A 230,686-nucleotide genomic window follows, 5' to 3' on the forward strand; every position below is an offset into this window, starting at 1 on the left:
TTGATGTGTTATTTTTATTTAATGAAGGACTAATAGGAGAGGAGGATTGAATTCATAATTTTCACTGAGTGTGATTACTATATTACGGAAAAGACTCAATAATCAGGTTAGACTGGCCAATAGCTGCTATTTTCGAATTATAAAAATAATCTTTTTATAAATAAAGGAGAATATTCAAATGAAGCAAGATATATCATGTTGACAGGGTTACTAGTATTAGGAACTAATATTCTTAATCCTTTAAGTTCTCATGCAGCAGAGAATACTATACAAGAAGTGACAGAAACTATTGCTAATAGCCAAAATATAGAAGTTCCACCAACAGAAGTTAATGATTTAATAAAAAATTTTACTGAACAAACCTCGCACACTGTTGAACAAAAAATGCGTGCAGGTAAAACAGTAAGTTTTAATCGTGGAAGTGCACTGATGTGGTCAAAGGATATCATCAGTTTTAACTATAGTGGTGGAAGAGTGACTAGTAGCAGTGGACGTCAGGAAGTTGGGTGGGTCTTTCCAAATATTGTTAGAAAAAAAGGAATAAGCAGGTATAGTACGACTAATTCCACACATAAATGGCGTGGTCAAAAGACAATTGGAGCTGGCACGGTTACGCCATGGGGAGATATCAAAATTTATAATTATGATTATACAGATCATTATGGAGTGCATAGTAATGGTGGTAGCAGTTGGTATTAAAACAAGGAGAAAATAGAATGTTGAAGCTGAGTGATTTTTCAAAGAGTTTTGGAAGGAAAGTACTTTTTGAAAAGGTTTCGTTCACTTTTTATCAAAATGTAACTTACTATATTTATGGGGAAAATGGTATTGGCAAAACGACCTTGTTCCATTGTATATTGGGACAAGAAAAATTTGCTGGAATGATCGATAAAGAAGCATCTAGTATATTTTGTGTTTTTGATGATACGCCATTTTTTTTAAATTTGACTGGACTGGATAATCTGGTTTTCTTTACAAAAAATAAAAATATACGATTTCAGATAGAAAAATTAGAGTCTTCGTACTTATCGAAAGGATTGCTGTATAAATCACGTGTAAGAACCTATTCTTTAGGCGAACGAAAGATGTTGGCTTTACTACTTGTGAGATTGCTCCATCCTAAAATTCTCTTGTTAGATGAAGTTCTAAATGGATTGGATAAAATGAATCGATTGCTTCTTTTCAAGACGTTAAAATATTTAAAGAAACAAGGAACGTTGATAATAATGAGTGGGCATGAATCACTGTATTTAAAGCTTTGTGATGAGCATTTATGGGTGAAAAATAAAACGATCGAAGTTGTACCGGAACACAAAGTGCGTACATTATTTGCTGTCGTAGAAGAAGGTGGCGTTGTTGCTGAGTGAACTGCATTATCAATGGAAGTCAAAAAATTATTTGATTTTTTTAGTGATTTCGATTTTTTGTGACTGCAATGATGTATCTATCCCAAAGAAATCTGGTGAATAGCCATTTAGGCAGTTTTTATCAAGCAGTGGAGGATGCTGTAGCAAATGGTGAAAACATTACTCAACTGTTAGAAGGAGATTTTCGTTTAGAACGTTCTAAAAATATAGAAATAATCGATAATCCTACAAAATACTATTTTATGGCATATCAAGCAAGTTTAGTAGCGATGTTACCTAAAAACGGAATCAACCAATTATTGTCTTCTTCGTTTTTTATTATTTTTCCCTTTATAAGTGGTATTTACGGAGTTGTTATCGCAAATGCAGAAATAAAATATGGAACGAACAAAGTGCATCGAACAATCTGTTCGCAGTGGCAGATCAACCAGTCGAAACTAATCGCTAGTATGGTAACTCTGACTAGCGTATTACTTATTTCAATTATGGTTTTCGTCATGTTACAGCTATTGACGCCTTGGTTATTCCCAGTGGAAGTAATTTCCTTGATAGAGTTAGACAGCATAAATCAACTCTCTTTTATGCATCATTCACTCTATCAGATCCTTTTTGTTTTAGGAAATAGCCTGTTCTATCTTTTGATTATGTTCTATCTTACTCTAGTTACAAAAAATATGTTAGTGAGCCTATTTGTACTAAGTACATATACCCTGTTTTTACCGATATTAGGGAGATTTGACTTGAAAAATATCATTCTGACAATTTATCCGAAAGTGTTCGACACGAATGCGACTACTTTTCATATAAATGAGAGTATTGATCTACCGTTGAACATCTGGGTAGTGCTGTTCCCGATTATTCTGCTGCTCGTATACGGCATCATCATGGAAAAAATTTTACGTTTCAAAGGTACAGGTTAATAGTTTCTTCCAAGTGACTATCGTCGAAGAGAAGCACTTGATTGAGCTTATTTTCTTGTGTATGGAGAATTTTAGAAGAAGTGGTGCCACAGACTATATTTCAAGGATGGATTGGAAACATGTTTGCTTCTATGTATGAAAAATCAACGAGTGTGTATCAACAGTAAGAGACATCCTACTTCGCGTTTTAAAAACGAATAAACGGCTGAAACAGACGTAGCTCCTTTGGTTTATCTTTCGGAGTTACTTTTGTTTCAGCCGTTTTTTGGATAAGCGTTACTCTTTTTCTAGTTGATTGATCTTTTCTTCTTCAGGTGTCACGATGATCGTTTTTTGATTCTCATAAATGACGAATCCTGGTTTTGCTCCATTTGGTTTACGGATATGTTTGACTTGAACAAGGTCAACAGGTACCTGAGCCGAGTGACGATATTTTGAGAAGTATGCGGCTAATTCTGCTGCTTGTGTGATTGTTTCATCTGTGGGTCGATCACTTTTGATAATAACGTGTGAACCTGGGATATTTTTTGCATGGAGCCAATAATCCGTCTTTTTCGCGGTTTTCATCGTTAACTGATCATTTTGTAAATTGTTTTTTCCAACTAGGATCAATGTGCCATCTGAGGAACGGTATTGATCAGGTTGCGAAGGTTTTTTTCTTTTTTGTTTTTTCTGTGTCTTCTTTTTTAGATAACCTTCAGCTGTTAATTCTTCTTTGATTACTTCGATATCCATTGGCCCAGCAATCTCTAATTGAGAGAGGACAGATTCTAAGTAATCGATCTCGCTTTTGGCTTCTTCGATTTGCTGGCCGATCAATTTGACTGCATTTTTCAGTTTTTGATAGCGATGGAAGTACTTTTGTGCGTTCTGATTAGGCGAGAGTGCAGGATCAAGTTTGATTTTGATTGGTTGGTCTTCTTCATAATAGTTAGGCAGCGTTACTTCTGTTGCGCCTCTTGGAACCTGTGTCATGAAGGTAGTCAACAACTCACCGTTTCTACGATAACTTTCCGCATTCTCAGAATCTTTCAGCGTTTGTTCTCGTTTTTTTAGTTTATTTTTGTTTCGTTTCAATTCATTCTCGATTTTTCGGATCAGTTCGCCACCTTGTTGCTTTGCACGATCTTTTTCAGCTTTTTCATGATAAAAAGCATCAAGCAATGTACTGAGGGAGTCGTATGTTTCTTCAGAAGTGGCTGACTTTGCAAAATAGTCGTAGGCGATGGGTGTGAAATAATCTTTATTTTTTACTACATAATAATGAGGAGCTAGTTCCTTTTCTACAGTGGAAAAAAACGTTTGCCAGACGAGCATTTTTTCATTTGGTCGTTTTGCTAAACGTGCGACTAGTTCCTGTGCGGTATCAAAACCAAGTCCTTGAAATTGTTGCTGGAGCGCTTTTGGTGAAAGCTCGTTTTGTGAGAGACGATGAAAGATTTTTTCGTTGTCTGCACTAAACGGATCAAGTTGTTCTTGCTCGGGAGGTGAAACGTACTCAACTCCAGGAATCAATGAACGGTAGGTATTTTGAGAGCTTCCTATGTGTTTGATCGCATCTAAGATTTTACCTGTTTCTTTATTGACCAAAACGATCGTACTGTGACGGCCCATCAATTCAACAATCAACACAATATTTTGCAGGTCTCCGAGTTCATCTCGTTTAGAAAAATGGAAATGGATCACTCGATCATTATCGATTTGTTCGATCGCCTCTAAAATTGCACCATCTAAATATTTTCGAAGCATCATGACAAAATTAGGCGGATTGTCGGGATTTTGATAGTCGATTTGTGTGATTTGCACGCGTGCATAACTAGGATGAGCGGACAATAACAAGCGATGATTTTTACCGCGTGAGCGGATAACTAAAATGATTTCATTTTCATAAGGCTGGTGGATCTTGGAGATTCGACCAGACAGTAGAGTTTCACGCAATTCATTGACCATTGCATGGGTAAATACTCCATCGAAGGACATGGTTCATTCCTCATTTCTTTTCATAAGTAGTTCTATTATAACGAAAAAAAGGCAGAAAGACCAATTTGCAAAGTGTAGGCATAAAAAACGAGATTCTCTAAACAAAATGGAGGAAGAGTAAAAAAAGTAAAGGTTTCTTTTCATATCTTGGCAGTTTTTAGCTATAATAAAAGAAAAGATGAAAAGAAGGTGACAGTGGCTTGGCAATGATTGAAGAATTGGGCAAAAGAATCAAGGCAAGTTATACTCATTTTGCTGCAGATTTTGCAGAGAATCCAACAACATATTTTACCCGAGTACTGTTGGTATTGTTTTTTTCTGGGATGCTTACCATCATGATGTTTGTTTTTCCAGAAAAAATCAGAGAGGAACAAATCGATAGTTTAGTCTATGCAGATATTACATCTACCAAACTGCAACCTTTAGTTTTAAGTGACGCTTCCAAGACGATTGCTGAAAATAAAGCAATTTCTGTGATGTTCTGTGTACCAAAGGGTAAGCAATATGAAATGTTATTGGCAATTTTTAATGATCCAAAAGAAATGGAAGAATTGAATCGGCCGATCTATTTTTATCCGCTTATTTACGATATAAAGGAAACAGAACAAAAATATAAGATCAATCAGGAGAAACCCACGGTGATCTTTTTTAAAGACGGCAAAGAAGCAAATCGATTGACGATAGAAAAAAAGGACAATCAAGCAAAGTTAGCACAAGAAATGATTCCAGAATTGAACCGACTTCCGTTAGCAAATATCAAAAAACTAGAGGATGAAATGGCAAAATCAGAGTCCGCCTCGACAAAAATAACTGAGGATCAAACAAATACAACCACTCGCTCAACTGATGATAATTGAGAAGATCAAAAATAAAATTGTAAAAAGTAGTTGACGTATAGGATAAATTCGATTAGACTGATATCAATTATTAAGGAAAGGGTGATCCACAATGAACTTATCAAACCAATTTTTAGCAGTAACGAATCAAGCTTGGCGTAACTGGCGTAGATAAGTTGTATTGATGGCGAACTTTTACCGTAGATACAACTTTTTAGAGTACAAATCTAAAATTTGTATCTATGCTAGACAAGAAATTTGACTACCGCATAGATAACGTCTATGCGGTTTTTTGTATGTAAAAAGACAATTGCCGTCTAGGTAATTGTCTTTTTTTCGTAAGTTCGTATGTAAACTAATCTTGAATAATTAGTCATTAAGGAGTTCATGGGGGGAAAGAAAATGAAAAATAAGCGATTGATAACAGTAGTAGCACTTATAATGATTTATTTAGCCGGAACATTCATTTATGAAAAAATAAATGATTCTTCCACAGAATCAGCAGAAAAAACAACAAAAACAACAGTAGTTGGGGTATTACAATATGTGAGCCACCCAGCATTAGACGAGATTTATCGAGGAATCAAAGATGGATTGAAGCAGTCGGGCCTTGAAGAAGGAAAAAATCTTGAAATCAAGTTCCAAAACGGTCAAGCAGATCAAAGCAAACTAGCAACGATGAGTCAACAACTGGTTCAAGCGGACCCTGATGTATTAGTTGGAATCGCGACACCAGCAGCGCAATCCTTAGCGAATGTGACGACAAAGATTCCGTTAGTATTAGGTGCTGTGACCGATCCCGTGGGTGCAGGGTTAGTGAAATCCCTTGATAAACCAGGTGGAAATATCACAGGTGTATCGGATCAACCCCCTGTAGAAGCACAAATCAAATTGGCATCAGAAATTTTACCTAATGCGAAAAAGATCGGGATTCTTTACGCCTCTTCTGAAGATAACTCAAAATATCAAGTGAGCCAAGCAGAAGCAGCGGCTAAAAAAGAAGGATTGACTTCTGTAAAATATGCTGTTCCATCAACAAATGAAATTGCTCAGACAGTCCAAGTCATGAGTCAACAAGTCGACTTCATCTATGTTCCTTTGGACAATACGATTGCGAACGCTATGCAGACAGTAGTGAAGGAAGCCAACAAATCAAAAATACCAGTTATTCCATCTGTTGATACGATGGTTGAACAAGGTGGATTAGCAACGATCGGCATCAACCAATATGATTTAGGCGTACAAAGTGGAAAAATGGCAGCAACGTTAGCAACAGGTAAAGAAAAACCAGCATTAACACCTGTTTACGTTTTTGATAAAGGAGATACGATCATCAACGAAAAACAAGCGGAACTCTTAGGGATAACGATCCCAGATAAATTAAAGAAAAATGCGAAAATCGTTTCGAGTGACACAACAGAAACGTCAACAAAGGAGGATGAAAAATGATCGTATCAGCAATTTCACAAGGGATGTTATGGGCAATTTTAGGTCTGGGGATTTTCATGACGTATCGAATTCTTGATTTCCCTGATATGACGACAGAAGGTTCATTTCCACTAGGCGGAGCAGTTTGTGTAACAGCAATCACTTATGGAGTCACACCGATTTTAGCAACGATTCTAGGCGTACTTGCAGGTATGGTTGCCGGATTGGTCACAGGTCTTCTCTATACAAAAGGAAAGATTCCAGTAATCCTTGCAGGGATTCTAGTGATGTCAGGTTTGAATTCAGTCATTCTCTTTGTGATGAAAACACCTAATTTATCATTGTTGAATCATCCGATTTTACAAGATACATTTAAAGGACTACACTTGCCGGACTATTTTGATACTGTTCTACTGGGTTTGATCGCTTTAGGCATTTTGATCAGTGTTTTACTCTTCTTCTTCAATACAGATTTAGGTCAAGGTTATATTGCAACTGGGGATAATGAAACAATGGCACGTTCACTGGGAATCAAGACTGATCGTATGAAGATCTTAGGATTGACACTATCAAATGGTGTGATTGCATTATCAGGTGCATTGATTGCCCAAAATGATGGCTACGCGGATGTCAATAAAGGAATTGGCGTGATCGTGATTGGCTTAGCTTCTATCATTATTGGCGAAGTGATTTTCCAAGAATTGACATTAGCAGAGCGTCTGATTGCTATTGTGGTCGGCAGCATCATCTATCAGCTGTTGATCTTGATCGTTATCAAACTTGGATTTGACACGACATACTTAAAACTGTTCTCAGCAATCATCTTAGCAATTTGTTTGATGATTCCACAAATGAAGAAAGCTTTGAATCTTAAAACTGGATTCGAAAAGGAGGTCTAGTTATGACAGCAATCATCACGATCAAAAATGGAAAAAAAGTAGTTAGTAATGGGATGCATGAAGAAAAAATATTACTAGAAGATATCAATTTGACAATCAATGAAGGAGACTTCATCACGGTACTTGGTGGAAACGGTGCAGGAAAAAGTACACTTTTCAATACCATTGCAGGCACGTTGGAACTCAGCCAAGGGACGATTTCTTTTAAAGATCAGCTGATTACCAAATACCCAGAAGAAAAACGAGCTGCTTTTCTCTCACGTGTTTTTCAAGATCCAAAGATGGGGACTGCCCCTCGAATGACCGTTGCTGAAAATTTATTGCTTGCTCAAAATAGAGGAAAAAAGCGAAAATTCCGTTTGCGCAATTTAAAGAACCAAAAAGAACAATTCTTCAAATTATGTCAAGAGGTAGGAAATGGATTGGAACAACATCTAGATACCCCGGCTGGAGAGCTTTCAGGTGGACAACGTCAAGCATTGAGCCTTTTGATGGCAACTATTGAAGCTCCTGAATTGTTGTTATTAGATGAACATACCGCTGCACTAGATCCTAAAACAGCGAAACAGCTGATGACACTAACAAATGAACGGATCACGGGACAAAAGTTAACTTGCTTGATGATCACTCATCGTATGGAAGATGCGTTGAATTACGGGAATCGCTTGATCGTATTACAAAAAGGACGTATCGTTAAAGATTTGACGAAAGAGGAAAAAGCACAACTTTCCATGAGCGACTTATTACAATTCTTTGAAGAAGTATTAGACTAATTACTTTTATTTAGTTGATAGGCAGTACGTCAAGTCATCTGGACTTTGACTTTCTTAGGGTACAGATGTGTGCTACCTTATATAATTTTACCTGAAATGATTCACTGCCATCCATGTCATCGTACTCCTCATACGAACGATGACATCTGATGGCAGTTTGTATAAAAGGAGGAACGTCATGATTTCTGGAAAAACAAAATTGGCCGGATTTTTTGCTTCACCTGCTTCACATAGTTTATCGCCAATGATGCACAATACATCTTTTGAAGCCTGTGGTGTTGATGCCATCTATTTGGCTTTTGATGTCGATCAAGAAAGTCTTGAACAGGCGGTAGCAAGTATCCGCACATTTTCTATGCTAGGTGTCAATGTTTCGATGCCAAACAAAACGGCAGTGATTGATTATTTAGATGAATTAAGTCCTGAAGCCAAATTGATTGGAGCAGTGAATACTATCGTGAATCGCGAAGGCCGCTTGATTGGTTATAATACAGATGGGATGGGCTTCGTACGTTCTGTAAAAGCAACTGGCCATTCAATCGAAGATCGTAAAATTACTGTTCTTGGAGCCGGTGGTGCTGCAAAAGCAATCATTGTCCAAATGGCTTTAGAAGGCGCGCGGGAAATCGTTGTTTATAAACGAAAAAATGCGACTTTTCTACCTTTGAAGAGTTATTTCGATCAGGTCGCAACTCAAACAGGGTGTCTGATCCATGTGTGGGATTATGCGGATGAAGATCAGCTTGCTAAAGATCTCGCGTCATCGGATGTATTAGTGAATGCGACGGATATCGGGATGGGGACAAAAAAAGACAGTTTACCAATTGCGAATGTCGGATTGTTATATTCTGATCTAACAGTATTTGATTTGATCTATTCTCCTAAAGAAACAAGACTGCTTCAAGAAGCAAAGAAGATTGGTGCTAAAGGATACAATGGTTTAGGGATGCTGATCCATCAAGGGGCAATTGCGTTTGAACTCTGGACACAAAAAGAAATGCCAGTACAGTTAGTGAGAGAAAAGATCGAGGGAAGATAAATGATCATTATAATGAAGAAATCTGCAACCAATAGTGAAGTCCGTAAAGTCATTGAACGAGTCGAAAAAGAAGGACTAACTGTCCAAGTGAACCAGTTAGAGGAACAACAAGTCCTTGGATTGGTTGGAGATGCACGGTTGATCCAAGATGTAGCTTTTCTACGTTATGAAGGAGTAGAAAGTGTAGAACGGATCACGAATACGTATAAGTTAACTTCTCGTATCTTTCATCCTCAAGATACAGTCGTAGATGTCAATGGTGTGAAAATCGGGGCTGGGAATTTTGTAACGATGGCAGGCCCTTGTTCCATTGAAGGTTTAGAGCAGATACGGGAAACGGCGAAAATGGCCCAAAAAGATGGTGCGCAGATCTTACGAGGTGGTGCATTTAAACCGAGAACTTCTCCTTATGCTTTTCAAGGTCTAGGAGAAGAAGGACTCCGCTACATTCGCCAAGCAGCAGATGAATGTGGGATGCAGGTGATCACAGAAGTCATGGATGAAGGACATATCGACATGGTGGCGCACTACAGTGATATTTTGCAGATCGGTGCACGTAATATGCAGAATTTTCGCTTATTAGAAGCAGTCGGGAAAACGGGCAAGCCGATTGGATTGAAACGTGGTATCTCTGGAACCATTGATGAATGGTTGAATGTCGCTGAATACATTGCTGTTCAAGGAAATCAAAAAATCATTTTTATCGAACGGGGCATTCGGACATATGAAACAGCTACAAGGAATACTTTCGATCTTAGCGCAGTCCCAGTCATCAAAAAATTAAGTCATTTTCCAATCATCGTAGATCCTAGTCATGGGACAGGCGTGTGGGACCTCGTTTCCTCAATGGCTAGAGCTGGAGTTGCAAGTGGAGCAGACGGCATGATCGTTGAGATCCATCCTGACCCGCTTCATGCTTGGTCAGACGGCCCGCAATCATTGAATGAAAAACATTATCTACGGATGATGAAGGAAGTCAAGATCATGACAGACGCCATGAAAAAAATCAAAGAAGAGAATACTTAGAACTGATTTCGTTATTTTTTATTAAATTGTTGTCATTTTCAGTGTTTTTGATTCCTTGATATCGTATTCTTTAATTATATATGAAACAAGGAGGAACGAACATGAGTCGGATGGATCGCTATAAGAACATCCATAAAAAAGCAAAACCTCTTAAAGACGATTCAAGCAGTATCTTTAGAAGAGAACGAAAAAAAGAAAAATATGTTGAACAAGATGATGCTACACGTATCTATCAAAATCATCAGGAATCTTCCAACAGGTTTGATGAGAAAGAGGCGGCACATCAGCGGCAATCAACACCCTACACCTATCAAAAAGCAACTGAACAAGAGGAGTCTACTTTTAAGAAAAAAGGCTTCTTCCACCGTAACAAAGGGATAAAACCACCGAAACAACGAAAAAAACATTCCTGGAAAAGAATTGTACTAGGAATCATTTTCTTTCTTCTTATTTACTCGATTGGTTCGTTCTTTGTTGGCAAGTTTGTTGCAGAACATGATAAAAGTCTTGAAAGTGCAACGACGGAAACTTTTAATGGTGTCCAATCTTCGAGTGGGGCCCATAATATCTTGATTCTAGGTAGCGATACGCGAGGAGAAGATGCTGGACGGGCAGATACGATCATGGTCTTACAATTAGATGGACCTGCCCATAAACCTAAACTGATTTCCTTTATGAGAGATAGTTTTGTGACGATCCCCGGCGTCGGGCAAAACAAGATCAATTTTGCTTATGCTTATGGTGGCGCAGACCTTGTAAGACAGACACTCAAAGAAAACTTTGGGCTCGACTGTCAGTATTACGCAAAAGTGGATTTCAAATCTTTTGAGAAAGTAATCGATGCACTGTTTATGACCGGTGTTAAAATCGATGCGGAAAAAGATCTAAATCTTGATGGAGTGGATATCAAAAAAGGAGTCCAAAAAATGGATGGACACGTCCTTCTTCAGTATGCTCGTTTCAGAATGGATGAAGAAGGGGACTTTGGTCGAGTAAGAAGACAACAGCAAGTAATGAACGCTATTTTTAGTCAGTTGAAAAATCCATTGAATCTTATTCGTGCGCCTTATGCGGCTGGTAAAGTAATCGGTTATACGTCAACAGATGTTACTGCGCTGTTCATTGCCAAAAATCTTTTCTCGATTGCTCGTGGAGCAGGAGGGATCGATCGATTAAGTGTTCCTGTAGACGGTTCTTGGAATTACGGAAATAGCGAGTATGCAGGAAGTATTTTAGTTATTGATAATGAGGCAAATAAATCGGCAATCAGTGAATTTTTAAGTAAATAAAGTAAAATCGTTTATACGAATTGAGCGGACGAGATGAAAGTGATGGTTACTTTTATCTCGTCCGCTTGTTTTAATGATAGCTAAGAAATCAAATCATCTCAAAGATAGTAAATGTAACTCAAAACAGAGGTTCAGCAAGCTGATTTTTGAGGACTGGCAATACTCAGTTAATTTCAGACTATTCGGGTTTATTTTTAGAGAATCGGAAAGATCAGGCTACCTTTTTTCACAAGAAAACGATTTTCTTATTGTCAGATGCGAATGTTTATTCCATAATAAAGAAGTCTGAAAAAAGGCAGAGATAACGGAGGGAGAAGCAATGAAAACAGTCATTCTAGCTGAAAAGCCTTCTCAAGCAAAAGCATATGCTGAAACGTTCAAGAAAAGGAAACGTCATCCAGGGTATTACGAAATCGCTGATCCTTTGTTCACTGGTGAAGTTACGATCACTTACGGATTCGGTCATCTAGTCGATATGTTGCCTCCTGGTGCTTACGAAGAGCGTTGGGCGAAATGGTCTTTGACGAACTTACCGATTTTCCCCGAGGAATTTCGATATGAAGTACCTGCGGATAAACGTGAGCAATTCTCAATCGTAAAAAGAGAGCTTCAATCTGCAGATACGATCATCATTGCAACTGATGGGGATCGTGAAGGAGAAGCAATTGCTTGGTCGATCATCATACAGGCAAAAGCATTCACGAAAGAAAAGAAATACCTTCGTTTATGGATCAATTCGCTGGAAAAAGAAGCGATTTATGAAGGATTCAAGCAACTTAGACCGGGGGAGCATTATTTCTCTAAATATAAAGAAGCAAAAGCAAGACAAAATGCGGATTGGCTGATTGGTATGAATGGCAGTCCTTTATATAGCTTGTTACTGCAACAAAAAGGGATCGATGGCAGTTTTTCTTTAGGGCGTGTCCAAACTCCAACGCTTTATATGATCTATCAACTGCAAGAAGCGATCAGAAACTTCAAAAAAGAACCTTATTTTGAAAGTGAAGCGAAAATCGTTTCTAAAAATGGACGATTCATTGGGAAGATGGACCCGAAGAAAAGCTTCAAGACATCAGAAGAGTTAGTGAAAGAAATCGAACGGTTAGGGGCACATCTAGGGAAACAGCCTGGAAAAATCTTAGACGTATCAAAAAAAGAGAAACAGCTCAGCAGTCCACGTTTATTTTCTCTATCAAGTTTGCAGTCGAAAATGAATCAGTTGATGAAAGCAAGCGCAAAAGCGACTCTCGATGCTGTCCAAGGATTATATGAAAGCAAATTTTTAAGTTATCCTAGAACAGATTCTTTTTACATCACGGAAAATGAACACCAGTATTTAGTAAGAAACCTTGTCAAGTATAAAACATTTTTAGGTATCGAAAATGTTCCAACGCCCGATACTTATGCGAAGAAAAGGTATGTTGATGCGAAGAAAGTGCAAGAACACCATGCAATCATTCCAACAAAGACGATTCCTTCAAAGGAACGTTTTGCTAAATTATCTCGTTTACAACAAGCAATCTATCTTCAAGTCGTACGAACTACGATCGCCATGTTTGCTGAAAATTACATCTATGAAGAAACAGTTATTCAGACAGGTGTAGAAAATTTACGATTGAAAAGTACTGGTAGAATTCCAGTCAAAAAAGGATGGCAGGCTATTTTAGAAACAAAAAATAAAAAGAAAGACCTCCAACAATTGCCAGTAGTTGAAAAAGATGAAGTCGTTGAAGTTGATTTGGCGAGTATCGAAAAAGAAACACAACCGCCTAAACCTTACAACGAAGGTACGCTGATCACTGCCATGAAAACAGCGGGCAAAACACTGGATGATGAAGAGGCACAAGAAATATTGAAAGAAGTAGAGGGGATCGGTACAGAAGCAACGCGAGCCAATATCATCGAAAACTTAAAGCAGCGTCACTATATTGAAGTCAACAAGAATGAAATCACGGTGACTGCTAAAGGGATTACTTTATGTAAGGCTGTAACAGACGAGCCGCTATTGACCAGTGCAGAGATGACAGCCCGTTGGGAAGGATATCTCAGAAAAATCGGTAATCGTGAGGGAACGCCAGAAGTGTTCCTCGAAAACATCAAAAAATTCATTCTCCATTTGTTGGAATCTGTTCCAAAGCAAATCGAAAAGGTCGACTTGTCAAAAGAAATCGCTGGCACAAGACAAATCAAAGCAATGGAGAAGAAAAATGATCAGTTGGGAAAATGTCCTAAGTGCAAACAAGGGATCATCATGTTGTATCCTAAAGTGGCAACTTGTACAAATCCAGCTTGTGAATTTAAACTGTGGCCAACGATCGCGAAAAAGAAATTAACAAAAACAAATTTGCGAGAACTATTGGCTAAAGGGAAAACCAGCAAAGTTATCAAAGGCTTCACAGGTAAAAAAGGCAAATTTGATGCCGTGTTAGTGTTGAAAGATGATCTCACGATCGGTTTTTCATTTCCCTGGATGGACAAAACAGCAGACACAAAAAAAGAGTCATAAAGTGATTCACATTCAGATAGTACGTAAAAGCCGCACTACCAATACATGAGCAAATAAAATCATTAGGGAAATAAGGAGTTTTACCATTTGAAAAAAGTTCATTCATTTTTAAACTATTTTATGGGAGCGATCATGATCGTTGCTATCTATCAAGCATTACTTAAGTACCCAGAGTATGGGACAAAATTATTGTCGATCAAACAAGACCCGACAGCTTATTCCCCAACATTGATTTTATCTACTTTGACAGCAATAGCAAAGGGCGCTACTTATTTTTTACACAAGACAAGTAGTATGTTGAAACGTAAAAAACAGCGCAAACAATTGATCATGGTGGTTATCGCGATGGTCATCATCTATTTTTTACCTGTTCTAACACAACTATTTCATCAATACATTTAAGTATTGATCAGTTCTGACCGGAAGAACCTACAAATCTCATTAAGGTTCTTTCGGTCATTTTTTTCTAGTTAAACGAGTATAGCCAAATGTGCATTTTATTTCCTACTTTTTTCATGAACAAGTGGTGAAAACTCAAACTGAAAAAAAACTGTACTAAAAAATTGTTCGATTATTCAACAATTTATGAACTTTTGAAAAGAGAAAATCACTAAGAAATTATTTCAACAAGCGAATGTGAAAAGGTTGGCCAACATGTACTTTATACAGTAACTGATTGTGCAGAATGGGTGATAAAATAAAGTTATTGTTTTAAGTGGTACATTGTTTGAGGGTATTTTTTTGTGATAAATTTATAATAGTGATTCATGCAAGTCCTTCATACTTGTATGCTCGGAAATAGTTTTATTTTTTGCGTATGTTTAAGTATATGGAATATTGAAATCTAAGTACATGGAAAGAATCATGTTTTGTACATGTTACTTCTTCTTTTGAGTGATGGGTTCCACAAAAAAAGATTAATCACCAATTTAGCTTTAATGTTTGAAAAAATAGCTACTTTTTACATATAAGTCAGAAAAAGCATTCTTTGTTCGAATAGAGAACTGAAATGCTACGAACAAGCTCGTAGCATAACTTTAAAAAGCAATCTTTTGCCTAAGCGTAGTTTTGATTCAATGATAGGTTTTTTAAAAATAATAACCACTCGATTCATTTAACGATATGGAGTAGGGTGATTACTTTTCAAGTTACAAAAAATATTGGCGTTTCCAAATCATTTTATTAAAATACCTACTTAAATGGATAGTCACTAAAACGTATGTTAATATTTTTATGGGGGGCTTTTGTATCTCGGAAATCCAGTACGGACGCGTCAGTTCTACTTCATCTTATCTTGTTTGGTGTAAATACAAAAAAAGAACAAATTAGAAAATATAGATAAAACCAGAAAAAAATAAACTCGTATGCTCAAATATAAAGCCAATAAATTTAGAATATATCCGAATAAAGAACAAGAAATAGTAGTTGCTAAAACGATTGGTCATTCAAGATTCATCTATAATCAACGCAATGGGAAGGAGAGATCCTATAGTTAGAATATACTCTACTATGATAATAAACTAAGTTGGAGGTGGACATGATCAGAAGGACTAAACAAAAAAGAATCAATGTTCGAAGACTTCTAGGTATATTGGGTTCGTATCTCGTTGCTTTTTTACTTCCATTCTTATCTGTTTCGTGGATCTGGTATATTACAGCAACGGAAAGTACAGAACAACAAGTGCGCTTGATGGCAAAAAATCAGATGATGCAGATCAATTACTCGCTTGAGAGCAACTTTTTGAAGTTGGCACATCTCACGGAGCGGATCACTGACAATCGCCAACTCGCTTTAAGTTCGTTGGATCATCCGTATTATATCAAAGAAGGCAAATCAATATTACATACATACAAAATAACTAGTGAGTTAGTTGAAGAAGTCTATCTCTATTATCGGAATGACCGCCCCGAGATGCTTTACTCCTCATCAGGAAATTACTCGCTGGAACTGTTTCTTAGAAAAACAGTTAAGAACGATCATCAGCTGGGAAAGAGACTACAAGAACAATTGGCTACGACTGATGCCAAGTTTATCACTATTGCTTCTGATGAGGACTTGCCATCTTCTTCCTATCTGTATGTTGTTCCAATACAAAACAAGGAAGGTACCGTACATAGTATCGCAATCTACGAAATCAAAAAGAATACTCTTACTAAAGTACTCGATGCTTATAGTCCTGCTAGTGGGAATCTGAGTTGTATCGTCGATGAAAGCTATCAATTAGTGACAAAGACGAAAAGTGAGGAGCTGAATACTTTTCTCAGTACGCTTTATTCCGTAGAGAAACTAATGACAAAAGAAAATGTGAAGATCAAGCAAAAACGATATCTTATCCAAAGTTTGAAGAATCCTTATTTGAATCTCTCGCTCCTTTCTCTTGTAGATCCAACATCGGCATTGCTTACGATCGAACGAGTTCAGACCAAAATGATTGTCTTGATCTTAGTGATTTTGTTTATGGGGTTAATGATCGTCGTTTTATTTAGCATGCGTAACTTGCGTCCTATTCAAAAAATCGAGTACTTAGCACAGCAATTTCAAGAAGACCCCACACTTACGGTTTCTTCACTTAAAGAAGTCTCTGATACATTAGCAAAATTTCTCATTGCACACCAAAAATTGACTATTCAGAATCAACTACAGATCCCATATGCAAGGGAGCAAGTTTTTCAGCGCTTGCTTAACAGTCAATTAGTGATCGATTCCGAATTGGAGCAGTTACTGACAGCTGTCCATATCAACTTTTCGACGGAGTATTATTTTATTGCAACGATTGATCTTAAACAGTTGGATCAATCGAAAGAACGAATAAATAATCATTGGGCTGAAGCGATCACAAAGAACTATTGTGCTTATGGAGTCGAGAATATAGAAAATCAGACTTTTGTTTTTGCGATTGGGTGTGGATCTCTTGACGAGCAGGTTGAACTCGTCCAAATGATTACCGAAAGATGCTCACAACCTATTCGGATCGGGGTTGGTTCTATCGTTCATAGTCTAGGTCAGTTAAATCGTTCCTATATTGAATCGCGAGCAGCGCTACGTTATCCGAATGTGAAAGGAGCAATCTGTTACTATTCAGAACTAACTACTAAAGAGGACGCTTTGAGTATCGAGTATCCTATTGATCTACGTTTAAAATTAGTGAACTATCTTGAAAATGGAGAGTTTGATCACGTTTTAGAAACAATTAGAGAACTGATATCTTATGGAGAACTGAACTTGAAATCAGAAAATCTGCAAAAGTTATATGGATACTATCTACTTAATACGATCCTCCAAATAGGAAACGAACTCATCGGTAAAGGGATTTTCCATCCCTTGGAAGAATTGCCTGAGTTTTCTAGTTTGATCGAACTTGAAAACTTTTTAAACGAACTAGCAGAACGAATTTGTAAAAAAATGTGCGAGATACCAAAAAAGCAACCGGAATGTTTGGAAGAACAAATATTGGCCTATCTACAGCAGAATTTCCAATCGGCACAGCTTAGTTTAGAATCAACAGCTACAGATTTTTCTGTTTCAGTTTCCTTTGTCAGTCGTTCGATCCGCAAAGAAAGCGGACTGACTTTTTCAAAATATATCCAAATGTTGCGCTTTAGAAAAATAAAACAAGAATTGGCAGAAACTGAGTTACCCATCAAGGTGATCATCCAACAGAATGGGTATTATGATATCTCTAATTTTACAAGAAAATTCCGGCAGATCGTCGGGATGACACCAGGTAAATATCGAGAAATGAACCGTGAATAAGCGGTATTTGCTCTATTTGAACATGAAAACAAAAAGCAGCTTTCTATGGATTGACGTCCTTGAGTAGGACAGTCTAACCCTGGAAAACTGTTTTTTAGTCGATCTGTTCGATATTGGTAATGATGGCATCAGTGATTTTCCATTCACCTGCTTCAATCATAAACGTGTAATGGATTTGAGCGATATGGTTTTGATAATGAGTTTTCCCTTGATTACTCGTTCGCTGGAATGCTTCAACAAACAGAGAATCTGGCCGTTGCTCAAGTACCTTGAAAGCTATCAGCTCGTGTTCTAGATCATAAGAATCAATACTTGATAGTTCTTTTTTTGTGTCTGCCTGCGCTTTGTCAGACAAAGTAGCCAGATAAGCTTCAAGATTTTTTTCAGTGGCTGCGGCTAAATTCTTTTTTACTAAGTCTAGACAATTTTGGACACTTTTTTTATCCGTTATTTTCCCTGAAAGTATAGCAGTTGCCTGTCTATCTGATACTGTCTGATTCTTACTTATCCAAATGAAAAACAAAGACAAAGAAATAATTAAAAAAATAAAACTCCGAATCATTTTATACATTTTTGCTCCTCGCTAGGCTCTCTCCTCGTTGCATGGTCTGAAATGCAAAAAAGCTGATTGGAAATAACAATAATGGAATGGCTAAAAAACATAGTAATGGATACCAGAAGAATAGTGCTGATGTGAGAATGCCACTGACAACCATCGCTAATGTCTGGAAAGGATTTAAGAACATCAAGAGAAATACACGTATGAAGTATTGGCTAAATGTTAGCTGGTATCGTAGAAAGACAGGCAGAAGATAGAATCCTGCCAGAATGAACAGGCATACAAAGAGCAATAAACTCAGATGAACGAATGAATGGCGCAGAAAGTGTGTAGCTATTCGTAGATCGAACCAAAGAAAAAGCAGGATACCGCTGTAGAAGAAGCCTAACCGATTGATTGCCTTGAACTGACGTTTAGTCGTTTTTTTATACCAAGATACCAATTCTTGAGGCACTTCTTTGTTTGTAAAAAGGAATAGAAAAACCTGAAAGATGATAGCAGTCGCTGGAAAGAAGCCAAAAATGATCCCACCTTTCAAGAGAGTCAGTAGCCAGAAAAACTGTAGTTTAAGCAAAAGTATCAGGAATGTTCCCAAACGATAAGATAGGTCATAAAAGGTGTTAGATGTAGGCATAAGATCCTCCTTGCTGCGTTTATTTACTAAAAAGATACTATGAAAAAATTGTGAATACCACAGTATTCCTGATATTACACATTGGCTTTTTTTACATATTGTTTTTTCTGTCTTTGCCCAGTAGCTTTAAAACAAAGGAGAGGTGTGCAATGGAAAAAATCCGAGGCGATATTGAACAATCGAAAAATAGAGATGAACAAGAAGAGATTTATCCAGAAACAAAAATGCTGGAACGACGTCTCAGTTGGTTCCAAGATTTGAAATTCGGTGTCATTTTTCACTATGGACTATATGCGCAAGCAGGTATCGTGGAGTCTTGGCAATTGTCTGAAAAAGATGAATGGGCACGAGCTGGTAGAGCTTATCGAGAGAATATAGCAGATTTACGAATGGATTATTGGCAGCTTATAAGGGAATTCAATCCCCAAAAATTGAACATCGAAAAGTGGGCGGAACTTTGTCAAAAAGCCGGTTTTAGGTATTGTTTATTCACAGCGAAGCATCATGATGGCTTCAATTTATACAATACACTGGAAACAGAGTACAAAATTGGAGGTAAATTAAGTCCTTTTAAAAGAGATGTGCTTAAAGAAGTTTTCACTGCTTTTCGATCTGCGGGGTTAGCGACAGGTGCCTATTATTCTAAAGCTGATTGGTACTCGCCTTTTTATTGGTTAGATGATTCAACTATCAAAGGTCGGCATGTCAGTTATGATACACAAAAGCACCCTGAACTATGGGAAAGATATGTTTCTTTTGTTCATCATCAAATAAAGGAGATCACTACTCACTATGGACCAATCGATTTTCTGTGGTTGGATGCTGGTTGGTGTGGACAAGGCAAAGAGGATCTACAGATGGACAGTTTAGCAGAGATTGCCCGTGAGTCGCAACCAGAATTGATCATTGTGGATCGGATGATGGGGGGACGTCACGAAAATTATGTGACGCCAGAAAGAAAAATACCTGCGCATGATGAGATTCCTTCAAAACCTTGGGAAAGTAATATACCTATAGGAAACGACTGGGGATATGTGCCGAATGACGTGTTCAAGACAAGTCAGGAATTGATTGAGATGCTGATTGATGTTGTCAGTAAAGGCGGAAATTTGATTTTAGGTGTAGGGCCTACTCCAGAAGGAACGATCACCAAAGAAGAAACATTCATCTTAGAAGAAATCGGTGAATGGTTGCAAAGGTATGGTGAAGGGATCTATCATACGCGACCTCTAGGAAAAAACCAGAGTGACAGTACTGAGGGATGGTATTTTACCTCGCATAAAGAAAAAGATATATATTACGCATTTCGTAGCATTCTAGAAATACCGCAATCTGTTATCAAGTTAAGTGAAATCAAAGCGAGTATAGACACAGTCGTTGTAGATTTAGCAACAAAAAAGCAACTTTCATTCTATGAAATAGATGGCGAATATCATCTACTTAGTAATGAAATCACACGTCCCGCAAACGGAGCAATCGGACTTCGAATAGTAAAGAACAAATAAAATGAAAGCGCCAACTATTTGTAAAAAGGAGGTTAACCAATGGGTTATCCAAATATTCAGGTACCATTGACAGGCAAAAAAACAAAGTTCCAGCAACTCAAACTGAAACTGAAAAAGAATCAACAACTTTATTTATTTGTTTTGCCCGCTTTTCTGGTGATCCTGATTTTCTCTTACGGACCGATGTATGGGATCATCATTGCTTTTAAAGATTATATGCCTTCTCTTGGTATATTAGGTAGTCCTTGGGTGGGATTGAAGCACTTTCAGCGTTTTTTTGAATCCTACTATTTTTGGGATCTAATCAAAAATACTTTAGGAATCAGTGTGTACTCCCTCATCGTTGGGTTTCCGCTTCCGATCATCTTAGCTTTAGCATTGAATGAAATCAAAGATGGTCCGTTTAAAAAAATCACGCAAACAGTGACTTATGCGCCCAACTTTATTGCGGTAGTGGTCATGGTAGGAATGATCATTGCTTTCTTATCTCCTTCAACTGGGGTGATCAACCATTTGTTGGAGTTCGCTGGTCTGCAACGAATCAACTTTATGACTGATCCTAAGTGGTTCAAAACGATTTATGTTTTATTAGGTGTATGGCAAGGCACTGGATGGGGCTCAGTTATTTATTTAGCCGCTTTATCTGGTGTCGATACCCAATTACACGAAGCTGCCACGATCGATGGTGCTTCAAGGTTGCAAAGAGTTTGGTACATCAATTTGCCAACGATCATGCCAACGATGGTCATTTTATTGATCATGAGTTTTGGTAGTTTGATGTCGGTAGGATTCGAAAAAGTCATTCTAATGCAAAATCCTTTGAACATGGAATCGTCGAATGTTATTGCAACATTCGTGTATCAGCAGGGATTATTGGATGCTCAATATAGTTTTGCATCTGCAGTCGGACTTTTTAATTCAGTGATCAATTCCATTTTACTGATTTCAGTAAATAGCATTGCCAAACGTTTGAGTAATTCCAGTCTGCTATAAAAAAGGAGGTGAAAAGATGAAAACAACTACTCTTATCAAAGATACCAAAGCAGATAAATTATTCCTGGGTGTCCTATACACTTTTTTAGCAATTGCGTTATTGATCGTGCTTTATCCCTTGATTTATATCGTTAGTGCCTCGATTTCAAATCCGCACCTTGTAAATTCGGGGGAGATGTGGCTATTTCCAAAGGGAATAACTCTAGAAGGCTATCGTACGTTGTTGGGAAATAGTAATATTTGGCGAGGGTATTTAAATACGATTTATTACACTTCGCTAGGTACGATGATCAACCTTCTCGTCACATTGCCCTGTGCCTATGCTTTGGCAAGGGAAGATTTCTATGGAAGAAAAGCATTTACCAATTTTATGCTCGTAACGATGTTTCTTTCTGGAGGGCTGATTCCTTCTTATCTGCTGATTCGTAGTTTAGGGATGTTGAATACAGTCTGGGCTCTCGTGATTCCGGGATGCGTATCAGTCTATAACGTCGTTGTCACAAGAACTTTTTTTCAGACAACGATTCCTAGAGAGATGGAAGAAGCCGCTATCGTGGATGGTTGTTCTAATTTTCGTTTGTTCCTAAAAATCGTTTTACCATTATCGACACCGATCATCGCTGTAATGGCTTTGTTTTATGGTGTTGGTCATTGGAACAGCTTTTTCAGTGCATTGATCTATCTTTCAGACAAATCAATGTATCCTTTGCAATTGGTATTACGTGAAATCTTGATTTTACAAGATATGTCTTCAAATACAGTGAGCAATATAAGTGCGGACACAGCGAACATGCTGTATAGCAAACAGCAATTAGCTGCAGTGATCAAATATGGTGTCATGATTGTTTCAACGTTACCAGTCATCATCGTCTATCCTTTCTTGCAAAAATATTTTGTCAAAGGGATGATGGTAGGTTCAATAAAAGGATAACTAAGAAGGAGGATAAAACTATGAAAAAGAAAGTTATACGGATCATTTGTCTTATTTTATGTGTTACAGCAATCAGTGCCTGTGGAAAATCCGACAAAAAGGATACGGCAAAAACAACAAAAGCTGAATTGAATACAGATGGCCAGTTTCCGATCATTAAAAAGGGTCAAAAATTAACATTGAATCTGATGGCACCCAATGCTGGTTTGGCAGAATGGGAAGATATGCCAACACTTAAAGATTATCAGAAAAAAACAGGGATCTCGTTGAAATATACGACACCGCCCCTAGCTGATTTCAGTACACGATTGAATCTAGCTTTTGCTTCTGGTGATTTGCCAGATATCGTTTATGGGGCTGGCTCGGGTTCTTTGACTTCTGCTATGGAAATCGATTACGGTTCACAGGGAATTTTACTTCCTTTAGAAAAATACATAACTCCAGAACTAATGCCTAATTTTTACGCATTGACGCAAGAAGACCCGTCTTTATTGAAATCGATCACGACACCAGACGGACACGTTTATTCTCTACCGATGGTCACTAGAAATGCAACATCGATTTGGTGGCAAGGACCAATGTGGTATAACGGCACTTGGTTAGATAAGCTGAATGTGACGGAGCTGCCAAAGACAATAGATGAATTCTATGAACTTCTCCTTCGTTTTAAAAATGAAGATCCTAATGGGAATGGGAAAGCAGATGAGATTCCGCTAACTGATGTGGATATGAATGGAACAAGAGTCTGGTTGCTTGCGGCTTTTGGTTTAAGGACAAGAGGGATCCAAGTCGATAATGATCAAGTTATTTATACCCCCATCACTGAAAACTATAAAGGCTATTTGACATTCATGAATAAACTTTATAATGAAGGGTTACTTGACAAAGAAGTCTATGGACAATCGGATGAACAGAAAAAAGCGAAGGGACAGAATGATCAACTCGGGATATTTTCCGACTACTTTAGTTTCTTCACCACGGGCCGAACGGAAATAGAAGCATTGAATGACCCAATGTTCCAGCCTTTGACGTCTGAGTGGTCAACTAATGCAGTGATTCCAGGAAGTCCTCGTCTTTCTCGAGGGACTTTCGCATTGACGAAAGTGAATCCTTCACCAGAAGCTTCTGTGCGCTGGGTAGATTATTTTTATTCAGAAGAAGGATCGAAATATTTAGAACAAGGTCCAGAAGGTTCTTTATGGGAATATCAGAAAAATGCTACCGGTGAGAAGGTCCGCGTGTACACAAAAGGGATCGATCTGAAAAATACGGAAGATGAACGGGGGAAAATCACACCAGCATACGGATTGACTACACCGAACATCGTCACCGACACTGACACTGGAGAATATAAACTTTTAACAGCACCAGATGAAGAAAAAGACACTCGTTTTGATGACTGGGTAGCAAAGGAAACACAATAGAAAATGAACGATATTGCAAAAGTTCCTTTTCCTCTTCTTTATCTAACGGTGAAAGAAAATGACCAAGTTTCGGCAACGGCAACCGATTTATCGACTTATATCGAACAAATGGAAGCAAAATTTATTACGGGAGTCGAACTGCTTAGTAAATGGGACGATTTTAAGAAAACGGTAGAGTCGATGGGCATCGAAAAATATCTTGAAGTCTATCAAACAGCTTATAACCGATGGAAAGAAAACTAGCGATATGAGGCACAAGACCTGCGACTATTTTCTACACGAGGATGGTCCAGGTTTTTGATGCAAATGAAACATGAAATACGTAGGAGGAATGTGAAAATAGATGGAACTATTTGAATTTGAACGCGCCCAAAGAATTTTAGGAGAATTAAAAAAATATCGCGTACAAGAAGAACAGCGTATCGATCCAATCTATAAGAAAAATAATGAATCGTGGGAACTCTATCAACAAGGTACTTTTTTTGGAGAAAAGAACAGGTATTACACATTAAAAGGTAGCTTTTCAGTGCCTGGCGAATGGAAAGAGGCGACGGTAGCGTTAAGAATAGAGACAGTACTAGGGGAATGGGATAATACGACTAACCCACAGATGAATGTTTCAATCGATGGAACGCTTATCCAAAGTATCGATGTCAATCATAAAGAAATCATCTTGGATCACTTCTTTTTTGATCGTTCCTTGGATCTATCGATCGAACTGTGGGCTGGACGGACAGAAAAAAAGTTTCCTTTGTACGTCTCATTGATTAAAATCGATCCAGAAGTGGAGCAAACAATTTACGATCTTTTCACGTTCCTTGACTGTTGGCGGGGAATCCGACAATTCGGCGGTAAAACAGAGATGTACCAGAAATTTGTAACAAAAGCAGTCAATTCCTTGGATTTTAGACAACCTTATTCTACTCTTTTTTACAGCAGTCTAAAGAGCGCTCGCAGAATTTTCGAAGAACTCTATCACTCTGCGGGAGCAATTGAAGAAAGGGTAACGGCAGTCGGACATACACATATCGATCTAGCTTGGCTATGGACGGTACAGCAAGCAATCGAAAAGGGACAACGAAGTTTTCAAACTGTCCTCAAATTGATGGAGGAATTTCCTGAGTATACTTTCCTTCAAAGCCAACCGCAAATGTATCAGTTCATTAAGGAACAGGCACCAGAGTTGTATGATGAGATCAAGCGTAAAGTGGTTGAAGGAAAGTGGGAAGTAGAAGGGGCGATGTGGGTAGAAGCAGACTGTAACTTGACCTCAGGGGAATCGCTTGTTCGCCAACTCCTTTATGGAAAACGATTCATCAAAAAAGAATTTGGCATCGATAGTCAGATCTTGTGGCTACCCGACGTTTTTGGCTATTCTGCAGCTTTGCCACAATTGTTATTAAAAACGAACACGCCCTATTTTATGACAACGAAACTATCTTGGAATCAATTCAATCAACTACCCTATGATTCGTTTTACTGGCAGGGAATCGATGGCAGTAGAGTGCTGACACATTTTATCACAACTATCAGTGAAGGCTACAGTCCTACTCCCTATTACACGACATATAATGGCCTTTTAGACCCTTATACGATCAAGGGTAGCTTTGATCGGTATCAGCAAAAAAGTACGCACAATGAAATTCTTGTGGCGTATGGATATGGTGACGGTGGCGGTGGTCCCACAAGACAGATGCTGGAAGTCCAAAGACGTTTGCACCGTCCCCTACCTGAGATGCCAACGATCACTGGGAATCGAGCAAGCGAGTTTTATCAGAGATTGGAACATTCGTTTTTACCATGATACTGGCCGTATTGATTTTGAAACCACTGTAGACTGGCATCTACACCATTTGCTATTGAAAGTGCAAATGCCGATTGCTGTCAATACCTTAGAAGCAACTTTCGATATCCAATTCGGGAATGTCAAGCGAGCAGTTCATCAAAATATTTCGTGGGATCTCGCACGTTTTGAAAGCTGTGGGCAAAAATGGGTCGATTTATCAGAAGAAGGGTTTGGAGTCAGCATTTTAACTGATTCGAAATATGGATTCAATACATCATATCAAAAAGTAGGGATTTCTTTGATCAAAGCAGCAACTGATCCATATCCAGACGCAGATCAGGGAATCCATAAGTTCACCTATTCCTTGTATGCACATCAAGGGACTTGGAAGGAAGCAGATACGATGGAGCAAGCCCTAGATTTGAATGTTCCTGCGTTGGTCTTACCGATTCTTTTAGATTGCGAAGATACAGCGTATTTCTCTGTTGACGAAAAAAATATTTTACTCGATACAGTGAAAAAAGCAGAAGAGGAAGAAGCGGTCATTGTTCGATTATATGAATATCATAATCGTCAAACAGTCGGTTCCTTGTCAGCAAAACGGCATATTGAACGTGCTTTTCTATGTAATTTATTGGAAGAAGAGGAAGAGGAGTTACCGGTGATTGGAAACTGTGTAAGTATCAACTTCAAACCATATGAGATCCACACAATCAAATTGTATATGGAGTAATGAGATGATCGAAAACCTTCTTAAAGAGATGACTATAAGGGAAAAAGTAGGACAACTGAATCAACGTCTCTACGGCTGGCAAGTTTACGAAAAAGTAAATGGAAGAATCGAATTGACTGATTACTTCAAAAAAGAAGTAGCGTATTTTGGGTCGATCGGGTGGATCTATGGTGTTTTTCGGGCAGACCCTTGGACGAACAGAGATTTGAATACAGGCCTTACGCAAGAAGAAGCATTTAAAGTCAGCCGAATGATCCAAACCTATTTGAATGAACATACAAGACTTAAAATCCCAGCTTTTTTGACTGAAGAATGCCCCCATGGACATCAAGGACTAGATGCTACGACAGTACCTGTTAATTTTTGCAGTGGAGCCAGTTGGAATCCTGGACTTTATCAAAAAGTCCAGGAATGTGTTGCAAAAGAAATTCGTACAACAGGGGCGCATGTCGGCTTGATTTCTGCCCTTGATATTGCTCGTGATCCAAGATGGGGGAGAACGGAAGAGTGCTTTAGCGAAGACCCTTTTCTAACCAGTTGCTTTACAGAAGCGGCTGTTAGAGGACTGCAAAAAGAAGATGGGCATCTTTTAGTCTTGGCAGTGTTAAAGCATTTTGCCGCCCAAGGAGCCAGTATGGGTGGACATAATGCGGGACCAGTAGTCATTGGTGAACGAGAATTACGTGAAATCCATCTTCCGGCAGCGCTGAGAAGTATTCGAGCAGGCACTTCAGCGATCATGGCTGCTTATAATGATATAGATGGAGTACCTTGCCATATCAATCCCTTTTTATTGCGGAAATTTTTAAGAGAAGAAGGCGGATTTGAAGGTATCATCATGGCGGATGGGTGTGCGTTAGATCGTATTGCTGAACACTTTGGTGACCCAATACGCGCAGCAGCAGAAGCATTAAAAAGTGGGATGGACATCAGTTTATGGGATCAGGTCTTCCCAAAATTGGAACATGCTATCGAAATGGGGAGGGCTTCTGTTGAAGAGTTAGACGATGCCGTCCTTCGTGTATTGAAATTGAAGGAGAGGATGGGGCTGTTCAGGCAACAGTTGCCTAAGATAGCGGAAGTAGATATCAAACAAACGAAACGGTTAACAATCCAATTAGCGGAAGAATCGGTTGTCTTGTTAAAAAATCAAGGTATATTACCATTGAGTCAAACAGAATCACGCAAAATTGCAGTAATCGGTCCGCATAACGAAAGTATTTACCATCAATTAGGTGATTATACGCCATTCAAGATGAGAGAGCGATGTTCGACTTTGTGGGATGGATTACAGCAGTTCCAGAAGGATAATATCGTATTTACACAGGCTAAAGGGTGTGGAATGACTTCTGGTCGTAGGGAGTTATTAGAAGAAGCAAAAGAGATAGCGGAAGAAGCGGAGGTAGTCATTGTGACATTCGGTGGCTCAAGCATACGTGAGTTTGAGACTACTTTTGATACGAATGGTGCAGCCTTGAGTGGTTCGAACGAAATGACTAGTGGGGAAAATATCGATCTGTCTGACTTAAGTGTACCTGATTGCCAATCAGAATTGGTCAAGGAACTAGCAAAGCTTGGAAAGCCTTTGATTGGTGTGGTCATTATTGGAAGACCAGTCATTGTTTCGTCGCTAGCAGATTATTTTGATTCTTTACTCTATGTGGTATATCCTGGGCAATATGGTGGCGAAGCTTTAGCGAATATAATTTTTGGCAAACGAAATCCTAGTGGGAAATTAGCAGTATCAATACCAGATGCGGAAGGACAATTACCGGTTTTTTATAATTTTAGAGATACCGCTTTCAACGAGAACTATCTTCATTTATCAGGAAAACCAGTGTATCGGTTTGGCTATGGTTTAAGTTACAGCAACTTCGCCCTCAAATATTCTGAAGTTTTTCTAGAAGGAAAACAAATCATTGTGTCTGGCATCATCGCTAATGACTCAGCGATTGCTGGCAAAGAAGTTATTCAAGTTTATTTGAAAAAATACACTAATAAATGGCTCCTAGGACAAAAATATTAGTAGGATTCGATAAATCAACGATTTATCCAACCGAAAATCAGCAATTCCACATCAACCTATCAATTTCAGAACTTGAGTTTTTAGGTTTGATTGCTGATGATCTATTAACGGTACCGTTTATTGTGCAAATCGAGTGCGCCAAACAAATCGTTCGATTCCGATATGATCCAATAAACACGATCTTTAACAAAATCTGTGACTAAGACAATTTCTCATGGCAAGTTACAAGTCGAAACTGATAAACTTTCTTTGAAATGGAAATCTTTATCAGTTTTTTTAGTTGCGACAGTTGCTAACAGCAAAGTGATTCGGTCAATCAAAAAAGGAATCGTTTTTGTTCAAAAGGGGAACAGAGTGTATATTAAGTGAAAATGCATTCATTGAGTATATACATTGACATTATGTATGTACATCGTTAAAGTATATACATGGAGAAAGTATATACATGGAGAAAGTATATATTGGAAAAGAGGGATATACATTGAAAATGACTCGTAAGTATAAAATTAGAAAATCGGGCAATAGCGATATTACGACTATTCCGCCAGAAGTTAAAAAGTATATAGGTGTAGAAACTGGGGAATCAATCATTTATATCTATCAAACAGATGGTACAGTAAAGATAGCAAAAGCTGAAGAAGAGCTCGATATCGATAGCATCGTTGACTCTGTTATGGATCAATATAATCAAGCTTTGAAAGACTTAGTTGATTTATGATTTACCTCACTGTAGAACACGTCGTTAGGATAAATGCAAAAGTTATTCTTCGTCATTCTAAAGGTGAGATGATTGGTGTAAAAGATTCCAGTGCGTTAGACATGGCAATCAATCAACCGTCTCAGTCAGTTTTTGGCGAAGATTTATACCCAAGTATTTATGACAAAGCTTCCATATTAGCAATAAACCTCGCAAAGAAACATCCCTTTTATAACGGTAATAAGCGAACGGCACTGCTAGCAATGGTCACATTCCTTGAAATAAACGGCTATACGACTGCTTTTTCTCAGAATGAAGCAGTTCAATTTATCTTAGCTATCACAACTAGCAAAAAAGAATTTGATATTCTAAAAAAAGATGTTGCAATCTATTTGAAAGAAACAAATAAAATCCAGAAAAAGTAAACCTATCTATAAAGAAAAATCAACGTTCTGGTTTTAACCATTTATGCCTACAAGTATTAAATGGTTATTTTTTTCGTTTTTTGCTAATTACGTTCATTAAAAGATGTTAGAGATAGGTAAAACAGTGGGGAGAATAGCCTAATATATAATTTTTATATTTTTGTTTACATAATATATATTATACAAAGTAGATTCAAAGTGAAATCAAACCTCTATCAAACCGATTTAAACCAAATATGCTCATTTTTGCCTGATGCAAAATTATAAAAAAATTTTGCACTGTTTCTACTCGTAAATTTTTATTTGCTAGAAAAATTTTCTGATTTGTTCGTTACATATTCCAAGATTTTATTTTTCAAATATTTGAAATTATATCGTATTCTGTGAAAAATTTTTTAGAATAAATTATTATTAATGATTTGCGCAGCAACAATTTTATAATTATTGTTCATTTGTTCGTGTTTTAAGCTGTATTTTGTGTGTGCAATCATCCGCATCCGAATTAGTTATGTATTGGATCTTAGTCATCTAAACAGCTTTTTCGGCCTTAGTCATACTTGAAACTTATTCAATTAATAGTATGCCATCTACACAAAATTCTGGTTTAAAATAAGTTGAACGACCTCTCCCAAAAACATGAAGATTTAGCATGACCTTGTCTCCTTTGTTTAAATGGGAAATATCAATCTTATTTGTCACATGATAAGAAAACAAACCTTTTTTATCTTCTGGAAGCTTAAAAATCAATGTTTGAGTATACCATTTGTGACCAAAACGATTTACCTCATAAATATTGACTTTGTGAACGATTACATATTCAATGCTTGTATACATAGAGTTGCTCCTTCCTTTAAAGTGATTAAAAAGATTGAGATAAAAGTAAAAACCACTTTTACCTCAATCTTTGTTTATCCTAATTACATGTTTGCGAATTTCTGTTCAATATTCTTTAGCCATTTTTGTCTTTTTTCTACCTTGCTCATTTTGACCATGTTTAAACTGATCCAGTTCACGTTTTTCATACCTGATTTCTTGAATGTCCCTTTTATAAGTGCTTTTTTCAAGGCATTCCCATAAGTTAATTTGTACATGATCTTAGGTGTATTCATCGTTGTAATAACAGTTGTGGCCTTTAATTTGGGTAAAAGACTTACCATACTTATCCCATTCTCTTTGTAGTCATAAGTCAATCCTGGATAAATGACTTTATCGATAAACCCTTTTGTTAATGCTGGCATCATTTCCCACCAAATCGGGAAAATAAAGACCAGATGATCTGCTTCTTTGATTTTTTCCGCATAGCTTATAGCAATTGGGTCAACTGCTTGGTGCTTTACAAACCCTAATAGATCAGCGGAAGTCATCACAGGGTTAAAGTTCTCTTTATCTAGATCAATGACTTCATATTCCCCTTGAGCTCTTGTAATTCCTTTTACTACTGATTCCAGAATGGCGTGATTGTAACTTCCTTCATATGGATGGTTATAGATAATCAATGTGTTCATATTCGTTTCGATCTCCCTTTTTCTTTTGTGACTAAAGAATACAGGGAGATCATATAACTGTAATTAACAAAAGATAATTCTACGATTTTATTCTCTTTTTTATTCTGCTTAAAGAAACCGGCGTGATCCCTAAAAATGAAGCAATATAGTGATCTGGTACACGTCGTACTAGTTCTGGTCTTTTTTCGAGCAATGAAATATATCTTTTTTCTGGGGATTCTTTGATTCTTGATAAGAAATATTCGGTATAAGCGATAAAACGTTCCGATAACTGATTCATCATCAGATGTATTAAATCAGGTGATTCTGCTAATAAATGCTCCAGTTTTCTTTTTTCTAAGACTAATAAATCAGTATTTTCAATTGTTTCAATGGTAAATATACTTGGTCTCCCAAGATGAAAACTTTCATAAGAAGCGACGATTTGCCCTTCAAAGAAAAACTGAAACGTGATATCTTTTCCGTCATCGTTATTCCAAAGACGAAGAGCTCCTTTTTTAATAAAATAGATTTTATCTGCTACTGCTCCTTCGTAAAGAAGTGTAGTATTTTCAGATACTGATTTTTTATACCAGTAGCTATTTTCCGTTTCATTTGTTAGTTTTAACAAATCAGAGTAACTATCCATAGACACTGTTCCTCACCTATTCTCTTTTAGTTTAGAAGGAGAAATTCCTTAATAACGTATTTCCTTCAATTATAACTACTTTAGGAGAATAGTAAAACGTTCCAAAAATATTCGCCTATAAAGGTCACTACGGGTATCCTGAACTTATTTTTTGAGCATTGCCATTCTCTTTGATGTTGGTCCCTTCAATTTCGCGTATAGAAAAGCAATTTAAACTAAAATCGATAAACAAATGCATGATAAAAGATCAAAGAAATATAGACGGCTAATATGATCAATAATACTAAAGCAATGACTAAAGGTGTGATGGCTGCTGTTGTCTTCTTTTCCCAACTGAATGTTCCTTTTTTTCGCTTCCAAAAAATGGCTAGTACAATCATAATGAAAGTGGCGAACTATAATAAAAAAGCGATGCCTCTTATTTTTATGACTGTTTCGTTAATTACACTAACTCCCATAGATCCCCCTCTTAACTACTTGGTTTGATTGATTGATCCGATGTTTTTTTCTGTTTTTGCATTCCTTTTTTACTAAACTTCTGTATCTATGACGTTTTTTAAAAGCAAATAATTCATTAAAAGTATCAATTATTCATAGATTAAAAGGATGATCATTCGCAAAACATAACCTAATGTAGCAATCGTTATAAGGATAAATATGATTTTTGTACTGATAGAATGATCGTTCAAATCACTGCGCATCGTTTTTATCCAACCAAAATCCACGTTGTTCGTTCCTCTCTTCATTTTTCGGTAGCAACGGTCAATATGTAGACATATATTTATTTTATAGTCTGGAAAACGGATTGATGAAATGATAATTTCAAATGCTGGAATAATTTGTTCTATAAAAAAGCCGGGATATATTATCTATCCCGACTTTTAAAATCATATTATTTGCAATCATTTTTTTATAATACAGTATTCAAAACATTCCGTAATTCACTAACAGATTTATGGAACTGTGCTCTTTCATCTTTTGTGATAGATAACTCGATTACTTCACGTACTCCATTCTCATCGACGATTGAAGGAACACCTGTAAAGATATCTTCTTCCCCATATTGACCAGTCAAATAAGCTGAAACTGGCAATACAGCTTGTTCATTGTTCAAAACAGCTTTAACGATACGTGCTGTACTCATTCCGATCCCATAGTAAGTCGCTTTCTTACGATCAATGATTTCATATGCAGCATTCTTTACTTTATCTGCAATGATTGTTAAATCGGCTTCTTCGAGACGGTGATCTTTTTCAACAAATTCCATGATTGGTTTTCCACCGACTGTTGTGTGTGACCATGCAGCTACCTCTGAATCTCCATGTTCACCTAAGATATACCCATGGACACTTCGTGGATCGATTTTTAATTTCAATGCGATTTCTTTTCTGAAACGAGTAGTATCTAGCGTAGTTCCAGTACCAATAACACGTGAAGTTGGTAATCCTGATTCTTTCCAAGCAATATAGGTCAAAATATCCACTGGGTTTGATGCTACAACTAACACCCCATCAAACCCTGATCCCATGATTTGTTTGACAATGTCACGCATGATGACTGAATTTGTTTTAACAAGATCTAAACGAGTTTGTCCTGGTTTTTGGTTTACTCCTGCGGTGATAACGACTAGATCTGCATCTGAACATTCGCTGTAATCTCCTGACCAAACAGCGACATTTTCTTCTCCCCAAGCCATACCATCTAAAAGGTCCAATGCTTCCCCTTCTGCTTTTTCTTGGTTCACGTCGATTAGAACGAGTTCATTAGAAATTCCTTGGTTGATCATTGCATAAGCAATACTTGTCCCAACAAAACCAGTACCAACAATGACTACTTTTCTACTTGTTTTTTTCATGATATATAACACGCTCCCTTTCATCTCTTATGTTATTTTCATGAAAATTATAATGCTAAATATGTCATTTATCAATATAATAAAAGTTATACTTACTATAATTTTTATTTATAGAAAAATCTGAATTAGATTGTCTGAGTGCGTTCCCAACTTCTTCTTTTCCCAGTATGTATCGCTTGTTCTTTACCGATAGTAGCATGTAGGTCTTCCATCGACGCTATTCTTTGAAACATTTCTTGCCTATTCTTTTTTGCATGAGTAATTCTAGCATGTAGAGAAGAATTTGTGGTTATAGTAAGATAGCTTGTATCGGCGGACATCCATCTAAGAGTTTCTTTACTGGAGTTACTTATTGAACTATTGAAACTCCTCATTTCTTTTTGTTCTTTTAGTTTTTGATAAGTCTTCGTATGAAAGAATTTGTGGATCGGGTATACGAACTTTTTCACTGTTCTCTCCTCCTGTTGAATCGGTTATTTTATTAGGGCTTTTGTTTATTTTTTGCATTTTCGAGTAGTGTTTGTTCTTGTTGTCTATAAGCTTCTGCTAGTTGCTTTTTAAATTTTCGTTGATGTTTTCGGTGACGTTGCTCTTTTAAATACTTCATAAAGGCTCGAAGGATCACAATAAATAAGTACGTAGCAAAAAAGACTGAAAAACCATACCGCAGAATATAGAGGAAAAAGTAAGCATAGGATTCTGCTAGATGATTCATGGGTGGTAATCCATCTTGATAAAATAAAAATGCCAGAAGTAGATCCATTTATTTTCTCCTATAGGTAATAAAAAAGAGGCTGTATCGCTGTACTACCTCCCCTAGTTTAGTTACGCTTATCTGTATTTTTTGTATTGCCCTTGTTTTGTCGTCATTTTTCCTGATGATTTTTTATTTGCTGGTCCACTTGCTGTCATTTTTTTACTAAGTAATAGAGTGACAATAATGATTACTGTGAGTCCGCCTAAAATAAACACTAAATGATCGGATAAATAGTCAGAGAATCGTTTGAATAGGTCAGTCTGTGCTACGACACCTGATTTGGTTGTTTGTTGCCAAAAGGTTTCCATATAATGCCTCCTAGTTTGAGTTGAAAAATAATAATTTGGTTTCATATCTTAAAGCATAATATAAAAAGAAACCAATCGACTAACATTTTTTTCTAAGTCAGGAAAAAGTGTTTTTTTATTTCAGTCATCATTTTGAGGTCAAAAAACAATAGGATTTGTTAGTTCTAAGCAACATGGCAACGAATTGTATCCCTGACAGTAAAAAAGCCACAGACCCATTTTTTGCTTCTGGGTCTGCGACTTCTATTGCTTTGATTTAAACACTCTTAAAGAAAGTATCACACAATTAGTCTTTATGTTCTTTTTTTGAAGTCAATTCTTCAAATTTTTCTTTGACTTCATCTGTCAGTTTCTCTACTTCTTTTTCGAAACGATTAGGTTTTGTTGGTTCATCTTCTTCTACAGCATTTGATCCAGATAATGCTACCTCTTTTTCTTCGCCGGAGTTTGTTCCAGATAATGCTTCTTGTTTTTCTTCTGTTTCACCAGAATTTGTTCCAGCCAATGCTACTTCATCATCTGATTTAGGCGCCATTGAACCTCTCAGGCGTTTTCCCTTTTCCCCATTGTAATTTGTCATAGTTCTACCTCCTAGTCTTTATTTTCTTTATAGTACATAAGAATAAAATAACTGTCAAAATATGTGAATAGAAAAGGGTTTCTTTTCTTGCTTTTTTTTAAATCAGCAATCAGGATGGTTCTTTTTTTCTATAAAAAACAATCCGAAAAATCTGCGTAGCATTTGTAACATCTCAACTGATTTCATTATTTTTGTGACCGGCAGAGAAAAGCTGTGTATATATCTCTATGTCTGCCTACAGACATTTTCATAGGATGTATAAGCAATTTTCATAACTATTTTTCTTAACTGTGGAGGTCAGGTAACCTACTCCAGCAAAAAGTTAATAAGGGGTGTCTTATATGTTCAAAGCTTTTCGGAACTACCTGCATGACAAATGATTTTCAAATATACAATGAGTGTGGGACAAATCTAAAAATTAGTTTTGCTACAGACTCTCGAATAAACGGCGTCTAAAAGTCAGGTTTTTCGGAATTTCCAAAAAAAGAATAAACGGTGGGAGCAGAAGCAACTCCTTCTGTCCCAGCCTCTTTTCAATTTTTCAAACCTAAACGACTTTTGTCTCGACCTCATTTTCTGTGTTTGATTGTGAGTATTAGAAATGTTCCCTTTTATTCGCTGATTACGAAACAAAATGTGGCATCAGTGAGTGCTTTTTTCATTCTCCTGGATTTCTTTGATTCCTTCTTCCAAGATGTTCATTTGAAGTAAGGTTTCTTCGTCTTTTATGATTTTTTCTGCACCATTGATTAATGTTTCATAGATGCCTTCGTATACACGGCTGTAGTCACCAATCTCTGAAATGACTTTTTCTTCATGATAGGTTCCTTCGCCATCTATATAAGTCAAAGTGCCATAGTGTTGAGGTAAATCGATACCAAAGTCTTGATTGTCAGGCATATAGAACATTTTTAAATGTTTTTCCTGACGATCCTTCGTTTGTTTGACGAACATGCCTTTTTTTCCATAGACGACAAAACTAGGGCGCTCCTTGATTCGGAAATAACTGGATTTGACTGAAATTTTCATCGTACCATAATAAAAATCAAGGTCGAAATAATCATTCATACGTCCTTTACCCAATAATTGACGAACATCATAGTGGATCGTATCTGGTTCACCGAAATAGGAAATGACTTGATCTACTGTATGACACGCATGGCCATAAAGATAACTATTTGCTGTTGAAAATTCAGTAGTATTTTCTGGGATTTCTGGTCTGAAATAATCATAATGCATTTCGATTTCTAAGATGTCACCAAGTTTTCCGCTTTCGATCACTTTTTGAACCGTGAGAAAATCGGAATCGAAGCGGCGATTTTGATAGCACTGGATGAATAGCCCTTTCTCCTTCGCTAACGCAAACAATTCTTTTGCTTCTTTTGACGTCTCTGCAAATGGTTTTTCAACTAATACGTTTTTGCCTTTTTCAAGAGCCATTTTTCCGTACTCATAGTGGAATTGACTAGGCGTAGTAATAACGACCAATTGAATCTCGGGATCATCCCAAAGGTCAGATAGCTGATTTGTATATTCAATATCGTCAAATGTTTCCCAAACTGGTTTTGATGGGGAAAAGATTTTTTTGATCTTGATCTTATCGGTTAGTTTACGTGAAAATGGCAGATGGTAACGATTGGTACTTTTTCCATTACCTAAATATGCGATTGTTAACATAATTATCCCTCCTTAGTAGATACTGTCAGTATACAAGGAAATCGCAAGCGTTGGTTGTTTTCAGGACAAACAGGTAAAAATGTTCAGCGACTCAGGGAAATCTCTTCGTACTGTGACAAATATGTTTAGTCGTACATTTTTGATTTAGATAGTCAAACACATGGATTTTCAGTATGATAGAGTTGGAAGGTGATTGAAATGTTAATTGAAGATAAATTGATCCGTCAAGATACATTTACGACAACGGAGAAACGGATTGCTGATTATTTGCAAGCAAATTTTGAAGCTGCCGTCTATATGACTATCGAGGAACTAGCTAAAGCGACCTATACTTCTCATTCAGCCATCATTCGGCTATGTAAAAAATTAGGATTTACCGGTTTTAAAGAATTTCGCTTGGAATTAGGGCGTGAGGTCCATCAATTACTAGCGCAATTTGATCAAACGATCGATGCGAATTTTCCTTTCTCTGATCAAGATGACGGAGCAACGATTGCGAAAAAAATGGCTGAATTATCTATTCAGGCTGTGAAGAAAGCACAGCTACAAATTGAAGATCAGCCATTAGATACAATTGCGGAAAAATTGACACAGGCGAAGCGGATTTTTGTCTTTGCCAAAGGAGATTCCCAGATCACTGCAAGGAAATTCCAAAATAAATTGGTCAAACTAAATAAGTTTTTGATCTTGGCTGAAGAATATAGTGATTCGTCTTGGAATGCTGCGAATCTAACTAAAGAAGATTGTGCTGTTTTTATTAGTTATAGCGGAAGAATCCACCACTATGAGAAAATCATGTCCCACTTGAAACATGTAGGGACACCCACCCTTCTTCTGACAGGAAACGAGCATTCTGAAATGGCAAAAAAAGCGAGCATGTGTCTCGTGATCTCTCAAGGGGAGCTGGATTTTGTAAAAGTCGCTACTTTTTCTTCCCAGATTGCTTTTGATTATGTTTTAAATACGCTATATTCGATCATGTATGCTCAAAATTATACGGCGAATGTTTTAAACTTGAAAGAAAAGCAACAATTGATCCAACATGGGTTATTGAAGGAGTACCGTCAATAAAAAACTAGCTCCCGCTTGTCTTAGAAGTGATAAAAACCACTTGCCAATCAGTAGGAGCTAGTTTTCGCTTTATTTTTGTTGCTCGTTTCTTTGGATCAACTGCGCAATCAGCGAACCTAAAAAATGATAGCCAAGTTGTGATGGATGTAATCCGTCTGATTGTAAATAGATCGTTGGATCAGTGAAAGAACGTTCATACTGATAGAAGTCGATAAACTCGCTAGCGGTTTGCTCCGCTACTTTTTTAGCTAGTTTAGTGTATTCCACTAAGATGACTGGATCTGTCTGAGTTTTAATCTTTTCATCTACATAACTTGGTCCTACTAAGATGATCCGACCGTCTTTAAATTGATCTATGATGTCCAACAGATTTTCTTGAAATACTTTTTTGTTTTTACGATCGTTGATTGCATCATTGATGCCGATGTTCAAAACGACATAATCAGCGGTTAATTCTTGGTCAATCTGTGTCAATCGTTCCAAAGCACTAGTCGTAGAATCACCTCTTTTTCCTAGATTGGTTATAGTAAAATCTGGTAACTCTAACGCACGCAGCGTGTTCAAAAGCTGCTGATCTAAGGCGTGTATGACTTCTCCTTCAAAAAGTCCTGCAGCGATGCTATCACCAAATATAATGATTTTTTTCATTTGTGTCATCCCTTTTCTTTTATACACTTCAATCTTAGCACCCTACATAAAAAAGGAAAACTCTAAAGTGTAAAGTATAAAAAGATTTTATCCTTCGATCAAATTATCTGATCGATAGCTGTTAAGCATGATAGCAGACTCGGAATGTTTCACAATAGAGGATTTCTTTTTCCGTAAAGGTCAGCCCATAGGTATGAAACACCTCTTGAAAATAGTTCAGATGGGCGTAGCGCCATTGCGCAAGACTACGATCGTCTTCACCCTCAAGGTAAGCAAAATCAGCTGGAACATCACAAAAAGCGATTTCGTCTACAGTTATTGTTTGGATGACTGCCTTGGGTTGGCTCTTGCCATCCAGGATGATACTGTATTCTTTTTCCTTGGGAAGTGGTTCATCGTCGTAGTCAAATAACTTTTTGGCAGAACAGGTTCCAGTCTTTTTTCCCTCCAACACTAAGGTGAGTAAACTATCTGCCATCGACGGATTGCTCCCGAAAGCCCATACCTCATATGTGCTGTCTTTAGCTTCAGGATGCATCGTTACAAATTTTTCCCATATTTCGAGTACTTCCATGTTAGTCTCCCATCTATTCCATGGTTTTATTCATAGAATCATTTGATGTAATAGATATAAGGTGCTTTTTTGGTTCTTTGAATGACTACTTTATTATTTTGTCGTTTCAATCGGAACTGTTTGTCTTTAGGATGTCTAATGGATGCGCGGATTTTCCCACCGTTATCAAAAAGAATAGCATATTTCCCACCTGATAGCATTTCATTCACTTGCCCTTCTTCATTTGGTGTCACGTTGATTTTTGAAGGCTTCTTTTTGTTCAAGCTTTGTATCGTAACTGACTGGATTGTTTCGTTTTGCAGTTGGAAAGACAACGGATATTTAGTGTGATGAATCACTTGGTTCCCCCAGACACGATAACCGAGATAAGTGATTAGTCCAAAAATAAGTAAAAGTGTTCCAATCAGTAGTAATAAAAAGAGCTGTTGCTGGTTTTGTACTTTTTTGGTTGCTTTTTCTGCTTGCTCTGGAGAATAAGGGATCCGGTGTCCGCGAACCAATAGTCGATGGCCATTGATCATATAAGGCGTACAAGTCAAGAGTGTAACAAGATCCTTGTCCGGTTCGATCCTCAAATCGTCTGTATCTGTTGGTTCGATGGTCTTGATCTGATCGACTTGATATGCGTGGGTACTTTTATTGATTTCGATCAAGAAGGTATCTCCAAGTACTAATTTCGGTAAGTCAGTGAATAATTTTGCTTGGGGTAATCCTCTATGACTTGAAAGAACTGCGTGGGTGCTTTTCCCTCCTGTTGGATAGGAGGTACCTTCAAGCAATGATGCACCTTTTTCCAGAAGCACTGCACTAGTCTGATCAAAAATAGGTAATCGGACATTGATTTTAGGGATCGTCAAGATTCCCAATGTATGTTTTTGCAAATAGGTATCATCTGCTTTTTCTGGGTGTTCTTTTGTCTTTTCAAAAGGATCAGCTCCCGGGTTATTGCCTTCTTTTGCTAATTGTCGGTTTTTTTCTTCCATTTTCTTTTGGATTTGTGTCATCTTTTCTTTGTTTTCTGAGGCTGCTTGTTTCTGATAATGACTGATTACTTGTTGATCCAAATAATTATTCAACGCATCACTGACAAAAGGATAGGCTAATGCAAGAATACCTCCGAGTAATACTAGAAGCATGAGACAATCCCAGAATCTTCTTTTTTTCTTATTCATACTTCTCTCCTTTCGTTTATAAAAATCTGTAGCATGAAAAATCTCTTTTCTTTTATCAAAAAAATCCGAATAAATAACGGTAATAGAAGTATTCATTTCGTAAATAAGCCAGAAATCTCAAAAATTTGAAAAAACAAATTTCTTGATTTCTGGCTTATTTAGTGGAGTCTAGGACAAATCTAAAAATCAGTTTTGCCACCAGTTGAAGGAAGTATTCCCTTGTGTTTATTAGGCACTTTTTCTGGTGAAACCAGTTCTCCAGTTGTCTGGTAAGATGAGTCGTTTACATCAAATGAGATGCGGTTCGTTAATGGTACGTAATTTTCAGGTGCTTTTATTTCTTCAAGATAATACGTTCCGTATTTCAAACCAGTAACATCGATCAAACCATCTTTTTTCGTAGTGAAAATTGTTGCTTGATCTCTTGCCGTTGTCCAGCTGACTGCTTTTGTTTGAGGGTCAATCACTAAATAGTTTGCAGTATCTGAATCTTGATCTCTTACAACGAATTCTGCATCAGCTAAAGGTTCATCAGCAGAAACATCTCCATCGATTTTAACAAACCGTTTTCCGCCAGTTACGACATCCACTTCTGGTGGTGTTTTATCTTCAGTGTGTCCATTGTCGACATTTGCTTCATTGGTAAATCCTTTTGTTGGATCAGCTTGTTCATTCAAATGCATGAAATAAGTGAATTTCAATGTAGCTCCTGGTGTCAAAGATAGAATATAAGCTTGGTCCACCGCGACGGTAAAGCCGTTTCCTTGTTCTGTTACAGTATAGTGTGATTGATCGATGATCGTGCTGCCATCATATAAGACGTATCCAGTCTTACCAGTTGGTGTGTTGCTAAAGGTCAAAGCAGCATCATGGGTATCGACTAAATTGAATTTTGTATATTTATTTGCTGTTCCTTCTTTATCGGCAATCCCTTGTGGAATATTGACAGAGATTTCATATTGGATATCTTCTCCGATAGCAACATCCTTTCCATCTAGTTGAGGCGTTGTTTTTTCGACGTGTGACGTATCATTTTTTATGGTTTTTTCAACAGGTGTTTGACTTTCTTCGATAATCTCAAATGGCGTTTTTGTTTGATTGTCGATCAACGCTGCGTTATCTGGTGCTTTGACTTCTTCCAAAATGTAAGAACCTACCTCTAGGCTATCTACTGTCAATTTCCCTTTATCTGTTGCCACTTCAGTGAAGTCTGTACTACCGATATCATAGGCGTTTCCAGTCACAAAATGTTTTGCGGCATTCTTATCTGTAGTCCAAGTGTAAAGGCCGTCTTTTACGCCTTCGATATATTTCACTACGGCCCCTTCTGTTTTAGAAATGATGAATTCTGCGCCGTTCAATGCTTCATTTTCAGCTGTACCGATTTTTTTGACAACTAACGTACCGTCACTAGTTACTGTATTTTTAGGATAGACATGCACTGTGTTCAATTCTTCTGTCCCATATTTATAAGAACCGTCTGATTGTTTAATCATTTCATAAACTGGGAAAGCAATCACCATGTTTGTTGCTCGGATGATCCCAGCTTTTGGCTGTTCTTTGATGACGTATACGGCATCTTTTCCGTTTTGTGTTTTTGGTAAAGACAAAGTAAGATTTCCTGTTGCATCAGTTACACCTGTCGCAATTGGATTACCAGGCGTCAATGACTGCACCGCTTGTTTCGCGTCATCTACTGATTCTCCGTTGTTGCGGTGATCGTAAAACTCTGTTGTGACATCATAAACTGAAAATGTCACATCACCCAATCCTTGATAATGATCAAACTCGCTCATTTCTTTCCCTGTGTTTTGGATCAGCGGATCTGGTAGATCGGTCATTTTTTTCTTATGGATGATGACTTGTGCTGAGGTGTCAACAGCATAAACATCTGCTCCGCTAAACCAACTTGCTAGGATCGGAACGATCAACAATAATGCACTTATTACAATTCTCTTTTTCATTTTTTCACTCCTATTTTTCTTTTGATCTGCATGCTTACAACGAATAAAATCATACCAAGCCCTACGACAAACCACAGTGTTCTTCGTTGTTCATTTGTTTTAGGCAAGAATCCTGTTCCCTTTTCTTTTTTATTTATAACTTTTAAAGGGGCTGTTTCTTTTCCAGACTGCTGGTAGCTGTATTTGGTTACCTCGAAAGGAATCGGTGATTTATTTAAGATATACCCAACTGGTGATTGGACCTCTTCTAACTGATAGTTTCCATAAGCAAATCCAACGATCGAAAATTCCCCGTCTGTATCAGAAGTGACCGTAGTAGCTTCCTCACGTTTCGTTGTCCATGTGGTATGTTTACTATTGCGAGACAGATAGTTTCCCTCACTGTTTTTTACGATAAAAGTGGCACCAGCTAAACCTGTTTGATTTTCATTGGCTACTTTGATGAAATGCTTACCGCCTGTGTAGACAACAGCTTTGTCAATGTATGAGGAAGAACCAATGTCTAATTTTCCTTCATTATTGATTGATTCATCTGGAATTGCTTTATCATTCAAACACATCTGGTACGTGAGTTTGAGTGCTTTTCCAACATATTTCTGTAAGAATGTAAGATCAAAATCGACCGTGAATCCATTTGATTCTGTGTGTAAGCGATAGCCTTCTGTCATTTTCTGGCCGTTGATAGAGAGTGCGATTGTTTCAGGTAGAAGTGTCAATGCCGCATCTCCTTGGTCACTGATTTTGAATCTGTTGTAATCGAGAAGATTCACTGGTATAGTCGTATTCAATGAATAATTGATCTTGTCACCTATCGCAAAATCACGTTTTCCTTCTTCAATCTTTTTTTCAAAAGGTGGTGCTGGATAGGTATTTTCTTCATTTTTAGGGTATAAATGAATGGTTGCTAATTCTTGGTTGTCTGCATCATTGATTGGCAGAGCAACAACAAGGTTGGCTGCTTTTTCTTTGACTATTTCTGGTGCTTTCACTTCTTCAAAGAGATAGACACTGTCACGCCCTTGGTTGTCTTTGATTGGTAGTTGGAAATTAGCAATACCATCTTCATTTTCCGCTGTCTGGGTCACTTGTTCTGCTATTCGGTTACCTGCACTAGCACCTTGGATAGCAATTTTTTGTTGCGCGTCTCCCACGCTCATTCCATCTCTTCTCAGTTGATAGAACGTATCAGTCACGTCATAAGCGGCGAAGGTCACATCATTCAATCCTCGATAGTTCTGTAAAAAAGTTTGCTCCTGTCCGGTGTTTAGTTGAGTCTCTGGTAATTTTCCATTTTCAAAAAGTAATTTATGCAGAGTGAATTGAACAGTGCGTGTTTTACTCTGTGCCTGGTTCTCCTTTGGGAAACTAAAGAGACAGAATGGAATCAAACAAAGTACGAACCATTTTAGTTTTTTCATTTCATCACGCCCTTTCCGTGATTTCTCATGAAGAGATAAACACCTGAAATAATAAGAGCAACAAGCCCCACTAGATAGATGCCAAAGCGGCCGGAGCCTCCTGTCTCAGGTAATGGCACTTTCGCTTTGTTCGTGACATCCAAGCTGATTTGATTATTGTCATCACCATCAACCAAGACATCCTCCACTGCGGTACCATCGATCGTGACTGTACCATTTTCCTTGATCACCACTGTCACACTCTGTTTCAGTCCTTGATAGCCTTCTGGTGTGTATGTTTCTGTCAAGGTATACGTACCTGGCTGTAGATTTTCAAATAAGAAGGTGTCTGTTTTCTGCCCCTCTTTTGGCAATTCGCTATCCACACCATTTCCTTGTAAACGGAATTTTGCTCCAGACAAGGCTTTTCCATTGTCTTCTTTTTTGTAAACGGTCAAGTCAAACGGTTTTAAGTGATTTTCATGTGTTAGTGTCCATTGTTCTTTTGTTTCGACATTGCTTCCGTCATAGTGGATCTCTCCATATTCATCGATCGTAAACACATAGTTACCAGGGATCGTATCATAACCATCTGGTCCTTTGGTTTCTACCATTCGATATTCTCCAGGATCACTAACGCTGAATAAGGCCAACCCGGCAGTATCTGTCTCTTTTGTGGCTATTGTCTGGTAGTTTCCTGTGCTTGTTTTTTTCTGTAAATCAAAAGTTGTCTTTGCTAGATTGACTTGTTTTCCTTCTTGGGTCGTATACTTGCGAATGCCTATCGGGATCTTTTTGAACTGGTTCGTGACCGTCAATGTGATCGTATCGTCTTTGATCGACGTGTCTTTATCATCAATGGTTACTTTCCCTTCATCCGATACCTTGATCATCCAAGTCTGTTTTTGTGACAACTCATGCCCCTTAGGGGCTTTTACTTCGGTCAAAGTATAGGTTTCCCCTTTGTCTAACCGTGCATTGTCTGGTAAAGAATAAGTGCCATCATGGTTATCTTTCAGTGTTACATCAAGTGTCCCACCCTTTAATTGGAAAACAGCCCCTTCTAGAGGTTGTTCACCTGAAGAAGATTGTTTGATTATTTTCAAGTTCAATGGTGTAAACTGTTTGATGTTTTTCCAAGTCGTATTGTTCAGCATATCTGAGGTATAACCAGGTACATCAAGTTCTGTGATAGCTTGGTAAGTAAAATCTTTCCCTTGATTGTTATATTTTGGTAAGAAGATGTTTTCTTGATAGCCAGCCCCACTTGTTTCAGAAAGTTGGGTGACATCACTTCGTGTCCATGTATCTCCCGTGTCACTAGCTGGTTTATTCAATTGGACAAAGGCTGTTTGCCAACTGTTTGGATCAACCGTTTGGGTTCGTTTCACTTCATACGTTACATGATCTGGTCGACTACTTTTATCATGGTCGAATTCTTCCCATTGTTTCGTAAAGTTTAGTTTGACGCCAGGTGCTTTCGCTGAAGGAATACCAAATTCTGCTATCTCACTTGAATCAGATAATGGTTGGAACGTTGTGGTGCCATTGATCTGATACCAATAATCCGGCTTGAAGTTTTTACTTTCTGTTTGGATACGCACTTGGTAATGGATTTGGATCTCTTGGTCTTTACCTAAATAGATTTGATTGCTTTTGATCGTCGTGCCATCCATTTGGATCGATGGCGTCACTGTCAGTTGTTTACTTCCTACACTTTTTACGCTTAACGTATTGGGTTGATACACAAATGGTTGAGCAATTGGATCTGTCACTGCACCATTAACGACTGTGCCGGATATTTGGACCGCTTTTTTAGCTAAATAATCAGAAATATCTGATGCATGATCTGCGGATTCATAATAAAGTGTGCCATTTTGGTCACTTGAGACCATTTGTCTCATTTTGGCTTCTACTTGTGCTTTGGAAAGGTTCGCTTGAGTGTCGCTTTGCAACTGGATACCTAAGCCATGGATCTCAATGCCGCGTTGTTTCAGTGCCATTGCTTCACCGATCGTGGCGATGAATGTACTATTGATCGTTTTTCGATTGCCGTTTTGGTCATCGACGTTATAGGTGGGAGAAATTCTAGAGGTGCTCCCAGAACCTTCCTCATTATTTGAAAATTCTGTCCCATAATAGCTACCGTCTGATTCTGTAAATACTTTTTGATTTTTATATGAAAAAGTTGGTACACCATCGGTCAGCAAAACAATGACCTTTTTATGACCGTTCGGAGTAGACAGCATGGTCCCGGCATCTCGCAATGCTTTTTGTGTAAATGTTCCTCCACTAGTACTGGAAGGTGTCACAGATTTCACTTGGTCTTTTACTGAATCAAATGGCCCCATTGGAACAGAACCATTATTGTAGCCATCGCTTGAATAGCCGATATAGCCCATACTGATTTTATCTGTGATGCCGCTATTGCTTAATGTGTCTACGAAACGATTGACGCCATCACGGACTTCACCGATCCGATTGTTGTTATTCATACTGCCTGACCAGTCAACGACTAAGGCGATATCTAAAGGTGATGTTTCTTTTTGGACATTCCCTCGGACGTTCAAGTAAACATCAAAGAGCCCTGGAGTAGTTGTTTCTTCTGCAAATTTACGAACAGCATAATCTGCTTCGTTACCTGTTCCACCATATTCAATGTATGAATTGGTTTTATTTATCGGGTCGCCATCCCATGTTTTCACACCATCCCATTGGTCACTGGCATTTCTGTTTCCTTGATGATTCAAAACATCAGTGTTGCCCGCTGGCTGCCAACTAGCTGTTGGATAAGTGCCTTGATCGTCTGTTGTATAATCTGCGTGGATAGTTTGATTTGCTCTTAGGGGTGTGCCATTTGCGGCCAGAGTTGGCAAACTGAAAGGTTTGACGGCTGGAGAGTGATTCGTTTCCTGTGAATCTGTTGCGGTCGTTTCTGTTGTGGCAGATTCTTTAGAAGAACTAGGTGCGGAATTGGCATCACTAGTTGTTGTCTGCGTTGCCTGTTCTCCTTGTGTTAACGGTGTAATTGGTATTTTTTGGCTATCTACCAAGAGTTCATTTTCTTTATTTGTATATGATTTTTTGTCGATTTTTAAGGATAAATGAATAGACTGACGAATATGCGGCTCTATTTGCAACGTGATTCCTTGACTATCTACATGATACGAATAGCCCTCTTCTTTCGTAGGATCTGTGAGAGATAAATAGTTCGTTGCTAGACCAATTGTTTTTTCTTGTTTTTCCGCCGTCTCATTATTTACATTTATTTCCAAATTTAAATAATGGCTGTTTTCATTTTCAGCTGTGATTTTAGCTGATGCTATATTAAAGACAGTTGATACTTCAGCCATCGCAGCAACAGGAATAAAATAAGAGAAAACTAGTGAAAATAGCACACAAATTATCCCTAACCTCTTTTTTAAAGTAATCATTTTTCCCCTCCTAATTTAATTTTTCATCTATTCCAATGTAAAAACGATGAGATTAAGATAAATAATTGCTCTTATTTTTTATTTATTATAATCTGATAGTTATTATACGAATGGTTCAAAAGATAATCACACCAATTTTCAGACTGGGTAGTTTCATTTGTGGAATTGCTTCCTCTATTCGATGGGAGTTTGATTATATAAAAGGGTTGAGGAAGAAAACTTATGATCAGGTTGTTGGAAGAAAACTATAGAAAAATGGAGCAAATCATCCGAGTGTTGTCCATTTCTGACCAGTGGATGACAAAAAAAGAACTTGCAAAAGAAATTGGAAGCTCTGAGTCAACATTTATTCGATATATCGAAGAGATCAAAATTCGTTGGGGAACGAAAGTGACGATCGAAACATCAAGGAAATTAGGCTATCGAATCGAACATTTTAATGCAGCAATTTACCTAGATGTTTTGATGGATATGGCACAAAGCTCTACGAACAGCCAGTTGCTACATGAGATCATCATGAATCCTGGCCAAACGATCGAATACTATTGCGAGACCCTCTCAATCAGTCGCTCTTCGTTTACGCGCAAGCTAAAACGCTGTAATGAGATCTTAGAGTCTTATTTATTGAAAATCATTGTTGATCAAGGTTTTCAATTAACCAGTCAAAAAAGCGAGATCCAATTGAGAATATTTGTTACCTTTTTCTTTTTGAATTTTTATGGACGTCATGAACTTCCCTATACGATCGATAAAGCGGTGGTCAAAGACATCATGGAAAGAAACCACTGCCAAATAAGCTTATGTGGTCAAGGGAGTACGTATGAGCAATCTTTTTATATTATGTATTTCATGGTGTATCTAATGCGGGAAACACAAGGATTTTACTTGGATGATGTGCCATCTAAGGATTTACGAAACATGCATGAATTGAAGAATAAGGACTATCTACTTTTAAAAAAAGAATTAACTAATCTGAATTATGATGGTTATGAAAAAGTTATAGATTATTTTACTCGTTCTATTTTTCAACAGTTCTCTTTTTCAGAGCAAAAAGATATCAGAGATAAAATACAGAGAAATTTACAAATTTGTGTATTTTCAAAAATGGCCGAGTGGGATTCAGACAATCTGGATTTCATCGTTCACTTATTGACTAACATTTATTTTTGTTCTCGTCTGTTTCCTTTTGACACGACACATCTGACGTATCGTGCCACTTTTTTTGCGGAACAAATACGAGTTAGACACATGCCACTTTATGCACGCTTACGGGCGGAATTACAGTTTTTTTCTACCTTGTTGGATACCGATTTCTTGAATTATTTATCGAGTTATGTTTTTTGGATGTTAGTCATTAATCCAGATGCGAATCAGTCATTAGTCACGAAGCGGATATTGGTTGTTAGTGACTTAGGCATCCAACATAGTCGTTATGTTGAGTCTTACGTTAGCGATGTCTTGGCTGTACATCGCGTGCGCTCGATCACAGATGCGATCACAGATGAACAATTAACGTCATTTGATCTGACAAACTATGATCTAGTCGTGTCGAACCAGCCCATTACCAATACAGAAGTACTAAGTTTATTGATTGATGATAGTATTTCATTCAGTGATGAAGATGATTTGATCAATCTATTTGGTTTATGACATTCTTTCATATTTTTCAATCTTCAGATTATTTACTAACGCAGAACATTAGTAGCAATAAACAAATTATTTTTCACAAAAAGGCGGAAGATTTTGAGAACAATGCAAACTGTTTTCAGAATCTTCCGTCTTACTTTTATTAGATTAAGTTATTTCATTCCTGCTTCTAACCACTTTCTTTTGAAACGGAATTCTTGGATCAGTTGGTCTTTGCTCCACCGATTGGCGATAAAATCAGTTAGCGTATCCATTGTTAGGTCCATCGTGAAGTAAAGAAAACTCAAGGCCTCATCTTTGGAGTCAATTGCAAAGTGATTGGCTGCCAATAAGCTGTACCATTCCTTCAACATGGATGAATCATCTGGGATATCCCTTCTTCGGTGGTTATTTAAATCGGTGCTTTCGGTCAATAATTTGATTGTTCGCCAGTAATTGCTCCCAGGCTTCAATGTTGCACACCACCCAAGATAATTTTCGATCCCAAGAAAAAAATCTTGGCTATCTTTCTCGATATACTGTAGAATATCTCGGTGGATCTGTGCAGAAAAATAGGAGATAGTAAAACGATAGGCATCTTCTAGATCTTCGAAATACTTATAGAATGCCCCTCTAGACATTCCTATCCCTGAAACGATAGCAGATACTTTGACTTGACTGATATGCTGTTCTGAAAAGTTCTTTAGTAAGACGTTGATAATCGCTTGTTGCTTTTCTTCAGCCAAGTTTAGAAAGGTTTCTTTAGGCATCAGCTAACTCCTTTCATTATTTTATGTCTGCCATGTCTTCTTCCACCAAGTAGCCATCTTTCATGCGATACACACGGTCGCTCCATTTGATCATTCGCGCATCATGTGTGACCATAACAGTGGCCTTTTGTTTTTCATGCGCTTCTTTCACCAATAATTTCACCACTTCATATGCATGGTCAGTATCAAGGCTTGCAGTTGGTTCATCTGCTAAGATCAGGCTAGGATCATTGAACAGTGCCCTAGCAATTGCTACACGTTGTCTTTCTCCACCAGATAAGTCTTTTGGATAGCTGTCTTTCAATTCATAGATATCTAGCGATTTCAGCAACTCATCGATCGTTGTTTCTGCTTTCTTATGATGGCTGACCTTATCTACTAGATAAAACTGTTCTTTGACTTTTAAAAAGGGAATCAGATTGGAACTTTGAAGGATGAACCCAATTTCTTTAAAACGGAGATCCGCCCGTTTCTTCTCTGATAGATTCAAAAACGATTGTCCGTTAATCGTGATCTCTCCTGATGTTGGATTCTGCAATCCACCCGAAATCGTCAAGAAGGTACTTTTCCCTGATCCAGAAGGTCCGATGATGCTGACAAATTCTCCTTGCTTCACTGTAAAGTTGATGTCTTTCAAAGCGGTTACTTCCGTGTGTCCTTTACCAAATTTTTTGACAATATTTTTCATCGTTAAAATATCTTTCATTTTCTTATCCTCCTATTGCCGTGATTGGATCAACTTTTGCAATGGTCCGAACGGAAAATACGCCGCCGAGCATAGCAACTACGATCAAAACGCCACTATATAGTAGCCATTGATTCCAGAAGATCGCAAATGGCATCGCACTTGGCAAGATCAAACTAGTAAGATAAGCAAATGCTACTGCTAAGACCACACCGACGACCCCTACAATAAATGATTGAGCGATCAATGATTTTGCAATAAAAGCATTGCGGATACCTTGTGCCTTCATCACACCAAAAATTGCTGTCTTTTGTAAAGTGATCACGTACATAAAGATCCCTACAACTGCCGCAACGACTAAAAATAGGAAATAAACCATTGCGTTAAGTGTCATATTCTGTGCAGAGTACCCAGGTAAACTGTCAATAAATTCTGGGATCGCTAATTTTTGGAGCGTTTTAGACGTAGCATCCTGATTGAGCGTGACCTTTTCTTTTGTCACGATGGCATTAATTGGTGCCTGACTTTCAGAAGCAAATGGCTGATCACCAAATTTCAGGTGGGTCCAAGTGGCTAAATTTGTATAAATTACTGGAGAAACAGTATAGTACATTTCTGGGAAGATCCCAACGATCGTTAATTCCTGATCATAACTGCCAATCTTCAACTTATCTCCAACCTTATACGTATCTCCCGCCAGATTTTGAGAAATAATGATTTCATTTTCTTTGGTAAACATCTGGCCTTTTGTTATTTTGGGAAGTAAAAATGCATCATTTGTCGTTCCGAAAACAGCGACATTTTCTTTGTTTTTCCCTTTCACTGCCCCACTATATAAGCCAATCGGTGCTTTTTCTTTTGCATCGACGTGTTCAAGATCTCCTCTGGTCAATTGTGAAGCGGCAAATACTTGATTGGCATCTTCTGATAAGACGATTTCTTCGGCTCCCCAATCATCGATGGCTTTTTTGAATTCTTCGGCAAGTCCACTCGCCAGTCCTGACAGCATGAAAACGACGTACGCGATCAAAAACATAATGCCGATGATCAGACCATAGCGTAATTTCGCATACCGCATTTCTTTCATTGCTAAAAACATCTTTCTTCCTCCTCTAACCAATTTCTTCCAAGTGACAAATTGTCACTACAGATGAAAGTATATCCCTCGAGTGACATTTTGTCACTTGATATATTCTGAAAAAGGTAAATTTTTTATTTTTTCTCTTTTTTTGAAACCTTTCTTCCACATTTTTTGATTTCCTCCTCTTAGTCAAATAGAGTAAGATCAGAACGAATAGAAGGTATTTTCTCGAATGTTTATAAAAATAACGGGCTTTAAGTTTTTTTTATGGTATCCATGATAAACTTGAGAAGACCAACTATAATGAGGTGAACGAATGATAAAATTATTAATAGTGGAAGATGATCGTGTATTATCTGACAACATCAAAGAAATTCTTTCAAGCATTGGCGATATCACACAAGTATATGATGGTAGTGAGGGACTTTATGAATTAGAAAGTGGCGTTTATGATCTAGCTATTCTTGATTTGATGATGCCTGAAATGGATGGTTATGAAGTATTAGCACTTGCCAGAAAGGCAAAAATACAGACCCCAGTTTTGATTTTGACTGCTAAAGATGGCTTAGACGATAAAATCCAAGGCTTTGAACGCGGCGCAGACGATTATTTGACTAAACCTTTTTACCGTGAAGAGTTGCTCATGCGGACCAAAGCTCTACTAAAACGGTCGTTAGGACTCTTCGACGAAAATACGTTCGAATACAAAGGAATGATTTGTGATCTACACAAGAAAACTGTCACTTTTGCTGAAACGGTTTTGCCAATCCAAGGAAAAGAATTTGAACTACTTGTTTACTTTTTACAAAACCAGCGGATCATTCTTACCAAAGAACAGATCTTTGACCGAATCTGGGGATTTGATTCGGATACGACGATCACTGTCGTCGAGGTTTATATGAGTAATTTACGTAAACATCTGCGTCAGACAGGACTCGACAAAGAAATCAGAACATTACGGAATGTCGGTTATATCATGCAAGGAGAGTGATTTGATGAACGGGAGTATCTCTCGAAAACAGCGTAGGCGCTTTTTTTTAGCCAACGTCACAGCTTTTGCCCTGATTTTCTTTTTAATAGGTTTGATCACGCTCCAAGTCTTGAACCAATCCGCCTATAGAGAAACGGATCTTTCACTGGAAAAAATAGAGCCCGACTCTCGAATGGTCCAGCTTGAAATTGCCCGTTATCAACAAGGCAATCCTTTTTTGAATGTCTCCCCTCCTGGACAGGAAAATTCGTCGCAGCAATTAGGACCTATAGGGGATCGTTTCAACACACAGATCGTTCTCTGGTCTGCTTCTGGTGACATCCTAAATAAAGATGCTATAGGGGGCCGATTCAACCAGCTGGAAGAATTGAAGCTTGACACGAAAAATCTCGGTACGATCCATTCCATCGAACTAAAATCAGAAGGTTCGGAAGCACCGTTATCTTTTCGTTCAGTGACCCAAAAAGCGAGTTCAGATCAAGGAGAAGTATCCTATATCCAAGTGCTCTCCAATACGAATCAGATCAAGAATTCACTCGCTAATTTTCGAACGATCATGATTGCTTGTATGGTGTTTTTTTGGCTGATCTCGATAGCTATCAGTTATTACTTATCAAATTTAAGCATGCGTCCTATCTTGGCATCGTGGCGCCGTCAAAAAGAATTCGTAGAAAATGCTTCCCATGAATTAAGAACACCTTTGACGATCATTCAAAATAGTTTAGAACATCTTTTTACGAAGCCGGATCACACGATCCTAGATGAATCGGAAAGTATTGCACAAGCACTTGCTGAAACACGGCGACTTACAGGACTAACCTCTGATCTATTGACGATTGCACGAAATGACTCAGATGAACGAACGATTGACAAAACGATGATCCAGTCTACAACATTTTTAACCGAACTAGTCAAACCATTTGCAGAAATGGCAAAAATCGATGAAAAAAGTTTCACCTGTGAGTTAGGTAAAAATGCGAACGTGCAAGTGGATGCTAAAAAGATCCATCAGGTACTAGTGATCCTTTTGGACAATGCGCTAAAATATACGCAAGCTGGCGATCAGATCATCCTTACTTCCAGTACGACACACAAAGACTGGACGATCCATGTAATCAATACTGGTCCTTCTATCAGCAATCAAGAGAAACAACGGATCTTTGAACGTTTCTACCGAGAAGATCACTCGCGGTCTAAAGGAACTGGTGGATACGGACTAGGCCTTGCTATTGCTAAACAGATCGTTGAACAACACCAAGGTGAACTGACAGTTGCAGATCATCAACCACGTGGAGTCGATTTTAAAGTTCAGCTTCCCATCAAATAACCCGATTTCTATTCGTACAGAGCCAACGAGGTCGAGACAAAAGTGTTTCTTACTTTTGTCCCATGCTCGTTTTTTTTTTTGAAACTTCCGAAAAACCTGACCTTTTATCTATTTTTTGGCGGAATTGAGATTTAAGCTAATAAGCTTACAAATGGCATAAGTCTTTTATAACTGGGGAAAAAAGTAAAAAAATAAGGTACAATATTACTAAAGAAACGGAGGTGTTTTCATGGATCAGAAAACAAGAAAAAATATTCAAGAAAAGCTAAAAAAACGTACGATGCAGCTGCCTCCTATCTTCCAGGAATTTTTAAAGGAAAATCAAAAGACGTTGTCATTGAGCAGCCGTTATGAATATGCAAAAGACTTCCATTTATTTTCAGATTACTTAAGAGATACCTATGCAGAAGATGTGACCGATCAGCTGATCATTCATTTAGAAAAAAGGGACTATTTGAATTTCTTACAGAAAGTCTATCGCCATACTCGTTCTTTCCAGACAACCGCTGAACAAGAAACGAATCAGCAATTCAAAAACGGTTATTATGGATTATCCAGAAAACAATATTCTTTGAATCATTTTCTTCGTTATCTTTACCAAACGGGTCGATTAAAAAAAGAGATCTCACTTTTGGGTGAAACCTTGCCTGAAACGACACCGGCCACACCACGATATGTGGATGCTTCATTACTTGAGAACTTTGATACGCTATTTATTCCTAAAAAGGGGTTTAAAACAACAAGAGAAGCGAGTTTTGAAGAAAAAAATCGTCCAAGGAATCTAGCAATTTTAGCTGTTCTCTTTTATTGTGGACTAAAAATCCACGAAATTGTCGAATTAAAAAGAAAAAATATCGAATTAAGTAAACAAATGATCTACATCGATCGAAAGGTAAATCGGCTAGACAAAGCAGTTATTCCAAATGAAGCCCTACCTTACCTCACCCATTATCTTGAACTTACTGAAAAAGATACAACAGCCGAATCATTTGTCTTTCGTTCCTCTCATGATCAGCAGATCTCTCCACGAACGATACGACAAATCTTAAGTAAAGTTACAATAACGAACAATCTATCGCCTGAGTTATGCAGAAAAACCTTTGGCTATTACGTTGATCTTTATTTGGATGATTTAGATACCGTCAATTATTTATATGGAAATCGTTACCTTAATCCTCATTCCTTTGAGGAAATCAGTAAAAAAATGCAGGAGTTTTCGTATAGAGAATTTACGAAAGAAACACGGAGGAACAATCATTCCCTAATGATATAGAGACATGTTCGATCAAAAATTCGTCAACTACTCATGGGAGTGACGAATTTTTGATCGTTATCCTTTCTGAACACTTATCCCGATATCAGTGATTTTTTCTAATTCTTCAATGGTCAAATAAGCTCCAGTTTTACAATTTCATCATCAATGACCACAATCGGTAAACTTTTCAGATTTTTTGTTTGCAACAAATAAAGAATTTTAGGATTACTCATAAAAGGCAAGATAGAGTCATTTAAAAAATATAGATACGTTTCTATCTGTTTACTTTTTGTCCGATTATAAAATTCCTTTAACATCGTATCCTCGTGTAATAATTGAAAAACAAAAAGATTTTCATCATTGTTTCTATTTAAAGTATAGTAAGAAATGATCATTTTTCTATTGTCTATCCTCCTGCCGTACAATAAACTGATACTACACAAAATATGTCATAGACTTGCATAGCTAATTTCACACTGTAATATTGTCTCTTTCCAGTTGAAGTACATTCCTCCACCTGTTAATTAGTCTTTGATACCTCACCTGATTATTCGATAGCTGCGCTAGCTTTAACCATATTTCTGGAAATCCCAATGCCAATAAGAGAAACTACCAAAATAAAAAATATACTAAAAATTTTTTCATCGCTTTTTCCTCCTTACTTTTTTTAAAGAAAGTGCCCTTTCAAATTCACTATATATCTTATTCTAAGAATGTATACTATTATCTAAAAAACAAACGTTATTTTTAGTTCAGTTTTTGATCCTTCTTAGGCGTGTATTTTGCTACATATATTTTAATCCTCCCTCTCTTAACACCCGCCTAAGATACTCTTGCAATCTTGTCAATTGCAATAAACATCTTGAACATTTTAAGTTTGCACGCTCTGAAAATTTATCAGAGTACATGTAAAGTATCAAACATCTGACAAAAAATTCACAAAGTTATCTATTTTTTGTTTGGTATTTATGCTAAGATTATAGCTGTATTTGGAAAGTAAGTGATTATTTTCACATAATGAATTTGCTTTTCATCTTGTATACTAAAGAAAAATGGAGTGTGACCTATGGAAACTGTTGCTTATTCACCACTAAATCTTTTTTTAAATTTTCAAGACGCAGCAAATCAAACACCAGATGCTGCAATCATCTTTGATCAGCCCTTTCCGCTTTTCCCGAACTTGGTTTTAAAAGCACTTACAACGACACTTGTGCTCGCGTATTGACTCGTGCATATCAATTGGCTTCTCTTGGTGTTAGCCTTGGGGATAAGATCATGATCTATAAAAGTTCTGCTTTCGACACTTATTTACTTGCTGTTGCTTCTGCTTATTTAGGCGCGATACCTGTAATGACTTCGTACCATTTACCAACGGCGACGATGGAAGTCTTTGTTGATCGTTTAGAAGATCCTTTTATCTTGTTCGATGAAGAAACAGCCGGACGTGTCGCGGGTATCACTAATGGAACAAAAGCAAAACAAATCTCTGTTACTCAATTACTGGAACAAACTGCTGAACCAGTAGAACAAAAACAATTATCTGATGACGAGATTTCTTACATGACCCATACTTCAGGAACCACGGGTATTCCTAAATTGATCTGCCATTCGGCTAATTCAATGGGCTGGCGGACAACATGGCAAAAAACAGTCTTCACTAAAATTGCAGAAAAGAAATTAGTGGCTTTTCACATCTCCCCTGTTCATTCTCGTTTCAATATCGGGATTTCTTCTTTGATGGCTATGGGCTTCCCAATGATGCCTTTGGCGAATCCTCAAGATGAACATGTGGTATCGATGTTACAAAAATATCCGCCGATTGCTTTAGAAACGCATCCAAACAATTTTGTTCAATGGAGTTTTACCGCAAAAGAACATCCTGAAGCATTTGCTGGTATAAGATACTACCATTCTACTTTTGATGCAATCAATAATCAAACGATGGAAACATTCCTGAATACTTCCGATACGAAGGATGCTCTATTTTTACAAGTCTATGGCCAAAGCGAATGTGGACCGATGATCCTTAAAGCGCACACACTTGAAAGCTTACAGATAAGTAACGCAAGAGATATGGGTGTGGGATTAGGAGAGTTGACAAAAGCGCGTATCACAGATGAAAATGGCGAAGTTGTCCCTGTAAATACGGACGGACATATCCAGTTTTTATCTAAAGGCCGAGCGTTGACCTATTATAAAGAAGACCAACGTTTCCAAGAAAATGTTTATGGTGCTTGGTGGGATAGCGGAGATTATGGCAGTATGGATGAAAATGGCCATTTGTACTTAAAAGATCGGCAAGTTGATTTGATCGATACGATCAATAGTAATCTAGCCATTGAAGATTTTTTACTTGATTCCCTAGACTTTCTAGCAGAAGTTGTGATCGTACGGGATAAAGAAAATGCACCACAACCTATCATCGCTTTAGCACCAAAACAAACAATGGATTGGGATCGTTGGTGGAATCAAGTACATGAGTTGCCACGTTTAAATAAACCAATCATCATGGACTATGACGAAATTCCTCGGACAGCGACAATGAAAGTCCAACGGTTGCAAATCGAAAAAGACTTGAAGGCACAATAAAAGAAACAAAGATCAAAAAAGAAGTTATGCTAGAAGTGATCCGCTTCTAGGTATAACTTCTTTTCTTGTTGGTACATATAGCTTGTAACTATTAAAAAACTCACATATGGGTTAAAAAACTCACATATGGGTAATATCCTCTTCTGGCTCTACTCTTTTTTTCCCTGAGTCTTGCTTTTCGATCGGCCCTCTATCCCTATGTTCTGCCTCCATTAGTATGGCTCTTAAGGGTCTTCTATCAGTAGTTGGGGATTTCCATTCTGAAAGGATATAATTTAAATTGTTATAGGTATGTAGATTTTCTTCATCTGAGCGCAAGGCTATCATTTGTTTTCCTTTGTTCGTTAACGGGCTGGTTGTGCCACAAAGTTCTTTCAGTTTCTTTTCCACTTGTATCTTTTTATTATTGTATTCTTCATCCCCCTTACCATAAGAAAAAATTTTTAACGCTGATTCGAGTTCCTTTTTTTCACGATAAAGCATGACTGTCTCGCCTTTATATTGCTTGATTTGCCACATTTTTTGTTCTAGTGAGTCTTTATTTTTTTCTAAGATATCATTCAAGAATGGCTTGAGACCCATACAAGGATGTTTTTTTACTTGACCAATCAAGTCGCTAAATCCTTGGAAATTCTCCTTGAATTTTGAATAGGCTGCTGGTGTCAATTCTTGTTTCAGTTCAGCTATTTGTGATTTTATTTGTTGCTCGTTCCTTTGAAGAAACTTGAGTGTAGAGTCTCGTAACTCTGCGTATCCTCTTCTTTCGTTTAGCAACAACCGAAGTAGATCATCCATATAGCGCATATCATTAAAATAAAGCTGGTGATGAGTATTAGGTCTCCTGAACCACTTCCATCTGGTGGAATCTTTATCGTAAGTTGGATGGTGCTTCATATTGTCATTAAAATAGTTGATGATGTGTTTCTGGATTTTTGATCGCACTTCTGGAACTGACAGTAGTTCCTTATCGATGTTCAAACAGTCATCATAAAGACTTTGATAGGTACGAGCCAACAGAGCAAAGTCTTTTTCGAGTGGAACAAGTTTAGGATTTTCATTATTGATACATGCAACCAATAGATTCTCTTGAAGTATTTCATCGGTTATTTTTGTGAATTTGTGGTTTTTTATATATCTAGAGTAAGTGTCTATTTCTGTTTTATAATGTTTGTCTTGGCAATGAACCCAAGTGTCATTTCTAGGTATCAATGTCACCGGTTTTGGTTCAATACCACTATTTCTAACCGAATGATCTTCTTTAGGTTTTTTGGCGGTTGAGTTCAATTTTGTTCGTCCGGTTTTAGTAAATGGGCGACTGGTCCCGCAGAGTGCTCTTAGCTCCTCTTCTTTTTTCTGTTTTTCTCCGATAATCTCCTTCACTTCGACAGATTTTTTTACGTATTTTTCTTTAAAAGGATAACCTGAGAATTTAGCTTCGATTGCTGTCAGCTCCAAATAGACCTTTCTGATTTTTTTCAACTCATCATCCATACGTTTTATTTTGTTTGAGATATTCTGTCTATCTATACCCGCTATATATGAATCAAGTTGAATGTCCGAATTTGCTTGAAGTTTTTCTACTAGTTCTGTCAGTTCTTCTGTTGATGATCGGGCTTTCAGCTCTCGATAGGCCTTTCGTGTAAGCTGTGGTTTTATTTCTTGCGTTTTTTCTTTGAAATTTTGATACTCTCTTTCCATAGCTTTTAGTGTAGTATACCGCAATAAGCTGTCATTAGAATATGGGATAGATGCCATAAAAAAATCCCTCCTTTTCGATTTGATTTGTTGAGGATTATGATCTCAGCGCTTTTTTCTGTTTTTCGAAATGATTCTTCTCTTTTTCATCCAGTTAATCGAGACTAGTCCGAGATTTCTACACTGCAATAGCATGTTTTAACTATTAGGCATATCATATATGGATAATAATTGCTTCTGGTTCTGTCCTTCTTCTGCCTATATCCTTAGTCTCAGAAACGTTTTTTCGCTTCTCTTTCGCTTGGTCCATCCTATCTTTGAGGAGCTTCATATTAGTAGCGGAGAAATTCGGCTCTGAAAGGACATGAGATGATTTGTTCTGTTCTTCTTTTGAGTGGAAGTACATCATTTGTTTTCCTTTGTCTGTAAACGGACTGGTTGTTCCACAGAGTGCTTTCAGTCTCATTTCTACTTGTGTCTTTTCAGTTTTTACCAGATTGTATTCATTAGAGCTTTTGCTATAAGGAAAAGTGTTTAGTTTTTTTTCAAGTTCCTTTTTTTCACGATAGAGCCTAATTGCCTCGTCCCTATAGTTGTTGATCTGTGCTATTTTTGGCACTAATGCGTCTTTGTTTTTTTCTAGGAGATCGTTCAAGAATGGTTTGAGATCTAAATAAGGATGTTTTTTTACTTGACCAATCAAGTCGCTAAATCCTTGGAAATTCTCCTTGAATTTTGAATAGGCTGCTGGTGTTAACTGCTGTTTAAGTTCATTTGTTTCTGTTTTTAGTTGCTGTTCATATTTTTTAAGAAAATGAAGTGTAGAGTCTCGTAATTCAGTATACCCAGTTCTTTCAGTTAGTAGAAATTGATGTAAGTCATTAATATAGCTTCTATCGTTAAATTTAAGTCGATAATCATAAGTATAAACTGTAGCACATTCCCATGTACCTAAATCTTCGTCACGCTGAATTTTGCGAGAATAACCAATAGGTACTCTAACCCACGCCCATCTCATTTCATATGGATCATCATAGGGCGAATATCGATCAATAGTTTCAGTAAAATAGTCGATGATATGTCTCTGGATCTTAGATTTCACCTCTGGAACTGACAGTAGCTTCTTATCGATAGTCAAACACTCATCATAAAGATTTTGATAGGAACGAGCCATTACCGAATATTCATCTTCAAATGGAATAAGTTTAGGATTCTCATTATTGATACACATGACTAATGGATTCCCTTGAAGTGCTTCATCTGTTATTTTTGTAAATTTACGTTCATTCACATAGTTAGTGTAAATGTTCGTTTCCTTATTATAGCGATGATTCTGCTTTTTCGCCCATAATCCTTTTTTAGGGACTAACACAAAATCCTTTTGCTCTGCCTCCCCTTTATCTAGTTCATTTGCTTGATATAAATTAGATGGAACGTTCAATTGTGCCTTTCCTTTTTTAGTAAAAGGGTGACTGGTTCCACAGAGTTCTCTGAGTTTTTCTTCTTTTGCTTGCTTCTCCCAGATGAGCTGCTTGATTTCGGTGGATTTTTTCCCATACTTTTCTTTAAAAGGATATTCTGAAAGTTGCTTCTCAATTTTTTTCTTTTCTATATACACTTTTTTTATTTCTGCCAGCTGTTTGTCTATATTCTCTAGTTTGCTTTGGTTATCCTCTGCATTTTTCTTTTTTAGGGTCTTCAAGTAATTTTTTAGGTACTTTTTATTTCTCTGTTGAGTCTCCCAGATGCTTCCTTCTCGTATAGCTGCCAGTTGAGCCTCCAAGATACTTTCGGTTTCACTATCTTCTTGCATAGCTTCCAATTGACTTTCTAAGACGCTTTCACCATATATTTCTTCTTGCATAGTTTCCAAGTTACTTTCGGGTCCGACATATATCTCTTTTGGTATAGCTGCCAGTTGAGTTTTCAATCTATCTCTTTCCGACCAAGTTTTAAGGTTTCGATAGACTTCTCGTGTAACCTGTGATTTTAACTCTTCCATTTTTTTTTTGGAAAATTCATAGTTTTTTGTACTAGCGATCATCGCATTGTAATATACTACGTTCTTCTCATGATTTTTATAAAATACCATAAATAAATCCCTCGCTTTTCTATTTATTTTGTTAAGAGTACAATTCTTTATACTGTATCAGCGAAAAGTGAGTGTGTTTATTCATTAAATTCTTTTTCTCACCCTTGGAATCAGCATATTTTGTTACATAAAGTATAGTTGATATTTGAAATAGAACTGAATCTTTTTTCTTCTATTTTTGAAAAAAATATTCTCCTCTTTCAATAGTTAATATTGAAGCAAAATCTTTACTTCGTATGGAAACCATGTATCTAAAATTGGCTGACTTAAATATCATCCAATTGGCTGTTTTTTTCTGCTTTCAATTTAGGTATACTGACCCTTGTGAAGTGGAGGGAAACGAATGAAAAAGATATTGACGATTGGCGGATCGGATCCCTTTGCGGGTGGCGGAATCCAATCTGATCTAAAAACGTTTGAGAACTATCATCAGTTCGGAATGAGCGCACTTACTTGCGTAGGGATGTTAAATAACGAAGGTGATTTTATTTTGCAAAATGTTTCGCCTGAATGGTTGGAGCAACAACTTGTTTCAATCGATCGGATGGTCAACCTGGATGGAATAAAAATCGGTCTCCTAAATTCTATGGCAGCAATCGATGTTGTGACAGAATTTGTAAAGAAACAGTCGTATATCCCCATCGTTCTTGATCCGGTTTTGGCTTTCAAGGAAACAGATGATCTAGCTCAAGATACGTATAGTAAACATTTAGTTGATCACTTATTCCCATTGGCGGATGTTGTTACGCCAAATCTAAAAGAGGCTGCCTTGCTTACCGGTAAAAACGATTCGTTCCAATTAGAGGAAATACGAAAAATGGCCAAAGAAATATATTCATTTGGCAGTCAATCGGTGATAGTCAAAGGAGGCGCTGGTGTATTTGGTGAAGATGCAGTTGATGTATTATATAGTGAAGCGGGATTCGAAAGTTTCCACTTGAAAAAAAGACCTTCAGTAACTGTTAACGGTGCTGGCTGTACCTTCTCTTCTGCTATAACAGCTAATCTTGCGAATGGTACCTCCCTTTCTGAGTCAGTCGCTAATAGTAAAAAATACGTGTACCAATGCATTATAAACGGTATCATGATGAAAGATGGCACAGGAAGTGTCTGGTCAGGTGGCGAAATGAAGGAGGATGATTGGATTGACTACTAAACACATAACGATTTATGCTTTGATGATTGCTTTAACTGTGGCACTTTCACTGACAGTATTGATTCCAGTACCAGCAACAAACGGATTTGTCACTCTTTGTGAAGCGGGAATCTATACGACTGCTTCCCTATTCGGTCCGCTTGGCGGTCTGACTGTGGGTGCAGCCAGTGGACTCTTGATCGACTTGATCTCAGGTTATCCTCAGTGGGCTATTTTTTCTTTTTTGATCCACGGTCTTCAAGGATTGATAAGTGGCTATTTCGCTAAAAAATCAACAACAAGCTGGCTCATTGGCTTAGTCTTGGGTACAGTCGTCATGGTCATTGGCTATTTGTTCGCTGGGTTGTTTTTGTATGGATGGCCTTCTGGCGTAGCTTCTATCCCAGGAAACATGATTCAAAACATTGTAGGAATTGGCTTAGCGATCCCATTGACTTCAGCGATCCAACGTCTGCAATTAAATAAAAAAATCAGCAAATAAAAAATGGTTGTATATAAAAAGGAATGGTAATTATGGAACTGACAGAAACTCAGTTAAAAAAACAATTAACAGAAATGGTCAACGATGTTCTGACCAAAGCACATTTAAAAGCCGGTGATCTTTTCGTATTAGGTTGCAGCACGAGTGAGGTTGTTGGTGGTCATATCGGTAAAAATTCAAGCGCTGAAGTTGGACAATGGATCATCCAGACATTTAAAGAAATACTTGATCCTTTAAATATTTCACTAGCCGTCCAAGGGTGCGAACATTTGAATCGAGCATTGGTTGTGGAACGAGCAGTGGCCGAAAACAAACAATTTGAGATCGTGTCTGTCAAACCAGCTCTCCATGCTGGTGGTGCATGCTCTGTCGCAGCATTTGAACAGTTTTCAGATCCTGTGGAAGTTGAACATGTTGTTGCTCAAGCTGGTATTGATATTGGCGATACGGCCATCGGGATGCATGTCAAACATGTTCAAGTACCTGTTCGCCCTAGAAACAATACGCTTGGTGCTGCTCATGTAACGGCCTTGCGCTCACGTCCAAAATTTATTGGCGGTCCTCGTGCCGTTTATGAATAAAAAGCTGAACCCCAGTAGGAGTTGATCTTCTACTGGAGTTTTGGATACATAGAATACAGAACTATAAGATATGATTCATTGTAGGTTGTTTAGTAGCATAGTTTTTTAAATACTTGTTTATTCTTTAAACCATTGATTTAATTGTCTGATTAATTCAGTATTTTTCTTTATTTAAAAGAGGAAAACTATTTTTTGATATCTGGCTCGATAGGAAGATTTTTGGCTGAACTTGCATTCGTAGTTCCGTTATTTCTTTCTAAATAGCCGATAGAGCAAACAATTTCCCATTGGTCTACCTTATCGCCAATAAGGGAATGATCCAATCATTTATCAGCAACTGGAGCATTACTGCCGACAACAAGGAGTGAAAACATTGCGTTTAGGAGTGCTGGTTGATAATCTGGCAGGTCGCAAGATGTGGGAGAAACAAGGCTTTGTAAAAATAGCTGACAAAACCATCAATGGCAAGCATCATCTTGTTTGTGAAAAGAAACTAGCCTAAAACAAAAACCAGAACTAGTAAGGAAACTCTTACTAATTCTGGTTTTTAGTTGGGTTATTTGGTGGATTTTGTATTTTTTTACAATTTCTTATATAAGCATGCTTCATAAGATTCTAATGTACCCGAACTCTTGAATAATCGATCTTGCTGATTTGTGTTGGTAAGCAACAATTGCCAAGCGTGTTGGCTCACTTCTTCAGTGAATGTATATTCTGCAGGATCGTTCGTTAAGTTGACGATCACTAAGTAGCGATCTTGTTGTAAGACTCTTTCGTAACTATATACCTGTGAATGCTCCGCAAGATGTTCGATGAAAGAACCATAGATCAAACCCATATGGGCACGACGGATTCGAATCATTTTCTTATAAAATTGCAAGATTGATGCGGGATCTTCTTCCTGATCTTCCACATTCAATACAGGATAATTTGGGTTGACCATTAGCCATGGCTGATTGGTCGAAAATCCGGAAAAGTCTTCTGCTGACCATTGCATTGGTGTTCTACCGTTGTCTCGGGTTGTGTCTGCAACGATGTCCAGCGCTTCTGCCTCTGATTTTCCTTCTTGAATCAATTGTCTGAATAGACGTTTGGAGTCGACTGCATCGATTTCCTCAATTGATGTAAAAGGTGCATTGGTCATGCCGATTTCTTGTCCTTGGTAAATAAAAGGCGTGCCTTGTAAAAAGAAATACATCATTGCAATTGCTTTGGCAGAAAGCGCCCAAAATTCTTCGCTCGTATCGCCAAAAACAGAAACCGAACGAGGAACATCGTGGTTTTCCATGTACAAGGCATTCCAGCCTTTGCCATCTAAAGAAGTCTGCCAAGCACTCAAGGCTTTTTTTAACTGCAACACATCAAGTTCGCCTTCTTTTTCATGTTTCCATATCGAGATATGGTCAAATTCAAAAATCATATCAAAATAGCCATCAGGTCCTACCCACTCTGGTCCTTCCTCTGCCGTCACCCCACTGGCTTCGCCAACAGTCAGGATGTCGTACTCGTCAAAGACATCTTTTAGTTCATTCAAATGTTCTTCGATTCCTGAGACATTTTGAAAAGGAGAGAAAGGATTTTCGGTTGCTTTCACGGAATATTTATCTTTTTTGACATGGGAAATCGCATCTAAACGAAAGCTATCGATACCTTTATCTAACCACCAGCGGATCATCGTGAATAATTCATTTTTCAACTGTATACTTTCCCAGTTCAAATCTGGTTGTTCTTTTGCGAAAATATGCAGATAGTATTGTTGGATTTCTGGTTCATATTCCCAAACGGATCCACCAAAAATCGATTGCCACTCATTCGGTTTTTCCTCAGGTATGCCATCGACCCAAATATAATAGTCATGATAGGGATTTTCTTTTGATTTTTTTGCTTCAATAAACCATTCATGCTGGTCGGAGCTGTGATTGATAACCAGATCCATGATAATCTTGATACCTGCTTGATGGGCTTCTTCTAACAATAGATCAAAGTCTTCCATGGTCCCAAATTTACCAAGAATCCCTTGGTAATCACTGATATCGTAACCGTTATCAATAAATGGTGAAGGATAAATAGGATTGATCCAAATAAAACCGATGCCAAGATCTTTTAAATAAGGAATTTTTTCACGGATCCCATTTAGATCTCCTATTCCATCCCCATTGCTATCCTTGAAACTCGCAGGATAAATTTGGTAGCCGACAGCTTCCTTCCACCATGTTTTTGCATATGTCATCTTGCAGACCTTCCTTCCTGTTTCTTTCTTTCATTATAAAGGAAGTTTCACCAATTGTGTGTCTGTTACCGTTAACATATAGAAGGAAGCCAGTTCAGCTAGAGTCAATGGTCCACGATTTATCAGCGTATTTTTAATTTACCTACCTTTTGATTATTCCTCTGTTTCCAATTTACCCACTACGAAGATGTACGAGCATGTACCGACTAACGCAATAGCAGCTATGAAAACAAGTGCGGAAGAAAAATTTCCATTTGCTACAAGGTAACCAATGACGATTGGAATAACAATGGAAGAAAGAGCGCCACATAGATTGAAGATACCGCCAGCAAGACCAAGCAAATTACTAGGAGCCAAAAGAGTAACAAACACCCAGGTGATTGTTGCAAGTCCATTTTCGAAAAAGGCAACGGACATAAAAGTGATGATCAGATATGGATTTGATGTGTAATTTGCTCCCATGATCAATAGAGTCAATAGTAACCCTGTGATGACAGGTATTTTGCGTGACATACTTTTAGAAAAACCACGCTTACTTAATTTATCGGATACATAGCCAGCTAATATAACTCCGACAAAGGCAGCTAGATAAGGAATACTTGATAAAAAGCCAATTTTGTTCAAGGAAATACCTTTTTCTTCTGTCAAATAGGATGGAAACCATGTTAAGAAGAACCAGAATGTTCCACTTATGGCAAATTGACCAATGTAAATACCAATCAGTTTTTTTGTAAATAATTTTTTCAAATTTTCTTTTGTTAAACTAGCTTTTGGAGCTGTATCGCTGACTTCTTCAAAAACTGCTCCACCAGCTTTGATATAAGCCAATTCTTGTTGACTCACCCATTTATTCTTTTTCGGATCAGAATACAAAACGTACCAAACAAATGCCCAAATGATCCCGATCACTCCTGTGACAATGAATAATCCTCGCCTACCGATGGAGTTATGGACATACTTCTATTCAGCAGTATTTCTTATCAAAAACCAAATCAGTCGATTCCCCCACTGCAGATCCATAATTCACGTATCATTGACTTGTTGCATTACCTCGATAATCATTATCAAGAGGATTTTTCGATCCAACAACTCAGTGAAAAATATTCTTTCAATGCGTCTTATCTTTCTCGTTTATTCAAAAAAGAAACAGGCTATTCACCAAAAGAATATTTGCTGAAGGTCCGCTTAAAAAATGTACAAAATCTCCTCATCTCAACCAATTTACCTATGGAAGAGATTGCAGAACTAACGGGTTTTAAACATGGATACTATCTGTCCAAATACTTTAAGAAGATTTTCAAATTGTCTCCAAGTACGTTTCGTAAAAAGCATTTATTGTAGCAGGTCTTTTTTTGATTCCGTTCAAATAGTTGCAGATAAAGGTTCAAATTAAAAAATATCGGCAAAAAAGCTCCAGAAATGAATGTGGGATAAATCTAAAAATCAGTTTTGCTACAGACTGTCGAATAAACGGCATCCAAAAGTAGATTTTTCGGGAATTTACAAAAAAAAGCGTGGGACAAAAGTAAGAAACACTTTTGTCTCATTCTTTAAAAACGAATAAACGGCGGGAACAGAAACACCTCCTTCTTAAATAAGCCGAAATTCACAAAAATTTGAAAAGCAATTTTCGTGAATTTCTTCTTGTTTCTCGGAGTTAAACACTTCTGTCCCAGCCTCTTTCCTACGTTTAGTCAAGTACTTTTTTCTATTGGTTTTTATCAAGAAAAAAGTATACGAAATAAGCCTAATAAATTAGAAATTTTTTTATTAGGTATGCTATTATTCTAGATAAGGATATATTCCTTATTGGTCGTTAGAGGCCGTGTATGAGTAAACATACGGACTTGAAGGTCGTACCATCGAATAGAGACAGTTCAAGAGCTTGTTGATGCAGGCGACGAGCGCAACCTTATGCTTTTTGGGCGAAGGTTGCGTTTTTAGTTTATAGTAATAGTCCACCAGATGATTGGACCCCGCCGCTTGTTGTCGAATCATGTTCATCATAATAAAATACAAATTTTTTCGGGCCTTCGGATTTCCATGTTTATTCATGTGTTCTTTGGCTGTATATTTCCCAGATTGATATCTTCTGGTATCAACACCGACGAAAGCGTTCAATTACTTATGAGAAGGAAAACGCCGAATATCCCCTAATTCACCAATAATGAGCCCTGCAGAAAGTTCACCAATTCCAGGGATACTTTGATAAAAATCAAATTCTATTTTTTGTTTCGCAATTTCAACTAGCTGTTTGGCGAGTTGTTCTTTTGTTACAAGCAATTGTTGGGCATAATACACGACTTTTTGAACAGAAATACTTTGTCCAGATTCTGCTGGATAAGAATTTTGCGCAAGTGAAAGTAAGTTTTGTACTTTAACCAAGGCTTTTTGATCGGAGATTTTTTTATCCGTATTTTTCTTTAGCACATTTTTTACCTTGGTTTGGCTTAAGTGTGCCAAGTAATCAGGGTGGGGGAAAGTTCGACAAGGTTTAAGGCGAGTTTTGATAACCTGTTTGTGAAAAGTGTTTCCAATTCTGGGAAAGTCAATTGTAAAGCGGTATGCAGGTTCATTCTCGTGCGTTTCATGTCCCTTTCAATTTGTTGATAAAAGCGTGCAAAATCGCGTGTTTGTTTATAGACTTCTATTTGAGATTGTGTTTGTTTCCGCAAAAATTGACCGTGTGTTTGTGCCAGTCGATGGGCATCTCGTTTATCCGTTTTGACTGAACGTAAGTCAATATTCAGTTGTCTTTTCGCTTCTAAAGGATTTAATAAACAATAGGCGAAATGATTCTTTTGGCAAAAAGTTTCAATGACTCTTGAATAAACCCCCGTTGCTTCAAAAACGATTTGTGGTCGTTCTGGAAAGAGCATAAATTTCTTGAAAAAGTGCATTGAAATATGTGTTATCGTGAAGAATTTCTTGTTCAAAAAGACAAGTATTTTCATGATAAATAACGACATAACTTTTTCTCATTGAAAGATTCTTCACTGCTTCATTTCGTTCCTAATCTCCTTTACACGGGCTCGAAGCCCCAACATACTTAAACCAGGTTTTAAAATGACAGTGAAGGAGACCGTTTTTTGTTTAGGACTCGTAGTCCAAGAGACTGTGGTCGGTCTTTCTTTCACAACCAACTATACGCTTAAAAGAGTATTAGAGGGTAATTTCATCCGTCGATGAATTTACCCTCTAATCTTAGTATGTTTTTTCTCCAATTTCTCAAGTCGAAACAATTTTTGTCTCGACCTCATTTTTCTCTCCGGTTTTTTAACCCTAACCGATCATTCTTACGGCATTTCATAAATAACGTGAGATCAATTGGATCAATTGTTTCGGAAACTCATTCAAGTCGGTGATATCAAGGAAACGATTTTCACCATAGATTTCTTTTATTTCTTCTTTGTCTTGTCCGATTGCTGCAGAAACAAAGACCACGCCCTGGCGCTCAAACTCTGATAAGACTTCTTGGATATCCTGTTTTGCTTTCTTCCCTGTATAATCAGGTAAAGCTTTAGGTTGTCCATCACTGATCACTAGCATCAATTTTGTCGTTGCAGCTTGCTGACTGAGCTTAGTTGCGGCAATCCTCAATGTGGCGCCATCACGGTTATTTTGTCGTGCTTTCATCGTTACTAACTTATCTGTTAACCAACTAAAGTCATCTGAGAATTCTTTGTAAGAAAATAAGGATGTTTTCTCTCTTGCAGATACGTCAGCGGTATCCCCATAGATCATCAACGGGATATTTACGCGCTGTGCAAATTCTGCGACTGCGATCGTTGCTTTTTTGGCGGCTTCGATCCGATCATCACGGATCATCGAGCCAGATTCATCGACCCTGATAGCAACTGCCAATGAAGGCTGTTCGTGTGGCGGATTTTTCTTATCGAAATTTCGAAGATCACCATATGCCACACGACTGGCATCGAAACGCTGCCCTTCATATTTACTCTTTTGATAGGTCGCTGATTCGTCGTTTTCAAGTAGATCGAGGATCTGTCTGCTTAAAGAGTCAACCACTGGCAACACTTGTTTCCTTAATTTACGTGCCTCTGGATTATTTGGCGTAAATGTTGGTCGATGAATGATCAGCCCTTCTTTTTCGTGAATGGTTCCTTTCATTGCTTGACGAGCTTCTTTGTTTAGTTCACGCTTGATTTCTTTGTCATGAGCTTCCATATCGGATGCAGACATCTTGTTGGAAATATCTTCTGCCTGATCTTGGTCGTCTTGACTTTTCCCTTCTACGTCCTCGCTGCGTTCTTCCTGCGAAACGGGCAAAGTTTTCTCTTGCAGTTTTGTGGGTTCTTTTTCTAGCGCTTTTTCAGTAGTTTCATTTTCTGTCTCAATTTTCTTTTCACTTTCAGAAAGGGAAAAAGTCTCTTCTGCTAATTGGTCAATATTCCTTTGGTCCACTTCTTCAGCTGTCAACACTCTTCCACGAGCAGATGTTTGAACGTCAGAAGGCTTTCCCCATTTTTGTAACTGAATAAGTGTGCGCAACTCTTCTAAAAGACCACTCTCTTGTAAACGTTGGGTCAAAATCTTTAATTCTTCTGGATCAGTAGTTAATTTATACAGTACTTTGGGATACAAGGATTCCAATACATCTTGCCCTTGTTTCCAAGTATTTGCCCAATAGAAATAGGAACGCATGCCGGCAACGCCCTTGATGGCATTTGCTTTAGCAGTTTCATCTAGAAGTCGGATGATCTCAGCCATTTTAGCTAACAGTTCTGGTTCTTGGATATTCGTTTTTCCTATTGCACGTTCAACCATTACTTCAAGAGTGGGCAGATCCATTTTTTCAGCATGCTGCATCCGGTCACGCAAAGATTCATTCAGCGGACGATTTCCTTGATAGTTGCGATTTGTGGTAATGATGATCACACAATCAGCATGGCGAGGTACGACTCCTGTTGGTAGATTCAATAGCCCGTTAGGCTCTAGAGCAGAATTCAAGGCCACTAGGACAGAGGCATCTCTGATCACTGTTGGTTCTTGGATCTCTAATAAATACCCTTTCTCGATCGCACGTACGATTTCAGAAGGGTAATATTTGTAGCGGACTGTTTCTGACTTTTGTTCATCGATCCGTTGCACAAAGTTAGCTAACTTTTGTTTTGCTAGTTCATCGTTCACTTGATAGTGATCCTTGATAACTTGTAAAACAGCATTTAGCGTATCTGTTTGGTTGATGGCATCAATCAAAGCTTGATCCTCTTCTTCGTCGGAATCAACGACTGGCAAAAGAGCGCCAAAAACATCCGATTTGTCCATATCTGCAAAACAAGTCACTTTTGTATAAGGAAGTTGCAAATCAGCAGACAGAGCTTTAGCCAATTGTGTTTTACCAGACCCAGCGTCACCTTCTAATAGAATATTACTGATTTTCATTTCTGGGTCTTTCCAGTTTTCTTTGATTTCAGCCGCAATCCTTAGTTCCACAGAACTTGTTCGATGACTTGCAGGCTTTTGCCAGATCATTTGTCGTTCGATTGTTGAAAATGAGCGATGATCTGTTAATGAAAAGTTATCCATATGGCTTTCCTCCTAATACCCTAAATCATCTAATAGACGTTTTAAGATACGGAAACGTTCCCCAATCAGTTCGCCATCTTTTTGTAAAGTATCGTAATATAAGATGATATCTTCATCGATCTTAGGATTTTTGGTATCGACTTCTACAGTCATCCGGTTTCCTTGAAGGCCAATGATATCGATCATCGGATTTTCCGGATCATAGAATTTTTCATAGTGATATGCATCTTGAAAATACAAGCTTCCTTGTGCTGCCAGTATTGCTAGATCCAAAATACGTGTGATTGGAAGTTCTTCTGATTGGCGTGACCATTTTTTACCAGTATGGCGCCATACTTTTCCAGATATATCGACTTTTCCTCGATCATTCCATTGAGCCAATCCCAGTGAGAGCCCTTTTGCATCTGTATGAAGCGCATTTTTTCCGTCTACTTTATCATAATCTTCTACAACGATTACAGGTTTATGTTTTAAGTTTGTTGGTATTTCCATTGGTTAAGCACTCCTTTATTTAGTAAATTACTAAATTAGTAATTTACTAGTTTACTAAAATTTGTCTTTGATTATACGACAGGAACAATAAAAAAGCAAAAATGAGTGTCTCGCTAGTTTATTCATCTGTATGATCGTAATCGTACAAAAAAAGAAAACCAATGAACGAATCATTGGTTTTCTTTTTCTTAGTTAATCAATAGCTAAGTATTTGAGTAGGCCATGCCTCTTTACAAAACACTTACGAGATTTCAAGAGAACAGTTCTCTCTATTGAAGGATACTTTCAAGCACTAGTCTTTTCTTGCTTCTCATTTCAAATGAATAGAAATAAAGAGGAATTATTGCGCTGAGATAGCAAGTCCGATTGCTTTTTCGCCTAAATGACTGCCGATTACTGGGCCAAAATGACCGATTTCAATCTCTGCATTCGGATATTGTTTTTGTAGTTTGGCTTTTTCTTCTTTTGCTATTTCTAAATTATTCGCGTGAATGACGTATAGTTTCACAGGTGGTGCAATTTCTTCATTTCTTTGACCGATGATTTTTTCTGCGCGAGCAAAAGCTTTTTTACTTGAACGGATTTTTTCAAATAAAACGATCTTTCCTTCAGAGAAGGTCAAAATTGGTTTGATTTTTAAAAGCCCAGCAATCAAAGCCGCTCCGTTAGTCAAACGACCACCGCGCACAAGGTTGTTTAAATCGTCCACGATCAGATACGCATAGGTATTATCTCTAATACGATCTACATGGGCAATGATTTCTTCTAAAGAATGTCCTTTACTACTCATATCTAGTGCTGCTTCGACCATATGGCCCATTGGCATACTTGTGATCTTTGAATCATACGGAACGATCGTAACACCTTCCACATCTTCTTTCAGCCCATGCAATGTATTCACAAAGCCAGAAATACCTGATGATAGATGAATGCTTAAAATCGTATCGTATCCCTTGTTTTTCAACTCTTCGTAAAGTGCCAAAACTTCCCCAACAGCTGGCTGTGAAGTCGTTGGAAAATCTTTGCTATTTTTTAAAAGTCCATAATATTCATCCGCTTCAATATCGATTCCTTCGTTGTAGATCTTACCATCTAAAATCACTGGGATTGGGATCACGAATAAATCTGGATGATTCTTGATTCGTTCCGGCAAATATGCCGTACTATCAGTAACTACTGCAAGTTTCATTTAATTAAGTTCCTCGTTTCAAAGAATTTTACCAGTCTTCTTAACTATATCATAAGAAGACTTATATTTGAACCTTTGTAAGAAAAAGTGAAGAATCTACTTTGGATCACACACCAATGCAGATCCAAGTAAGAAAATGGAATCTATCAAAACCATTTTTCATGTTTTTGAATGTTTCAGCTGATTTCTAAAAGTGATAACTTCTATTCATATCATTCATTCAAGTTTTGAGGGTGAGAAAAAAGCAACTTTTACTTTTCTCTCACCCTCTCTCTTCATATTCTTTCAGAAAAGCCGTCGAATCATTTGTTAAAAAGACCACATAATCAGTTTTCTTGGTGGCGATTTTTGAAGTTGCGTACGTGTTGCAACCCGTTTCTCCCGAATTGTGCGAATAAGAACGTGATGCCACCAACGATCCCGATGACCGCACAATAAACGACTGCATATGCTTTTGAGGTCATTGAAAGTTGTGTATTCAGCATTAGAAAGACCAATGAACATATCACTAGCATGAAGAAAGTTGAACGGAATGTTTTTAAGAAATACTGACTGATTCGCACAAATGGCGCAATTCGATATTCTTTACACATGTACTGGTACCCTCGAACAAAGACAATCCCAAAAGCAATTGTATTTGAAAAGCTCATACCGTATCCGCCTAATAAAGCTAACCCGATCACTTGGAACACCAATTTCAAAATGATGGCTTCCACTGTTAAGCGAATCGCCACCAAATGATGGTTCAAGGACTGCAACATTGTCGATAAAATCGTAAATAAAGAAAAGAATAACGACGCCAACAGAGCAAATTGGAAATAGCCCACGCTGTCTGGATCATACCCGAAAAACAACGTGTATAAAGGACCTGCCAATAAGGACATGCCTGCTAACGACGGCAATAAGATCAAAACGGCAATCGAAAAGCTGTCACCGACTGTTTTTTCGATTTGTAGTCGGTCTTTTTTCTTCAAAGTACTAAGGATCGGCAGACTACTGATTGCCACGGTACCCACCATAGAGATCAATATCAGCGTCAATTTATTCGGATTCACAGATGCTCGGCTAAATAAAAACTCTAACTGCTGATCTGCAATCGCTGGTCGAAAGAAATGGAGCAATGGTTTCATCGTTACTTGATCGATCATTTGAACGATCGTGATAACTGAACCAACGAAAATAAAAGGCAACGTTTCTCGAATGATCGATACAGAAGAAGAACGATTTTCTTTCTGGAAATACCGACTTGAAATCAAGAAATCTTTCAATCTAAAGTAGTCATTTTTACGTCCTACAAAATACATATGGATGATCGCTGCGAGTCCACCAAAAAATGATGCCACAGTACTGATCAATACGGCTTCAACGATCGAACCGTCTGTTAATACGCGCAAATAATACGTACCTGCTAAAATCACTAGCACACGTACAGCTTGCTCGATGATCAAAGAGCTACCATAAGGACGTAAGTTGTTCTTTCCTTGAAAATAACCCCTCATTGCACTAAGAATCGGGATTGCCACTAATGAAGGGCACAGACTGCGAATTGCTAGAATCCCATTATTCACATTGGCAATCGGACTGATTCCAGCAAGCAATGGTGCAAAGAGATACATCAATGCTGCCGAAACGATCCCAATCACGAACATGATGTTGATCGTACTGCGAAAAATCACGCCACATGCCTCTTGATCTCCTTCCTTCGTTGCAACTGCCACTTTCTTGGCAATAGCATTTGGAAAGCCAACTGTTCCTAACATCAAAAACAAGCCATATGGAAGATACCCGACATTGTACAGTGTTGTGGCTAACATGCCATCTTGGTTGTTCCCCATCATACTTAACCAAGGAATCAGATAAACGACTCCTAAGACCTTACATAACAAATTGGCAAACGTTAACCAGAATGTTCCTTGCATCAATTTTTTATTCATTAAATTTTCCTCGACTATCTATAGTTAAATCAATATCTCCCCTATTATAGCAAAAAAAAGTGAGAGGACAAATCACTGCTGAAATTTTATACGCAATGAAAATAAAAAAGCCGCTCTCTAAGTTTAGAGAAGGCGAACTTTTATAACATGGATAATAGAAATACAGAAGCTAATCCGGTTAATACCGACAAAGCCATCGAGCGTGATTTGTAGGCTACTCCTGCCACTAATACCATCGCTAGGACTTTGATATTCCATGCGATATCTAAATGCTCATGGGTAATGAACACATCTTTGAACGCTAGAGCCGCAAAAAGTGCTACCGGTACATATTTCATCCACTCGCTAAACCAAGATGGTACTTTACGGTGGGTAAAATAAAGCATCGGGAACAGCCTAGGAACATAGGCTACCACGAACAAACTTAATACTAAAAGCAACAGATACGTCTTAGTCACGATGATTGACCTCCTGATCTGGGAAATTGAAAAGCGGTTCGTTGACATGTTTGCCACGATTCTTTAGTCTCTTTAGCTTCTTTGCTTTTTCTTTCTTAAATGCTTTTTCCAAACCAAACCCAGCTAAAGAAGCAATCATCGTCGCAGCGATTAATCCAAACGTATTTTGGAAAAGTACCATGAAGATGACACCTAAAACACCTGAAAGTACGCCAGTCAAAATCAGTAGCGCATTTTTCATCTGCATCACGAACATAAAGATAAACATTGCTGTCAAAGCAAAGTGAACAAGATCTGCATCAACGCGAATGACTGCCCCAAAAAAGTTTCCAATCATGTTACTACTTGCCCAAGAAACCATTGAAAACCAATTTACATATAACGCTTTTTGCTTGTTCCATGTAGGATCAGTTGAATATTTCAAATAATTGACTGCGTAATTCTCATCATTTAAAGACTGTGAAAAAACAGCTAAAAAACGTTTTTTCTCTTTTTTCATAAATCCGGAAAGACTTGATCCTAACAATGTATAGCGTAATTCCAAGAAAAATACCATCAAAAGTGTGGTTGCAAAAGATGCTTGTGTTGTAAGCATCGAAGCAACTAAAAATTGCGCCCCGCCAGAAAAAACCAAAATAGACAGCAGTCCAGCTAAAATTGGATCAAAGCCAACTTTTTGTAATAGCACTCCACAAGCCAATCCAACCGGGATATAACTTAAACAAAGTGGCATTACTGCGTGCAAAGACTGAAGCCATGGCGCACTTTTCTTTTTATCCATCAAAAATGTCTCCTTCAATTACAACAAATAAACAGCGGATTCATTGTAACATAAAAAAACGAAAATGTAGCCGTTTTATATAAAAACAAAATTATTTTTTTCTCATTTTCTGACTAATTCCTGAAATATTGCATCAAAAAACTAGGGATTTCCACATAAATAATACTGTGAAAATCCCCAAGGGTTCTTATTGAATCCGTTGATAATTTGGATTATACTTATCCGTTTCGATGTAAATATACACTTTTTTATCTACTAGAGACTGGCGGATCGATCGTTCGATCTCATTGACGATCCTGTAAGCTTCACTTTCGCTTGATTCAAAAATATCGATCTTAGCGGCTACTAGTATTTCAGTTGGACCTAAGTGAACCGTTTTGACATCAATCAAATGGGATACTTCAGGTCGCTCAAAAGCTTTTTTGATTTTCAGCAAGTCACTAGCAGTGACACTTTCTCCAATGATCAAACTATAAAATTCTTTTGCTAAGAAAATGGCTGCTCCCATCAAAAGTAAACCGATCAACATGCCACTGATTGCATCAAATACTGCAATACCAGTAACCATCGTTAAGATCGTTCCAAGCAAAGCAAGGATTAAACCAATCACTGCACAGAAATCTTCCGTGAAAATAATCAAGATTTCACTATGACGGCTCTCTCGTAAAAATTTAAGTGTCGATAACTTTTCAGTGTTCAACTCATGGATTTCCTTCATCGCAATACGTAAAGAACTGCCCTCGATTGCCAAGCCGAAAAGTAAAATGATAATTACGATTAGTGGATTACCAACTTCATGGGAAGGATGTGTCAGTTTTTCAAAAGCTTCCATCACACCAAGCGCACCACCACCGAAGAAAAGCATCATTGCTACGATCGTACTAAAGAAGTATTTTGCTCGTCCTTCACCAAATTGATGCAGATCGCTTTGCCCGCGACTTGCCCGCTTTTCTTTAAATTTTCCATTGTTTTTCCTTCTTTCTTCTAACAGAGGCTGGGAAAGAAGTGTTTAACTCCGAGAAATAAGAAGAAATGAACGAAAATTGCTTTTCTAATTTTTGTGGATTTCGGCTTATTTAAGAAGGAGTTGCTTCTGCTCCCACCGTTTATTCGTTTTTAAAGAATGAGACAAAAGTGTTTCTTACTTTTGTCCCACGCTCATTTCCTTTTCTTGTTGGTACGACTACAAATGCTTAGATTTTTGCTAAATCAAATACGATCTGTTGATTTTCCTTTAGCACAATCTCCTTTGCGCCTTTCGTTGCACTTTTTCCATCAATCGTGAATGTCCAATATTTTTGTTTCTGCTTGTCTTGTTTGTGGCCGTCAATCGAGGTAATGAATCCCTGCTCTTCTTCAATAGCAAAATTTTCTTTTAAAATAGTCAAAAGGTTGTCACCCGTCTTAAAAGACACTGTTTTACTTGAAAGCTGTTTACCATCTTCCTTGATAATGATAGACGTTGTTTGCTGTTTTTGTTGTGTCTGTTCCGTCTTAGATTGCTGATTTTCCTCTTTGGATGAATCAACAGTTGTGCAGCCACTCAACAACAAAAGAATACAGCCGACAAGACTGAACCAATAGATTTTTTTCATTTTTTCCTCCCGCTTAATCGATCAAACCGTTCAATGACGGGTAAAGCAAGTAGAAAAAATACAAGATTTCCCGTCGCATGGAACAGATCAAAACTGAATCCTTGGACATAGTATACTAAAGGATTTGTTAACTGATAAAGTATACTATCAAAAATCGTCATGAACAAGCCAAAGAATATACCTGCCAAAAAAAAGCAACTACCCGTCAACCATTTTTTTTCTCGTTTGATATGTGCTTGTACAAACCGAAAAAGAGTTAAAATTAGACTAAAACTAATCCATTGTCCGATCATCCATGGGCCAATCCCAAAATAAAGATTACTTAAAAGGAGCGACAGTGTCATGACAAGCAATGCATCTCGTAGACCAAAGTACAGTACGACAAAAAGAAAAATCGCCGTCATCGGTTGGACATTGGGAATCAATTGAAAAATGATCCTGCCAACCACACATGCTGCAGATAGCAGACTCAACTGAGCTATTTTTTTGGTCGTCATTTTTTTGGCAGCTCCCCTTTCGCTTATTTATACGGAACAAAAAACATGTGACGGTCGATAATCTGACCGTCACATGTTTCTAACTCAAGCACCTAGTTCTTGCGAACCATCAGTGGTACTAAAAATTCATAATTGATAAAGAAATCAATGACAGATCGATGGTAATTGCCAGATGAGATCGTCAATCCCGTTTGATTCTGTTCGTTCTTCGTGATCGTCAATGATTGACCTTTGTCTAACAGAACTTTGAATTTTTCTTCGGTCAATTTTTCGAAATCATACTGTGGATTCTTCATTGCAACAATGAAGATATCATCCAATACTGATTCGCTAAATTCAAATTCACTCTGTAGATTTAAGTGAAGTGGTTTAGTGTTATCAAGCAATGTTTGATTCACAATGAAGCCTAGTTTTCTTGCGTGTGCTAAAAGCTGGTTCAGCTTGTGATTGAAAATCGTGATCTGTCCTGCAGAAAAGACCCGATCGACTGACCAGTAACGGATCAGTGATAACACCCGATCATCCTGAACGGTGACCTCCATCGTTTCTGGGATCACTTCTAATAAATTGATCGATTCTACTTGGTAGCGTTGATCGATTGTAGGTAAAACAAAAGAAAAGATCAAGTGATTTTGCTCATCTAAACTATAATTGATGGAGAAATGTCTGGTTTCCCAACGATCATAGGTAGTGGTCGACAACTCTAACCCAATGTCGTTCAGGGGTTTCAACAATTCATAAGTAAAGTACTCAATCAAGCTTGTCTTTCCAATTGGTGAAATTGGCTCATCTTTAAGTAAATAACGGTCAAAAGAATCTAGTAATCCTGAGAAATCTGCTTCAATCAGATATTTCCGTAAACGCAGATCTGCTAATTCTATCTCTGCTGTTTCGATCATACTCACAATATCCAGATGGTCTTTTTCTTTGCTATCGAGGTAAAGTTGATTTTCATCAACCGCGGGTTTACGTTCTTCTACTGGCTCATTCTCTTCAGTCACTTCGGTAATTGATTCTGTTTCTACCTCAGGAGCAGCTTCTGCTGTTTCTTCATTTTCTTGTTCAGCCAGTCCATCTAGCGATTCGATTGCTTCATTTTCTTGTTCTATTGGTCTTGTTTCATCCTTATGGCTCATTCCTCAGGCCCTCCCTCTTGAAACGTTGGTTCAGGATTTTCACTACCTAGATAAGTCATCAAAAAGTGGTGGATAGCTTGACTGAATCCTTCTTTTCCACCAAAGAAACGCTTGATTTGACGTTGCTCTTTTTCGACGATTGCCGCTCGAAGTTGGTCTGACTTTGCTTCTTTTAATAGTGTTTCTTTTTGTTGCTGGATTTTTTCAGGTTCTTCTATATAAGGTAGCCAGCCTAATTTTTCATTTGATAAAATTTGTTTTTGTTTCTCTAGCTCTTGAATTTCCTCTTCAATCTTTTTACGGTTCAAGAAGCCTTTATTATCATCTAAACTAGTGATTTTGCGATTGATTTCTTTTAGTTCTTCATCTAGTCTTTCGATCTCCGCCTTAGCCGTGATCACCTTGGCATCCAGTTCATTGACCTGTTTGCTAAAATCATTCGGTTGTTGTGTGGCGTAAAAGCCCCACTCCTCATCGATTTTTGGTAGGACAAAAATCTCTGGTAAACTTGCATCGATCCCAATCGTTGGTCTTTCATGATAATAGGAGCCAATCTTATAATAGCTCATGGTTGGGGAAATCGTTTCGACTAATTCCATAAAAGGAAATTCTTGAATAAAACGATCATGGATTTTTCGCATCAATAACTGATCGATTTCATGATTTTCATTTGAACTTTTTTTCAGTTCTTCCGTTAATTCACTATTGTATAACTGATAGATCTCTGGAATGTTTTCTTCCCTAACAGCTTTTTCAAAGGCTTGTAATGCTTCTAATAGCTGAGAAAGATTGGTGCTTGCTTTTTCTTTGATATCGTAAAAAGAAGCTCCTTCTTCATTCTGATCAATCGTTTCTTGTGGTTCTATTGGATTGGATTCCTTCATCCTACTTACCTCCTTACATTCTTAAAAAACTCTGTATAGATACTTTAATAGTACCATTTTATAGAAAAAATTGTTACAACGGGCATCTTCTCCTATGTAAAATTCATTTTGTTTTGCTGTACGTTCAGTTCTCTTGACTTGCTACAAGGTAAAAGTAAAACGAAAGAGCGGGAGTTGTCCCACTCTTTCGCACTAATGAAAGTTTTTATTTATTAGGCAGATCTCTGGTTGTGAAGTGGATACGCTGATTCTCATCACGAGTTAAAAGTGTTTCTTCATTCAAATAAGAAAATTTCAATTCTTCTAAATCAGTATTTTCTAGCATTTTTTCATAACCGGTAAAAATAGAACGAATATATTGTTTATACGCGTTTTTCTTTTTCTGTCTTTTTTTCATGTGACACCTTCCTTATCACTCACTATCATACCAATGAATGTTTTACTAGACAAGCAAGTTTTTGCTAATTTAGGCATACTTTTCGCAAGTTGCCCTTTAGTAGTTGACGAAATCGAAAAAAAATGAAAAAATGCTTTAGTACTTAAGGAGGGAAACTAGTGAAAAAAATCGGTTTTGATTCAGAGAAATATATTGAAGAACAGTCTGCATATATTTTAGAACGAGTAAATCACTATGATAAATTGTATTTAGAATTTGGCGGAAAACTGGTAGATGACAAACATGCCAAACGTGTATTGCCTGGCTTTGAGGAAGATGCAAAAATCAAGCTGTTACAAAAATTGAAAGATCAAGCAGAAATTTTGATCTGCGTATACGCAGGAGATATCGAACGCAACAAGATCCGTGGAGATTATGGTATCACTTACGATATGGATATCTTGCGATTGATCGATGAACTCCGTGGCTACGGCTTATCCATCAACAGCGTCGTTATCACTCGTTATAATGGTCAACCAGCAACAAAAGTATTTATCAATAAACTTGAAAGACGTAACATCAAAGTCTATAAACATGCTGAAATCGAGGATTATCCTGTAAATGTGGAAAAAATCGTTTCAGAAGACGGCTTTGGAAAAAATGACTATATTGAAACAACTAAACCAATCGTTGTCGTTACTGCTCCTGGTCCCGGTAGCGGAAAATTAGCAACTTGTTTGAATCAATTATATCATGAAAGTCAAAAAGGCCATGCCGCCGGGTACTCAAAATTTGAAACCTTCCCTGTATGGAATGTTCCATTGAAGCATCCATTGAATATCGCCTATGAAGCAGCAACAGTTGACTTGAAAGATGTCAACATGATCGACTCTTTCCATTTTGATGCGTATAACAAAATAGCCATCAACTACAATCGGGATATTGAAACTTTCCCTGTGATCAAACGAATCATTGAAAAAATCACAGGGAAAGAATCTGTTTACTTATCGCCAACAGATATGGGTGTGAACCGTGTTGGTTTCGGAATCGTAGATGATGCGGTAGTCCAAGAAGCATCGAAACAAGAAATCATCCGTCGTTACTTCCAAACAGAATGTGATTTCAAAAAGGGCTTGATCGATGAAGAAGCAGTGAATCGAATCAAATTGATCATGGAAGAAGTCGGCCTGCGTCCTGAAGATCGTAAAGTGGTGATGCCCGCACACGATTATGCCAAAACGATCCAAAGCCCTACGAAAGACCCTGTAGCCGTCATTGCGATCCAATTGCCGAATGAAGTAATCATTACCGGACGCACCAGCTCATTGATGGATGCTTCGGCTGCGGTCATCTTGAATGCAGTGAAACATTTGGCACATATCTCTGATGATATTCCTTTGCTTTCACCACTTGTTTTGGAAACAATCCAAGGAATGAAATCAACTGCACTTCATTCTTCTGTGGATACCCTAAGTTTGAATGAAGTATTGATTGCTCTATCCATCAGCGCTATAACAAATCCAATCGCACAAGTTGCCTATGAAAAACTTGCAGAACTAGATGGCGCTCAAGCCCATTCAACAGTGATGGTCAATAAAAATGATGAAAAAACATTAAAACAATTAGGAATCGATATCACTAGCGCACCACTGTTCCCTTCTGAAAATCTATACTATCAATAATTCGAGTCCAGGGACTGGAATCCATAAAAAACTCTTAAAAGTTTCGTGTCATGTTGCTCATAAAGCACATACTCGAAGCAACTTTTAAGAGTTTTTATTTTGTATAGGGCCTGATTTTCTCATATATACGTTTCACTCTAAAAAACAGATGAAAATTGAACAGAATAATTAGTAATTTAAGCGTAAAACAGGTAAAATTAAACGGAATTTTGATTAGGAGTGATTTTTTGAGTCATATTTTAGGAATTATCGGTTTGATTTTTATTTTTGGGATTGCCTTCTTGATTAGTACAGACAAAAGAGCAATCAAAATAAAACCATTGTTGGTGATGTTCGTCTTACAATTGGTATTCGGTTTCGTATTATTGAGAACCACGTTCGGTACGACGGTTGTTTCGTTACTGGCAAAACTATTTGAACAGCTATTAGCCTTTGCAGGCGAAGGAGTAAACTTCGTCTTTTCAGGGGTAGCAAATAAAGGGAGTGCACCATTCTTCTTAACTGTTTTGATGCCTATCGTGTTTATTTCTGCGATCATTGGAATCTTACGTTATATCAAGATCCTCCCCCTATTTATGAAAGGCGTTGGGTTAGGTCTAAGTAAAATCAATGGCATGGGTAAACTTGAATCATACAATGGTGTCGCCTCTGCCATCTTAGGACAATCTGAAGTCTTTATTTCCATCAAAAAAGAATTACCATTTTTATCTGAAAAGCGTTTGTTCACCATGAGTGTTTCTGCGATGTCCACTGTTTCTATGTCCATCGTTGGTTCATATATGGCACTGATCAACTCAAAGTATGTGATCACTGCTCTTGTGTTGAATTTATTCGGTGGATATATTCTGGCATCGATTGTCAATCCTTACCAGTTGGATGAAAAAGAAGATGAGCTGATTATTGAAGAAGACAAAGAACAAACCTTCTTCCAAATGTTGGGCGAATATATTCTGGATGGCTTCCACGTAGCAATCACCGTTGCGGCGATGCTGATCGGTTTTGTGGCATTGATTGCCATGATCAACGCGATTTTTAGTGGGATATTCGGGGTGACTTTCCAAGAAATCCTTGGGTACATCTTTGCCCCATTCGCATTCATCAGTGGCATACCTTGGAACGAAGCCGTTGATGCTGGAAGTCTGATGGCAACTAAATTAGTAACGAATGAATTCGTTGCGATGACTGAATTAGCAAAAGGCAACTTCCAGTTCACTGAACGGACTACAGCAATCATTTCTGTATTCCTAGTTTCCTTTGCCAACTTCTCTTCTATTGGGATCATTTCTGGGGCCATGAAAGGATTAAATGAAGAAAAAGGGAATCTAGTTGCTAAACATGGACTGAAAATTCTATTAACAGCAACTTTAGTCAGCTTTTTAAGTGCTATCGTCACAGGTCTATTAGTATAATAAACAACTATTCAATTGCATTTTCTGAAAATACGCACTGTCGATTTTTAGAAATGCAATTTTTGTTAAGGAGTATCAATCATTACAAGGATTATCTACAAGCGTGAGGAGCGTAGAAAGATGAATAAATGTTATGTTTTTATCGGTCCTTCAGGTTCAGGAAAAACTTCGATCGCCGAAAAACTTTTTCGTCAAGACCAAAAAATCATCACCTATACCACTCGACTACCACGGGCAGAGGAACAAGATCAAAAAGATTATTATTTTGTTTCTCCAGAAGAATTCAATCAGATGATCAATGATCGTGCATTTGTTGAATGGGATGAGTACGCTGGAAACAAATATGGATCTAGCAAAAAGGAAATCACACAAAAGCTGGCCCAGGATGATTGCTACACGATTTTGACAGCACCAGGTTTTTGGGCAGTTCATGCTGTTTTTGGTGAAAAGATCCAACCGGTCTTCGTCACGATCTCTCACACAAAATTGGAAGAGCGCTTGCGAAGTCGTGGCGACTCCGACACACAGATAAACAAACGACTTGCGTTATTCCAAAAAGATCTGGAAGAATTGACCGCGTTACAAAAACTGCCACAATTGATTCGCTTGACGAATGATGGGAACCTTTCAGATACAGTCACCCAATTTTATGCACAACTCAAATAGCATCAGTTTCATGAAGCAAAAAAGTTCCTGTCACAATTATCGAAAGCCTAAACAAAAAAGATGCCTTACTAGCAACTGTTTTTGTTTAGGCTATTTTCCTAGCAATTATTTTTTACTTTTCCTCAACGATGGAATAAAGTGCTTCTACCCTCTTGTCATTCCTAAAGCAAGAATCAGGACGATCCAATAATTGACTGATCAATTCTAAATGATGCAACAACGTCCATTTTTTTAGTACACCTAGCCCTGGAAACTTCTGTTGATGGTAAATCATCAATAACTCTAAGAGTCCTTCTGTAATTACTAGCTGATTATGATTCCTCATGACCCATCTTTCTAGTTTTTCCGCCGCTTCAAAAAATTTCAACGCTTGGTCTTTTGCAGATTCATTGGTATCAGAAACAAAGTGTTTCACTCGCAAATTTCCATAGGCATCGATATACGTCACATGCAAAGCTAAAGCTCGGCTGGGAAACCCTTTGTCAAAGTAGTGACTCCCTTCGATGGTAAAATCAGAGAAGCCAATATAGCCATCTTCTTGAAAAAAGAGATAACCATCGCTAAAGAAATCATCTATTTTTTCACCATAGGTTTCCACATGTTTTCTTGTTTTAAACGATTCTTTGATCACGATTTTATTTTCAGGCAGCCAAATACGAATACGGCTATTATCTGGAATCAGAAACTGTGCATGTGTGTTCGCTAGAGCTTTCCAAATTTGTGTCTCCCGTGGTTGGTGTTGTCCATCAAAGATAATCATATCAGGTGGATGATCGATGATATTTTCATAGTTTTCTGGTGTAATGATCGATGCATTACGTAATGAACTATCATCGAGAACCTCCCATGTATGCAGATGTTGGTCAAATAGTTTAAATTGTCCTACTTGCGGGTTATCGATGATCGTCAAAGGATGCTTTTTTTTCTGGAATAATTCAACGACTCCTTTTAATGTAGCCGAATCACGAACCGGTTCAATGATTGGTTCTATCTTCTTCGAAAGAAGCCCTCGATTCACACTTTCTTTGAGCGCCAGTAGATCGAATTGTTTCCCTCTTAAGTAGGGATAATACATGATTTATCACTCCAATGGTTCCGTCGGTAAACGCTTGACTTGTTTTTGTTGACGTAGATATTCATAGTCTTGTTGTAAGGCATAGACTTCTTCTTTCAAATCTTGGATCGCTTGATTTTCCGTTTCTTCAATAAAACGTTCATAATACCGTTCTTTAGCAAAAGGACTTTGACTATCAGAGCGCTTTTTCAATTCTTTATATAATTGATCCGTTGGAAAATACTTCACGCCGCGTTCCATTTGTTTCGCTTTTCTTACTTCTCGGAATAATGAAGCCATGAAACGATTCGTCAATGCCTCCTCTGCCACACCAAGCTCTCTTTTTCTTGCTTTTTTTGCAATAAAAAAAGTTCCTGAAGCGGGCATTTCTTCCTCTAACGCATAGGGACGATAGACTAACACCCCGATGTCTGTGGGGATTTCATCTTTGACGTCTTCGTAAAGCGTGCTTGGTAACACAAAATAATTATAGTGACCTACAAAAGATAATTTTGCCGTTGAACGGAAATCAGCCTTCGTTACTTTTAATTCATAACAACGCCATTCTCTACTACCATCGAATTTTGTCAGACAACTTAACGTATCTACGATTCCTTGATCTTCTGGCATGGTTACCTCTTCTACGACGATCCCACCTTGTTCGATACAATATTGATAAAGAGAAGATTCCATTTCGATTGTCAAAGGAGTTTTCAAGACCCCACCTCCGAACGTATTTTCGCTTTTTTTATTGTACCTTAAATCCAAGAAAAAATCTATCTGGATATAAATAGTAAAAAAGACGGGAACAAAATGCCTCAAGCGGTGACTTTTGTTCCCGTCTTTCAATCGATTTTACTTAGAGTTATAGTGCTAGTTCTTTTTTATCTGTTGCGTCTTTTCTTTCATTCTTGCATTATTACCGATAGCTAGGTGGTAAATGGAATTTTCCATGTTCCTCAAATAACTCACCTATCTGAAACAGCAAGTCTTCTCTTCCTCTAGCTGCCATGAATTGGATACCCAGTGGTAAAGAGTCTTTCGTCAGATGTGTTGGTAAACTAATTGCTGGCTGACCGGTCAAGTTTGCTAGTTGCGTATATGGTGTAAGTTGTAAGCTCTCTTCAAACATCTCTGAGATGACTTCTAAGCTTTCTTTTTCATTGTATTCCTGGATATTTGCAATTTTTTCTCGAATCGCATTACTTTGGAGATCTCTTGCTACTTCAGGAGCAGAAAAGGCAGTGGTTGGGGAAAGAAACAGATCTATTTCTTGGAATAATTCTTCCATTGTTATAGCTGCATGATCCCAAACATGCAATGAACGAATATAAGTAGACGCTGACACTTTATTTCCATACTGTAATAATGTCCAAGAAATCGGTTCAAGTTCTGTTTGTCGGACTTGTCGACCTAAACCATCCTCGATAGACTGGATCATCGCCGCGGTCTCTGCTCCATTCATTTGATAATACGATTGGATAAGCCGACGTCCATCTAATGGATAGTTGATCTCGATTACTTCATGTCCTTGTTGCTCTAAAAATAGCACTGCATTCGCTACAGCTTGCTTTGCTTCTTCACTGATAGCTGATCCAATCGGTGATGCAGGACAAACAGCAATTTTCAAGTGTTTTTTCTTTTCATGAGTTTGCCATTCTGCTGGCGCTACTTGATAAGGAGCACCAGTGTGTATTCCTCGTAGTCCCGTAAACAACGCTTTTGTATCTCTCATCGAAACGGTTAAGCCAAAATCAATTGCCGCACCTTGCCACCCTCGCCAAGCTTGTGGACCTACAGGCATCGTTCCTCTGGAAGGCTTTAATCCGATAAGTCCGCAAAAAGACGCTGGAATCCGAATCGATCCTCCTCCATCGCTGGCACCAGCCAATGGTAGGATACCAGAAGCGACAACTGCTGCTGCACCACCACTTGAGCCACCAGGTGAATAATCTGTATTCCAAGGATTTCTAGCTGGACCATAGATCTGAGCATCGGTGATATTTTTAAAGCCAAATTCTGGTGAATTTGTTTGTCCTAATGGCATAAGTCCGATAGATTCCACTTGATTGACAAAGTTGGAATTTTTCGATGCTCGTTGTGTTTGAAATAAACTGGAGCCAAAAGTTGCCAGCCAGCCTTTTTTCTCTTGACCAAGCATTTTCAGCGGGAATGGTACACCATGTAGCGGATGGTCTGATTTTTCATTGAATTGTTTCTTCTCATCCAGTATCTTCTCAGGCTCAAAAGTGACTAGAGCATTTAGTGCAGGATTTTTCTCATTGACTTTTTTTATGATATCTGCCATTAATTCCTCATGACTCAACTGTTTGCTTTTCAGTTGCCTTGCTAGTTCAATTCCATCTTTCAAGTGTATCACTCCTTTTTTATAATTTTCCCATAACCTTTCTAAATGTACAATGATTTCGTTTGCAACCAGTGCGTCTTCTTCCAATTTGCTACTTGACACCAATTTTTTTATAGCGAAAGCATTTGATTCTTCTTTAACATTCGGATATTTCGTTTGAAACGATAAGTTAAAAAAAGCGAACGTACATATAAATCAATCCCGATCGCTACCCATACACCTGCAATTCCTAGATTCAATACTTTTCCCAACAGTAGCACACCTAAGACTCGTGTGACCCACATCCCGAAGGCTGTGCTGTAGAGAGGCGTTTTGGTATCTCCCATTCCTTGTAACACACCAGCTAATATCAAACTGATAGCTAATCCCGGTTGATTGAATGCATCGATTCTAAGCGCAATAGTGATTTGCTTGATCGCCTCAGCGTCGGTTGTAAACCAAGGTGCAATATGGGGTGTGCCAAAAAACAATCCTATACCCAGTATACTTAATACAACGCCCCCGTATTTAACAGCATAAAAAGCCACACGTTTCGTTTCTTCAAACTCTTTTTTTCCAATACTGTTTCCTGCTAAAGTTGCGGCTGCGGTAGCTAGTCCATACGCTGGCATATAGACAAAACTTTCAATGCTTCCTGCAATCGAATGGGCGGAATAAGTTTAGCACCGATGGCTACGATCAAGCCAAAATACAATACTTGTCCTAAGCGCATAACCAAGCGCTCTAAAGCTGCAGGAAATGAGAGCTTCAGTAATTCCTGATAATTACTGCGTTGGAATAGTGACATGAAAGGAAAAGATAGAACGGACGATTGCACTTTTCGATACAATAAAATAGTTCCTAAGACTCTTGCAATCAGCGTGCCAATAGCTGTTCCCACTACACCAAAAGCCGGTATCGGTCCTAAACCGAAAATCAATATGTAGTCGAGGAGGATATTCAAAATATTAGTGATAAAACAGATTTTCATCGGGGATTTCGTATCACCGATTGCTCGTAACATACTTCCCAATAAAATCATCGTGGCAATAGCAATTGATCCACCACCTACAATACTGAAAAATTTTAACGCATAGTCAAAGGTCTGTTTTGTCGCACCCATTAAATCCAACAGCTGCGGTCCTACCAGAAAACTTACTAGACCTAAGATTAGACCTGAAACAATTGCTAATAATAATGACTGTTTAGCAATCAATGTTGCTTTTTCACTATCTCCCGTTCCGATATTTCTAGAAATCAAGGAGGATGTGCCGATCCCTAAAGCAATAAATACAGCAATATAAACATTTAATATTGCATTGGCTATACCTATCCCTGCTACAGCAAACAAATCGATCTGTGCAATCATCAAAGAATCGATGAACCCAACAGAGGTTTCTAATATATTTTCGATCGTGGCAGGAAGCGCCAACTTGATCAATTTTCTTTTAATAGTTGAGTCGGTATTTGATCCTGGCTCTCTTATATCCATCATCCATCGCTCAATTCATTTTATTATATTGGGTAATCACACGTTTTAAATGGTCCATCTCTTCCAATAAATCAGCGCCTTCACTTGCATGCGTCAACGAATGATCAGCTTGGGCTTCCAAAAGAATCTGGCTTATTTTTTGAATCGCTGATCGTACAGAATTCAATTGGATCAAAATATCAGCATAATCTTTATTCGAGTGGACCATTTTCTTGATACCCACTACTTGTCCTTCGATTTTATTCAAGCGTTTGATCAACTCTTCGTTATGGTGTTCGATCAAATGTGACATACAATAACCCCTCCAATATAGTTTTATGGGGGTACCCCCCATCCCCTATGAATATATGCTTTTACTTATTAATTGTCAAAGAAAGCTTTTTATTGGATCAGATCCTCTCGACAGCTGCTTTTATCGCCATAAGAGTATATAAAAAAAGAGACAAAAGCAAGGAACACTCTTGTCTGGTTCTGTAATATTGACTCAATAATTTATAGGAAAAATTATGATCAAGTCTGATAACTGACTAAATTGCACATATGAAACTAATTCAAAGATATTGATTTATATATATTGCTATACTTCTGACAATTTCTTAATGAAGTCTTTTCTATCCGTATAACCACATAAAGCTGAGCATACATCAAAGATAGAAAGAATGAATTCTACGTAAATTTTTTCGAAATCAATATCCTGTTCATTAATGTTTTTATAATCAATATTACCTTTTGGATAATTCAAATACCTTCTTGAAAGTGGACTTGACTCTAATTTTATAAATCCGTTTCCATGAGCTAAACAATTTCTTAAAAGATTGAAAAAACTCATTCTATTTAAATAGTGTTTTTTTATTTCATGAGAATCTCTCAATGTAGCTATTTCAATCAATTGATATAATTTTTTATTAACTAAATCTCTATTCTTATTTTCTAAAGATTTTAAAAGCAGATAACTTTCATCTTTATTAATAAAATGTTCAAAATCTTGTCTATTAATTTTTAGATCTTGTCTCTGCTTCATTTCTATAAAAGAATCAAGCTTTTCATTGTAAATCTGTTCAAATAAGATTGCTGTTTTATCTATTATTAAATCAAGCATACTTTCAAATGAAATAAAAGCAAATAAAAATGCCGTCTGAAAACTTTTTGCTTTAAAGAATTTAAATGATTGAACTAAATATTGACGCCAAATATTGCCTTCTAAATTAATACTGTAATACTCTATATTGTTAGTTATTGTTGCACTGTTTAAATCAAAACTATCAAACTCATTGTATAATCCACAAAATGTATATTTATTTTCAAAGATATCTTTGCTAAGAATTTCCATATTAGTAAGGGCCTCATCACACTCCGTTGAAGTTTCGATATCATAACAGCCGAAGTAATTACTAGGATCGTAATCTAAGACTAATTTAGAATCATTAATTTTGACTTCTCCATGACCAAAAATAAAATATCTTTCTGATCTTTGATGATCAACGTAAGTATTATCGAAATGGCAAGTGGAAGTTAGATAACCCCTAGTAGCGCCTACTAGTCCAGCGACAAAGTCCGTAAATGAAAAATTATCGACGTTACTATACTCATTAATAGCTAGATAATTGTTATCTTCATCAAAAAAATTAGCAATAAAATAATCTCGGCTTATATTTTTACCCAGATACTTTAGCATTAGATCATTTAAAGCTTTTTTATCTCTTTTTTTAGTAAACTGATCACAGCTACCTTCTATGTGCTCTTTTTCCATAAACTATTCTCCTTATTAATTTCCATTGTAATATTAATTCTATTTTTTAAGCTACTTACCCTGTACTAAACCAATTTAAAGCTTCTTGCAATATTTCTTGTCTGTTGCAGTCACTTTAATATAACTCTCCCATTTTTGTTGATTGACGTTTTCCAAATTTAAAAACTCTTTTTTGTCTCTGTAACAAAACTTCGGAATAAATGATATTTCTTAATTCTTGATCATTAAGTCTAATCCCTGAAATATTTACTGTTACCGACATATAGTTGTGTCTTCAGGTAAACCTTTCGGGACGCCCGTAATTCCATTATATCACTAGGAATTACATCCATGAAAGGTACTTCAATAGCTTCAAAGTTATCATAAATACAATATTCTTTGCCTTTATTTTTATGTTTACTGAACTATATGTTATCTTCCATTCTATATAACACATAATTATTTAATAGCATAAATCCGCATATTCAACATTCAATACCTGTATCTAGCCAAATTATACTCTCTTTTATTATCGGAAAAAGCCTCTTTATCTCTCACTGGTTAGCTGAGAAAGACAATGACTAAAAGCAAGTTGCTACCTACATGTTCGGAAAATCGCAACGAATGTAAAAGAAAACCACTCTACTGTGAATAGAGTGGTTTTTGTGTTTCATTGGTAAAAATTGATATCGCTTCGCACAATCATAGTATCAAAAAGAAACATGAAAAATCAACTATCATTTATCCATGCTTCCTACAAACATTTCAACATAGCAAAAATGTTTGCAAGCTGTTCAACAGTAAAAACTATAAATTATTTATTAATTTCTTTAATTTGTACTCCTTTTTAGCCCACTAAGTAATTCTTCCACTGGAACATCTAAATACGCACAAATGATATATAGCATTTGGATCAAGGGAGCGACAGGCTATTTTTGATCGATTTTATATAGCTTTCACTTTGTTCAATAGATAAACAAAATTTACAACAAAAAAATGCAAGTTTAAAAATCCATTTTCACTGTAAATGATTTTTAAAACTCGCATCACATCATTCGTTTCATTCATTCATCGTTTTCAGTTTTCCACGAAACTCAGCAATCGAATCGTAGCCTTTTTCTTTCATGATTGCAGCTAACTCTTTTGTGATACGGTCAAAAATCGCTGAGCCTTCTTTATGGAGTTCGGTGCCGATCTGCAGCATCGTGGCGCCACATAGGAGATGCTCATAGGCATCCTGCCCATTACGGATACCCCCTGTACCGATAATTTTGATTTCAGGGTTCAATCGTATATAAAACGCTCGAACATTGGCTAACGCAGTTGGTTTTACATACTCGCCGCCTAATCCACCAAAACCGTCTTTTGGTTTGATGACCACTGAATCACTTTTCGGATCGATATATAATCCATTCCCGATACTGTTGATCGAATTGACATAAGTCAACGGAAATTGATTCAAGATCGCTGCCATTTGATCAAAATGTGCGAAATCAAAATACGGAGGAAGTTTGATTCCTAATGGTTTCGTGAAGCGAGCAAAGACTTGTTTTAATAAATCGAATGTAGCGTCAAAATCATATGCCAACTGAGGTTTTCCTGGAACATTAGGACAAGAAAGATTTAACTCTGTGATTCCTTTGAACGCACTATTTTCAATCATCGTCAGCATCTCTAAGTTTTCAGCTGCGCTCATACCCGCAATCGAAAAGAATAAGGGCTGTTTCCCTTCATTTTCTTTCTCATAAGCTAATGCGTAGTCAAGATAATAAGAAAAGCCAAGATTTGGTAATCCCATGGAGTTGATACTACCTAGTGGAACGTCAAAATAACGTGGTTCTGGATTGCCGGCACGTTCTGTGAGTGTACAACTCTTAGTAATAAAAGCTCCTGCGGATGAACGGTCCAATTCAGCCAATTCGCTGACAGTCATACAGTGGACACCCGAAGCATTCATAAAAGGATTTGCAAAAGTGTGATTGAAAAAAGTCGTTTCTAGCGTCAAGTTATTCTCTCCTTTGATAAATCATTTTTTCCAGTGTATCATTCTCTCTAAAAAATGCAACTAAGAGTTGATAAAAATCAATCCTCTGTTTCTGTGGAAAGAACCTCACCTGTTTGACTATTTAATTTCACTTTCGTTGTTTGTTTCCCATTTTCGACTTTTACTTCCCAGTAAGTGGTGCCTAAATCTTTATCCAGATCCCAGTCAGTTGCTGTACCTCCACCAACTTTTTCGATTGCTTTTTGAGCAGCGTCCTCCGTTGACAACAAATTTGTTGTATCTAAGGCATCTTCTTCTTTCTTTTGGCTATCATCTGGATCGAGTTTTTCAGGCGTTTGAGCTTCCATATCTTCTGTATTGGCATCGATTTTTACTTCATATTCATTTTGGTCATCGGCACCCTCGATCTTGTAAAAATAGCTTCCCCAATCACTATCCAATTCTAAACTCGTCACTGCAGCATCTGGGTATTTATTTTGGAAAAGTTCAATTGCTTTTGTGACAGAAACTTTGATCACTTGATTTGTCTCATTTCCTGTACTACTTTGACTGCTTTCTTTACCAGAAGTTCCTGTACTTGTTGTATCGCTTGTCTTAGTTGTCATAGTAGTAGCTTTCGTTTGACTTACAGATGAGTTCTCAGACTTTGTCGGCTGGCAACCTGCAAGTAGAAATAAAGAAAATAATCCACAATAAATAACTTTTGTTTTCATTTTTTCATATTCCTTCTTTCATAAATAATCCGGTTTCTTTCATTATACATAAGAAAAAAAGTAAAAGTCATTTTTATACTATTTGTTCTTTTAAATAAAAAAAAGCAAAGAAATCAAAAATGCCTCTCAAAAGTTGGTTCTAACTTTTGAGAGGCATTCATTTCTCTTGCTACTTTCAACGATTATGCACGGTGCATTGGAATATCATTGTTACCTGGTTGAACTAATAGATATTGGATTACATCAATATTGCTTGATTCAAAGGAAGCTGCACAAGCTTGCAAATACATATCCCACATTCGGTAGAAAGAATCACCCATTTTTTCAGTGACTTTGTCTTGTACCGCGTGGAAGTTTTTCGTCCAATGTTCTAGTGTTAATTGATAGTCACGGCGTAAGCTTTCCAAATCGATCAATTGAAGATCGTTTTTAGTGATGTTATCGACTAATTCAGTGACACCCGGAACATAACCACCAGGGAAAATGTATTTATTGATCCAAGCATTTGTTGCGCCACCTTGTTGACGACTGATTCCATGGATCAACGCGGTTCCTTTAGGATTCAATAAGTTTTTCACTACTTTGAAATAACCTTCAAGATTATCAGAACCGACATGTTCGAACATCCCTACACTGGTAATATGATCAAATGTTTCGCCTTTAAGCTCGCGGTAGTCCATGAGTAGGACACGGCATTGATCTTCAAGATGTTCTTCTTTGATTTTTTTAGTGATATGGTTATATTGTTCTTCACTTAATGTGATACCCGTCGTTTTCAAGTTATACTCTTTCGCTGCAGTAAACATCAGTGTTCCCCAGCCGCAACCTATATCAAGTAATGTTTCATTTTCTTTAATGAACAATTTGTCTAGTATATGGTGTACTTTATTGATTTGTGCTTGTTCAAGCGTATCTTCTGGAGTTTCGAAGTATGCACAAGAGTAAGTCAATGTAGGGTCAAGCCACATTTCATAAAAATCATTTCCTAGATCATAATGAGAGTGGATATCTTCTTTGTTTTGTTGCTTGGTATGCTTCTCTTTTTTAGGAAGCCATTTTAGATAATCTTTTCCTCGTAAAAAACTATTTGCTTGTTGATAAGCATCATTGATCAATGCTTGGATACTTCCCTCAATCTCGATGCGATGATCCATATAAGCTTCACCTAATGCAAGAGATGCATTGTTGGTGATCTCTTTCATAGGGATTTCTTCGTGGATATTGATTTTGATTTGGGGAGGATTACCCGTATCTCCGTATTGTTTTTTCGTACCATCCCAATAAGTAACTTCAACTGGAAGTGAGAAAGAATGTGAAAATAATTGATTGTATAAAGTCTTCTCTAACATGATTTTCCTCCTTAAAAAAACTACCCTATAACGTTAATACTAAAAATTAAAAGAATCAACTAAGAAGGTCTCTTTTTTTCAGAAATTTTTCTCAAAACACGTTAAATTTTCATTTTTTTCGCATACATTCTCTCATAATTCAAGATAGTCGTCACTTGATCGGCTCATCTTTAAATCCAGTCTTAGCAAAAATCCATAAAAGCAGCAATACAGCAACCGTTGATTGGATTCCTAACATCAGTACAAAATCAAAATGGATCAACCCTACTACAGCAGAAATAATTGAACTAACCCCGATCACATTCAGCATCAGATTCGCACTCTCTTTAAATGTATGAATGGAAGAGAAACGGCTTTTTCGTGTCATCCACAAGAAGAATGCAGCGCCAAATAGGATCAGTGCAGTCATGATGAACAAAATGATCCCAAGACTCAAGCTATATGAAAGGATGATCGTCGGCCGATTGCTGGTATAAAATGCTTGTTCAAGAAAGAGTTGAAATTCTTGTGGCGTAGTCACACTAGCAGGGTCAAATGAAGAAAGATAATTCATTTGATACGTTCTGGTTGTATCCCCTTCTTTTTGTTGGATCGTCCAATTGTTTTTTTCAAAGTTGATGAATGCATTTTTTTCTGATTGTTGTGCTTTTGATAGATCAGTACCAATGAGTAGTTCATCTGATTCACTAATGATCATTGGCGCTGACTTTAATTCACCATTTACTACTTCTAATTGTGAAAAACGGTCGACTCCTGGCTGATCGATCAGCGAGCCAACTGTCAAAAATTGTGCCATAGAAATTGCTTTTACTTGATTGGCATAAAACAAGGTAACAGGCACAACCATCAATGATACTAAGAAAAGAAAGATCAAACTGAAGTTAAGCCATGAAAGCTGTTTTCTTCCTGCAAACAACTGCCTAGGTCCAATTAAAGCAGAAAAATAATTCAATGGGAATGTTTGCATATTAACACCTCTATCCTTTTGTTCCTCCAGAAGTTAATCCTGTGACAAAGTTTTTTTGTAAAAAGAAGAATAATAAACAAATCGGCAACGCGATCAAGATGGCTCCAGCGGCAAATAATGAGACCCGCTGATTCGTTACATCAGAGATGAATGTTTGTAATCCTACAGCGACTGTTTGGTTTTCTGGTGTACGAAGCAAGAATTTTGCTAACATGAAATCACCAAATGGTCCCATGAACGCCCACAAAGCTTGAACCGCAAGCATCGGTTTGACCAACGGCAAAACGATCTGCAAGAAAATACGGAAATGTCCTGCTCCATCTAATTTAGCAGATTCATCTAAATCGATTGGGACTGTATCGAAATACCCCTTCATCAACCAGGTATTCATTGGGATTCCTCCCCCGATATAGATCATCGTCAAGAACCAATAGTGATCTAATGCACCGAGTAGAAACGCCATCACATAGAAGGCGGTCAATGCAGCCATCGTCGGAACCATTTGGATCACCAAGAAGAACATCAAACTTGATTTTCGACCAACGAAACGATAGCGGCTATACGTATAACCAGCCAATGTCACCACTGTTACTTGGATAGCCATTGTCAAGATCGAAATGACCAATGTATTTTTATACCATGTGCCATATAACGTTTCGCTGAATAACCGAGTAAAATTATCAAGTGTCCAATCGCTTGATAGATCTAAACTGAATGCTGCAATATTTCCTGATTTGAATGCCGTACTAGCAGTGATCAGCAATGGATAAATAATGATGATAGATAGAAGAATAAGAAATAGATAGGTAAAAAAATGAGAAACTCTTCGTTGGAATTTTGCGCTTGAATTAAATTTTTTCATCGTTTAGTCCTCCATATTGAACGCATTTGTCTTTTTGAACACCAGCAAGGAGACACAGATAACGATCGCAGAAATGATCAACGTGATCGCAGAAGCCATGGAATACTGTGGAGACGTTCCTGTTGTCAATTTATAGATCCATGAGATCAGAATATCTGTAGAACCGGCACCGCCACCAACACTACCAGGACCACCATTATTAAATAGATAGATCATTGAGAAGTTATTGAAGTTTCCTGTATATTGAGTAATGAACGTTGGTGCAGCTACGAGAAAAATAGCCGGTAAAGTGATATTTGAAAAACGTTTCCAAGCATTTGCTCCATCGATTTTTGCTGCTTCATATAGATCCTCCGAAATCGACTGCAAGATCCCTGTAACCATCACATAGATATACGGGAATCCTAGCCAGCCTTGGACCATGATGATTGCTACTTTTGTCCAATTAGGATCTGTTTTCCATGAAATAGCACTAATATCGACAAATGGCAGATTATTCAAAAATGGAATGACCTGTGTATTGATTGCTCCGACACTGTCATTGAAAATATTCGAAAAACTCATGATAGTGATAAATGCTGGTACAGCCCATGGTAAAAGGAAAATGATCCCAAAGATCCGACGAAACTTGATGAACTTTTGATGTGCCACTACTGCTGTAAAAATCCCTAATGTGATTTGGAGCGTTGTTGCACAAAGTGTCCAGATCACTGTCCAAGAGAATACGGATAGGAATGTGTTTCGATAAGAGCTTAAGAAAAAAATACTAAAGAAATTTTTTGCTCCCACCCAGTCAATCAGACTAGCCGGAGGGATATGCTTGAAATCATAATTTGTGAATGCGGTGAACAATGTCACTAATACGGGAAAAATAATGGTAAAAATCATTAAGAGATATGCTGGAAGCGTAAGTAAATAAGGAAAACCCTCATCCCCTACATTATGTATGACTTCCTTCATCGTACGATTTACTTTTTTATTTTCCTTACGCAAAGTAGCGACTCTTTTTGCGTCTAGTAGATTCAATCCATAAAAAATGAAAAAGATGATCGTAATGATCAATTGGAGCGTTCCTTGAATCAAAATAAATAGAGAATGGTCTTCCATCGGTACGCTACCTAATGTGACCAATCCTATCAATGATTGAAACCCACCTAAAATCATTTGGATGATGAATGCTAGAAAAATAACGATAAAGACAATTCCTTTAAATCTTTGTCCATTGGCAAATTGCCCCATGCCGGGGATTAGTGATAGTAAGGTCACTTTTTTTACATTGACTTCATTTTTGTCTTGTTGCATCTTGATGCCCCCTTATACTGCTGATCTATACAAAAATTGCTGCTTAATGATCCAACTCGTCAAACGGCTATCCCTGTCTTTTGACAATAAATCAAAAACTCTCAAAATAAGAAAATCTATTTCGAGAGTTTTCTTTTTTCTCACTTCTATCAAAACGCTTCTTTTACAACTTCTACACTTTCTGATAAAAGCTTTGCTTGGAACATCTATTTTTAATGGAAAACTCTATTACTATCTAGTGCATGATTTTAATATTTTTGTTCAATCGCTTCTTTGATTGTCTTAACTGCATCAGTTGCAGATTCTTTTGGTGTCTTCGTTCCAGAAGCAGCATCGAACATCAAGTTTTCAGCGCCAGTCCAAACTTCTGCCATTTCAGGGATGTTTGGCATTGCTTGCGCATTTTCATACTGGTCAATAACCGCAGTAGTCAACTCGTCATTTTTTGATTTTGCTGTTTCACGTGCAGTTTGGTTTGCAGGGATCTCGTTGACCATTTCAAAGAATCTTTCTTGGTTCTTTGTGTTTGTCACATAATCCAACCATTTTTGAGAAAGTTCTTTGTTCTTAGAGTAATTACTTGCAACCCAACCTTTTCCGCCACCAAATGGTTGATATGCTTCACCGTTGTCCAATGTTGGGATTTTTGCTACGCCATAGTTCATTTTATTGTCTTTATACGTTTGTGCTTGCCAAGGTCCGTCAATGATTGCTGCTGATTTGTTATCCATGAATTGTTGGCTAACGAAGTCCCCAGCACTCTTGATGTCTTGCATTCCTTTAGGCCATATATTTTGGAACCAGTTTGTTGCATACGTGATCCCTTCAATCGAACCAGCATTATCCAAACCAATATCAGAAGGATCTGTTCCGTTATCACCGAACACGTAACCGCCGTAACCAGCTAATAAGCCATAAGAATAATAGAAGTCTGTCCATTTCGCTAAGAAGCCAGTATTTTTACCTGATTCAGATTCAAAAGCAAAACGATCATCTTTTGCTAATGCTTCTAAGTCCTTGAATGTTGTTGGTGCTGTTTCCACTAGATCTTTGTTGTAATAAAGTACCAGCGTTTCGATAACTGCAGGTTCTCCGTAAATTTTGCCATCGTAAGTGACCTGAGCTTTGTCTGTTTCGTCATAATCCGCTTCGTTCCCTAGTTTTACCTCTGCTAGGTGTCCTTGTTGACCTAACGCACCGATTCTGTCATAAGCCGCCATCATTACGTCTGGTCCTTTTCCTGCAGGTCCATCAAGCGAAAGTGCTTCCAATTGTTCGAACATGTCTTTTTCGACTAATTTGATTTTTACATCATTTTCTTTTTCAAAATCACCTTTGATTTCATTGATGTAATCTTTGTATCCAGAATCGACCGATACCGTTAAAGTCTTTTCGTCGCTTTCGCTGCTGCTTGTTGAAGAACTTCCGTTACCACAAGCTGCTAAACCACCTAGAATACCAAGTGACACTAAACCTAACCCCAATTTTTTCACATAGTTTTTCTTCACTTTCTTTTCCTCCGCTTCTTTGGATTCGTTGCTATATAAAAAGTATACTGTTATAAAACTACCTTTTGCAAACGCTTTCTGCGTGTTACCGGTAACAACTTATTCACACATAATCAAAAATCCAAATTGTTGGATCTCTGCTTTGCCATCATTCAGCAGTTTGCTGTTTTGACTGAACATGACTTCGCTTTGTTGCTCAATAAGGTATGCTTCTTGTCCCTGATTGAAGATGGCATGGATTTTTTGTCCATTTAATTCTCGAGAAAAATGGATGACATTTCGACTGTCATCGACCAACTCCCAACAGGTTGTTCCATTGATCAAAATCTCGGATAGTCGTTTACGCAAATAAATCAGTTCTTTAGTAAATCCATATAATTCCAAATCCTGTTGTTTTTCTTCCCAGACCATACATTTACGACAATCTGGGTCTTCACCGCCAGTCAAGCCGATTTCTGTGCCATAATAAATACACGGTGCCCCTTTTTGTAGAAACATGAATGTCAAAACTGACTTCATCAGCTCTTTATTCTCCTGACACAATGTCAAGATTCGAGCAGTATCGTGGGAATCTAATAGATTGAACGTTCCCTCATTGACCTGGTCTTGATATAGTATTTGCTGATGATTCATTCCACTTACCATTTGCTGCGCACTGATCTTTTGCTTCACAAAATAATCTTTTATAGAATCTGTATAGGCATAGTTCATCACTGCATGGAATTCATCCCCTTGTAACCAAGCTTGTGAAGAATGCCAGATCTCACCTAAAATATAAATATCCGGTTTGATTGCAGTTACCGTTTCATGGAATTTTTTCCAAAAATGATGATCGACTTCATTCGCTACATCTAGGCGCCAACCATCGATATCGAATTCTTTCACCCAGTAAGCCGCTATTTCCAGCAGATATGCCTGCACTTCTTTATTTGCTGTATTCAACTTCGGCATGAAAGGCGTAAACGCAAACGTGTCATAAGTTAAATTTGCCGCAGTTTCTGGGATTTCCGTCATTTGGTACGTATCTACAGGGAAAGAATGGATATGGAACCAATCTTTATATTCAGAGTGTTCCCCGTTTTTCACGACATCTTGCCATTGTGGCGAATCACTACCGATATGATTGAACACCGCATCAAGCATGATTTTCATTCCTTTTCGATGCGCTTTTTCAATCAATTCTTTCAACTGTTCTTCCGTACCGAATGCGGGATCAACTGCGAAATAGTCGATCGTATCATATTTATGATTCGACATTGCTTTGAAGATCGGACAAAAGTAAATCCCATTGATCCCTAGATCCGTCAGATAATCTAGATGATCGATCACCCCTTGAAGATCTCCGCCAAAGAAATCATCGCGGTCAGGCGCTTTACTGCCCCAAGGCAACGTACCTTCAGGATCATTACTAGTATCGCCATTTGCGAAACGTTCTGGGAAAATTTGATACCAAACTGTTTCTTTCGCCCATTGTGGAACTTTGAAGCGATCGATCTCATGGAAATAAGGAATGCGAAAATAATAATTTGCCTCTTCTAAAGTAACTGGCTCGTAAGGGAAAATACCTTGATCTCCATAAAAACATTCCATTCCATCGATTCCAACGATATGGAAGCCATACTGTAAGCGTCTCGTATCACTCGTTTGTTCGATCTCCCAATAGTCATGTACAAGTGTACTCAATCCTTTTTTCATCGGAACTTCCTGTAAATACCATTTCTTAGACATAATGGTATAGGGGTCACCACTGATAACATAAACTTTTTTGACATCGTCCTTACTAGTACGCAGACGAATTCGAAACGTATCTTTTTCGTACAAAAAAGCATATTCACTTTCTGGACGGTGATAAATTGCTGCCGTATTCATATATTTCCTCCTTTTTTAAGATTACGTTCTCACTATAAAAGACCAAAAAGAAAAAGACAACGCTTTCAAAAATGTTATCGGTAACAGAATTCATTTGAAGAAAAGAAAAAAACAGTTCCAAATAGTGAAAAACCACCTCTCACTTAATGGAACCGCTTCGTAAATTCCTATGAAATCAATCGTTCTTTTTTCGTGCAATACCGTTCGATCTTTTTTGGCGCCAAAGTTATCCCATTACCGATTCCATTCGGAACAACCAGTTTGCCATCTCTCAATACTGCAGGTTCTTCAACGATATCATCATGATAGTATCGCCTCGAAGCAGAGATGTCTCCTGGAAAAGTAAACTCCGGCTGGCTTGCAAATTGTAAATTAAGGGCTCTTCCAACACCCGATTCAAACATCCCGCCCAGCCAAACAAGCAAACCCTGTTCACGACAATAATCCACAATCATTTGAGCTTCAGTAATGCCGCCTACTCTCGGAATCTTTAAGTTGATGGCTCGGCAACTACCTAAAGCATGAGCTGTTTTGACATCCTCTAGCGTACGGATATTCTCATCTAAGCAAATCGGCGTTTTTAACCTTCTTTGCAGTTGTGCATGATCAACGAAGTCCCGTGTAGCAAAAGGCTGTTCGATCATGGACAACTCCAACTGATCCAGTTCATCGAAAAGTGCTAGATCATTTATCGTATACGCAGAATTAGCATCTGCCATCAACAGTAGATCTGGAAATTCTCTTCTTAAAAGTTGTAGTGGCCGAAGATCGTACCCTGGTTTTATCTTTAATTTCAAACGTGTATATCCTTGTTCGACATATGTTTTTGCTTTTTTCAAAAGCTGTGCATCAATATCTTCCATTCCCATACTCACACCTACTGAAAGTTGCATTTGTCTTCCAGCAAAAAGCTGTTGCAGACTAACACCCCTTCTTCTTGCGTAAAGATCCCAAACAGCCGTTTCGATAGCTGATTTTGCCATGAAATTACCTTGCACTCTTTGAAAAAGCGAATGGACTTCAGTGGGTGCAGAAAATACATGATCCTGTAATAAGAGAATCAACTCTTTTTTGATGATGGCACGGCTCATCTCGATCGTCTCTTCAATATAATTCGCTTGATCAAATGAAACTAGTTCCCCTACTCCTTGGTTCCCCAATTCGTCTTTTAGTATGAGTAAATCAAACTTCTTTTCAGTCAATACGCCATAACTCGTTTGAAATGGGGCTATCAAAGGTAAGTATAACTGAAAAAGTTCTGCTTTTTCAATTCTCATTTTTTCTCTCCTTTAACCAATCACTCATCACCGATTCAAACAAGCTAGGCTGTTCGATATGGATACAGTGACCACTCTCTTGAACAACAACAAATTCAAAACGGTCGTTCTTTGTAACTAATTTCCGCCCGATCTCTCTAAATTTCCAATCATATTCACCGGCAAGAAACAGTACCGGTACCTGTAAATATGGGAGGAAAGGCCAATAATTTTTCTGTTTACCCGTCCCCATATACCACAGACTCATGGCGAGTCCAAAACGCTTTTGCCCCAGTCTTTCTTTTTCTATCTTTTTTCTTACTGAAAGAGGTAAATGCTTTTGACTTTCGAATAACGGCAAAGCTGTCCAATGCTCAACAAAATGAGAAAGTGGCGCCGTCATAATGTTTTGAGCAAGGCGATTGTCTTTCTTTTGACGTTGCCTTTTTAGCGACGCCGTTTCGATCCCTGGTGTCCCACTTTCTAAAACCACCCCAAGAATCCCTTCAGGTTGCTCAATTGTCCATGCCAGAGCTGTTCTTGCCCCCATTGAATAGCCAAGTAAATAGAAAGAGTCTATATGCAATTTTTTAACTAGTTGAGCAAGGTCCACAACCAATGACGACAGTTGATACCGATATGGATGGACAAAGACATCCGTCTTTCCATGGCCAATCAGATCAATCCCTAAAAGATTGAATGAAGATATTGAAAAAGTAAAGGTAGCCATCGTACCAGTAAAACCATGTAAGCATATTAGCACCGGTTGATTAGGTTTCCATTGATTCAACTTGCTGTAGGCGTAGTTGAATCAATTCACTGTCATCTTTTCAGTACGCATCTTTCTCACCATATTCTCTCAGTATGTCTTTCCACAGCAAGACAGGATCTTCTTGTTTTCCTGCTACTTCAACTAACGCCCAACTCGCCTGCTTGCGGCTTTCTTCAATGCTTTTTGCAAATTCAGCCATTGATTTTGGTTGATAATAATAGCCATCATATAAATTTGCTACTTTTTGTAAGTCAAGATTCAGTGGTGTGGCAAAGAGTGGATCGAAATCTTTTTTTGTCAAACTGTTTTGTGGCAGGAAAGAAAAAATCCCTCCGCCATTATTGTTCAAAACGACCAATGTGACGGGTAACTTTAATTGTCTGATCATTTGAAGCCCATTCATGTCATGGAACAATGCCAAATCACCGATCAATAGAAATACGCGCTGCTTTTGAGTAGCTGCTATGCCGGCCGCTGTTGAAACGATCCCGTCAATCCCATTTACACCACGATTTCCATAGATCACGAAGGAACGTTCTGTTGGTGTTGCCAACCGGTCGATGAAGCGGATGGCGTTACTGTTAGAGAGAAACAAGCTTTCTCCTTTTTCGATCAGCTGAAATAATTTTCTGCTTGCTGAACTCTCGCTAAAAACAGCGGAAGCTAACTGTTCTTTGATTACTTCATGTGCGTTTGTTGCGTAAGATTGCCAAATCGCTGACCATTCGCTCGATTCAGGAAAAGAAACTTTCTTAGCAACTTGTTGCACCGCTTCTAAAAAGCTAGGTATGCTAACTGGCAAATAGTAATTTCCTAAGTGTAACCAGTCTTGTCGCTTTGCACGTTCATCAATGACCACATACGTTGCTTTTTCTTGTTTTTCAACAAAAAGCAAGCTGTTTTTTGATACAGGCAAATTACCAAATTGCCAAATGACTTCTGGTTGCTCTGTGATAGTCCGTGAAAAAATCAATTCAGCGTGGGGAAGATAGTTTTTGCTTAATTTCCCACACGCACTTAGATTCGTTAGGGGGTCCCCGATGATCGGCCAATCAACGATTTCTGCAAGTTCGATCAGTTGCTGCGCTTGTTCAATAGTTAATTCTCGACCGACGATGATCAGCCCCTTTTTGGTTAGCCAAGTTGGCAACTCAGACAGTTCAAAACACAAGGATTTTCCAAGCTGGATATCCGTTCTAACAAGATCAGTAGTATCCGTTTGCGTTAAGTCCGGCAATAGAGGTTCTCGAAGTGGTAGATTGATATGGATTGGTCCTGCTGGATATTCTTTAGCGATTACAACAAGTTCGCTTCCTTGCCAAAAGCTATAGCGTCGCATTACTGATCCCGCTTCTGGAAGAGCTAACGACAAAAATTTCTTCACATGACTCCCATAGAGGTTATGTTGTTCCATTGTTTGTGGCGCTCCAGCTCCTTGCACTTCAGGTGGACGATCTGCAGTCAATACGACTAGCGGAATCTGAGAAGCTTCTGCCTCACAGATTGCTGGATAATAATTTGCAGCAGCCGTTCCTGACGTACATAATAGTCCCACAACTGTTCTCTCCCCTTTTGCTAAACCCAAAGCAAAAAAACTTGCCGAACGTTCATCAACATTGATATACGTCTCGATTTCTGGATCACGATGAAGCAAAAGAGCAAGGGGTGTAGAACGAGATCCAGGGCTGATCACGATTTTATTTAGCCCCGATTGCTTCATACCATTAATAAAAGCCAGTAGGTACTTTGTCATTTCTTGTTTTGTCGTCATTCTTTCACTCCTCTTAGCATCGGTTGGAATTTCAACTGTGTTTCTTGGCGTTCTTCCTCTGGATCTGAATCACCAACAATCCCGCACCCTGCATATAATCGCCCAGCATTTTCGCTGAAAACGCCTGAGCGAATCCCTACAGCAAACTCACCAATATCTTCCATAACGTCACACCAACCGATAGGTGCGCCATATAATCCTCTTCCAGATGGTTCCTTCTTTGCAAGCCACTGTATTGCCACTTCCTTTGGTTCTCCACCTAACGCTGGGGAAGGATGGAGTGCTTGAATCACATCGAAAAGAGAGACTTTTGGTTTCCTAATCCCAGAGATTGTCAGATGAAGATGTTGGATATCACGGTTTTTTAAAATTTTTTTGTTAGAAACACTCAAGTTTCCTTCTGTATAATTTGCCAACTGCTTTGTCAATTTCTTCACAACAATGGCATGTTCGTTATTGTTTTTTAAGTTTTTTAAAAGTTTTTCTCCAAGTATTCGATCTTCCTCGTCATTTTTTCCACGAGTAATCGAGCCCGCGATGCTTGCCGTAAAAAAGTGAGTAGCTGAAGCACGGAGTAAATGTTCAGGAGTTGCTCCGACAAAACATCGTTTTTTTGTTTCTAAAGCAAATACGTAAGTGTTCGCTTGTTGCCTGATCAAATTGTCGATCAAACGCTCAACTGAAAAATGCTCCATCCTCAAGTCCATTTGTCTTGCAAGCACCACTTTTTCCATTGGATTTCTTGGGTCACGTATTTCTTCTACACTTTCTTTGGTGGACTGAAGAAATGTTGCTACATCTAATTCATTTTCTAACAAAACTTGTGTTTGCGGAAAAGATGGAGTGACCTTCTCAAGTAGATAATCCAATATCTGTACCCAATCCGTCACTTCATCAAAAAGTCTTTTTAAAGGCTTTCCCTTTTTTTTTACTGTTATGACAACGTTCAACTCTTTTTTTACTTGTTTGATCAATACACTAGGCAACACAAAATACCCCGTTGACAAGTCCGCCCAAAATGCTTCGGTTTTCCGATTATTTTTATTGAAAGGAAAGCCCCCGAAAAGCATTGGCTGTTCTTTTCTCTCACCCACGAAGTAAAAACTTTTAAAAAATTCTTTTTTGAGCTGCTTGATTCGTAGTACATCCCCTATGGTTGGCTCATCTAAAAGGTTTTTACCTAGCCCGACTAATCCAAATTGCCGATCTGGTGTTTGCCAAAAAAAGCGTGTTCCTTTATAGGCACTTGCCTTCGCAAAAATTGCTTCAAGTGGTTGGTAAGGAATCAAGTAACTATAGCTTAAATAACGTGTTCTCTTAGGAAGATCATCAAACATATCTTCAGTAAAGTCGGTAATCAATATATTTCACTCTTTCTTCGGTCAAAAAAATTCGTTTTATATTTTTTCCTGAAGCCGTCTTTGGTATTGTGTGAACAACAAATAATTCATCCCGATGTTTATACGACGCTAATGGTTGTAATAACTGGCGAAGTTCTGCCTCTTCTAGAGGATCAAGCAACTTTATATATGCTACGGGGCGTTGTCCCCAAGTATCATCTGTTTTCCCGACGACGACCGCTTCACTTATCTTCTCACTTCTCAATAACGCCTCTTCGATTTCCGCTGGGTAGATATTTTCTCCACCTGAAATGATTAGTTCATTCATCCGGCTAACAAGAAACAATTCGCCCTCTTCATCTAAATATCCCCAGTCCCCGGTACAAAACCATCCATCTGACGTCCAAACTTCGTGGCCATGTTCATCATCGAGATAATTGGAAATGATCGAGGGGCCACGTAGCAGAATCTCACCTGTAACATACGGTTCGATGGTCCCCTTTATTTTTACACGCACATTTGCCAATGGATAGCCTGATGATCCAGGTTTACATTCCTTATTTGTGGCAACAACCTGTGAACAAGTTTCTGTCATTCCATAAGACAGTACAATCGGCAAATGCTTTTCTTGACACGTACGTATCACTGCTGTGTCTACAGGCCCACCTCCTAATAAAACTGTACAGAGCTGTTTTGGATAGCCTCCTACAGAAATTAGAGGGAGTTGGTCTTTAAGCATCTTGGTAACCATTGAAATGTGGTTCACCTTCCCCTTTAAGATGATCTTATTGATTTTCTCAGCATCGAAATTAGGCAAAAGGTATACATTTATTCCCAAAACAAGTGAACGTAGGACAATCGATAACCCACTGATATGGTACAAAGGGACACAGCATAACCAAGAATCGCCAACTTTTACAGACAGCTTTTCTTTCGTAGCCAAACTACTCGCACGATGATTGGCAAAAGTCTGTGGCACTCCTTTTGGCTTTCCTGTTGTTCCTGAAGTATATATGATCGAAGCAATCGATTCATTCATATACCCACTATCAATCGTAGAATCAGTAGAAATAGTTGCTACCTCTTTGATCTTGGGTAATAAGATCATTTGGATTTCTCTCATAGCTTGCTTCACTGGTGCAATTAGCACATCCGTCTGTGCATGACTCAACTGGTAAAAGATCTCATTTTTAGTCAACCGTGTATTCAAAAATTGGATTTCGATCCCTAGCTCCCAGAGTCCTAAGATTGATAGGTACATCTCCTCGCAGTTTTCACTTAAAATTGCCACTCGTTGCACCTTTTCATCCATTTTTTGTAAATAGTACTGGGCGTATTTTTGGACATAGTGATTTAATTCACTAAACGTTAGACAGCGATTTTTAGAATAAAGAGCTGGTTGTTCTGGATGAAGCAAAGCTTGTTGTTGTAACCAGCTATTTGGTCTTTTACTATGGGAATTTGGGAAATTGTTCAAAATCTGGATCTCTTTTTTCTTTGAATGCATCTTGTCCTTCTTGCGCTTCATCCATTGTATAGTAAAGTAAAGTTGCATCACCTGCTAATTGTTGGATACCTGCTAGACCATCGGTGTCCGCATTCAATGAAGCTTTGATCATCCGCAAGGCTAACGGACTTTTCTTCAGCATTTCCTCTGCCCATTCGATTGTCACGTCTTCCACCTTATCCAAAGGAACAACGGTATTGATCCAATTCATAGCTAGCGCTTCTTGTGCCGAATATTGTTTCGTCATAAACCAGACTTCTTTTGCTTTTTTATGCCCGATGACCCGTGCTAAATAGCCCGAACCGTACCCACCATCAAAACTACCGACATTAGGTCCCGTTTGACCAAATTTTGCATTTTCAGCTGCAATTGTGATATCACACACGAGTTGCAGCACATTACCGCCACCAATCGACCACCCTTTGACCATGGCAATGATCGGTTTAGGGATTATGCGAATCAACCGTTGCAGGTCAAGAACATTTAATCTTGGAACTTGATCCTCACCAACATAGCCGCCATTTCCTCGAACTTTCTGGTCTCCACCAGAACAAAAGGCAAGATCTCCCGCACCCGTCAAAATAATTACACCGATATCTGAACGATCCCGACAAATAGTAAATGCCTCGATCATCTCAAAAACAGTTTTCGGGGTAAACGCATTATGGACCTCTGGCCGATTGATTGTTATTTTTGCTATTCTATGGTATTGCTCAAAAAGAATTTCTTCATATTCTTTGATTGTTTGCCAATTTCTCATGTTATTCCTCCTCTATTTGAACATACCCATTATACACAAAACTCAAAGAAAACATTTGTAATTTTATCATTACTTAAAAAATTTCTGTTATACTAAGCAAAAATACTTAAGGGATTGAATATGATGAATTTAATTGATTATTTAAAAATCGAGACAGTTGTACTCTCGAAAAAACGAGTGGAACTTCTACTCTCTCTCGCCAATATCCATCACCAACCATTCGGGTACTTACACGGGGGGATCAGTGGTGTTTTAATCGAGACAGCTTGCAGTATGGGTGCAAATCAGCACTTGGATTCCTCGCACGCCGCTGTAGGGATCGAGCTTCATGTGCAACACTTAGACAAAGCTAGGTATGGCACCTTGCGAGTCATTGCCACCCCAAATAAAATCGGTAGGAACATCCAGTTTTGGTCGGCAGAAGTATTGCTAGATGAACATATAATGATTGCCAACGGTACTTGTACGTTAGCAATCAAAGAGATCACGTCTTCTTGATAAAAGCTTATAAAAAATAGTTCTTTAGTAAAACAACACTTTCCTTTACCGAGAAAAAAGACATGTTCCCCACTTAGAACTAGACTTTTACCATTTCCCATTCGCAAAAAAGCTTATTACTAAAGGGATTTCACTCCGAGAAACAAACAAGGATTCACAGAAATTGCTTTTTAATTTTTGGTGAATCCTTACTTATTTTCCGTTGATTCTTCTTCTGTTCCCTCCGTTTATCTACATTTAAGACATGAAATAAAAGCGTTTCTTTCCTTTATTCCATTTACTTTTTTAAGAAACCTCTTCAACTTCTTCCCTTTTTTTATTCTTCCTTTAACATTTCTTAATAAGTCCCTATTAGCCTAAATCAAGACAATAGTAGTAAAAAAAGTTAGGTGCGTCCAACTTAAATTTTAATCCATTGTTAACTTTTAGTGATTATTAGGTTATACTAATAACATAACAATAAAATTAAAATAGAATGAGGAAGTAAATGGATGAATAATATAAAAAAAATCACTTGGACTTACATAAAAATAGTCTTTGCGTTAACTATCTTAGGGGTAAGTATCAATATGTTCTTAGGCCCCCATCATATTGCAGCAGGCGGAGTAAGCGGGCTTGGTATCCTCTTAGAATCTGCATTAGGATTTGACCGTGCAATGGTCATCTTGGTACTGAATATCATTATGTTAGGATTGGCTCTTCTTTTCTTAGGCAAACAACCTTTCTTCAAAGTTCTCTTTGGAAGTCTTGTCTTCCCGCTGATCATTGCCATCATTCCTGAAACAATGATTACTCCTGATCGTTTGCTCTCGGTCATCTTCGGTAGTGCCATCTTTGCACTCGGTGTAGCAATTTTATACAAAAATAACTCATCGAGCGGCGGTACAACGATTCCCCCACTGATCTTCAAAAAATATTTCCATTTAAATACTTCAATTGGCCTATTATTTACTGATGCTGTTGTCGTTTCGCTGAATTTATTCGTCTTTGGATTTGAATAATTCTTATATGCGATTCTCTCTATCGTCATCACATCAATCGTCATGTCTTATATCGAAACAGGAACGAATCGAAAAAAATCGATCATGGTCATGAGCGAAGATTCGCTAGAAGAAATCAGACGCCGTTTGAGTGCGGAGATTGGGCGGGGCTTGACTCTCTTGGAAGCTAAAGGCGGATATAATCGAAAGTCGAAAGAAGTGTTACTGATCGTTGTCACTGATCATGAATTTTCACGAATCAAACCATTGATTGAAGAAATCGATCCAACTGCATTCGTTATCGTCAATAGTGTAGCTGAGGTAATGGGTAGTGGTTTTACGTACCATCCAATCGAGTGACCCTAATCTATAAGAGCGTGGGACAAAAGTAAGAAACACTTTTGTCTCGTACTTTAAAAACGAATAAACAGTGGGAGCAGAAGCAACTACTTCTTAAATAAGACGAAATCCACAACAATTTGAAAAGCAGTTTTCGTTCATTTCTTGTTATTTCTCGGAGTTAAACACTTCTGTCCCAGCCTCTTTTTTAAGATTACGTGTTTATCCTTACTTTATCCCATAAATCTTTTTTCATTCTTTTTCTCCTGATCGTTTGCCGAACGATCCACACGAAATAGTATAGACCCAGATTAGTGAAGCAGACGTTACTGTGTTGGCAATCTGGGTCTTTCTTTAGCTATTCTTTTCTTTCTCCAAGCCATTATGTTTCCCTCAATGAACTTTTTAACGAGTACTGAAATCTTTTAGTTTGCTCTTTTTTATTTAGTTGTATACAATTAGATTTCACACAACTAAATTTAAAGGAGTGTTTCTTATGAAAAAAATGTATTCTACAAAAATGATCAATACAGGTGGACGTTCTGGAGAAGTGCATAGCCCTGACCATTCATTCGAATTAAATATTGCTGCCCCTGGACGTCGTGTCGAAAATGCGACAAATCCGGAACAATTGTTTGCTGCCGGTTTCAGTGCTTGTTTCAACAGTGCGTTGGAATTGATCAAAAACCAAAAAAACATTGCTGGAGCTTCTACTATCAGTGCACAAGTGTCATTATATGCTGAAAACGAAATGAGCTTTGTTTTAGGTGTCGAAATTGAAGGACATGTTGATGGTCTATCATTAGAAGAAACACAAGAATTATTGGAAGCAGCTCACAAGGTTTGTCCTTATTCAAAAGCAACAGCAGGAAATATCGAAGTAACATTGACAGCCGTTGAAGGCTAGACTTTTTTTAAAAAATCAGCTATGCTAGCAAAGGATTCTAATGAACGGGGTGAATAAAAATGGAAGAGTTATATTTAGAAAATCAGTTGTGCTTCCCTTTATATGCAGCCTCAAAAGAAATCACCAAATATTATACGCCACTATTGAAACCATTAGGACTAACCTATACACAATATTTAGTAATGCTTGTCTTGTGGGAAAAACATCAAGTGACGATGAAAGATTTGGGTAAAATCCTTTGTTTAGATTCTGGTACGTTGACACCAGTGATAAAAAAGCTAGCAGAAAAAGAATATCTTACACGAGCAAGAGACACTTTAGATGAACGGATCGTTCGCATCGGTTTAACGGATAATGGCAGGATTCTAGCAAAAAAAGCAGAAACGATTCCATCGGAGATTTTTGCTCATCTTCCTTTAGAACCTGATGAATTAGTCCTTTTGCAAAAACTAACAACTAAAATGGTGAATAATTTTCGTCATACTACTTGATTTGAAGTTACTGCTGACTTTTTGTATAAATTGTCAGCAGTTTTTCTTTCTTATTATTGGAATCCACACTATAATCAATTACATAAGCTATTATTTCATTACACTTGGAGGTTGTTGTGTTGTCTGTTTATCAGCGTTTCCTGGCGAATGAAAAAGTTCGTCGTTTAACTGTTTTATTATCGATCATCGTTGTTCTCTTTCTTGTAAAGAGCATGATCACCACTATTTTACTTACCTTTATTTTTACCTATCTGATGATCCATTTAGTTCAAGTCATCCAACGGTTTGTGAAAATTCCGACTGGTACATTGACGATCATCATTTATGCTTTAGTCGTTTATCTGATCTATCTTGCATTTACAAAGTATATCCCTGTGCTGATCCATCAGACATTTGACATGATCCAATCAGTGATCAATTTCTACGAACATCAGCCAAAAGATGCTGATCCTGTTCTCTTGTATATCCATAATTACATTGAACGAAACGATTTTTTTGAGCAACTACAAAATGGTGCATCGATCGCATTGGGCTATTTACAAGATATCGGTAAGTTAGCCGTTGCTTTTGCCATGTCATTCATCTTAAGTTTCTTTTTTATGATCGAGAAGAAAAAAACAGTTGTGTTCTCACGATTGTTTTTAAAGAGTGAATTTGCTTGGTTTTTCCAGGATATCTATTATTTTGCCTATAAATTCGTCAATACATTTGGCTTGGTTTTAGAAGTACAATTCATTATTGCCTTACTAAATACATTATTGACGACCGTTGCCTTAGCCGCTTTTGGTTTCAACCAATTATTAAGCTTAGCTATCATGGTTTTCTTTTTAAGTCTGATCCCAGTTGCAGGTGTGATCGTTTCATGTGTCCCTCTTTCGTTCATTGCTTATTCTCAGGGAGGGATCAAAGATGTCGTCTATATTCTTTTAACGATCTTAGTCGTCCACTTGATTGAGTCGTATGTCTTGAACCCAAAATTGATGTCAAGCAAAACAGAATTACCTATTTTCTACACCTTTATCGTTTTATTAGTTAGTGAACGATTCTTCGGCGTCTGGGGTTTGATCGTCGGAATTCCGATCTTCACTTTCTTCCTTGATGTCTTAAAGGTGAAGGAAATTCCTCAACACGTGACAAAGGAAAACAATCCCTGACCTAGCGCTTATTCGTCTTTAGAGTGAGGTCGAAACAAAAGTCGTTTAGGTTTGAGAAATTTGAGAAAAAACGAACAATACGTTTTTTGTATTGCTCGTTTTTTTTGGAATTTCCGAAAAACTTGACTTTTGGACGCTGTTTATTCGAGTGTCTGTAGCAAAACTGATGTTTAGATTTGTCCCACATTCACTCTTTTTTGAACATCTACTTAGTTATTAGTGGAAAAAAATGAAAAATTGTCCTATGATTAAATTACCATCATCAAAGGAGGCAATGTACAATGTGTACATCAATTACTTATTCAACGAAAGATCATTATTTTGGTCGTAATTTGGATTTGGAGATTTCTTATCATGAAGTGGTAACCATCACTCCTAGAAATTATCCATTTAAATTTCGGAGAGTGACGGAGATCCCCACCCATTATGCATTGATTGGTATGGCAACTGTTGTCAATGACTATCCTCTCTATTATGAAGCAACGAATGAAACTGGTTTAAGCATGGCGGGACTAAATTTCCCTGGGAATGCGCATTTCTTTGAAGAAATGTCCGAAAAAACCAACATTTCTCCATTTGAGTTTATCCCTTGGATCCTAAGTCAATGCCAAAATGTCTTCGAAGCAAGAGCATTATTAAAGGAAATCAACTTAGTCAACATCGATTTCAGTGAAGACTTGCCACTTTCGCCTTTACACTGGATGATAGCAGATCAAAAAGAGTCGATCGTGGTCGAGTCTACAGTTGATGGATTGAAAGTATACGATAATCCTATTGGTGTATTGACGAACAATCCTACTTTTGATTACCAACTCTTTAATTTAAACAACTATCGACACGTCTCTACTCATACCCCAGAAAACACTTTTTCTAAAGAACTAGAGTTGACCGTCTACAGTCGCGGCATGGGTAGCATTGGTTTACCAGGTGACTTATCTTCTAGCTCCCGATTTATCAAAGCTGCGTTTACCAAACTAAACTCAGTTTCAGGGGATTCAGAAGACGAAAGTGTTGGACAATTTTTCCATATCTTAAAATCGGTGGAACAACAAAAAGGGTTGTGTGATGTTGGAAACGGTCAATTTGAATACACCATCTATTCCTCTTGTTGCAATATGGATAAAGGAATATATTACTATACGACCTACACAAATAGTCAGATCACAGCTATCGATATGCATAAAGTAGAGCTAGACGACTCAAAATTGTTCACCTATCCGTTAATGGAACAAGAACAAATCAACTACCTTAATTAAACTCGAAAAAGAGACTGGGACAACACGTGTCTCAGTCTCTTTTCATAACATAATGAATCATTTACGATGACTCGTTCTCATTTTCTTTTTAACTTCAGAAGCGTGAATCCCAGTAGTACTAAACCAGCAGGCAATAAGAATAAATTGGATTTTTCTGCTGTTTTAGGCAATGTTGATGGGCGATTATCTGAAGAAAGCTTCTCTTCACTTCGGTAATTTTCATTATTTTTATAATCCATTGCTTCATTTTTATCGATTTGTATTCGTGGGATCTCTTGTATGTTCACACGCGAATTTCTGTCAAAAATTTGTGTTTCGGTGATGCTTTTTCCTGTATTTTTCCCATGACTATTTATTTTTGAACCATTAATATTTTCAGGAGTTTCTCTTTTTTCACTAGAAGGATTCCCATTTGTCCCAGATTGAGGCGGTGTTGTCACTTCTTGATCTGGTTTTTCCGGTTTCGTTGTCGGTTTATTGATGTCAACACTGCCATCTGTCTCTGGAATTTCAACTAGATCTTCGTCTACTACTGAATCAGCTGGCGCTTCTTCAATTGTTTGCCGTTGACTATAAGGTGTCAGATGTTGGTTATCAAAAGGAGTACCATCTGCTACTTTAACTGTAAATAGTGCGGGCTTTGTTAATGGTCGATTAAGTGTTACAGTAAAAGAAAACCTTGCTGCTCTTTGATTGATTACAAGTGAACTAGGATCGTACCCAATCGTTAGTGCTGGATCAACCCCTTCAAATAAAACACTTGATTGTAAGATAGGTGCTAAATCTCCTGAATAATCGACCGTTGCGTTTACCGTGATCGTTTCGCCAACGGCCACTTTCATAATACCTGAATTCGTTGGTAAAAAGATATCTTGTAATGTGATACGATTGACATTCGCCCAACCTGATTCTGTTGAACGTATGGTTATGGGATATTGTGGCGCAGCTTCATCAACTTGTGCTGCGTCAACTGGTACTGCTAGACTAGCTAAAACAACAGAAGTAAATAAAACGTTTAAATATTTCATGCTCTTTCTCTCCCATCTTTTTTTATTACTCACAAGGAATAAGATAATACAAATTATTAGGAGATTTTTACTGTCTTTTTGTTTAAAAACAAGAAATTTTCAGTAAAATTATTCAAGATCATACCAAATGGAGGAACGCGATGCAGACACAAGAAGCAATAAAAAAGTACTTATTAAAGAAAAAAAACGTGACCAAACTTGATATTTTCCTTTTTCTATCGGAACACCGCTTTTTTATTACCACACATTATCTAGCCGATTATTTTGATATGTCTGACTCTAATCTTTTATTGTACATCCAAGAACTTGAACAAGACTTCACTACACTTGAGTTCGAAGAGATCGCTATCGTAAAGCAGAAAAATTTTATCAAATTAGCTTGTGAAGAAGTCGATATCGCCAAGTGCTACTATGAACTACTAGGAAAATATTGCTTAGAATCCACCAATTACCAAATTTTAACTGCCTTACTAAGCGAGAATGGCAATACGATGACTAGTCTCAGTCAACAAACGAATTACAGTCCTTCCTATCTTTATTCCAAAATGAAGACAGTGAACCAATTTTTGGCATTATACGGTATCTCCTTCAAATTTTCGAATAGAGGAAGAAAAATCCTTTCTGGAACAGAAGTACAAATACAATATTGCTTTTTAGATGTTTATTGGAACATATTCGCCAATACTTCTTTTCCTTATTCCAATGAACCGGAACAAACAATCGCTTACACTCTCAATGCTTACTTCAAGAAAGATTTGTTGATCGCCTTGAATGGCGGCATGATCGACAAGCTGTACTTACTATTAAAAATATGTCAGGAAAATTTTCCAGCTACCACTTTGAAAAATGTTCAAAAAGAATTTACGGAACACGGCTACATCGAGTATTTAGTGGATCCTGTTTTCGATTTGCTTCATCCCAATTTGCCTATTGGTTATGAGCAACGTATTCTGATCAATGTTTTAGCACGGTTAGCCATATCTAAAATCGAGAGCGACGAACTGATCGAGTACCAATATGAACTATTATTGAAAGCCAAAGTTCCCCATATTATGTATTGTAAAAAAATGGTTGAGGCCTTCGCTACTCATTTCAGTTTGAACATACCAAAAGATCAGCAAGCCTTATATACGATGAATTTTGCTCGTAATAAAATCTTTAGTACTTTTTTGAATCACGATCAGCCAAATACACCTCTACCGGCTTTCGTGTTGTATCAAGGCAAGAAAAATTTTACTGTCTTGCAAAATGAGATCGAGCGATTCTACCTGCAATTCAGAGAAGAACACCACTATTATTTACCTAATATTCTCGAACGTGAAAATGTCCAATGGATTGTAGAAGATTTACTGCATCTTTATGATCGCTTTAAAGCACAATCCACTATCGTTATTGGGATCAATTACACAAAAGACTTTTACGTAGGTAAAGATCTATTGGTAAAAATCGAGCAAATTTTTTCTTCAGATTCGATCATCATCCAAAAATACTACATGGAAGAATGCGATATCATCGTGAGTGATTCCCCCCTTGACCATCTTTCAAAAGATATCAAGAAAATCTATTTGTTAGATGGGATCGTTTCTCCAAATGATTGGAAAAAGGTCGTAACGAAAATCGCTGAATATATCTTTGAATTAAAACAAGAAAATGACCATAGTATTTGTCCGTAAAGTGTTTAGTCAAGAGCCAATTTGCTTGATGACTGTATTTTTATCGCACCTTTTTTGGCAAAAAAATCTAATATAACAAAAAAACATTGACTTATTCTCTCTTTCTAAATTATATTTATTATAAATAAATAATTATTATTGGAGGTTTCCTTATGTCAATGATCGGAAAAAAAGTTGAAGAATTTACAGCACAAGCTTATCGTAATGGAGAATTTATTGAGGTATCAGAAAAGAACATGATTGGAAATTGGAGTATTCTTTGCTTCTACCCAGCTGATTTTACCTTTGTTTGCCCAACCGAACTTGAGGACCTACAAGAGCAATACCATGAATTAAAATCACTTGGCGTGGATGTTTTTTCTTGTTCAACGGATACCCACTTTACCCACAAAGCTTGGCATGAGACATCTGAAGCTATAGGTAAAATAAATTATACGATGATTGGTGATCCTTCTCATCACATCTCTCGAATTTTTGATGTACTAGATGAAGAACAAGGACTTGCCCAAAGAGGAACGTTCATCATTGACCCAGATGGAATCGTACAAGCAATGGAAATCAATGCAAACGGGATTGGACGTGATGCAAGTACACTGATTGATAAAATCAAAGCAGCTCAGTATGTCCGTACTCATCCTGGAGAAGTCTGTCCAGCTAAATGGAAAGAAAGTGGCGAAACATTGAAGCCAAGTTTTGATCTTGTAGGAAAGATATAGAGGGTCGCAAGATGTTAGATAAAGAAACGAAGCAGAATCTCGCCCACTATTTAGAGATGTTGGAATCTCCCGTTATTTTTTCGACAAGTACAGATGACTCTAATGATTCAAGAAAGTTACTTGATTTCTTAAATGAGATTGCCCAGATGACGGAAAAAGTGACAATCGAAGAGAAAAAGTTGTCTCGCACACCAAGTTTCGAGATCAACCCATTAAATGGAACTAGCGGGATCGCCTTTGCTGGGATTCCTTTAGGTCACGAGTTTTCATCTTTTCTGCTTGCCCTACTACAGGTCAGTGGTCGTCCTCCAAAAATCACGGATTCTTTAACGCAGCAAATCAAGCAAATTCAGCAGGACTTATATTTTGAAACCTATGTCAGCTTGACTTGTCATAATTGTCCAGATGTCGTACAGGCATTAAATATTCTGTCTGTTTTGAACCCGATGATCCATCATACGATGATCGAGGGCAGCATGTACCAGAATGAAATCACTGAAAAACAAGTGTTAGCAGTACCTACTATCTACTTAAATGGGCAAGAATTTGCAAGTGGACGTATGACACTTGAACAAATCATTGAACAGATTACAGGTCCTCAAACAGTTACGCCATCTAGTGAGCCAATGCCTTATGACGTTTTAGTTATAGGTGGTGGTCCAGCAGCGAGCAGTGCAGCCATCTACGCAGCACGAAAAGGTATTCGTACTGGTCTTGTAGCTGATTCTCTTGGTGGCCAAGTGATCGAAACGTTGGGTATCGAAAATATGATCGGGACGCCTTACACAGAGGGGCCGCAATTGATGAAACAAGTTGAAGAACATTTGCGTTCTTATCCGGTGGACATTATGACCAATCAGTTAGTGACCTCACTTCAAAAACAAAACGATTCTTTTGCTGTTTCCTTGAAAAGTGGTCAAAAATTAACAACAAAAACTGCTATTATAGCAACTGGCGCACGTTGGCGATCAATCAATGTACCTGGGGAAAAGAAATTTAAGAACAAAGGTATCGCCTATTGTCCTCACTGTGACGGGCCATTGTTCACTGGGAAGGATGTTGCGGTGATTGGTGGCGGAAATTCCGGGATTGAAGCTGCCATTGATCTGGCAGGACTAGCAAACCATGTTTACGTATTGGAGTTTCTTTCTGAACTAAAAGCAGACAAAATCTTGCAAGATAAATTAGCTACTCTTTCAAACGTGACCATTTTATTAAATGCAGAAACACAAGAAATCACAGGCACTACTCATGTCGACTCAATCACTTACAAAGACCGAGCTACTGGGAAAAAGCAAACATTGGATGTTGCTGGTGTCTTTATTTTGATTGGATTGGTTCCAAATACAGAATGGCTTTCAGCTCCTCTTGAGATGAATGAGCGTGGAGAAATCATTGTTGATCTGCATGGAGAAACATCGATCAAAGGATTATTTGCTGCTGGTGACTGTACAAATAGTTCCTATAAGCAAATCATTATTTCAATGGGCTCCGGTGCAACTGCGGCTCTCGGAGCATTTGATTATTTGATGAGGAATTAAGAGTAGCTAATAGAGCGTAAAAAAGTCATTCCTATTATGAGTAGGAATGGCTTTTTTTACCCAGATAGAACTATTTTCACTTTGCTCACTAAAAAATATCATTGCTAATAAAATTGATCGATTTTTAGAAATTTATTTGCAGTATGGAACAAATTTAAATGAAGTCGAGAAAATAATCCGAAATTCACAAAAATTTGAAAAGCAATTTTCGTTGATTTCGGATTATTTCTCGGAGTAAAACACTTTTGTCTCAGCCTCTTTTTTGAAATTTCCGAAAACCTGACTTTTGGACGCTGTTTATTCGAGAGTCTGTAGCAAAACTGATTTTTAGATTTATCCCACATTCGATTGCTCCCTTTTTGTTCCAATCGTTTATCCACTTCATTTTTAGTCGGTATTCTACCTATTCTGTCCACACTACACTTCTTTTGTTTTTGACCTTCTATTCTTTAAAAAGAAAAATCCTCTTTACTACCCTTTCTTCATGTAAATCAATATAATGAAGAAAAAGGAGAAAGGAGAACCTATGACAAATAAACTTTATACTATGCCTTTTTCTACTGTCTATCCTCTCTATATTGCGAAAGTCGAGAAAAAAGGACGTTCAACGAAGTCGATCAAGTGATCGAATGGCTGACTGGGTATGGACAAGATGCGTTGAGCCAACAAATACAAAATAAAGTCGATCTTCGTACTTTTTTTGCTGAAGCACCCCATTTGAATCCTAAACGTGATTTGATTACAGGACTCATTTGTGGTATCCGCGTAGAAGAGATCGACGAACCACCTATGCAGAATATCCGTTATTTAGATAAGTTGATCGATGAATTAGCTAAAGGAAAGAAAATGGAAAAAAATCCTTAGAAATTAAAGGCTCCCATAAGTTATCATTTGGTAAAAACAACTTTTCCAGTTAGAATAGAATCAAAGGAGGTTTGTGTTATGTTTGATATGGTGCGAAAGAATTTCCAACGCTACGCTTTTCTACGAGCAGCAATTTACATTATCGCTGGTCTGGCTATTGTGATCAATCCGACTGCGGTCTTTCATTTTATCGGCTATCTGATCACTGCATATTTTGCTTTACTAGGGTTGATAAATATTTTAGAAGCGCATAAAAATAAAAAACAAACAGGTGATTGGGGATTTGGCTTGATAAGTGGTATCGTCTTTTTGATCATCGCCTTGATCGTTCTAGTTTTTGCCTCTGCTATTGTATCGATCTTACCAATCATTCTTGGACTAGTGATCATTGCAAATGGACTATTTCAATTGTTCTTTGGCCTAAATACTAAGTCAAAAGGTTGGAGCTTATATAGTGTCTTGCTATTGATCGGCGGATTGATCTTATTATTCAATCCCTTCAAAAGTTTGATGTTCCTTTTCCAAATTTTTGGCGCTATTTTGATTTTTATGGGTATATCAGAAATCGTCAGTTTTTTCCGAGTACGTAAAATGTATTCGTAGGTTTCTCAAAGAAAGCAAAAAAACCTTTTGCACCTTTCGTGTTTAAAGGTTTTTTTGTTGAAATAGAGAATTTTTTTCTTGCTTTTTAAATAATATTTGTTATTAAACAGAAGTTTGATTATTCGATTGAAAGGATTGTTCTATTTTATGGAATTCATCGGTATTCTATGTCTTATTTTGATTTCAACGACTATTGGTTCACATGTATCAAGACGAATCGGTATCCCGGCAGTGATCGGACAGTTATTAGTCGGTGTGTTACTTGGAGAAGCTGGGTTAGGCTGGGTCCATCCTAGTGTATTAGTCCATGATTTTTCTGAAATCGGGGTCATCTTATTGATGTTCTTAGCTGGTCTAGAAAGTGACCTTTCTTTACTGAAAAAATACTTTAAGCCTGGGATGTTCGTCGCTATTTTAGGTATCTTATTCCCTGTCGTGTTTGGTTGGTTGACAGGAGAAGCGTTCCAAGTTTCCAATAATGAAGCGATTTTCTTCGGAATCATTTTAGCGGCAACTTCAGTGAGTATCTCCGTTGAAGTATTGAAAGAATTAAACGTTGTCAATACGAAAGAAGGCTCGACTATTTTAGGCGCCTCTGTCGTTGATGATATTTTAGTGGTCTTGGTGCTAAGTTTTAGTTTATCCTTTTTGACTGGGGAGTCTTCCAGTAATCTTCCCCTTCCGCTGTTATTGGCTGAACAAGTCATCTATTTCATCTTCATCTTCTTATTGGTGAAATGGATCGCACCTTTTTTGATGTCCTTCGCTGAAAAAATTTATGCGAATTCAGCCATCATCATCGTTTCATTGGTTATTTGCCTAGGAATGTCGTTTGTTGCAGATTTGATTGGCCTAAGTTCTGTCATCGGTGCCTTTTTTGCAGGTATCGCTGTCAGTCAAACGAAAGTCAAACACGAAGTTTATCATAACGTTGAAGCGTTAGGTTACGCTGTATTTATTCCTGTCTTCTTTGTCAGTGTTGGATTAGAAGTTGATTTTTCAAACTTTAGTGAACAACTTCTATTTATTCTTGTATTGACAATCATTGCTATCTTTACAAAACTTTTTGGAGGCTATTTAGGCGCAAAAGTAGCAGGTTTTTCAACAAACAGTTCATTGATGGTCGGCGCAGGAATGATTTCTCGTGGTGAGATGGCATTGATCATTTTACAGATTGGACAACAAAGTAAATTGATCGAGCCTCACTATTATTCTCCACTTGTCATCGTTGTTCTGCTAAGTACTTTGATTTCACCTTTAGTGCTCAAATATTTCACGAAAAAAGTGCATGAAGTATAGCAAAGCGCCTTGCAGTATATTATGATTAGGGAAATAGATATTCGTTAAACTAAAAGAAAAAAGAGGTTGCTCAATGGACAAGAGAATAAATCTGATCAGTGAGATGCTTGATTTAGCAAATGAAATCACTTGGTTAAACAAGCCGAAACTTGAAGAGGCCATCGAGGGATATCCGCTAAATGAAATCGAGTTGATCGAGAAGATAGCAAAACTTCCTGAACCCAATGTCACAAAATTAGCAGCTGCCAGCTACCTGACACGTGGCGCTATCAGCAAACAAACAAAGAAGCTTTTGGCAAAACAGTTAATTGAAAGTTACCAAAAACCAGAAAATAAAAAAGAACTGTATTTTCGTTTAACGGAAGAAGGTAAGCGGCTGAACGACCGACACCAGCAGCTTCATCAAGAATTTCTCAAAGAAAATGAAGCAGTATTTGAACAGATGTCTGCAGATGAATTCGATACCGTCTTCCGCTTTATCAGACGTTTCAGAGAACAGCTAAAAAAAACCGCAAAAAAAGAGGACTCAACCATTTAATGGTTGAGTCCTCTTTTTGTTGACAAAGAAACAAAAATCGTCTACACTAATTTTTGTTTCCTGATAAACAAAAAAACAAATAGAGGAGCATTCTTTTGACAACTATACAAACAAAACATTCATTGATCTTTGGTTTCACATCTGTCTTCATGGTGGGGCTTAGCTTAACGCTCATCACCCCTGTTGTCCCATCGTTAGTCGCATCTTATACCACTTCACTGCATCAACAAGCGGTGGCAGTTTCATTGCTGACTTCCGTCTATGCATTTGCTATGTTTCTAGCTAGTCCTATACTTGGTGCCTTGAGTGACCGCTTTGGGCGAAGAGTCGTTTTGATCAGTAGCTCGATTGGATCTTCCATTGGCTACTTGATCTTCGGGTTAGGTGGTGCGTTATGGGTGCTATTTTTAGGTAGACTCATTGAGGGACTGACTGGCGGTGAAATTTCCGCGATATTTGCATACTTCGCAGATATTACCTCTGAAGAAAATCGAACAAAATATTTTGGTTGGGTCAGCGCAGTTGCGGGTATCGGAACAGCAATGGGACCATTGATTGGCGGTGTTCTCAGCCATTTTGGTTCTGCTATCCCATTACTTGTGGCTTCTCTTCTTACATTCATCAATGCAATCTATGGTTATTTCTTGATGCCTGAAAGCTTGAACAAAACGAAACGGGCTGCTAAGATTTTTTTAGGACAACTCAATCCCTTCAAGCAGTTACAATCGATTTTTTCCATCACCTCGGTGAAATGGTTCATGATCTGCGGCTTTTTTATTTGGTTACCTAATGGCTCACTACAGGCTATTTTTGCTCAATTTTCGATTGATACTTTTTCTTTGAAACCTCTCGCAATTGGCTTTACATTTTCATTGATGGGCATTATGGACATCTTCTCTCAGACTTTTGTCATGCCCCTACTCTTGAAATATCTAAAAGATCAGCAGATCATCCAGTTAGGGATCAGTAACGAAATTATTGGGTATGGTTTGATTTTTTTATCCGTTTTCATTCCGAAAGTCTGGCTTTTCATCTTAGGAATGATCTTCTTCGGGTTTGGTGACTCCATTTTTGGACCTTCCTTCAATGGGCTGCTATCCAAAAGAGCAGATGCTCACGACCAAGGAAAGATCCAAGGCGGTGCTCAAAGCATCCAGGCGTTGGCTAGAGTAATCGGCCCCATTATCGGTGGACAACTTTATGCCAGTATCCATCATGGACTACCCGCGCTTATGGGTATCTTTTTACTAAGTTACTCTTTCTTCTTATTAAAGCAGAAAAGTCGTTCCAATTTGACTTCCTATCAACGATAAACAAAAAAGCTTCGATCATCCAAAGAATATCCCTTGGTTGACCAAAGACATTTCAATCATTACTTATTAGAACAAGCGGATCGTATAGCTACTAAGCGTACTTGAACCCAAAACCGATCAAGGGAACAGCCAGTCATCGGTGAGTCTCTCATTACAGCTATAGTTACGATCAATGACTTGGTTTTATTGATAGGTTTGATTCAAGTATTGCAACAGTTCAGGTGCCCGTTTCGTTGCAGAATCCCCTTCTTCTTTATTTTCTAGCATGCTGACCATCAAATAACCATTCGTATCTGGATTTACAGCAAACAAGAAGCTATTTTCCTGACCTTTTTCATCTTGTTTTTCTTTGATTTCTGCTGTACCAGTTTTTGCAGCGATCGGGATATTCAGTGAAGCTAATGAATGGGCCGTTCCATTTACATCTTGGACAACGTCCTTCAAATCTGGGATGATCGTTTGCACCGCAGATTGGCTAATGACATTTTTCTTATCTTTTGTTTCATGATCTAAAACCAATTTTGGATACACAAGCGTTCCATTATTGGCAAAGACAGAGTACATTGTTGCTTGCTGGATCGGATTGATCAACAGCTGCCCTTGTCCATAGCCAGTGTCTGCTAACAAAATGTCTGAATTGAAACTTTTCTCATTAGAGATTTGCGCGGGATTCATACTAAGCGGTAGATCTAGTTCTTCGCCAAATATAAATTTATTCAACCCATCACGGAAGGCCTTTTCGCCCATTTTCAGCGTTTCTTGTGCCATATAGATATTATCAGAATATACTAACGCATCTTTTAGATTTACCTGAGGGACATCACTCACCCGTGTTACTTGATACGAACCCCATGACGAATCTTTTTGCCATTTCAACCCACTGATTGCTAGAGATTCTTCTGGATTGATTGTCTGGTTATCTAAACCGATGGCTGCAGTGATCATCTTGAACGTCGATCCAGGAGCATAGCCTGTCGCAAAACGACTGATGAATGGTTGGTTCTGGTTTTCTGAATATGCTTTATAGTCTTCCTGAGAAATACCATTGGTCATTTTATTTGGATCATAGCTAGGCGAACTTGCTAATACCAATAAATCTCCTGTTTTTGGTGAAGTCGCAACAGTCGATCCTGGTTTTCCCCCTAAGCTATCATAGGCTATTTTTTGTGCATCTGCATCAAGAGTCAATTTGATATCTTGACCGTTTTTTACTTCATGATCGATCAACACTTTTTTCTCCGTACCATTTTCATCCGTAATACTTAATTTTCCGCCATTCGTTCCTCTCAGCTCTTTATCATATGCCATTTCTAAACCAGATCGGCCGATTTTTCCATTACTACTTAATTCTGCATTTTTCTTGATATCTTCGGCAGTGATTTCTCCAATATAGCCGACCAACTGGGCTGCTGCTTCGCCTAATGGATAATAACGACCGTCAACTTCTTGAATAGTCGCACCACTAGGTAGTTCTGGTGTTTCACCATCCATGATTTTTAGGGGAACAAAATAGTCGGGTTGTACCCAGCTTTGAGAAATTGCCTGATTGATTTCCTCTTCATTCAAATCAAACGTTTTAGCGATAGCTGTGACATTCGCTGTTTTTTCTTCGCCTTCTCCTAGTTTACCTGGTACGACCCCTAACTGTTTCAATTTGCCAGTTGTCGCCAAAGGTTTTCCATTACGATCCAAGATATTCCCTCGTTTTGCTGTTTCAGCGGTCAAGCTTACTTTATCGTTGCCTGACATTTGAGGAAAGATCAAGTTAGGTTGCCAGTTGATTTTGGTTTGATCATTTTTTTTTCGATAGAGTCCCTTCATAAGAAAGATCCTTTAGCTCTCCTAACGTAGTATTCATTTTTGCTTTATAACCAAATGTATACGTGTCACTATCTTTCTTATCGATTTTCAGATTTGAAACTTCGATTCCTTTGACGTCGACTGCACCATAGATATTTTGATACTTCTCCAAAACTTCTTTTTTTGAAAAGCTATTCTTGCCTTTATTATCTACTTGGATAAGTGCCACTGCTTTTTCATAGTCGCCCTTATTTAGCTCTGTTACAAATTGTTGGATCGTTTTTTCACTAGCTTTGACTGCCTTTTCTTCTTGTTGATGCTGGTAAAGAAAATAGCCGCCACAAGCCGCTGCAAGAACCAGAATAACCCCGCCACCAACAATCAGACCTGTTTTTTTCTTTCGATGAGTATCACTTCGTTTCATCTTTTCCCTCCACTCGTCAAATATATTCCGTTCCATTCTAACACAAGAAAAGAAGCTAGAACATAGCTTTGATTGCTTGTTCTAGCTTCTTTTACGAAAAACTTACTAATCTAAAAATTGCTTGAGAGCTTCTTGATTTTTGGTCAAATCTAATTCCAATACACTGCCAGAAGGCGTATTGTTATTGAAATCCCAACTTCCATCCACAGGGACAGATAACGTAGCTATTTTTTTGTCTTCATTCAAAAAATCAAGTCCGCAATCGATCAATACGCTTTCCGGTAAATTTGTTTTGATGCTTCCTAATAATTTACCTACCGCCTTTGGCAATTTGAGAATGGAAGTCACATCTTTAAGCTGTGAAGAGAGGGCCTTGATTACTTGTTGCTGCCGTCTGATACGACCAAAGTCGCCTTCTTCATCTTCTCTAAAGCGTGCATATTGCAGCAATGTATTGCCATCCATGGTTTGCTCCCCTTTTTTGATATAGACCTCATCTAAATCCAGATCTTTTTCTGCGTTGATCTTCACACCATCTGGAAATAGTTCGTTCACACAATCAATAAAATCTTGGAAAGTGATGCTTGCATAATAAGGAGCTTCAAATTTGAAGTTTTCCTTTAAAGTCTTGTTTAGCAGATCCACGCCTCCGTATGAATAGGCCGCATTAATCTTATTCATACCATAACCAGGAATATCTACGTATGAATCACGCATGATCGATACTAATTTTGCTTCTTTTGTTTTTTGGTTATACTGCGCCACCATCAAAGAGTCCGAACGTCCTTCTTCTTCTTTGGATCGAGCATCTGAACCTATCAACGCAACATTGATGATCGTAGGCACATCTTTCGATTCTACTTTTTGGACACCAGCTGATTGGTTCCCAGATGAGAATCCATGAACGAATTCAAAGGAAAAATAGCCGACTACGATGGCGATCGTTGCCAAAAAAACTAGAATTATTTTTTGAAATGTTTTCATTTCATATTCCTTTCTAATAAGAATCTCTTACTTGAAAAATCGATCGTTGTCCTTTATGATAATCCAAGCTGAGAAATTCTCAGTTCTTCTTTTTTAGTACTTTGGGTCGATCGAGCTGCAACTCGTCGACCTGTTTTTTTCTTTCCGTTTGTCTAGAAGTGATATTCAGACTTAAGCCAACTGCAAAGGACAAAATGAAATAACTCGTGCCACCATAGCTAACAAACGGCAATGGTACTCCCGTCATGGGGATCAAGCCTAAAACACTTCCGACATTGATGCTGGTTTGCGTGAGTAACCATGTACCGACTCCGATCAAAATCAAACTTGCTTGCTGATTTTGTGATTGGACACTCCTTTGAAAAATCCTAAAACACATCAGAAAAAGCAATAGTAATACAAGCAATGCCCCAATCAATCCGAATTCTTCTGTAATGATCGAAAAAATAAAATCTGTTTCAGATTCTGGCAAATAGCCTTTTTTTGTGATGCTATTTCCTAATCCGCGTCCAAATAGCCCACCATTATAAAGCGCGTAATAAGAATTACTCATTTGATATCCTGCTCCATGTTCATCGAGGAACGGATCATGGACCATCGTAATACGGCTATAGGCGTGTTCAAAAAAGGAGGGCAGCAGTCCATGTTTTTCGAATAATATTACCAGTCCTGCCATCAGGATCAGACCAACAACAGAAGAAAAGATAAGCACTACTCCTTTTTTTATTGGAATTGCTGCCGCCCAGATCATTGCTCCAGCAATTGTTAAGATCATGATCGCCCCTGCTATTTTAGGTTGAAATAAAACAAGCAACGCCATTGTACTAACGAGCAATAGCGGCCTATGGACCTTATCTGGCACCTTTTCGCCATCTCTAAAAAAACGGCTAAGGTATAAAATCAAAAAGATCATTCCTAGTTCAGAAGGCTGGAACTGAATCCCTCCGATAGATATCCATCGTTGCGCTCCATTGACTGTGACAGCGAATAGACCGACTTTCATCATGAGCAATAGTAAAATCGACACCATGATACCGTAGTTTATTTGTTTAGGTTTCAGCAGTATGCGCAACCTGACAGAAAATGTGAACGCGATCATGCACCAACTAAGCAGAATAAAGCAGAATTGACGAACAAACAGACTCTTGGGATCTTCCTGCGCTACGAGTAATCGATACGAACTTGCACTATAAATTTCTAAAAGACCGACAATTGACAAGGCCATATATGGGCCTAAAATCAACCAGTCGATCTTTCTATTTTTCCACATCGCATTTCTCCCTTCTTTGACACAAGTTAGGTGAACCACGAGCGGGTAAGCATCAGTTATTTAAGCACAAGAAAAGGTCAGAAACCTTTTCGAACAAGAATTCTGACCTAGCATCATCTCATCGTCCGAGTTTTAGCACTATACAACGTAAAGAAAAATCCTTAGCTATTTGAAAAAGCCTTAATCCGACAATTCCTGTTTGACCCATTGGCGTCTTTCGACGTTTCTGAGCAATAGCTTGTGTTTGTATAGGAGCCTCACCTAACAAGGTTATTACTATTTTTATTTTTTACAAATTAATAGTAATCGTCTGAACGTTTTTACGCAATAAATTCTGGGATAAAAAAACGAAATTAAACAATCTTTAAGATATTTATTCATCAGTTGAACTCTACATAAAAAATTCCTCTAAACACTATATATGTTTTAGTGCTTAGAGGAATCGCTTTTCACTTTTCGGAATAAAAAGAACTATTTTTACTTATTCAATAGATTGAATAGCCCGCCGATCGTTTGATCTTTTAGTGTGACTTCTTCTCCCTCAATCGTTGCTTTGATGACTTTGAAATGGTCTTGTAATGGTGGTACTTCTAGGTATTGACCTTGAAGAAACTCATTTACTGATCCATATTCTTTTTCCATTGGTTTTGCATCTTCTGCCACTTGATAATAAATGTTTAACATGTTAAAGACCCCTTATCTATGGGATAACGATTGTTACCCTTTTATAAATTAATTTATTTTAGCATAAACAAAGAAAAATAACAGCAGTATTTTATTTTTTACCCAACAGTTAGTCTGGTCGTGCCAACGTGATGATTTCACCAATCGTAGCATAATCACTTCCAGCAAGCCGGCTGATTGCATGAAGCGCTTCAGGATCGATCCGTCCTGTTTCTGGATCATAAACCAATTCATCCAAGTGGTATGCTTCAATCGATAGCAAAAATAGATCGGCGGTCGTTGCTGTTTCATTTTTGATCTCTACATGATCGTAAAGACTCGTTTCAAAGGTAACTTTCGCCTCATTCAAAATCGGGATCGGTGTATTCTCTGACTTTCTTGTCGTTAGATTCGTCAAGGCCAGTTCACTTTCGTCGTTTGGAAGACTCGCCGCTGTTTTGTTCACTTCAAGTAAAATTTCTGCATCAAGTACTTGGATCACCGCTTTTTTTCTTCCTACGATGTTTCTTGCAGTATCCTTCATTTCACCATCTTTTCTCTGGATTGCTAGGGATAACATCGGTGGATTTGAACTCACGATATTAAAATAGCTGAATGGTGCAATATTCAACACCTCTTTGTCAGAAATTGTCGATACGACGGCTACTGGTCTGGGAATCACCGAGCCGATCAATAATTTATAATTTTCTCTTTCAGATAATTCTGAAGGCATACGTGTAATCACTAAATCCCCCTACTTTCTTTCAATAATTGCTTGTACGTAGCAAGTCAACGTTGCTTTTAACTATCTATGAACGCTGTCTCTTTGTCAAGAAACTCTTCTTTTTAGCAAAAGCAGCCCATGTTTTTAGATGCTCAATACTTCCCAAATATAATAGTTGCCCTCATGTACATTTATCCATAAGATAGGTAAAAGGAGGTGCTTTTATGAAACATTTCTTCATACTATCACTCTTGGGCCTGAGTCCCTTATTTCTCAGTGCTTGTACTCTTGATCCCTAAAAAGAGAACTCCCCTATTTCACAAACAACAGTAGTGACTTCAAGTACTGTTCAAGTAGAATCTAGTCAAACAACAAAGGAGGAAACAGTCATGTCGATTGTTCCAGAAAGTTTATTACACGCTGTCACCGCCAATGATCTTCAACAAGTACAAGAATTATTGAAAAATCCAGACTACCCCATTGATGAACAAAATGAAGCTGGTGAAACTCCATTGATGATCGCTACTCATCTGAATCAGCTTGAGATTGCAAAGGCATTGATTGATCATGGAGCGGATATCAATCAACAAGATGGGATACAAGACAGTCCTTATCTCTATGCTAGCGCGCAAGGGAAAACAGAAATTTTAGACTATATGTTAAAAAATGGCGAACCAGATCAGCAGATCGTGAACCGCTTTGGTGGAAATGCACTGATACCCGCTGCAGAAAAAGGCCATTTAGAAAATGTCAAACTCCTCTTAGCAGATGAACGAGTAAACATCGATCATCAAAACAACTACGGGTACACAGCACTGATCGAAGCAGTCGCTTTGAGAGATGGTTCTGCTGTCTACCAGGAAATCGTTCAAGTATTACTAGATAACGGAGCAAACAAGGAGCTACGGGATAATTATGGAAAAACAGCTGAGGACTACGCTAGAGAATTAGGCTATGCACAACTATTGACCCAATTGACCACTACTTCCTAAAGAAAAAAGAGATTTTTAGATAAAAAGAACAGCTCATCAAAAGAAATGTGAGACAAATCCAAAAATCAGTTTTGCAATAGACTCTCGGATAAACGGCGTCCAAAAGTCAGGTTCTTCGGAAATAAGTTGAGATTCACAAAAATTTGAAAAGCAATTTTCGTGAATTTTTTCTTATTTCTCCTAGTTAAACACTTCTGTCCCAGCCTTTTTCTCCAATTTTTCAAACCTAAACGAGTTTTGTCTCGACCTCTATGGTGGTGTGCTCTTTCCATTATTTTAGGATGTTTTAGAAACAGACAGCTCGATTTTATCTGATACTCTACTATCTTTCTTTAAAATAAGTTTACATAATAATTATATAGTAAATATCATGTCTTTATCTACTTCTCTCTTCATAAATAAAAAATGAGATAAAAGTAATCACTCACTTTTACCTCATTTTTATTTTTAAACACTTAAGAAGAACAGCAGTCACCAAAAAGTAAAATTGGATAAAAACCAATTAGCCAATTTCTAGACTTCCTCTTAGTTCTTAAAGTACTTGACTTGTTTCTCTAAGGATACCACCACTCACAAACACTATTTAGAAAGTACTTTTTGTGTATCTTCAACGATTTGTGCAGGCGTTAAATGATAACGTTCGTAGAGTTCTTGCGTTGGAATGCTATCAGTAAATTCTTTTTTAGAACCAAAATTCAAGACATTGATAGAAGAATCACCATAATAACGGCTGATTTTTTCGCCAAACCCGCCTGCCAAGCTACCATCTTCTAAAGTCACAACTACTTGATGGTTTTCTTTCAACTGATCCAATGTTTCACGATCAAATTCTGTGATTGTTCCAGGATTGATCAATGTTGCATCGATCCCTGCTTTTTTGAATTCTTCCACTGCTGCTTTTCCAAGTTCAAGGAACCCGCCTAAAGCCAAAACAGCTACAGTTTCGCCTTCACTCAACACTTGGTACGCTGGTGTCGAGTAATCTTTGGCAATTGCTTCACCATGTTGTACGCCATGTGTTGGAATTCTGATTGCTACTGGTTGTTTTGTTTGTGTCAATGCCCAGTCAAGCATTGAAAGTAGATCTTCTTTAGTTGCAGGTGCAAGATATTTGATATTAGGAATACTTGAAAGATACGCAATGTCAAATGTTCCTTGGTGTGTACGATCGCTTGCAGAGATCGTTCCACCCCCAACCAAAATCACGGCTGGATTTTCATTGATTGCTAAATCATGTGATAATTGGTCATACGCACGTTGTAAGAATGTGCTTGATTGGAAAACTACTGGGCGAACCCCTTGTGAAGCTAAAGCTGACGCAAAAGTAATCGAATGTTGTTCCGCAATACCTACATCAAAATAATGATCTGGATGTTTTTTCTGTTACTCTTTCAAACCAAACATACCTGGAATTGCCGCATTGACAGCAACGATCGGTGTGTCACTATTCGTTGTTTTTTCATCCAAGTAGGCAATGATTGCTTGATTCAACGTTTCGCCAGTTGCTGGATGTTTTGCTTCACCAGTTGCTAGATCGAAAGGAACATGCCAATGGTATTTCATCTTATTTTCAATCGCAGGTCGATATCCGTGACCTTTTTCAGTATACACATGAAGAATGATTGGATGGTCGATATCTTTGATTTCTTTAAATACTTGGATAACTGTTTCAAGATCGTTTCCATTTGCTACATAACGATAGTCAAACCCCATCGCTTTGAACAAGTTATTGTCACTTTGACCATTGCTTTCACGCAATTCTGCCAAATTTTGATACAAGCTACCATGATTTTCATCAATCGACATTTCATTGTCGTTGACCAATACGATCAGATTTGAGTCCAATGCTCCGCCGTTATTCAATCCTTCGTATGCCAAACCACCACTCATTGAACCATCACCGATAAATGCCATCACATTTCCTGTTTCATGTTTCAAGTCGCGGGCTTTTGCTAAACCTACAGCCAAACTGATAGACGTTGATGTATGTCCTACCGTAAAATAGTCATGTTCACTTTCATGTTGATTAGAATAGCCTGTAACTTCATGATAATGTCCTTCTTCAAAACCGTTCTTACGGCCTGTCAGTAATTTGTGCCCGTAAGATTGATGGGACACATCCCAAACGATTTTATCCTTTGGTGAATCAAATACATAATGAAAGGCAATCGTTAATTCAGTTACTCCTAAGTTAGGACCCACATGTCCACCGACTGCGCTATCTTTCTGTAAAATCATTTGACGCATTTCATCAGCTAATAACGTCATTTCTTCAATTGTTAATTGTTTAACGTCTGCAGGACCATTTACTTTGTCCAATATACATTCAGTTGTAGTCATGAATTGTTCTCTCCCTTATCAGCTACTTATTCGCGCTGCTTTTTGCAAGAAAATAGAGTTTCTAGCACAGGAATCATTGTACTACTTGGAGTCAACTCTAAGTCAAGGGGATTTTCAAAAAAATAAAAAAAGAGAAGCGATTTTTCTAGCAAGTAAACATCTATATGTAACTTTCTAAAATTTTTATCAAACAGCTATTTCACTTTTCATTGTGAACACTTGCGGATATTATGAAAAGAAGGAGCCTATCTCTTCATTTTGGTTCTGAGCTTCTTCTATATAAAAGTATCCCATTCTCCATCTTTGCTACTATAAACATTTTCTGAAAACTTAAAGGTTCATGGATCTTCTATTGATATAGCTGCATCAATACAAAAAGAATATTCCCAATGTTATGACCAAACTCATCACTAAATAGAAAATTTTTGTCTTTCGCGACATTTGTAATTCCACGTCATCCCCAACTTTCTATAGTTTATTTATGTACAATTCGATTTTAGCATGTTGATTTTCTGTTGTTGCGAAGGTCTCCAGAACATACTGAAAAAGCATCGTGAACGACAAAAATCTTCGGCAATCGATAAGTATCAGATGCGTACATACTATTATTAGAAGTAAAAATACTGTTTGCAATGAAAACAAAAAAGTCCAAACAATGTCTGAACTCTTTCTATCCATAGAAAAAGGGACAGATGTGTTGCACTCCGAGAGATAAAGCCGAATCCTTGAAATTCATCAACGATGATTTTCATGAAAGTCTTTTTTATCCTCTTCACACATCTGTCCCTACTACATATTCTTACTTAATGGATCGACTTAAAAGTCCTCTTATAATTTACGAGCAAAGAAAGAGACGATCAATACAAGTATGATTGCTCCAATCAATGAAGGAACGATTGCCATTCCACCAATTACTGGACCCCATGAACCTAGTAAAGCTTGTCCGATTGCAGACCCAACTAAACCAGCGATCACGTTTGCAATGATGCCCATTGAAGACCCTTTATTTGTAATTGCACCTGCAATTGCTCCGATAATACCACCAACGATTAATGACCAAATAAATCCCATTTTAATTTCCTCCTATATGCTACTTTTTCCAGTTTTTTTCTTTTTATTATTGTACACGAGGTTCCGCGTTATCTTTTACTTTTTGTGTTCCTTTGCTTACAGCAGATTTTGCTTTATCTGTTTGTTTTGAAGCAAATTGTCCTGTTGTTTTTGCTGCATCTGTCACTTTATCTTGGACAGTTTCTTGATCTTTTTCATACTCTTCTTGTGTTTTGATATCTACGACGTTCACATTCACTTCGATCACATCTAAGTGAGTCATGTCGTTTACTTCGCGACTGATCAAGTCTTTGATTTGTTCGTAGATGTCTTCAATGTCTTTGCCATATTCAACAACAACGTCTAAATCAACAGCTACTTGTTTTTTGCCGACTTCTGCATTGATGCCAGCAGTAACGTTATCTGTATTGACTAATTTTTCAGCGATGTTTGAGAAGAAGCCGCCGTCAAGTGTCAATAATCCGTCAACATCTTTCAATGCGTAACCAATGATCTTTTGGATGACTTTATCTTCATAAGTCAATTCACCTTTAGAGATATGGCTATCTTCTGTGTGAGTACCGTTAGCAGTTACGTTCATGTTTTTCATCTCTTTGTTTTCCATCTTTTATTCCTCCTATGATTTAAAAAAATGATCTAAAATTTTTGTTTCTTTTAAATAAAAACCAATTCCTACGCCAATCGCAGTCATGATGATTATCAAAAGAGTTTTAAAAAAGCCTACTGTAAGCCATAAGATAGCTAGTAGTAACCCAAGTCCCCCGAAAATAATCGGGAGCTTGTATGTTGAAAATAATTCTTTCATTTTAAGTCCCTCCTATTCTACTCGAGAGTGCTTGTTGTCTCTAGTATTTTGCTCTTCATAACCACTATATGTCACAGCTACACCAATATTTTGCTCTGTGCCAAGTACATTTCTGACTTTTTGCTCGATTTCTCGCATCAATGCACTTGTTTTTCCAACTAATGAAGATGTACGTTTTAAATCGCCTTTCACATGAACGTTGATTTTGTTTTTCGTTGAACGTATTTTTACTTTCGGCGAACCAACAAACTCTTCTTCATGTAATTGTGACCGAACCAACCCTTCGATTGCTTTCTTGTCCAACGTCAGTGTACCGTCCTTTTGTTTTAGTACAAATGTGCCTTTTGATTTTGGATAGAATAGTACGACCAATAACAAAATAAACACAAGAATAGCAAAAACGACAGCTGCCCAAAATAGATATTGCTGCATATAGTAGTTTGTGATAACGAAGAAGCGAAATCTTTCCAACTGTTTTGGCATGATATACGGGGCATTGATCACAGCTACACCTAGAAGTACGGATAATAAAAACAAACTTGCGATAATACCGATTATCTTCCACCCTTTATTCATTTTCCACCTCCTACCCTTACTATACTGATGATATTTTTTCGTTATCTAAAAAAACCAACTGTCTAGAATATCGAAGCGCTACCACCCATTGCTGACTCAGATAGGCGTTTTCTCTACTTCTAGCTCGATAAACATAAATAACGAATAAACTCAAAAGTATTTTTTGCTTTTTTTCTATTGGGTATAGTTAAAGGATAGTATCCAACATTAAAAATTGCAAAGATAATGCTCAATTAATATTACAAAAAATAAAGAAATTATTAGAGTTTTCTGATTATTCATCGATTACAAGATTTTATGCAAAAATAAAAAATATGATGTTTTCAGCGTTGTTACCCTTTTCAAAAAAGTATAAAATGAATTATACTGAAATTAGCTCATCTAATTTTTTTGAATGTGATAACCTAAAAAAACAGATTCTTTTGAATCGATAAGTGAGGTGCTCTCATGGTAAAAAAAATCGTTTATGCCTGTATAACAACAATAATTTATTTAATTGTGTCAAATGTTGGTAATTTGTTTTTTGGTGTTTCAAAGGAATTCAGCTGGACGACTACGCTTTGGGAATCCTTTTTCTTCTTTATTTTTGTTCTTTTATTACAGAACTATCGAAAAAAGTAAGAAATTTTACAAGCTTTTTTCTCAACCAATCATAGGTACGTTTCTATTGTTGCTGAATGTTTCAAAGGGTACGATCTTTAAAGAATCATTTCATCAATCTGTAGGACTATAAAAGATTTAACTATTTATTTTGTGCATATCATGCTATAATAAAGAAAGTACGAAAAATATGTTATGCGACATTTTAATTTGTTTTGTTGAAATTTAATCCCACTGGCGTAACTTCAGGGTTACAAGGATGTATTAGTGGTTAGGGAATACATTGTTTAAATGAGAAATAGTTAATCTTTAGTAATGGTTTTACAGCTTTAAATAATAATATTGATTCGTTAGATCGCCTTTTCTCAAAAAGAAGAGGCTTTCGTTCACCTCTCTATTTATCGATAAACAATAAAAATATATCGTATAACGAAAAGGAATGATATATATGAACGTATTTTTCACAAAAATAATGGTGGTTCTCTTAAATATTGGCTTTATCCTTCTTGGATTGCTTTTAACCGTCCAAGTAGCTACAAGCGACCCCCACACCTTTGATTGGCAAACCCTTCTAATGGTGGGCATGCTTTACTTTATTCTTTTGAACTGTCTATTCATTGGCAGTAGATTATGCCGATTATTGACCCAAGCAGCGAATAATCAAGTCTTTTCCTCAGCTAGCTTAGCTATCTTCAAACAACTACGTGGTGCCTTCCTGCTGATTGTTCTAGCTGTTTGTGGCTTATTGCCTAAGTTTTATCTCTTAGCAGATTTGAGTGATTCACCTGGGATCATGCTTCTCGGTGGTTTTATCATTTTGTTTCCAATCGCTATTTATGTGTTATCGACTACCCTTTGTCAGCTACTGGAAGAAGCAATTTATTTAAAAAACGAGTCTGATTTAACTGTGTGAGGAGTGAGAAGATGGCAATAATTATCCATTTGGATGTGATGTTAGCAAAACGAAAAATGAGTGTAACTGACTTAAGTGACAAGGTCGGGATCACGATGGCCAATATCTCTATTTTAAAAAATGGCAAAGCAAAAGCAATCCGCTTTTCTACCCTAGACAAAATTTGCGAGGTCTTGCATTGTCAACCTGGATATATTATCGAATACGTAAAAGATGAGCCAATGGAAAAATAACTACAAAAAAGCTGTCAAACTGATTCCTTTGTATAGTCATCGAGTATAGGACAAATCTAAAAATCAGGTTGCTATAGACTCTCGAATAAACGGCGGGAGCAGAAGCAACTCCTTCGGAAATAAGCCGAAATTCACAAAAATTTGAACAGCAATTTTCGTGAATTTCGGCTTATTTCTCGGAGTTAAACGCTTCTGTCCCAGCCTCTCTCAAAGAAACGAACGTCCAAAAGTCAGGTTTTTCGGAAATTTCAAAAAAAAATCATCAGTCCTTATTGACAAACCAGCCACTAATTTTTTCCACGATGTAGCATTCTCCAAATGGAACATTCGCCTAATTTGGGGAATGCTACATCATAAAAAAGATCAGTAACAGCTTACTTTTCAAAGAGAAAATTCATTATCATTTTGTTGATGGAATCTGATTAAATTATGTATTTCTCTTGCCCTTGGCATAACTGAAATGCCAAAGACCGGTATATCAGAAGACGGACTGAGTGCCACTGATGATATGATACAGTCATATGTGTTTTTGAGTCTTACCTGATCGCTCAAACACCCAGGATCGTTCTTTATGAACCGATAACGATTCCCTAAATACAGCTTTAATTTACCTACTATGTAATCTGCATGATGGATACCATCCATAACTAGCAACGCCTTCACTTGTTTCCCAACTTCTCTTTCTTTTATCACCGCAGGCCAATGAAATACCAGCAAGGTCACGAGTTTTTCTAGCATCTCACTATCTACTTCATTGTCTTTTTTTTCTCTTATCAAATATTTTTCTAGCTCCACTTGGATGGATTTGATAAAGGGATGGAATTGCTGAAAAAATATCCGATACCTGTCATATAAGATATACGAGCATTCTTGCCTACCAGTGCTACCGTAAGCAACTCTTTCGATTACATCAGTACGATTGGTACATAAAATTTGATATTTTGTTTCAAGATAAGTGATAGCTAAATCGATGATCGTCCGAATATGGCTCATTTTTTCATGAATTATCTGTTGATCCACCCGCAATATTTTACGAAGAAAGGGATGTTGGATCATTTGTTCGATCTGCTCTTTATACCAGTTATCCCAAGTCTCTTTGTCCTTCCCAAATTCTTCCCTCTCTTGTTCTGCCACACTTTCGTATTGTGTGAGTGTACTTGCAATGTAAAAAAGCAATAAGTCGTTTTCTTTTTGATCTAGTTGCATGATTCTTTCCTGAAGCTGGTGGTACATACCAAGTTCTGTCAGGAACAATCGACTTTTTTGGCAAATGGTTGGCGAAAAAACTTCTTCTAAGCAAGTATACTTTTCTTGAAATAAACAAGCCATCAATTGAGTGATGGTTTCTTTTTTACCGATGATCTTGATTAGTCCGCGTATAGTCAGCTGGTGTTTTTTAAGTACCAGATTGATTTTCTTCACTATCCGTCGCAAGGTGCTTTCTGAAATGAACAATTCTTCGCATAATTCCAAATACGAGCCATAGTGATTCAATAAAATCGCCTCTAAGAAACGGAATTCGATCGATTCCTTCAATATCGTCCGATAGATATAATCTTCTGTGATATGTGGCGCAATCGTTACAGTGACACCGACATCCCGATCCATTTGGATATGGATCTCTTTTGCGTATGAAATGATATCATTTAGGTCGCTTCTTACTGTTTTTGCAGAACAGGCCAGCTTTTCTTCTATGTCCTGAAAGCGATAGTTTTCTTTTTCAAAAAGCAACTCTAATAAATGAAGCTGACGTTTTAATTTATTTGATAAAATATCGAACATGTTATTCACCGTATTCTTTCATCTTGAATAAATTTAAAAAGCACTCAATTAAAGAGTATTTCATCTAATTGAGTGCTTCTATTCTTTATTTTAGAGAAGTTTGTTCGGGATAGAAATTTATTTTTTCTAAATTCAATAAAAAATGGTCTTGCGTTACTCTACTTTTTATTTTCTGAATGGTCTTCTTTTTTTCGTTTCTTCCAAAACATCAGGAAGCTAGCCATTGCCACAAGAGCGAAACCAAAGATTGAAAAAGCCGCATTTCTGATTGCATTGGTTTTAGGAAGGTTGCTACTGTTGGCAGTTGCACCACCGGTTGCAACACCAGCTCCTCCTGCTGTTGTTCCATCAGCTGCGCCATCACCGCCGTTTCCTTGACCTGCTTGGCCTTCTTCCACAACTTCAAACGTGGCTTCTGTTTCTGCTGAAAATCCACCGTATGAGCGATCTGCTTTCACCGTTAATTTTACTGTTTGCGACCCAAGTTTTGAGGTATCGATTTCCATCTCTGGATCAAGCGTGACAGAATACGCATTTTTTGGAATATCTTTTCCATTCAATTTCACTTCTTTAAGCAATGATTTTAGATCCACTTGTTCTGTCCCTTTGACCAACTTCGCTTCTGCTGGTTCAACGATGAACTCGCCTGTTGGCTCAAAGCCGTATTCTGTTACTTCGTAATACGCATAGTTCGTTCCATAGGTGAAGTTTCGTTCCATTTCTTCAGACATCAGTAAATTACTATTGGAATCTGCATGATACACTTTGATGATCTCGCCAACTGTAACATTTAGCGGCTTACCACTATTGAATCGTGAAATCGCCTGTTCGATCGTTTGGGTTCCACGGACTTCATATTTATACTTGCTACCTGAACGATTTAATACTTCGATGCCATAATAGACCTCGTTGTCATCGAATTCTGTTACCCGATTGGATAACGTAGTCTGATCGTTGCCTTGCATGGATTGGATCTGCATTTGTTCTTTCTTCTTCAATAAGCCAAATGAACCAATAGTATCCCCATTACGATTCTTCAATTGGATCGTGCTGCCCCATTTGACTTCATATGGCACTGAAACATCCCTTGCAGTCACCCCATCTGCTGTCGCTACTTTGACATTCAGCGTTTTCGGTCCAGCTGTGTTCGTATCAAATGCATCTACTTGCTCTACAGTATATAGGTTTTCGGCTAATTTTTGACCATTGAATCGAACATTTTCGATTAATTTCGTCGGATCTACTTCACTAGGATCTTCCCCTAAAGTCAATTCTTGTGTCACTGTATCTGCCTTGATATCTGTGATTGGTTCAAATTCATGGTTCGACACTTGATAATGGGCATAATTCGAGCCACCTGTAAAGTTTTTGACCAGATCATCCCGCATCAATAAGTTTCGACTTCCTGGTTCCGCATGATAGACTTTGATGATATCCCCTTCATCGATTGTCAAAGGCTGCCCTTTGTTAAAGCCTTTGATTGCTTGCCCGATCGTCATATTGCCAGTCACTTCATAGCTGTATTTCACTTTATCCGTTGATTCGGTTAAAGGTATCCCCTCATTAACGATCACTAGTGGCAGTTCCAAAGCACGAGTAGGCGTACTGGTTTCAGTCATTTCTCCATTTTGTAAAGTTCGGATTGCTTCAAGAGGCGAAGTGACTTTCTTGGCATCTGGATTTTCCACGACCTCGATCCGGTAATACACATCTCGTCCAAAAACATTGTTGACAGGGTTTTCCAGAACAGTCGTATCTTCTCCTTTTGTTGCTTTGATCGACCAGTTATCATCTTGATTGATCATACTGAAAGAACCCACTGTAGCATCTTCCAGTCCTTTTAAGACGACCGTACTGCCCCAACGTACTTTATAAGGCACGTCCATATCAAGATCAGCTAATCCATCTTTCATTTCAAGGCGGATTTTAATCGTTTTATCCCCAATCGTACTTGTATCAAAATCAGATAATTTTTTGACCGTATATGCTTCCTCATCTACAGTTTCACCATTGATCCGCACATCCGCAAACAAGTCATTCAATTTTGTTTCAGTTGTTTCTACGCCTAAGAAGAACTCCTTGTTGGTAGATTCAGCCTCCATCACTGGTAACGCCTTGAAGCCATAGGCAGTTACTTCATAATACGCATAAGGTGAGCCATAGGTGAAATCTTCCGCTGATTCATTGACATATAACACAGAACTACCGTCTGTCCGTTGTGGGTGATAAATCTTGACGACATCCCCGAACTGAACGCTGATCGCCTTGTTGGTGCCAAAGTTATCCATGACTTGTTGCAACGTAGCACTGCCAGGAATTTCCTGACTATACGCAATACGATCATCACGAAGGACTTCAATCGAATAGTACAAAGAAGAGTCGCTACTGATTTGTTCATTCGCTGGTGTGTCTAAGCCAGTGTGGATCGCTAACTGACGTCCAGAACCATTCGTTGTATGCAGTGAGAAGGCTCCCGCTGAATGACCATTTTCTGACTTAAGAAAGATCGTGTTGCCCCATTTGACTTCATAAGGCACAGTGATTTCTTTGGAGATATTACCATCTTTCGTATCAAATTGGATCCGCAGATCTTTTTTGCCAGCCGTTGTCGTATCAAATTTGCTTAGTTGTTTTACTGTGTATTGATCCGATGTCAATGGACTACCATTTACAGTCACACTGTTCACTAAACTAGCTCCGTCAACGTTCGTCGTGATGTCTCCTAATGTAAATTCTTGCGGTGCAGAATCCACACTCACTGCTAAGATCGGTGTAAGCCCCTCTTCCGTCACTTCATAGTACGCTTCATTGGAACCCACTGTAAAGTCCTTCACCACTTCGTCCATCATAAAGAGGTTTTTTCCATTCGTTTCTGCATGATAGACTTTGATGACATCCCCTACAGCCATCGCAAGTGGGCTGCCATTGTTAAAGCCATTGATTGCCTCTCCGATCGTACTATTCCCTAAGACTTCATAGGTAAAGCTACTACTTACTCCTTTTATCACATCCAAGCGATAATAGACTTGACGCCCGAGCAAGTTATTCACTGGGTTACTTAAGTTGGTGCCATCCACGCCTTGTGTTGACTGAAGCAACCATTGTTTGTTTTGTTTAACTAAACTAAATGCACAAACAGTGGCATTGTTCAGTCCTTTCAATACGAGAGAATCTCCCCACTTAACAGTATACTCTGCTTCTATCTCGTCAGATGACAAGCCATCTTTCGCTGTCACTTTCAATTTTACTTTCCGCGTACCCACAGTCTGCGTACTTATATCTGATAATGTTTCTACCGTATAAAGATTTTCATCGATCTCCTGCCCATTGATTTTGACAGTTGAAACCAATTGATTTGCATCGATCGTGCGCGTCTCTTCCCCTAACAGAAGCTCTTTTTTCGCTCCTTCGGCTGTCATTACAGGGACAGGCACAAATCCTTGAGGTGTCACTTTATAGTAAGCATATTCTGTTCCATAGGTATAATCTTTTTCCTGCTCTCCGATCATGACAACTGAACTATTCGCTGTTTTCTCAGGATGGTAGATTTTAATGACATCATTGAGTTGAATATTCAATGATCCATTGCCATTATTAAAATCTTTGATTGCTTGATTCACTGTAAAACGATTGGCCACTTCATATTCATATACACTTCGCTCATTTCGTAAAACCTCAAAAGAATAGTAAAGTCCATATGGATCATTTGCAGGTCCCACTGCATCTTCACCCGTTGTTGCTAGTCCCTTCGTCATGGCAATCCGGACTGATGAAGCACTCGTATCCCCTAACCGTAACGAAAAGGCACCAGCAGCGTCTCCAGTAGCCGAACGCATCAGGATCGTATTGCCCCATTTCACTTCATACGGCACAGTGATTTCTTTAGAGACCATGCCATCTGTTGTTTCAAATTTGATCCGTAAGTTTTTGGACCCAGCAGAAGTAGTATCAAACTCTTCTAATTGAGTAACAGTATACAAATTACTCGTTAATTCGATTCCGTTGACTTTGATACTCTTGATTAGTTTGGTGCCATCGATCCCCTTTGTGGTTTCTCCTAGAGAAAATTTCTGGGGAGCAGCATCCGCTTCAACATTTAAAACAGCTTCTAATCCGTGGTCCGTCACTTTATAATACGCATAGTTTGAACCAACTGTGAAATCTTTGACCAACTCGTCTTCCATCAACAGATTTTTCCCATTGGTTTCTGCGTGATAGACCTTGATCACATTCCCTTTTTCAACAATCAGAGGTTGCCCATTATTGAAGCCATTGATTGCCTCACGAATCGAACTATTTCCTGCTACTTCATAGTTGTATTTTCTGGTACTCCCATCTAACACTTCAATACTGTAATATGTATCTCGCCCAAAATGATTATTGACGAAACCACTTAAGTTCGTTCCGTTAACACCTTGGCTTGATTGAAGCGCCCACTGATCATTTTGATTCAATAAACTAAAAGCACCTACCGTGGTATCATTCAATCCTTTCAAGACAAATGTACTGCCCCAGCCAACACTATAATTGATCTCAAATTCTTCTGAAGCAATCCCATCTTTCATGTTGATACGGACACGCATTTTTCGAGAACCGATCGTACTTGTATCAAATTTATCTAATGGTGTCACAGTATATTTACTTTTATCAACTTTTTGCCCATTGATCGTTATATTATCGATTAAATTTGTGGAATCAATTGTTTGAACATTTTCACCTAAGACAAATTCCTTATTTGCTCCTTCAGCTTCTATTAACGGGGCAGGTATCAAGCCATTACGTGTCACCCGATAGTAGGCATACTCCGATCCATAGGTAAAATCATGTTCTTTTTCATCTATCATTACCACTGAACTATTTGTCGATTTCTCAGGATGAGTGATTTTGATGATATCGTTCATTTGAACGGAGACTGTATTATTTGTATTACCAAACGCATTCATGATTTCTTGAAGTGTCGCACGATTGATCACGTTTAGTTCGTAAATAGAGTTACCATTTCTTAAAATTTCAAAATTATAGTACGTAGAGAATTGTGAACCATTTGGATTAACTGCTTCGTTTAATGAGGACTTTAATCCTTGGCGAATTGAAATAGACGCTGTCGAACTACTTGAATTTTCTAGATTCAATGAAAAAGCACCTGCTGAACTACCATTTGCCGAACGCATCAAAATAGTATTCCCCCACAAGAGGGTAGTGGACGTTTCAGCAGTAGCTTTTAACATGACATTAGTATCTAGATGTCTAATTTGAACAGTAATTTTTATATTTTGCTTTCCAGCAACTGAATTATTTGGTTCAGTCGATTCTTCTGCTACAAATTGGAGGTTATTGCTATTGACAGCTTCACCTAACATTGTCACTTCCTCAATGTAATCTCTAAAACTTGTTGATAATGGCAAGTAAGTTCCACCAATATAACGATCTTCCATTGGTTTTAGTTTCAATTGTAACCCAGGGTGAGGTAAAATATTCATTGTAATCGAACTTATTGACTCTCGATTATCCGAAGTTGTGATTTTAGCACGCCAAGTATATTTTCCTGAATTCACTGTTGTTGCATTATCTAACCATTCCAACCGATAATTACTTTTGGTATGTATATCAAAATAGTCTTTTGGATCTGGCATTTTAGTATACTGATAAATTTCAAAATTGTCCTGCTTTGCAGTAATTATAGGTTCTACTGTGATTGGAAAAGATACTTCAGCTGAACGATTAGTTTCATCCTTTACGGATACTTTGACTATTTGTGTTCCTAACTTATTTGTATCAGGTTTTGTCACCCAAGAATAGCTAATATTCCCTCGACTATTTTCAATTTCCAGAAAATCTCCTGGATTAATTGTATTTTGTTTTTCTTCTAGAGTGTGGGTCCCTGCTTTTGCACTTGCTTTCAATTTTCCAATCTTATTTTCTACATTTGTCGGGAATTTCACACTGAAACTAAAGGGAATTCTGTATACACTGAACATAAACCCCTCCAGCAAAGAAAAGGGAAATCGTTCTACTTCAAATACTTCATCTTCTGGCGGAGCAACTTTTAAGCGTCTAAACGTCGCATTGATTTGCCCATTCTCTAGACCTGTTGTTGCATTATCACTGGGTTGTATCGTCATGCGCCAATTACCACTTTTTGAGGTAACTTCTATTCTATATATATTTAGATATACTCCCGGGCCATCATTTTTACGAAGTATACTCACATTAGTAAAAAAAGACTGTCCATGTGATGGCCAATGGGGCCATTGAAATGGATGTTCCACAAGTATACTATGACTTGGATTTCTTCTTGTATTAAATACATCATTGATTTGAATGGTGTCACCAATATTGTAATCATCTGTGTCCGCTTTAAAATTAACATTTAGTCCTTCTTGTAAATTTTTTCCTGCAAATTCTCCTATATCCACCCCTTCTTGAGTAGTTGGATACGGTACAGAGCTTGGAAGCGGCTCTGCCAATGAACCTAAAGGAGAAGTATCCACTGATTTGTCCACTTTTTCTACTTTCTTACTATCCTTACTACTTTTTTTCCCCTTCGTTTTCTCATCGTTTGTTAGCATAACCTTTCTACTCGTACTACTTTCAATTGAATTTAGCATGGCAACTCCCTCAACAACTGTTCCACCGGGTTGTCCGAACGCTAACCCTAATATCAGCGCACTGTTGAGTAACTTTTTATATGATTTCATTCAGTTCCCTCCTTCTATTCTAGAAACAACAGAAAAAGGTTTCTTACTATTGAATAAGTAATAAACATAAGACATATCAGCTTTTTATTATTAAAAATTTCTAATTATTAATAGTACCTAAGAGACTGATTTGATAAGTCCATTTGCTTGCTTCATTTATATGTACGATTTAGTAAGAAACATCTTAATCGTTGCTACTTGTTTGTCCACTTGACTGTGTAATAATTAATTTCTAGTCTCTAATAAGTTTTTTCTCTCCTTTTTCGATTTAGTAACTGACTCAATTTACGTACCTTCTTTAATTTTATACAAAATAACAAATCATGATACGTCAAATTTTCTATTTAGATAGGGTTTTTTTGAAAATAAATTAAAAATTATCAACTATATAATACGTAAAACAACTAATTAAAAGCGATAAATAAAGGGGTGTATACAAATGAACTCATCCTAGCTGCTATCAAGTTAAAGAAAAACGATAAAATCATTACTTATTTCTTATTATTTTAAATAATAAAAATTCCATTTATTATGTTATTAATCATAAAAATCGATGAGTAATTCTTAAAATAAATATGACTATTCAAGGAGAACAAAATCCTTTGTTTTCTCTTCTTATCACCATTATTTCGTTTTTGCGTGGAAAATAATTGATTTTTGTTTTACACATTGTCTTGAACTAACAGATCCATCTTTAAAAAGATAGTTGTATTACTCACTAACTATTGACAGGGCCTTTATATTCTCGAACACTCAATTTATCTAGCGTAATACCCTATTTTTCTTGTTGTTGAATATATTTTCTTACGGTTTCTCCACTCAATCCTACTGTACTTATATGATACCCTTCTGCCCAAAAGGGGCGATTTCCAAACTTATATTTTAAATTTGCTTGCTTATCGAAAATCATTGATGATCTTTTTCCTATTGGATAGCCCATAAAACTAAAGATGCTCATTTTAGGTGGAATACTCAATAACAGATAAACGTGATCTGGTAACATATATTCCTCTAATATTTCTGCTCCTTTATATTTACATGATTGTTTGTAATCTCTTGGATATTTGCCCGTCATTGATCATAAATGATTGTTCTTCTATACTTTGGTGTGCATACAATGTGGTATTTACGTAGCCACTTTGTATAGACTAAACTATTATTTGCTTTAGTAGCCACTTCTTTCCCTTCCAATCGCTAAAATATGACCTGAACAATCATATTTTAGCGATTGGAATTTTTTTGTTAGACCTTATATTCCCCACTCGTATACTAAGTGGTTTTATGTTTCACTCCCTTTGCAAGCTTAACCAGATCTAAAGACAATAATAAAAAGAAGAAGACAGAAGTAAAATTACCGTTGTCTTCTTCTCTAAAACTACATATACAGTAAAACCTATTTTACACGTGGCTCTGTTTGATCTTTCACTTTTTCATTTCCTTGATTAATCGCCTGCTTCGCCTTATCCGTTTGCTCAGAAGCAAACTGTCCGGTAGTTTTGGCTGCATTTGTTACTTTGTCTTGAACTGTTTCTTGTTTCGCGTCAAATTCTTCTTTTGACTGGATATCTGTAACATTGGCATTGATTTCGATCACATCTAAATGAGTCATGTTTTGTACTTCTTTACTGATGATCTCTTTTATTTGTTGAAAGATTTTTTCGATGTCTTTCCCGTATTCAACAATGATCGACAAGTCAACAGCTACTTGTTTTTTACCGACTTCGGTATCGATCCCAGCAGTCGTATTATCTGTATTCACTAATTTCCCGACAACATTTGAGAAGAAACCACCATCGACTGACAATAATCCATCGACTTGTTCTAGTGCGATCCCGATGATTTTTTGTATCACTTTATCTTCGTAAGTCAAATCGCCATTCATGTGCTCTTCCTTTCCATGTCCAGCTGGAGATTGTGGCGCATGGGGTGGAACTGGTCCACCAGGTGTATGTCCACCAGGTTTTGGCAGATCATGGGGAGCAGGTTGATGGTCATCATGGTCTTTGTCATGTTGATGTTTGTCGTGTTCGACTTTTTCTTCTACATTTGGCACAACTGGATCAGGATGTCCTGATACAGGTGCTATTTTATTTTTTTCTGCCGTGATTCCATTTGATTGGTTTGGTGTTACTGGATCTGGATGTGCAGAAACTGGTTTTCCCTGGTTAATATTTTGGTTATTTTGCTTGTTTTGGTTGTTTTTTTCATTGTTATTCATATAATGTTCCTCCTAAGATTTGAAATAATCGTCTAAAAGATGCGTACGTTTCAAGTACATACCAACAGCTACACCAATGATCGCCATGATGATAACTAGTAGTGTTTTAAAAAAACCGATCAACAATAATAATATTGCTAGAATCAAGCCAATCACTCCGCAGATGATCGGGAGCTTGTACGTGGTCATAAATTCATTCATTTCGTCAGCCTCCCTATTCTACTCGCGCTTGATCTGCGCTTCTTTTATTCGTTGGTTCTTGATAACCTGTATACTTCACTGAAACTTGAACAGGTTCATCTTCTCCGAGTACATGTTTGATTTCTTTTTCGATATCTTTCATTAAGGTTCCTGTTTTCCCAATTAATGAAGACGTTCGTCTCAACTCGCCTTTGATCCCAACGGATAGCTTATTTTTAGTAGCTTTCACGTTGACTTTAGGGGAGTCGATAAAGTCATCTTGGTTCAAATGTGAACGAACCATGCCCTCGATAGCCTTTTTATCCAGCACTAATTCTCCGTTCCCTTTTTTCAGTAAGAAACTGCGGATCGTTTTTGGATAGAACAGCAAGATCAGTATGCCAAGAATCGAGAGAATCGAAAAGGCGATTGCCACCCAAAAAATATAATGTCGCAGATAGAAATTCGTTAAAGAAAAGAAGCGGAAACGTTCCAACTGGAATGGTAATGAATAGATCGCACTGATCAAGATCACAAACAACAGCACAGACAATAGTAAAAGCGAAACGATTGTTCCAATGGTCTTTATTCCTTTATTCATTTTTCTCTCTCCAATCTTTCCTTATAGGTTGATTGCTTCGCCACCTGTGACACCGTAAATTTGTGCCGTCACATAGCTTGCTTTATTTGAAGCCAAGAAAACGTATACTGGTGCTAATTCAGCGGGTTGACCTGCTCGTTCTAACAGACTTTTTTGACCAAATTCTGGAATTGCATCCTCAGGTTGACCTTCATCTAGTTGAAGTGGCGTCCAAATAGGTCCAGGTGCCACACCGTTCACACGGATTCCCTTCGGTGCCAACTGTTTTGCCAAACCAATCGTAAAGTTGGCGATTGCTGCTTTCGTCGCTGCATAATCTAATAAGTGCTCGCTTGGATTGGATGCTTGGACAGACGTCGTTGTAACAATTGCACCACCAGCTGGAATATGTGGAACAGCTTCTTTAACAAGTGCAAACATCGCAATGATATTGACCATGAACGTATCTTTTACTTGTTCCATCGGCAGATCGACAATAGATGGAGAAGAGATTTGCTGACCCGCATTTAAGACCAAGGTATCTAATCCCCCAAGTTCAGCAACGACTTTTTGGATCATTTCTTTTGGTGCAGTTTCTTCTCGTAGATCATACGGTAACAGCACAACTTTTCTGCCGGCTTTTTCAATATATGAAGCTACTTCTTTCGCATCTTCTTCTTCTCCTGGGAAAAAGTGCACCCCAATATCTGCCCCTTCTCTTGCATACGCAATCGCTGCGGCACGTCCGATACCAGAGTCGCCTCCAGTGATAAGAACACGTCTGTTTTCTAATTGATTCGAGCCTTCATAAGATTCCTCTCCACAATCAGGGTTAGGGCGCATTTCATTTTGTAACGCAGGTGTATCCTGGTCTTGCTTTGGAAATTTCTCTGTATGATAAAGGTTACGTGGGTCGATTAATTTTGGTTCAGTCATGGTTATCCTCCTAAATGTTAGTAAAACTGTTATTGATTATTTCGTGTAGTCTTTTCTGGTTAGATGATACCCAACAGCCGCCGCAATAACGATTGAGGCAATCACGACGAGTAAAAACCCTAATGTTGAGTTTTTTCCAGGGAGTCCACCAGTGTTCATTCCCCAGACCCCAGCAATCATCGCTGGAACTGAGATGATCAAAGCTGCTGAATCTAAATATTTCATCAGATGGTTCAAATGGTTGTCCATCATCCCATTAAATAGATCGCCGATACTTTCTAATAGGTCACGGTAGATCAAGATCATTTTTTCAGTCTGGCGTTGTCTCAGTTGGACATCATAAAGTAAACGGTCATCCGCTAATCCTTCGACGAATGGTTTGGAGTCCCATAAAGCATCCATTGTTCCTTTCTGATCTCTCAGCGTATGATCGATATAAACAATATCTCTTTCTAAATCCGCTTGTTTGTATAACTCTTCGTTTTCCGTTGTTTTTCTGGCTTCTTGATCTAAAGAATCGATTCTCTTCTTCATTCCCTTCAATTCTTTCACATAATGGGTATAGATATCTAACACTGTGTATGCGATTACTTTTTCAAAAGAATCGATATCCTCATGATATTTTTCAATCAAATGTTCAAAAAAATCGGTTTCTTTTTCGACACAAGCAATCAATAGGTTATCTGATAAAACAAACGAAATCGGCGTCAAACGTTTCTCGATTTTTTCCTGTTTACTTGAGAGATTAAGTAATACCAAAGAAATCGGATGCTGCAACTTGGTCCCTGAAAGGTATTCCAGTCGAGACACTTCCTCGGGATAAGAATTCCCGATGAAGATGTCTTCTGGAAGTTGATACTTCTCGACGACTCTTCCGATTTCTTCAGTATCACTGTTGTTGATCACAAGCCAATTGAAATTTTTTTCATCTGTTTGTATTACTTTTTCTTTAATAAAGTAATAGTCCAGCATTATCAGTCTTCCCTTCTATTTGTTTCGTCCTCAGATTAACTAAAGAAGCAGTGGCTGAGTTTGATATTGCGATCTAACACGGTAATTTCATTTTCTAAGGTAAAGCTATTCAGCTGTTGATTGTATTCCATACTTAATTGTCTACCTAAGTAAAATTGTTCAAGCTTAGAAGTATAGATTTCTAATACTGGATGATCAATCCGAGTAATATATTGGCCAAATTCATTCACAAACGGGATGATCTGAAAGAAACTTCCTTTCGCACAGGCACTTTTCTCTCTTAAAAAAGGATCAGAATGATCAATCAAAGCTATAGCGATTTTCGAATGTTCCCCTACTTTTTCGATCAATGCTTTGGCAGCAGTTTTTGACATCGTGATTTCCATAGTCATCATCTCCTAGTGATTGTTTATTTAACAAATGTATTTCGATTTCGATTGACTTGTGCATACAATGGATATTGTGGAAACTTCTCTACACAGCGGAAAGCAGTCATGTTTGCATATTTTTCGTAATATTTTTTACTTGATCCTTTAAAATCTTTGCTCCACGGTTTCACATGTCCAGAGAAGTGAATGATCGATGGGTTTTGGCGTGCTTCTTCGTATTCTTTTTCCCCTTTTGCAGTGGGATGTTTTTTCGCATTCGCCATGATGTAGCCTTGCGCATTCCATTTAGGATGAAGAGCAATCCAACGATCATGTAGTATAGCATTCAATGCATCTTGGTCATGGAATCGTAGTTTTTCTGGATTTTCTTCAATAAATTTTAGAACATTATGTGTGATATCTTGTTCTAACCATTTTTCAACATTAATCAGCATCAAGCCAGAATTGAAGTAACGCATTGATTTTGCAGGAATCTCCATTTTTTCCAAACGTTGGTGGAACCCAGCATCTTCAATAGCTGCGACAATGGCACCATTGAAATCAAGAGACCATAATTTTGTTATGTCATCTAAAGCGATCATGTCACAGTCCATATATAAAATACGTTCGACATTTTTTCCTCTAAATAATTCTGGGATAGCGATTCTGTAATATGCTGTTTCCGGAATACGGTCACTCGTTACGACATTTTCAAAGAACTCTTTGTTGATTTTCAAAAACTCTACGTCAGTATTCATACGAGAATTTTTTACTGAAAAACGCAATAATTTTTTGCTTTCAGCATCGATATTGTCGTCAACGACATAAAATCTTACAAATGTTTTTGGATCACTGTTTTCTAATACTGATACAAAAAGCGCCGCTAGATGAGGCACAAATTTTGTATTACAACTTGATACGATCGCTATTTCTTTTCTTCTATTCATTTACCTCGCCTACTTTCATTAATGCGCTATGCGCTAATTTTTTTAAATAAATCGTTGTATATGGGTGGTCTTTCAATGTGTTCCACGGTTTATCGTGGCCTGTAAAGTGAACGATAGCTGGGGAAGCATTGCCTTCCTTGTACAATTTTTCGTATGTTTCATCAGGTGCAGGATGACGTTCAAAGATAAGAGATGTCTGCATGTTCCAACGTGGTTCTAATTGTTCCCAGTTGCCATACAATAAAGCATTCAATGCATCCTGGTCGTGATAGATGATTCGATCCCTATTTTCTTTCAAATAGTTGATCGTTTTTTCTGTAATCGATTGTTCATTCCAACGTTCGATGTCAATGATCATCACACCAGAGTTAAAATAATATTCGGTAGAATCAATGCCCAAGCGTTTCAACGCTTTGGTTTGTCCAGGATCAATCACTGCACCGATCGTATGATCATTCAATGATGAATCATATAGATCAACGATGTCATCTAGTACTAAAATATCTGAATCAAGATAAAGTACTTTTTTATAGTTGTATTTCGTTAAAATTTTAGGTAAAGAAATTCTCAGGTAAGCAGTAGTAGTTATATGATCACTAACCAAAAAATCTTGGTACACATCTGTGTCAACTGTCAGGAACTGGATACTTGCATTTGCTGAATGATCACTCACCGTCTGTCTTAATCCTTCTTTGCTGTATTCAGTGATTCCGTCATCAATCACGTAAAAGTAAATGTGTCTTGATTTGTTACAATTGTCCAATGCTGTTGCGATCATTACGCTTAAATAAGGAGCGTAATTTTCATCTGAAGCAGTTACCACTGGAACGATCCCCTGTTTTTTCTCCATTAAAATCACTCCTTTTTTTAATCTTTCTCTAACCTTTTCTATATCTAGAATATGCCTGATCAAACGTTAAAGCAAAATATATGCTTCATTTCCAATGAATATTTTGCAAAAATAATGTTTTTTTTAGCTTTGAAAACGTTAACTTATCAAGTTTTTTGCCTATTTATTCAAAGGTATTGACCAAATCGCTACTACTTATAGTCAAATGGAAATAGAGAATTTTTTTTGAAAAAATTCATCACACAGTGCATTTTATTTTCATTTTTATCATTTCTCATTTAATCTTAAAATAAGCACACAATAAAGGGAGCGAAAATTATGAAATTAGCTGCAATAGATCTAGATGGTACATTACTTGATCGAAGCGGAGAAATACCAGATGAAAATATCGAGGCTTTACAAAACTTTGACAGAAATGGTGGAATTGTAACAGTCGCTACAGGACGCAACAGCATCTCAGCGAAAGATATTTTTGAAAAACTGGGCATTGGTGGCTATCTGATCTCTTCTAACGGTTCATTCGTTGCAGAAATGGAAAAAGGAAAAATCGTCAACGTCTTGAAACGTGCGAAAATCGAATTGCCAACATTGAAACGCGCCTTTTATCTCGCACAAAAAGCAAAAATCTCGATCATTGCAAGTCGCGAGACCCAAGATGACCAACTAACATTTGATGAATCTAGTTTAGTAAAAAATGACCCTTACTATAAACAATTCCGTTTACAGAAGCAGTCATTTGAAGATATTGAAAAACTACTGGAAGACCCTTCTCTAAGCTATTTGAAATTAGCTTTGACAGATAGAGATAAAAGTAAGCTACAACAGTTGCAACGTGATTTGGCTGATGAGGGAATCGATTCTGTCTTCTCAGACCCCCACTTTTTGGAGATCACTCCTAAAGGCATCACAAAAGCACACTCACTCATCTTTTTAGGTCAATACTTGGAAATCGAGCCTAGTGAGATCATGGCATTTGGCGATCAAGAAAATGATATCGCGATGTTGAAAGTCAGTGGACTAAGTATCGCAATGGGCAATGCTCAACCACAAGTGAAAGACATCGCAAATGAAGTGACGAAGACCAACGAAGAAGCTGGTGTTGCATATATCATTAAAAATTATTATTGAGTTTCACAAGGTGAATGGAGGGATCAACGTGTTAGTAATCATCGATATGCAAAACCAAGTGCTTGATCCAACAAGTGATTTTTATGTTCCAAGTTCTGAAGAATTGGTGGATCGAATTGCGCAACGCTTAGCTAAAGCTAGGGAAAATAATGAATTGGTTTTATTTACTAGAGATATTCCCATCGAAAAAAAAGACGTAGAGGAAGAAATCCCAGCACTACAATTGATTCCTAAGATTGCTCCTCTACCAAATGAACGAGTGATCAAGAAATATTATTTCACTCTGCCACCAGAGAAACTTATTGAACTAAAAAAACAATTATTTGATCGAAAAGACGAACAGAAATCAATCGAAGTTGTGGGCATAGAAACAAATCTATGTGTTTTGTCCAATACGATTGCTTTACAAAGCGCTTTTCCAGAGGCAGATTTTTTCCTTGATCCAGCGCTGTTATCAGAAAATCAACACGGTAAAATGGCCATCGAATTACTAAAGGACTTCAATGTATCGATTCTCTAAAAAGAGGTCGAGACAAAAGTCATTTAGGCTTGAGAAATAAAAAAAAAAAAACGAACAATACGTTTTTTGTATTGTTCGTTTTTTTTTTTTTCAGAAAAACCTGACTTTTGGACGCCGTTTATTTGAGAGAGGCTGGGACAGAAGTGTTTAACTCCGAGAAATAAGAAGAAATGAACGAAAATTGCTTTTCAAATTGTTGTGAATTTCGGCTTATTTAAGAAGGAGTTGCTTCTGCTCCCGCCGTTTATTCGAGAGTCTGTAGCGAACCTGATTTTTAGATTTGTCACACATTCTTTTAAATCTTCTATCATTTTTTATTTAGTTGAAAATACTTTGACAAATCTTTCTCAAACTGCTGATTTATCAATTATTCCCGCTTATTTTACGTATTAAATAGATTTTTTCTTCTATTTATATTACGTTTATTCTATACATACATTCAGTGTCTGGTCTGCCTTTCCCGTTTGTCGTGTTTTCATCACTAATTTGAGATTTCTGTTCAGTGTTTCACCTATTCTTACGTTTGTGGCGGAATTGATTAATAAAATACAGAATCATTGATTGTCTATCTTCCTCAATTTATTTTATACTAGAAAGAATGGGATCAAACATCTACATCCGATCATGTGCTGGTCGTTTTCCTCGTTTTTCTGCTAGCAACACTTTATTCAATTATCTTTCACTAATATATCTATCTATTTTACTCCGCCAAATTCTGGCTGAGTTTTTAGTGAAGCAAAGCAAAATTTATTATTTTCTATATAAAAAAACGAGGATCAAAAGATCCTCGTTTTTTCGAACTTGACTTGATGTACCCTGTAGGACTCGAACCTACGACCGGACGGTTATGAGCCGTCTGCTCTAACCAACTGAGCTAAGGGTACCTGTTAAAAATAACCTATTTTTACTATATCATGTAGATTTAGAAGAAACAATCTCAAATAAAGCATCACATCCGTTTTTTAATATTCATTCTTCCTCTAGCTTTCAATATTGTCACAATAATTGTATAATCTAAAAATCATGCTATTCTTATAAAAAAGGAGGAACCCTTTATGCCATTTGTTGCTATTCTTTTAGACCTGTTAGCCGCGGGTGCATATTTTTTACAGTTAAACCATCAAACAGAAACACTTCTACTTATCGGTCTTATCTTTCAAGGAATCGTTACCCTCATTCTTTGTTTTATGACAATTATCTATAAAGGGAACCGGTATGCGGCCATCCAACCTCGGCTGTTTATTCGTTACGTATCTATACGCTACGCAATCATAATTTACTCTTTTATAATAAATACTGTTTTCTTATTCTTATACGTACTCAACTTCTTAGATATCAATCCTCTTGTCTTCCCCAAATAATATCATCTGACTCCACTTCATAGCATATTATTTGTTATGTTACCTAGAAAATGATATCTTTTATTTAAGGTGTTTTTTTACATCGTCTAATAGACGATGTAAATGATGCTTTTTTGATTGTCCTTTTATATTTTAGCGGCTGTTTAGCAAAAAAATTACAGGAGTTCATCTTATGATAACATTGGTTCGCCTTATTTTTTTAGTGCCGACCATCGTTCTTATTCCGGTTATTTGTTATTTCATAAGATGGAATAAAGAACGTATTCTTTTGGCACTATTTACTTTCCCCGCTTTATTTTTTATCAACAAAATACTAAACTATCAGTATTTCCAGTCGGATAAATTATTCGTTGAAGAACTGATTGGCTTTATTTTATCCTTATTTCTACCAATCGTATATTTGATTTATTTAAATAAGAAGCAATAATCGTATCAAAGCGAATGGGAGGCATATCGATGAGCATTGAAGAAGCGATTTTATTAGATACATTACGTTGCAGACTGGATTTTTTGAGAAAAAAGAACAATCTGACAACTAGTGAAGTGGCTGAACAAGTAGCGATCCCTCTTGAAGTGTATCAGCAGTACGAAGAAGGCAAAACATGTCCGAACGTGATAGAACTACTTTTTATAGCTGATTTTTACGATGTCTCAATTGACTATTTGATTGGCAGGTCTGAAAATCCAGAACGATTATCTTGACCTTAGAAAATGATTACTTATAGAAAAGGTGAATACCCATGCGACTATGGCATCAGGAACTAATTTCTTTATTACCAAGACAGCAACTACTAGGACAACACAGAGAATGTTGCGCGCTCCGGGGAAATGGTTGGGGCAAAAAGCATGCAACTGTCGATTATGTCTTTCACTATTCGCCTTATAAGCTTTACCAATACCACCAACTAGTCCTTTTAGAAATGGAAAGTCGTGGTTATTTTCCCGCACCTGAATGGCGGATTGCTGAATACCGCGGAAAATCATGTGAAAGCTATCTTGATCTTTTGCCAGTCGATCAGACATCACCGATCTATCCAGAACATAACGAAAACTATCTAATGGAATGTTTGACTAATCTTAGACAAAAAGGAATCGAATTAGTTATCCCGCCAGTTGAATGATTTTTTTCTTCTAGTAGCGTCCAATTCAACTAATTGAGAGATTTGAACAGAAAACTGCTTCTGCTTCCATTGTTTATTCATGCTTAGATGATGAATGTGGGACAAATCTAAAAATCAGTTTTGCTACAGACTCTCGAATAAACGGCGGGAGCAGAAGCAACTCCTTCTTAAATAAGCCGAAATTCACAACAATTTGAAAAGCAATTTTCGTTCATTTCTTCTTATTTCTCGGAGTTAAACACTTCTGTCCCAGCCTCTCTCAAATAAACGGCGTCCAAAAGTCAGTTTTTTCGGAAATTTCAAAAAAACGAGCAATACAAAAAACGTATTGTTCGTTTTTTTAGTTCCTCAAACCTAAACGACTTTTGCCTCGCTCTCAATAGCTAATTTTCCATCAGATAGTTCAAAAAATTCTTTAGCAAGTCCTCATATACGTAAAGATCAATTTCCATTCGTTCTTCATTCATTTATTTTGCTACTATCGTCTTTTTAGCTTTTTCTACTTATCCTCCATAAGGAAGACTAGAATGATGAAGGTTAATCTTTAGCTTTACCTCATGATTTTTAATAAAGCCGAAAGTATATTCAGCTTTTGTTTCTTCGCCTGTTTTATAATACTCTCCTGAAGCTACAGCAGAGTCGTTATCGATAATCGTGTCGTGATTCCCAAAATGGACCTTCTTCCAAAGCTGTAAGGCAAACCCATGACCTTCACTCACCTCGCCTCCCACAAAATAAGAAATAGCTTCTGTTTTTGTAGAACGAAATGACTGTTGTGCTACTTTCATAGGTTTGAACAACACCGTTCCTTCGTCAAAGTCATACTGCAATTCCACGACTTCTTTCGCTTTTTCCAAACTTTCTTCGCCTGCTGCACCAATTGCAATGATTGCATTAGCCCAATCTTCCCGTGCTTTATTTACTTCCATTACTGTAATTTGTTCTTTTTTTATTACTAACGGTCCTTTTGCATTTGTTGATTTTACACTACTTGTTGTAGTTTCCTCTTCTGAACGATGTATCGTACAACCCGCTAAAGCTAACGTCATTGCCGAAAACAAAAAATTTTTTTAATCATATGTATCTCCTTTCTAATAAAAGGGTAAATAAATACTTAATAAAAAATTTACTATTTCAAAACAATTCGACTTATTGTACTGTACAAAATAAAAAAGCTCACTAATAAATGGATGGTTGCACAAAAAAAGACCTCTCTTCAAGAAGAGAGGTCTTTTGTTCATTCAATGATTAAGCTTTAACGATGTTAACTGCTTGAGGGCCACGTTGACCGTCTTCAATATCAAAAGTCACTGCTTGACCTTCATCTAATGTTTTGAATCCGTCACCTTGAATAGCTGAGAAATGCGCAAAAACATCATTTCCGTCTTCAGCTGTGATGAAACCAAAACCTTTATCTGCATTAAACCATTTTACTGTACCGTTATTCATGTATATTTCCTCCTGATACGTATCAAAATACGTTGATTGATGCAATAAATTATTGATAGGCAAAAGGAGTCTTAAACTAAAATAGTAGCTCGAATTACGTTTCAAAATAGATTACTTATATAATATACCATGGTTCAATTCGAAACACAAGAATAACGATCACATCTTTAGCTATTTCTTTTTTCAACGCATGAATCCTCCATTAGTCAGGGAATAAAATGGCGTTTCCCTTCACTTCTTATCTCAATAAATCAGTCCCACGTTCAATGGAGGTTTTTAATAAATCTAAGTTATCTCACCAATAAAACAGTATCCCGATCATTAAGTAATCTATGTGCTTTATTTCAACCATTATTTTCTGAGACTCGTCTTATAACTTGGACTCATTGATCAATCAACTAAATGAAGATTCAAACTCCAGTTAAAACCCTGGCCATTTCACGATCATACACTTTTTATTGAGGCTTACACCGTTGTTCATTTCTATCCCCTACACTCCACAGGATTTTGTTCTTTGGCCCCAATACTTTTTTTCGAAATGAGCTATATTTTTCTCATTTTATCGTCGCAATTACTGCCTTATCGTTTTGTTAATAAATATTTAAGTAGCAATTTTTATTTATTTGTGTTATATTTAAAAGTGGAATTTCGTTATCAACGTGTAGTTGCCTTTCGTATGAAACAAAGAAAGGAGAATGAATTATGACATTCTATAACAAAGAATTACAATATCGCGTAACATTGGATACACAATTGAATCTATTTATCGTATTTGATAAAAAAGATGAAAATCGTGTGGCTACAGGTGTTACGATCGAACAAGCTGTCCAAGAATTGAAAAAATCCGCATAGGAGTGAAAAACTCAATGAACGATTGCAGTTCTAGTTCACTGTAAAAGCATCTACTTTTAACTGAAAGTAGGTGCTTTTTTGTTTCCATTTTTATTTTCTTCCATCTATACCAACGGTCATTTTTATTGAAAAATCATCATTTTTTTGTCCATTCACCTTTAATCTTTGGTGCTACTATAGTGGTGCAGTAAGATTTGAAGGAGGAAAACAAATGATCTTTTTATATACAATGCCTGGTTGCAACTCGTGCCGTTTCGCTAGAAAGTAGCTCTATGACCACCAAATCGATTACAAAGAAAGAAGTTTGAATGCGCAACCATTGACAAAAAAAGAATTTTTTATGATGCTTCACTTAACTAAAAATGGCTTGAATGAAGTTTTATCCACCCATTCATTCAGCTACAAAAAAATAAAGGATCAATTAGATTCTCTAACTCTTGAAGAGCTTTACCAAGAAATCCAAAAAGATCCTTCTTTATTGAAGCGACCGATCATTACTGACCATCACAAAAAGTTTTTGACTGGATTCAGTGAAGATAAAATCAGGTTGTTTTTACCGAGAACAGCTCGTAAACAGGCATTAAATGACATCCTCCTGATCGATCATCTCACACAGTTCGATGCAAGCGAAGCTTTTCTACCTACATACGCTATGTTTGAATGATCGATCTTAATGAGTCAGTGTCATCTGGTCTAGGAGCGACTTGATATTTTTACCACGCAACTCCTTCATCACTGATTTAAGTCTTCGCCAATCATTTACTGTCGGTTGACCGCTCCAGTAAAAAACAGGTGTATTTTCTAACCCGTAAACTTCTAGATCGATAGGATAATCACTGATCACTAAATCAGGTTTCTCAGAAAAATGTACACATTCCAAAGGACGATTTGTTGCATTAAGTATTCGTTTCTTTTCCCATAATTCTTGTGTTTTTCCGTATTTTGATTGCAATGAAAAAGTTAGCGGTTTTTCATATTTGATAAATACGTCCCTAGTCAGCATACAGTACTGAAAAATCAAGCGTTGGTTCATCTCGTAATACTGAAGATATTGTTCCCTATCTTCAGAAAGTTCATAAATGAACCGCTTCATCGTCGGGTACATCATGGGAAAAGAACGTTGCAGCTCCGCTTCTCGCACTGCATTTCCAAAAGCATCGATTTTATTTTTCGTTCCAAAGACCAGTGATGAATGGTGGATCATAGTCAAATTAACCAATAGATATATCCTTTCCTTATCCGCTAAAGTCACATGAAAATATTTTTCTAGATAATGGATAAAATACGCTTCTTCACTATTCCATCCTTCATTCATTTTATTGATGTCTAAATCTTTTAAATCGCATTCTAAATACGTGTTCATGACCCCATACATAAAGTAAAGAAAGTCACATTCTGTTTCAGCCATATCTTTTAATGAAACCAAATTAACTGCCAATAACGGTTTTAAGATCTTTTTCTTAAATCTTTCTTTTGTTATCAATGGATGCTGAAATACTTCTACATTGTCAGGTATTTCCTGCAGAAAATGCCCTTTTTTGATTCGTTGCAAAGAAATCGCTAGGAAAGCATTGAACTTTTGTCTATCGATTTCTCGCATATAAGGCGCATGTTCAGTGAAAATACCCATGATTTTTTGGTTTTTTTCTACTTTCTTAGTACTCTCTTGTTCCTTCTCGTCAAATATTTGCCAATACATCAAATGGAAAAAATAGCGTATATGATACTCTTTCCCATCAAGTGGATTCATCCGTTTCAAGCTACATGTCAGATGATAATTCTCTAGAATCTTGTTCATCTCGCCTAATTTTCGTTGTATCGTACGAAGACTCATATAGTATTTTTGACTGAGGTGTTCCAACGAGTGATACTTTTCCTTAAAAAGTGAATCAAGCAACTTAAACCCCACAGAACGACTTAAAATCGTAGCATATATTTTGCTTTTTAAAAACAAAGGGCTAAATTCGATCAATATCAACTTCTCTGCTTCAAAAAATGTTAGCGTGTATTCTGAGTAATATGTAGTAAACATTTCAGTGTGTCTAATAACCGATAACAGTTTGCTTTGGGTATAATTCAATTCATACATTAATTCTTTTACAGAATAATGTGCTTTATTGTTGTCATAGCAATAACTCAAAAAATTATAGACATGCAAGTCATTTGCATCGATCAATTTTGTAAACACTTGATGAACTCCTCTTTCTAAAAAACATCCGCCAGATACTTACCTACACTCCTAGTTTAGGGAACGCTTTGTGATAGTAGCATGAGTGATGCCTGTCTGTCAAAGTCTGGTAAAATCATTGGATTTACCTATTGTATCTCTCTGAGCAAAATAGTAGTTACTAGTGAAATGGCTCATATCCGCTTATTAGATTTTAGGACCATTTTCCGCGTTTCTTTAAGTTCTTTTCTAATTTTCAGCTAGTTTTTCCTTACCTAGACGAAACTTTTTTACAGCTAAATAGATTATAGAGAAGAACTGCAAAAAGAACATGCCAAAATAGACTAAAAAAGTAACGATCTCTGTCGTTTTTAAATCGAAAAGCAACAGAGATCATTGCTAGGGATACGCATAAAGAAATCTTTTCATTATATGCAAAAAAATTTAGGACATTCGACTCTTTGGAGATCGTTTTGGGGAGATGTCCTAAATTTTTCACATGTTCATTATATCACAATAAGAAAATGACGTCCACGATTTAGGCGTTGCAAACTTATTTTTTTATATAGGTAACTCTTTTAGATTTTTCTCTCTTGTCCAAAAACCTTTCACTATCTTAGAACTGAAGATTTATTCCAAGAAACCCAAATCTCTTTGCCCATTTACAAGAACATGCTATCATTTAGCTTATGTGGGGGCTATAAGAGGGCGATAGTATGATTACTTTAAGCAAGTTATTATTTTGGGTTCCTTTTATTAGTATTATTCTTTTCTTTCTGCTGTTTACCAAATGGAACAAATACGATACGTTGATGTTTCTATCCGCTTTTCCAGCAATTTATTTTATGATTAAAATCATTGAATATTCTTACGAACAACCGATACAATTATTTGACTACTATCTTAAAGGATTAGTTATTTCGCTTATCCTATACGTGATTTTCGTTTTTTTTATTATTAAAAAAAAATAGGGTATAGAAGCGAACGAACGTGGGACAAAAGTAAGAAACACTTTTGTCTCATTCTTTAAAAACGAATAAACGACTTTTGTTTCGATCTCACTCAATATGTCATTATCCTTTTGATTTTCCAACACTTTTTTGTCGCTTCTCTTCTATTCTCCATTGTGAAAATCTATTATCCATCTTCTCTTTAAGGTATAATTAGTGTTACAGTGGACATACACTCCATTATCCAATTACTTAAAACGGAGGAAACAAATGAAACACATTATATATGCAGGAATGCTTCTACTATGTATTTTGATTGGCTTATTTCTTTTACTTTTGAATATCATCAACTGGTATTCCTATCTAGTCGTAGTAGCAATCGTCGGCATAACAACTTGGCTAATTGACTCACAAAAAACTCAATCATGATCGATCCTTACTTGAAACTAGAGAATAACCATTTTTTAGATATAGAAAACCTGATTTCTATCCCTTTATAAGATCACTGCTGTCAGAATCTCAGGTTTTCTTCACATTTCATTTTTATTGCATTTCTAGACACTTTCTTCTGATAGTTTTAATCATGTAACTATACATTCAAAAAAATGAGACAAAGTAACGATCACTTCATCTCACCTACGATAGCCGAAAAAAGTCGTAAAAGGAAGTCCACGCTTTGCAATAGACGAACGTCCTCAAAAAGTTGGCAAAGTAAAAATCCTGCTGATTTTCTCAGGTTTTCATACTCCGACACTCACTTCCTTTAGTTCCTATAAGCTCTGCCGAATCTTTTTTATCCTTTAAAAATAAAAAAAATTATCAACTAAAATGTTTATTCCAACGTATATAGCTAAAAAAATAAACTATAAAGTAGCAGCGAATTACTTAAAGATTCAATTAAATGAAAATCATCAACGACACTAAAAGTCCAAAAAAGCCAACAATCGGAATGATTCCCCAAGTTACAAAGGTTCGATCCTTAGCAAGCTTAGGGTCCCTCTGGTCATTATCCATTTCATTCACCTCTGCTTTCTACTTAAATAAAACCATAATCTAAAACGTTTGTCAAAAATATATTATTTTATTCGCAAGATCATTCGTCATTTGTTTAATTACAAGATCATTTCATTCTTGATCTGTTAGATTGCAGAACTCTCTGAGTGATTCGGCAAACATTATCGAGCGTTTTCTTATATTGAACGATCCGAAAGATGTTCATTGATAAATACTATTCACAGCATTATTTGTAACCCCATTCAAAAACAAATGCATTTGGAATATAAATTCCTAAATACAAATAAAAGCTTGATTAAATAAAGACAAGTTGTATAATTAAATTATCAGATAAATAACACTGATAAAAAATTAAGGGAGTGTAAGAATATGCCACTTTATATTGCGAATAAAAAACTTGATGAAAAAGGCTACCACGAAATTCATGAAGCGTCTTGTTTCCGTTTACCAGATGAAAAAAATCAATTATCGATAGGCAGATTCACAGATTGCACCCAAGCGATTCTCGCTGCAAAATGCTCAGATCCGACCGTAAAATATGATGGGTGTTACTTCTGCTGCCCCGGCTGCCATAGAGGATAAATACTAGTTCAGAAATTTTCCTACCACTGATTGTGTTTCATTTCACAAAGATACAAATATAACTCAAAAAGTGTTATAGACTATTTGAAAATGAACCTTCATTCGGGAAGGTAAGAAATCAGTTTGGATCATTCAACAATTGTTTGCTTTTCCAATCAAAGTTAGACAGTCTTTCTAATACAGTTTTAGAGCGTGAGACAAAAGTAAGAAACACTTTTGTCTCATTCTTTGTAAAGGAATAAACGGTGGAAGCAGAAGCAACTCCTTCTTAAAATAAGCCGAAATTCACAAAAATTTAAAAGCAATTTTCATTAATTTCTGCTTATTTCTCGAAATTAAACACTTCTGTCCTAGCCTCTTTTTATGAAGTTGTTCGTCTCCATGCTATTTTTGTCGCTCAAACTATTTTATAATGGAGTATATAAAAAAAGGAGACCTTTAAATGAAAAAATCGATCCTCTTGCTACTTCCAATCATCTTTTTGATTTCTGGATGTAGTCAAAACGATTCTACTGACGCAACGAGTTCAAAAAAGGCAACTAATGAGAGTACTTCATCGGTTGAGACTAGTTCGACTGACAGCAGCACATCATCTACAAAACAAGTAACAAGTAGAACCAAAAAAGAAAGTAGCACATCTGATACTCAATCGACAATTACAACAAATTCTGCTGAAGCAATAACTGAGTCAGCCACCCAATCGTCAGTTGCTGCAACTGACATTTTAGCTGGTTATTCTGATTTACAGATTGAATACGCTAGAGTATGGTTAGCTACTATGGGGACGCAATATAAAGAATGGTTGACAGATCCAGGATTTAAATTACACGTAACGAAGCAACCTGTTGGTACGCTAATCGATCCTTATGACCAAGGAAGTGTTACTTATCCAACTGAAACGATCATGCTTAGTGGTGAGTATGGCTATCAAAGTTTAGTCGTGTACTCTAGCAATCATAATGGTACGATCACCAGATACAACGTGCCGTCTCATTGGCAAGACCCACAAATGGCACAAGATCCAGAATATGCACGAGCGCAAACACAGAACATCCTAGATTCCGCTGCAGTCATTCCCGTACCTGTAGGAAATCCTGAAGATGTCAAACAGCTTATCGATGTCTTAGTGATCAACAATTGAGCACCTCCGCTTTTTTTGCTAGTGAAATATTCTTCTCAACCATAAAACAGAGGTCGAGACAAAAGTCGTTTAGGTTTGAGAAATTGGAGGAAAAAACGAACAATACGCTTTTTGTATTGCTCGTTTTTTTTAAATTCCGAAAAACCTGACTTTTGGACACCGTTTATTGGAGAGAGGCTGGGACAGAAGTGTTTAACTCCGAGAAATAAGAAGAAATTAACGAAAATTGCTTTTCAAATTTTTGTGAATTTCGGCTTATTTAAGAAGGAGTTGCTTCTGCTCCCGCCGTTTACTCGAGAGTCTATAGCAAAACTGATTTTTAGATTTATCCCACATTCTGTTTTTTCATTACATGGAGGTAGATAATAACAACATATTCTATAAAAATTTTTTATACCAATCATTATTAGATTTTATCAATCTTATGTCGGTTATTTGTTACTATTACCTGCTGTTCGAGTAAAATTCTTACCAAGTTTTTCCAGTGTCTCATCTCGATTTTTCCGAATCTCTTAGATCGTTTTCCTAGCGCTATTTTATCGATATCGGGTAACTTAAACGAAACATTATCTTGTTTTATATCCAGCAAAATTTCTTTATCCTCGTTAGAGAGAAACACAGTAAATTTTCGTTACATTTCTTTCGATGGTTTTCTCTTTCCGTTTAACACATAACTATAACTAAGTGATACTTCACTAGTTCCTATTTTAGTAGCCAACTCTTTATTGAGTAACTTATTCATGTCTCTGTAAGCAAGTAGTTGATCAATAAGAAATCCAATTTTATCTGCCTAATTTTTTAGTAGAGTTTCTACATTCAAAATCTTACTTAGGATATAATCTACATCTTTTGGAATTTTCCTTGTTCCTTTTTCATACTTGACTAAAGTACTTTGCGAAATCCCTGCTAAGTCAGCTAGCTTCTTTTGAGACAATTTTTTCTCTTTCCTTAAAGATTTAAGTAAATCACCACTTATATTTTCAGACATGAAAAAAGCACCTCCTCATGAGATGCTTTCATCATACGCTGACGGTTAAAAACCTTCAAGGGAAAATATTCCTTTTTTGACAATTTTTTTTGATCCGTGACAGCCGCATGACAGTTTAAACTTTTTTAAACGGGTAAATCACGGATTTTTCGCCACACGAAAAGATTGATTTAATAGGATTTCCTCTTCAAAAATACTACTTCTTAGGCTCATCCTCATCCATTTTCAGAACGGCCATGAAGGCTTCTTTTCGCAATAATCTAACTGTACTATTCTCTATTAATCTAAGATAGTCTCTAAGCTTCTAGTATTAAAGGTTATAAAGGAACTAAATAATCTCTTCTATCTTTAGGTCATTTCAAAACACCTGAGAAAACCTCAGTCATCGGTGGCAAAATGGTGGCAATATTTTTTTGCTGCATTATTAAAAATAGTAACAAAAACTTTATCACGATCTTTCCATTTCCATCATTATCTTACCAATTTCATTTTCAATTCTATCTAGAACTCTTTGTATTTCAGATCTAACATTGTAAATATCTTCAATATACTGTTGCGCTGTATAATTATCTGGTATTTTATTATCACTAGGACTAGGATCTTTAATTTCTAACAACCCTAATATTTGGTCGGGATACATATCAATTACCTTAAATTTCAAAGAAAATGCGTATAACCAAGATATTTTAATAGAAGGAAAGACACAATTATGGTTTAAATTTGATCCTTCGAATAGATTTATCAAAGATTTTTATAAAGTATGGGATTCAGAAGTTTTCTTTTTAGCAATCGAAGAAAGCTTATTAATCAATCTCTACTATTCTAATAAGAACTACTTTAAAATTCCGGCAGCAAAAACCAGAATGAACCTAGATGCCTATTTTTTATTTGATGTAGTGACAAATGTTCCAGATGTTACAGCAAAACATAAATGATTTGACTATGTAAAGTATACTTTTGTTGATCCTGAAAAATATAAAGATTAAAGTAGGCTACCTAAAAAGGTAGCCCGGAACGGATTTTATCACCATACTTATAAAAGGAGATATTTTTAAGTTAGTATTAAGATTGTGTAATATGATGATATCTATATTTTATAGTATCAGTGCTATAAAATCAAAAATAAGTCACTAATTAACTATCACTCCAATTATAAGTCTTTTTCCCATTATTTTTTACAGTTATATGGTATGCTTTTTAATGGCTTCAAATATAAAAGAGTTTAAAGCGTAACACACTTATGGGGGAGTGGTTTTTGGGGAACGCTTTAAACTCTTCTTTATTATTATCTCACAATATAACCCAAATGTCTTTCCATTTAAAAATCAAAGTAAAACTTTTCAAATATACAGAAGTATAACTATGTGAAACATCCTTTCATTAATCCATAAAAGGATACATAAAAAAGCCACTCATTTGAGTGGCAATGAAGAAAAGCTTTAGCTTGTATAATACTCTTCAAAAAAATTCTAACACATAACGATTCAAATGGCTACATTAAGGTACCCTTTAGGACTCGAACCTACGACCGGACGGTTATGAGCCGTTTGCTCTGACCAACTGAGCTAAGTACGGAAAGCCATCACAACTACTGCAAACAAAAAGAATGGACATAGACTAGATAATAATGGGTTTCATTCTTCATGTTGTGATGGCATATTTATTATTACACATTTAATAGCAAAAAACTAGATTGTACTTATTCTTTGTAAAATATATTATTTTATGCTATTATTTCCAAGTCATAAAAAGAAAAAAGCTTCAGATACTTATCTTTTTGGGGAAAGACTCTAGGGTGAGGGAGTATCTGAAGCTTTTTTCTATGTTTATTATCTCACATAGTTATTTTTTAGTCTATTATTTGCTTAATTTTTTATATTATAATAATTTTATTTGCTCCTTAATTAGTAACGAACTACTCTAAATTGCTAGCAATAATTACGGTATCTAGCTTAAAATAAAAAAACACCTCAAATGAGGTGTTTAAAGTTCAACATTATTTTACAATATTTACTGCTTGAGGGCCACGTTGACCTTCTTCAATATCATAAGTAACTGCTTGGCCTTCATCTAAAGACTTGAAGCCTTCTCCCTGGATCGCTGAGAAATGTGCAAATACGTCATTTCCATCTTCTCCAGTGATAAATCCAAAACCTTTGTCTGAGTTAAACCATTTTACTGTACCGTTATTCATATATATTTCCTCCTAATACGTATATAATACGTGTTTTGTTGCAATTAATATTACTTGGTAAAAGGAGTTTTTATAGTGTGAATATATCGCTCAGATTACGTTTCAAATTAGATTACTTATTTACTATAACATGGATGTAATGCTAACACAAGGATAAATATTCAATATGCGGTTTAATACAAAGAAGTAGGGTTAACATTTAAAAGAGTTAATAGCAGAACAAAAAAAGTTGTCAATATATAAAGCGAACCTATTTAGCTCATCGCAGCACTGCTCGTGGTTTTATTAGAAACAAGGCTACTCTTGAGGATTTGGAAGAATTAAAGAAGCTAATTGAAGATAGAGAAAAACTTGTGATTAATTTGGGAAATAATATCAAGAAAAATAAAATATAATAAAGAAGGAGTTTTCACATTATTTCTCTTTACTTTTAATATATTCGCTTGATATACTTAGGTTGTAGAAAAGTTAACTATTGACTTTAAACTAACATTATTATAAAATGTTAGAATTTTATTTTAGAATGGAGGAAGAGGAAATGCCTATGAGAGATTTAGCTGATCATGTAATTGCTCGTGCTCAAGGTGTTGGCAAAGGCATAACAAATCTACAATTACAAAAAGTACTCTACTTCACATTGATTGATGGTATTAAACAGAAAATTATAAATGAAGACTGGTTACAAGAACAGTATAATTCAGAATTCTTTGTTTGGAGATACGGCCCTGTTGTGAAAGATATTTATGAAGATTATAGTATATATGGCGCATCTAAAATATTCGAACGAAAAAATGAGAATGACAGTTATACTTTTTTAAATAAAATCATTGATGCCCGTTTAAAAGAAAATGTTTTTGATTTAGTAGATGAAAGTCATTCCCACGCGCACTGGGAAAATAATAAAGAACATATTGTCTACGGACGTAGCAACATATCATACACTGTGGAGGATTTGTTAAATGCAGCAAATGAACGATGAACTACTTGATGAAAATGAAATACAAAAATTAGAGCAGAGTTACATTTATAGTGATTCTGCTTCTTTTGTTTCAACACTACAAGATATTTACACAAATTATGTTGAATATAAATATGTTGAACCAAATAATTTGACAACTGATTTCGAGAAACTATATTCATTAGCTAGTGAAATAAATCCTGCAGCTTTACCCTATGCGCAATTAACCACACTTATTTTTAAAGATGATGTTGATAATGAAGCTACAGCTGTTTTCATCACACTACTCGAAAGGTTTTATATAGATAAATTTATCTCTAAAAAAGAAAATGGAAGTTTAAAAAAATCTGATCAAATTGCTATTTCAGCTTTGGCTAAAACAAAAGAACACCTTAGCCTAGCTTTGAATCAAAAAACAGCCTTTATAGCGAACAAAAAGAAAAATTAAGAACGCTCGAGAGTGGACTGGACTCTGAGCAAAAAATTTTAGAAGCATTAAAAAATGATAACTCCAGTTATGAGAAAAAAATCGATTTACTTACTACATCTACAAAAGAATTGACAGATGAACTCAATGAGGCACAAAAATTAGCACAGGAAAATCAAGAAAAATATAATCAAATGACAATTGATTTTCTTAGCATGATGGGAATATTTTCAACAATTATATTTGCTGTTTTTGGTGGATTATCACAAATTGGCGCTATTGGTGATAATCTAGCGGAAACTCCTATCTCTAAAATTCTCATGTATGTTTCTTTGTCGTCAATCACTTTAATATTGATTGTATTTATTTCTTTTAACGCCATCTCTAAACTGACGGGACTAAAATTAAAAAGTTGTACTTGTAAAAAAGAAGAAGAATGCCAATGCACGCTTAGACAGAAACACCCTACTCTTTCCTTTAGTTTGTTCTTTTTTGTAGATTTATTTTTATTTTCGCTAGTTTTAAAAGCAGTGAGATATTCTGATTGGGTAAATCCTTTTAAGGATATGTTTATTTTAAAAGCTGACAATATTATGAAATTTCTTATTTTTGGTATTTTCATTATTTTTAACTTTCTTGTGTTACTAAAACTTCTTTGGCCTAAAATTAAAGGTTTGGGATGGATAAAGTTTATATAATTTATGTACCGCCCCTCATCGAGGGGCTATTTTTATCGTTGTGAAATATTCAAGTACCATCGTTTGTCATGGAAATCTTGCGCTCCGCCTTGCGTGTTACCTTTCGGATCGTTCGTTGCACGCATCATAACATATACTTTCTTGTTAGGAAAATTACGCATATTGAAAGAAACATGATAGCCAACATTACCATAAGTGCCGTAGGGTTGGTTTACGTCTGGGCGTGAAACACCATTAGCATTTACTCGCACTAACTCTTTGCCAGTGTTGTAATCCATAATAAAGATATACTCATACTTATAGTTAGCAATGTGCCATCCAGCAACATGCAAGTTTGCGTTTTCGATTTCCCCAAACTGATCAATGTGGGCGTAATTTGTTCCATCTGTCAGCGTAGGATTTGCTGCACCTGCTCTAGTTGGATCAATGACTGGTTTATCATCTGAAGTTGTCGGATTTTCATCGGTAAATCCATGAGCTAAATCATATGCTAATTTTTCTTTACTTACGCCCATTTCAGAAAGATAACCGTAAGGATCTGTATGATCGCCCCAAATATTTTGCGTTACCCATAAATGCGATTTGATTCCTGGTTGGTTATAAGGCGTGTCCAATGTTAATGGAATACCATATTTCATTGCTGAATCTCTAGCCAATTCAACATATGCTTTATAGTTCTTTTCAAAAGTTGCTTTATCGTGCGTGTGTTGTAACTCAATCTGCACAGGACTGTTGGCATTAGCATATGAACCAGCCCCATACTGCACATAACCAGGTTGTCCGACTTGATAAACAATTCCGCCGTCTCCCACAATGTAAGCAGTGTAAGCACTAGTCCATGAACGTTGCATATACTGCGCTTCATTGCGTCCTGTTGCTGTTTCATTAGCCGTTTCATGCAGTAAAATGTACTGATTATTTGCTATTTGTGAGCTACCTTCATTTGCGCCCAAATTAAATTCATTATTGATCGTATAAGCAAAACCATTAATTGGCAATAAAAAAAGAGCCGTTAATAGGCTCATCGCAGTAATAGTAATTTTCTTTTTCATTTGTTTCCTCCTATTTTTTCAAATTATAAGCCGACACACCAGTGATAACGCCTAAAAATGTTGCTACTGCATTGATAGTGAGTACTGTCATATCTGTTCCATTCCATCCATATGCTTTTCCTAACATGGCTACTAAAGTAGATGCAGCTGGCAATACTGTTAAAACTGTCCATTTAATAACTTGATAATACTTATCAGGTAAGATCATCTTTATTCATCTTCTTTCTATTTTTATCGAGATGTTTCCCTAAATAAAGTTTTAATTTGTTGTGTGTGTTCTACCAATTTTTCTGCATGTGTATCTAATCTTTCATCGTGTTTCTTTAGTTCTTCATGAATCATCAATCGATCTGATTTGCTCGATTCTAAATCTTTTGTTAATAGTTCCAAGTTGTAACTCACTTGTGATAGTGTTTTCGTAATTTTTGTAAATGATGCAACAATCGGTCTAATTACTAATAAAATCAAAGAAACGATAGCGGTTATTGATCCTGCTATCGCTCCCCATTCCCCTAAATTAATCATGTGACAACTCCTTGAATCAAAATAAAAAGCACATCAATTAAGATGCGCTCTCTTCTTTGCTAATGATTTTATCTGCTTCTTCGTCTGTAATGCATAGTGGAACGAATTGTCGAACTTGATCGTCAGTAAAACAGCCCCAATCATACATCATTTTCACATCGCTAAAACTAAACATACTACTCACCTCCCTTTGAAGCTGGATTTAGTTGCTCTTTAATTTCTGAAATGTCTTTGCTATTTTGTAACGAAGCAAGCATCATTTTTGAATTGATTTGTGCTAAACTATCCGCTTTTTCTTTCAATGTAGTATTTTCCTGTTTAATCGCTACATCGTTTAGCATGAGTTTGGCGTTGAGCTGTTTTAAATCGCCGTTCTCATTTTCTAACGACTCATACATTGCTTTGAGATTGTTTAAATCGTTGTGATCTAGTGCGTTCGCTAAAATAATCCATTGATTCAATTTAGGATCAAACATTTGATCGTCGATTGTTAACGGTTCGCCATCAGCACGAATTCCTTCAAGTGGAGGCTGATCTGTGTAAGGAACGGATACAAGCATGTCGTCCAATACTTTTCCTGCGTACTCTCCGCCAGTACGCCCGTATTTCCAAATGTTTTTCATTTATTTCACTCCTTTAATCTAAGATTCTATTTCCATAATGTGCAGCGTGTTTATTTGAGAAAAATCTAACTTCTTACCATCCTGAGTTTCAAAAGTGATATTGAAGTACTCTCCTTTTTTCAACTCGAAAATTCTACTAAAGTGAAGCCCATGCTTCCATTGCAATGCAGTTCCATTTATACCAACACCACCTGCAAAACCAATAGAACTATTTTGGGCATCGTCTTTATAAAAAGTAATATAACCATACTGGCCAGCTGTTGATCTGCCAAACTGATATCTAACTAGCCCTTCTACTAACAAAGTACAATCTCGATTAGCTGTTGCTTGCCAATTTCCAGAATTCCAAGTCAACGGATTCTCCTTCATAGATCGATTCAACTTTGCTCCAATGGTGGTTGCTACTGGTCCAATAATTAACCGAGCTTTATTAGGAATACCAGTTTGTTCAGTTCCTGTTGAATGCCACGCTTCATAAGGCAACGGCTTTTCTTCTACCAGTACATTTTTTCCATTAACTAGAGGGGTTTCTAAAAAGTTCTTAGTTCCATCTACAGATTGTGGTTCGGTTAAGCTCACAGAATCATTCAAACCTTTTTCAGTATATTCAGGCGTGATGTCCCAGCTGTAGTCGTTCGGATTGTTACTATCTTTCAAGCCTTCACTGAAGTATTTAAACTGACTAATATTCGGGGTTCGTGTGTCGCCTTCCTCTAGTTTTAACCACTTAATTGTACATTGTCCTACACTTGTGCTTGGTACTTGATAAATCTGCACTTGTGGGGTAGTAGGGTGTGAGTCATCTGCTGCTGTAAATGTTTTAGACCACACATTAGTTAAGCCTTCTACTGGTTGTAAGTCACCAACCTCCCATGCATCTCCTGTTGCTCGTGTGAAAAATGGTCTAAAAACCTGTGTTGCTGGCTTAGTTCCTTCAAGTGTGATGGTATACTTCTTACCTTTTACCATTGGTTTAATGTTATAGGTGTTAATAAGATAGTTACTATTAGTAACTGGTTGTTGTGATTCTGGTTTAATTAGATTTTCACCCAAAGCCACCTTACTCAAATAATACGGTGCATCGAGTAGATTTGGCTGGTACGGGGTGGCTGTTGGACCTTCTTCAATCTTAATTTTTCTTAGTCTAACTTTACCGGTCGGTTTAAGTGTTCGGATGTCTCTAAACAAAGGGTACCATTCATTAGCTACATCTCGAAAACGAGATTGTTTTAACGCTTTGATTATGATGTTAAAGATTCGGTCTTCCAGTTCTGAATAGATATTGATAATTGAGTTTGCGGCCTTTTGCATTTTTTCTGGTGTAATCATAATTAATCACCTAAATCGAATAAGGCATCTTGACTACGCCGTTCGGTTGATCCCACTTCTGGCATTTCATCTTTTAATGCAGCTAACCAATCTTCTAATTCATCTTCGTTTAGATTGTAATTACGGATAAGAAACTGTTTCTTAGGCATTACGCCAGCAGTTACAGCCTTTAGATCATTTTCTAATTGTTTGTTACGATCGATAAATAGACCATCCTCAAAACTAACTGTTACTAAATAACTATCATATTCAATAGAGAATAGCGGTTTCTCGCTTTCAAACATTTCTCCGTATCCTGCAAGTTCAAAAATAGAATGAATAAGCTCATTGATAACTTTTTCAACCATAGTCAAATAGCTTGAACGTGTCTGATAAGTCATGGAATTGTTAGAAACAATCTCAGTGGCCGTTTTAATGCCGTCATCCGCATAGTTCATCGAACCCACTGACAAACCAACCTGCACCTCGAACTCTTTAATTAGATGACTGATAGCGTCCTTATATTGAACTGTTCGAATAGGTGTTGTAATATCTTTGACCCCGATATTCTCAGCGCCGTATACACCAGCGAATACGTTCTGATCTGTATCAAACATTGGTGGGTGTGTTTCATCTGTTTTGAGGAATTCTGCTGGCACAACTACTCGGCGTTGACCTAATTGTATTTCCCAAGCAAATTGATCATGAGTTGTATTAATCGTATCAAGTATCTCTTTTGAGTTATCAACAATTCCAGCACCTAATGGGCTCTCTAACGATTTATTATTAGCTCCAGGCGTTCTGAAGTATGCAAAAAGCGGTCTTTTCAATCCTTCTAATGTGACAGTTTCAGCCAAATCAGGATAAAGAACCGCTAATGAAATTTGTTTACCAACAATATTATCGTTATCAGATTTATAAAGCTCGTTACTGATAACATACTTATCATCTTGCCATTCATGGAATTCTAGCAACGTATAGTAGTAATTCACGTCACCTTCTGTTTGAATGGTCTTTGTTGCAATGGCGCATTCACTTACTTCATTTGTGTTAGAGCGTAACGGATAAAATTGATCTGCACGGATCCATGAAATTTTGATCTTGTCACCGTCAACGTAAGGACGCATAGCAAAACCGCCTGCAGCAATACCTTTTTCAAGGTTCATTTCAAACAGATTATAGAAATTGTTGTCATAAAGTGTTTTATCTAGGAACTCTACAGCTGATTGAATGCTTTTCGAAGCTTCTGCTTGCTCCTCCTTGTCTTTTAGTGCTACTTTGCACTTCTCATTAAAGATGATACTCGCTAACCGTCTAGAAGCTGTCTTGGTGATATTTAGGGACTTAAATTCTCTTTTCTGTGTTTCCCCGTATGAATTACGATATTGTATATCAGGAAATAGATTGGAATAGTACCTAAAGTTTCTAGCAATCCGATCGTATTCTCTTGAATCAATCCCTATTTTGGGATGATCCGTTACCTTAGCAATATCACGACCAGTAAAACTCATATTCACGCTATCAACTCCTCTCTTGAATATACTTTTAATCGTTTGGAATACTCCCATTTTCTCACCTACCATTTCAGTCCTAAATCATTTAGATTATCTTTTACAAAATATTGGAACTGGTCGCATGTATGATCACCGACTTTGATAACTTTTGGATCATCAGACTGTAAAGTATCTTCATCCCATCGATAATCACGATGCTCTTTAATAAATATTCGATTTGCTTCCGTATCTAAATAAAAAAACCTACCTTGTGCAAGGAGGCTCTGTACATAATCGATCATATCCACTTTTTTAGCTTTGGCCACTGCATGAAACCTCTCATTGTAATCTTTATAGTATTGATTTTTTAGAGCGCCTTCCGCCGAATCAATAGTGATTTTGTAGGCATACTTATTGTATTTTGTTTGACATCGCTCAATAAAATCATGCAAATCTTTAGAAAGCTCATCAGGTGCCTTCTTATTTACTTTTCCTTCAGGAGAATAATAATAAGTATCTAATAAAATGACATTTTTCTTTTTGGTAATAGCGTAGCAACCACAGGTAGTCGCTGATATTTGGTGTCCACTATCGATTGAAAAGCAAATCTGAACGATGTAATCATCATCTGGTAACTCATCAAGCGGATGGAAATGATCCATGTTATAGATGAGTGTGCCCAGACCAATCACTTCGCCTAAGTAAAGCCATCTATAGTAGTCTTCATCATTTGCTCTATAAGTTTCTATCAGCTTTAATTGTTGCGGATCCGTAAAACCTAACTCATCATCTTTATAGGTTGAGTGATCCACTAAATGATCATTTAGGCGCATACATTTTTCTACCCATTCATTGACCCAATCATATGGATTCTTAGGTGGATTCCATGAATAGTAAACTTGTACTTGATCTACCCATGGCGACCGTTGACGGATAAAGGTTGCATTCGTCTGGTCAAATACTTCTTCGCTTTCAAAGTTTGCGGCTTCTTCGTACCACAAAGCAATGACATCGCCAATTGCATTTGATTTTAGTTTTAAGGGATCATCCACACCGTAAAAGTAGAACTTAGATCCAGTCCGTTTATGAATGATTCGTAAAGGAGAAGTACGAAACTTATATTCTTTTGAAATGCCTAACATTGAAAGTGCCCACTTGATTTGTTCATAAACAGTATCTCTTAAATACTTATGCTGACTCATCATGCAGACAACATTTACTTTGTGCTTAGCTTGTGTGTGCTTCTTCATTTCTGTTGCTAATTTCAAACTGATAACAGATGATTTAAATGAACCACGTCCGCCTTTCATTAAAATATAAGGACACTTTGCCCGCCATACTTTATAAAAATGCGGGTTAACCATCGTAGTCAATTTAATTTGAGGTTTCTCTTTAACTGCCATCGGCATCAATAGCCACCTCACTATCTTCAAAAGGAATATCATCAACGATTACAGTTGATTCAGGCTCATCCTCGCCACCGTTTAAGTCTCGTATCTCAGCATTTAGCTTTTCAGCTTGCGCCGACATTAAAGCGGCTCGTTTACTTTGTGGATTAATGTTGTCATTATCTCTGTTAGGTTGAGAGTTATTGTTAACATTAATTACATATTTGGTTGGTTTTGGTGATTTTCTTCTTTTTGTCGCTTCGAAGTATCTCGCTTGGATGTTTTCAGATGTCAGCACCTTAGCCGAATTGAACAGGTCCTCATTAAAGAATCCCCACGCAACCAAGCGGGCTACAATCTGATCTAACAATTCCTTACTTGCTCCGGGTAGGCGTTTTAAAAGGGTCGCTTTGGTTAAATCATTCCACACAATGAAGTATCCTTTTTTGTATACCGCACATAGCAGCTTGATAACCGCAAGCTCACCTTTTATGCCAAACTCCCCAGCAATAGCTTCTATTTTTTCATCTTCAAATATGTCAACATCAAGAGGAAAATAATCAAGACCATCCTTGACAGGTCTTGCCACAAAAGCACCTCCTGATAGAGGGAGATAACTCCCTCACTATTTATTTAATGGTGGATTCGATGCATCGAACAGCGATTCTTGTGCTTCATCTGTCTGAACTGATTCTGCATACTCTTCAAAAGCTGTTGATCCATTGTCAGCGTTTATTTCTACTTTTTCTGCTTCTTTTCTTTCAGGGATATCCTCTTCGATTTCTGTTTCAGAAATGATACTCCCATCTTCTTGAACTTTTTGAACTTTTTCGTCTGATGTGGTAGCTTCTTGCATTTCAACGGATAAAATTCCCCATTTAGAAAGGAGATTTCTAAGAACAGTTTTTCGAGCCATCGCATTGTAATCTGATGCCCACACACCGCTTAATTTGGTTTTGTCACGATCTTTGCTGTTCGCGATACGATGTGCTTCTATTTCTTGCTTGGTCCAATAGACAGTTTTCTTAAAGCCGTTTAGCAGTTCAAAGTAACCCACGTACCCAATAACTTCATCTGACTTCCGTCCGTTTGGATCGAAATCAAACTCTTCAGTAAGACGATTCCAGCTTTTTAATTCGCCTTCATATACTTCAATGACATTCAATGCTTTATATTTACCTGACCGTTGAGCCAACTGGATGTACCCTTTGTAGCCGAGTAAGAACTGAGCTTTCTTTTCCCATTTTCCTGTTTGCTTGTTTTTGCTATTAAAAGGAACTAGATAGGCATATCCAAGATTCTTGTCTAACCCAAGATTTAATGTCGCAGCAGTCAGTGCGCCGCTCATGATGGACATTGGTTCGCTGTCAGCAAGATAGCTATCATTTGATACCAGTGTCATCACATTCGACATAAAAGCATTAGCGTTATCGTGAAGCACCTCTTCAAACTTCTTTCTCATTGTTGGTGTATTCATTAAACCATGATCTCGTCTAAAAATTCATAAGCATATGCAATGATTTGTTGACGATCATCAACAGTTAAGTAATTTACTTGTTTAAGAAGAATTTTTTCTACTTCTTGCTTCTTCTGTTTCCGCTCATCTGATTCAATCATTTGCAACTTGTCTAATGAAGATGGATCTCTTCTATAAACATCACCATCAATTGATTTGAATAGACCGAAAAACTCATGAATCACTTGAAGAGTAAAATCAGAATCTCTAAAATGATCCGTTAACGCCTGAGCATTTTCCAACGTCACGGGCTTCGTATTAAGCAATGTTGTCCAATCGCTTAATGACTGTTGAGAGACGTTGATTTGTCTTGCTATTTCCTTTTTGGTCTCACCACTCTTATTAATTACTTCGACTAACGATTCTCGAATAACACTTGATTTTTTTAACAGTTTAAACACCTCATATTCTTATTCGCCCGTATATCAATACGAGCAATTTTTTTATACTATTAATTTAAAGAATCAAACGAAAGCTGCTTCGTCTAATTCACGTTCAAGCTCTTTTTGGACTTCTTCAACTAGACGATCGAGTTGATCATCATTTGCACATTTGATGATGTGGACTAGTCTAGGTCTAGCATCAAGTACGATGTTTATTTTTTCTTGTCGTGTCATTTGGCAATCCCCTCGTTGTTGTTTTTTGGCAACACTTCACTAAAAATAAAAAGCTTATCAAAATCTTTTTCAGAAAGTTCGAAAGCGTTGAGCAGTTTAGGAATCAATTCTCCACCAATCCCACGATCTCCATTCAATATTCTATAGACCGTTGATGGAGCTACATCCATTCTTCTAGCCAATGAATATGGATCATCACCTTTTGATTGCATTAAGGAATTAAGTTCGTCTTGTTTAAGTAATGTTTTCATTTTTCACACCTCCATTGCCTTATGACAACACTATAATACTATTTTTGTCATTTAGCAACACTATTTGTTGCTAAATTGCAATTCTTTTTGCATTTGTTGCCAAAGGGCTATATCATTTATTTAAGAAAGGGGTTTTATCATGGAGTTTGGAGAAAAACTAAAAGAATTGAGAACCTCTAGAGGATTAGGAGTTAATCAGTTAGCATTAAAATCTGGAGTAAGCGCTTCTCAAATATCTAGATTTGAAAAAGGTGAACGAAAAGATCCAACTTTAGAAACTTTAAAAAAACTATCAGTTGCTTTAGGTGTGTCTATTTCCTACTTCGAAGAGAATTCACCCGTTAACGTGGAGCTTATCCCTGATTGGGCTAATGAGAATGATTTAATCGAGCTAGATAAATTATTAGAATCAAACGTGAACATGGCTTACGGTGGTGAAACTTTAACACCTGAAGAAATTCAACGAGTAAAAGATATCCTTACAGCGACATTCTGGGATATAAAAAAAAGGAAGAAAAAGTAAAGTGAAGTGATTTGTATGGAGTTGGATGTAGTAAATCTAGTTGGAGATTTAAAGCGGAAATATCAATCCGCTAATCCTTTTATAATTTGTGAAAAAATGGGCATAAGCGTAGAATTTGTTCTTTTTCTAAATAACCCAAAAGGACAATTTCAGGAAATTTTAGACGAACCTATTATCTTTTTAAATGACAGTCTTAAGTACTCCGAAGAGCGTTTCTATATTTGCGCCCACGAACTTGGCCATGCCCTTTTTCACAAAGAACTATCTAGCTATTACGTCTCTACACGATTATCTAGGAGCAAATCAGAGAGTGAGGCAAATTGCTTTGCTGCTAATCTCATCGTTTCTCTTTACAAAGATGACACGGATCAATTTCCAAGAGAAGTTGATTTATTGACTAAACTATATGGACTTCCGAAAGATGCTTATAAATTTTTAATTTGAAATTTTTAATGTTTGAATAATTAAGTATTGAATTTTTTGTCTTTGTGGGGAAAGTGATTACATAAATTCAAATACTTTTTGTTGGGAAGACTATCGCTCCCTGCCTTAGTGGGAGCAATACTATTAGGAGGTTTCATCATGGAAATGGAAAAATTTCAAGATAGCTTGAAACAATTAGGTAAAAGAGTGGTTGAATTAAAAGATAGTATTGGTACAGAAGAAGCAACAAAAACCTCATTAATTATGCCCTTCTTTGTTGCACTTGGTTATGACTTGTTTAACCCTACAGAGTTTGTACCAGAGTTTACTGCTGATGTAGGTATAAAGAAAGGCGAAAAAGTTGATTATGCAATTGTTCTTGACGGGCAACCAACTATACTTATAGAAGCAAAATCGATCAATGAAAAGTTAACAAAACATGATTCTCAACTATTTAGATATTTTGGAACCACTACTTCTAAATTTGGTATATTGACGAACGGCGAGGAATACAAGTTCTTTACTGATTTAGACGAACCAAATAAAATGGATCTTACTCCTTTTTTAACTATTAATATTACAAAAATTAAAGACAGCCAACTTCCAGAGTTAGCAAAATTTCATAAAGACAATTTCGACGTAGACAAGATTACAAGTTCTGCAGCAGAACTTAAATACTTAAATTCATTAAAGGCTTACCTGTCTTCTGAGCTAAACGAACCAACGGAAAATTTTGTCAAATATCTTCTTGGCGAAATTTATGACGGAATGAAAACAAAGCAAACTATTGAAAAATTTAAACCAATTATAAAAAAAGGATTAAACCAATTTATCGCTGAAAAAGTTAATGATAAATTAAGCGCTGCTTTGAAAACATCGGTTACTGTTGAGGATACAGAAACTAAATCAGATTCTGATACAACAGATGAAACTGATAGTGAAATTGTTACCACTCCTGAAGAATTAGAGGCCTATACTATTTGTAAAGTTGTTTTAGTAGATACTATTCCTTTAGACCGATTATTCTATCGAGACAACAGAAGTTACTTCAATATATTATTAGATGACAATATCAGAAAATGGATTCTAAGAGTTCGTTTCAATACAAATGGAATGAAAATTGAATTAAACGATGATAATCATACAGTTTATGAGTTGAAAGAGCCTATAGACATTTATAGCTATTCAAAACAAATTACTGATATAGTTCAAAAATTTCTATAGACTTTTGTTCGAAAAAAAATGACTGAATTATTACATTGAAGATCAGCCTTCGGGCTTTTCTTTTTATTAATGGCGACTATCACTGCCTGCCTTTAAATGGGAGTAAATCATTTAATTTTTGGAGGAAAAAATGGTGAAGAAAAAAGTTACAGGGGAAGATGGAAAAACTTACGTAATGAAGGAGAAAAAACCTTTTTATAAAAGAGTTTGGTTTTGGATTCTTGTGGTTCTGGTTGTATTCATCGTTGGTGGTGCATTAAGTGGTGGAGATGATAATACTGTTAAAAGCCAAACCGAGTCATCCACATCGGAAAATATCTCCGATACTGAATATTCTAGTTTAAGCGAATCACAATACTCATCAACTTCTACATCAGTTACATTAGAAGAAAGTAGCAATCCATTTCTTCTGATTCATCAGTGGAATCATCAACTTCTAACGATGTATCGCTTGAATCTTCAAATGCACTTCAAGCTGCTAAAGACTATTTAGATTATTCTGCTTTTTCTAAAGATGGTCTTTATGACCAATTGGTATATGAAAAATATACGCCCGAGCAAGCACAATATGCTATTGATAACTTACCTAATTAATAAAAATTATCTTTAAAAGATTAATTTATTAGAATATAAAAAGATCAGCCTTCGGGCTTTTCTTTTTAAACACAAAGGAACATAAGTTCGTATACTTCTATTGAAAATACGGATTTTACATCTATTCACTCACTATATGTACCAAAAGAATTTAACTATCGTACTAATGACATAGCAATATGAAAGGACTGATTTTATGCGTGGCGGTGTGAGAAAACGTGGAAAACGTTGGTATTATTATTTTGAAGATATCAATGATGATGGCTCAAGAAAAAAAGTGGAGAAAGTTGGCGGAGACACCCGACCAGAGGCCGAAGCTGCTTTACGAAAAGTTTTATCAGATATTGACGAAACAGGACAATACTTTTTAGGTACGGATACTCGAGTAAAACAATACCTTGATTTTTGGATGGAGGAATACGTTAAACTAAATCTAAAATACAATACCTATGAAAACTACCGATTTACCATCAAAAATCATATAAACGGTTATTTAGGAAAGAAAAAACTTACGGATCTCTCCCCTGCTCTTTTACAAAATTTCATCAATGCTGAATTTAAAAAGGGTTACTCGAAGAAAACAATGACTATTACTCACTCTGTCCTTAAGAATGCGCTGAATATGGCGGTTTATCCTTGGGGGTTAATCAAGCAAAATCCTATGCTGTATGTAAAGATACCAAAATACGAAGAACGACCAACGACTAAAAAAGATCTAAAAATCATTTCTCTTGAGGACTTTGATCATATGCTAGAAATCACTCCTGAAGGCCATCCTTTCTATATTCCTTTGAATATTGGATTTTATACGGGAATGCGCGTTGGCGAAGTTTGTGGTCTGACATGGGATAATGTCGATTTTTCAAATGGAACAATTACTGTAGAGAAACAAATGGTAAAGAATGATGGCGCATGGATATATGGTACACCAAAGACAAGCAGTTCCAATCGAACGATTTTTATTGGACAAACCTTGCTAGCAATTCTGAAAAAACATAAGAAACAACAATTAGAAAATCGAATGAAGTATGGAAAGCTCTACATTGATTCAAATGCAGTATGTACGAAGGAAGACGGTGAGCTAGTTACGCCAAGTGTGGTGAAATGGAACACAAGAAGGATATCGAATGCACTCTCCCTCTCTTTTAACTTCCATTCTCTCAGACATACTCATGCTACACTTCTTCTCGAAAATGGCGCAAAAATGAAAGAAATCTCTGAACGATTGGGCCACAGCAGAATTTCAATTACGATGGATACTTACTCGCATGTGACAGATAAGATGAGAAATGAAACGGTCGATATCATGGAGAATCTGAGAAAGAATTCTTGAATTTTGCCACCGAAAAAAACCACCGGTGGCAAACCGGTGGCAAATCCATGTAAACATGGTTTATTTTTTACACTGTTTTCAAACAAACCTTGCTATTTCTTCGGTTCGTCCTCATCCATTTTCAGAACGGCCATGAAGGCTTCTTGAGGAACTTCTACTGAACCGATTTGTTTCATACGCTTCTTACCTTCTTTTTGTTTTTCAAGAAGTTTTCGTTTACGAGAAACATCTCCGCCATAACATTTTGCCAAAACATTCTTACGCAATGCTTTAATGTCTGAACGGGCGACGATTTTTTGACCGATAGCAGCTTGGATTGGTACTTCGAATTGTTGACGTGGAATCAGTTTTTTTAATTTTTCAACGATTGCTTTCCCTCGTTCATAGGCAAAGTCACGATGCACGATGAAACTTAACGCATCAACTTTTTCTCCATTCAATAAAATATCCATTTTTACCAACTTGCTCTTTTGATAGCCAGACATATCATAGTCTAGTGAAGCATATCCCTTTGTACTTGATTTCAATTTGTCAAAGAAGTCAAAGACGATCTCAGATAGCGGGATATTGTAAACGACATTCACTCGATAATCATCTAAGTAATCCATCGTAATGAATTCACCACGTTTTCTTTGGGATAACTCCATGACAGCTCCTACATAGTCATTTGGCACCATGATCTGTGCTTTAACGAAAGGTTCTTCAACATCTTGGATAGTGACTGATTCAGGAAAATCTGCTGGGTTGTCTACAACTGTCATAGAGCCATCTGTTTTGTTCACATGGTAGATTACTGATGGCGCAGTCGTGATCAATTCTAAATTGAATTCACGTTCTAGTCGTTCTTGAACGACATCCATGTGTAGCAATCCTAGAAATCCACAACGGAATCCGAACCCTAGTGCTTGGGAAGTTTCTGGTTCGAATTGCAAAGCAGCATCGTTCAATTGCAATTTTTCAAGCGCTTCACGTAGGTCATTGTAACGGGAAGTATCGATAGGATATAGTCCACAATAAACCATTGGATTCATTTTTCGATAACCTGGCAGAGCTTCTTTTGCTGGATTGTTAGCTAGAGTAACAGTATCCCCTACTCGTGTATCTTGGACTGTTTTGATGCTTGCAGTGATATAACCGACATCACCGACCATTAAAAAGTCTCTTGCAACAGCTTTAGGTGAAAAAACACCAACTTCCGTTACATCAAATGTTTTGCCGTTGCTCATCAACTGGATCTTATCTCCTGGTTTTACCACGCCATCTGTGATGCAGACATTTAATACGACCCCGCGATAGCTATCGTAGACTGAATCAAAGATCAGTGCTTTCAATGGTGCTTCTAAATCCCCAGATGGTGCAGGAACATATTCGACGATTTGTTCTAGGATCTCTTCAATACCGATCCCTGCTTTGGCACTGGCTAAAACTGCTTCGCTTGCATCGAGTCCAATGACATCTTCGATTTCTTGACGTACTCTTTCAGGGTCTGCTGCTGGTAGATCGATCTTATTGATAACTGGTAAGATCTCCAGATCATTATCTAAAGCCAAGTAAACATTTGCTAGTGTTTGTGCTTCGATTCCTTGGGCAGCATCGACGACTAAAACAGCTCCTTCGCACGCAGCTAAACTTCGTGATACTTCATAGGTAAAATCGACATGTCCTGGAGTGTCGATGAGATGAAAAATATATAGTTCTCCATTTTTAGCTGTATAATTTAATTCTACAGCATTTAATTTAATCGTGATCCCACGTTCACGCTCTAGATCCATCGAGTCTAATAGCTGATCTTGCATTTCACGAGACGTCACAGTGTTCGTCTTTTCCAAAATACGATCGGCCAATGTGGATTTCCCATGGTCGATATGAGCGATGATCGAGAAATTACGAATTTGCTCTTGGCGTTGTTTCATTTTTTTTATATCCATAGCGTCTCCTCTTTTCTTGTAATCAGCACTTTCCATTATATCAATGAAAAGAATGAATTTAAAGACTTTTTACCTAGTCGGCTTTAGAAGTTTTTTTGCTGAAATTTTGCTATACTAGTAACAAGTAAATAATTGGAGATGAAAGAATGGATCAAAGAGATTTCAGAGAAAATCTTGAATTAAAACCTGTTACAGAAGAACATGTGGATCAGTTCAATGAATTGCTCTCTTATGTCTTCCAAGTAACTGAAGCGGATATTGAAGAGAGTGGATTTGAAAGCAAGCGCGCCTTTATCCGCTCAAAACGACCAATTTTGGAGTTATCTGAAGTATTTGGTTGGTTCCATGAAGAAAAACTGATTTCACAGATTGCCATCTATCCCTGTGAAGTGAATATCCATGGTACGCCTTATAAAATGGGGGGTGTAACTGGTGTGGGAACTTATCCCGAATACGCAAATCATGGGTTGATGCAAGACTTGATCATCGTAGCATTAGATAATATGCGTAAAAACAAGCAGTGGATTTCCTATCTTTACCCTTACAGTATTCCTTACTACCGTCGTAAGGGCTGGGAGATCATGTCTTATAAATTGTCTTTTAAGATACGTGATACCCAGTTGCCAAAGCAAGTGCCGGTGAGTGGTATGGTGGAGCGATTGCCTGTTGATCATCCGGATGTCTATAAAGTTTATCAAAAATTTGCTGGTCAAAATCATGGTGCATTGTTCCGAAGTGATTTCCACTGGGAAGAATATTGGCGTTTTGAGAATGAAGATGAACGAACAGCTGCTGTTTATTACAATTCTGCTCAAGAGCCGATTGGTGTTCTTTTTTATTGGGTAGCGGAAGAAATTTTCCATGTGAAGGAAATGTTCTATTTGAATCAAGAGGCGCGCAATGGTCTGTGGAATTTCATTTCTGCCCACTTCTCTATGGTCTACTGGGTTCATGGCGATATCTATAAAAATGAACCATTAGCCTTTTTGATTGAAGATAGCCAGATCAAAGAACAGATCGAACCTTATTTTATGGCAAGAATCGTTGATGTGAAAGAATTCCTTGCACATTTTCCTTTTGCTGCTTCTGCCAAACCGTTCCATTTTATCGTGGAAGATCCGGTAGCTCCTTGGAACAATGGTATCTTTGGCTTGGTTTGGGATGAGAATGAACAGTTAAAAATAGTCAACGAACCTGTTGGCCAACCTGTTCGTCTTTCTGTTCAAACATTGACTTGTTTGATGATGAATTATCGCAGAGCTTCTTATTTGGCCAGGATCGAACGGATCGAAACAGATAAAGAAACATTAAAGACACTGGAATTGATTATTCCGAATATGGAAGCTTACTTCAGTGATTATTTCTAAATAAAGGATGATAAAAAATGAAAATATATTTTGCTGCCCCACTATTTGCTAAAAGTGATTTACTCTATAACGCCATGCTTGTAAAGAAGATCCGAGCTGTCTCAGAGGATCTGACTGTTTATTTGCCTCAAGAAAATGAAGCAATCAATGATAAAACAGCTTATGCAGATAGCAAAATGATTGCTTTAGCTGATACGGAAAAAGTTTTAGAAAGTGACTTGATGATTGCTTTACTTGATGGATTGATGATTGACGCTGGCGTTGCTTCAGAAATTGGTGTGGCTTACGCAAAAAGTATCCCGGTCGTCGGTCTATATACCGACAGCCGTCAACAAGGTGGTTCACACCCTAAGAAACTTGAGGCGTTGCAGCAAGTCGCGGAAAATCAATTCCATTACCTTAATCTCTATACAGTTGGCCTGATCAAATTAAACGGATCGATCGTTTCTGATGAAACAGAACTACTAGAAGCATTGAAGGTCTATTTAAAAGGAGGACAATTGAATGAGTAAAACAGTAAAAAAAGTGCAGATTGCCCTTGTTGTTTTTGGTCTCTTTGTGGTTTGCTACAACATTTTTGAATTTATCACTAATAAATATTCGACGACTCAAGGGATTACATTTATTATTGAATCTTTAGCAGGAATCGTATTGATTTTTCTCCCTCAGATCATGAAGAAATTATTTCATTTGCATATTCCAGATGCTATCGTGCTATTTTATTGGTTTTTCTTATTTATCTCAGTCTTTTTAGGAACTGGGATGCATTTGATCAGTATCATTTCTTTTTGGGATAAAATCTTACATGCGGTGAGTCCGATGGTGCTGACAGCATTGGGCTATGGATTGATTGGCTTGCTTCTCAAAAAAGCGCCTATCGCTAAAACAAGTCCTTGGTTGTTCTTGCTTTTCGGTTTTGCCTTTGCTGGTCTATGTGGTGTCTTTTGGGAATTCTGGGAATTTCTCTGCGATCAATTCTTAGGAATGAATCTACAACGATTCGCAGCTTCTGATGGCACACTATTCGTTGGTCGGGCTGCATTGATGGACACGATGGGGGACTTACTGACGAACACAATTGGTGCCTTGCTCATGGGGATTTTTGCTTGGGTACAAGGAAAAAATGATCCGGCTTATTTTGAAAGCTACCGTTTAGAGATCATATAAAGTAAATAACTGAACGCACTTTACAAGTGTACGACATCTTAAGAAATTAAGTCGAGATTCACGAAAACCTTTTTAGTTTTTGAGAATTTCGGCTTATTTTTTTTCAAAAGGATCAACTTTTCGATGGCTATTCGATTTAATAGGTGTGATAAAAATACCACTTGCTTCCCTCTCTCCTTTTTCTCTTCATTAGCTATAGGTTAGTTTAATGGGAATCTTGTAAACTGAAACAATTAACTGAAGCTAATTTACTTTGTCTTTCTTCTGGATAAAAAAATAGCTTCCTATTGCCTATCCAATATGCGTGGAACAAAAGTAAGGAGTACTTCTGTCCCGCCTCATTTTGGAATGTGCTTCAGGAAGCCATTTTCAACTATCTATTTTATTATTTTATTGGTCAATGTTTCGTATCATGCTTCTTCAACTAATTCTTCTGCTTTGAAATGAAGTTTTTCATCAAGTAAAGTGATCGTTACTTTTGATTTAGGTGTAATGCGACCTGACACGATTTCTTTTGCCAAAGGTGTTTCCACTTCTTTCGTGATGAAGCGTTTCAATGGACGTGCACCATAAGCTGGCTCATACGCATTTTCAGCGATCCATGTTTTGGCTTCATCGCTGATCGTCAAGAAGATTTCTTGATGTTCTAGTCGTTTGGCTAATTGTGCCACCATCTTATCGACGATGCCTTTTACATTGTCTAAACTTAACGGTGTGAAGAGGATCGTATCATCGATTCGATTCAAGAATTCAGGTTTGAAATTGCCGCGAAGGATCGTTCGCACTTGTTCTTCGACTTCTTCTGGGATCGTGCCTTCCGCTGTCACACCTTCTAGTAATAATTGTGATCCAATATTACTTGTCATGATCAATACGGTATTTTTGAAATCGACAACGCGTCCTTTAGAGTCAGTCAAACGTCCGTCATCTAACACTTGCAATAAAATGTTGAAGACATCAGGATGTGCTTTTTCGATTTCATCAAGTAAAACGATGGTATAAGGATTTCTTCTTACCGCTTCCGTCAGCTGACCGCCTTCTTCATAACCAACATAACCTGGAGGGGCTCCTACTAAACGAGAGACGGCATGTTTTTCCATATACTCACTCATGTCGATCCGTACCATATGCTCTTCAGAATCAAATAAGTTTTCGGCTAATGCTTTGGCTAGTTCCGTTTTACCGACACCAGTTGGCCCTAAGAACAAGAATGAACCTAACGGACGGTTTGGATCTTGTAACCCGGCACGAGAGCGGATCACTGCATCACTGACTGCATCTACTGCTTCATCTTGTCCGATTACTCGTTTATGCAAGGTTTCGTTCAACTTCATTAGTTTTTCTCTTTCACCTTCAACTAATTTCGTCACAGGAATCCCTGTCAAGCGACCGACTACTTGAGCAATCTCATTTTCAGTCACTGATTCTTGCACCATTTTGATGTCACTATCTTTAGCTTTAGCTTCTAATTCTTTTAATTCTTTTTCTAATTGTGGAATCGTCCCATGACGCAAAACAGCGGCACGTTCAAGATCATAATTGTTTTCTGCATCTTCAAGTTCATGTTTTGCTTTATCGATTTCTGCACGTTTAGAAGAAACTGTATTGACTTCTTCTTTTTCTGTTTCCCACTGCATTTTCATTGCATTCGCTTCTTCACGCAAGTCCGCTAATTCTTCTTGCAAGTTCTTCAATCGCTTCTTGCTGGCATCATCAGATTCTTTCTTTAATGCTGCTTCTTCGATTTCCAATTGCATCAATCGGCGTGTGACTTGGTCCAACTCTGTTGGCATAGAATTCATTTCTACACGAATAGTTGCACTGGCTTCATCGATCAAATCGATTGCCTTATCTGGCAAGAACCGATCTGTGATATAGCGATCAGAAAGTGTAGCAGCAGCAACTAGTGCATTGTCATGGATATTGACTCCATGATGGATCTCAAAGCGTTCTTTTAAACCACGTAAAATACTGATCGTATCTTCCACTGTTGGTTCCTTGACTAGTACTTTTTGGAAACGTCGTTCCAATGCTTTGTCTTTTTCCATATATTGTCGGTATTCATCCAACGTTGTTGCTCCGATCAAATGAAGCTCACCGCGTGCTAGCATTGGTTTTAGCAAATTACCAGCATCCATGCTTCCTTCGGTCTTGCCTGCGCCAACAATGTTATGGATTTCATCGATAAATAGAATGATTCGACCATCGCTTTTCGTTACTTCTTTAAGGACAGCTTTTAGTCGTTCTTCAAATTCACCACGGAATTTTGCTCCCGCAATCAATGCGCCCATATCTAAAGAAAAAATCGTTTTGTCCTTTAGGTTTTCTGGTACATCTTTGCGCACGATTCGTTGTGCTAATCCTTCAACGATAGCTGTTTTACCTACCCCTGGTTCCCCAATTAACACAGGGTTATTTTTTGTTTTTCGAGAAAGGATGCGGATCACATCACGAATTTCTTCATCACGGCCAATAATTGGGTCAATTTTACCTGAACGTACTTGTTGGACTAAATCCACTCCGTATTTTTCTAACGCTTTGTATTGTTCTTCTTGATTTTTTGAGGTCACTTTTTCTCCACCTCTCATTTCTTCAATATTGTTTCTAAGTTCTTTTTCCGATAATCCGTTTTTCGTTAAGTACACAGTCAACGGATAATTTTTCAATTTCATCAATGCCAAAATAACCACTTCAGTTGAAAGATATTCGTCACCGAAACTTTCTCTGATTTGGTCAGCTTCATTTAACAAATGAAATAGATTTTGGCTGAGATTTTGACCATATTGGACATTTCCTCCTGATACGGTCGGGTATTCATCAAGCACACGGTCAACTTCTCTTTCAAAGCCCTCGACGTCTAAGCCGGCATCTGTGTATAGATTACGGCCAAAATGATTTGGTTGTAAAAAAATCTTCCATAAGTGGGCAATGTCGATTTCTTGATGTTTCCGAGTGACAGCAATTTGTTGTGCTTCGGCAATCGCTTCTTGTAGCGTAGTTGTCATTTTTTCAATATTCATCTTCTTACCTCCTGAATAAAGAGTCTGAATTGTTTTTCATCAATTCTTTACAATTATTATTATACTCTTTTGGTCAATATTGGTCAAAGAATAACATTACTTTTCTACCTTTTATTTTACACTTCTTTACCTATTTTTAAAAAAGAAACAGGCTGAAACAAAAAGTGATCTTTTGCTTCCACCTGTTACTATGTTTAGAGTATGCGGGACAAATCTAAAAATCAGGTTTTCTACAGACTCTTGAATAAACGGCGTCCAAAAGTCAGTTTTTTCGGAAATGTCAAAAAAAGTGTCGAACAAAAGTAAGAAACACTTTTGTCCCGACCTCTCTTATTTGATCAATGATTTTACTCTTTTTCTCTTTTTACTTCTTTGATCTCTTTTTTTAGTACTTTTCTGCGATCAGCTACGACATAAAAGAACCCGTAGATAAATGGCAAAATAAATGAACTGAAACGATAGAGAAGTAAGGACGAAACTGCATCGACAGTCCCGACTAAAGGTTTGAATAATAACAGATAGACAAATTCAAATGAACCGATTCCCGCAGGCGTCGGGATCACGCCAGACAATACTACCGCAAAGCTAATAAATGAAAAGGTCAGTAAGAAATCGATTTTCGGATGATTTTCGACCAAGAAGATATATGGCATCACATACCAGAACAAGAGCTTGAGCATATTCCAAAAATAGATTTGGAGCAATGCTGTTCGATCTTTTACGATCGTCTGAACTGTTTCTCTCAGTGAATAGATTTGTGTATTACAGGTATCGACCCATTTTCGCAATCTTTGACTTTTGAATAATTTATTTGACACACTGACAAAGAAAATTTGAAGGTTCAAACTTATTGAGATCAATAACAGAAAAGCAATAATGAGACCCGTCAAGACGATCCCAGCAATAATGAACCAGATCATGGATGGTCCTTTAGAATAGAATAACGAGAACTGGACAATCAAACCGATGATGGCATACGTGATCACAGCCAGTTTGTACATGATCATGTGCAATGCCGTGACACCAGCGCCTTGAGAGAATTTCATTCCTTTTTTGTTGTAGAAATAAATCTCCGAGATCAACGTTCCTGTACCGAAAGATACGATCCGATAAAATGCAATATAACAGGATGTCCAGAAGCCGTCCATCGTAGAAAAATCATTGGCGAAAGGTTCTGCAATTTCTTTGATGGAGCGTCCTTCTACAAGTTGATAAAATGTTCCTAATACTAATGCTGCAACAATAACAACTAAACTTGTCGATAGTAATTCAGCAAATATATCTGCAAATGATTGATTGATCAAATAATAAATAATGGCTAGTATTCCTATCAATAAAAGCAGATTTAAGACTATTTTTGTTTTTGTTCCTTTAGTTGACATTGACTACTCCTTAATGAAAAAAATAAATCAAAATCAAATCAACGAGTACACCCGCCATAAATCCAATTGTAAATTTCTTTTTTCTCGTTTTATGATGAAAGACTTTTCGTGAAAGCAAGCCACCAATGCCGCCGCCTAGTAAACTAACAAAGATCAAATTACTTTCTGGTACGCGCCATTTTCCTTTTTTTGCCTGACGTTTATCATACCCCATCAAACAAAACAAATAAATATTTACAAGTACCAGATAAAACCACAAAGGGTTATATAAAATTGCATTCATTTTTTTCCTCCAACTAGTCAGAAAAATTATTTTGTTTCTTTTGGAACAAATACAGATAGTCCCTTGGGAACAACGACTAATTCAATTGGTAGATCATCGGTGGTATCACCATCTGTACGGGTGCCAACCTTTTTTTCCTGCGCTTGGATATTGATTTGACTTGCTGTCAAATAAGTGATCCCAGGGACTGAATAGATTTTTCCTTTGATTATACGAGGAAGATAAAAGATAAATCGGAAAATATCAAGAGATGGAATGATCGTTATGTGGAATTTCCCATCATCTGGACTAGCAGAATCATCAAAATTCGTATACCCACCAACAGAGTTCGTCATCGTAACTGTCAGTAACTGCGTTTTTCCTTTCCAGTGTTCGTTCTCTGTTTTGATATCTAGATGATATTTTTTCTTTTTCAGCAATAGATTGACAAAACGTTTCATAAATATCCAAGATCCATATCGTTGTTTTTCCTTTTGGCTGATCCAAACAGCTGTATCAGCGAGTATCCCGATCGTTAATGTGGAAATGATCACTTCATCATTTACTTTTCCGTAGTCGATTTTACGAATGGCTTCCCCTAAAATAACATCTGCCGCTTCTTCTTTATCTATAGGGATTCCAAGTACCTTTGCTAGATTATTGACTGTTCCACCGGGTAATAATCCTACTTGATAATGTTCTAGTTTCTTCTGGAAAGCTTGAACAATATGATGGATCGTTCCATCTCCCCCAATGATGATCAAGGTATCTGCCTCGTGTTCTTCTGCTTTTTTTACAAGTGTTCTGTGTTTCACCGAAGGACCGGTTTCCGTTAAATAAACGGTTAGCTCGGGTCGCGTTTCACTCACGTAATCTTTGAACCATTTTGCTAATTTTTCGCCTTCGTCATTTCCTGAGCTTTCATTATAAAAGACCAGCAATTTTTCCATACTCTTTTACCTCCTAATTTCACACAAAAATCAAGGGGATAGACGGTTCCACTTGGAATTCGTCCTCCCCCCGACGTTTATCGAACCGATCGACTAGCTGACTGATCCGACATCCTATTCAATTTTAAACGTTTGTGTTCAATTCCGCAATTTTTACAATTACATCTGCCGCTTTTTCCATTACTTGAAGAGAAACAAACTCGAAGCGTCCGTGCATGTTTTCTCCACCAGCAAATAGGTTAGGGGTCGGAATACCTAGATATGAAATTTTTGAACCATCCGTTCCGCCACGGACTGGTTCAATGATCGGTTCGATTTCTAGATCGATCATTGCTTGTTTTGCTAATTCGACGATACTCATGTCTTTTTCAATGATTTCACGCATATTGTAGTATTGATCGTACATATTGACTTTTACTCGTTCTTGGTCAAATCGACGATTCATTTTTTCTTGGATCTCCGTGATCAATGCTTTGCGAGCTTCAAAGTTTTCACGGTCATGGTCGCGGATGATATAACTCATCGTTGCTTCTTCTGTATTTCCATTCAAGGCCATCAAATGGAAGAAGCCTTCATAACCTTCTGTTTTTTCCGGTACTTCATCTGCTGGCAGTTGGTTATGGAAATCAATCGCTAATTGCAGCGCATTGATCATCGTGTCTTTTGCTGTACCAGGATGGACATTTTTCCCTTGAATCGAAATCTCTGCTTGAGCTGCGCTAAATGTTTCATATTGCAATTCACCTAATGGACCGCCATCGACAGTATATGCAAAATCGACATTGAATGCTTCAACATCAAACTTATCCGCCCCTACACCGATTTCTTCATCTGGACCAAATGCTACTTTGATTTCACCATGTGGAATCGTTGGGTTTTTGATCAAAATTTCCATCGCTGTCATGATTTCAGCGATCCCTGCTTTATCATCTGCTCCCAGTAGCGTACTGCCGTCTGTCGTAATCAATGTGTGGCCTTCATAATTTTTTAAATTAGGAAAGTCTTTAGTATTTAGCGTATAGCGTTCTTCGCTATCCAATACGATCACCGATTCCCCATCATAATTCTCAATGATCTGAGGATTGACTCCTTCCGCATTGAAGTCAGCTGTATCCATGTGGGAGATGAAACCGATCGAACGCACAGGACGATCCACGTTGCTTGGTAATGTACCGATCACAAAACCATTTTCTTCATTGTAGAAAACATCCGACAATCCAAGTTCTTCTAGTTCTTTTTTTAAAACTTGTGCAAAAGCGACTTGTGTTTGTGTAGATGGTGTCGTTTGACTTGTTGCATCTGAGCGTGTTTCTGTTTTAACATAGCGTAAAAAACGAGGTAAAAGATTTTCGTACATAAAATTCTCTCCTTTTAGTTAAATTGAAATGGGTTGGTATCTGTTTCAGAAACAAAGAAGTCAATAGACCAATCCTCTTCTTTTTTCCAAGATTCAAATTTTTCGATAAACTTCTCTTTGCACAATGATTCGATATAATGTCCCGGATCAATGGCAGCAAGGCCGGCGCTCTGCATGTCCTGTGCTGTATGGTAATAAATATCGCCAGTAATATAAACATCAGCTTTTTGAGACAGTGCATGAGGATAAAATTTTTCCCCACTGCCACCACAGATTGCCACTCTCTTGACCATTACTTCTTTTTCTATGGGACGTACGACGCGAAGTCCGTCTAATTGGAAAGCTTCTTTCACTTTGGCTACAAAAGTGTCGAGAGGCATTTCTTCTGATAATTCTCCGATACGGCCAAGTCCCCATGTTTTAGCTGGCTCATCGATTCTAAACAGATCATAAGCCACTTCTTCATATGGATGGACCGCGTACATCGCTCGAAGAACTTTTTGCTCAAGATGTTCAGGAAAAATGACTTCTACTTTCGCTTCTTGAACCTTCTCCAGTTGACCAGCTTCACCGATTGTAGGGTGAGCTGAATCATTTGGGCGAAAACGTCCTTGGCCGATCGTAGTAAAGCTGGTGGAGTCATAGTTTCCTTGTTGCCCTGCACCAGCTTGAGCCAATGCTTTACGTAATTCTTCAGCTTGTTCCACAGGTATATATACAGCCAGTTTTTTATAATGACGTTCATGTGTTTTGACTAAGTAGTTTTCGACCTTGACACCGAGCAATTCACAAAACCAATCATTTAACCCATCTTCAATGATATCCATATTGGTATGTGCAGCATACACAGCGATATCGTGTTTCAATAGATCCGCATACATCTTTTCTTGTGGATCATCTGTATTTAAACGTTTCACTGGGCGAAAGATAGGTGGGTGTTTTGCAATCAATAGATCGATCTTTTTATCAATGGCTTCTTTTACGACTTCTGGTCGAACATCGAGCGTCATCATCACCCGTTGGATCGGTTTATTCAACGTTCCAATGTGTAGACCTACAGGATCGCCGTCTTCTGCCAGCCATTGAGGGCAGTATTCTTCAAATTTGCGAATAAACACATTGCCGTTGACTGTCATTAGCCTAGTACCTCCTCAATCATTTTGATTTCACTTTCCATTCGTTCTTTTCTGACTTGCTGATTTGTTGCATGAGTCAGCTGTTGCAGAATCGTTTGTCGCTGTTTCAGTTCTCGCTGCCACTTATTGAGAAACACTTCATTGGACTCGTTCAATAAGTGAGGTCCAAACATCAATTCTTTTTCACTATAGGTGACTTTCTCTTGTGTCTTTTTCGCCACAAGGATCTCATAGATTTTTTTATTTTCTTCTAAAATCGTTTCTGCAATAAGTTGATAATTGTTCTCTTGCAACCAGCTTCTCAGTGTTCGTTCACCGATATTTGGTTGAAGAATCAGGCGTTCGTTCCCAGATAAGCGTTTTTTTTGTTTGCCAGCTTCTAGGATCTCCCGAATCAATGAACCACCCATTCCAGCAATCGTGATTGCATCAATTTGATCTTCTGCTTCGATTGCATCTAAGCCATTTGCCAGACGTACAGTGATCTGCTTTTCTAAGCCGTCCTTTCGCACTTGTTTCCTCGCTGATTCATAAGGACCTTTTACTACTTCGCCAGCAACTGCAAATTGGATTTTTCCTTTTAACATTAATGCCACTGGTAAATAAGCATGGTCAGAGCCAATATCTGCTAAACGAGCATTTTCTGGAACAAATTCTCCCACCTTCGCTAAACGTTTAGATAATTCCAAATGGTTCATACCTTCACTCCTTCCACGCCATTATAACATTTTCATTATAATTTAAGGAGATTCGAAAAGAAAAAATTTCAAATCTCCTTCATTTTTTTCTAAAATCCTACTGCCTATGATCCAATACGTGCTATTTCGATCAAAGAGTCAAGAAAGACTATCGGAGGATCTGACCGGGTCATTCGCAAATCCTTCAGTACAAACTTGATTTTGTCACCAACACGTACTGAGCCTTTGCCATCTTTCAATTTTTCAGCAGACGCGCTCAAAACCATATCACCAGCACGATCCTTTGATTCTTCTATATTTTTTATGTCCGTTACTCTGATAGTAAGTATTGATTTTTCATTTTCTGAAATATCGATAATTTCTCCAGTGTAGACATACCGTTCTTTTTTTTCTGAGAGATCATCGTTCTCTTGGTTTCCGCAACCAGTCAAAGAAAGGAATACGATAGCGATTATCGATGAAAAAATAAGTTTCATGAATACCTCCTTCAAATCATTGTCGTTCACTTATCTGCCGATCGTATCTAACTACTTTCCTTTAACTCTTACATTGTTTTTTTGATCCATGTCATTTATGTAAAAGAAGCCAGGACAAAGTGTTATGTCACAAAAAAAGCAAACATTCCCAAAATTTGTTTTTCAAATTTTTAAAAATCAGCTTTTTATGCTTCGGATTTGTTACTTTTGTTCCCGCTACTTATTCTATTTTGTTAGGAAGCGAATGTAGTTTTTTTCAACTACTTCCCTACTTTGCGGTATTTATGTGGACTAGCAAACTATTAATTCAAGTTTTTTTAGAGAAGTGGTCCTATTCTTCAATCCGAGCTATTTCGACAATTGAATTACCAGGGATCTGCGGTGGGATCGACATTGTCATTATGGAATTTTCTACTAATACGATCTCGATCTGATCGCCTTTCTCGAATGCCTCTTTTCCATCTTTTAGTTGCTCCTCAGACGCATTCAAAATAACACCATCATTCGTAAAAGAACTTCCGATATTTTCCGAGTCTTTTATTTCTTTTACGTTGATCACTTTGATTTGGATCGTCGAATCATCCGGTTCTGAGATACTTTCGATTTCGCCATTAAAAATACTTTGACCTTGCGTTGCAGAGTTACTTACTTCCGTCGATGTTTCCGCACTGATCGAATCAATCGATGCTTTACTTGGGTCTTCATTTCCGCAGCCTGTTAATGTAAAAAGTAAACCAGCCGCAATCATTGTTGAAAATAAAATCTTCATAAAATTTCCTCCAGCTCATTTTTAGTTGACTTATTTTGATGGTTGCGCCCGACTACTATATGTTTGCCTAATAGATGGATTCGCTTCCCTTTAGGTAGTGCATATAATTATGTAAAGAGGGTGTGACAAAAAATTGCCACACTCTCCTTTTTTGAATACATGATGTTTCAAAAAATAGTTTTTCAAACGGAAATCCTACAAAATTTTAGCAGTATTTTACGGAAAACCTTTTTTTCTTGAAGCTGAATACTTCTGTTCTATTTTCTTTGATACTATCGTATATAGTGTAATGATTTCTGAACAAAACACCTTTCACAATTTTGCATGTTTCATTAAAAGCTCGGAAGAATTATTCAACCATTCCTTCGATTACGCCCAGTCATTTCGATTTCTTTGGTCAAATAACGAATCCGTTCCATGATCCTTTTAGCTTTTAATGGCTCTTCATCGCCACGCTGCGTGACAGATAAATGTTGTTCCAATTCATCCATCGTGAAGTTTGAAGAAAAAAATGTCGGAAGCTGTTCTTGCATCCGATATTGTAGGATCACACCGAATACTTCATCTCTGATCCAACTGCTCATTGCATCGGCGCCGATATCATCCATCATGAGGATTGGTGAACGCTTGACTGCGTCTAATTTCTCCGCCACTTGGTCTTTCCCAATCGCTTGTTTCATCTCTACCGCAAAAGTCGGAAAGTGAACGAGAGTGGTCGTGAACCCTTTAATAGCCAATTCTCTTGCTGTTGCACCTAGTAAGTACGTTTTTCCGATCCCAAAACTACCAACTAGATATAGTCCCTTGTGGTACCCCTTAGGATCAGCACTATAGTGTTCGACAAAATCAAGCGCCTCGAAGCTGGCATAGCTCCGACCATCTGTACGTTCGAAATTTTTGAATGAGGCATCTTGGATATCTTTTGGCATATCCACTGCTTTGATCCGACTTTTGATCTCTTCTTGTCTTTTTTTCGCGAGCAAAGCTTCTGTTGGTACATACGTCACATCGACATAGTGAAAGTTCAGGGTCAATTTGGGCTCATAGCCTGGTGCGATCATCGTGGGATCATTTTTTTGATACTTCCGTTTTTCTTGAACAAATTCATACAGTTTAGCATAACTTTTTTCAATATCTGCTTGTGTCAAATCTTCTTGATGTTCTGATAAGAAACTTTGAACATCTGGATCGTTCAAGACTTCTTGGATCATCTCAGTAAATTTCTGCTGATAATCTCTTCTGCTAATGATTTTCTTTAGCTCTTTTCCGACATCTTCCACTAGCTATCGCCCTCCTTTTTTGCAAAATATTCTTTAAATCTACGTTCGATCTCTGCCTTTTTCTCACTACTGATTTTCTGTTCTTCTTTTGGTTTGTTTACCCAATCAGGGAGTTTTTCACGGCGTACATTGCGCCGCGTAGATGCGTATGACTGTGTTGTCTTTTTTTTCGTTTGTTTTGCTTGATTACTGATCGTACGGATATGCTTGATTGCCTCTTCTGGAGTAGTAATCTTATTTTGGGCCCATTCATTCGCGATCGTATTGACGAAGCTTGCATTTAAACTTGCTTGATTTCTTATGACCAACACATAGTTGACTAAAATATTGATCACACTACTTGATAAGCCTGAACGAGAAACTAAGTCTTGCATCAACCATGTTTCTTGTTTTGAGACAAAACCGCCTTTTTCTTGTTTTAATGCTTCAAGATACTTCATCGGTGGGATACTTTGGGCTTCTTTGATCAACTCTACTATGGCGTTCGGTAACGAACTGTCAGCAGTAACCGTTTCTTCTCTACCTGTTTCTGGACTTATTGGATCACTTTTTTTGGGTTTTTGTGCTTGACTTGTTAAAACGATTCTTTGCAGTTCTTTTGTCGAGACTTTTTGTTCAGAAAAATCATAGGCTAGAACGATCCATTCACCGATAGTCAATTCATCCACGCCGTAAAGCTGATGGTACATCTCGATTTGTTCTTTTAATGGATCTTCAAGAACTGGGATATGTTTTTTTGTCAGCCACTCTGTCAAAAAGGCCCAATCAAGTTTAGGTTGATCTGAATCAGATACCAATAAACCTGGTTTTTCTTGTTGAAATCCTGCTTGCACATTTTCGATCTTGTCCTGATTAGCAGCATAAGCAGCTTCACTGAACCGATAAACTTCCAAAAATTTTTTCGTGATTTTCTGGTAGCTTTGAGACGAAAACGTCTTTGGTTGGAATAATTGGACTAACTGTTCATAGCGGCGTTCTCCCACTTTTTCTAAAAGCAAGAAGGAAAGTACACTATCTTTGAAAAAAGCGAAGGCATCCATTGGTTCTAATAATTCATAAATAAAACAAGCTCCTAAGCTGGCGTCTTCTTTGTAAAAAACATCTAAAAGACCGATTCCTTCTAATCGCTTACGGGCTTCATAAAATTGGGGCAATCCACAACTCAAACTACTTAAGAGATCTGCATGCAATCCTTCTGGTGATTGGCCATTTTCAGCTGATATTTCTGATAAGAGGGTCAAATACAGACTCATGGCTTCTCCACCGATCAATGGCTGATACAGGTACAACAAGGCGGATCTTCCATCTTCTTTTAGAGGATAACTTTTTCTTCCTTGGTAGATATTTTTGGGTTGAAGCTCTTTCCATGCATTATCCAAGGAAATAGGCCTCCTTACTTCTTATTTTTCTTTATTGTTTTCTTTTGCTTTATCAACGATATCTTGCAATTCCTTTAAGAAAACAGACATATCTTTAAACTGACGATAGACGCTTGCAAAACGAATATAGGCTATTTCATCAAGATTGACTAAATCTTCCATGACATATTCCCCGATCAATGTAGTAGATACTTCGTTTTCACCAAGACTTCTGACCCGGTTTTCTACGTGGTTCACGATTTGTTCCATCTGCTCCATCGCAACTGGTCGTTTTTCTGCTGAGCGGATCAATCCACGCAAGATTTTGTCGCGATTGAATTCCTCACGTTCACCATTCTTTTTGATGACTAATAATGGTGCCGCTTCGATTCTTTCAAATGTGGTAAAACGAAAAGAACAACTTTCGCACTCTCTTCTTCTTCGGATTGCTTGCCCATCATCTGCCTGTCGGCTGTCAATGACGCGAGAATTATTATGTTGGCATCTAGGACATCTCATTTTCTTCACCTCTTCTTGTGAGTGTTTCTATCAAACTACTATTTTCATATCAAATACCCAAATCTTGAAAATAGAAATGGCTGATTTGATGGACTTCGATTAAATGATCGTTGCTTACAATAGTAAATACGTTTTTTCTTATAAATATTTACATTTTTTCGATTTTTTACAAATTGCAACTAGTTGTATTATAACACGAAACGTGTGTTCAACGCGACTTTCCTGTACAAAAAAAGCGAATACAAGAACATTTTTTTTTAATTTTGTACGTAATTTGTTCGATTTCTATATTCACATTGGACGTGTGAAATAGAGTCCTAAACAACTAGACTTGCCCCCACTAAAATCATCGAACATTAAGACTACTTATTTTGTATCGGACACACTCGTTGTAAGATCGACAGGTATAGTCATCTTATTTCTCTTTGTCCACCGAGAGCCATCGTATAAGGCCAACTATACCATTTGTCATACACGACTATGATGATTGTTTTCCCACTCTCATTCAATTAGGGCGAGATTTCTAAAAATTTTATCGCTATTCTTGGCTAGTTGGTCCATCAGCAAGTCTAGCTTAGTTTGATTTTATTAGCACAATTACTTCAAACGTTCATCAAACAGACAAACACCGATCACAGCAATTTTGAGATTGGCTGAACTTCTGGGCTATCTTTAGAAAATAAAAAAAACCAAGATCCACGGGTGTTCCCAAGGATTTGGTTTATTCGTGTATTCATTCAACTCATTTTTTGCATGTAGATCGATCAAAGTTTTTCTTCGATACCCGTATAATGTTTCATACGTTGTTCGTCGATTTTTTGCTGATTAGGGATATGTTCTGCTTCAGGAAGCGGTGCTTTTTTGCGTTCATTTTTTGCTGTTCGTTCTTTTGTTAAATCTTGATTTTTCGCTTCTGCCTCTGCTTGCTCATCTTCAATTTCATTTATTCTGGCTTGATACTTTTCTTCATTTTCTTTCGCAATTTCTGCTTGAGTACGGCCTTCATCTTTTAATTCTTCCTTATTGATGAGTTCACCGATCTTTTCTTTTGCTGAGCCAACCACTTTATCTTTTTGATTTTTAAAAGTCCCCATAGCAATCCTCCTCTTTGATTTATATTCAGCATAGCAAAATTACTGGATATACTCAAAGAAATCGATTGCGAGATTCCGCTAACCAGTTTTTGATCTGTGCTTCGAGCATCTCTTTACTCCCGCTATTATCAAAAACGATATCAGCGAGTGCTTTTTTTTCTTCAATGGACAGCTGGCTGCTGACTCGCTGTTTTGCTTCTTCAAGGCTTAGATGATTTCTTTTCATTAGTCGCCGTATTTGGATGTTTTCAGGCAGATAAACTACTGCCACTGCATCCATGAGTTGCTCATAATGCCCCTCATAAAGAAGCGGGATGTCTGCCACAACTAACGGATGTTCAGTTTTCAATTGTTCGATTTGTTCTGTGATCACTGTACGGATGAACGGATCAAGTAGCCGATCCATCTTTTTTCGTTCCTCGACAGAATTGAAAACGATTTGTCCCAATGCCTTCCGATCAAGGGTGCCATTATTTTGAAGGATCACATCTCCAAATACACTGACTAGTGCCAATAATCCTTCGCTTTTCGGTGCGACTACCTCACGAGCGATAATGTCCCCGTCAACAATTGGTATACCATGATTGCTAAAAATAGCCGCTGCTGTACTTTTTCCTGTAGCAATTCCACCCGTCAACCCTAATACAAACCCTATTTTATTTTCAGACTTTGGCAATTTGGACAATAGTGCGTCCCCCTTTGCGCTACTTTAGTCTTAACAATTGGCGTATGACAGCGAACGCAAGGCTGGCCAGTTTGTCCATAGACATGTAGTGCTACTTGAAAATTACCTGCTTCACCTAACGCATTGAGGTAACTTCTGATCGTGGTTCCGCCTGCTTCTATTGCACGTGACAATACATCAATAATTGCTTTTCTTAATAATTCGATTTCTTTTGGTTTCAATGTGTTGGCTGGTTGCTCTGGGTGTATTTTTGCTTCCCAGAGCGCTTCATCCACGTAGATATTTCCTAGTCCTGTAACTAATTTTTGATCAAGTAATAAAGGCTTGATTGCCTTATGGGACTTACCCAAGCCCAGAATAAACTGATCAAGCAAAAATTGATCTGGTAAAGGTTCCGGCCCTAATTTCAAAATACCTTTATACGTATCACTCGCTCCCTTATCAACGAGTGTCATACGTCCAAACTTACGTACGTCGTTGTATCGTAGCTGGCTTCCATCTTCAAAGAAGAATAGGACATGGGTATGCTTATCAATAGGCTGATTTGTTTCAACAAATTGATACTTCCCTTCCATTCGCAAATGGGAGATCAACTCATAATGGCTTAAATGGAAAATCAAAAATTTTCCTCTTCGTCCTATTGACTCGATTCGTTCACCAATCAATGTCGCTTCAAAAATAGGTGTTTCTGGCTGTTCAATGATTTTAGGCCACAATACTTGTACTTTTTTGATTGTTTTTCCAGTGACTAACCGCTCCAAGCCTTTTCGAACAGTTTCAACTTCTGGTAATTCTGGCATTATTTCACCTTCAATTCTTTCGCTCTTTTTTCACTTATTTTGCTTCATACCATGTTTTTCCCCAACTACTATCTGTAATCAAAGGGACATGGAGGGAAACGGCGTGTTCCATTACTTCACTGACTAAGTGATCAAGTGTTTCTAATTCTTTTTCAGGTACTTCAAAGACAAGTTCGTCGTGCACTTGTAACAACATCGTTGCTTCCAATTTTTCTTCCTTCAAACGCTTGTCTAGTTCGATCATTGCGATTTTTAGAATGTCAGCGGCGCTTCCTTGTATTGGTGTGTTGATCGCCGTTCTTTCTGCAAATGAACGGATATTGTAATTTCGTGAGTTGATGTCTGGTAAATAGCGACGGCGATGGTACAATGTTTCAACAAATCCTTGATCTTTTGCTTCTCGAACGATTCGTTCCATATACTCTTTGACCCCAGGATATTTTTCGAAATACGTATCAATGTACTGTTGTGCCGCTTTCCTAGTGATCCCCAAGTTTTGCGATAATCCATAATCGGAGATACCATACACGATCCCAAAATTGACTGCTTTTGCCTGACGGCGCATGTTTGGTGTCACATCTTCTGCTTTTTCGATTCCAAATACTCGCATTGCTGTACTTGCGTGGATATCTTGTCCTTCAAGAAAGGCAGCTTTTAAATGTTCATCATTTGAGATATGGGCGAGGACACGCAATTCGATTTGAGAGTAATCAGATGAATAAATCAACCAATCTTTCTTTCTTGGCACAAACGCCTGACGGATTTTCCGTCCTTCGTCTAAACGAATCGGAATATTTTGCAGATTCGGATCGACTGAACTTAGACGTCCTGTCTGTGTCAAGGTTTGGACATATCTAGTATGGACCTTTCCGTCTAATTGGATCACTTTAAGTAACCCTTCAACATAAGTAGACTGGATTTTGGCGATTTGGCGATAGGTTAGGATATCATCAACGATTGGCGCTTGTTCTCTTAGTTGTTCCAATACATCGACGGCTGTAGAATAACCTGTTTTCGTTTTTTTGATAACTGGCAGTCCCATTTTCTCAAATAAGATGACTCCAAGTTGTTTAGGTGAATTCAAATTGAATTCTTCACCTGCTTCTTGGTAGATTTTTTGTTCGATTTCTCTCAAACGATCAGAAAATTCAACTTTCATTTCTTGTAAACGCGTCGCATCGACTTTGATCCCACTGATTTCCATTTCAGCCAAGATGATCGATAACGGCAATTCCATTTTTCTGAAAAGATCTTCTTGATTCTTTTCTGCTAATTCTCTGGTTAATTGAGGCGTTAGCACATTGATAGCAGAGACTTTTCGAGCTAAATGTGCAAAAAAGACTTCTTCATCTTCAGGTAATCCTTTTTTTGCTCCCTTGCCATAGACAGCTTCATCCGATTGGACTTCATGATAGCCGTAATGAGCGGCGATTCCTTCGATATCTGTACTTTTTTCGTTGGTATCCAGTAAATAGGCTCCCAATAACACATCAAAATCAATGCCCTTTGTTTTCGTTGTATAACGATTCAAGGCAACATACGTGCGTTTTGCATCATACACTTTCTTCAGCCTAGTAGGATCAGCTAACCAAGAATGAAAAGATTCGTTTTCAAAGATAGCCAGATCATTCGTCACATAGATTTTTTCCTTCGTTCCCCAAGCAACACCAACGATATCCTCAGTATGATAATTGTCTCCCATCATTTCGACATACAGCGCCATATCTGTAGTGAACATGTCTTCATGGAACTCATGAACGACTTCGAATAAGATATCGGTCATTGGCGTTTCTTCTTCTACGATAGCCAGTTTAGAAAGAAACTGTTTGAATTCCATTTCCTTGTAGAATGGAACCAATTTATCCAAGTTTTTTCCTTCATATTTCAAGGAATCGATAGAGATTTCGACAGGCGCTTGCGTATTGATCGTCGCTAGTTCTTTGGATAAGAAGGCTTGATCTTTGTCATTTATAAGATTTTCTTTCATCTTGCTTTGCTTCACCTCATCGATATGTTCATAGATTCCTTCGACTGAACCATATTGTTTCAATAATTTGATTGCTGTTTTTTCACCGATCTTCGTTACTCCTGGTATATTGTCTGAGGCATCGCCAGCGAGTCCTTTCATATCGATGATCTGTTTTGGGGTCAATCCATCATATTTTTCAGCCACATGTTCTGGTGTATAACTTTCAATATCACTCACACCTTTGACAGTGATATCCACTTTGATTTCTTTACTAGCTAGTTGTGTCAAGTCACGGTCACCAGATAAAACGACCACATCAAATTCATCTTTATTGACTTTTTCTGCTAGTGTACCGATGATATCATCTGCTTCATAATTCGGCAGTTCATAATATTTCACACCTAGACCAGTTAGTAATTCACGGATATAAGGCATCTGTTCTTTGAATTCTCCAGGAGTTTTGGAACGGCCACCCTTATATTCTGCGTACATCTCTGTTCTAAAAGTTGTTTTTCCCGCATCAAAGGCGACTAAAACATGGGTAGGTTGTTCTTTTTGCATCACATTCTCAAACATATTATGGAACGCATAGATGGCATTTGTATGGAGACCGTTTCTATTTTTGAAGCGTTCTAATGAATTGTGGAGCGCAAAAAATGCCCGAAAGGCTACACTATTCCCATCAACGAGTAATAATTTATGTTTTGTCATTTGTTTAACTCCTTACTGTAAAGTTCTTCTTCATTCTAACAAAGAATACGTAGGAAAGCGAAAAGAAAAACGCGAGAAATTTTCTTCTATAAATAAAATATACGGTTATTGCAGAAGTACTTCTGCACCGTTTATTCAAAAAAAGAGTGTGACAAGATTTTTGTCACACCCCTGTTAAATACGTTTTTCTATTGTTAATTGTTTTTACCAAAAATTCTTAAAAAGGCTAAGAACAAGTTGATAAAGTCAAGATACAATTGTAGTGCCAAGAAGACGGCGATTCCACTGTGGGCTGTTCCATTGCTTTGCACATAGATACTACGGATCTTTTGATTGTCATAAGCCGTGATCCCTGCAAAAATCAACACAAGCAGAAGCGAGATGAATAATTCAACTGCACTGCTTCGCAAAATGAAGATGTTCAATACCATTGCGATGATCACGCCGATCAATGCAGCCATTCCCGCACGACCAACGCCGCTTAGGTCTTTCTTCGTGACCATCCCGACAACTGACATCCCCAAAAACATACCTGTAGCAGTAATGAATGCTTTGGTAATGCTGCCGATATCATAATAGGATAATGTAACAGCCAATGTCAGCCCATTTAACAATGAGTAAGCGACAAAACCACCGATTGCTAAGCTAGGATTCTTTTGTGCTTTCACTCCGAGAACCATGACTAAAATCAACTCTACGATCCACAGCCCCATAAATCCTAACGGGAAGTTGTTGATGAATGAAGCGATTTGGTAAGGGAAAACTTGAAGTGTCAAATAAGACACGATAGCACTCAATGCAAGCCCTCCACCTAGAAAAGCATAAACCTTGGCATAAAATCGATTGATTCCTGCTGCCATAGTATTTTGATTGTTCATATTATTCACCTTCACTTTCAAGTGTAATTTCTAATTCTGGTTCTTCTGCTGGTTGAACCATTACTACAGCATCTAATACTCGATTTTCGACACTGTTGGTTGCTTCCACAGAAATTGTTACTACATTTTTCATTTTGTCTACTTTGATGACCTCAAACTGAAAAGTCAATGTTTCGTAATGGAAAACTGGTTCAATAAAATTCACAGAAAAATTGACGACATGTGAACCTGGTCCAGGCAGATGTTTCGAGATTGCACTGGTAATGATCCCCATCAACATCACCGATGGAACGATTGGCTGGTGGTATTCTGTTTTTTGAGCAAAATCATGTTGGATATACAAAGGATTGGCATCATTTGTCAAACCTAGATATAACAATAACTGGTTATCTTCGATCGATTCTGTTAAAGATAACGAGTCTCCTTCCTCAATTTCATTGATTGTTTTTCCTAATTTACGCGGTTTACCTATGTTCAAGATAAAAACCCTCCAGTTTATATATTAATCATTACTCATTGTACCAAAACAAATAGAAAAGGCAAGTTCCACTAACTAAACACTAGATATACTTAAGAATCCTGCTGGCTCGAAAATGATTCCTTTTTTTAGTTCGCACTTCTAAAAAAACGAGTGACTCGTTGAATATCTCTCTCCTTCATATAGCGTAATTTAACATTTAGACGCCCATTTCCTTCTCTCAACTGCAAACTAAGATGGGCTAAATCTTTACGGTAAAGAAAAGGCGTACTGGTTTCTTCGATCGATTGGACTTTTGCACGGTCAATAAATGTTTGGAGTTTTGTAAAATATTGGTAATTTTGGATACAAAGTCGCGAATCTGAAAGAAAAGCCAATCCTTGATTATGGCTATTCAATAAGTCCGTTGCTATGCCAAAGAACAGCCCCAACAATAGGATCGTTCCCAACCACCAGTAAAAGAAAAAAGAAATGATTGCTAGTGGCAATAGCACAGCGATGGACCAGCGGGAAAAATAAAACCAGCGTCCTCGCGAAACAGCTTGTATGGTTGGTTTTGCCATTTGCCAATCAGCATAGATCATTTGTAACACCGGATACAATTCACTTTCATTGATTATTGGTAGGAGCAGGACTTTAGCCGTGTTATCTGCATTTTCTTTTTGTTCTTGTCCCCCTGCTAAAATCAATTCCACAGATGAGATCCTAAGTAATCTTCTCAATATATTTTGCTTGATTCGAATCCCTTGCACTTTGTTGAGTGGAATCTTTTGAACATGCTTTTCAAGTAATCCTCGTTCGATCGTCAATGTCTTCTCGAAATAGCTTACTTTGAAATGATAGTACGTAATCATGCTTTTAATTATCGCGAAAAGCATCGCAACGCCAATAAATAAAAGTCCGAATGCCACAACGAACAGCCCACCAGTTTGAACAGCCGAGATTGTCACATCTGCAACCTCATTGACCCACTCTTTTGACATAAACCGTTCGATTGTCAATAACACAACGAAAATCCCCATAAACACACTCAGATCCGTGATGCCAAACAGAAAGATCTGACGATTCGTTAATTGATATTTAACAGCTTCTTCGTAAAGCGAGCTCTTCTTAATAATCGCTTCATCTGCTTGTTGTTCGGGAAAGTTTTTTTCTTGTTTGTTGTTTGTTTGCTGCCGGTAATGTTCGATTTCATTGAATACCCGGATCGGTATGGCTGGAATATTGACTTCTGGTTTACTCTCTCCTCCAGCAGTCTCGATCTGTAGACTTACGACATGAAAGGGAACCAAAAAGAACCATTGGTGTTGCTTGATTGCCTGCATTCGTTCATATGTTACCTCGATTTCCTTTTTTCGGATGATCCCTTCATAGATGACCATTTTATCTGCATCGATCGTATAAGACTCAAAGTAATATTTCATGCATGCCCAAATGCCCAATAGTAAGATAAGGATACCGCCAAAAATCAAAAACATCCATCCGCTATCTTTGAGACCATTTTTAAAAATCCCGAGGATCATTGCTGGTATCCATATTTTTAATGCAGATAAAACATGGAGAAGGATGGTCAATGGGTGGTAATGAACCTTTTTAGACATCTTCCTTCGCCACCTTCACTAATTCGATGATCTGCTGACGCAAAGCTTGTGCTTCCTCCATATCTAAACCAGCTAATCGGTGGGTGGTGGCAGCCGTGTGGATCGCAATTTGAATCAGGTTTTGTTGGCGTAGGAAAGGTCCTTGCTCTGTTTCGACATGTTGGATTCGGTTGATCGGGACATAGGTCGTTGAGCGAAAAATAAACCCTTTTTGAAAGACCAAGTCTTCTGGGGTGATCTCATAGCGATGAAATTCATAACGATAAGGAACAAGGACGAATTTCAGGATAGTCACAATCAATACGATGAGAAAATAGCCAATGAGTATGCTACCCCACAGTGCTGACAGTTGATGTAAATAACGGAGTATCCCAAACATGATGATACCCAATAATAAAAAAATAACGCTAGTTAAGAATATGCTTTTTTGCCAAACTTTTTTGATGCGCTGTGGCATTTTTTGTGCTAACAATGGATAATTCATTCTTTCCCTCACCTTCATTCTAAGGAACAAAAAACATTTATTTCTACCAAGCAAACCGATTCTTATCCCATTAGTTATAGTTATTTGAAACCATTTTATTTAGTTAAGAATACTACTAGTTATCCCCTTTGCCAATGGATTTTTTCAATAAATCGCTTATTTGAGCGTGGGACAAAAGTAAGAAACACTTTTGTCTCATTCTTTTAAAAACGAATAAACGGCGGAAGCAGAAGCAACTCTTTCGGCTTATTTCTCGCAGTTAAACACTTCCGTCCCAGCCTCATAAAAAAAGGATGCGACGAAATATCGTCACATCCCTTCTCGCATCGAATAACCCTTGTTCCAGAAATTTTTTTCAAAAAACAAATCGAAATCTTGGAAAATCAACGAGCAATTTTCAAAAAATTCTTTTTTTAAGTCCGCTATTCCTGTCACACATTCTTACGTATATTTAGTTCAACAAGAAATTACAAAACATTCTTTGTTGTACTGCTCAATAATTTTTCGTAGGCTTGTTCAAATTTTTGGACATCTCCCGCACCCATGAAAATAATCACTGCATCGTGATAATCCAATAAAGGAGAGACATTGTCTTCTTTGATGACTTGTCCGCCTTTTTTGATCTTATCTCCTAAGTCTTCGATTTTTACATCGCCTTGTTTTTCACGTGCTGAACCAAAAATATCGCAAAGATATACTTTATCTGCAAGATCAAGTGCTTCAGCAAATTCATCCATCAACGCAATCGTACGTGTAAATGTATGTGGTTGGAAAACTGCAATGATTTCTTTGTCAGGATATTTTTGACGTGCACCATCGATCGTCGCTTTGATTTCTGCTGGGTGATGCGCATAATCATCAACTACAGTCATATCGGCAACGATTTTTTCACTAAAACGACGTTTCACGCCTGGGAAAGTCAGCATTTCTTTTGCGACTTCTTCAATATCTAAGTTTTCAAAGTAAGCGACCGCAATCACACCTAGTGCATTTAGAATGTTGTGTTTTCCAAAAGCTGGTACGACGAAATGTCCAACAAACTCCTCGCCATGATACACATCAAAAGCAGAACCAGTTGTTGTTCGTTCGATATTACGTGCTTGGATATCATCATTTTCAGATACACCATAATAATAGATCGGCACATCAGCTTCCAATTTTCTCAAGTATGCATCATCACCATAGGCAAAAATTGCTTTTTTGACTTGTTTAGCCATTGATTGGAACGCAGTGAACACATCATCGATACTTGTATAGTAATCAGGATGATCAAAGTCGATATTTGTCATGATGACATAATCAGGTGAATAAGCCAAGAAGTGACGGCGATATTCACATGCTTCAAACGCAAAAAATTCGGCTTGAGGATCCCCATGACCTGTACCATCTCCGATCAAATAGCTCGTTGGACGGATACCTGTCAACATGTGGGAAAGCAGACCAGTCGTACTAGTTTTCCCGTGTGAGCCAGTAACAGCGATACTGGTGTAATTTTGGATGAAATCTCCAATGAAATCATGGTAGCGAACAACTTCTAACCCTAGTTCCTTCGCTCTTTGGATTTCTTCATGTGTATCTGGAAAAGCATTACCAGCAATGATCGTCATCCCTGGTTTTACGTTATCCGCATTAAAAGGTAAAATTTTGATATTTGCTTTTTCTAAATCTCTTTGAGTAAAGAAATATTTTTCAATGTCTGATCCTTGCACGTTTAAACCTTGTTCATGTAAAACAAGAGCCAAGGAACTCATTCCTGATCCTTTGATACCAACGAAATGATACAATTTATTTTGATTTTCCATTTGAATCCTCTTCTCTTAACTATCATCCATTTTTTTCACTATATTCAACACGACACCCATTATCTTATAAACCTTTGAAAATTTCAACCAAATTTATTCGAAGAGGATCAAATCTTATTGGCTGTCAAAAAACAGAAATAAATGATGGAACTTTTCATTCTTTGACTAACCTTCGTTACTATAACCTACCGAACGAATCGCTCATCGAATTGAGCAGTGATCCGCCGATAAGCTGACCAAACTGTTTCAGGCATTTCTACGTGATTCATATAACCCTTGCCATTTGGTCCATAGCCATTTTCATCGTCTTTCAAGCGAACCATTTCCCCTAGAACCAGTGCATAAAAGTATCCTTTTGACCATTGGCCATTCAACTCAGGCTGAGTGAACTGGATTTCTTCCCCAATAGCGACCACTTGAGGCACAAAAGGAACATAATTGATAAATTTGACATTTTCTGTTTGCCATACTTTTTCAAAAGTCGCTTTTGTCCTTCTTTGCAAAGTAGGATCGTTCATCAGCAATATTTTGCGAGGAAGTTCTCCCTCTCGACGCAATAGTGCTAAGGCGTTGCGAGCGTTCTCACCTGAATTGGTAGACGCAGTTTCTAAAAGGAATGCCTCGTTTGGGAGCTGATATTTTTCTTTGAGATACTGAAAGCACATCTCACTTTCACTCAACGTTGGATCTAAAAAAATCCCCTGCTTCTCAAAATTACGGTGAAGTTTTGCCGTAGCATGTCCGATGCCACCAACAAGAAAGATCTTCTTCACTTGCCCTCTTTGATAAAGTTCTGCTGCTTTATCCGCTAATATGGGTAAGCAGTTACCAGCTAGAATCACTAAAGAAGCCTCATCTATTTGGCTAGAACTCTTGTCAGCTAAAAAAGTTAACAGCTGGTTCCAGTCTTGATAGTTTTCTGCCTGTTTATCCATTCTTTTCCCCCATCAGCATGACTTTTCTGCTACATTTTTTGTTTCTTTCCATACTAACTTTCCGTGACATTTTCCACAGACATAACGTTCTGTATTTATTTTTCGTTTGCGGTAAATAAGTGCTGAACAATTTTGACATTCGTAACATTCGATTTTTTTGACCTGATTGGTAGATACTCTCGGCGCATAACGAATACCGCCAGTTTTTTTCAAAAGGTTCTTAAAATCGGCATCTTGATGACGATAGCCTTTGTTCCCTAAGTGTAAATGATAATGGCACAATTCATGTTTGATGATCCCGATCTTTGTCTTTTCATCTACCTCTTTGAACATCTTGAGATTAAAGTCTAGATGATGATCGCTTAAATGGTAACGGGCACCAGTGGACCTTAACCGAGCATTAAAAACAGCGCGATGCCTAAAAGGTAAATGGAAACTTTCGATTGAAATCTTTTCAACCAACTGTTGCAATTCTTCTTGAGTCACTGTTTATTCCTCATAAGGAGAAAGCATCGTCAAGCTGATTCGTCCTTTGTTCGTGTCGACTTGATCGATCCAAACAGTAACTACATCCCCTACAGAAACGACATCAGTTGGATGTTTGACAAACTTTTTACTTAATTTAGAGATATGGACCAACCCATCTTGTTTGACCCCGATATCGACGAAAGCACCAAAATCGATTACGTTACGAACTGTTCCTTTCAACTCCATGCCAGGTTTTAGATCTTCCATGCTTAAAACATCTGAACGAAGCAATGGTGCTGGCATTTCATCACGCATGTCTCTTCCTGGCCTAGTCAGCCCATCTAATATATCAGCTAAAGTTTCTTCACCTACAGTCAGTGTTTCAGCTAAACGAGTAGCGGATAGATGCGAAAGTATCTCAATGGCTTCCGCTTTTCCTAACTCTTTCTCAGACAACCCGTTTGTTTTTAGAATCTCTTTGGCTATACTATAGCTTTCAGGATGGATCGCTGTATTATCCAATACATTTTTCCCACCAGGCACACGGATAAATCCGATTGCTTGCTCATAAGCTTTCGGTCCTAATCTTGGCACCTTCTTCAATTGTATTCGCGTATCGAAAGCACCATTTTCCTCACGGTACGTCACGATGTTTTGAGCTGTTGTTTTGTTCAATCCAGAAATGTGCTGCAATAATTGCGGGCTCGCTGTATTGACATCGACACCCACTTGGTTCACCGCTGTTTCAACCACGAAATCCAATTGCTCGGCTAATCGTTTTTGAGAGACGTCATGTTGGTATTGGCCTACCCCAACAGCTTTTGGATCGATCTTCACTAGTTCTGCTAGTGGATCTTGTAAGCGTCGAGCAATCGACACAGCACTACGTTCTTCTACTTGTAGATTGGGAAACTCTTGACGGGCAATGTCACTGGCTGAATAGACCGATGCACCAGCTTCGTTGACAATCGCATAATATGCCTTGTGGTCAGCTGCTTTTAACTGTTCTGCGACGAACAATTCAGATTCACGACTAGCTGTGCCATTTCCTATCGCTACCATATCTACCTTGTACTGATTGATCAATTTGACAAAAGCCGGTCCTGCCGCTTCTCTTTTTGCTTGTGCTGCTGGTTTATGTGGGTAGATCACTTCGATTGCCAAAACCTTACCAGTGGCATCCACTACTGCCAACTTGCAGCCTGTACGATAAGCAGGATCAAACCCTAAAACAACTTTGCCTTTCAACGGTGGCTGTAACAACAAGTTACGGAGATTTTCGCCAAAAATCGCAATGGCTTGTTCATCTGCTTTTTCTGTCAGTTCATTACGTACTTCACGCTCGATGGCAGGCTGGATAAAACGTTTGTAACTATCTTGGTATGCTTCCCTTACCGCAACAGCCGCAGGTGAATCTGGATCTTTGATCATTTGGCGTTCTAAATAAGACAACACCGCCGATTCATCCACTTGTAACGATACTTTCAAGATATCCTCTTTCTCTCCTCGATTAGTTGCTAAAATACGGTGAGAAACAATTTTATGGATAGGTTCGGAAAATGCATAGTACATTTCATATACGCCTTTTTCATCGAGTTCTTTTTTCTTGACGGCACTGACATACAGCCCTTTGTTGTAAGTGTATGAGCGGATCCACGTTCTGAATTTTGCGTCATCACTGACTTGTTCAGCAATGATTTCATGTGCACCTTGTAGTGCCTCTTCTACGCTTTGTACTTCTTTTTCTTCACTTAGATACTTTTTAGCTTCTTCTCGAATATCCCCTTGCGTGAATTGGAGCAACCATTGTGCAAAAGGTTCAAGGCCTTTTTCTTTTGCAATCGTTGCTTTGGTACGCCGCTTTTGTTTGTAAGGACGATAAAGATCTTCCACTTGCTGCATCTTCACTGCCAAAGTGATTGCCTTTTCCAACTCTGGTGTTAGTTTTTCTTGTTCATCAATCAATCGAATAACTTCTGTTTTACGTTTTTCTAGATTTTCCAAATACGCATATCGTTCTTCGATTTCTCGAATTTGGACTTCATCGAGACTGCCCGTCATTTCCTTACGATAACGTGCAATGAACGGCACTGTGTTTCCTTCATTTAATAAATTCAAGACCGTTACTAACTGTTTTGAATGATAATCAGCCAGTTCTTTTTGAACAAGCTGAACAATTGTCTGATTTAATTTCTCCGTCATAAAAAAACTCCTTTGCAAATAGAGACGTCCCTACTCGTGACCGTCACCAAGAATGTCAAATAAATATAGTTCCTTTCTATTTTATCATATTTTATAGGAACTGATCACAAAACAAAAAAGCGACACAAAACAACTGTCACTTTTCTAGTTTTCTAGCCTCTCCAACTACCTTCATTATTCTGATATTCGATATCTTGGACGATTCCTGATCGATCAAAAACAACGCCGTGCAATGAACCACCAAAGACTGCCCCACCATCAATACCGATCAGATTGTCACCACACCATAGATCAGTCGTCTGCATATCACCATGTAACATAGGTGTGATGGTATGTCCAAAGACGATCGTTTTCCCTGTATTGTTTTTTTCTGTATGAAAAGGTTCTCGAATCCATAGAAAATCCCGATCACTTGTTTGTCGCCAATCTTTTTTTGTTAAATCAACGCCTGCATGAACAAATAAGTACTCTTCCCACTCATAATATAGCGGACGCTCACACAAAAAATCGATCAGCTCAGGATATCTCGAACGGATCATCATGGCAATCTCGGTTGGGGAATATTCTTCTGTAGCTCCTGAGTGCAACAGACTTTCAAACGTTTCTTTGCCCCCATTACGTACGTAGGGAGCGTACCAATCTTCCGGTGCTTGGAGAAATTGTAAAAAGTATTCTTCATGATTGCCACGAAGATAGACCGCATTCGTTTCCCTTACCAATTTCATTCCTAATAAAAAGCATTCTTTTGTACGTGGACCGCGATCATTTAAATCACCCAGCAGAACCAGTTGATGGATTGAGGGATCGTAGTGTGCAACAAGTTTTTGAAAAAGATCATACTTTCCATGGACATCACCGATTGCATAAATATAAGGTTTCATTTCATTCCCCTCCTTTACTCCTCAGTATAGCTCATATTTTTATCAGAGAACAGAAAAAAGAGGAAGATTCAAAAGTAAAAAAATACTTTTCCTCCTCCTCTTAAACTGACTAAATACTGGAACGAATATCCCTTTTTAGATGTTGAGATCCTCGAAAATTCAAAAAGTGAAATCCATGATTTTTCTCTTGTTTCTTACAGCTTCGTTCTCCGTTTTTCTAATAAATGATTTTAAGCAAAAACAGACAGTTTCGCTTCAATTTCTTCGCTCGTTAGTTGATGTTCTTTGATATAACGATTTTGAGGATGTTGTGCACAGGCAACAGAACAAGAACCCAAATGTTTTTCTTCATTCTCTACAGATGTGAGGAACTGCCGATTGCATTCGGGATTGCCACAATTGATATAGCGCTCGCATGGCGTACCATCAAACCAATCTTTCCCAACAATTTGCTTGTCGACCTGATTGATATCTACTGCGATCCGTTCATCAAAGACATACATTTTTCCATCCCACAACTCTCCTTGGACTTCAGGATCTTTACCATATGTTACAATGCCGCCGTGAAGTTGACCAACGTTCTTGAAGCCTTCTCTGACAAGCCAGCCAGAAAATTTTTCGCAACGAATCCCTCCGGTACAATAAGTAACCACACGTTTTTCCATAAATTCTTCTTTATGTGCTTGCATCCACTCTGGCAATTCTCTAAAGCTGCGGATATCTGGGCGAACAGCACCGCGGAAATGACCAAGGTCATATTCGTAGTCGTTTCTTGCGTCGATCACTACTGTATCTTCGTCCAAGATTGCTTCTTTGAATTCTTTTGGTGAAAGATACGCACCCGTTATTTCTTTAGGATCGACATCTTCTTCCAATTTAAGTGAAACAAGTTCCGGACGTGCTCGAACAAACATCTTTTTAAACGCATGCCCTTCACTAGGATCGATTTTGAAAAAGGTATCTGAGAAACGGGCATCTGCCTTCATCGCTTCCATATATTTTTCTGTATCTTCGATCGTTCCAGAAAGAGTGCCATTGATTCCTTCATGCGCAACTAAGATTCTGCCTTTTAGATTCAATGACTTGCAAAAAGCAAGATGGTCTTTCGCAAATTCTTCGGGATCAGTAATTGTCGTATAATTATAGTAGAGTAATACTTGGTAGTTCATTTTTTTCTTCCTTCCTTCTATTCCTTCTAAAATAGTATAAAAAAGGAAGTGTACTTTGACGATTTTTATGCTTGTGTATTACTGTTCAAACTCAAAGTTTACATAATATAATTATTGTTTTTTATTTGATAATTGACCACAAAATTTTAGGCTATATATAGATTGTAACCCGTACACTCAATCCATCACAGTCTGTCTGTGGAAAACAGGAAAAAAAGACCACCAACATATATTCTTGGCAGTCTACTTTTCACAAATAGAGCGATGGTTTATTCTTTTCCTGTCACAGCAAAGTAATTGCCGTCAGGGTCAGCAAAATTAAAGACATACTCTTCACCAATACGAACAAGGTCACCTAATGTAACACCGTATTCTTGCATCTTTTTATATAAGCCGAAAATATCTTGACTATAAAACATCAAAGAAGGTGAACTTCCAGCTGTTTCAGGTGAATGCTGTTCGATGAACGCACGATCATACAACACGAAAGATGTCGATGCATCGTCTGTGGCAGCCACCTCAACGATCAATGTACCATCCATTTCTTGACGATCTATTTCTTTAAACCCGACAGCTGTCCAAAATGCTGTATTTTTTTCTACATCATCGACATACAACATGATTTTCAATTCATTGGTAAACATACTTTCCCTCCACATTTCTCTAAAAAAGAGCCATAATCTCATCCAGTTTAGCATACAGCCTATTAAAAATCTATGCTTACCAGTCCTTCAAATTTTATCCTAAAACGTAAGAATTCCTTATCCCAAAAACTGGCCGTCCATGTTGATTCTCTTTCCTCAAAACGTGTTATTGATAAAGATAAAGAACTTCGTCTTACTTTAAAAAGAAAGCTTGATTTCTTTGCAAAATTTTGTTCGTACATATACAGCTTACTTGCAAGAATCAACAATCTAAGCTAATATATTGAATTGCTTCAAAAGTTGAGACGTGCTTACTCCCTTCTAGGGATAAAGCGATGAACCAAAGGCATCACCCCTTTTTCAAGAGATTAGCCACCATCTTTTTACTTTTCTACTTTACTAGTATATCATAATCGAAACAAAAATAAGACAAAAAACAGGACAAATCACCTGGAAATCCCATTATCTCGGTGCTCTATCGTACCTTATCGTATTTTAACTTATTTAATATTTAGCCTACTGAATTTATGAGTTCTAATTGCTGAATAGTTACTGATGATTCCAAAAATCTTTCTACAATTCTGGACTTTTTTAATTTAAATATGACTTGAGTCCTTTAAAAATTTTTGAGTTTGCTGTAGATGAATTCCACTTTTTCACTTTTCGGAATAATTAAAATGATTCTAACAATAGATTGAGATATGACAAACATCGATGCGTTGAAATTGATCAAAGGATTCATAAAAAAGCATGACTCGAACGGACAATTTCTGTCTCACTCAGTCATGCTTTTCTTTTAATATTTAAGCATTTACGTCGATTACTTTTGAATCATCTTTAATTGTATCTCGATCTAGATCTTTGATCCTTGCACTTGTAACGATTCCGGCAACCATACTACCACTGACATTTGTTGCTGTCCGGGCCATATCAATCAATGGTTCTACGGAGATCACTAAGCCAACGATTGCAACTGGTAAGTTCATCGCACCTAATACGATCAATGAAGCAAATGTTGCTCCACCACCGACACCAGCAACACCAAATGAACTGATCGTTACAATTGCTACCAACATCAAAATGAATTCTAAACTAAAGACATTGATTCCAGCAGCTGGTGCAACGATGGTTGCTAACATAGCTGGATAGACACCAGCACAGCCGTTCTGACCAATAGATAACCCAAAACTAGCAGAAAAGTTTGCAGTGGCTTCATCTACACCTAGCGCTTTTGTCTGCGTTTCAATATTCAATGGCAAAGCGCCTGCACTTGAACGGGATGTAAATGCAAAACTTAAGACAGGGAATGCTTTTTTGAAATAATCGATCGGATTCACTTTTACAGAAATCAAAATCAGTGAATGAACGACCAAAACAGCTAATAACGCAACATACGATGCCAATACAAATTTCCCTAAGTTGACGATCGCAACGAAATCGCTAGTTGCTAATACGTTCGTCATCAATGCAAAAACTCCATAAGGTGTCAAACGTAAGACTAATGTGACGATCCGCATCACGATTTTATATAAGCTATCAATCAAATTTGAAAAGAATTCTGCTTCTTTTGGTGCTTTTCTTTTTACTCCTAAGTAGGCGATCCCTACAAAGGCAGCAAAAATAACGACGCCGATCGTACTTGTTGCACGTGTCCCAGCTAGATCTGCAAAAACATTCTTAGGAATAAAAGATAGGATCTGTTGGGGAATCGTCAAGCCGCTTACCGCTTCTTGTCTTGTGGCTAATTCAGAGATACGAGCGGTTTCCGCAGTACCTTCTGTGAATTTTGCTCCTTGAAGACCAAAAAGCATCGTTGTACCAATCCCAATCAACGCTGCGATGGCAGTCGTCGCTAATAACGAAGTTAAAACAGTTGCACTGATTTTCCCTAATTTTTCAGAGACTTTCATTTTAGTAAATGCGCCAACGATCGACACAAACACTAATGGCATGATCAACATTTGTAAGAAGCCCACATAGCCTTCCCCTACGATATTGATCCATTGCATCGATTGACTCACAACTGGGTCATCTACTCCGAAAATCAATTGTAATAAGCCACCAAAAACGATACCGATAGCTAGTGCCGTATAGACACGTGTTGAAAATTTTGTATGGCGCTTTTGCATTCGATAAAACACATATAATAATGCCGCAAAAACTAGAACCACTAAAACTGTGATGAGTGTTGTCATTTTTCTCCTCCTCTAATTTTGAATGACAAGTCCATCGAAGGAAGTAAAGGTTCCCGAAAATGACTCTTCAGACATTTTCCTGAAAAAAATTTTTTCAGTGACTTAACCATTTTAGACTATTCAAGAAGAAATAACAGTTATTTTGCTTACAATTAGTAATAGAAAAAATGATCAGCGATAGCTTTTAACTATCACTGATCATTTTACGCTTCTTTTTCAGATTGAAAATTCAGTTTCACACCTGGTTGGTCCAAGGCAATCTCAGTCACTTCATATGCTAATCGTTTAACGATATCAAATAACGGAGCGACCAATTGATCGACCTCTTCTTGTGTTACATCACTTTGACCCTCGATTTTACGATTGAGGACATGGTTGATTTGACTTACACTTCCAGATAAAACATATGTATCGAAAACCAATCGAAACTCTAACCGAGCTCCTACGATACTGTGCTCTTTCGGATAGTTTTCAATGGTTTCCTTTAACGGTGAAAATCCTACCTTCAAGTCTGTTTCTACCTCTTGATCTTTTGGCTTCATATCATAATGAAATGACTCCACTACTTCTTTTTGTCTTCTGATTTCCATGTAATCACTCCTTTCCCAAATTATAACATACCTGTGATTGAAGAGGGATACTTATTTGTGAGCTCCCTCTAAATCGCAAGGATTTTCCTCAAGTCATCAATAACATAATCTGCAGGGATTTCTCCGAGAAAATGATCGATATCATATAGACAAGTGAGAACCCCTGCCCGTTTTCCAGCCTCGATATCTAAACGCCGATCACCAATCATCATCGTTTCTGATTTTTGCATCTCGAAACGTTCGATCAGATAATTCAAGGAGTCAGGGGAAGGCTTGCGGGGAAAATTCTGATTGATCCCGACAACTTCTTCAATCAGATCTGTCAGCCCGTAATTTCCAAGCAATTCCCATGTTGATTCCGTGAGACGATGGGTCAGAATAAAATGTCTAGCCCCATGTTTTTTCAATGAACGCAAGACTTCTTCAGTTGCTGCAAATGGTTGTGGTTTCAAAGAACTTTCACGTTCATAGTGATGGAATAACGGAGTGAATTCCTCTTCTTCAAGCTGATATTCCTCTCTAAGCTGACGGGTAGAAAATTTCTTCATTGTTTGGTAAATCTCTCTAGGATCTTTGGTGATTCCAAAATCTTGAAGCGCTTTTGCTGCTCCTTCAACCATTGCTGGATAACTATCATATAATGTTCCGTCAAAATCCCAGATGTAATTCTTGATTTCCATGTGATTCTTTCCTTTATACAGTATTTTGCCGCTCGATTTTTATAAAAGAGACTTCTCGATGATTTCCAACTGATCATTGAACGTGTACTGGATGGGTTGCGCATTTGGGATATCAATTGTATCCATCTGGTCTTCTGGCACATTTTCCAGATACTTCGTCAACGCCCGCAAGCTATTGCCATGTCCAACGACTAAAATGTTTTGCTGATCCAATAACCGTGGCGCCAAGTTGTCTTGCCATAATGGGATCACCCGTTCAACGGTCATCTCTAAACTTTCACCGTGGGAGATCAATCGTGGGTCAAGCTGGTCGTATCTGCGATCAAAGTGGTTTTCGGCTGCTAATGGTGGGACTTCTTTATACCCTCTGCGCCACTTTTTCACTTGTTCTGCACCAAACTCGGCTTTCATTTTCTCTTTGTTTTTCCCAACTAAAGCACCATAATGACGTTCATTCAATCGCCAAGTCTTATCAACAGGAAGATACAGTTGTCCCATTTCCTCTAATGCCACTTGGGAAGTTTTGATAGCCCTTTTTAACACAGACGTATAGACGTGATCGAAAAACAAATCATTTTCTTTCATCTTACGACCAGCAGTCCTTGCTTGTTCCATTCCTTTTTCAGTCAGTGCGACATCAAGCCAGCCTGTCCATTAATTTTCAAAATTTGCTTCACTTTCACCATGTCTTAATAATACTAGTTTCATCCCATTCCCACCTAAACTTTCGTTTCAAATTGAGTACCGCATTTTTTACAAGTCACACGTATCCGCCCTTTTCCTTTAGGTGCTCTTTGATTTTGATGACAAGTTGGACAAGCAAAGAATGTATAGTGACTCACAGTCGTTTTCTTTGGTTGTTTGCTTGAAAACCGGTGTGCTTTCTCTTTTATCTGTTCAGCAAACTTCAAGAAACGCTGATTTTCATTCAGCCTTGGATAGATTTTCGTTGAAAGGAAACGATAAAGGATTACTCCTATCAAAAGAGCAAAAACGAAATAGCCGATAAAAAAAGGTAGCCATCTACGGAATAAACTGAACAACAATGCCCCAATCAGCAATAATCGATTCAGCGCATCGAACTTCCCATATCTCCCTTGCATCAGTCGATTGTAATTTCTTCTTAATTTTATTATACGTTCAAACCAAATTTGTGCCATAAGAATTCCTCCCATTCTTGTCTATTATGTCAAAAAAAGCAAAAAAGGAAAAGGCTCAATTAGCCTTTTCCAATGTCAAACGATGAAAAGCATTTCGATTTTTGGTAAAATCAATGACGATGACTTTCTTCTCATCTTCTCTTTTCACCACACGAAACGTGTCGTTTAAAGGAAGCGTCAGTTTTTTCGAAGGCACTTCTTTCAAGCGTAAAAAGCGTCTAATCAGTGAAATCAGTTGAGGAAACTGTATAGAGGTGTGCAGTAGTTCTGGATGTTTCTTTAGCAATTGTGTTGTTTTCAATAGATTTCGTTTTTTTCCGATTTCTTTTAGGAAACTTTTTAAAATCTTCTGCTGTCTTTGAAAGATGGAAAAAGAATTTTTTTCGTCCAACTGATAACGCATCTGATCTTGTAATTCTTGATCTGTCAGATGGATTTGCTGTTGGTTCTCTTTTATTGTCATCCCATTAGGAAACAATTCAAATACGACCTGATCCCAGCTCTCTAATGAAAGCTCAAGGTAATCTTTGACTGACAACTCCAGTTCTTTATTGAAAAAAGCTAAGATAGCATCCAGTCCTTCTGATCGATAAATTTCTCCCAAAGTCAAGCCTTCTAAATGGAATTCTGGCGAAAAATGCAACAGCGTTTTATCTTCAGTTAATTGAACATAAAGAAAGGTTGAACGTTCAATGGCTTTGTCCTTTAAAACAACTAAAAAATTCATTTTACTCCTCCTTTATCTACTTTAAAATAGCATATTCAAAGGAAGTTGTCTGGAAAAAAGAGAGGGATTTCATAAAAATTTAGTAATTTGCTTGTCTGTGCTTTTTCCCTAAATTTAGAATATTTTACTTATGAATCATCTTCTAGTAATTCTTTCATGCCGATCGATATCACTGCCAGCATGAATTTTGCTCGAATCCTTCCTTCACTTAGTTCTTCCACCTGTTTTACCATGACATGGATCGCCGGTTCAGCAAAACCCACTAGAAAACCCATGATAAAGCCTAACGGAATCAATAGATGATTCTGTTCAATTGCAGCAATCGCGCTTCCTAAATGCTGTCCCACCGGCACATAGGCCATATTGACACCATACAAAAACAAAACCAATCCAATCGTTGTGATCAAAAAAACTTTAAGAATATTCCAGAACCATTTTCTGCGTATACGGAAACTAAAAAAATTCAGCAAAATAAATAGCAGAACAATTGGTAAAATTTCTAAGACCACTTTGTACAGGATCACCTCGATCCCAGCAAATAATTGTTGGATCTTACTCATTGGAAAATCACCCCCAAGATCATCACTGCTAGTATCGGACCTCAAGAAGCAATGCCGACCATGCCATGCCAAAGCTATCATTTTCGTTTTTGCTTTGCCGGATCATACTCGTCATCCCTCCAGCTAATGCTAAAATAAAAGGAACTTTGACAGGACCAGTCGTCACACCACCAGAATAGAATGCAATCGGCATGAATTCAGTAGTGGTAAAAAAAGATGCAATCAGCACATCTAAATAACCGATTGCCATCAAGCGATAATAAGATACTTTGAATACGACACGTAATAGAGCAAAAGCTAAAAAGACCCCCGTTCCGATACTCACGATCCCAATAAAAAGCAATTGGCCAATCTCACCATCTACGATCTCATACACCTGCTGTCCCAATACTTGAACAGAAGGCTCCGCAATAGTGATAACGATTCCGATAATGAAGCCTAAACTGATCAAAATCGGTAGATTCCGTTTCTTGATCAGGTATTTACCGACCAAGTCGCCAACTTTCATCATTGAATAGTCTACACCAAACAAGAATAATGTCATACCGATCATCATAATCGCCGCTCCAAATAGAAACGAACCCATCTCTTCTGAAGTGAGTGGAGCAAATATAACTGTTAAAATAACTATCAACATAGTCGTCGGTACTATTGCTGTGATAACTTCTTTAAATTTTTTTAGCATGTATCCTCTTCCTTTATTCCATTCTACCTGATATTCAGCCAATTACCGAGTACAAAGAGAAAACGTTCACATTTTATTCGAGAATTACTTATCGATTTTTTTATAACAAAAATTTTAGTGGAGTGACAAATTTTAATGATGACACATTAGGGTCAAAAGATTTATTAGACACTGGCATACTCGTCTACTCGCAAAATAAGTCGAATAATCCTGAAAATAGAAAAAGATATTCTCAGATTATTCGACTTATTCATTTGCGTATCCATGCTCTTTTCATTGACACTTATTTTACAGAACCGATCATCCTGCACGAACTGCTTTTGTAAAACAAAGAATACGATAGCAGTCGGTAACGTTACAATCACTAGCCCAGCCATGATCATGCCGTAATCTGGTGTATAAGAAGCATCCATTGCTGACAATACTAACGGAACTGTACGTTTGTCTGGTGATTGCAAAGCAACCAAAGGCCATAAATAATTGTTCCAACTACTCATAAAGGTAATGATCGCCGCAGCTGCGTATGTGTTCTTAGCCGTTGGCAAATAGACTCGAAAGAAGATACTTAACTCTTTTAGTCCATCCAATCGTGCAGCTTCGACTAAGTCTTTCGGAAAGGACTTTGCATTTTGACGGAAAAAGAAAATCAAAAATGCTGTACTCACGGAAGCAAGAATCACTACTAAGAAACTGTTGATGCCTAAAACTGTGCCATTCAATTGTGAAAACATCCGATAGAGCGGGATCATCAACGCCGCAAAAGGCACCATCATCGATAAAAGCAAAATATTGAATACTTTTTCTTTTCGCTTGCTTTTATAAATCTCAAATCCATACCCTGCCATAGAAGAGATCAACAGCGCAAAAACTGTTGTGACGACTGCGATCATCACAGAATTTCCTAAGGAGCGCATAAAATTCAAGTCATTTGAAAAAAGGTTTTGAAATTTGACGATCAGATTGTCGCCGATTTTTAATTTTCCTCCCGAAATATCGATTGCTGTATTGGTCATTCCCAAAATCATCCATACAAAGGGAAAGATGGAAATAAACGAGATGATACTTAAAGCGGTGTATTTGAACAAAAAGAACTTGTTTTCGTTTTTTCAACGTTTTTTACTACTTCATTCCTTTGAACGACTTCTTTCATCGACTTTCCCTTCCAACCTTAGTTTGTATAATTGATAAAAGTACGATAAAAATTACGATGACAAACGAAACAAACTTAAGGACAATAAAAAAAGCGTTGGTTCGCTACCTGTTCAACACGTGAGAACAAGGTAGCGTGCCAATGCTTTAATTGAGCGCGAGACAAAAGTAAGAAACATTTTTGTCTCATTCTTTAAAAACGGATAAATGGTGGGAGCAGAAGCAACTCCTTCTTAAATAAGCCGAAATTCACAAAAATTTGAAAAGCAATTTTCATTGATTTCTTCTTATTTCTCGGAATTAAACACTTTTGTCCCAACCTCTTTTTCGATGAACTAAACAGATCATTTCCAGACTTCTTCTGCAATACTTTTGACGAATGCCAGCTTTTCCCATTGTTCCTCTTCAGTCAATATATTGCCTTCTTCAGTAGACGCAAAGCCACATTGTGGGCTAAGGCATAATCGATCTAAAGGCAGATATCGAGTTGCTTCGTAAATGCGTTCGATGATTTTCTGGCGATCTTCTAGTTTCCCACTTTTGGTAGTGATTAGTCCTAAAACCACTAACTTATCCTCGGATACGTTGACAAGTGGTTCAAAGCCACCTGAACGTTTACTATCGTATTCCAAATAATACGCTTGGACATTTTCTTGCGTGAATAAAGGATCTGCCACATCCTCATACCCACCAGCTGCAGCCCATGTCGAGTGATAATTTCCGCGACAAACATGCGTGTTCAGCGTCAAATCGTCTGGCTGATCTGCTAAAACAGCGTTGTTGATCGTTAGGTACAGTTGCGCTAACTCCTTGCGCACTTCTCGTTCATCCTGTTGCTTTTCTGCTAAAAAGCCTTTAGGTAAAGGAGCAACTAATATGCCCCACGTGCAATCATCCAATTGGATCGTGCGGGCTCCGGCTTGATAAAGGTCCGCGATTACTTGGCGGTAAGCTGCAACGATGTCTTTGATCAATTCGTCATTTTCTGGATAGATTTCTCGAATCTTTGGTAAAATATCCGGACGAAGCAGTTCCACTAAAATTTGAGCAGGAGCAGGAATCGTTTGTTTTACTTCGATCCCGGCGCTAGTATGCTCACGAGTAAACCGAAAATGGTCAATAAACGGATGTTCTTCTCCTGAAATCTTGCCAGTGACAGTAATCGTTCCAGGACGTGTTTCTTCTCCATGGAAAAAGTAGCCATGTTCTGGCACAAAAAACTCAATTCCCTTTAGTCCATAGAAGAAATCCAAATGCCACCAACTTCTGCGGAATTCTCCATCTGTCACAGCCTTCAAGCCAAGAGCCTCTTGTTTTTCGATCAAGTCGATGATGGCTTCATCTTCTACTTTCGTCAATTCTGCTTGACTTATTTTTTGTTTGTTAAAGTCCTCTCTTGCTTGTTTCAATTTTTCTGGTCTTAAAAAACTCCCTACAATATCATAACGAAATGGTGATGTTCTACGTGTTGTCATGTGTTTTCCTCCTCTTTAACAAATGCGCATGAAGTTTCACGGACCAAAATGAAAAAAGCACCCGTCCCTTTTATCCATTACAGATAAAAGGGACGAATGCTTCGTGTTACCACCCTGATTCACATTATTCTCGCAAACAATGTCTCAACAGTACCTAAGATACTCGGCAAGATAACGGTCACAATCCGTTTGATTTGCGTGAACAAATCAAAATGCTCAGAGTTCATCTTCACTGACGAAAGGATCTCCTTTTTCACCCACCGGATTCTCTTTCTTCCTTCATCATTCAGCCACTCTTCTCTTCAATGCTTCATTATTTGCTAATTAATATCCCACTTTCTTATCAGATTGTCAATGCTTTTTTCATTTTTCTTCAAAGAAAACATCCCTATCACATAAGCTCTAGCCATGCTTGGTAGTATTCCTCGAACACATCTTTCTTCGTTGTATTCGTCAATAAATATTGACCGATTACTCTTTCGGATTTTAGGCCCCGTTTTTCTAATTCATTTTCAACCAGATCGATATTGTTATTTTTAGTGTTCCCGACTTCGACTTTCAGCAAAAAACGACGATATTTTTTGGCTGGGTCTTTTCGCCAAACGGTTTTAGACATGGGCAGAGCATTCGTCTGTTCGTTTGTACAAAAGCCATAGATCATTTCATCACTGATCGAAAAGTCAAAGACACTGCCAAAACTGGCATACGTTTCTAAATAAGCTTTCGAATCTAAAATATCGTCAGAATCAACGGCAACGATAGCCTCAAAAGGCGGCGTTTCTTCTGGAAGATCACTGTTTTGGTGTGCAAGCATGAGCTTCAATTGCTCTTTTCGTTTCAAGATTTCCTCATGCTTCTTTTGCAACCCTACTTTTTCCAGATAGATCCTTTGTTCTGTTTGAGTAATCGTTTCATAGTGTTCTTCCAGCGTTTTTCCATATAAATTTTGCATTTGTTTGATTGGAACATCAAGCTTTCGGTAAAAATCAATGTCATAGATTTGGAAAATAGCATCAATATCAAACAGTCGATAATCATTTTCCTCATGTCGGCTCGAATGGATCAAGCCTTGCTCGTCCCAATACCGAATCGTCGACTTTGGCACATTCAACAATTTGGATACTTCCCCGATCGTATACAGTTTTTCCATATTCTCACCCCATTTGCAGTTTAACTTTTTTTCCATTGACCTTCAAGCAACTTGAAGGTGTAGAATTCATATTTGTCAGAAAAAAAGGAGGAAAATATATGCAATTACTAAAACAATTTATACAGAAGAATAAAAAAATCGTTTTTTTCACTTTTTTATTTATCTGTTTGCAGATCATCGGAACCCTTGGCGTTCCCAAACTAGTCGCAACACTGATCGATGTTGGCATTGCCAGTGGTGAGAAAACGAAAATCTATGCGATTGGCGGGCAAATGCTGATTGTCGCATTATTCGGTTCACTGGCAGCAATTGCTTCCAGCTACTTTTCCGCACTAGTATCCGCTAAGTTTGGCTACCAAACACGTGAAAGATATTTTGCTAAGTTCCAGCAATTATCCATCAAAGATGCCGATCACTTTGGTACTGGTTCCCTGTTAACACGAATGACAAATGACGTGGACAACGTCCAACAGATGCTTGTCTTATTTTGTCAATTGATCTTGCCTGCACCGATCATTGCGGTCTTTACTTTGGTGATGATGTTCCAATACTCGTTTACCTTAACAATGATCACGTTAACTTCTGTCGTTGTTTATGCTGGGGTCATTTATTTTTTAATGAAAAAAGGTACGCCTCTTTCATTAAAAATCCAACCTAAAATGGACCGGATCACGATCACTTTAAGGGAGTTTTTTACTGGAGTCACCATGATCCGTGCATTCAACAATCAAGAGTATGAGGAACGACGGACAAATCAAACATTTGAAGAGTATGCGGACCAGATGATCAAAGTCAATCGGATATTCGCTTGGGTGACTCCAATTGCTTTCTTACTCATGGGGATCGTTTATAGTACTATTTTGTGGTTTGGTGGCACATTGGTAAGTAATGGTTCGCTCCAGATCGGGATCGTTACAGCAATCGTTGAATATTCGATGTTGACTCTAGCTTATTTGATGACAGCGGCGATGGTCCTAGTTGTCATCCCTAAATCTATTTCTTCTCTGAAAAGAATAGAAGAAATACTTGAGGCACCGATTGAAATCAAAGAACCTCAACAGCCAAAGAATGAGTCATTGTTTCTGACTGATGAGCCAATTTTGTCTTTTAAGCATGTTTCATTTAGTTATTCAAAAGATTCTGAACCTGTACTAGAAGATATACATTTTGATATTCTTAAAGGAAAAACAACTGCAATCGTAGGCGGTACTGGTTCCGGAAAAAGCACGATTGCTAAACTACTTCTACGTTTGAATGATACAACCAGTGGTGAAATCCTGCTTGGCGGTCAACCACTTCAAGAGTTGGAACAAACAATGATCCGTCAAATAATCAGTTATGTGCCTCAAAAAGCTTTCTTGTTCAGCGGAACCATTCGTTCAAATCTTGCCATGGGAAATGAAGAAGCATCAAGCGAGCAACTAAACCAAGCGCTGCGCATCTCTCAAATGGAAGAAGTCTTAGCTAAATTACCCGCTGGTCTAGATAGTTTTGTGGCTCAAGGAGGCGACAACTATTCGGGCGGACAAAAACAAAGAATGTGTATTGCCAGAGCATTGATCAAGCCGGCTGAGATTTATGTGTTTGATGATAGTTTTTCAGCACTAGATTACAAAACTGACGCTACTTTAAGACAGGCTTTACAAGATGAGATGTCGGATAAAACGCTCGTCATTGTCGCACAACGACTCAGCACGATCATGCACGCAGATACTATCATCGTTTTGGATAACGGTAAGATCGTTGGGGAAGGTACGCACGAACAACTACTCGCCAATTGCGATTCTTATCAGGAATTTGCGAAATCACAAGGAATAGTGAAGGAAGGGATAGCATGACGACAAACAAAATGAATATCAAAAAACAAAGTTTGATGCGTTTTTGGAAAATGATCCAAGCAGATCACCCTATTTTTTACGGCTTGCTTCTTTGCAGTTTGATCGGTAATTTGTTAATCGTCGCAATGCCGATGATCATGGGTATCGGCATCGACCAATTACTACAGCGAATCAGTGAAGTCGGCATGATGAACATGTCGCTTTCAGACATAAAAGATACCCTTTTGATGCCAGTCATATTACTGATTACCTTTTCTTTTCTCAGCAGTATCACTTCATTTATCCAAGAGCGGACAATGGCCACTTTAAGTGAAAAAATCGCCCTTACTGTTCGAAAAGAAATCACAAAAAAATTCAAAACACTACCGATGGCTTTCTTTGATCAACACCAGGTGGGCGAGATCATCAGTCGAACAACGACTGGATTGAATCAGGTATCTCAAGTCTTACTCACTGGGATCAACCAATTTTTCACGTCATTGGTGACGGTAACATTTTCTATTGTAATGTTATTTTACATCAATACAAAGTTGACATTACTCGTTATCCT

General features: G+C 37.5%; 200 protein-coding genes, 2 tRNA genes, 24 pseudogenes and 1 riboswitch (1 of these 227 cut by a window edge). Of the genes and pseudogenes, 82 read left to right on the plus strand and 144 right to left on the minus strand.

What is annotated here, in order from left to right; genetic code table 11:
• Window positions 1-195: 195 nt before the first annotated feature.
• The 3 genes from IGI47_RS07700 (at window position 196) to IGI47_RS07710 (ending at window position 2,287) form a co-directional block, all read left to right on the plus strand.
• A complete protein-coding gene (locus IGI47_RS07700) occupies window positions 196-699 on the plus strand; it encodes a hypothetical protein (protein ID WP_438783841.1) in 504 nt (167 codons plus the stop codon).
• Window positions 700-716: 17 nt separating this feature from the next.
• A complete protein-coding gene (locus IGI47_RS07705) occupies window positions 717-1,367 on the plus strand; it encodes an ATP-binding cassette domain-containing protein (RefSeq protein WP_438783842.1) in 651 nt (216 codons plus the stop codon).
• 95 nt (window positions 1,368-1,462) lie between these two features.
• The gene (locus IGI47_RS07710; RefSeq protein ID WP_438783843.1) at window positions 1,463-2,287 is read left to right on the plus strand and encodes a hypothetical protein; all 825 of its coding nucleotides are present in this window, start codon (window positions 1,463-1,465) and stop codon (window positions 2,285-2,287) included.
• Window positions 2,288-2,563: 276 nt separating this feature from the next.
• Here the strand turns inward: IGI47_RS07710 and efbA are convergent, their stop codons facing one another.
• Window positions 2,564-4,267, minus strand: a complete 1,704-nt coding sequence (efbA, locus tag IGI47_RS07715) for a fibronectin-binding protein EfbA (RefSeq protein ID WP_438783845.1) — start codon at window positions 4,265-4,267, stop codon at window positions 2,564-2,566.
• Window positions 4,268-4,473: 206 nt separating this feature from the next.
• Between efbA and IGI47_RS07720 the strand changes: the two genes are divergently transcribed.
• From IGI47_RS07720 to IGI47_RS07770, 11 genes are all read left to right on the plus strand, one after another.
• Entirely contained in the window at window positions 4,474-5,124 is a 651-nt protein-coding gene (locus IGI47_RS07720) for a hypothetical protein (protein WP_438784454.1), read from the plus strand.
• A gap of 381 nt (window positions 5,125-5,505) precedes the next feature.
• The gene (gene trpX, locus IGI47_RS07725) at window positions 5,506-6,552 is read left to right on the plus strand and encodes a tryptophan ABC transporter substrate-binding protein (RefSeq protein WP_438783846.1); all 1,047 of its coding nucleotides are present in this window, start codon (window positions 5,506-5,508) and stop codon (window positions 6,550-6,552) included.
• The gene (locus tag IGI47_RS07730) at window positions 6,549-7,430 is read left to right on the plus strand and encodes an ABC transporter permease (protein ID WP_005876043.1); all 882 of its coding nucleotides are present in this window, start codon (window positions 6,549-6,551) and stop codon (window positions 7,428-7,430) included. The genes trpX and IGI47_RS07730 overlap by 4 nt, the downstream gene beginning before the upstream one ends.
• A 2-nt stretch (window positions 7,431-7,432) precedes the next feature.
• Window positions 7,433-8,203 carry an ABC transporter ATP-binding protein gene (locus IGI47_RS07735; protein WP_005876041.1) on the plus strand — a complete coding sequence of 257 codons (771 nt, stop codon included), beginning with the start codon at window positions 7,433-7,435 and terminating at the stop codon, window positions 8,201-8,203.
• Between the two features lie 178 nt (window positions 8,204-8,381).
• Complete coding sequence (locus IGI47_RS07740) at window positions 8,382-9,242, plus strand: shikimate dehydrogenase (RefSeq protein WP_438783848.1); 861 nt, start codon at window positions 8,382-8,384, stop codon at window positions 9,240-9,242.
• On the plus strand, window positions 9,243-10,268 hold the full coding sequence (aroF, locus tag IGI47_RS07745) for a 3-deoxy-7-phosphoheptulonate synthase (protein WP_438783849.1): 1,026 nt from the start codon (window positions 9,243-9,245) through the stop codon (window positions 10,266-10,268). It abuts the gene before it with no gap.
• Between the two features lie 101 nt (window positions 10,269-10,369).
• On the plus strand, window positions 10,370-11,557 hold the full coding sequence (locus IGI47_RS07750; protein WP_438783851.1) for an LCP family protein: 1,188 nt from the start codon (window positions 10,370-10,372) through the stop codon (window positions 11,555-11,557).
• Window positions 11,558-11,876: 319 nt separating this feature from the next.
• On the plus strand, window positions 11,877-14,063 hold the full coding sequence (gene topB / locus IGI47_RS07755) for a DNA topoisomerase III (protein ID WP_438783852.1): 2,187 nt from the start codon (window positions 11,877-11,879) through the stop codon (window positions 14,061-14,063).
• 87 nt (window positions 14,064-14,150) lie between these two features.
• Window positions 14,151-14,465 carry a hypothetical protein gene (locus IGI47_RS07760; RefSeq protein WP_005876031.1) on the plus strand — a complete coding sequence of 105 codons (315 nt, stop codon included), beginning with the start codon at window positions 14,151-14,153 and terminating at the stop codon, window positions 14,463-14,465.
• Between the two features lie 962 nt (window positions 14,466-15,427).
• Window positions 15,428-15,559 (plus strand): helix-turn-helix domain-containing protein, encoded by a 132-nt coding sequence (locus IGI47_RS07765; RefSeq protein WP_311930000.1) that lies wholly within the window; start codon window positions 15,428-15,430, stop codon window positions 15,557-15,559.
• A gap of 41 nt (window positions 15,560-15,600) precedes the next feature.
• Window positions 15,601-17,817 carry a helix-turn-helix domain-containing protein gene (locus IGI47_RS07770; protein ID WP_438783854.1) on the plus strand — a complete coding sequence of 739 codons (2,217 nt, stop codon included), beginning with the start codon at window positions 15,601-15,603 and terminating at the stop codon, window positions 17,815-17,817.
• A 94-nt stretch (window positions 17,818-17,911) separates the two neighbouring features.
• Here IGI47_RS07770 and IGI47_RS07775 read toward each other — a convergent pair whose 3' ends face one another.
• Both IGI47_RS07775 and IGI47_RS07780 read right to left on the minus strand, forming a co-directional pair.
• Entirely contained in the window at window positions 17,912-18,388 is a 477-nt protein-coding gene (locus IGI47_RS07775) for a hypothetical protein (RefSeq protein WP_438783855.1), read from the minus strand.
• The gene (locus IGI47_RS07780; protein ID WP_438783856.1) at window positions 18,381-19,010 is read right to left on the minus strand and encodes a DUF624 domain-containing protein; all 630 of its coding nucleotides are present in this window, start codon (window positions 19,008-19,010) and stop codon (window positions 18,381-18,383) included. The genes IGI47_RS07775 and IGI47_RS07780 overlap by 8 nt, the downstream gene beginning before the upstream one ends.
• A gap of 149 nt (window positions 19,011-19,159) precedes the next feature.
• Here IGI47_RS07780 and IGI47_RS07785 point away from each other — a divergent pair, with 149 nt between their 5' ends.
• From IGI47_RS07785 to IGI47_RS07825, 9 genes and pseudogenes are all read left to right on the plus strand, one after another.
• A complete protein-coding gene (locus IGI47_RS07785; RefSeq protein WP_438783857.1) occupies window positions 19,160-20,515 on the plus strand; it encodes an alpha-L-fucosidase in 1,356 nt (451 codons plus the stop codon).
• A gap of 39 nt (window positions 20,516-20,554) precedes the next feature.
• Window positions 20,555-21,508, plus strand: a complete 954-nt coding sequence (locus IGI47_RS07790; RefSeq protein ID WP_438783858.1) for an ABC transporter permease — start codon at window positions 20,555-20,557, stop codon at window positions 21,506-21,508.
• A 16-nt stretch (window positions 21,509-21,524) separates the two neighbouring features.
• Window positions 21,525-22,439, plus strand: coding sequence for a carbohydrate ABC transporter permease (locus IGI47_RS07795; RefSeq protein ID WP_311930006.1), 915 nt, complete (start codon window positions 21,525-21,527; stop codon window positions 22,437-22,439).
• Between the two features lie 20 nt (window positions 22,440-22,459).
• Window positions 22,460-24,106, plus strand: a pseudogene (locus IGI47_RS07800) (extracellular solute-binding protein).
• A 100-nt stretch (window positions 24,107-24,206) separates the two neighbouring features.
• The gene (locus IGI47_RS07805; protein WP_438783859.1) at window positions 24,207-25,667 is read left to right on the plus strand and encodes a hypothetical protein; all 1,461 of its coding nucleotides are present in this window, start codon (window positions 24,207-24,209) and stop codon (window positions 25,665-25,667) included.
• A 10-nt stretch (window positions 25,668-25,677) separates the two neighbouring features.
• Window positions 25,678-26,382, plus strand: a complete 705-nt coding sequence (locus tag IGI47_RS07810; protein ID WP_438784455.1) for a glycoside hydrolase family 38 C-terminal domain-containing protein — start codon at window positions 25,678-25,680, stop codon at window positions 26,380-26,382.
• Window positions 26,383-26,386: 4 nt separating this feature from the next.
• The gene (locus IGI47_RS07815; RefSeq protein ID WP_438783860.1) at window positions 26,387-28,408 is read left to right on the plus strand and encodes a glycoside hydrolase family 3 protein; all 2,022 of its coding nucleotides are present in this window, start codon (window positions 26,387-26,389) and stop codon (window positions 28,406-28,408) included.
• Window positions 28,409-28,889: 481 nt separating this feature from the next.
• Entirely contained in the window at window positions 28,890-29,126 is a 237-nt protein-coding gene (locus IGI47_RS07820; protein ID WP_311931490.1) for an addiction module antitoxin, read from the plus strand.
• A complete protein-coding gene (locus tag IGI47_RS07825; RefSeq protein WP_311931489.1) occupies window positions 29,123-29,530 on the plus strand; it encodes a type II toxin-antitoxin system death-on-curing family toxin in 408 nt (135 codons plus the stop codon). Before IGI47_RS07820 ends, IGI47_RS07825 begins: the two co-directional genes overlap by 4 nt.
• A 564-nt stretch (window positions 29,531-30,094) precedes the next feature.
• On the opposite strand, the gene IGI47_RS07830 is transcribed toward IGI47_RS07825, so the two are convergent.
• The 11 genes from IGI47_RS07830 to IGI47_RS07880 form a co-directional block, all read right to left on the minus strand.
• A complete protein-coding gene (locus tag IGI47_RS07830; protein ID WP_438783861.1) occupies window positions 30,095-30,364 on the minus strand; it encodes a hypothetical protein in 270 nt (89 codons plus the stop codon).
• Window positions 30,365-30,447: 83 nt separating this feature from the next.
• Entirely contained in the window at window positions 30,448-31,035 is a 588-nt protein-coding gene (locus tag IGI47_RS07835) for an NAD(P)H-dependent oxidoreductase (protein WP_438783862.1), read from the minus strand.
• A gap of 79 nt (window positions 31,036-31,114) precedes the next feature.
• Window positions 31,115-31,663, minus strand: coding sequence for a Crp/Fnr family transcriptional regulator (locus tag IGI47_RS07840; RefSeq protein WP_438783863.1), 549 nt, complete (start codon window positions 31,661-31,663; stop codon window positions 31,115-31,117).
• Window positions 31,664-31,878: 215 nt separating this feature from the next.
• Entirely contained in the window at window positions 31,879-32,043 is a 165-nt protein-coding gene (locus tag IGI47_RS07845; protein WP_438783864.1) for a hypothetical protein, read from the minus strand.
• Window positions 32,044-32,250: 207 nt separating this feature from the next.
• Window positions 32,251-32,388 (minus strand): hypothetical protein, encoded by a 138-nt coding sequence (locus tag IGI47_RS07850; RefSeq protein WP_438783865.1) that lies wholly within the window; start codon window positions 32,386-32,388, stop codon window positions 32,251-32,253.
• Window positions 32,389-32,573: 185 nt separating this feature from the next.
• Window positions 32,574-33,518 carry an L-lactate dehydrogenase gene (locus tag IGI47_RS07855; RefSeq protein WP_005877741.1) on the minus strand — a complete coding sequence of 315 codons (945 nt, stop codon included), beginning with the start codon at window positions 33,516-33,518 and terminating at the stop codon, window positions 32,574-32,576.
• A gap of 125 nt (window positions 33,519-33,643) precedes the next feature.
• Window positions 33,644-33,967, minus strand: coding sequence for a hypothetical protein (locus tag IGI47_RS07860; protein WP_438783866.1), 324 nt, complete (start codon window positions 33,965-33,967; stop codon window positions 33,644-33,646).
• 32 nt (window positions 33,968-33,999) lie between these two features.
• Window positions 34,000-34,281, minus strand: coding sequence for a hypothetical protein (locus IGI47_RS07865; RefSeq protein WP_311931480.1), 282 nt, complete (start codon window positions 34,279-34,281; stop codon window positions 34,000-34,002).
• 68 nt (window positions 34,282-34,349) lie between these two features.
• Window positions 34,350-34,583, minus strand: a complete 234-nt coding sequence (locus IGI47_RS07870; RefSeq protein ID WP_311931479.1) for a hypothetical protein — start codon at window positions 34,581-34,583, stop codon at window positions 34,350-34,352.
• A gap of 286 nt (window positions 34,584-34,869) precedes the next feature.
• Window positions 34,870-35,163 (minus strand): hypothetical protein, encoded by a 294-nt coding sequence (locus IGI47_RS07875; RefSeq protein WP_005877734.1) that lies wholly within the window; start codon window positions 35,161-35,163, stop codon window positions 34,870-34,872.
• Between the two features lie 642 nt (window positions 35,164-35,805).
• Window positions 35,806-36,840 (minus strand): Gfo/Idh/MocA family oxidoreductase, encoded by a 1,035-nt coding sequence (locus IGI47_RS07880; protein WP_438783867.1) that lies wholly within the window; start codon window positions 36,838-36,840, stop codon window positions 35,806-35,808.
• A 198-nt stretch (window positions 36,841-37,038) separates the two neighbouring features.
• Between IGI47_RS07880 and IGI47_RS07885 the strand changes: the two genes are divergently transcribed.
• Entirely contained in the window at window positions 37,039-37,911 is an 873-nt protein-coding gene (locus IGI47_RS07885) for a MurR/RpiR family transcriptional regulator (RefSeq protein ID WP_311931477.1), read from the plus strand.
• Between the two features lie 69 nt (window positions 37,912-37,980).
• On the opposite strand, the gene IGI47_RS07890 is transcribed toward IGI47_RS07885, so the two are convergent.
• The 6 genes and pseudogenes from IGI47_RS07890 to IGI47_RS07915 all read right to left on the minus strand — a co-directional run bounded on the left by IGI47_RS07890 (window position 37,981) and on the right by IGI47_RS07915 (window position 47,100).
• Window positions 37,981-38,559, minus strand: a complete 579-nt coding sequence (locus tag IGI47_RS07890; RefSeq protein WP_438783868.1) for an SGNH/GDSL hydrolase family protein — start codon at window positions 38,557-38,559, stop codon at window positions 37,981-37,983.
• 121 nt (window positions 38,560-38,680) lie between these two features.
• Window positions 38,681-39,133 carry an ASCH domain-containing protein gene (locus tag IGI47_RS07895; RefSeq protein WP_438783869.1) on the minus strand — a complete coding sequence of 151 codons (453 nt, stop codon included), beginning with the start codon at window positions 39,131-39,133 and terminating at the stop codon, window positions 38,681-38,683.
• A 365-nt stretch (window positions 39,134-39,498) separates the two neighbouring features.
• Window positions 39,499-40,305 (minus strand): annotated as a pseudogene (locus tag IGI47_RS07900) (class C sortase); the annotation flags it as partial.
• A gap of 191 nt (window positions 40,306-40,496) precedes the next feature.
• Window positions 40,497-42,269, minus strand: a pseudogene (locus tag IGI47_RS07905) (SpaA isopeptide-forming pilin-related protein); the annotation flags it as partial.
• Window positions 42,266-43,687 carry a SpaH/EbpB family LPXTG-anchored major pilin gene (locus tag IGI47_RS07910; RefSeq protein WP_438783871.1) on the minus strand — a complete coding sequence of 474 codons (1,422 nt, stop codon included), beginning with the start codon at window positions 43,685-43,687 and terminating at the stop codon, window positions 42,266-42,268. The gene IGI47_RS07910 and the pseudogene IGI47_RS07905, both read right to left, overlap by 4 nt.
• Window positions 43,684-47,100: a SpaA isopeptide-forming pilin-related protein gene (locus IGI47_RS07915; protein ID WP_438783872.1), complete on the minus strand. Its 3,417-nt coding sequence runs from the start codon at window positions 47,098-47,100 to the stop codon at window positions 43,684-43,686. The genes IGI47_RS07910 and IGI47_RS07915 overlap by 4 nt, the downstream gene beginning before the upstream one ends.
• A 222-nt stretch (window positions 47,101-47,322) precedes the next feature.
• Between IGI47_RS07915 and IGI47_RS07920 the strand changes: the two genes are divergently transcribed.
• The gene (locus IGI47_RS07920) at window positions 47,323-48,750 is read left to right on the plus strand and encodes a helix-turn-helix domain-containing protein (protein ID WP_438783873.1); all 1,428 of its coding nucleotides are present in this window, start codon (window positions 47,323-47,325) and stop codon (window positions 48,748-48,750) included.
• Between the two features lie 149 nt (window positions 48,751-48,899).
• Here IGI47_RS07920 and IGI47_RS07925 read toward each other — a convergent pair whose 3' ends face one another.
• From IGI47_RS07925 to IGI47_RS07935, 3 genes are read right to left on the minus strand one after another with little or no spacing between them, the layout of a single operon-like run.
• Window positions 48,900-49,496, minus strand: coding sequence for a TetR/AcrR family transcriptional regulator (locus IGI47_RS07925; RefSeq protein ID WP_438783874.1), 597 nt, complete (start codon window positions 49,494-49,496; stop codon window positions 48,900-48,902).
• A gap of 16 nt (window positions 49,497-49,512) precedes the next feature.
• Window positions 49,513-50,202 (minus strand): ABC transporter ATP-binding protein, encoded by a 690-nt coding sequence (locus IGI47_RS07930; RefSeq protein WP_311931467.1) that lies wholly within the window; start codon window positions 50,200-50,202, stop codon window positions 49,513-49,515.
• Between the two features lie 4 nt (window positions 50,203-50,206).
• On the minus strand, window positions 50,207-51,280 hold the full coding sequence (locus IGI47_RS07935) for an ABC transporter permease (RefSeq protein ID WP_438783875.1): 1,074 nt from the start codon (window positions 51,278-51,280) through the stop codon (window positions 50,207-50,209).
• Window positions 51,281-51,578: 298 nt separating this feature from the next.
• Between IGI47_RS07935 and IGI47_RS07940 the strand changes: the two genes are divergently transcribed.
• The 3 genes from IGI47_RS07940 (at window position 51,579) to IGI47_RS07950 (ending at window position 54,853) form a co-directional block, all read left to right on the plus strand.
• The gene (locus IGI47_RS07940) at window positions 51,579-52,253 is read left to right on the plus strand and encodes a response regulator transcription factor (protein ID WP_311931464.1); all 675 of its coding nucleotides are present in this window, start codon (window positions 51,579-51,581) and stop codon (window positions 52,251-52,253) included.
• Window positions 52,254-52,257: 4 nt separating this feature from the next.
• Window positions 52,258-53,580 (plus strand): sensor histidine kinase, encoded by a 1,323-nt coding sequence (locus IGI47_RS07945; RefSeq protein WP_311931463.1) that lies wholly within the window; start codon window positions 52,258-52,260, stop codon window positions 53,578-53,580.
• Between the two features lie 229 nt (window positions 53,581-53,809).
• Entirely contained in the window at window positions 53,810-54,853 is a 1,044-nt protein-coding gene (locus tag IGI47_RS07950) for a tyrosine-type recombinase/integrase (protein WP_438783876.1), read from the plus strand.
• 113 nt (window positions 54,854-54,966) lie between these two features.
• Here the strand turns inward: IGI47_RS07950 and IGI47_RS07955 are convergent, their stop codons facing one another.
• Window positions 54,967-55,230 (minus strand): arsenic metallochaperone ArsD family protein, encoded by a 264-nt coding sequence (locus tag IGI47_RS07955; protein WP_438783877.1) that lies wholly within the window; start codon window positions 55,228-55,230, stop codon window positions 54,967-54,969.
• 671 nt (window positions 55,231-55,901) lie between these two features.
• Here IGI47_RS07955 and IGI47_RS07960 point away from each other — a divergent pair.
• Window positions 55,902-57,424, plus strand: a pseudogene (locus IGI47_RS07960) (AMP-binding protein).
• Window positions 57,425-57,544: 120 nt separating this feature from the next.
• On the opposite strand, the gene IGI47_RS07965 reads toward IGI47_RS07960, so the two are convergent.
• Together IGI47_RS07965 and IGI47_RS07970 are read right to left on the minus strand one after the other, a co-directional pair.
• Window positions 57,545-59,179 (minus strand): hypothetical protein, encoded by a 1,635-nt coding sequence (locus tag IGI47_RS07965; RefSeq protein ID WP_438783878.1) that lies wholly within the window; start codon window positions 59,177-59,179, stop codon window positions 57,545-57,547.
• A 154-nt stretch (window positions 59,180-59,333) separates the two neighbouring features.
• Window positions 59,334-61,211 carry a hypothetical protein gene (locus tag IGI47_RS07970; protein WP_438783879.1) on the minus strand — a complete coding sequence of 626 codons (1,878 nt, stop codon included), beginning with the start codon at window positions 61,209-61,211 and terminating at the stop codon, window positions 59,334-59,336.
• Between the two features lie 343 nt (window positions 61,212-61,554).
• On the opposite strand from IGI47_RS07970, the gene IGI47_RS07975 reads away from it, so the two are divergent.
• From IGI47_RS07975 to IGI47_RS07990, 4 genes are all read left to right on the plus strand, one after another.
• A complete protein-coding gene (locus tag IGI47_RS07975; RefSeq protein WP_311931458.1) occupies window positions 61,555-62,367 on the plus strand; it encodes a hydroxymethylpyrimidine/phosphomethylpyrimidine kinase in 813 nt (270 codons plus the stop codon).
• Window positions 62,357-62,848 (plus strand): ECF transporter S component, encoded by a 492-nt coding sequence (locus IGI47_RS07980; RefSeq protein WP_438783880.1) that lies wholly within the window; start codon window positions 62,357-62,359, stop codon window positions 62,846-62,848. The genes IGI47_RS07975 and IGI47_RS07980 overlap by 11 nt, the downstream gene beginning before the upstream one ends.
• A gap of 32 nt (window positions 62,849-62,880) precedes the next feature.
• Complete coding sequence (locus IGI47_RS07985) at window positions 62,881-63,429, plus strand: TIGR01440 family protein (RefSeq protein WP_438783881.1); 549 nt, start codon at window positions 62,881-62,883, stop codon at window positions 63,427-63,429.
• 337 nt (window positions 63,430-63,766) lie between these two features.
• The gene (locus IGI47_RS07990; RefSeq protein WP_438784456.1) at window positions 63,767-63,931 is read left to right on the plus strand and encodes a GNAT family N-acetyltransferase; all 165 of its coding nucleotides are present in this window, start codon (window positions 63,767-63,769) and stop codon (window positions 63,929-63,931) included.
• A 78-nt stretch (window positions 63,932-64,009) separates the two neighbouring features.
• Here IGI47_RS07990 and IGI47_RS07995 read toward each other — a convergent pair whose 3' ends face one another.
• Together IGI47_RS07995 and IGI47_RS08000 are read right to left on the minus strand one after the other, a co-directional pair.
• Complete coding sequence (locus tag IGI47_RS07995) at window positions 64,010-65,659, minus strand: glycoside hydrolase family 13 protein (RefSeq protein ID WP_438783882.1); 1,650 nt, start codon at window positions 65,657-65,659, stop codon at window positions 64,010-64,012.
• 153 nt (window positions 65,660-65,812) lie between these two features.
• Complete coding sequence (locus IGI47_RS08000; protein WP_438783883.1) at window positions 65,813-66,568, minus strand: MFS transporter; 756 nt, start codon at window positions 66,566-66,568, stop codon at window positions 65,813-65,815.
• 39 nt (window positions 66,569-66,607) lie between these two features.
• Here IGI47_RS08000 and IGI47_RS08005 point away from each other — a divergent pair, with 39 nt between their 5' ends.
• On the plus strand, window positions 66,608-67,000 hold the full coding sequence (locus IGI47_RS08005; protein WP_438783884.1) for a helix-turn-helix domain-containing protein: 393 nt from the start codon (window positions 66,608-66,610) through the stop codon (window positions 66,998-67,000).
• 465 nt (window positions 67,001-67,465) lie between these two features.
• On the opposite strand, the pseudogene IGI47_RS08010 reads toward IGI47_RS08005, so the two are convergent.
• The 13 genes and pseudogenes from IGI47_RS08010 to IGI47_RS08070 form a co-directional block, all read right to left on the minus strand.
• Window positions 67,466-68,641 (minus strand): annotated as a pseudogene (locus IGI47_RS08010) (IS110 family transposase).
• Window positions 68,642-68,965: 324 nt separating this feature from the next.
• Complete coding sequence (locus IGI47_RS08015; protein ID WP_438783885.1) at window positions 68,966-71,209, minus strand: AAA family ATPase; 2,244 nt, start codon at window positions 71,207-71,209, stop codon at window positions 68,966-68,968.
• Window positions 71,210-71,221: 12 nt separating this feature from the next.
• Window positions 71,222-71,701 (minus strand): DUF6530 family protein, encoded by a 480-nt coding sequence (locus IGI47_RS08020; RefSeq protein WP_438783886.1) that lies wholly within the window; start codon window positions 71,699-71,701, stop codon window positions 71,222-71,224.
• A gap of 340 nt (window positions 71,702-72,041) precedes the next feature.
• A complete protein-coding gene (locus IGI47_RS08025; RefSeq protein ID WP_438783887.1) occupies window positions 72,042-72,890 on the minus strand; it encodes a DegV family protein in 849 nt (282 codons plus the stop codon).
• A gap of 326 nt (window positions 72,891-73,216) precedes the next feature.
• Entirely contained in the window at window positions 73,217-74,824 is a 1,608-nt protein-coding gene (locus IGI47_RS08030) for a polysaccharide biosynthesis protein (RefSeq protein WP_311931098.1), read from the minus strand.
• Between the two features lie 140 nt (window positions 74,825-74,964).
• Entirely contained in the window at window positions 74,965-75,282 is a 318-nt protein-coding gene (locus IGI47_RS08035; protein ID WP_005877655.1) for an AzlD domain-containing protein, read from the minus strand.
• Complete coding sequence (locus IGI47_RS08040) at window positions 75,275-76,063, minus strand: AzlC family ABC transporter permease (RefSeq protein ID WP_311931097.1); 789 nt, start codon at window positions 76,061-76,063, stop codon at window positions 75,275-75,277. The genes IGI47_RS08035 and IGI47_RS08040 overlap by 8 nt, the downstream gene beginning before the upstream one ends.
• A gap of 187 nt (window positions 76,064-76,250) precedes the next feature.
• Window positions 76,251-77,006, minus strand: a pseudogene (locus IGI47_RS08045) (cation diffusion facilitator family transporter); the annotation flags it as partial.
• Window positions 77,007-77,256: 250 nt separating this feature from the next.
• Window positions 77,257-77,658 carry a DUF4430 domain-containing protein gene (locus IGI47_RS08050; RefSeq protein WP_311931095.1) on the minus strand — a complete coding sequence of 134 codons (402 nt, stop codon included), beginning with the start codon at window positions 77,656-77,658 and terminating at the stop codon, window positions 77,257-77,259.
• On the minus strand, window positions 77,655-78,155 hold the full coding sequence (locus tag IGI47_RS08055; RefSeq protein WP_311931094.1) for an ECF transporter S component: 501 nt from the start codon (window positions 78,153-78,155) through the stop codon (window positions 77,655-77,657). Before IGI47_RS08055 ends, IGI47_RS08050 begins: the two co-directional genes overlap by 4 nt.
• Before the next feature lie 92 nt (window positions 78,156-78,247).
• Window positions 78,248-79,291 carry a hypothetical protein gene (locus IGI47_RS08060; RefSeq protein ID WP_311931093.1) on the minus strand — a complete coding sequence of 348 codons (1,044 nt, stop codon included), beginning with the start codon at window positions 79,289-79,291 and terminating at the stop codon, window positions 78,248-78,250.
• The gene (locus IGI47_RS08065; RefSeq protein WP_005877641.1) at window positions 79,288-80,175 is read right to left on the minus strand and encodes a hypothetical protein; all 888 of its coding nucleotides are present in this window, start codon (window positions 80,173-80,175) and stop codon (window positions 79,288-79,290) included. Before IGI47_RS08065 ends, IGI47_RS08060 begins: the two co-directional genes overlap by 4 nt.
• A 205-nt stretch (window positions 80,176-80,380) precedes the next feature.
• Window positions 80,381-80,572, minus strand: a complete 192-nt coding sequence (locus IGI47_RS08070) for a hypothetical protein (RefSeq protein WP_005877639.1) — start codon at window positions 80,570-80,572, stop codon at window positions 80,381-80,383.
• A 158-nt stretch (window positions 80,573-80,730) separates the two neighbouring features.
• Here IGI47_RS08070 and IGI47_RS08075 point away from each other — a divergent pair, with 158 nt between their 5' ends.
• The 3 genes from IGI47_RS08075 (at window position 80,731) to IGI47_RS08085 (ending at window position 84,308) form a co-directional block, all read left to right on the plus strand.
• On the plus strand, window positions 80,731-82,233 hold the full coding sequence (locus IGI47_RS08075) for a DUF1846 domain-containing protein (protein WP_438783889.1): 1,503 nt from the start codon (window positions 80,731-80,733) through the stop codon (window positions 82,231-82,233).
• 227 nt (window positions 82,234-82,460) lie between these two features.
• Window positions 82,461-83,642, plus strand: a complete 1,182-nt coding sequence (locus IGI47_RS08080; protein ID WP_311931091.1) for a NupC/NupG family nucleoside CNT transporter — start codon at window positions 82,461-82,463, stop codon at window positions 83,640-83,642.
• 120 nt (window positions 83,643-83,762) lie between these two features.
• Window positions 83,763-84,308 carry a guanylate kinase gene (locus IGI47_RS08085; RefSeq protein WP_311931090.1) on the plus strand — a complete coding sequence of 182 codons (546 nt, stop codon included), beginning with the start codon at window positions 83,763-83,765 and terminating at the stop codon, window positions 84,306-84,308.
• Window positions 84,309-84,420: 112 nt separating this feature from the next.
• On the opposite strand, the gene IGI47_RS08090 is transcribed toward IGI47_RS08085, so the two are convergent.
• From IGI47_RS08090 to menB, 20 genes and pseudogenes are all read right to left on the minus strand, one after another.
• On the minus strand, window positions 84,421-85,383 hold the full coding sequence (locus IGI47_RS08090; RefSeq protein ID WP_438783891.1) for a sce7725 family protein: 963 nt from the start codon (window positions 85,381-85,383) through the stop codon (window positions 84,421-84,423).
• Window positions 85,384-85,389: 6 nt separating this feature from the next.
• Window positions 85,390-86,079 (minus strand): hypothetical protein, encoded by a 690-nt coding sequence (locus IGI47_RS08095; RefSeq protein WP_311931087.1) that lies wholly within the window; start codon window positions 86,077-86,079, stop codon window positions 85,390-85,392.
• A gap of 202 nt (window positions 86,080-86,281) precedes the next feature.
• Window positions 86,282-87,733: an amidase gene (locus IGI47_RS08100; RefSeq protein ID WP_438783892.1), complete on the minus strand. Its 1,452-nt coding sequence runs from the start codon at window positions 87,731-87,733 to the stop codon at window positions 86,282-86,284.
• Window positions 87,734-87,840: 107 nt separating this feature from the next.
• Window positions 87,841-89,201 (minus strand): annotated as a pseudogene (locus IGI47_RS08105) (MATE family efflux transporter).
• A gap of 10 nt (window positions 89,202-89,211) precedes the next feature.
• Window positions 89,212-89,493 carry a metal-sensitive transcriptional regulator gene (locus IGI47_RS08110; protein WP_438783894.1) on the minus strand — a complete coding sequence of 94 codons (282 nt, stop codon included), beginning with the start codon at window positions 89,491-89,493 and terminating at the stop codon, window positions 89,212-89,214.
• A gap of 285 nt (window positions 89,494-89,778) precedes the next feature.
• Window positions 89,779-90,951 (minus strand): hypothetical protein, encoded by a 1,173-nt coding sequence (locus IGI47_RS08115; RefSeq protein WP_311931085.1) that lies wholly within the window; start codon window positions 90,949-90,951, stop codon window positions 89,779-89,781.
• A 1,039-nt stretch (window positions 90,952-91,990) separates the two neighbouring features.
• Window positions 91,991-92,935, minus strand: coding sequence for a dihydroorotate oxidase (locus IGI47_RS08120; protein ID WP_311931083.1), 945 nt, complete (start codon window positions 92,933-92,935; stop codon window positions 91,991-91,993).
• 77 nt (window positions 92,936-93,012) lie between these two features.
• Window positions 93,013-93,648, minus strand: a complete 636-nt coding sequence (locus tag IGI47_RS08125) for a PepSY domain-containing protein (RefSeq protein WP_438783895.1) — start codon at window positions 93,646-93,648, stop codon at window positions 93,013-93,015.
• A gap of 182 nt (window positions 93,649-93,830) precedes the next feature.
• Window positions 93,831-94,997 carry a class I SAM-dependent methyltransferase gene (locus tag IGI47_RS08130; RefSeq protein ID WP_104661616.1) on the minus strand — a complete coding sequence of 389 codons (1,167 nt, stop codon included), beginning with the start codon at window positions 94,995-94,997 and terminating at the stop codon, window positions 93,831-93,833.
• Between the two features lie 151 nt (window positions 94,998-95,148).
• Window positions 95,149-95,964, minus strand: coding sequence for a maltodextrose utilization protein MalA (locus tag IGI47_RS08135; protein ID WP_438783896.1), 816 nt, complete (start codon window positions 95,962-95,964; stop codon window positions 95,149-95,151).
• A gap of 10 nt (window positions 95,965-95,974) precedes the next feature.
• A complete protein-coding gene (locus IGI47_RS08140) occupies window positions 95,975-96,826 on the minus strand; it encodes a sugar ABC transporter permease (RefSeq protein ID WP_005877615.1) in 852 nt (283 codons plus the stop codon).
• A 3-nt stretch (window positions 96,827-96,829) separates the two neighbouring features.
• Window positions 96,830-98,128 (minus strand): carbohydrate ABC transporter permease, encoded by a 1,299-nt coding sequence (locus tag IGI47_RS08145; protein WP_311931079.1) that lies wholly within the window; start codon window positions 98,126-98,128, stop codon window positions 96,830-96,832.
• A 248-nt stretch (window positions 98,129-98,376) separates the two neighbouring features.
• On the minus strand, window positions 98,377-99,636 hold the full coding sequence (locus tag IGI47_RS08150; RefSeq protein WP_438783897.1) for an extracellular solute-binding protein: 1,260 nt from the start codon (window positions 99,634-99,636) through the stop codon (window positions 98,377-98,379).
• Window positions 99,637-99,735: 99 nt separating this feature from the next.
• On the minus strand, window positions 99,736-101,505 hold the full coding sequence (locus IGI47_RS08155; RefSeq protein WP_438783898.1) for a glycoside hydrolase family 13 protein: 1,770 nt from the start codon (window positions 101,503-101,505) through the stop codon (window positions 99,736-99,738).
• A 167-nt stretch (window positions 101,506-101,672) separates the two neighbouring features.
• Window positions 101,673-102,782 (minus strand): o-succinylbenzoate synthase, encoded by a 1,110-nt coding sequence (gene menC / locus IGI47_RS08160; protein ID WP_438783899.1) that lies wholly within the window; start codon window positions 102,780-102,782, stop codon window positions 101,673-101,675.
• Window positions 102,772-103,524 (minus strand): 2-succinyl-6-hydroxy-2,4-cyclohexadiene-1-carboxylate synthase, encoded by a 753-nt coding sequence (gene menH / locus IGI47_RS08165; RefSeq protein ID WP_438783900.1) that lies wholly within the window; start codon window positions 103,522-103,524, stop codon window positions 102,772-102,774. Before menH ends, menC begins: the two co-directional genes overlap by 11 nt.
• 67 nt (window positions 103,525-103,591) lie before the next feature.
• Entirely contained in the window at window positions 103,592-105,304 is a 1,713-nt protein-coding gene (menD, locus tag IGI47_RS08170) for a 2-succinyl-5-enolpyruvyl-6-hydroxy-3-cyclohexene-1-carboxylic-acid synthase (protein WP_438783901.1), read from the minus strand.
• The gene (locus IGI47_RS08175) at window positions 105,301-106,665 is read right to left on the minus strand and encodes an isochorismate synthase (RefSeq protein WP_438783902.1); all 1,365 of its coding nucleotides are present in this window, start codon (window positions 106,663-106,665) and stop codon (window positions 105,301-105,303) included. The genes menD and IGI47_RS08175 overlap by 4 nt, the downstream gene beginning before the upstream one ends.
• Complete coding sequence (gene menE / locus IGI47_RS08180; RefSeq protein WP_438783903.1) at window positions 106,646-108,151, minus strand: o-succinylbenzoate--CoA ligase; 1,506 nt, start codon at window positions 108,149-108,151, stop codon at window positions 106,646-106,648. The genes IGI47_RS08175 and menE overlap by 20 nt, the downstream gene beginning before the upstream one ends.
• Entirely contained in the window at window positions 108,096-108,911 is an 816-nt protein-coding gene (gene menB / locus IGI47_RS08185; RefSeq protein WP_438783904.1) for a 1,4-dihydroxy-2-naphthoyl-CoA synthase, read from the minus strand. Before menB ends, menE begins: the two co-directional genes overlap by 56 nt.
• A gap of 123 nt (window positions 108,912-109,034) precedes the next feature.
• Here menB and IGI47_RS08190 point away from each other — a divergent pair, with 123 nt between their 5' ends.
• From IGI47_RS08190 to bsh, 6 genes and pseudogenes are all read left to right on the plus strand, one after another.
• Window positions 109,035-109,409, plus strand: coding sequence for a PaaI family thioesterase (locus IGI47_RS08190; RefSeq protein WP_438783905.1), 375 nt, complete (start codon window positions 109,035-109,037; stop codon window positions 109,407-109,409).
• A 491-nt stretch (window positions 109,410-109,900) separates the two neighbouring features.
• Window positions 109,901-110,749 (plus strand): annotated as a pseudogene (locus IGI47_RS08195) (YitT family protein).
• 475 nt (window positions 110,750-111,224) lie between these two features.
• On the plus strand, window positions 111,225-111,635 hold the full coding sequence (locus tag IGI47_RS08200; protein WP_104661625.1) for an organic hydroperoxide resistance protein: 411 nt from the start codon (window positions 111,225-111,227) through the stop codon (window positions 111,633-111,635).
• Window positions 111,636-111,694: 59 nt separating this feature from the next.
• Entirely contained in the window at window positions 111,695-112,126 is a 432-nt protein-coding gene (locus IGI47_RS08205; RefSeq protein WP_311931069.1) for a MarR family winged helix-turn-helix transcriptional regulator, read from the plus strand.
• A 119-nt stretch (window positions 112,127-112,245) separates the two neighbouring features.
• A complete protein-coding gene (locus IGI47_RS08210) occupies window positions 112,246-113,280 on the plus strand; it encodes an AI-2E family transporter (RefSeq protein WP_438783907.1) in 1,035 nt (344 codons plus the stop codon).
• Window positions 113,281-113,561: 281 nt separating this feature from the next.
• Window positions 113,562-114,536, plus strand: coding sequence for a choloylglycine hydrolase (bsh, locus tag IGI47_RS08215; RefSeq protein ID WP_311931066.1), 975 nt, complete (start codon window positions 113,562-113,564; stop codon window positions 114,534-114,536).
• A 77-nt stretch (window positions 114,537-114,613) separates the two neighbouring features.
• Here the strand turns inward: bsh and IGI47_RS08220 are convergent, their stop codons facing one another.
• Window positions 114,614-115,564, minus strand: a complete 951-nt coding sequence (locus IGI47_RS08220) for an LPXTG cell wall anchor domain-containing protein (RefSeq protein WP_438783908.1) — start codon at window positions 115,562-115,564, stop codon at window positions 114,614-114,616.
• A gap of 140 nt (window positions 115,565-115,704) precedes the next feature.
• Here IGI47_RS08220 and IGI47_RS08225 point away from each other — a divergent pair, with 140 nt between their 5' ends.
• From IGI47_RS08225 to IGI47_RS08260, 8 genes and pseudogenes are all read left to right on the plus strand, one after another.
• Window positions 115,705-117,237: a helix-turn-helix domain-containing protein gene (locus IGI47_RS08225; protein ID WP_438783910.1), complete on the plus strand. Its 1,533-nt coding sequence runs from the start codon at window positions 115,705-115,707 to the stop codon at window positions 117,235-117,237.
• 152 nt (window positions 117,238-117,389) lie between these two features.
• On the plus strand, window positions 117,390-117,953 hold the full coding sequence (gene ahpC / locus IGI47_RS08230) for an alkyl hydroperoxide reductase subunit C (RefSeq protein ID WP_438783911.1): 564 nt from the start codon (window positions 117,390-117,392) through the stop codon (window positions 117,951-117,953).
• 11 nt (window positions 117,954-117,964) lie between these two features.
• Complete coding sequence (gene ahpF / locus IGI47_RS08235; protein ID WP_311931061.1) at window positions 117,965-119,494, plus strand: alkyl hydroperoxide reductase subunit F; 1,530 nt, start codon at window positions 117,965-117,967, stop codon at window positions 119,492-119,494.
• 526 nt (window positions 119,495-120,020) lie between these two features.
• Window positions 120,021-120,358, plus strand: a pseudogene (locus IGI47_RS08240) (DUF2200 domain-containing protein).
• Between the two features lie 78 nt (window positions 120,359-120,436).
• A complete protein-coding gene (locus IGI47_RS08245; protein WP_193809537.1) occupies window positions 120,437-120,961 on the plus strand; it encodes an HdeD family acid-resistance protein in 525 nt (174 codons plus the stop codon).
• A gap of 147 nt (window positions 120,962-121,108) precedes the next feature.
• Entirely contained in the window at window positions 121,109-122,260 is a 1,152-nt protein-coding gene (locus IGI47_RS08250; RefSeq protein WP_311931058.1) for a cation:proton antiporter, read from the plus strand.
• Between the two features lie 73 nt (window positions 122,261-122,333).
• Window positions 122,334-122,798, plus strand: coding sequence for a MarR family transcriptional regulator (locus IGI47_RS08255; RefSeq protein WP_438783913.1), 465 nt, complete (start codon window positions 122,334-122,336; stop codon window positions 122,796-122,798).
• 95 nt (window positions 122,799-122,893) lie between these two features.
• Entirely contained in the window at window positions 122,894-124,111 is a 1,218-nt protein-coding gene (locus tag IGI47_RS08260) for an MFS transporter (RefSeq protein WP_438783914.1), read from the plus strand.
• 183 nt (window positions 124,112-124,294) lie between these two features.
• On the opposite strand, the pseudogene pbp4 reads toward IGI47_RS08260, so the two are convergent.
• The 5 genes and pseudogenes from pbp4 to IGI47_RS08285 all read right to left on the minus strand — a co-directional run bounded on the left by pbp4 (window position 124,295) and on the right by IGI47_RS08285 (window position 129,997).
• Window positions 124,295-126,335 (minus strand): annotated as a pseudogene (gene pbp4 / locus IGI47_RS08265) (penicillin-binding protein PBP4(5)).
• 105 nt (window positions 126,336-126,440) lie between these two features.
• Window positions 126,441-127,319, minus strand: coding sequence for an LCP family protein (locus IGI47_RS08270; RefSeq protein ID WP_438783915.1), 879 nt, complete (start codon window positions 127,317-127,319; stop codon window positions 126,441-126,443).
• Between the two features lie 79 nt (window positions 127,320-127,398).
• Complete coding sequence (locus IGI47_RS08275; RefSeq protein WP_438783916.1) at window positions 127,399-128,589, minus strand: FtsW/RodA/SpoVE family cell cycle protein; 1,191 nt, start codon at window positions 128,587-128,589, stop codon at window positions 127,399-127,401.
• A gap of 110 nt (window positions 128,590-128,699) precedes the next feature.
• Window positions 128,700-128,865, minus strand: a riboswitch (M-box (ykoK) riboswitch).
• A 201-nt stretch (window positions 128,866-129,066) separates the two neighbouring features.
• Window positions 129,067-129,273 (minus strand): hypothetical protein, encoded by a 207-nt coding sequence (locus IGI47_RS08280; protein WP_311931053.1) that lies wholly within the window; start codon window positions 129,271-129,273, stop codon window positions 129,067-129,069.
• Window positions 129,274-129,382: 109 nt separating this feature from the next.
• Window positions 129,383-129,997, minus strand: a complete 615-nt coding sequence (locus tag IGI47_RS08285; RefSeq protein ID WP_311931052.1) for a flavin reductase family protein — start codon at window positions 129,995-129,997, stop codon at window positions 129,383-129,385.
• A 368-nt stretch (window positions 129,998-130,365) separates the two neighbouring features.
• Between IGI47_RS08285 and IGI47_RS08290 the strand changes: the two genes are divergently transcribed.
• On the plus strand, window positions 130,366-130,968 hold the full coding sequence (locus IGI47_RS08290; RefSeq protein WP_438783917.1) for an ankyrin repeat domain-containing protein: 603 nt from the start codon (window positions 130,366-130,368) through the stop codon (window positions 130,966-130,968).
• Between the two features lie 579 nt (window positions 130,969-131,547).
• On the opposite strand, the pseudogene IGI47_RS08295 reads toward IGI47_RS08290, so the two are convergent.
• The 5 genes and pseudogenes from IGI47_RS08295 to amaP (IGI47_RS08315) form a co-directional block, all read right to left on the minus strand.
• Window positions 131,548-133,308 (minus strand): annotated as a pseudogene (locus tag IGI47_RS08295) (1-deoxy-D-xylulose-5-phosphate synthase).
• An 828-nt stretch (window positions 133,309-134,136) separates the two neighbouring features.
• Window positions 134,137-134,379 (minus strand): GlsB/YeaQ/YmgE family stress response membrane protein, encoded by a 243-nt coding sequence (locus tag IGI47_RS08300; RefSeq protein WP_081133641.1) that lies wholly within the window; start codon window positions 134,377-134,379, stop codon window positions 134,137-134,139.
• Window positions 134,380-134,425: 46 nt separating this feature from the next.
• Window positions 134,426-134,983 carry an Asp23/Gls24 family envelope stress response protein gene (locus tag IGI47_RS08305; RefSeq protein WP_016176606.1) on the minus strand — a complete coding sequence of 186 codons (558 nt, stop codon included), beginning with the start codon at window positions 134,981-134,983 and terminating at the stop codon, window positions 134,426-134,428.
• Window positions 134,984-134,995: 12 nt separating this feature from the next.
• Window positions 134,996-135,184 (minus strand): DUF2273 domain-containing protein, encoded by a 189-nt coding sequence (locus IGI47_RS08310; RefSeq protein WP_005875246.1) that lies wholly within the window; start codon window positions 135,182-135,184, stop codon window positions 134,996-134,998.
• A 12-nt stretch (window positions 135,185-135,196) separates the two neighbouring features.
• Complete coding sequence (amaP, locus tag IGI47_RS08315; protein ID WP_005875247.1) at window positions 135,197-135,760, minus strand: alkaline shock response membrane anchor protein AmaP; 564 nt, start codon at window positions 135,758-135,760, stop codon at window positions 135,197-135,199.
• A gap of 1,048 nt (window positions 135,761-136,808) precedes the next feature.
• On the opposite strand from amaP (IGI47_RS08315), the gene IGI47_RS08320 reads away from it, so the two are divergent.
• Together IGI47_RS08320 and IGI47_RS08325 are read left to right on the plus strand one after the other, a co-directional pair.
• Window positions 136,809-137,273, plus strand: coding sequence for a DUF2975 domain-containing protein (locus IGI47_RS08320; protein WP_438783918.1), 465 nt, complete (start codon window positions 136,809-136,811; stop codon window positions 137,271-137,273).
• A gap of 11 nt (window positions 137,274-137,284) precedes the next feature.
• Window positions 137,285-137,506: a helix-turn-helix domain-containing protein gene (locus tag IGI47_RS08325; RefSeq protein ID WP_438783919.1), complete on the plus strand. Its 222-nt coding sequence runs from the start codon at window positions 137,285-137,287 to the stop codon at window positions 137,504-137,506.
• Between the two features lie 381 nt (window positions 137,507-137,887).
• Here the strand turns inward: IGI47_RS08325 and IGI47_RS08330 are convergent, their stop codons facing one another.
• The 11 genes and pseudogenes from IGI47_RS08330 to IGI47_RS08380 form a co-directional block, all read right to left on the minus strand.
• Window positions 137,888-139,288, minus strand: coding sequence for a helix-turn-helix domain-containing protein (locus IGI47_RS08330; RefSeq protein ID WP_438784457.1), 1,401 nt, complete (start codon window positions 139,286-139,288; stop codon window positions 137,888-137,890).
• Window positions 139,289-139,446: 158 nt separating this feature from the next.
• Window positions 139,447-145,986: an LPXTG cell wall anchor domain-containing protein gene (locus tag IGI47_RS08335; protein ID WP_438783920.1), complete on the minus strand. Its 6,540-nt coding sequence runs from the start codon at window positions 145,984-145,986 to the stop codon at window positions 139,447-139,449.
• Between the two features lie 775 nt (window positions 145,987-146,761).
• A pseudogene (gene tnpA / locus IGI47_RS08340) lies at window positions 146,762-147,162 on the minus strand (IS200/IS605 family transposase).
• A 217-nt stretch (window positions 147,163-147,379) separates the two neighbouring features.
• The gene (locus IGI47_RS08345; protein ID WP_438783921.1) at window positions 147,380-148,204 is read right to left on the minus strand and encodes an Asp23/Gls24 family envelope stress response protein; all 825 of its coding nucleotides are present in this window, start codon (window positions 148,202-148,204) and stop codon (window positions 147,380-147,382) included.
• Window positions 148,205-148,216: 12 nt separating this feature from the next.
• The gene (locus IGI47_RS08350; protein ID WP_438783922.1) at window positions 148,217-148,405 is read right to left on the minus strand and encodes a DUF2273 domain-containing protein; all 189 of its coding nucleotides are present in this window, start codon (window positions 148,403-148,405) and stop codon (window positions 148,217-148,219) included.
• Between the two features lie 13 nt (window positions 148,406-148,418).
• Entirely contained in the window at window positions 148,419-148,985 is a 567-nt protein-coding gene (amaP, locus tag IGI47_RS08355; RefSeq protein WP_438783924.1) for an alkaline shock response membrane anchor protein AmaP, read from the minus strand.
• A 21-nt stretch (window positions 148,986-149,006) separates the two neighbouring features.
• Window positions 149,007-149,900 carry an SDR family oxidoreductase gene (locus IGI47_RS08360; RefSeq protein WP_438783925.1) on the minus strand — a complete coding sequence of 298 codons (894 nt, stop codon included), beginning with the start codon at window positions 149,898-149,900 and terminating at the stop codon, window positions 149,007-149,009.
• A 36-nt stretch (window positions 149,901-149,936) separates the two neighbouring features.
• Window positions 149,937-150,872 (minus strand): magnesium transporter CorA family protein, encoded by a 936-nt coding sequence (locus tag IGI47_RS08365; RefSeq protein WP_438783927.1) that lies wholly within the window; start codon window positions 150,870-150,872, stop codon window positions 149,937-149,939.
• Window positions 150,873-150,907: 35 nt separating this feature from the next.
• Window positions 150,908-151,258, minus strand: coding sequence for an iron-sulfur cluster biosynthesis family protein (locus IGI47_RS08370; protein WP_053109038.1), 351 nt, complete (start codon window positions 151,256-151,258; stop codon window positions 150,908-150,910).
• Window positions 151,259-151,281: 23 nt separating this feature from the next.
• On the minus strand, window positions 151,282-152,187 hold the full coding sequence (locus IGI47_RS08375; RefSeq protein WP_438783928.1) for a glycosyltransferase family 8 protein: 906 nt from the start codon (window positions 152,185-152,187) through the stop codon (window positions 151,282-151,284).
• The gene (locus IGI47_RS08380; RefSeq protein WP_438783929.1) at window positions 152,180-153,037 is read right to left on the minus strand and encodes a glycosyltransferase family 8 protein; all 858 of its coding nucleotides are present in this window, start codon (window positions 153,035-153,037) and stop codon (window positions 152,180-152,182) included. Before IGI47_RS08380 ends, IGI47_RS08375 begins: the two co-directional genes overlap by 8 nt.
• 318 nt (window positions 153,038-153,355) lie before the next feature.
• On the opposite strand from IGI47_RS08380, the gene IGI47_RS08385 reads away from it, so the two are divergent.
• The 3 genes and pseudogenes from IGI47_RS08385 to IGI47_RS08395 all read left to right on the plus strand — a co-directional run.
• Entirely contained in the window at window positions 153,356-154,165 is an 810-nt protein-coding gene (locus IGI47_RS08385) for a Cof-type HAD-IIB family hydrolase (RefSeq protein ID WP_438783930.1), read from the plus strand.
• Window positions 154,166-154,193: 28 nt separating this feature from the next.
• Window positions 154,194-154,685 (plus strand): isochorismatase family cysteine hydrolase, encoded by a 492-nt coding sequence (locus IGI47_RS08390; RefSeq protein ID WP_438783931.1) that lies wholly within the window; start codon window positions 154,194-154,196, stop codon window positions 154,683-154,685.
• A 132-nt stretch (window positions 154,686-154,817) separates the two neighbouring features.
• Window positions 154,818-154,937: pseudogene (locus tag IGI47_RS08395) on the plus strand (DUF3788 family protein); the annotation flags it as partial.
• 558 nt (window positions 154,938-155,495) lie between these two features.
• On the opposite strand, the gene IGI47_RS08400 reads toward IGI47_RS08395, so the two are convergent.
• Window positions 155,496-155,569: transfer RNA gene (locus IGI47_RS08400), tRNA-Ile, on the minus strand.
• A 171-nt stretch (window positions 155,570-155,740) separates the two neighbouring features.
• On the opposite strand from IGI47_RS08400, the gene IGI47_RS08405 reads away from it, so the two are divergent.
• From IGI47_RS08405 to IGI47_RS08420, 4 genes are all read left to right on the plus strand, one after another.
• Window positions 155,741-156,046, plus strand: a complete 306-nt coding sequence (locus IGI47_RS08405; protein WP_438783933.1) for a hypothetical protein — start codon at window positions 155,741-155,743, stop codon at window positions 156,044-156,046.
• A 172-nt stretch (window positions 156,047-156,218) separates the two neighbouring features.
• On the plus strand, window positions 156,219-156,473 hold the full coding sequence (locus IGI47_RS08410; RefSeq protein ID WP_311931035.1) for a hypothetical protein: 255 nt from the start codon (window positions 156,219-156,221) through the stop codon (window positions 156,471-156,473).
• 29 nt (window positions 156,474-156,502) lie between these two features.
• The gene (locus IGI47_RS08415; protein ID WP_005878124.1) at window positions 156,503-156,748 is read left to right on the plus strand and encodes a helix-turn-helix domain-containing protein; all 246 of its coding nucleotides are present in this window, start codon (window positions 156,503-156,505) and stop codon (window positions 156,746-156,748) included.
• Window positions 156,749-156,786: 38 nt separating this feature from the next.
• Window positions 156,787-157,167: a TIGR02328 family protein gene (locus IGI47_RS08420; RefSeq protein WP_311931033.1), complete on the plus strand. Its 381-nt coding sequence runs from the start codon at window positions 156,787-156,789 to the stop codon at window positions 157,165-157,167.
• Window positions 157,168-157,300: 133 nt separating this feature from the next.
• Here IGI47_RS08420 and IGI47_RS08425 read toward each other — a convergent pair.
• The 3 genes and pseudogenes from IGI47_RS08425 to IGI47_RS08435 all read right to left on the minus strand — a co-directional run.
• Window positions 157,301-157,420, minus strand: a pseudogene (locus IGI47_RS08425) (DUF3788 family protein); the annotation flags it as partial.
• A 250-nt stretch (window positions 157,421-157,670) separates the two neighbouring features.
• A complete protein-coding gene (locus IGI47_RS08430) occupies window positions 157,671-158,216 on the minus strand; it encodes a hypothetical protein (protein WP_438783935.1) in 546 nt (181 codons plus the stop codon).
• A gap of 199 nt (window positions 158,217-158,415) precedes the next feature.
• The gene (locus IGI47_RS08435) at window positions 158,416-158,616 is read right to left on the minus strand and encodes a cold-shock protein (protein ID WP_005878127.1); all 201 of its coding nucleotides are present in this window, start codon (window positions 158,614-158,616) and stop codon (window positions 158,416-158,418) included.
• 702 nt (window positions 158,617-159,318) lie between these two features.
• Here IGI47_RS08435 and IGI47_RS08440 point away from each other — a divergent pair.
• Window positions 159,319-159,468, plus strand: a complete 150-nt coding sequence (locus tag IGI47_RS08440; RefSeq protein ID WP_005878128.1) for a hypothetical protein — start codon at window positions 159,319-159,321, stop codon at window positions 159,466-159,468.
• Between the two features lie 304 nt (window positions 159,469-159,772).
• A complete protein-coding gene (locus IGI47_RS08445) occupies window positions 159,773-160,132 on the plus strand; it encodes an ArsC/Spx/MgsR family protein (protein WP_438783936.1) in 360 nt (119 codons plus the stop codon).
• A gap of 6 nt (window positions 160,133-160,138) precedes the next feature.
• Here the strand turns inward: IGI47_RS08445 and IGI47_RS08450 are convergent, their stop codons facing one another.
• A complete protein-coding gene (locus IGI47_RS08450; protein WP_438783938.1) occupies window positions 160,139-161,656 on the minus strand; it encodes a helix-turn-helix domain-containing protein in 1,518 nt (505 codons plus the stop codon).
• Between the two features lie 1,199 nt (window positions 161,657-162,855).
• Between IGI47_RS08450 and IGI47_RS08455 the strand changes: the two genes are divergently transcribed.
• The 4 genes and pseudogenes from IGI47_RS08455 to IGI47_RS08470 all read left to right on the plus strand — a co-directional run.
• Window positions 162,856-163,014 carry a hypothetical protein gene (locus tag IGI47_RS08455; protein ID WP_311931029.1) on the plus strand — a complete coding sequence of 53 codons (159 nt, stop codon included), beginning with the start codon at window positions 162,856-162,858 and terminating at the stop codon, window positions 163,012-163,014.
• Window positions 163,015-163,968: 954 nt separating this feature from the next.
• A complete protein-coding gene (locus IGI47_RS08460; RefSeq protein WP_311931028.1) occupies window positions 163,969-164,181 on the plus strand; it encodes a hypothetical protein in 213 nt (70 codons plus the stop codon).
• Between the two features lie 442 nt (window positions 164,182-164,623).
• Window positions 164,624-165,322 carry a hypothetical protein gene (locus IGI47_RS08465; protein WP_311931027.1) on the plus strand — a complete coding sequence of 233 codons (699 nt, stop codon included), beginning with the start codon at window positions 164,624-164,626 and terminating at the stop codon, window positions 165,320-165,322.
• Between the two features lie 165 nt (window positions 165,323-165,487).
• A pseudogene (locus IGI47_RS08470) lies at window positions 165,488-165,619 on the plus strand (DUF3788 family protein); the annotation flags it as partial.
• A gap of 493 nt (window positions 165,620-166,112) precedes the next feature.
• On the opposite strand, the gene IGI47_RS08475 reads toward IGI47_RS08470, so the two are convergent.
• Complete coding sequence (locus tag IGI47_RS08475) at window positions 166,113-166,310, minus strand: helix-turn-helix domain-containing protein (RefSeq protein ID WP_438783939.1); 198 nt, start codon at window positions 166,308-166,310, stop codon at window positions 166,113-166,115.
• 683 nt (window positions 166,311-166,993) lie between these two features.
• On the opposite strand from IGI47_RS08475, the gene IGI47_RS08480 reads away from it, so the two are divergent.
• Complete coding sequence (locus IGI47_RS08480; protein ID WP_438784458.1) at window positions 166,994-167,245, plus strand: DUF5960 family protein; 252 nt, start codon at window positions 166,994-166,996, stop codon at window positions 167,243-167,245.
• A gap of 566 nt (window positions 167,246-167,811) precedes the next feature.
• Here IGI47_RS08480 and IGI47_RS08485 read toward each other — a convergent pair.
• A tRNA-Ile gene (locus IGI47_RS08485) sits at window positions 167,812-167,883 on the minus strand.
• A 423-nt stretch (window positions 167,884-168,306) separates the two neighbouring features.
• Window positions 168,307-168,504 carry a cold-shock protein gene (locus IGI47_RS08490; RefSeq protein WP_002293041.1) on the minus strand — a complete coding sequence of 66 codons (198 nt, stop codon included), beginning with the start codon at window positions 168,502-168,504 and terminating at the stop codon, window positions 168,307-168,309.
• A 538-nt stretch (window positions 168,505-169,042) separates the two neighbouring features.
• Between IGI47_RS08490 and IGI47_RS08495 the strand changes: the two genes are divergently transcribed.
• The 3 genes from IGI47_RS08495 to IGI47_RS08505 all read left to right on the plus strand — a co-directional run bounded on the left by IGI47_RS08495 (window position 169,043) and on the right by IGI47_RS08505 (window position 170,587).
• Complete coding sequence (locus IGI47_RS08495; RefSeq protein WP_002337184.1) at window positions 169,043-169,483, plus strand: Panacea domain-containing protein; 441 nt, start codon at window positions 169,043-169,045, stop codon at window positions 169,481-169,483.
• Window positions 169,464-169,910 carry a hypothetical protein gene (locus IGI47_RS08500; RefSeq protein ID WP_438783940.1) on the plus strand — a complete coding sequence of 149 codons (447 nt, stop codon included), beginning with the start codon at window positions 169,464-169,466 and terminating at the stop codon, window positions 169,908-169,910. The genes IGI47_RS08495 and IGI47_RS08500 overlap by 20 nt, the downstream gene beginning before the upstream one ends.
• Before the next feature lie 110 nt (window positions 169,911-170,020).
• Window positions 170,021-170,587 carry a hypothetical protein gene (locus IGI47_RS08505; protein ID WP_438783941.1) on the plus strand — a complete coding sequence of 189 codons (567 nt, stop codon included), beginning with the start codon at window positions 170,021-170,023 and terminating at the stop codon, window positions 170,585-170,587.
• 32 nt (window positions 170,588-170,619) lie between these two features.
• On the opposite strand, the gene IGI47_RS08510 is transcribed toward IGI47_RS08505, so the two are convergent.
• The 13 genes and pseudogenes from IGI47_RS08510 to IGI47_RS08570 all read right to left on the minus strand — a co-directional run bounded on the left by IGI47_RS08510 (window position 170,620) and on the right by IGI47_RS08570 (window position 179,360).
• A complete protein-coding gene (locus IGI47_RS08510) occupies window positions 170,620-171,639 on the minus strand; it encodes a peptidoglycan recognition protein family protein (RefSeq protein ID WP_438783943.1) in 1,020 nt (339 codons plus the stop codon).
• Between the two features lie 10 nt (window positions 171,640-171,649).
• Complete coding sequence (locus IGI47_RS08515; protein WP_024635624.1) at window positions 171,650-171,847, minus strand: phage holin; 198 nt, start codon at window positions 171,845-171,847, stop codon at window positions 171,650-171,652.
• Window positions 171,848-171,870: 23 nt separating this feature from the next.
• On the minus strand, window positions 171,871-172,164 hold the full coding sequence (locus IGI47_RS08520; RefSeq protein WP_002308840.1) for a hypothetical protein: 294 nt from the start codon (window positions 172,162-172,164) through the stop codon (window positions 171,871-171,873).
• 37 nt (window positions 172,165-172,201) lie between these two features.
• A complete protein-coding gene (locus IGI47_RS08525) occupies window positions 172,202-172,339 on the minus strand; it encodes an XkdX family protein (protein ID WP_002298029.1) in 138 nt (45 codons plus the stop codon).
• Window position 172,340: 1 nt separating this feature from the next.
• Window positions 172,341-172,787, minus strand: coding sequence for a hypothetical protein (locus tag IGI47_RS08530; protein WP_010721245.1), 447 nt, complete (start codon window positions 172,785-172,787; stop codon window positions 172,341-172,343).
• A gap of 18 nt (window positions 172,788-172,805) precedes the next feature.
• Window positions 172,806-173,942: pseudogene (locus tag IGI47_RS08535) on the minus strand (BppU family phage baseplate upper protein); the annotation flags it as partial.
• Window positions 173,943-174,118: 176 nt separating this feature from the next.
• Window positions 174,119-175,678 carry a phage portal protein gene (locus IGI47_RS08540; RefSeq protein WP_125190766.1) on the minus strand — a complete coding sequence of 520 codons (1,560 nt, stop codon included), beginning with the start codon at window positions 175,676-175,678 and terminating at the stop codon, window positions 174,119-174,121.
• Window positions 175,672-176,997 carry a PBSX family phage terminase large subunit gene (locus IGI47_RS08545; protein ID WP_438783944.1) on the minus strand — a complete coding sequence of 442 codons (1,326 nt, stop codon included), beginning with the start codon at window positions 176,995-176,997 and terminating at the stop codon, window positions 175,672-175,674. The genes IGI47_RS08540 and IGI47_RS08545 overlap by 7 nt, the downstream gene beginning before the upstream one ends.
• Before the next feature lie 133 nt (window positions 176,998-177,130).
• Window positions 177,131-177,565 (minus strand): annotated as a pseudogene (locus tag IGI47_RS08550) (DUF4373 domain-containing protein); the annotation flags it as partial.
• 36 nt (window positions 177,566-177,601) lie between these two features.
• Window positions 177,602-178,456, minus strand: a pseudogene (locus tag IGI47_RS08555) (recombinase RecT); the annotation flags it as partial.
• A pseudogene (locus IGI47_RS08560) lies at window positions 178,456-178,893 on the minus strand (hypothetical protein); the annotation flags it as partial. The pseudogenes IGI47_RS08560 and IGI47_RS08555, both read right to left, overlap by 1 nt.
• A gap of 63 nt (window positions 178,894-178,956) precedes the next feature.
• The gene (locus tag IGI47_RS08565; protein WP_002301569.1) at window positions 178,957-179,109 is read right to left on the minus strand and encodes a hypothetical protein; all 153 of its coding nucleotides are present in this window, start codon (window positions 179,107-179,109) and stop codon (window positions 178,957-178,959) included.
• On the minus strand, window positions 179,106-179,360 hold the full coding sequence (locus IGI47_RS08570; protein ID WP_148238222.1) for a helix-turn-helix domain-containing protein: 255 nt from the start codon (window positions 179,358-179,360) through the stop codon (window positions 179,106-179,108). The genes IGI47_RS08565 and IGI47_RS08570 overlap by 4 nt, the downstream gene beginning before the upstream one ends.
• A 139-nt stretch (window positions 179,361-179,499) precedes the next feature.
• On the opposite strand from IGI47_RS08570, the gene IGI47_RS08575 reads away from it, so the two are divergent.
• The 6 genes from IGI47_RS08575 to IGI47_RS08600 all read left to right on the plus strand — a co-directional run bounded on the left by IGI47_RS08575 (window position 179,500) and on the right by IGI47_RS08600 (window position 183,457).
• Window positions 179,500-179,883 (plus strand): helix-turn-helix domain-containing protein, encoded by a 384-nt coding sequence (locus IGI47_RS08575; protein WP_002344310.1) that lies wholly within the window; start codon window positions 179,500-179,502, stop codon window positions 179,881-179,883.
• Window positions 179,884-179,898: 15 nt separating this feature from the next.
• Entirely contained in the window at window positions 179,899-180,327 is a 429-nt protein-coding gene (locus IGI47_RS08580) for an ImmA/IrrE family metallo-endopeptidase (protein WP_002344311.1), read from the plus strand.
• Between the two features lie 138 nt (window positions 180,328-180,465).
• Entirely contained in the window at window positions 180,466-181,530 is a 1,065-nt protein-coding gene (locus IGI47_RS08585; protein WP_002330122.1) for a type I restriction endonuclease, read from the plus strand.
• A gap of 133 nt (window positions 181,531-181,663) precedes the next feature.
• Window positions 181,664-182,023, plus strand: coding sequence for a hypothetical protein (locus IGI47_RS08590; RefSeq protein WP_438784469.1), 360 nt, complete (start codon window positions 181,664-181,666; stop codon window positions 182,021-182,023).
• Window positions 181,951-182,124 carry an Ltp family lipoprotein gene (locus IGI47_RS08595; RefSeq protein WP_438783945.1) on the plus strand — a complete coding sequence of 58 codons (174 nt, stop codon included), beginning with the start codon at window positions 181,951-181,953 and terminating at the stop codon, window positions 182,122-182,124. The genes IGI47_RS08590 and IGI47_RS08595 overlap by 73 nt, the downstream gene beginning before the upstream one ends.
• Before the next feature lie 196 nt (window positions 182,125-182,320).
• Window positions 182,321-183,457 carry a tyrosine-type recombinase/integrase gene (locus IGI47_RS08600; RefSeq protein WP_434564550.1) on the plus strand — a complete coding sequence of 379 codons (1,137 nt, stop codon included), beginning with the start codon at window positions 182,321-182,323 and terminating at the stop codon, window positions 183,455-183,457.
• A gap of 92 nt (window positions 183,458-183,549) precedes the next feature.
• Here the strand turns inward: IGI47_RS08600 and lepA are convergent, their stop codons facing one another.
• A complete protein-coding gene (lepA, locus tag IGI47_RS08605) occupies window positions 183,550-185,385 on the minus strand; it encodes a translation elongation factor 4 (RefSeq protein ID WP_438783946.1) in 1,836 nt (611 codons plus the stop codon).
• 146 nt (window positions 185,386-185,531) lie between these two features.
• On the opposite strand from lepA, the gene IGI47_RS08610 reads away from it, so the two are divergent.
• The 3 genes from IGI47_RS08610 to IGI47_RS08620 are packed head-to-tail and all read left to right on the plus strand — an operon-like array spanning window position 185,532 to window position 187,919.
• A complete protein-coding gene (locus IGI47_RS08610; RefSeq protein ID WP_438783947.1) occupies window positions 185,532-186,752 on the plus strand; it encodes a GNAT family N-acetyltransferase in 1,221 nt (406 codons plus the stop codon).
• 17 nt (window positions 186,753-186,769) lie between these two features.
• Window positions 186,770-187,264, plus strand: a complete 495-nt coding sequence (locus IGI47_RS08615) for a nucleoside 2-deoxyribosyltransferase (RefSeq protein WP_438783948.1) — start codon at window positions 186,770-186,772, stop codon at window positions 187,262-187,264.
• Entirely contained in the window at window positions 187,257-187,919 is a 663-nt protein-coding gene (locus IGI47_RS08620; RefSeq protein ID WP_438783949.1) for a hypothetical protein, read from the plus strand. The genes IGI47_RS08615 and IGI47_RS08620 overlap by 8 nt, the downstream gene beginning before the upstream one ends.
• A 410-nt stretch (window positions 187,920-188,329) precedes the next feature.
• On the opposite strand, the gene clpB is transcribed toward IGI47_RS08620, so the two are convergent.
• The 39 genes and pseudogenes from clpB to IGI47_RS08815 all read right to left on the minus strand — a co-directional run bounded on the left by clpB (window position 188,330) and on the right by IGI47_RS08815 (window position 228,298).
• Window positions 188,330-190,939, minus strand: coding sequence for an ATP-dependent chaperone ClpB (gene clpB / locus IGI47_RS08625; protein WP_438783950.1), 2,610 nt, complete (start codon window positions 190,937-190,939; stop codon window positions 188,330-188,332).
• Window positions 190,940-191,286: 347 nt separating this feature from the next.
• Entirely contained in the window at window positions 191,287-192,321 is a 1,035-nt protein-coding gene (locus IGI47_RS08630) for a lysylphosphatidylglycerol synthase transmembrane domain-containing protein (protein WP_438783951.1), read from the minus strand.
• A 10-nt stretch (window positions 192,322-192,331) separates the two neighbouring features.
• A complete protein-coding gene (locus tag IGI47_RS08635; RefSeq protein WP_005879846.1) occupies window positions 192,332-192,604 on the minus strand; it encodes a DUF1294 domain-containing protein in 273 nt (90 codons plus the stop codon).
• A 26-nt stretch (window positions 192,605-192,630) separates the two neighbouring features.
• Window positions 192,631-193,533: a diacylglycerol/lipid kinase family protein gene (locus tag IGI47_RS08640; RefSeq protein WP_311931437.1), complete on the minus strand. Its 903-nt coding sequence runs from the start codon at window positions 193,531-193,533 to the stop codon at window positions 192,631-192,633.
• A gap of 124 nt (window positions 193,534-193,657) precedes the next feature.
• A complete protein-coding gene (gene pepT / locus IGI47_RS08645) occupies window positions 193,658-194,890 on the minus strand; it encodes a peptidase T (RefSeq protein ID WP_311931436.1) in 1,233 nt (410 codons plus the stop codon).
• Window positions 194,891-194,904: 14 nt separating this feature from the next.
• A complete protein-coding gene (locus tag IGI47_RS08650; RefSeq protein ID WP_311931435.1) occupies window positions 194,905-196,026 on the minus strand; it encodes a Nif3-like dinuclear metal center hexameric protein in 1,122 nt (373 codons plus the stop codon).
• Window positions 196,026-196,724 carry a tRNA (adenine(22)-N(1))-methyltransferase gene (locus tag IGI47_RS08655; protein ID WP_311931434.1) on the minus strand — a complete coding sequence of 233 codons (699 nt, stop codon included), beginning with the start codon at window positions 196,722-196,724 and terminating at the stop codon, window positions 196,026-196,028. Before IGI47_RS08655 ends, IGI47_RS08650 begins: the two co-directional genes overlap by 1 nt.
• Before the next feature lie 104 nt (window positions 196,725-196,828).
• The gene (locus tag IGI47_RS08660) at window positions 196,829-197,200 is read right to left on the minus strand and encodes a hypothetical protein (protein ID WP_311931433.1); all 372 of its coding nucleotides are present in this window, start codon (window positions 197,198-197,200) and stop codon (window positions 196,829-196,831) included.
• Between the two features lie 331 nt (window positions 197,201-197,531).
• Window positions 197,532-197,969 (minus strand): LptM family lipoprotein, encoded by a 438-nt coding sequence (locus IGI47_RS08665; RefSeq protein WP_311931432.1) that lies wholly within the window; start codon window positions 197,967-197,969, stop codon window positions 197,532-197,534.
• A 353-nt stretch (window positions 197,970-198,322) separates the two neighbouring features.
• Window positions 198,323-199,249, minus strand: coding sequence for a primosomal protein DnaI (gene dnaI, locus IGI47_RS08670; RefSeq protein WP_095443931.1), 927 nt, complete (start codon window positions 199,247-199,249; stop codon window positions 198,323-198,325).
• Window positions 199,249-200,628, minus strand: a complete 1,380-nt coding sequence (locus tag IGI47_RS08675; RefSeq protein WP_438783952.1) for a replication initiation and membrane attachment family protein — start codon at window positions 200,626-200,628, stop codon at window positions 199,249-199,251. The genes dnaI and IGI47_RS08675 overlap by 1 nt, the downstream gene beginning before the upstream one ends.
• Before the next feature lie 21 nt (window positions 200,629-200,649).
• A complete protein-coding gene (nrdR, locus tag IGI47_RS08680; protein WP_438783953.1) occupies window positions 200,650-201,126 on the minus strand; it encodes a transcriptional regulator NrdR in 477 nt (158 codons plus the stop codon).
• A gap of 764 nt (window positions 201,127-201,890) precedes the next feature.
• A complete protein-coding gene (locus IGI47_RS08685) occupies window positions 201,891-202,220 on the minus strand; it encodes a CsbD family protein (protein WP_081134491.1) in 330 nt (109 codons plus the stop codon).
• A 52-nt stretch (window positions 202,221-202,272) separates the two neighbouring features.
• Window positions 202,273-202,905, minus strand: coding sequence for a dephospho-CoA kinase (gene coaE / locus IGI47_RS08690; protein ID WP_311931430.1), 633 nt, complete (start codon window positions 202,903-202,905; stop codon window positions 202,273-202,275).
• Entirely contained in the window at window positions 202,872-203,705 is an 834-nt protein-coding gene (mutM, locus tag IGI47_RS08695) for a DNA-formamidopyrimidine glycosylase (RefSeq protein WP_311931429.1), read from the minus strand. The genes coaE and mutM overlap by 34 nt, the downstream gene beginning before the upstream one ends.
• Window positions 203,706-203,739: 34 nt before the next feature.
• Window positions 203,740-206,385 (minus strand): DNA polymerase I, encoded by a 2,646-nt coding sequence (gene polA / locus IGI47_RS08700; protein ID WP_438783954.1) that lies wholly within the window; start codon window positions 206,383-206,385, stop codon window positions 203,740-203,742.
• A gap of 194 nt (window positions 206,386-206,579) precedes the next feature.
• Window positions 206,580-207,263 carry a Bax inhibitor-1/YccA family protein gene (locus IGI47_RS08705; protein ID WP_005879873.1) on the minus strand — a complete coding sequence of 228 codons (684 nt, stop codon included), beginning with the start codon at window positions 207,261-207,263 and terminating at the stop codon, window positions 206,580-206,582.
• Window position 207,264: 1 nt separating this feature from the next.
• A complete protein-coding gene (locus tag IGI47_RS08710; protein WP_005879875.1) occupies window positions 207,265-207,741 on the minus strand; it encodes a MaoC/PaaZ C-terminal domain-containing protein in 477 nt (158 codons plus the stop codon).
• A gap of 128 nt (window positions 207,742-207,869) precedes the next feature.
• Complete coding sequence (locus IGI47_RS08715) at window positions 207,870-209,342, minus strand: PH domain-containing protein (protein WP_438783955.1); 1,473 nt, start codon at window positions 209,340-209,342, stop codon at window positions 207,870-207,872.
• Window positions 209,335-209,826, minus strand: coding sequence for a PH domain-containing protein (locus IGI47_RS08720; RefSeq protein WP_104661524.1), 492 nt, complete (start codon window positions 209,824-209,826; stop codon window positions 209,335-209,337). Before IGI47_RS08720 ends, IGI47_RS08715 begins: the two co-directional genes overlap by 8 nt.
• A gap of 467 nt (window positions 209,827-210,293) precedes the next feature.
• On the minus strand, window positions 210,294-211,628 hold the full coding sequence (murC, locus tag IGI47_RS08725) for a UDP-N-acetylmuramate--L-alanine ligase (protein WP_005879880.1): 1,335 nt from the start codon (window positions 211,626-211,628) through the stop codon (window positions 210,294-210,296).
• Window positions 211,629-211,813: 185 nt separating this feature from the next.
• Window positions 211,814-212,563, minus strand: a complete 750-nt coding sequence (locus IGI47_RS08730) for a YdcF family protein (RefSeq protein WP_438783956.1) — start codon at window positions 212,561-212,563, stop codon at window positions 211,814-211,816.
• Between the two features lie 12 nt (window positions 212,564-212,575).
• Window positions 212,576-213,049 carry a SprT family protein gene (locus tag IGI47_RS08735; protein WP_438783957.1) on the minus strand — a complete coding sequence of 158 codons (474 nt, stop codon included), beginning with the start codon at window positions 213,047-213,049 and terminating at the stop codon, window positions 212,576-212,578.
• A gap of 3 nt (window positions 213,050-213,052) precedes the next feature.
• On the minus strand, window positions 213,053-215,233 hold the full coding sequence (locus IGI47_RS08740; protein WP_438783958.1) for a Tex family protein: 2,181 nt from the start codon (window positions 215,231-215,233) through the stop codon (window positions 213,053-213,055).
• A 152-nt stretch (window positions 215,234-215,385) separates the two neighbouring features.
• Window positions 215,386-216,114 (minus strand): metallophosphoesterase family protein, encoded by a 729-nt coding sequence (locus IGI47_RS08745; protein ID WP_438783959.1) that lies wholly within the window; start codon window positions 216,112-216,114, stop codon window positions 215,386-215,388.
• Between the two features lie 230 nt (window positions 216,115-216,344).
• Window positions 216,345-217,283, minus strand: a complete 939-nt coding sequence (gene trhO, locus IGI47_RS08750) for an oxygen-dependent tRNA uridine(34) hydroxylase TrhO (protein ID WP_438783961.1) — start codon at window positions 217,281-217,283, stop codon at window positions 216,345-216,347.
• Between the two features lie 269 nt (window positions 217,284-217,552).
• Entirely contained in the window at window positions 217,553-217,927 is a 375-nt protein-coding gene (locus tag IGI47_RS08755; protein ID WP_311931419.1) for a VOC family protein, read from the minus strand.
• Window positions 217,928-218,730: 803 nt separating this feature from the next.
• Complete coding sequence (locus tag IGI47_RS08760; RefSeq protein ID WP_438783962.1) at window positions 218,731-220,122, minus strand: L-cystine transporter; 1,392 nt, start codon at window positions 220,120-220,122, stop codon at window positions 218,731-218,733.
• A gap of 203 nt (window positions 220,123-220,325) precedes the next feature.
• On the minus strand, window positions 220,326-220,712 hold the full coding sequence (locus IGI47_RS08765) for a DUF1149 family protein (RefSeq protein WP_005879896.1): 387 nt from the start codon (window positions 220,710-220,712) through the stop codon (window positions 220,326-220,328).
• Between the two features lie 68 nt (window positions 220,713-220,780).
• Window positions 220,781-221,386: an HAD-IA family hydrolase gene (locus IGI47_RS08770; protein ID WP_311931453.1), complete on the minus strand. Its 606-nt coding sequence runs from the start codon at window positions 221,384-221,386 to the stop codon at window positions 220,781-220,783.
• Between the two features lie 45 nt (window positions 221,387-221,431).
• A pseudogene (locus tag IGI47_RS08775) lies at window positions 221,432-222,100 on the minus strand (2,3-bisphosphoglycerate-dependent phosphoglycerate mutase).
• A gap of 11 nt (window positions 222,101-222,111) precedes the next feature.
• Window positions 222,112-222,552, minus strand: coding sequence for a hypothetical protein (locus tag IGI47_RS08780; protein ID WP_311931416.1), 441 nt, complete (start codon window positions 222,550-222,552; stop codon window positions 222,112-222,114).
• 55 nt (window positions 222,553-222,607) lie between these two features.
• Entirely contained in the window at window positions 222,608-223,279 is a 672-nt protein-coding gene (locus IGI47_RS08785) for a hypothetical protein (RefSeq protein ID WP_438783963.1), read from the minus strand.
• Window positions 223,280-223,434: 155 nt separating this feature from the next.
• Window positions 223,435-223,839 (minus strand): annotated as a pseudogene (locus IGI47_RS08790) (DUF1538 family protein); the annotation flags it as partial.
• Window positions 223,836-224,524, minus strand: a pseudogene (locus IGI47_RS08795) (DUF1538 domain-containing protein). The pseudogenes IGI47_RS08795 and IGI47_RS08790, both read right to left, overlap by 4 nt.
• A gap of 283 nt (window positions 224,525-224,807) precedes the next feature.
• Window positions 224,808-225,609, minus strand: a pseudogene (locus tag IGI47_RS08800) (carbohydrate ABC transporter permease); the annotation flags it as partial.
• Between the two features lie 61 nt (window positions 225,610-225,670).
• Window positions 225,671-225,745: pseudogene (locus IGI47_RS08805) on the minus strand (carbohydrate ABC transporter permease); the annotation flags it as partial.
• A 272-nt stretch (window positions 225,746-226,017) separates the two neighbouring features.
• Window positions 226,018-227,148, minus strand: a complete 1,131-nt coding sequence (locus tag IGI47_RS08810; RefSeq protein WP_438783964.1) for a 5-methyltetrahydropteroyltriglutamate--homocysteine S-methyltransferase — start codon at window positions 227,146-227,148, stop codon at window positions 226,018-226,020.
• Between the two features lie 391 nt (window positions 227,149-227,539).
• Window positions 227,540-228,298 (minus strand): MerR family transcriptional regulator, encoded by a 759-nt coding sequence (locus tag IGI47_RS08815; RefSeq protein ID WP_438783965.1) that lies wholly within the window; start codon window positions 228,296-228,298, stop codon window positions 227,540-227,542.
• Between the two features lie 98 nt (window positions 228,299-228,396).
• On the opposite strand from IGI47_RS08815, the gene IGI47_RS08820 reads away from it, so the two are divergent.
• Together IGI47_RS08820 and IGI47_RS08825 are read left to right on the plus strand one after the other, a co-directional pair.
• Entirely contained in the window at window positions 228,397-230,136 is a 1,740-nt protein-coding gene (locus IGI47_RS08820) for an ABC transporter ATP-binding protein (RefSeq protein WP_438783966.1), read from the plus strand.
• Window positions 230,133-230,686, plus strand: partial view of an ABC transporter ATP-binding protein gene (locus IGI47_RS08825; RefSeq protein WP_438783967.1) — the beginning only. Its footprint extends 1,237 nt past the window's final position; the window shows 554 of its 1,791 coding nt (coding positions 1-554); it begins with the start codon at window positions 230,133-230,135; its stop codon lies beyond the right edge, outside the window. Before IGI47_RS08820 ends, IGI47_RS08825 begins: the two co-directional genes overlap by 4 nt.

Source organism: Enterococcus sp. AZ191, from assembly GCF_051713845.1.
GTDB lineage: Bacteria > Bacillota > Bacilli > Lactobacillales > Enterococcaceae > Enterococcus_B > Enterococcus_B durans.

Bases quoted from the DNA above. Each gene is read 5' to 3' on its own strand.
- IGI47_RS07700 (WP_438783841.1), top strand. From the start codon at position 196: ATGTTGACAGGGTTACTAGTATTAGGAACTAATATTCTTAATCCTTTA.
- IGI47_RS07705 (WP_438783842.1), top strand. From the start codon at position 717: ATGTTGAAGCTGAGTGATTTTTCAAAGAGTTTTGGAAGGAAAGTACTT.
- efbA (WP_438783845.1), bottom strand. From the start codon at position 4,267: ATGTCCTTCGATGGAGTATTTACCCATGCAATGGTCAATGAATTGCGT.
- IGI47_RS07720 (WP_438784454.1), top strand. From the start codon at position 4,474: ATGATTGAAGAATTGGGCAAAAGAATCAAGGCAAGTTATACTCATTTT.
- trpX (WP_438783846.1), top strand. From the start codon at position 5,506: ATGAAAAATAAGCGATTGATAACAGTAGTAGCACTTATAATGATTTAT.
- IGI47_RS07730 (WP_005876043.1), top strand. From the start codon at position 6,549: ATGATCGTATCAGCAATTTCACAAGGGATGTTATGGGCAATTTTAGGT.
- IGI47_RS07735 (WP_005876041.1), top strand. From the start codon at position 7,433: ATGACAGCAATCATCACGATCAAAAATGGAAAAAAAGTAGTTAGTAAT.
- IGI47_RS07740 (WP_438783848.1), top strand. From the start codon at position 8,382: ATGATTTCTGGAAAAACAAAATTGGCCGGATTTTTTGCTTCACCTGCT.
- aroF (WP_438783849.1), top strand. From the start codon at position 9,243: ATGATCATTATAATGAAGAAATCTGCAACCAATAGTGAAGTCCGTAAA.
- IGI47_RS07750 (WP_438783851.1), top strand. From the start codon at position 10,370: ATGAGTCGGATGGATCGCTATAAGAACATCCATAAAAAAGCAAAACCT.
- topB (WP_438783852.1), top strand. From the start codon at position 11,877: ATGAAAACAGTCATTCTAGCTGAAAAGCCTTCTCAAGCAAAAGCATAT.
- IGI47_RS07765 (WP_311930000.1), top strand. From the start codon at position 15,428: ATGCTCAAATATAAAGCCAATAAATTTAGAATATATCCGAATAAAGAA.
- IGI47_RS07770 (WP_438783854.1), top strand. From the start codon at position 15,601: ATGATCAGAAGGACTAAACAAAAAAGAATCAATGTTCGAAGACTTCTA.
- IGI47_RS07775 (WP_438783855.1), bottom strand. From the start codon at position 18,388: ATGTATAAAATGATTCGGAGTTTTATTTTTTTAATTATTTCTTTGTCT.
- IGI47_RS07780 (WP_438783856.1), bottom strand. From the start codon at position 19,010: ATGCCTACATCTAACACCTTTTATGACCTATCTTATCGTTTGGGAACA.
- IGI47_RS07785 (WP_438783857.1), top strand. From the start codon at position 19,160: ATGGAAAAAATCCGAGGCGATATTGAACAATCGAAAAATAGAGATGAA.
- IGI47_RS07790 (WP_438783858.1), top strand. From the start codon at position 20,555: ATGGGTTATCCAAATATTCAGGTACCATTGACAGGCAAAAAAACAAAG.
- IGI47_RS07795 (WP_311930006.1), top strand. From the start codon at position 21,525: ATGAAAACAACTACTCTTATCAAAGATACCAAAGCAGATAAATTATTC.
- IGI47_RS07805 (WP_438783859.1), top strand. From the start codon at position 24,207: ATGGAACTATTTGAATTTGAACGCGCCCAAAGAATTTTAGGAGAATTA.
- IGI47_RS07815 (WP_438783860.1), top strand. From the start codon at position 26,387: ATGATCGAAAACCTTCTTAAAGAGATGACTATAAGGGAAAAAGTAGGA.
- IGI47_RS07825 (WP_311931489.1), top strand. From the start codon at position 29,123: ATGATTTACCTCACTGTAGAACACGTCGTTAGGATAAATGCAAAAGTT.
- IGI47_RS07830 (WP_438783861.1), bottom strand. From the start codon at position 30,364: ATGTATACAAGCATTGAATATGTAATCGTTCACAAAGTCAATATTTAT.
- IGI47_RS07835 (WP_438783862.1), bottom strand. From the start codon at position 31,035: ATGAACACATTGATTATCTATAACCATCCATATGAAGGAAGTTACAAT.
- IGI47_RS07840 (WP_438783863.1), bottom strand. From the start codon at position 31,663: ATGGATAGTTACTCTGATTTGTTAAAACTAACAAATGAAACGGAAAAT.
- IGI47_RS07845 (WP_438783864.1), bottom strand. From the start codon at position 32,043: ATGATTGTACTAGCCATTTTTTGGAAGCGAAAAAAAGGAACATTCAGT.
- IGI47_RS07855 (WP_005877741.1), bottom strand. From the start codon at position 33,518: ATGAAAAAAACAAGTAGAAAAGTAGTCATTGTTGGTACTGGTTTTGTT.
- IGI47_RS07865 (WP_311931480.1), bottom strand. From the start codon at position 34,281: ATGGATCTACTTCTGGCATTTTTATTTTATCAAGATGGATTACCACCC.
- IGI47_RS07870 (WP_311931479.1), bottom strand. From the start codon at position 34,583: ATGGAAACCTTTTGGCAACAAACAACCAAATCAGGTGTCGTAGCACAG.
- IGI47_RS07875 (WP_005877734.1), bottom strand. From the start codon at position 35,163: ATGACAAATTACAATGGGGAAAAGGGAAAACGCCTGAGAGGTTCAATG.
- IGI47_RS07880 (WP_438783867.1), bottom strand. From the start codon at position 36,840: ATGTTAACAATCGCATATTTAGGTAATGGAAAAAGTACCAATCGTTAC.
- IGI47_RS07885 (WP_311931477.1), top strand. From the start codon at position 37,039: ATGTTAATTGAAGATAAATTGATCCGTCAAGATACATTTACGACAACG.
- IGI47_RS07890 (WP_438783868.1), bottom strand. From the start codon at position 38,559: ATGAAAAAAATCATTATATTTGGTGATAGCATCGCTGCAGGACTTTTT.
- IGI47_RS07895 (WP_438783869.1), bottom strand. From the start codon at position 39,133: ATGGAAGTACTCGAAATATGGGAAAAATTTGTAACGATGCATCCTGAA.
- IGI47_RS07910 (WP_438783871.1), bottom strand. From the start codon at position 43,687: ATGAAAAAACTAAAATGGTTCGTACTTTGTTTGATTCCATTCTGTCTC.
- IGI47_RS07915 (WP_438783872.1), bottom strand. From the start codon at position 47,100: ATGATTACTTTAAAAAAGAGGTTAGGGATAATTTGTGTGCTATTTTCA.
- IGI47_RS07920 (WP_438783873.1), top strand. From the start codon at position 47,323: ATGATCAGGTTGTTGGAAGAAAACTATAGAAAAATGGAGCAAATCATC.
- IGI47_RS07925 (WP_438783874.1), bottom strand. From the start codon at position 49,496: ATGCCTAAAGAAACCTTTCTAAACTTGGCTGAAGAAAAGCAACAAGCG.
- IGI47_RS07930 (WP_311931467.1), bottom strand. From the start codon at position 50,202: ATGAAAGATATTTTAACGATGAAAAATATTGTCAAAAAATTTGGTAAA.
- IGI47_RS07935 (WP_438783875.1), bottom strand. From the start codon at position 51,280: ATGTTTTTAGCAATGAAAGAAATGCGGTATGCGAAATTACGCTATGGT.
- IGI47_RS07940 (WP_311931464.1), top strand. From the start codon at position 51,579: ATGATAAAATTATTAATAGTGGAAGATGATCGTGTATTATCTGACAAC.
- IGI47_RS07945 (WP_311931463.1), top strand. From the start codon at position 52,258: ATGAACGGGAGTATCTCTCGAAAACAGCGTAGGCGCTTTTTTTTAGCC.
- IGI47_RS07950 (WP_438783876.1), top strand. From the start codon at position 53,810: ATGGATCAGAAAACAAGAAAAAATATTCAAGAAAAGCTAAAAAAACGT.
- IGI47_RS07955 (WP_438783877.1), bottom strand. From the start codon at position 55,230: ATGATCATTTCTTACTATACTTTAAATAGAAACAATGATGAAAATCTT.
- IGI47_RS07965 (WP_438783878.1), bottom strand. From the start codon at position 59,179: ATGGCATCTATCCCATATTCTAATGACAGCTTATTGCGGTATACTACA.
- IGI47_RS07970 (WP_438783879.1), bottom strand. From the start codon at position 61,211: ATGGTATTTTATAAAAATCATGAGAAGAACGTAGTATATTACAATGCG.
- IGI47_RS07975 (WP_311931458.1), top strand. From the start codon at position 61,555: ATGAAAAAGATATTGACGATTGGCGGATCGGATCCCTTTGCGGGTGGC.
- IGI47_RS07985 (WP_438783881.1), top strand. From the start codon at position 62,881: ATGGAACTGACAGAAACTCAGTTAAAAAAACAATTAACAGAAATGGTC.
- IGI47_RS07995 (WP_438783882.1), bottom strand. From the start codon at position 65,659: ATGACATATGCAAAAACATGGTGGAAGGAAGCTGTCGGCTACCAAATT.
- IGI47_RS08005 (WP_438783884.1), top strand. From the start codon at position 66,608: ATGGACATACTTCTATTCAGCAGTATTTCTTATCAAAAACCAAATCAG.
- IGI47_RS08015 (WP_438783885.1), bottom strand. From the start codon at position 71,209: ATGGATAACTTTTCATTAACAGATCATCGCTCATTTTCAACAATCGAA.
- IGI47_RS08020 (WP_438783886.1), bottom strand. From the start codon at position 71,701: ATGGAAATACCAACAAACTTAAAACATAAACCTGTAATCGTTGTAGAA.
- IGI47_RS08025 (WP_438783887.1), bottom strand. From the start codon at position 72,890: ATGAAACTTGCAGTAGTTACTGATAGTACGGCATATTTGCCGGAACGA.
- IGI47_RS08030 (WP_311931098.1), bottom strand. From the start codon at position 74,824: ATGAATAAAAAATTGATGCAAGGAACATTCTGGTTAACGTTTGCCAAT.
- IGI47_RS08040 (WP_311931097.1), bottom strand. From the start codon at position 76,063: ATGGATAAAAAGAAAAGTGCGCCATGGCTTCAGTCTTTGCACGCAGTA.
- IGI47_RS08050 (WP_311931095.1), bottom strand. From the start codon at position 77,658: ATGAAAAAAATCTATTGGTTCAGTCTTGTCGGCTGTATTCTTTTGTTG.
- IGI47_RS08055 (WP_311931094.1), bottom strand. From the start codon at position 78,155: ATGACGACCAAAAAAATAGCTCAGTTGAGTCTGCTATCTGCAGCATGT.
- IGI47_RS08060 (WP_311931093.1), bottom strand. From the start codon at position 79,291: ATGAGCCATAAGGATGAAACAAGACCAATAGAACAAGAAAATGAAGCA.
- IGI47_RS08065 (WP_005877641.1), bottom strand. From the start codon at position 80,175: ATGAAGGAATCCAATCCAATAGAACCACAAGAAACGATTGATCAGAAT.
- IGI47_RS08070 (WP_005877639.1), bottom strand. From the start codon at position 80,572: ATGAAAAAAAGACAGAAAAAGAAAAACGCGTATAAACAATATATTCGT.
- IGI47_RS08085 (WP_311931090.1), top strand. From the start codon at position 83,763: ATGAATAAATGTTATGTTTTTATCGGTCCTTCAGGTTCAGGAAAAACT.
- IGI47_RS08090 (WP_438783891.1), bottom strand. From the start codon at position 85,383: ATGTATTATCCCTACTTAAGAGGGAAACAATTCGATCTACTGGCGCTC.
- IGI47_RS08110 (WP_438783894.1), bottom strand. From the start codon at position 89,493: ATGTCACATTTGATCGAACACCATAACGAAGAGTTGATCAAACGCTTG.
- IGI47_RS08115 (WP_311931085.1), bottom strand. From the start codon at position 90,951: ATGGAAAAAGAGCACATAGAAGGTAGCTGTGATCAGTTTACTAAAAAA.
- IGI47_RS08125 (WP_438783895.1), bottom strand. From the start codon at position 93,648: ATGAAAACAAAAGTTATTTATTGTGGATTATTTTCTTTATTTCTACTT.
- IGI47_RS08130 (WP_104661616.1), bottom strand. From the start codon at position 94,997: ATGTTAGAGAAGACTTTATACAATCAATTATTTTCACATTCTTTCTCA.
- IGI47_RS08135 (WP_438783896.1), bottom strand. From the start codon at position 95,964: ATGCAAACATTCCCATTGAATTATTTTTCTGCTTTAATTGGACCTAGG.
- IGI47_RS08140 (WP_005877615.1), bottom strand. From the start codon at position 96,826: ATGAAAAAATTTAATTCAAGCGCAAAATTCCAACGAAGAGTTTCTCAT.
- IGI47_RS08145 (WP_311931079.1), bottom strand. From the start codon at position 98,128: ATGCAACAAGACAAAAATGAAGTCAATGTAAAAAAAGTGACCTTACTA.
- IGI47_RS08155 (WP_438783898.1), bottom strand. From the start codon at position 101,505: ATGAATACGGCAGCAATTTATCACCGTCCAGAAAGTGAATATGCTTTT.
- menC (WP_438783899.1), bottom strand. From the start codon at position 102,782: ATGAGAATTGAAAAAGCAGAACTTTTTCAGTTATACTTACCTTTGATA.
- menD (WP_438783901.1), bottom strand. From the start codon at position 105,304: ATGACGACAAAACAAGAAATGACAAAGTACCTACTGGCTTTTATTAAT.
- menE (WP_438783903.1), bottom strand. From the start codon at position 108,151: ATGCATTCAAAGAAAAAAGAGATCCAGATTTTGAACAATTTCCCAAAT.
- menB (WP_438783904.1), bottom strand. From the start codon at position 108,911: ATGAGAAATTGGCAAACAATCAAAGAATATGAAGAAATTCTTTTTGAG.
- IGI47_RS08190 (WP_438783905.1), top strand. From the start codon at position 109,035: ATGAATTTAATTGATTATTTAAAAATCGAGACAGTTGTACTCTCGAAA.
- IGI47_RS08200 (WP_104661625.1), top strand. From the start codon at position 111,225: ATGAAAAAAATGTATTCTACAAAAATGATCAATACAGGTGGACGTTCT.
- IGI47_RS08205 (WP_311931069.1), top strand. From the start codon at position 111,695: ATGGAAGAGTTATATTTAGAAAATCAGTTGTGCTTCCCTTTATATGCA.
- bsh (WP_311931066.1), top strand. From the start codon at position 113,562: ATGTGTACATCAATTACTTATTCAACGAAAGATCATTATTTTGGTCGT.
- IGI47_RS08220 (WP_438783908.1), bottom strand. From the start codon at position 115,564: ATGAAATATTTAAACGTTTTATTTACTTCTGTTGTTTTAGCTAGTCTA.
- IGI47_RS08225 (WP_438783910.1), top strand. From the start codon at position 115,705: ATGCAGACACAAGAAGCAATAAAAAAGTACTTATTAAAGAAAAAAAAC.
- ahpC (WP_438783911.1), top strand. From the start codon at position 117,390: ATGTCAATGATCGGAAAAAAAGTTGAAGAATTTACAGCACAAGCTTAT.
- ahpF (WP_311931061.1), top strand. From the start codon at position 117,965: ATGTTAGATAAAGAAACGAAGCAGAATCTCGCCCACTATTTAGAGATG.
- IGI47_RS08245 (WP_193809537.1), top strand. From the start codon at position 120,437: ATGTTTGATATGGTGCGAAAGAATTTCCAACGCTACGCTTTTCTACGA.
- IGI47_RS08250 (WP_311931058.1), top strand. From the start codon at position 121,109: ATGGAATTCATCGGTATTCTATGTCTTATTTTGATTTCAACGACTATT.
- IGI47_RS08255 (WP_438783913.1), top strand. From the start codon at position 122,334: ATGGACAAGAGAATAAATCTGATCAGTGAGATGCTTGATTTAGCAAAT.
- IGI47_RS08270 (WP_438783915.1), bottom strand. From the start codon at position 127,319: ATGAAAACATTTCAAAAAATAATTCTAGTTTTTTTGGCAACGATCGCC.
- IGI47_RS08275 (WP_438783916.1), bottom strand. From the start codon at position 128,589: ATGTGGAAAAATAGAAAGATCGACTGGTTGATTTTAGGCCCATATATG.
- IGI47_RS08280 (WP_311931053.1), bottom strand. From the start codon at position 129,273: ATGTTAAACATTTATTATCAAGTGGCAGAAGATGCAAAACCAATGGAA.
- IGI47_RS08290 (WP_438783917.1), top strand. From the start codon at position 130,366: ATGTCGATTGTTCCAGAAAGTTTATTACACGCTGTCACCGCCAATGAT.
- IGI47_RS08300 (WP_081133641.1), bottom strand. From the start codon at position 134,379: ATGGGATTTATTTGGTCATTAATCGTTGGTGGTATTATCGGAGCAATT.
- IGI47_RS08305 (WP_016176606.1), bottom strand. From the start codon at position 134,983: ATGGAAAACAAAGAGATGAAAAACATGAACGTAACTGCTAACGGTACT.
- IGI47_RS08310 (WP_005875246.1), bottom strand. From the start codon at position 135,184: ATGAAAGAATTATTTTCAACATACAAGCTCCCGATTATTTTCGGGGGA.
- amaP (WP_005875247.1), bottom strand. From the start codon at position 135,760: ATGAATAAAGGGTGGAAGATAATCGGTATTATCGCAAGTTTGTTTTTA.
- IGI47_RS08320 (WP_438783918.1), top strand. From the start codon at position 136,809: ATGAACGTATTTTTCACAAAAATAATGGTGGTTCTCTTAAATATTGGC.
- IGI47_RS08325 (WP_438783919.1), top strand. From the start codon at position 137,285: ATGGCAATAATTATCCATTTGGATGTGATGTTAGCAAAACGAAAAATG.
- IGI47_RS08330 (WP_438784457.1), bottom strand. From the start codon at position 139,288: ATGTTCGATATTTTATCAAATAAATTAAAACGTCAGCTTCATTTATTA.
- IGI47_RS08335 (WP_438783920.1), bottom strand. From the start codon at position 145,986: ATGAAATCATATAAAAAGTTACTCAACAGTGCGCTGATATTAGGGTTA.
- IGI47_RS08345 (WP_438783921.1), bottom strand. From the start codon at position 148,204: ATGAATAACAATGAAAAAAACAACCAAAACAAGCAAAATAACCAAAAT.
- IGI47_RS08350 (WP_438783922.1), bottom strand. From the start codon at position 148,405: ATGAATGAATTTATGACCACGTACAAGCTCCCGATCATCTGCGGAGTG.
- amaP (WP_438783924.1), bottom strand. From the start codon at position 148,985: ATGAATAAAGGAATAAAGACCATTGGAACAATCGTTTCGCTTTTACTA.
- IGI47_RS08360 (WP_438783925.1), bottom strand. From the start codon at position 149,900: ATGACTGAACCAAAATTAATCGACCCACGTAACCTTTATCATACAGAG.
- IGI47_RS08365 (WP_438783927.1), bottom strand. From the start codon at position 150,872: ATGCTGGACTATTACTTTATTAAAGAAAAAGTAATACAAACAGATGAA.
- IGI47_RS08370 (WP_053109038.1), bottom strand. From the start codon at position 151,258: ATGGAAATCACGATGTCAAAAACTGCTGCCAAAGCATTGATCGAAAAA.
- IGI47_RS08375 (WP_438783928.1), bottom strand. From the start codon at position 152,187: ATGAATAGAAGAAAAGAAATAGCGATCGTATCAAGTTGTAATACAAAA.
- IGI47_RS08380 (WP_438783929.1), bottom strand. From the start codon at position 153,037: ATGGAGAAAAAACAGGGGATCGTTCCAGTGGTAACTGCTTCAGATGAA.
- IGI47_RS08385 (WP_438783930.1), top strand. From the start codon at position 153,356: ATGAAATTAGCTGCAATAGATCTAGATGGTACATTACTTGATCGAAGC.
- IGI47_RS08405 (WP_438783933.1), top strand. From the start codon at position 155,741: ATGCCATTTGTTGCTATTCTTTTAGACCTGTTAGCCGCGGGTGCATAT.
- IGI47_RS08410 (WP_311931035.1), top strand. From the start codon at position 156,219: ATGATAACATTGGTTCGCCTTATTTTTTTAGTGCCGACCATCGTTCTT.
- IGI47_RS08415 (WP_005878124.1), top strand. From the start codon at position 156,503: ATGAGCATTGAAGAAGCGATTTTATTAGATACATTACGTTGCAGACTG.
- IGI47_RS08420 (WP_311931033.1), top strand. From the start codon at position 156,787: ATGCGACTATGGCATCAGGAACTAATTTCTTTATTACCAAGACAGCAA.
- IGI47_RS08430 (WP_438783935.1), bottom strand. From the start codon at position 158,216: ATGACGTTAGCTTTAGCGGGTTGTACGATACATCGTTCAGAAGAGGAA.
- IGI47_RS08435 (WP_005878127.1), bottom strand. From the start codon at position 158,616: ATGAATAACGGTACAGTAAAATGGTTTAATGCAGATAAAGGTTTTGGT.
- IGI47_RS08440 (WP_005878128.1), top strand. From the start codon at position 159,319: ATGACATTCTATAACAAAGAATTACAATATCGCGTAACATTGGATACA.
- IGI47_RS08455 (WP_311931029.1), top strand. From the start codon at position 162,856: ATGAAACACATTATATATGCAGGAATGCTTCTACTATGTATTTTGATT.
- IGI47_RS08460 (WP_311931028.1), top strand. From the start codon at position 163,969: ATGCCACTTTATATTGCGAATAAAAAACTTGATGAAAAAGGCTACCAC.
- IGI47_RS08465 (WP_311931027.1), top strand. From the start codon at position 164,624: ATGAAAAAATCGATCCTCTTGCTACTTCCAATCATCTTTTTGATTTCT.
- IGI47_RS08475 (WP_438783939.1), bottom strand. From the start codon at position 166,310: ATGTCTGAAAATATAAGTGGTGATTTACTTAAATCTTTAAGGAAAGAG.
- IGI47_RS08490 (WP_002293041.1), bottom strand. From the start codon at position 168,504: ATGAATAACGGTACAGTAAAATGGTTTAACTCAGACAAAGGTTTTGGA.
- IGI47_RS08495 (WP_002337184.1), top strand. From the start codon at position 169,043: ATGCCTATGAGAGATTTAGCTGATCATGTAATTGCTCGTGCTCAAGGT.
- IGI47_RS08500 (WP_438783940.1), top strand. From the start codon at position 169,464: ATGCAGCAAATGAACGATGAACTACTTGATGAAAATGAAATACAAAAA.
- IGI47_RS08510 (WP_438783943.1), bottom strand. From the start codon at position 171,639: ATGAAAAAGAAAATTACTATTACTGCGATGAGCCTATTAACGGCTCTT.
- IGI47_RS08515 (WP_024635624.1), bottom strand. From the start codon at position 171,847: ATGATCTTACCTGATAAGTATTATCAAGTTATTAAATGGACAGTTTTA.
- IGI47_RS08520 (WP_002308840.1), bottom strand. From the start codon at position 172,164: ATGATTAATTTAGGGGAATGGGGAGCGATAGCAGGATCAATAACCGCT.
- IGI47_RS08525 (WP_002298029.1), bottom strand. From the start codon at position 172,339: ATGTTTAGTTTTAGCGATGTGAAAATGATGTATGATTGGGGCTGTTTT.
- IGI47_RS08530 (WP_010721245.1), bottom strand. From the start codon at position 172,787: ATGAAAAACATTTGGAAATACGGGCGTACTGGCGGAGAGTACGCAGGA.
- IGI47_RS08540 (WP_125190766.1), bottom strand. From the start codon at position 175,678: ATGGTAGGTGAGAAAATGGGAGTATTCCAAACGATTAAAAGTATATTC.
- IGI47_RS08545 (WP_438783944.1), bottom strand. From the start codon at position 176,997: ATGCCGATGGCAGTTAAAGAGAAACCTCAAATTAAATTGACTACGATG.
- IGI47_RS08565 (WP_002301569.1), bottom strand. From the start codon at position 179,109: ATGACACGACAAGAAAAAATAAACATCGTACTTGATGCTAGACCTAGA.
- IGI47_RS08570 (WP_148238222.1), bottom strand. From the start codon at position 179,360: ATGAAAACATTACTTAAACAAGACGAACTTAATTCCTTAATGCAATCA.
- IGI47_RS08575 (WP_002344310.1), top strand. From the start codon at position 179,500: ATGGAGTTTGGAGAAAAACTAAAAGAATTGAGAACCTCTAGAGGATTA.
- IGI47_RS08580 (WP_002344311.1), top strand. From the start codon at position 179,899: ATGGAGTTGGATGTAGTAAATCTAGTTGGAGATTTAAAGCGGAAATAT.
- IGI47_RS08585 (WP_002330122.1), top strand. From the start codon at position 180,466: ATGGAAATGGAAAAATTTCAAGATAGCTTGAAACAATTAGGTAAAAGA.
- IGI47_RS08600 (WP_434564550.1), top strand. From the start codon at position 182,321: ATGCGTGGCGGTGTGAGAAAACGTGGAAAACGTTGGTATTATTATTTT.
- lepA (WP_438783946.1), bottom strand. From the start codon at position 185,385: ATGGATATAAAAAAAATGAAACAACGCCAAGAGCAAATTCGTAATTTC.
- IGI47_RS08610 (WP_438783947.1), top strand. From the start codon at position 185,532: ATGGATCAAAGAGATTTCAGAGAAAATCTTGAATTAAAACCTGTTACA.
- IGI47_RS08615 (WP_438783948.1), top strand. From the start codon at position 186,770: ATGAAAATATATTTTGCTGCCCCACTATTTGCTAAAAGTGATTTACTC.
- IGI47_RS08620 (WP_438783949.1), top strand. From the start codon at position 187,257: ATGAGTAAAACAGTAAAAAAAGTGCAGATTGCCCTTGTTGTTTTTGGT.
- clpB (WP_438783950.1), bottom strand. From the start codon at position 190,939: ATGAATATTGAAAAAATGACAACTACGCTACAAGAAGCGATTGCCGAA.
- IGI47_RS08630 (WP_438783951.1), bottom strand. From the start codon at position 192,321: ATGTCAACTAAAGGAACAAAAACAAAAATAGTCTTAAATCTGCTTTTA.
- IGI47_RS08635 (WP_005879846.1), bottom strand. From the start codon at position 192,604: ATGAATGCAATTTTATATAACCCTTTGTGGTTTTATCTGGTACTTGTA.
- IGI47_RS08640 (WP_311931437.1), bottom strand. From the start codon at position 193,533: ATGGAAAAATTGCTGGTCTTTTATAATGAAAGCTCAGGAAATGACGAA.
- pepT (WP_311931436.1), bottom strand. From the start codon at position 194,890: ATGTACGAAAATCTTTTACCTCGTTTTTTACGCTATGTTAAAACAGAA.
- IGI47_RS08650 (WP_311931435.1), bottom strand. From the start codon at position 196,026: ATGACAGTCAACGGCAATGTGTTTATTCGCAAATTTGAAGAATACTGC.
- IGI47_RS08655 (WP_311931434.1), bottom strand. From the start codon at position 196,724: ATGAACCATTTGGAATTATCTAAACGTTTAGCGAAGGTGGGAGAATTT.
- IGI47_RS08660 (WP_311931433.1), bottom strand. From the start codon at position 197,200: ATGAAACTTATTTTTTCATCGATAATCGCTATCGTATTCCTTTCTTTG.
- IGI47_RS08665 (WP_311931432.1), bottom strand. From the start codon at position 197,969: ATGAAGATTTTATTTTCAACAATGATTGCGGCTGGTTTACTTTTTACA.
- nrdR (WP_438783953.1), bottom strand. From the start codon at position 201,126: ATGAGATGTCCTAGATGCCAACATAATAATTCTCGCGTCATTGACAGC.
- IGI47_RS08685 (WP_081134491.1), bottom strand. From the start codon at position 202,220: ATGGGGACTTTTAAAAATCAAAAAGATAAAGTGGTTGGCTCAGCAAAA.
- mutM (WP_311931429.1), bottom strand. From the start codon at position 203,705: ATGCCAGAATTACCAGAAGTTGAAACTGTTCGAAAAGGCTTGGAGCGG.
- polA (WP_438783954.1), bottom strand. From the start codon at position 206,385: ATGACAAAACATAAATTATTACTCGTTGATGGGAATAGTGTAGCCTTT.
- IGI47_RS08705 (WP_005879873.1), bottom strand. From the start codon at position 207,263: ATGAACAATCAAAATACTATGGCAGCAGGAATCAATCGATTTTATGCC.
- IGI47_RS08715 (WP_438783955.1), bottom strand. From the start codon at position 209,342: ATGTCTAAAAAGGTTCATTACCACCCATTGACCATCCTTCTCCATGTT.
- IGI47_RS08720 (WP_104661524.1), bottom strand. From the start codon at position 209,826: ATGAATTATCCATTGTTAGCACAAAAAATGCCACAGCGCATCAAAAAA.
- murC (WP_005879880.1), bottom strand. From the start codon at position 211,628: ATGGAAAATCAAAATAAATTGTATCATTTCGTTGGTATCAAAGGATCA.
- IGI47_RS08730 (WP_438783956.1), bottom strand. From the start codon at position 212,563: ATGGATAAACAGGCAGAAAACTATCAAGACTGGAACCAGCTGTTAACT.
- IGI47_RS08740 (WP_438783958.1), bottom strand. From the start codon at position 215,233: ATGACGGAGAAATTAAATCAGACAATTGTTCAGCTTGTTCAAAAAGAA.
- IGI47_RS08745 (WP_438783959.1), bottom strand. From the start codon at position 216,114: ATGAAACCTTATATTTATGCAATCGGTGATGTCCATGGAAAGTATGAT.
- trhO (WP_438783961.1), bottom strand. From the start codon at position 217,283: ATGAACTACCAAGTATTACTCTACTATAATTATACGACAATTACTGAT.
- IGI47_RS08755 (WP_311931419.1), bottom strand. From the start codon at position 217,927: ATGTTTACCAATGAATTGAAAATCATGTTGTATGTCGATGATGTAGAA.
- IGI47_RS08760 (WP_438783962.1), bottom strand. From the start codon at position 220,122: ATGACAACACTCATCACAGTTTTAGTGGTTCTAGTTTTTGCGGCATTA.
- IGI47_RS08765 (WP_005879896.1), bottom strand. From the start codon at position 220,712: ATGGAAATCAGAAGACAAAAAGAAGTAGTGGAGTCATTTCATTATGAT.
- IGI47_RS08780 (WP_311931416.1), bottom strand. From the start codon at position 222,552: ATGGCACAAATTTGGTTTGAACGTATAATAAAATTAAGAAGAAATTAC.
- IGI47_RS08785 (WP_438783963.1), bottom strand. From the start codon at position 223,279: ATGAATTTTTTAGTTGTTTTAAAGGACAAAGCCATTGAACGTTCAACC.
- IGI47_RS08810 (WP_438783964.1), bottom strand. From the start codon at position 227,148: ATGACAACACGTAGAACATCACCATTTCGTTATGATATTGTAGGGAGT.
- IGI47_RS08815 (WP_438783965.1), bottom strand. From the start codon at position 228,298: ATGGAAAAACTGTATACGATCGGGGAAGTATCCAAATTGTTGAATGTG.
- IGI47_RS08820 (WP_438783966.1), top strand. From the start codon at position 228,397: ATGCAATTACTAAAACAATTTATACAGAAGAATAAAAAAATCGTTTTT.